Raw genomic sequence first — 230,051 nt, forward strand, 5'->3', positions numbered from 1 at the left:
GAGGAGTGGAAGAAGGGCCTGAGCACCGCCCTCACCATGTACGCCGCCGACCAGAGCGACGCCAACTGGGACGGCGTCAAGTCCGCTTTCGTGGACAACTGGGCTGTCGAGTATCAGCTTACCCACGAGGGTTAATTTCATATTGTGCTGTTTGGTAAAAGGGCGGGCCCCCCGGCAAATCCGGAGCGCGGCATCCCCATCACTTTCACGAAAGGAAGGAACGTTAAAATGAGGCGTTATTTGCGTAAAAGCACAGCCGTCGTCCTCGCGCTCATCCTGTGCCTGTCGAGTATTTTGACCGGCGCGTATGCGGCTGATTCCGCTTCCTCACTCAGCTATGGCGACGTGCCGGAGGGCGTCTGGTACTATGACGCGGTGCAGTTCGTGACCGAGCGGGGCTTTATGGAGGGCTCTGACACCGGAGATTTTCTCCCGGAGACACCCACCACCCGCGGCCAGTTCGCAGCGGTCCTCTATCACATGGAGAACGAACCTGAGGCGGCCGGGCCCGCCGCCTTTACCGACGTCCCCTCCGACGCCTGGTATGCAGCTCCCGTATCGTGGGCCAGCGGCGCGGGTCTCATTCAAGGCGTCGGCGGGGGACAATTCCTGCCGGACGAGCCCATTCACCGGCAGGACCTGATCGTGATGGCCTACCGCTACGCGCAGCATAAGGGCTGCGATGTGACGCGGCAGGCGGATCTGTCTGCATTTCGGGATGCTGGCGAAGTTGCGGATTACGCGCTGACGGCGGTCAGGTGGGCCGTCGCCGAGGGCGTTGTACTTGGCGGCGACGGGCTGCTCAGCCCGGGCAGAGCCATTCAGCGCTGTGAGACGGCGGCTCTCCTGACGAGGCTGGCGGCGCTGCCCGGACTCACCGCTTCCTCAAAGCCAACCCGCCCGTCCAGACCTTCCTACAATCCCACCCCCGTCTATCCCGACAATCCTGAGGTAAATTTGAATGAATACGGCTTGGCGGAAGATATTGAGGACGGCGCGATCCTCCACGCCTGGTGCTGGAACTTCAATACCATCAAGGAGATGATTCCGCAGATCGCCGCGGCCGGCTTCTCCGCCGTGCAGACCTCCCCCATCAATTCAATCATTGAAGGCGATAACGGCGGACTCCAGATTAGCGGGAAAGGCAAGTGGTATTACCACTATCAGCCCACCGAGTACGAAGAGATAGGCAACTACCAGCTTGGTACCGACGAGGAATTCAGGGAGATGTGCGAAGTCGCCCATCAGTACGGTGTGAAGGTCATAGTCGATCAGGTGCTCAATCACATGACCGCCTCCGAGGGCGCCATTTCGGACAAGATTAAAAACGAGATTGACTGGGGGGACCCGGGGGAGTGGGGCAACCCGGAAAAGCCCTGGACGCACAAGAATACCGGTACCAAGTGGTCGGAAAAGGACCGCTTTGAGGAGACGCAGAACCCTCTAAGCGGCTTGATTGAGTGGAATACCCAAAACGAGAACGTCCAGCAGTACCTCCGCCAGTGGCTGGAGACCTGCGTCGCGGCCGGGGCCGACGGCTTCCGCTATGACGCCGCCAAGCTGATCGAGCTGCCGGACGATATCTCCGTCACATATCCCGAGTATCAGTTCAGCAGCGATTTTTGGCCCACGGTGCTGCAGAATGGAGCCAGCTTCCAGTATGGCGAGGTCCTGCAGGAGGGAGAACCAAACCACATCTACAGCCCGGAATTGACGGGCGGCTACAATGATCAGGACAGCAGCCGCCTGTCGGCCTATCAGAGCCAGACCTTTACCACCGCGGACGGCGAGAAGAAGAACATGAACACCACGCTGTCCTTCTACGGCTTCCGCCTGCGTGACGCCATCAGCAGCGGTCATGTTGACGCCGGCTTCGTCGGCGACATGCTGGTTCCCGAGGGCGCCAGCGCGCAGCGCGCTGTTACCTGGGTGGAGTCCCACGACAACTACTGCAACAACGCAAGCTACAGCGAGCTCAGCGAGCAGCAGGTGATTCAGGCCTGGGCCATCCTGTCCGCCCGCAAGGAGGGTACGCCCCTGTTCTTCAGCCGTCCCAAAAACAGCAGCGCCAGCAATCCTTGGGGCGACAACGCGATCGGTCCGGAGGGCAGCCACTTCTTTATGGACGCTCAGGTCGTGGCGGTCAACTTCTTCCGCAATGAGATGGGCGATCGGGAGGAGTACCTGAGCAACCCCACCGGGTCGGACAAGGTCATCATGATCGAGCGCGGCACCGCCGGCGCCGTCATTGTGAACCTGCTTGACGAGGATCTTGTGCTGGACAAGGTCCCGGTTCAGAGCATGGCGGACGGCGCCTATACCGATCAGGCCTACGGCTCGGCTTTCACGGTGCAGGGCGGCAAGCTCTCCGGCGTCGTCAAGGCCGGCAAGGTCGCGGTGGTCTATGATTCCAAGGTGGACAGCCCCCTGGCGTTTGAGCCGGAGATAACCCTGTCCGTCCCCTCCGGCGATTTCCTGACCGATACGCTGGACGTCTCCGTCTCCGTCAGAGGCGTCGACCGCGCAGCCTATCAGATCGGCGGCGGCGAAGCAAAGCCGGTCGCAAACGGCGACGTGATCACCATTGGCGAGGGCGTACAGGCCGACGAGTCCGTCACACTGACTCTGTCGGGCTACAATGCGGCCGGCGAACTGGTGGCTCAGGCTTCGGCCACCTACACCAAGAGGCTCTACAATGCCGATACCGTTGTCTATATCGAGGATGCCCTGTGCGCGGCAAAGGGCTGGAATCAGGCATATGTTTATATCTGGGTGTCTGTAAACAACGCCAATTTAAGCAATCAGGGCTGGCCCGGCGCCAAGGCCGTGCTCCAGACCGAGGGCGATTGGGCCGGGTACTGGAAATACGTGGTGCCTTATGAACTTGAGAGTATCGCAAATCTTCATGTCATTGTCCATGGAAACACGGGCGGCCAGATTGAGAAAGACGAGATGCTGATCAGCCCGGGGCAAGTGAAGGTTCTGACCGCCGACGAATCGTGGGTCGACGGTGACACGGTGACAAACAAGGCCAAGGTCTATACGAGTCCCGGCGGCGGCACAACCTTTACAGACAGCCTGAGCGTCACCCTGTACGCCCTGAACTGCGCCAGCGCGACCTATCAGCTCGATGGCGGCGCCCCGGTCCCATATACCAGCGGAGAGAGCATCACCATTGGCGACGGTATGGAAAATAACGACACCGCCACCGTTGCCCTGGCGGGCTATGACGCAGACGGACAGAAGGTTGCCCAGGCCAGCGCCACCTATACGAAGCGGATTTATGAGGGAAAAGCCGCAATCTATGTGGACCCCGCGGTAAAGCCGGAGTGGGATGAGATAGCCGTCTATCTCTATGGCTCCAGTCTTAACAACGGTTCCTGGCCCGGATATCAGCTGACTGAGGCGGACATGGAGAACGGGCTCTATGTCTATCCTCTTCCGGAGAATCTCCAGGGCAGCACCTTGACGGTCATCTTCAACAACAACAATCATGGAGAGCAGGTCGAGCACGGCTGGAAAATCGGCCCTGATCAGCGTAAAATCTGGAGGGCGGATGAGAGTGTCAGCTACGGCGTGTGGGAAGACCACGTCATTGAGACCGTCATCTATATCTCGAAGGACTTCTGCGACGGGAAAGCATGGCAGAACGTGAATGCCCATGTCTATAACAACAACAACGCCACCACTACCTGGCCCGGCATCCCGGGCGTGCTCCAGGAGAGCGGCGTATGGGCGGGCTACTATAAGGTTGATGTGCCGGCCGACCGCTTTGAGGATCTGAACGACCTGCGTGTAATCCTGAACAACGGCGACCAGCAGATTGACGTCGGCAGCGGCAATGACGTGGACATCGCCTGGGGCCAGACAAAGGTATTGACCGCCGGCGGCCTCTGGGTCAACGGCTATGAGCTGACGGCTTCCAGCGTCTACGCCACCCCCGGCAGCGGCGCGGAGTTCTACGGGAACACGCTGGACGTGACGCTGCATGCCGAAAATGTGGTAAGCGCCTCCTACAAGATGGGCGAAACCGGCGAGACCGTTCCATATGAGGACGGCGCGGTTATCACCATCGGTCAGGATGCCGCGGACAATGAGACCGTCACCGTCTACCTGGAAGGCACCAATGCAGGCGGCGTCACGGTGACGGACACCGCCGCCTATACCAAGCACTTTGCCGCCGGCGAGGAGGAGCTCAGCGTGCTCTTTATCGGCAACAGCTACACCTACTATAACGACGGCGTCTGGTCCCACTTCCAAAAGCTCGCTTACTCGGCAGGCTACAATGTGAAGGTAGACAGCGTTACCATCGGAAGTCACCATCTGTACGAGTTTGCCAACCCCAGCGAGGCCGACCCCAACGGCGGCCCGCTTGTGGAGAAAAAGCTCAGTACCAACCAGTACGACTATGTCTTCCTGCAGGAGCAGAGTACCTACCCGATTACGAACTATAACGATTTCGCAGACGCCGCTCAGAAGCTTTATGATCGGATTATGCTGCACAACGATGCGTGTAAGGTCATTCTCTATCAGACCTGGGGCCGGGAGAGCGGCAGCTCCAACCTCACGCAGGATGGACGCGGCTGGACCAACGAGACTATGACCCACGATTTGGAGTATGCCTACGCAAAGCTGGGGGAAACCCTGAATGTCCCGGTTTCTCCCGCCGGTACGGCGTTCCATGATGTGTATGCAGACTCCGGCGCGAAAATCGACATGTATGACGCCGACCAGACGCATCCCACGCTGGCCGGTACCTATCTGGCCTCGCTGGTCCATATTGGCACAGTGTTCGGAAAAGAGGCCGTGGAGCGTGCCGTCGGATACACCGCCGGGCTGCCTGAGGAAACGGTGCAACGCCTCAAACAGGCCGCGCTTGACGCGCCGGAGAAGGCCGAGCTTCCGTACCTCTACCTTACGCCTGCCGCGGAGGAGACCATTATCCAGGGCGACAGTCTGACCCTTACGCTGCACGCTGTCAATGTCGCCAATGCCGTCTATCAGATTAACGGCAGTGCGGAAACCCCGTTTGTCCATGGCGATAAAATCGTCATTACCCGCGATGATCTCAGAGATGGGAAGGTAACGGTGACGCTCAAGGGCGAAGACGCCAGCCAAGAACCTGTTGCTCCGGTTGATTTTACCTACTCCACCTCTGCCGTGGAGCACTATTTGGTGCTGGGCTGGTACGCCAAGACAAAGACCTCAGGCCTGGACGAGGATGTCATTGAAGCGTTTGTCTCCGAAATGAAGGCCTATCTCAAGGCCCAGGGCGCGACGGAAGCACAGCTTGCCGATATTGTGGTAAGGGCTTATACCGGAAATGTCGCCGACATGGGTGCCAGTATCAAGGCGGACAACGACGTGGATGTCATGATCGGCGTGGGGGAGAATATCGACGCTCCCACCTCGGCAGGCGGAGCAACCGCCGGGGTCCCGATCATCGAAAAGACCAATGGAATCTACATGGGTACCTCCAAAAAGAACCGCTGGATGGCGAGGCTCACAGAGGACGAAACTGCAGTTGCGGTGTACAATTGGATTAAGGACGCCTACGATACGGCCCCAACTGCGGTGTGAATTCGATAGGCCGGCGCTTAATATGTATCCAAAAAGTCTAAAGAACTGCCCGCAAACGACGCCAAGCGGCGTTTAACGGGAGCTTCATTTGCGACGGGGACGGGTACTTACCCGTCCCCGTCCTCCTATTTTACCCGCCTGCTGTCTGCGCCCCACAGCTCTTCACTCTCAGAGTCCTTTTGCCGGTACTCGTTCGAATACGCCCCTTCACTTCGATACCAGAATAACCACCCCAGCCTGCCCAAGAAGCCCACGTTTGGTAGGGAAGTAGCTTTTTTCGGGGATTTGGTGCGGGCCACTACGCGGAAATACCGGCTAGTTCCGTAAGCGCGATAGTACCGGCAAAGTTATAAACAAGCTCGATTTCCTGTTCCCGTATCGCCCGGCGCGCGAACGACTATCCCGTCTGCAAACTCCCGGAGCATGGCGGGCGTGAGTTCCTCAAAGGTCATGTACTTGTGAACCACCTCCATAAAGCGGCCCACGTTCAACGCCTAGTCCTTCTGCCGCTCCAGCTTCGCGGCCACCTCCCTGACGCTCTCCCGCAGGGACTTTTGTTCGGCCTCGCGGTTCGGGCGGCGGCGTTTCTCCGCCGCCCGAACCGCCGCTATGTAGTCCATGCCGCGCCTCCATCCATTAGAATGATAACAGTATATACGCCGAGACGAACAAAAGCAAGTCATGGTACCGCCGGGCATCTATAATACAAAAAAGGCTGTGAAATCAATGATTTCACAGCCTTTTTGGAGCTACTGAGCGGACTTGAACCGCTGGCCTGCTGATTACGAATATTGGGAGAATTGAAAATAGCCTGCTGACCGGTCCGTTTGGGACTGTTTGGTCGGCTTGGTCGTGCTGTTTGGGACCGCTGTCTCCACTGCCTCCGCCGCCGAATTTCCTGTTTTGGGTCAGCGTTTGGGTCAGGATTTGATAAAGATAAAACTAAGGTTGACAATAGAGAAGTCGACAGTTCGATCCCGTTCAGGTCACAGGGAGTCGGCAAACTCTATGAGTTTGCCGGCTCCCTGTTTGCAGAAATGAAATAAGAACGCTACCCTCTCATCCAAAGTATGAACGGAACCAGCAGACATATTGACTGCTGGTTCCGTTCCGTTTTAATTGCTACATCCTCCATGCTCCACTTTGCTGCTGAAGATCCATCATGTGGCGATAGAGACCGTCCTGCTGGGCAAGCTCGGCTGGTGCGCCGCTCTGGGCGATTTGGCCGCCATCCAGCACCACGATCTTATCCGCGCCGGAGACGGTGCGCATCCGGTGCGCGATGATAAGAACCGTCTTATCGGCAATCAGGCGTGAGAGTGCTTCCTGAATGAGCGTCTCATTCTCTGCGTCCAGGGACGCGGTGGCCTCGTCCAGCAGGATGATGGGGGCATCCTTCAAAAAGGCCCGGGCGATAGAGATGCGCTGCCGCTCGCCGCCGGAGAGCTGTGAGCCGTTTTCACCGATAAAGGTCTCATAGCCTTGGGGCAGCTTCTCCACAAACTCGTCGCAGTGCGCCAGCTTTGCCGCTGCAACCACCTCCGCGTCGCTGGCGTCCTTTTTGCCAATGCGGATATTTTCCAGCACGGAATTGTTAAAGAGCGTCACATCCTGAAACACAATGGAGTATAGGCCCATCAGAACTTCCGGGTCAGTCCGGGAGACGTCCATGCCGCCCACGGTAATCGTTCCACAGGTAATGTCCCAAAACCGGGCGGCCAGCCGGGATACGGTGGTCTTTCCTCCGCCTGAGGGGCCGATGAGAGCCGTCACCTCCCCCTGCTTTGCGGTAAAGGACACATCCCGGAGGACCTGCTCATTTCCGTTGTAGGCAAAGCCCACGTGGTCAAACACAATATCACAGCCTTGATTAGTCAGGCGCTCCGCCCCGGTCTGCACCGGATGGGAGAGGATCTCGTCCATGCGCTGGCACTGGATATTGGTGGAGAGAATGGCGGCCAGGTTTTGCAGGGCCAGCTGCATGGGGTCGTACAGCCGGGAGACCAGCAGCAAAAACATAAAAAAGGTCAGCACGCTCAGCGTGCCATTCGCCAGCAGCAATCCGCCAACCAGCGCCACCGTGGCGATGCCCAGCTTGAGGATCATCTGCGCGGAAACCACAAACACCGCCGTGCCCAGCTCAGAGATGATGGCCCGTTTCTCCACGGCCTTGATCTTGACATCCAGACCGGCCAGATAGGCGTCCTCGGCGTTGTTGGCCTTCAGGTCCCGGACAGATTCCAGGCACTCCTGAATGCCGTCGGCGCAGGCCATCATCGCCGCCATCTGCTTTCGGCTCAGGGCAAGCTGCACCCCGGAGGAGCAGGCGGTAATCAGGAATGCCACGGGCAGCACCCACAGCGCCGCCAGCGCCATGCGCCAGTCAAAGAAAAACAGGCTGACGGCAATGAGCGTGGTGGACACGATGGCCCCCGCCAGCTCGGCAATCCAGTGGGAGGTGGCCGTTTCCAGCTTGGCGCAGTCGGCCATAATGGTGCTGGTCAGGTCGGAGAGGTCCTTCTTGCCGAAAAAGGACAGGGGAAGCTTGCGCAGCCGTTCCGCCAGAGTCACCCGCCGCACGCCGCTCTCCACATAGGTGGAGAGGTAGGTGGCGTTGTACTGCCAATAGGTGGTCACGCCGATGACCACTAGGCACGCAAGGCACCCCGCAAGGTACAGCCCGCCCCGTCCCGCCGACACGCCGCCGGAGAGCAGGTCGGAGACAAACAGATACAGCAGCGATACCGGCAGCATGAGCGAAATGTCGTACACGGTGCAGGCTCCAAAGGCCTTGACCAGATCCTTGGCCCCCTTTTCTGACAGAGCAAACCGGTGACGTAAATAATTAAGCATTCCCCGCACCTACCTTCCACGCAGCGCTGCGGCTGTATTCGTCCCACAGGCGGGCGTAAAGGCCGCCCTGCTCCACCAGCTCTTGGTGTTTTCCGCTGGCATCGATCTTACCGTCCTTTACCACAAAAATGCGGTCTGCGTCGGTGACGGTGGACAGGCGGTGGGCGATCATAATGACGGTTTTCCCTTTGGACAGGGCGGTGAAGGCCGCCTGCACACGGGTTTCGTTGTCTGGATCGGCAAAGGCGGTGGCCTCGTCCAAAATCAGGATAGGGGCATTTTTCAGCATGACCCGCGCGATGGCGATGCGCTGCTGCTCCCCTCCGGAGAGGTAGACGCCGTCCGTACCAATCACCGTATCCATGCCCTGGGGCAGTCCTTCCAGAATGTCGCCGCACTGGGCAAAGCGGAGGGCCTGCTCCACCTCGTCCCGGGTGGCGGTGGGCTTTGCCATGCGGACGTTTTCAAAAATGCTGGTTTTGAGCAGCTTGGCATCCTGAAAGACAAAGGAAACGGTCTCCATACGCTCCGCCTTGGCGATTTCCCGCACATCCACGCCGCCGATGGACACTGTCCCCTCCATCGCATCCCAAAAGCGGGCAACGACGGAGGCCAGCGTGGTTTTGCCTCCGCCGGATGGTCCCACAAGGGCGATGTGCTCGCCGGGCCGGATGGAGAGGCTCACGCCGTCCAGCGCATTTTCCGCTCCGCCGGGGTAACGGAAGCTGACGCCGTTCAGCACGATGGAATTGTCTTTGGGATGCCGGGGGGCGGCCGGTTCGGGCAGAGGCTTCAGCGCCAGCACGCCGTCGATGCGCTCCATTGCGTCGGCTACGATCATTTTATTTTCGCTGGAGAACATGATCTTGGTCAGGGTGACGCTGATGATCGGGGTGATAATAATATAAAACAGCAGATTCAGCAGCAGCTCATCCGTCACGCCCCCAGCCGACAAGACCAGCCCCGCCGCGATCAGCACGGCGAACACGGCGTTGATGGCGGCGGTGTAAAACACCATCGGCAGGCGCATGTCCTTGGTATAGGCGATGACCCAGGTCTCATAATTGTCGATGGCGGCCTTGAAGCGCTTAAAGGAAAAGACCGACTGACCGAAGGTCTTGACCACTGGAATGCCCCGCACATACTCCACCGCCTCGTTGGACATTTGCTCCAGGGCGTTCTGGTACTCCTTCATTTTGTCCTGCATCCGTTTTCCGGTGAGGGAGGCCATGATGGCGAAGGCGATGACCACAGGAATGAGCGACAGGAGCCCCAACCGCCAGTCAAAGACCAGCAGCAGCGCCAGCAGACCCAGCGGGGTCACGTAAGCGCCGCACATATCCGGCAGCTGGTGGGCCAGATAGGTTTCCGTTGCGGCGCTGGATTCGTCTACGATCTTGCGCAGCTTGCCGCTGCCGATAGAATCCATAAAGCCCATGGGCAGGGTGACGATATGGTGCATGGCGGTGGAGCGGATATTGGCCTGTACCCGGAAGGCCGCAATGTGGGAACACATCAGCGCGGCGATGTAGACCAGCATGGACCCGACGGCCAGCCCCACGGCCAGCCAGCCGTTGTGGGCCAGGTCCACCGCCTTTTCAAACTGGGGCTGCACCGCAAGCACCTCTTGAATAATGCGCCAGATACACACGAAGGGCGCTAAGGCCAGCAGGGCGCTGACGGCCGACAAGACCCAGGATGCGATGGTCAGGACCTTGAACGATCCCGCATAGTCCAATAGTTTGGACAGATCTGATTGCTTTTTCAATGGGCCGGTTCCTCCTGTAACGAATTTTTGTTTGCCTCCGAATAAAAAAAGGCGCGAAACTTGCCGATGTTTTCTTCCGTCAGCGGATAGAGATCCAGGACCTTCCCATGCTCCAGATGGAGTATGTGGGTGCAGCAGCGGGCAATCAGCTCCGGGTCGTGGGTGATGATCAGCGTGGTTTCCCTCCCCCGGAGGGAGACGAGGCGCTGCGCAACCTGTTCCATGTGGCGGAAATCGAGGCCGCTGGTCGGCTCGTCAAAGAACAAAATCTTTTTTCCCGCCAGCAGGGCCGAGGCGATGGCCGTTCGCTGCTTCTGCCCTCCGGAGAGGGACATGGGATGACGCGCCGCAAGCCCGGAAAGATCCAGCTCTTCCAGTACGGAGGACGCCGCCCCCGGGGCTTCCGCCTCTATGCCAAGCCGCACCTCCTCCTCCACAGTTTCGCAGAAGAGCTGATGGTTCACGTCCTGCATGACCATGTAGCATATTTTCAAAAGCTGCCGTCGTTTGATCTCTGTGCCGTTTATTCTGACCGTGCCCTTAAAACGCCGCTCCAATCCGCACATACAGCGGGAAAATGTGGACTTCCCCGCGCCGTTATGACCGATCACGGCAATCGCCGCCCCCGCCGGCAGAGAGAGGGCCGGGATATCCAGCGCCATCTGACTGCCATAGGATAAGAAAAAATCCCTCAGCTCTATGGTATCGCAAACAGGCTGGCAGGCCGGAAGCGCCACCTGTGTCGGCGTCAGACCGCGCAATCCGAGCCGGGCCAGCCGCTCGGGAGGGAAGTGAAGCAGGGTTTCCATGGAAATGTCCAATTCCACCTGGCCCTCCCGGAAATAAACTGCCCGGTCGCAGATGCCCCGGAGCCAAGAGAGCCTGTGCTCCGCAATCACGATGGTTTTTCCTTTGGCTTTCCACCGGCGCAGCGTCTGCCTCAAATCCTCGATCGCCTCTACGTCCAGATTAGAGGTGGGCTCGTCCAGAACAAATAGTTCAGGCTCCATAGCTGAAATCCCGGCGCAGGCCACCTTTTGTTTTTCTCCGCCGGAGAGATTGAAAATACTGCGGCCCAACAGAGCCTCCATGCGAAATTCCTTTGCCGCCTGAGCGATACGGGTGCGAACGACCGCTTCCGGAAGCCCCAGGTTTTCGCAGCCAAAAGCCAACTCACTGGTGGTATCCACACAAAAAAACTGGCTGCGCGGATTTTGAAAGACACTGCCCACATGGCGGGCCGTTTCAAAAAGCTCCGTCTGGGAGACCTCCACGCCGTCCACCAACACCTGCCCGGTCAAGGTTCCCTCGTAGTAGTGTGGAATCAGGCCGTTGAGCAGTCGGGTAAGGGTAGTCTTTCCGCAGCCGGACTCCCCACACAGCAACAGGCACTGTCCTCGCGGAATGCTAAGGGACAGGTTCGACAGCGTCCCGTTCTCGCCATTTTCGTACCGAAAACTGACCTCTTTCAGTTCAACCATTCCGTCACCTCACCAGAGGCCCGCGGCACTCAGTGCCAGCGCCCCATAGGGGAGCAGGCAGAGCGCCGCAAAAATCGTGTCCTGAACATGGAAGCCGATCTCACATACGTTTGTGCGCCGCACGTTGCCGCCCAGCCCCCGGGTCAGGGCGGCGGCGGACAGCTCCTCGCCGATCTTCACCGAGCAGGTCATCAGCGGAACCATTCGATATTCCACTATTTTCCCCGCGTGTCTGCCCCCAAGGGCGATTCCCCGCATCTTCATGGCGGCGTTGATGGACGAAAACTCATCCGCCACGGTTGGAAAAAAGCGAAACATCACGGACAGAGGGATAATGATGATCTCACTGAGATGCAGCCGCAGCATGGCGGCGGTAAACTCGCTGACCGTCGTGGTGGATACCACGTAGGCCCCCATCATCAAGCTGGGCAGAGAACGGGTCAGAATGCCGCGGGTTCCCAGCAGGATGAAATAGACAGGGCCGCTGAGCAACGGCCCCGCCAGACGAAAGGCCGATTCAGCCAGTATATATACGGCGGCGGCAATGAGCGCCGCTTTGTAGGCGCGGGCCGACAGCAGAAGAATCACGGGCAGCAGGCTGAGCGCATAGGGCAAAAAGCTCATCTGCCGGCTCCCGGCGCCGCCCAAAACGAAGGTCGCCATGGTGATCAGCAGCAGCAGCTTTGTGCGGGGGTCCAGCACCAGACCACGGCGCTCCACGTCGGCTTGTAAAATCCGCCCCTGCATCAGGCAATGCCCGCCTTTACAAAATGCTTTTTCAGCAGCGCCTTGCCAGCCACGCCGCCGATCAACCCGCCTGCAAAGGCGCTTGCCAGCAGGATGGGACACATCCACATGGGCATCAGCGCGGTCATGGCGTCAATATACGCCTGACCAAACTCCTGCCGGGTGGAGAAGTATTTTTCGATGTTTATGAAAAAGGGAATGTAATTGCCCCAGACCCAAATGCTAAAGATTCCGCTGGTCAAAATCGCCTTGGCACCGCTGCGATAGCCGCCGCTTTTATAGCACAGCTCCGCCAGTCCGCCGGTAATCAGCCCCACAAGCAGCGCGTAGTATCCCATACCGGTGAGCAGCATCAAAAGACCCATGAGAATACTCATGATCCAAATCATGCCGAACCTTTTTACCTTGGTTAAAAACAGCATGAACGGTATGCCGCCCAAAATCGGAACCAGTATGCACATCAGCACCATCAGTATGGGGATATACCCCAGCATGGCCACCGCAAACACCACTACAAAGTAGATCGCGGTGAAGATACCGACATTGATCAGGTCTTTGCCTTTTAATTTTTCGTGTTTCATGTGTTACCTCCGTGTTTCTGCCTCGCACGTTCTTTTCGTTAGCTTCCGCTAACTATCAATCAAAAAGAAACGCCGTCCGGCGTGAAATTTCTTTCCTATTCTACGACAAAACGCGGCCCCCCTCCACTCCGTTTGGGCGGCGAAGGCTCCAAACAGGCAGCGATTTCGGAGGTAGAACCCGGTGGGACAACCGGGTGACGCATCATTCAGTCAGGAGAATTCGCACTTCCCATTCGATACTCACGCGGGGAGACGCCCAGTACATCCCGGAAGGCTTTGGCAAACTTACTGCCATTGTCATAGCCGTGATGTCCGGCAATTTCTATCACCCGCAGCTTCGTCTGGCGGAGCATCCGCGCCGCTGAGAGCATCTTTTGCTCGCGGATATAGGTGTAGACGGAAACGCCGTACACACCGCGAAAGCTGGCCTTGAGCTGCGTCTCCGACACGCCGAAATGCTCAGACAGACAGGTGATGGTGATGTGCCGATTCATGTGCCGGAGGAGATACTCGGCCACTCGCTTGGCCAGCTGCACCTGAGAGGCTGAATAGCCCTGTGGTTTTTGGGCGTCCTGCGTAGAAAGCCCGCTCAGAAACAGCAGAAGCTCCATCACCTTTACCTTGAAATATCCCACTCGGATGCGCTCCGGCACGGTATAGAGTTCGGAAAAAATATGCTCCAGGGAGGGAGATTTTCGCAGCACAAACAAATTCCTGGAAGTGCAAAACTTTTCCGCCAGCGCCTCGGGGCGCACATCCACTCCGTCCAAAATGCAGGAGAGGCACCGTGGCGCTTGCTCTACATCCAGCATGACTGTGATACCGTGATAGTGGTTCTGTGGAAATAGCATTTCCAGCCCCACGTCGTCCTTGCCGTGAACGGAGATGTCGCCGGGGGCGAGGTAAAAGAACTGATCGCCCATTTGGCATTCTCCCCGCCCCTCCCGGCAGTGTTCGATCTCAATGACATTGCCCATGGGCCGGGATACATCCGTGGCACAGCGCCGGGCATGGACGTCATTGTAGATGAGCCGGATGCCGGGAAAAACGGCATAGCTGGTCATGACAACTTCGCCCTCCTGATCCGACAGGCGATATATGGTGCAGTTATCCCCACGATTCATAATTTCGACTTGACTGCCATAGAGTACTTTTTCTTCCTTCGTGGCATCCATAGCCCAGCCCTCTTTTCCTCATAAATTTCCCGATACATTCTGTATTTGTTTCTCTGGTCTATCTCATTCACATTAGTTAGTATATGCTAACTTCCGAGGAAAGAAAAACCGCATCGTCTGCGGTTTTCCCTGGCTCCGCTTGGCAGAATGGGCATGATAGCCATATTTTATAATCGGCGGGTTCGTTTTGTCAACTGGGGATTATCGTTTGCTTGTGCTCAAGTGATAGCACCTATGTTAAGGCGGGGGAAACAGTATAAGCTGTTCCCCCGCCCCTTTGCTGCCCAATTGACTAAAATAAGCTGAGCAAATGTACAGAACAGAGAAAAACCGAGAAAGCAGAAGTTTTTTCGCTCAACCCTCTGTTTCAACGGGTAAATAAGTAAGGGGGGGGGTTCAGGCATCCATTTTCGTCAATCTGGCTAAACCAGACCCATCCATTATGTGCAAGAAGCAGAAAGGAGCTGGAATATGAAATTATTTTTTGTGCAACCCCCGGTTCCAACGGGTAAGTAAGTGAGGGGCCTTTTCTCTGTCATTTAAAACAGGAGGTGCACATGAAGGAACCATTTGTCATGCTGTCAAAAAAGACGTTTGATTATCATCTGCCGCCCATCCCATTCGCGGTCTACTGCTACCTGCTGTGCTGCCGCAACAAGCAGAAGGGCTGCTACCCCAGCCGGCGGACCATCTCCAAAGCCTGTGGGATCTCAGACAGCTCCGTGGGACGGGCCATCCGGGAGTTGGAGAACGCGGGGCTGGTCCGGGTAACGCACAACTTCGGGGACGGCCGCCAGCGCAACAACTCCTACGAGCTGCTCTCTCTGGAGGCTGACACCCCACCCCCTGTCACAGAGCGATAGGATAAAACAAAACAAATAAGGAAGGAATACTTAATACAGAGAAAAGACAAACAGCACCGTGGAGGCACAGCGCCCCGCGCAGCCGCCCATGCGGCCCCGTGTGCCCCTTTCTGGGGCTGGGCGGCCCCGTACCCCTCCACCGGCCAAGAGCGCAACACAGGGCCTTTGTGGCGGGACTCCCGCGCATCCCAACCCGCAACCCAGCGCAGCGGTTGCGGTTGGGAGAGGAGGAGCAAGAGAGCGGTGTGAGAAATGGCCGGAGGCCGTTTTGAACGAAGCGGACAATACTGACAAACTAAACCACGAACCAATGCAATGGTCGTGGTTTGGAGAGGAGGAGCGACGGAGTGAGCGAGCTTTCGTGCTTGCACGGAAGCGAGGGATACGCAGTCTGCAGCGAGGTGACACCCCCGGTCGAAAATGGTGCAGGATAAAGCGAGGGGGTCGCAAGCGCCCCCCTCGCGGACCACACCGCCCCGCAACGCGGGGCGGGACAAGGGCTTGCGGGGATTGGGGCGCGGGGATCATAGGTGGTCGGTTTGGCTCACTTCGGGGGTCATGGGTGGCCTGATGTCAAGATAATCGCCCTCAAACCCGCATGAAATCAGGATTCCTGAGATGCACCCCCGGGGTGCACCTCGGGGATCACACGCAAACAGGAGGATGTATGAAAGAAGTCAAGTACAAGAGCTACGACGAGCTGCCCCTGACGCTCTCCGTGCCGGAGGTGGCCGCTGTTCTGGGCATCAGCCGGGCGGGAGCATATGAGCTGGCCCGGAGCAAGGGCTTTCCTTCTCTGTCCATAGGCTCCCGCATCATCGTTCCAAAGGACAAATTCATCGCCTGGATCGAGACGCAGTGCACCGGGGGCAAATGATAACTTTTTGATAACTCTCCGCTGTTGGGGTGGCTATCGCCGCCCCCAAGTGGTATGGTGTGTTGCTGCAAAGGAGGCGATCAAATGCCAAAGAAACGGGCAAATGGCGAGGGCAGCATCCGCAAGCGCTCGGACGGGCGCTGGGAGGGCCGCTACACCGCGGGGCATGAGCCGGAGAGCGGGAGGCCCATTTACAAAAACGTCCTGGGCAAGACCCAGGCGGAGGTCAAGGAAAAGCTGAGGCAGGCCATTGAGGCGTGCCGGGACCTGGACGTGACGCGCTCCGGGGCCTACACGGTGGAGGAGTGGCTGAACACCTGGTACGAGCTGTACTCCAAGCCCTACGTCCGGGAGAGCACGGCGCAGTATTACAAGCGCTTCATCGACCTGCACATCGGACCGGCCATCGGAGACATCCCCCTGGGCAAGCTGACCGCCAGGGACATTCAGAAGCTGTACAACGACCTGCAGGACCACGGCAGGATCAGGGCCGCCCAGAAGTCGAAGCAGCCGGGCCTCAGCAGCGCCTCGGTGCGCGGCGTGCACATGCTGCTCCACAACTGCCTGGACCGGGCGGTGAAGGAGCGGCTGATCCTGCGCAACCCCACCGAGGACTGCCGCATCCCCAAGCTGGAGAAAAAGGAGATGCACATTCTCAGGCCGGAGCACATCGGCGCCTACCTGAAAGCCGCCCAGGCCCGGGACGCCCTGCCCATGTTCTACCTGGCTCTCACCTCCGGGGTGCGCAAGGGGGAGCTGGTAGCGCTGCTCTGGAGCGACGTGGACACGGAGCGCTGTACCGTCTCGGTCTCCAAGCAGGCCACGGTGAGCGGCGGGGAGATCAAGGTCACCCGGCCCAAGACCGCCACCTCCGTGCGCCGGGTCTCCGTCCCGAAGCAGACGGTCGAGCTGCTCATCCAGGAGCACGGCAGGCACCCGGACAACCCCTACCTGTTCCCCTCGCCCAAGACGGGCGGGATGTACTACCCGGACTCGGTGGTGAAGCTCCACAAGAAAATTTTGAAGGACGCCGGGCTGGAGCCCATCCGGCTCCACGACCTCCGGCACACCTTCGCCACCCTGGCCCTCCAGAGCGGCGTGGACGTAAAGACGGTCTCCAGCATGCTGGGGCACTACGACGCGGGCTTCACCCTCTCCACCTACGCCCACGCCACGGAGCGGATGCAGGAGGAGGCCGCGGAGAAGATGGGCAGCCTGATGAGCCAGGTGATGTAGCCCGAAGAAGCAAAGCGCCGGACGGCCCTGATCAAAAGAGCTGCCCGGTGCTTTTCGGTGCTTTCCCCGTATGGGTCAGGGCTTGGGTCCGGGGCGAAGAAGCGATGATACCGCCACGGGGCGGACCGGCTCCGGCAAGGTCCCGGAAAATGGGTCAACTTTAAAATCCATAACAAAAAGGCTGGAAAATCATTGATTTTCCAGCCTTTTTGGAGCTACCGGTCGGATTTGAACCGACGACCTGCTGATTACGAATCAGCTGCTCTACCCCTGAGCCACGGTAGCATATTCACTTTTGCGCCCATTCGGAGAGCTGGGCTGAGAATTACGAATCAGCTGCTCTACCAACTGAGCTACAGTAGCATATATGAGAGAGCGGGGACGCCGCTTTCTGTTTTAGATTGTCACCGGGGACGCTTCGGTTCCATTTTTACTATCGCTGCTTGGCCTACCCTACCTGCAATCTGGGACCTGCGCATTGCGAGTGCGCTGCTCTACCCCTGAGCCACGGCAGCATATACCAACGAGCGAACCGTCTGCCTTCTTCAAATCCGCCTTGACGATAAAATATAATAGCACATTTCGTGGGTTTCGTCAATCTCTCTTTCCCCACAGCCATAAATTCTTCAGCAGCTTATGCGCAGCGCTCGATTACCATTTGTATAATAAAAATATTTTTGCGAGAGAACCTGCATCATATTCGGTCCCGTCACCCGTCTCCAAAAATCTGTTGAAACAAACGTTTCTGCCCCAGGTTTTCAAACCAGCAATGAATATGTATATTTCGACATTTATAATGGGCAAATATAAATCCAGCTTTTACCTTCCAATTAACATAAATATCTTTTGTAACACTGTCTACAAAGAGTTATGCACATTTTCCACCGCTTTTTCCACACCCATTAACCCCTTGGTGTCTCATATGTTTTCCACTTTTCCACACAATTGTCCACAGCCCTCAACCGGAACTAACCCCATCTTGCACTTTTTCATTTTAATTTACATAATATTATTTTGCAGCGGTTCTGCGTCCTTCCATCCTCCCTCCGTCAATCACAACCGCGTCTCGGTTCGCCATCATAAATATCAGGGGATTATTTAAAAAGGTAATTTTTTTATGATATGGTAAAATAAGAGCGGCAGGTGTGAAAGCAGGAGGATATAAGGGACGGCTGCAAATGCTAAATAAAGCGTTAGGTACAGTAGGAACCAGGTGGGCAGCAAGACGTTTGAGGGAACGCACGTTCCGCCGGAAGCGGAAAATGCCGTTGGAGGATCTGCCGGTATGCACGCTGTCCAAGCATTGACAGACGGTGGAAATGGATCTGCGCAGATAGGCGTAGGAGCGGAGAGCGAGAGCTGCGGGGATTGCGAAGCAGGACTATCTTCACAGGACAAACGGCTGAATCCCGAGGTGTTCCTTTATTTAAACCAAGCTTAACTGCAGGGCTTCTATGGAAGCCTGGGTGAGGCGCGCCTCTGGAAGGCCGTCTGGCACCGGCGCTGGGTGGGAGCAAAGCGGAAGTCCCCAATTCGCGGGAAAAACGGAAGGAGTTCCGGCAGTGCGGCAACCAGCATACCAAAGGCGGCCCGGTACGCGCCCAGGTCAGCTGTATTTATGACATGCTGAAGACCCTGCCTCGTGAGAGGCAGGGTCTTCAGCGTCTGTCTGTCAAAGAAGTCCCTCGGGGCTTCTTTGACAGACAACTGTATTTGTATTATGGATATTCATTTGATTCCGTCGTCTGCAAATGACGGAGCTCTCGTAAGGCTTGCTCTGCGGAGGGGTTTTTTCAGTCTGATGCGGAAGGGTGCATGTATCTGCAGGGCGGAGCTTTCTCACCACCGCAGCGTTGAAAGCCGCCGCACAGGTTGACGCCGCGATCCACTCCCCGCCTCAATTCTCCAGCAGCTCCGCCTCCCCGCAGTCCTCCGGCCCGCCCCCGCCGTAGTAGCAGGGCAGCTCCCGCAGGAAGGTTCTCGCGGCGGGCGTGAGCATCCGGTTCTTGTGGTAAACGAGGTAGAACTCCCGCTCCAGCAGGGGACTATCGTAGTCAAAAGCCAGTATGCTGCCGGCGGCGGCGTACTCCTCCGCCGCCAGCCCGGAGACAATGGCGATGCCCAGGCCGTTCTTCACCGCCTGCAGGATGCTCTCGGTGCTCTCCAATTGGGCGGAGAGCTCCAGCCGCCTGGGGTCGAGGCCGATGCCCCGCAGGAACTCGTCCCCCTGCCGCCGGGTGCCCGATCCCGGCTCCCGCACTAAAAACGGCCCGGCCCCGAGCACCTCGTAGGGCATCACGCCCCCCAGGGCCTGATATTCCGGCGTGTTGGCCGTGGCGATGACCAGCCGCTCCGTGAGGAAAGGGACGCATTCGCACCCCGGCTTGTCCACCGGCGCGCCCACGATGCCAAGCTCGGCGCTCCCCTCCATGAGCCGCTGGACCACCAGGGCGCTGTCCCCCTGGTAGATCTGGAAGAACACCCTGGGCCACCGGACCCGAAAACGTGCGAGCACCCGGGGCAGCAGGTACTGGGACGGCACGGTGGAGGCAGCGATGGGCAGCGCGCCCCGGACCTCGCTGGCGGCGCTGCGCACCTCCCGTTCGGCCCGCTCGCACAGCCCCAGAATCTGGGCCGCGTAGTTATAGAGGACCTGCCCCGCGGGGGTCAGCGCCACGCTCCGGGTGGAGCGCATCACCACCTTCACCCCCAGGTCGTCCTCCAGCGCCGCCAAGTGGGCGCTCACGGTGGGCTGGGTAAGATAGAGGGCCTCCGCCGCCCGGGAAAAGCTCTTCAGCTTCGCCACCTGGACGAAAACCTCCAACTGTTTTAACTGCATATGGCTCAACCTCTCCGCAGACAATGCTCCCGCGAGCAAAGAGATGTTTGCAGGGCCGCCCCTCCGCCCCTGTCGGCTCGCTGTCCCGGAAGGGGCGTCAAGCCCTGTGCTGCATCCCTCTTGGCTCCCCGGCCACAGGTGCGTTTTGAGGCCGGCCGCCGTGCTGCGGCGGCTCTCAGGCCGTGATGCACTGCCAGCACGGCCGACCGTGGGGCCCTTCCCCCGGGATTCCCGCTTCCCATCCAGTCCGCTTTTCCTCATTATACACCACTTATTGTTTTTTTCTATATCTTTTATCGTAATCATTGAAAAACAAAATTTCAGTTTTTCCAGCCTATGGGCTACAATCAATACAGCATCCGTGTGTGCTGCACAAAGGTATATTAAGGAGGAGATCATTTGAAAAGCAAAGAGAGGCTCTGGATGATCGGCGCCGGTCTGGCGGTGGGCGTCATCGCAGTCGTCCTGGTGGTCCTGGGCAACCCTGCCAACATGGGCTTCTGCATCGCCTGCTTCCTGCGGGACATCGCCGGCGGCGTGGGCCTGCACCGGGCCGGCGTGGTTCAGTACATCCGTCCCGAGATCATCGGCCTGGTTCTGGGCGCCATGGTGATGGCCCTGGCCGGCAGGGAGTTTCAGGTCCGGGGCGGATCGTCCCCGGTTATCCGCTTCGTGCTGGGCTTCTGCGTCATGGTGGGCGCCCTCATGTTCCTGGGCTGCCCGCTGCGGATGGTCCTGCGTCTGGGCGGCGGCGACCTGAACGCTCTGGTTGGTCTGGTCGGCTTCGCCCTGGGCATCTTCGCGGGCACCCTGTTCCTGAAAAAGGGCTTCTCCCTCAAGAAGTCCCAGCCTCAGAGCAAGGTGGAGGGCTACGCCATGCCCGCTATCACCGTCGCCCTGCTGGTGCTGGTGCTGGCGGCCCCCGCCTTCCTCTTCTTTTCCAGCGAGGGACCCGGCTCCCAGCACGCCCCCATCGTCGCCGCCCTGGCCGCCGGCCTCATTGTGGGCGCCCTGGCCCAGAAGACCCGCCTGTGTATGGTGGGCGGCATCCGGGATGCGCTTTTGTTCAAGGACTTTCATCTGCTCACCGGCTTCATCGCCATCTTTGTGGCTGTCCTCGCCGGCAACCTGATTCTCAAATTCTCCGGCGTGAACCCCGCCGCCTTCACCCTCAGCTTCGCCGGCCAGAGCGTGGCCCATACCGACGGCCTGTGGAATTTCCTGGGCATGACTCTGGTGGGCCTCGCCTCCGTCATGCTGGGCGGCTGCCCCCTGCGGCAGCTCATCCTCTCCGGCAGCGGCAACAGCGACTCCACTGTCGCCGTACTGGGCATGGTAGTGGGCGCGGCCTTCTGCCACAACTTCGGTCTGGCGTCCTCCGGCACCGGACCCACCTTCAACGGCCAGGTGGCCGTCGTCATCGGTCTGGTGGTGGTGGCCGCCATCGGCGTGGGCAACCTCAACAGGAAAGCTGCATAGTACATCGTAACGCCTCCTGACAGGGGCGGCAAATATGATACCGAGGTGATTTAGTATGAACCAGATCGACGCCCGCGGCTTCTCCTGTCCGGAGCCCGTGCTCATGACCAAAAAGGCCCTTCAGGATCTGGGCAAACCTCTCACCGTCCTGGTGGACAGCCCCACTCCCCTCCAGAACATCACCCGCTTCGCCCGGAACGCGGGCCACAAGGTGGACAGCCGCCCCCTCGGGGACGACTTTGAGCTGGTCATCTCCTGATGGACCAGATCGCAACCTTTCACACACATTTCGGCGCCCTCAGCTTTCATCGGCGGCTCGCCGCCTTGGGGGACGCCCCGGTGATGATGCCCGTGCCGCGAAAGCTCTCCGCCTCCTGCGGAACCTGCGTCCGCTTCACCCTCCCCTTCTCGGAGGAAATCATGGCCGACGAGGACCTGGACGGGGTCTACGCAGCGGAGAACGGCGGCTACCGCCTTCTCTTTCAGGCCGACGAGTAACCCGCGTTCCGGTTATGGGAAGCCTGTCCCCATCGACTCCCGCCCCCTGCAGGGTGCGGCTTACCGGGCGGGCCGTGGCCCCCTCCGTGCCGCCCGGCATCAAGAAACCCGCGGCATAATGCCGCGGGTTTCTCTTACCCCAAAATCCTCCCCGCCAGTTCCCCGATGGCCCGGGCGGCGGGTATGTATGCAATGGGCAGGAAAATGGCGGGCAGCATGTTCCCCACCCGGATTTTCTCCTTGGGCAGCCCCAGCATATTCAGCGCGATGCCCACGATAATCGTCCCGCCCACGGCGCTCATCTCGGTCACCACCGCCGGGTCCATCCCCTGTCCCGCCAGGGCGAAAATCAGCGTCAGCCCACCCTCGTAAATCAGCAGCGGCACCGCCGAGAACGCCACGCCCACGCCCATGGCTGCGGCGAAGGTGATGGAGGTCACGCCGTCGATGACCGACTTTGAAACCAGAATATCGTATTTCCCCAGCATCCCCGCCTCCATGGAGCCGTTAATCGCCATCGCCCCCACACAGAAAAGGACGGAGGCAGTGACGAACCCCTCCACAAAGCGGCTGTTCCCGCCGCCCCGCACCAGCTTACGCCGCAGCAGCTCCCCCAGGCCGTCCATCCGCTTCTCGATGTTCAGCAGCTCCCCCAGCAGCGTGCCGGCCACCATGCATAAAATGACGCAGAGGGTGTTTTGGGTGCCGATCATGCTGGATACGCCGATGCCCAGCACACACAGCCCCAGGGCAGAGGTGATAGCCTTTGCAAACCGGGCGCTGATTCTGTTTTTAAAAAGCAGTCCAAGGGCGCTGCCCAGCAGCACCAGGGCCACGTTGATGAAGGTCCCTGTCATTGCATCCACACACTTTCGCACTTTGCATCAGTAAAAGATATAATACTCCCTCCGGCCCTGTTTGTCAAAGTAAAAAGCAGCCTCCGCCTTCGCAAGCCGAGTGGGCCCGCGCCGAAATCCTTCGCAGGGGCGGCAGAAGGCCTCCCCCCGTGAAAGGGACCGGCGGCGGGATCCGGCTGGGGAACCCTCTGCGGAAGCTCCCTTTTACCACAACCCTGTCCCCCTTCCGCACCGCCTGCCCTTTCAGCCCGTCCCCCACTCATGTCCCCCCCGTCCCCTGAATATAGTCTTAGGGGATCTCTTCAAACCGGCGAAACGCCCACGGCCGGACAAAAACCGCGCCCCTTGTCATTCTGCCGGTTTGAAGGGTCTCCCTATCAGGCTTTTACTTTACGAGGGGGCGCGCCATTTGAAACTCAATCGTTCATCCATGCTTTACGGCACTCTGGTTCTGACGGGCACCAGCATTGTCTCCCAGCTGCTGGGGTTTATCTACCGCATCTTTCTCTCCCGCCTCATCGGCGCGGAGGTGATGGGCCTTTATCAGCTCATCATGCCGGTCTACTCGGTCATTATGTCCCTCACCGCCGTGGGGCTTACGGTCGCTATGTCCAACCTCTCCGCCGAGTATCACGCCCTGCATAACCGGAGAGCCATTACGCAGCTTCTCCGCCGCTGCCTGGGGGCCTTTCTGATTTTATTCGCCCTGGTGGCCGGGGTTACCGTCTTGCTGTACGATCCCATCTCGGTCTACTTTCTGGGGGACGCGCGTACCCAGTTGGGCCTCCTGCTGCTTCTGCCCTGCATCCTCCTCACCGGCATTGAGAATCTCCACAAGCACTACTTTTACGGCACGGGCAACATCCGCCCTCCCGCCGCCGTGGAGCTCACCGAGCAGTTCATCCGCACCGGGGCGGTCCTGGGCCTGCTGGTCCTCTTCCTCCCACAGAACGCGGAGCGCACCGTGGCCCTCATCGTGGTGGGCATGTGCGTGTCCGAGCTCTTCTCCTCCGTCACCCTGGTTCTCCTATTTCAGCGGCATATGCGCAGGGCGGACGGTCTCCCCGGCGCCGGGGAGGGCAGCCGCCACCTGAACCACCGCATTCTGGTCATCGCGGCGCCCATCGCCGCCACCTCGCTGCTGGGCAATCTCATGGGCTCAGCCAACGCCGTCCTCATTCCCCAGCGTCTGGTGGCCGCGGGGATGGACGTCTCCCAGGCCATGAGCTCCTTCGGCGTTCTCTGCGGTATGACGGTTCCCATGCTCTACCTGCCCACCGCCTTCATTGGCGCCCTGGGTCTGGTGCTGGTGCCCAAGCTGGCCCGGAGCACCGCCCTGGGACGGAAGGAGGAGGTCTGCCGCCGCATCCACAAGTCCCTTCTCGCCACCTCGGTCATCACCATGCCCGCCATGGCCCTCCTGGTGGTGCTGGGACCCACCATCGGCGTCTACCTCTTCCGGGAGCCCACGGTGGGAGAGTACATCATCCCCCTCTCCATCAGCGTGCTTCTCTCCTGCTACCAGTCCGTCCTGGCGGGCAGCCTCAACGGCGTGGGAAAGCAGTCCTCCGCCGCCGTCATCTCCCTGGTCTGCGGCGCGGTCCAGCTGGCCTGCACCTTTTTCCTGATGGGCCTGCCCGGTGTGGGGCTGAAGGGCTACGTGGCGGGAGTGCTGGTCACGTCCGTGCTGGGCGTCCTTCTCTGCTGGCTGCGGGTGCACAGGGCCACCGGCCTCAAGGCCCAGCTTTTCCAGTGGTGTACCGCCCCCGCCCTCGCGTCCCTCCTCATGGGCCTGGTGGTCAACCTACTCTTCCGCGTCCTGATGGACAGCGGTATGGACGGCGTCCCGGCCTGCCTGTGCTGTATCGTCTTCGGCGGCGTGCTCTACCTGATCGCCCTCTCCGTTCAGGGCGTCCGGCCCACCCGGCTGTTCCGCCTGCCGCAGTAGGGATGTCGGCCCCGGCGGCCCCCTCTATAACGCTTTTCTGACAATTCTCCCCGAACCCTGTCAAAACGCCCCGCCCCGTGGTATGATAGAAGACACAAACTACCCGGGTGGTGAACTGTTTCCATGCCTGCCGCAATCTATGAGCGGCCCCGCCGCACCAGGCGCCGGGGCGTGCCGCCCCTCCTGATCTTCGCCGTTGTTTTCTTCTGCCTGGCCGTCCTGGCCCGGCTGTTTCTCCCCGTATTTCTTCCCTCCCAGCCGCCCGAACCGGTGAACCCCCTGCCCGACGCGGTTCCCGACTGGGTGGAACAGGCCCTCCTGCCAGTCAACGACTACTCCCGCCCCGGCACCTGGCTGGACGCGGTGAACGGCGTGGTCGTCCACTACACCGGCAATCCCGGCACCACCGCCATGCAGAACCGTAACTATTTCGCAGGCCTGGCCGAGACGCAGGAGACCTCCGCCTCCAGCAATTTCATCATCGGGCTGGACGGCGAGGCCCTCCTCTGCGTCCCGGTGAACGAGGTGGCCTACGCCTCCAGCCAGCGCAATTCCGACACGCTCTCCATCGAGGTATGCCATCCGGATGAGACCGGCGCCTTCAACGCCGCCAGCTATGAGACGCTGGTCAGGCTGGTCCAGTGGGCTGTGGATACCTACGGCCTGGAGCGGGACCAGATCATCCGCCACTACGATGTGACGGGCAAGGAGTGCCCCCTCTACTATGTCCGCAATCCCGATGCCTGGGAGGAATTCCTGGATCGGCTTGCCTTCCCCTCCTGAGCCGCCCGCCGCCGCGCCTCACGCGCTCCGCAGACGTCCCTCAGGGGTCCGCCGCCCGTGTTTCCCTCCTTTTACATCAAAGACGCCGCCTGTCTCCCGACAGGCGGCGTCTCCTATTCGTCTCCCTCCGGCTCGGAGGTCCATCCCCTCACCCGGTCCCGCCCGCGAAAGACCAGTCCCTGGTCCCGCAGATAGTAGGCGTCCTCGTCCGGGTAGATGCAGACGTCTCCGGTCTCCACCGTACCCACGTCCAGAATCTCCATAGGTCCCGTCCCGGTATTCACAAAGCAGTGGGCATTTTCCACTCCGCAGGGCTTTGCGAAAAAGTCTCCGGCCTTCACCCTCCGCTCCCCATCCCGGGTGCGCAGAGTTCCCTCCCCCTTCAATACCAGAAAAAACTCCTCCTGCGCCGTGTGGGCATGGAATTTAGACCCCTGAGCCCCCGGGGCAAGCGTGTCGATGGCGGCGTAAAGCTTCCGGCTCCCCGACGCAGCCCCGAGCTGCCGGACGGACCCGCCGGGGTATTCCTCCCGGTGCTCCTCCGGGAACTGCTCCAGACCCAGTATCCTCATGTTATCTCCTCCCTGTTTACCAGCGCGCCCAGCAGTCCCTCAAACTGCACCCCCTCCAGTATGGGGGTACCCAGCTCCAGCGTCCTGCGGACAGCCCCGCGCACAAACTCCACCGCGCACTCTGCCGCGTTTCTCAGCTCCCCGCCCCGCAGCAGGGCGCCCAGCAGCACGCTGGCGAAGAGGTCCCCCGTGCCGGGATACTGTCCCTCCTCCCTCCGGCTCATTGCAATGCAGGTCCTTCCGGTCTCCCGGTCCAGGCAGGCTGCGCCCACCTGTCCCTCCCCGGCGGATACCCCGGTGATGACTACCGAGCGCTTTCCCTCCAGACTCAGCCGCTCCAGGGTGCGCCTCACCTGGTCGGGCCCCGGCGAGGCGCAGTATGGCTCGTCCAGCAGCAGCGCAGCCTCAGTCAGATTGGGCGTGATGAGATCCGCCCTGTCGCAGAGCGACTTCATCTTCTCGCACATCTCACCCGTGTAGGTGCGGTACGCCCTGCCATGATCCCCCATCACCGGGTCCACCAGTACCAGAGTTCCCGCCTGCCGGAACCGACCGATAAATTCCCCCAGCAGGCCGATCTGCTCCGCCGAGCTGAGAAAGCCGCTGTAGATGGCATCCAGCGCCACGCCCAGCTCAACCCAGTGCTCCGCAGTCCGCGGCAGCTGTCCGGTCATGTCCAGAAAGGACGCCCGCTCCGAGGCTGGAAACCCCGTGTGGGCCGAGAGGTAGGCCGTGGGCACCGGGCAGCACTGGCAGCCCATGGCCCCCAACACAGGAAGGGCCACAGTGAGCGAGCACCGGCCGAAGCCGGTCAGGTCGTGTACGGCGGCCACCTTGGGCGCAGCATTCATTTCGGTCACATCCTTAATCCATGTCTGGGCTGGGCCAAATGCAGTTGGCTATTGGATCTTATTATACCGGCTTTCCAGCCGTACTTCAATTGACTTTTTCCGGCCGGGATGCTAAAATACCACCAGCCGCCTGTTCGCGGGTATGGTGGAATTGGCAGACACGCCAGATTTAGGTTCTGGTGGGCAACCGTGCAGGTTCAAGTCCTGTTACCCGCACTAAATGAGAAGACCGTCGACTTTTGTCGGCGGTCTTTTGCTATGTCTATGTTCATGTAGCTTTGCAAGACGTTTAAAGCAGTAAAGGCCGCCGACATAAGTCGGCGGCCTTTTGCTATGCCTGTATTCATGCAGATTTGCAGGACGTTGAAAACAGTAACGTCCTATAATTACACGCGAAAGCAAAGTTGAGTGACAGGATTAAGTTTTGGCGATATAATTATGATAAGAAAAAAGGGGGGATTGGTTTGTTAGATAATCTTATTCTTGCATACCGTAGCAAATATTACGATTGGAACTTAAAAGAAACTGCTGAGTTTTATAAGAAGAATAAAAAAATCCTTTGGGGACTTATTATTTTTATTCTCATTGCAATAGCTTCTATAATATACAGTCTGATTAGCCACACCAGTGTATTAATGCTTGTTCTTATGTTAATAGAACTAATTTTAGGAGTTGCTAGTGACCGACTGATTGTAAAGCGTCATCGGCAGTTTATTTCTACAAAGAAAGAACATATAAACAATGTAACATTATTTTTGAAAACTGCAATTCCTGGTAAAGATTTGTTTTCTAAAAAGCAAGTTGAAGAATTGATAGATCGTTTATCAATTCGTATAGATACTGGTGCTCCATTCAATAAGTTCAAATCGGATCTCCGCAATTTTGGAAAAGTTATTATTTTTCCGATTATTACATACATTGCAGGAATATACACTGCAAATGTCAGTGAGCTTGAATTTATGGTAGTTTTAGCTTGGGCTATTAGCATCATTCTCATAATTGGCTTGGGCTATGCAATGTGGGGCATGCTTTCTCAGGGACTACAAAAAATCACTTGCCGAAATTACGATGCGGCAATAGCGTTGAAAGAAGATTTGCTAGATATTAAGCTGCTGTTTTTTGTGAACGATAAGTAACATTTAAAATACAGCTTGCCGATTGCCTCTAAACCATTGATATGACTGGGTTTTTCCAAGTCCAATAATTGCACTCCGACCAAGTTGGAAGCTACATTTTGGCCTTGCGATGCAGGGCTGAAATGTAGCTTATACTTTTGAATAAATCTTTATGATATACTGATTTATTCCCCTGCGCAAATTTTGATTGACATCCCCTGTTCTCTCATGGTACACTACCAAAACTCTGCCCAATATGGACGCAGCCTCACGTCCCGCTCCTGCGAACCCATCCGTTGCGGAATCAACAGGAGGAATTATTTGATCAAACATTGGAAGCGCAAATTCGTCATTCTCTGGGTGGGCCAGGCGGCCTCCCTCCTCACCAGCAGCGTCTCCCAGTACGCGCTGGTCTGGTACCTCAACGACATGACCGCTTCGGCGGCGGTCCTGTCCATGTCCATGCTGGCGGCCATGCTGCCCCAGGGCGTTCTGTCCCTGTTCACCGGCTCCTTCGCCGACCGCTTTGACCGCCGTGCCATCATGGTAATCGCCGACGGCGCCATCGGCGTGGTCTCCCTGGGCCTGGCCCTCTTCGCCGCAAGCGGCAGTCTCCCTGTTTGGCCCATCATGGCCGCCCTGGCCCTGCGGAGCGTGGGCGGCGCGTTTCACGCCCCCTGTCTCCAGGCGGTCACCCCTTTGCTGGCGCCCCCCGAGCTTCTCGGCAAATGCGCCGGCTGGAGCCAGGGCATCCAGACTGTCTCCTTCCTGGTCTCCCCGGCCCTGGCCGCCGTTCTGTACGCCAATTTCCCCCTCCACTGGGTCATCCTCATCGACACCCTGGGCGCCGCTTTCGCCATTCTGGGCCTGCTGGCGGCCCGTCTCCCTGTGCTGAAGGTGGGCGGCGGGCAGCAGAAGCTGCGCATCTGGCAGGACACCAGGGAGGGCTTCGCCATTCTGCGCTCCAAGCGCTGGCTTTGGGAGCTGTGCCTCCTCTGTGCCCTGTTCTGTGTGGCCTTCATGCCCGTGGGCGCGCTCTTTCCCCTGATGACCACCCAATACTACGGCGGCGGAACCGACGCCGTCGCCCTGGTGGAGACCCTCTTCTCCGCCGGTATGCTGGCCGGATCGGTGATTCTGGGCGTCTGGGGCGGCACCAGGAACAAGATGGTCACCATGACCGCCGCCATCCTGGGTATGGGCGTGTTTCTGGTGGCGTGCGGCCTGCTGCCCTCCACCGCCTTCTGGGTCTTCGCGGTGCTCTCCGCCCTCATGGGGCTGTCCAGCCCCTTCTTCAACTCCCTCTTCATGGCCCTTTTGCAGGAGAAGGTGGAGCCGGAGTACCTGGGCCGGGTACTGGGTCTCTCCAACGCCATTATGACCCTGGCCTCCCCCATCGGCCTGGTGGCCACCGCCCTCTTTGCAGGCAGGACGGGGATTACCGTGTGGTTTCTGGCGGCCGGGCTTGTGACTCTGGCTGTCGGCGCGCTGGCAATTCTTCTGCCGTCGGTGCGCAACTGCGATAAATAGGTGAACAACAGCCAAGCGCTGCCCCAGAAGAACAGGGGCAGCGCTTTTTTAATCCAATATGGCCATTACATCGTAAATTGTAATCAGGGGTGATTGCACTGCATTTTAAAGTATTTCAGAGCTTCGCCAGGGCGATGTAAAACAAGTCGGAACCGCTGACTTGCAATATTCAATTTCGTCATCCCACTATGATGCAGGAAAACGCAACCGCTTCTCCCAGCGCGTCGTACATGGCGATAGAACCGCCCACTGCCGGAAGCGCGACGGCGAAGGGCTGGTCTGGGTCCACCTCAATCACAGTGACCACGCCCTCGCTGCTCATGAGCTCAACGCGCGCCACCCGCTGCGCGTTGAGCGACAGGATGGCGGAACCGTTCCCGCCAAACTCCAGCAGCTCAATGCCGCCCTCCGAAATCCCCTCCCGGGCGCCGCCCATGTGGAAGTGGTAACCCGGGTCCAAAGCGCTCTCCTCCCGCAGGTATACGGCGCAGGTATGGCCCCCGCGGCTCTCATCGTAGAAGAGCAGTGCGGCCACACCGCTGTCCACGGACTCCGATACGCTCCAGGCCGCATCGATTTTTTGCCTCTCCCGCGCATCACGCTCCAGCTCACCGGCGCTCACGCCGCGCCCGGCCAGCAGTCCCAGCCCCAGCGCTACCGCCGCTGCGGCTGCAATCCCATAGAGAAGATACCTGGTTCGCCTGCGCATAAGTCCTCCTTTGTGTGCCGGAGACGTCGGCGCGAGACCGCCGCGCCCGGCCTTCCCTACTCCTCCCCGGCCTGAATCCGCTCCAGGAAGGGGATCTCCCGGATGTGCTCCACCAGCAGCCGTTCCGGCGCGGTGAGTTTCTCCTCTCCGGGGTGAATGATGTAAAAATGGACCGGCAGGGAGAAATTCCGAATGGACATTGGCTTGACCTGCCCCCTGCGCACCCGGTAGTGGTTTACCACCGACACCCACGGAAAAACCGCCACCGCCCTGTCCCTGGCCACCTGCTCCAGCAGAATGTCCTTGTCGTGGGTGTAGCAGGGGTAGTCCTGGGCGAAGAAGTCCCGGTAATAGGCCTTGGTGATGGACCCGTAGGGGTCCGGGTACCGGGCAATCGTCAGCCCCTTCAAGTCGTCAAACTCCAGCAGCTCCTTCTGTGCCAGCGGATTTTTGGTACTGATCATCACCTGAAACGGGTCCTCGAAGAGAAAATCCAGCTTCCAGCCGTTCTTTTCACAGAAGGGCGCGTACTCGGAGTACTTGGCGGGTATCACGCCGATCAGCCCCACGTTGAATTTCCCCTGCTGGATGTCGGCCAGAACGGTATCGTCCCCGCTGGCGAAGCAGCACAGGTGATAGTCCCCGCCCGCGTTCTCCACCGCCGCCTCGATGAGAGGCAGCAGGTTCCGGGTCACCGACGTAAACCCCAGGTTCACGTTGCCCCCCTCCTCCGCCCCCACCTGGGAGAACTTGTCCCAGCCCCGGATGATGGAGAGGACCATCTGGGCCTCCTCGAAAAACTTCTCCCCCGCCGCCGTCAGGGTCATGCCCTGCTTGGACCGGCGGAAGATGGTAAAGTCCAGCTCCCGCTCCAGGCTGTTGAGGGACTCGCTCAGGGCGGGCTGGGTCACAAACAGGTTGGCCGCCGCCCTGGTCATGGAGTGGCACTTAGCAATTTCCGTCACATATTCCAGCTGCTCCAGGCGCATGACGCTCCGCCCCTTCCCGGGGCCCCGGAGGGGCCCGCAGTTCGTGATTCCGGCATCGGAAATCCGGCTGCCCCCGGAGCGTGATTTCCTACGCCAGGTTACTGAACAGTATACCCTTTTTTGTCGAAGATTGCAAAGGCCCCGGCAGAACTTCCGTCCGAAATTGTATTAAAAACCGCCGGCGCGCCCGTAAAGGCACCCCGGCGGTTTTTAATTCCTTTTCCTGTCAATTCTCTTCCTGGAACTTGCGGTAAGGCCCAATCCCCTTTTCCGCCTTGCAGCGGTGGAATTCCTCCCGGCAGCGCTCGGCCAGGCCCGGCTCTATCAGCGCGTCGTACATGGCCTGGGACATCAGCTTGGCGGCGTAGACCGCGGCCTTCTCGCCGATGCTGGTGCCCGACGCCGCCACCACGCTCCAGTGGTGTCCCGGCGTGCCCTTCACCCGGCCCGGCCCCCGCACCTGGAGGGTTGGCACGATATGGCTCACGTCCCCCACGTCGGAGGACCCGGCGATGTAGATGGGCTTCGGCGGATGGGCAGCGGTCGGCAGCAGCGCCTCGTTATCCCCGGGCGCAGCCTTCCCGGTGGTATTCTCATAGACCTCCCGGGCGAAGCGGTACTCCTCCTCCGTATAGGCGATGGGCTCCACCTCCCCCACCGCCCGGTAGCAGAACTCGTTGAGCACGTGGTTGGGGAGGGACCCGTAGCAGTGACTCTTTACGCGGCGCTTCATGGTGGTCCCGGTCATCAGGGCCGCCCCCTCCGCCACGGCGGTGACCCGCTCCAGAATCTCGTCGCTCCCCGCGTCGTTTGACCGCACCAAATACCGCACGGCGGCGTACTCGGGCACCACGTTGGGGGCCGTCCCGGCGGAGAGATAGCTGTGGTGGACCTTGCAGTCCTCGGTGATGTGCTCGCGCAGGTACTGCACGCCCACGCTCATCAGCTCGGCCGCGTCCAGGGCGCTCCGGCCCGCCCAGGGCTGCATGGCTGCGTGGGCGGACTTCCCGAAGAACTCGAAGGTCACATCAGTCGATGCGGCGGACACCATGTCGTCAAAGCTGGGGGCCATATCGCAGGGGTGCCATGCGAAGCAGAGGTCCAGCTCGTCGAAATACCCCTCCGCCGCCATGCGCACCTTGCCCTGGAGGCTCTCCTCGGCAGGTGTGGCCATAAACACCAGCGTTCCGCCCAGCCCCTCGGCCTCCATGGCGCTCTTGAGGGCGGAGGCCGCCGCCACGGCGCAGGAGATAATTTGGCAGTGCCCGCAGCCATGGCCCGGCCCCTCAAGGGGCGCCTTGTGGGAGACGCAGTCCTGCCCCAGGCCGGGCAGGGCATCGTACTCGCCCAGGATGGCAATAACCGGCCTGCCGCTGCCGTACCGCGCCACGATGGCGTTGGGCTCGCCGCCGTCCCCCATCAGGGAGAAGCACTCCGGCGCAAAGCCCTGCTCCCGCAGGAAGGCCGCCGTCTCGGCGCAGGCGTAGTGCTCGTTCAGGGCGGTCTCGGGCCGCGCCCAAATCCGGTGCTCCAGGGCCCTGACCTGCGCCTCATGCCGCTCAAACCAGCCGCTCAAATATTCGTTCATCTTGTCCTCCTCCAAAAATAGACGCGGGGCGGCGGTATTTGCACCGCCGCCCCCGCCTGATTAGTAAGTAATGTTCCTGGTGGACAGCGCCAGGATGGCGTCGAACCCGGTCCGGGTGGCGTGGTAGAGGTTGCTGGGCTTCACGCAGTCGCCCACGGGGATCACGTCGAAGGCCGTGCCCCGGAAGGCGTCCCGCTCGGCGGCCTTGGGCTTCATCCCGGCGGTGAGAACCACCGTGTCGGCGGGAATCAGCTCTTCCTTCCCGTCCGGTCCGGCCACCCGGACGCCCCCGGGGGTAATCTCCACGCAGCGGGTCTCGGTGCGGGTGGTCACCCGCTCGGCGATGTGGGTGGTCTCGTCCAGATACATGGCGGTGTTGATGTCGTAGTCATGCTCCAGGAAGTGGAGGGTAGTAATCCGCTCGGTAAAGGTGCTGTCCGCAGCCAGCATGTCGGTCATCTCAATGAGGTCCACCTGATGGCCGTCCCGGCCCAGCTCCAGGGCGGTCTCGCAGCCGATCATACCCCCGCCCACGATGACCACCTTACGGCCCACCCTGTCCAGATTGGCCCTCACGTCCACGCCGAAGATGACGTTGGGCCCGTCCACGCCGGGGATGGGCGGCTTGGCGGGCTCCGCGCCCACGGCCACGATCACCGCGTCCACCAGATCCTTTTTCACCTGCTCGGGAGTGGCGGCGGTGTTCAGCCGCACGTCGATGGCGGATTTCTTCACCTGGCGGACCAGGTAATCCCTGAAGTTGGCCAGGTCCTGCTTGAAGTCAATGCCGTCGGCCAGCTTGAGCTGTCCGCCCAGGCGGTCGGACTTCTCGTAGAGCACCACCTCATACCCCTGGCGGACGCCCTCCAGGGCGGCCTGCATCCCGGCGGGGCCGCCGCCGACCACGGCAATTTTCTTGTGGACCCCGTTGCGGGGGAAGTGGGGCATCATCCAGGGCCGGCCGTGCATGGGGTTCACGGAGCACTCGATGTGCCGGGTGGATTTCTTGAAGTCCTGGAGGATGACCTTTGCGTTGGAGTTGGTGCGCCCGGCTCCCACGTCGGTGCAGCGCAGGCACTTGATACAGGGGCGTATGTCGTCCGCCCGGCCCGCCCGGGCCTTCTCCGGCCAGTCCGGGTCGGCGATGAAGGCCCGGCAGGCGGCCACGAAGTCGGCCTTCCCCTCGGCGATGATGCGGTCGGCCAGGGCGGGGTCGTTGATGGCGCCCACGGTGGTCACAGGGATTTTAATGCCCGCCTTCTTCATGGCCTCGGCGGCGTAGAGGTTGCAGTTGTGGGGCATGAACCGCCCCGGATGCATGACGCCCCGGGCCACGGCGTTGCGGCGGGAGCCGACGGAGCAGTGGATGATGTCGATTTTGTCCTCGATCATCTTCACAAACTCCACGGCCTCCTCCACCGTCATGCCGCCCTCGATAAGCTCATTGGTGGAAAGGCGGTACTCCAGGATAAAATCGGGCCCCATGGCGGCGCGGATGGCGTCCAGCACCATGATGGGGAAGCGGGCGCGGTTTTCCAGGCTCCCGCCGTACTTGTCCTTACGCTGGTTCTCCACCGGGGAGATGAACTGGCTCAGCAGCCATGAGTGGCCGCCGTGGACCAGGGCCATGTCCGCGCCGCCCCGCTTGGCCATGATGGCAGCGTCGGCGAACTGCTGCGCCACCTCCAGCATATCATCCTCGGTCATCTCGTCGCAGACGTTGCCGTTGGGCATCACCTTGGCGGAGGGGCCGATGGGGTTGCGCCCGCCGTTGTACTGGGGCAGGGACCACTGACCGCAGTGGCTCAGCTCAATGGACACCAGCGCGCCGTAGGTGTGCACGTAGTCGGAGAACTGGTTGAACTGGCGCAGGGTCAGCTCGTCGTACATATTGATCTGGTTGTTGTGGCCGCAGCCGTTGATGGGGGAGATTTTGGCCTCGGCGGTGGTGACCACGGCGGCCCCGCCCCGGGCCTTGTTGCCGTAGTAGACGCAGGCCTCCGGGTTGAGGAAGCTCTCGGTGGTGACCAGGTTGTTCATGCCCTGGGGCGCGGCGAAGATGCGGTTTTTAAAGGTGGTCTTTTTGATGGTCATGGGCTGAAACAGGTGCGGATAGAGCTCCTCAAAGGGCAGCAGTTCACTCATTGTAATTCCTCCTAATCAAGGCGTCAATGGAACATGACGTTGGCAAGCGGCAGTCCGACGATGTACATGATAATCAAATCCAGCCCCACGCATATCAGGCCGTACTTAAGGGCGTTGCGTCCGGGAACCCATTCCTTGTTGCCGTAGATAAGGGCAGCGGGCAGGCTGCCGGCGGGGGTGGCCAGGGCGCAGGAGCAGACGGTGATGAGCACCATCATCAGCGCCTGGGAGTTGACGTTGGGGTTGGTCATGCAGAGGGTGTAGGCGATGGGGGTGAAGATGATGCCGGTGGCCAGGTTGTTGCAGAAGTTGGTCACGATGCAGGCCGTCAGCAGCAGCAGGATGGAGAATACCAGCACGCTCTTCCCCGCCAGCAGGGGGGACATGGTGTCGGAGATAAACTGCTTGATGCCGGTCTCCTCGCTCTCGATGGCCTTGGAGATGACCATGGCGCCCGCCAGCAGGAAGTAGGAGTTCCAGTCGATGTTGCCGTCCACCATCTGCTTGAGGGGCTTGCCCATCTTCAGGTTCAGGAACACCATGAAGAATACGGCCAGCGCCGTGGTGCCCACGGTGCCCAGATTATTGAGCACCTGGGTGACGGCCCACTCCTTGGGCATGATGCTGGGGAAGAGGAGCATGCAGACCACCACCAGGAAGTACACCAGGATGAACTTCTGGTAGGGGGTTACAGTCTCCTTGCTCTCGATGTGCATCTGGGAGTTGGTGATTTTGGATACGTCAGGCCGGAAGACGAAGCGGCACAGGAGCAGATAGCCGCCGATGACCACCCAGTCGGTGATGAGCATCCAGATGAAGTACATGAAGTAATTGATGGTCAGGCCCGAGAGCTCGGTGTAGGAGCCCAGCATAATCATGGACAGGGACTTGAAGGGGAAGAGCTGAAAGGCCATGGAGCCGGAGAGCACGATGCCGACGATCATCAGCATCGGCCACTTCTCACCCTTCTTGAAGCCGTACACATCGCAGATGCCGTACAGCATGGTCCACATGATGAGGATTGCGGGGATGAGGGAGATCATGCAGGAGAGCACAAACATGGCCAGGCACAGCAGGAAGGAGAGCACCCAGGGCTTGCCCTTGGCGATCTTCAGGCTGACCAGCTTGTCCGCCAGGCTCTTCACCGCGCCGGAGGAGTTGAGAATTCCGGCGAAAATCATCATGAAGAGCACCAGCATCACGTTGGTGTGGCCAAAGCCGGAGGCGAACACGCTGGTCACGCTGGCGTAGCCGGAGGTGCCCAGTGCGATTAGGCCCAGAACGCTGGGCCAGTGGAGCGCCACGGTCAGCCAGCCCCAGATCATGCCCAGGAAAATGCCGGCCACCCGCATGCCAAGCGGGGTGATGCTTCCGACGGGAGGAAGGAAGCCGAAGCCGAACATCAGCGCCACGCTGATAAAGCTGTTGATATAGGTCGCCGTGGTATTGTTGGATGCGAAAATGGATTCCTTTTTGGTCAGCAGGGTATTATCCGTTGCCATTTCTTTCCCGCCCTTTCTCTATGTTTCTCTTTCTCTCTGCGCCGTAAAAATAAACGAACCTCCCTTCCAGTATTGCCTTTGTTTTTGACGAATTGCACATTCACTATGTCTTTATTTTAACGAGCCGCATTCAAATTGCATAACTGGGTCTCCCTATGGCGAGATAGAAAAAACTTATCACGTCCCGCCCGCTCCCTGTGTTCCGCCCACGTCCCCCGCCCTGTCCCAAAAATTCTCCACCCTCCGCCTCTTGACAAACACCCGCCCTTCCGATACAATCAATGCAATATCTCCCCCAAAGGCGAGGAAGGGAATAAGACCAGGCTGTCCCGCTCAGAGAACCGGTGGTTGGTGCGAACCGGCGCGAGGGCTTCTGGTGTATACTGGTCCCGGAGCCGCCCGCCCGAACGGAAACCAGTAGGGTGGGACGAATGGCCTCGTTAACGGCCAAGGCCTTGTTGGAGGCTGACGAGCGCATACCGGAGACGGCGTGCGGAATCAGGGTGGTACCGCGTATTTTACGCCCCTGACCTAATCTTAGGTCAGGGGCGTTTGTTTTGTCTCTGGCCGCACAGGAGGTCAAACCCCATGAAAAAGTCCTTTGAAAAGTACATCCCCTTTGTGCCCCTGAAGCTGGAGGACCGCCGGTGGCCGGACCGCCGGGTCAGCAAGGCCCCCATCTGGTGCTCCGTGGACCTGCGGGACGGCAACCAGGCCCTGGTGGACCCCATGAACCTCCAGGAGAAGCTGGAGTATTTCCACACCCTGGTGGATATCGGCGTGAAGGAGATTGAGATCGGCTTCCCCTCCGCCAGCGAGACCGAGTACGAGATCTGCCGGGAGCTCATCGACGGCGGCCACATTCCCGACGACGTGACCATCCAGGTCCTGGTCCAGGCCCGGCCCCACCTGATTCAGAAGACCTTTGAGGCCATCAAGGGCGCCAAGCACGTCATTTTCCATTTCTATAACTCCACCTCCACCCTTCAGCGCAAGGTGGTCTTCCATACCGACGTGGAGGGCGTGAAGAAAATCGCCGTGGACGCCGCCGGGCTCATCTATGAGCTGAGCCGCAGCGCCATCGAAGCGGGGATGGATCTGCGGTACGAGTACTCCCCCGAGTCCTTTATGGGTACCGAGATGGACGCCGCCGTGGACATCTGTCAGGCCGTCATCGAGGCCGTCCACGCCACCCCCGAGAAAAAAATCATCCTCAATCTCCCCACCACGGTGGAAAACTGCATGCCCAACTACTTTGCCGACGAGATTGAGTACTTCATCAGGAAGCTCCCCGGCCGGGAGAGCGCCATCATCTCCCTCCACCCCCATAACGACCGCGGCTGCGGCGTGGCCACCGCCGAGCTGGGTCTCCTGGCCGGCGCGGAGCGCATTGAGGCCACCCTCTTCGGCAACGGCGAGCGGACCGGCAACGTGGACATGGTCACCCTGGCCCTCAATCTCTATACCCAGGGCGTGGACCCGGAGCTGGATTTTTCCGACGTGAACAAGATCCGGGATATGTACGAGCGCTGCACCAAAATGAAGGTGGGCGAGCGCCAGCCCTACGCCGGAGAGCTGGTCTTCACCGCCTTCTCCGGCTCTCATCAGGACGCCATCAACAAGGGCACGGCGTACATGCGCGAGAGCGGCACCGAGTTCTGGGAGATCCCCTATCTGCCCATCGACCCGGCAGATGTGGGGCGGCAGTACGAGCCAATCATCCGCATCAACTCCCAGTCGGGCAAGGGCGGCGCGGCCTACGTCATGCAGCATAACTTCGGCTTCGACCTCCCCAAGGCCATGCACCCCGAGTTCGGCCGCATCGTCCAGGCGGAGACCGACGCCGTGGGCAGGGAGATCACCCCCCAGCGGATTTACGACCTCTTCAAGGCGAACTACATCGACGCTGCGGCGCCCTACCAGCTCCTGCGCCACTCTTTCGCCGAGTTTACCGACGAGGACGGCCGCTCCCACGTCACCTTCGCCGGCACCATCCGCCACCACGATACCGTCTTCCAGGTCCAGGGCTCCGGCAACGGCCCCATTGACTCCTTCTTCAACGCCATCCACGGCCAGAAGATGGACCAGTTTACCTTTGTGGACTATAAGGAGCACGCCGTCTCGGTTGGCTCCGACTCCATGGCGGTGGCATATATTCAGCTCCGGGACAAGGGCGGACAGGACCACTTCGGCGTGGGCATCTCCCACAACATCAACCTTGCCCCCCTCAAGGGCATTCTCTCCGCCATCAACCGCGCCGTCTCCGGCACCTGAGGCGAATCCCGCCTCCAATGGCGTTTTTCAACCCCTTCCGCGCCCCGGCACAAGAAAAGAGCCCCATCCGTCATGCAGCCTTCTGTCAAGGAAGCCCCACGGGGCTTCCTTGACAAGCTAAAGAGCCCTCCGGCATAAGCCGGAGGGCTCTTTATACGTTTTTATTCAATTTCAAACTCCACCGCCAGACGGTACGGCCCTTTCCCGTTCAGCTCGACCTCCTTCACCAGGCGGTAGGTCCCCGGCCTCAAAAAGCCCCAGCCGCGCTCCCAGTCCGCCGTCTCCGCGGCGCTCGTGCCGGCCCCTGCCACCCTCAGCGACAGCGGCCATGCGGTATTTGCCCGCTGGAGGACCCACTCCCAGCCAAAGAGTCCCCGCCTTTGAAGGTCGTACCGCGCGCCGTAGGTCAATTCCCCGTCCGTGTTGTTGACGACGGCAAACTCCACGCCCGCGCGGCTGGCGCTGCCCTCCGTCAAAACCAGGGAAATTCCCTCCAATTCGTCAACTTTAGCGTCCCAATGGAGCAAAACGAATGCGCCTGTACCCACAGCCAGGAAAATACCCCCTAAAATGATAAAAGCGGCCCGTTTTGTCCGCGCCATGGCGCTCCCTCCCCGCAAAAGTCTCCTCTGCAGTACTATCGTCTCAAGTGCTCAATTCGTGACGCTTTTCCGCGGTTTTCTCAGGAAAAGCGCCGCCGCGGTGCAGAGGAGCACCGCGGCCCCGGCGGTCAGGCAGAGGCCGGCAAATCCCAGCGTCCCCACCGCCGCGCCGGCGACGCCGCAGGCCAGCAGGCCCCCCAGCTGGCAGGAGAGGGAGGCCACGCTCAGCAGCCCCGCCCGCTGGGCGTCGGGGACCATGCGGTTCATCAGGGTCTGTTCCAGCACGTCCGCGCCGCCCAAAAGCAGATATAAAAGCCCGTAAAACACAAAAAATCCGGGTACATTCGCCTGGAGGGCAAAGAGAGCCGCCGAAGCGGCGAGAATGATGCGCAAAACCGCATATCTGCGCCATTCCGCTGCTCCGGCGGCGGCTTTTGCCCGCCGGATGAGCACATTGCCCAGCGCCGCCGAGGCGAAGCCCACAGCGGAGACCACTCCCAGCAGCGGCGTCTGCTCCGGGGTGATAATAGCGGTGAACATGGGCTGCCAGTAGGCCTCCACCAGGCTGACCAGCGCCCCGGTGGAGAACAGGCATATCAGAAGGCCCGTCATGGCCCGGGAGCCCTTCACAATGCCCGCCGCCTCGCCCAGGTAGCCGCGCAGGGAGGGCCGGGGCCCGGCGTGCTCCTGTCGGGCCTCGCGCACGAAGGCCATACACAGCAGCCCCACGGCCGCCGCCAGCACAAGACGGATCATCAGGTGGAGGCCGTACCCCCGCCAGTTGGGCAGCGCGCCGCCCCCAATGGCTCCGGCGGCGAGACCCACGCTCTGGCACAGCGAGAGCTGGCCCGTGATGGCGGAGTAGCCCTCCCCGCCGTGGGCGGCGGCGTACTCCTCGATAATCAGGGCGTCCAGGCTGCCGGAGGAGAAGGCCCGGGAGAGGCCGTAGAGCACGAAGCCGGAAAGCAGGGCCCACACGCTCCCGGACAGGAGCAGGGCCAGCATACTCCCCGCCCCCAGCGCGCAGGAGATGAGAAAGGTCTTTTTCCGCCCCAGGAGGTCGGCGCAGACGCCGGAGGGCACCTCGCAGAGGATCACGGTGGCGGAGTAGACTCCCAGTACCAGGGGCAGGGTGCGCAGGTCGCAGCCCCGCTCCAGCAGCAGCAGGCTGAGGATGGGCATCAGCACGCCGCCGGAAAAGCTGTGCAGGAATAAGATGAGGCGCTGGGCCGGCTTCACGGCTGTTCCTCCGGCCGATAGGCCACGATGAGGTACTCCCAGGTCTCCTCCCCCGGCCCGCCGGGGCGCTCGTGGGCCTCCAGATAGCGGCGGACGGTCTCCAGCAGCCCGGCGCGCTCTCCGGGCAGGAGCCGGGCCAGGCCGCTGGTGAGGTACGCATACCCCTGCAGCGTCTCCTCGTCCATCCCCGCCCGGACCTGGCGGGTGCGCTCCACAAAGCCGCCGTAGACCTGCTCCACCATTTGGCCCACCATGGCCTCCCGCTCCTCCCGCAGGTCGTCCCCGCGCTCCATGCCCATGCGCACCTCCACCGGGGAATCCCGGTAGTAGGTGGCGGTGATGCCGTTGATAAGCGCGCGGTGGTCCACCTCCACCACGCCCAGGTCCAGCAGCTTTTTCAGGTGGTGCTGGACCGACGAGGCTGAAATCTTCAGCCGCAGGGACAGCTCCTTGGGGGTCATGGGCTCCCCGGAGAGCCGCAGGGTCCGCAGCAGCTCCTGGCGCACCGGGCTCATGTAGGTGTTCAGCTCTTCACGGGTGGTGAGGCGGATGGTTTTTCGCTCCATGGTACTCCCTCCAATCATTACATATAATATAACGTTATAATATATGTAATGTCAAGTGTTTTCTTGACATAGGTAGATTGCCGATATATAATCGCATATATAGATAATCTACCTATTGTTTTTCACACAGACCGGGTCCGGATATTATGGACCCTCCCCGGTGGGGAGGGCTGAGGAACATCGGAGGGACTGCTATGTCAAAGGAAAAGGGCGCGCCCGGCGGGACGGGGATGCTGCTGCTCTCCCTGCTGGCGCGGCGGGATATGTACGGCTACGAGATGATAGAGGCTCTGCGGCTGCGCTCCAACCACGTCTTCGACCTGAAGGCCGGGACCCTCTACCCCCTGCTCCACGCGCTGGAGGAACAGCGCTGGGTGGCTTCCTACGACGAGACCGCCGGCGGCGGCAGGGTGCGGCGGTACTACCACCTGACGGCTGACGGGCGGAACGCCCTGCGGGAAAAGGAGGCCGAGTGGGCGGCCTACGCGGAGGCGGTGGGACGTGTGCTGGGAGGTGAACCCTGTGGAACGTAACGGCTCAGTTCAGGCCTGGCTGGAGACGGCGGGGGCGCAGATCCGCTGGAGGCGGGCCCGCAGGGCTCTCCTGCGGGAGCTGGAGGACCACATTGCCGACCAGGCGCGGGATTTCGAGGCCCTGGGAGACGGGGCCGGGGCGGCGGCGGAGCGGGCCGTGGCCGAGATGGGCGACCCCACGGAGGTGGGAAAGGAGCTGGACCGGCTCCACCGGCCCCGGACCAACTGGAGCCTTTTGATCGCGGTGCTGGCCGTGCTGGGGCTGGGGATCGCCGCCATGACGCTCTGCTTGGACGGGGAGTACCTGCTCCGCCGCCAGCTTGTTGCCATGGGGGTTGGGCTGGCGGCGATGGCCGCGCTCTGGGGCGCGGACTACTCCTTCTTCCTGCGCAGGCTCTGGCTCTGGGGCGCGCCCCTGCTGGCCTTCTGCGTGCTCACATTGTGCTTTCCCCTGTGGCGGGGGGCAGTCACTCCCGGGAGACTCAGCGCGTTTCTGGGACGGGGGACATTCTATGTCTACCTGTTTCTCCCTCTGCTTTATACCGCCCTGGTGTGCCGCCTGCGGGGCCGGGGCAGGCTCACGGCGGCGCTGGCCTCCCTGCTGATTGTGCCGCTGGCCCTCCTCCCCATGTCCCGGCCCGACTTCTCCACCGCCCTCATCTGCGGCGCGTCCATGCTGGCGGTGCTGACGGCGGCGGCGTGGGCGGGGTGGTTCCAGGGTGGACGGACCGCATGTCTGGCCTGTGCCTGGGGGCCTGTGCTGGGGACCGCGGCGGCGGTTCTTCTGCGGTACGGCCAGTATCTCGTCTCCCGCCTTACTCCGATTTTCCGCCCGGAGGCCGACCCTCTGGGCAAGGGCTGGCAGGCGCTGCTGGTCCGGGGCGCGCTGGAGCGGATGCCGCTCCTGGGCGGGACGGCGCTCACCCAGACGGAGGCGCAGTTTTTCCATCCCCAAGGCTGGAGCAACGGCTTCGATCTGCTCTGGCTGGCCGCCCGGTGGGGGACCTGGGTACTGCTGGCCGCCGGGATGCTGCTGGCGGTCCTGGCCCTGTGGGCGGCGCTCCGGGTGCGGAAGCTCAAAAGCGGGACGGGCAAGCTTCTCTGCTGGGCCTGCACCTCAATTCTCCTGGTGCAGGGGGCGGGCTATCTGTCCACCAATCTGGGCTGGCGGCTCTTCGGCGCCGAAGCCTTCCCCCTTCTTACCTACGGCCCGGGTTATCTGCTGGCGGATCTGGTGCTGGTGGGGATCGTATTGTCCGTCTTCCGCATGGACGCGCTGGTCCGGGACGGGGCGGCGGAGAGGCGGACGAAGGCGGCCATGCCCGGAGAGGTAATCATCCCCCTGCCCTTCGACCGGGGAAAGATCCGGATTGAGCGTTTGAAATGAAACGGGGGACCCGGCCCGCGGCGGCGCGCGGGCCGGGTCCCCGCTCTTTTGGGGCGGGGGCGCGGTTTTTCTGCTTGTAGTTCCTCTCCGGTCATGGTACAATAAAAATACAGTAAAGAGCCCGTTTATTCTATAAATGCGGCTAAACTTGTGAATATCTTGACAAGGAGGGACTGCTATGATCATCGGCGTGCCCATGGAGTGCAAGCCCCAGGAATTTCGCGTCTCACTGACCCCGTCCGGCGTGGACCTGCTGGTCCGCGCCGGACACAGCGTACTGGTGCAGAGCAGCGCCGGACTGAGCAGCGGCCTGACCGACGAGGAGTATGCCGCCGCAGGCGCCGCCATCACCGAGGACCCCGCGGAGGTCTACCGGGCCGCCGACCTGGTGGTCAAGGTCAAGGAGCCCCAGCCCCAGGAGTACTCTCTCCTGCGCAGCGGGCAGACCCTCTTCACCTACCTGCACCTGGCCCCCGACAAGGCCCTGACCCGTGCGGTGCTGGCCAGGAAGGTCATCGCCATTGGGTATGAGACCGTAGAACTCCCGGACGGCGGGCTCCCCCTGCTGGCCCCCATGAGCGAGGTGGCCGGGCGCATGGCCATCCAGGTGGGCGCGCGGCTGCTGGAGCAGACCTACGGCGGCATGGGCGTGCTGCTGGGCGGCGTGCCCGGCGTGGCCCCGGGCCATGTGATGGTGCTGGGCGCGGGCAATGTGGGCGTCAACGCCATCAAGATGGCGGTTGGCCTGGGGGCTCAGGTGACGGTGCTGGACGTGTCCCTGGAGCGGCTGACCGACATCGACGACCACTACCGGGGCAGGGTGACCACCCTGGTGTCCACCCCCTACAATATCGCCGCCGCGGTGCGGCAGGCGGATTTGGTGGTGAGCACCGTCCACCTCACCGGCGCGCTGGCCCCCCGGCTCATCACCGAGGAGATGGTGAAGGAGATGCGCCCTGGGTCGGTCATCATCGACGTGGCGGTGGATCAGGGCGGGTCGGTGGAGACCATCGACCATGTCACCACCCATGAGAACCCCACCTACGTGAAGCATGGGGTGGTCCACTACGCGGTTTCCAATATGCCCGGCGCGGTGCCCAGGACCTCCACCTACGCCCTCACCAATGCCACCCTCCCCTACATCCGGGCCATCGCGGACAAGGGCCCGGAGGAGGCCATGCGGGCGGACCCCAGCCTGCGCAGAGGGCTCAATGCCTATCTGGGAAAGCTGACCAATCAGCCTGTCGCCGAGACCCAGGGACTTAAGTTTACCCCGTCGGAGGAGCTGTTTTAAAAAGAGCGGGCGGCGGGCGCGGACAGGGCCCAAGCTCGGCCCCCCTCCGCAGAGAAAGCCTCGCAGAACTGCGTCGTCCGCAGACGGCAAAATCAAATGAGAACCCGCCGTTTCTTGGGAAATGCGCCTGAGAAATGACACTTCTCATGACGGATCGGGCGACTTTTTCCCAAAAAATCAAGCCCCATCCGTCATGCCCCCTTCTGTCAAAGAAGCCCTGAGGGGCTTCTTTGACAAGCTGAACCCCCCGGAGGCGGCCGCCTCCGGGGGGTTCAGCTTATTCCGGCTGCCGTGCGCCCATGATGCCCTGCAGGCCCATCATGTCCTCCACAGGCAGAGAGAACAATATGCCCCGGCACTCGGTCGTGAGGCCCGCGGCCTTGTTCACCGCACGCATGATCTCCAGCTTCTGGGGCCGGGGGGACAGGATGGCGATGATCTCCTTCTCCGGCTGGAGGGTGAAGCCCAGCAGATTCTCGCCGTCCTCCAGCCCCACCCGGCGGGCATGGAGGACAGTGCCGCCCCGGGCGCCCCCCTCCCGGGCGGCATCCATGACGGTATCCACGTTGCCCCGGTTGACCACCACCAGGATTAAATCGTATTGGTTTGCATTGTCCACGGTAAGCTCCTCCTTCTCTTCTTCCCCATCCCTGCAGAGGATCTGCGGCACCTGGCCGCTCACCCCGGAGAGGGGGACGGTGAACAGAATTCCCCGGCCGGGGTGATTGAGATGAAAACGCTCGTTCATCTCGGCAATCAGCCCCTTCACCCTGGTCTCGGGCACCAGGGTGAACACCACGTCCTTCTCCGTCTCGGCCAGGCCGAAATAGTCCAGAATCTGAGAATTCGCCGTGCCGTATCCCATGCAGAGATAGTCAAAATGCATTTTGTGGGCGCGGTAGATGTCCACCGCCGCCCGGCCCTTGTCCCGGTCCACAATGGTGACCAGCAGCTTAACTCTGCCGTCCTTAGACATCTGTCTCCACCTCCTCTGTGTAATCGATGATATCGTCGGTGAGGAGCAGTTCCTCCTCGGCGGTCACGTCCCTGGTCCGCTTCAGCTTCCGCTGGTAGAAGAGGCCCAGAATCTGAATCGTGATGAGAGGCGTCATCGCCACCATGGCCACCACGCCGAAGGCGTCCATCAGCACATCGCCTCCCAGGGCCTGGCAGGCCCCCATGGCGAAGGGGAGCAGGAAGGTGGCCGTCATGGGACCGGAGGCCACGCCGCCCGAGTCAAAGGCGATGGCGGTGAAAATCTTGGGTACGAAAAACGTGAGCGCCAGGGCGATAAGGTAGCCCGGCACCAGGAAAAAATAGATGGGGATATGCAGCCAGACCCGCAGCATGGAGATGCCGATGGAGACCGCCACGCCGATGGAGAGGGACAGGCCGATGGCCTTCTGGGGGATGGCGCCGCTGGTGACCTCCTCCACCTGCTTGTTCAGGACATGGACGGCCGGCTCCGCCGCCACGATGAAGTACCCCACCACCATGCCGATGGGAATCAGCACCCAGCTCGGCGTCCCGGCGGCCAGGGTCTCGCCCAGGTAGTGTCCGGCGGGCATAAAGCCGATATTCGCCCCTGTGAGAAAGAGGACCAGGCCGATAAAGGTATAGAGGATGCCCACGCCGATTTTGATGAGGGGCCGGCGCTTAAGACGGATGGAGACCATCTGGAACACCAGGAAGAAGAGGACGATGGGAAGCAGGCCCAGGAACACCTCCTTCAGATAAGTGGGCAGGCCCCGGAGGAACTGCTCTCCCACGTCCTGGGAGGAAAATACCGCGGGGATGGTGAAGGGGGTGTAGGCCACCTCGCTGGAACGATAGATCAGGCCCAGTATCATGACCGCCAGGATTGGGCCGACGCTGCAGACCGCGACCATGCCGAAGTTGTCCTCGTCCTTACCCTTGATGCTGGCAAGGCCGGTGCCCAGCGCCATGATAAAGGGCACGGTGATGGGGCCGGTGGTCACGCCGCCCGAATCGAAGGCCACGGCCAGGAACTCGTTCGGTACAAAGATGGAGAGAATGAAGACGATGATGTACATCCCGATCAGGGCATACTGAAGGGGTACGCCGAACCGGGTGCGCAGCATGGATACCAGCAGGAACACCCCCACCCCCGCCGCCACAGTGAGGATGATGACCATATCCGGCACCGCCGGGACCTGACGGGCCAGGACCTGAAGGTCCGGCTCGGCAATGGTCACCGTCACGCCGATGAGAAAGCACACCAGGGCGATGACCGCCACCTTCCCCGATGCGCCCAGCTTACGCCCCATCTGGTCCCCCATGGGCATCATGGCGATATCCGCCCCCAGGGAGAAGAAGCCCATGCCCACAATAAGCAATGCCGCGCCCAGCAGGAAGAGCATCAGCGTGCCGATGGGCATGGGAGCCAGCGTGAAGGAGAGCAGCAGGACGATAATGGTGATTGGGAGCACTGACGAGAGCGCCTCCGATATTTTTTCCTTTAGCTTTTTCCGCAATCAGTTCACCTCACGTTCTATTTTATTTTAATTGCCCTTTTTCGTCCGACTCAGGGCAAGTTATCTAAAGATAGTTTACCATAAACCGCCGTGGTCCGCAATGGGTTTGGAGCATTATTTTAAAACTTTTTAGTTCGCAAGTCGTTTTAATATGCGATTTTTACTTAGATACAGTCTAAAATTGATTTTTCGCTCTTTTCCGCTAAAGAAGTGAACGGTTCTTCCGGGCGAAGGCAGCCGGCATGTTGGCGAGCCGTGTCAATACCTTTCATCGGCGGACCGCTTCCCTGCCCGCCCGACTGACGGGAACCCCGTCTCTTCTTATCCGCCCGGGCCGAGTGAAACGTCCCGTCATCAAGGGCTTTTGCCCCTTTGAGGCAAAAGCCCTTGTGAACAGCTTCCGGCGTATAAAAAGCTCCGGCCCGAGGGCAATGTCATCCAGTTAAGCAAAAACTGTTTCGTTAAGCGCAAAGAATTGACCCTCGCCCAGCTTTTGAAAAAGCGGGCGGGGGTCTTTTTGTGGTTTGGTTAGATTTGCCCTTGGAACCCATCACTCAGGGCAATCATCGAGTCCGCAGAAAGGTTATAACCATGACGATATTCTACGTGTGCTCTGGTCGCTGGAGTACAAGTCTGTGGGACCGCCGCTGCGCGATATTGTCCGAAAGAGAAGGCTTTTTCAAGCGTCTCCTCCAGGCAATGGGAGCACAGCAGAGTAAGCCTCCGCGGGAGGGACGGACGGTATCTCATCAATTGTCCTCAAATAAACGTCGTTTATCCTCGCGGGTCCGGTTTTGCCGGACGGATGATAAACTGTTTTTGCTATGCAGGCGATGCATAGCAAACTGCTGCTGCCCGGTTCCGGGCAGCAGCCACAAAGCTTTATGTATCGGCGGATACTCGCGGCCCCCCGGCGCATGAAGTTTGACAATCATAAGGAGGGGTACTATGACTACGCACCTGATGAAACAGCTGATACCCGGCGGCCGGACCCATTCCCGGCTGCGTACGGCGGCCTTCGCTCCGCGCCGTACTGCGGCCAGGCGCATGGCGGCGGCCTGTCTGTCGCTCTGTCTGCTGCTGGCCCTGCTGCCCACGGACGCCCTTGCATCGGGCGGCGCCACACCCATCAGCGAAGCCGCGGAGCTTGCGGACGGGAGCACTTACACCGTCTCCACTCCCGGGGAGCTGACAAAGCTGGCCGAGCTGACCGCCAAAAGCGACGGCAGCGGGGCCTCCATTTTGCTGACAGACGATATTACCGCCCCCGCCGACACCTATTTGGGCACGGGCACCGGCGGGTTCGCCGCCGCCTTTGACGGCGGCGGCAATACCATCACGCTGAGCAACACCGAAGGCGGCCTGTTCCGCAGCGTCGGCAAGGGCGGCACGGTGCAGAACCTGGTCATTGCCGGCGACGTGAGTAAGCGCGATTCCATCGTCGGCGGTCTGGCCGACCAGTGCAGCGGGGGAACCATTGAAAGCTGTGCCAATACCGCCGACGTCAGCACTTCCGCCCGTATTGCCGGCGGCATCGCGGGAGAGCTCGGGTCGGGTGCGTCAGTTCAGTCCTGCTATAACACCGGCATGATTTCCGGCGCTCTCGGCAATGTGGGCGGCATCGCCGGCAATGCCTTCGGCGGCAGCACCGTCCGCAACTGCTACAACACCGGCGAAATCTCCGCCCAGAGCAAGGTGGGCGGCATCGTGGGCAACAACGACTCCTCCGCCGTTCAATACTGCTATAACGCCGGCGCGGTGGTTGGCGAAAGCTACATTATCGGCGGCATCGTGGGCGAGCATTACGCAACAGCCGCCATGACAAACTGTCTGTCTCTCGGGCCGAAGGTGGAGGCCGCCTCTGAGAATGTCAGCTCCATCGGCCGGGTGGCCGGCGAAATTTTGGACGGCGCCACCATTACCGGCGCCGCCGCCCGCGCGGACATGAAGCTCATTGTCCATGGCGCTCAGCAGGAGATTACCGAAGCCGGCGCGGATACGGGTCACGGCGAGAGTCTGGACCCGGGCGAAATTTCCTGGGACACCTGGCTCGACGACTCCGACGTATGGCACAATCCCTCCGGAGCCACCGGCGTGGGCGGCGCTCTGCCCACCCTTATGAATGCGCCTGGCGAGCAGTCCCCCGCGCTGCCCGACACCCTGGAGAAGAACTGCTCGGTCACGGCGGACGGCGGGACCGTCTACTACGCCACTCTTCAGGACGCGCTGGAGTCGGCGGACGGCGGCACGGTAAGCATCAAGGTGGAGCAGAGCTTCACCAATCATCTCGAATTTCATACCGGTGCGGCCTCCGTCACCCTAGACTTAAACAGGAAGGTTCTCACCTGCCCCCGCGTCGGGTCCGAGGCCGGCGGCAGCCTGACCCTCACCGGCGGCGGCACGCTCAACAGCGGCATTATGCAGACCGGCGGCTCGCTGACCGTTGAAAACAGCACGGTATCCGGCATTGTCTATCTGGCCGGCGGCTCCATCGCCGTGGACGGCGGCACGGTGGGCCTGCTCGTTGTCTACGACTCGGCGGATGCCGTATCCATCAGCGGCGGCACGTTCCGGGGGCAGACTCTGCTGGATGTCAGCATGGGGCTTGCATATCTCGCCATGGGTGAGGACTCCGCACCCGCAGTGGCCGGACTGAATACCATCCTGGCCTCCTGCGGGATATCCCCCTCCGCCGAGATAAGGGCGATAGAGGCATCGGTAAGCGGAGCGCCCTGCCGCATCGCCTATATCCCCGGTCCCATCTCTGCGGCGGAGCCCACCGTCTCCGCCGGCCCCGCCACCTATCGCCCCACTATCATCAAGTCTGAGCACGGCACAGTGAAAGCCTCCCCCGCCGCGCCCTTTAAAGGGCAGAAGGTCACCGTCACCGCCACCGCAGTGGAGGGCTATGTGGTGGATACCGTGACCGTCACCGACCGCAGCGGCAGCGCCGTGGAGGTCATCCCTGCGGGGGACGGCAGATTCACCTTTATCCAGTCCGCGGGAAAAGTCACCATTACCGTGGCCTTTCGACCGGCGCAGCCGACGGCCCTCTTCGCCGATGTGGAGCCGGCCGACTGGTTCTACGCGGGAGTCGCGGGCCTTTGTCAGCACGGCCTTATCGAGGCCGACCCGGCCGCCTCCTTCTCCCCTCTGAATGACGCCACCCGGGCTGCCGCGGTCTCCCTCCTCTGGACTCTGGAGGGCTGCCCCTCCGCCCAGGGCGACGCAGCCTTTACCGATGTCCCCCCCGACGCGCGGGACGCCCTGGCCTGGGCCGGGGAGCAGTCCCTCATCACGGGCTATGCCGACGGCCGTTCCGGCGGGGGCGACTCCGTCACCCGTGAGCAGCTCGCCGTCCTCCTCTACCGCTATGCCGGGCTCAGGGGCGAGGAGACTCCCACCGAGGGCATGGCCATTGGCAATTTCGCCGACAACACACAGGTATCCCCATTGGCCCGGGACGCCGTGTGCTGGTGCCTGGGCCAGGGGATTCTCAACGGCAGGGGCGGCGGCATCCTCGCCCCCCAGGCCGCCGCCGCCCGGGCGGAGCTGGCGGTCATGCTTCAGCGCTACCTGGAGCTTCCCCGAATGTAATCCGGCAATATCCGCGCAGCGGCGGGCCTGGACAGGACCCGCCGCTGCGCGGATTGTCCAAATTTCCCCTTGCTCTTTTCCAGGTCCTGTGCTATAATCACGCCTAGACACTGACAATTGAATCGTGACAGATGCGATGAGTGCCCCGACCCCCAAGGACGCGGCGCTCTTTATCGAAAGTCCGGTGGGAGTCCGGCACGATGACCGCTGTATTTGCTCTTGCAGAGCATAAGTCAGCCGCGAGCGTATTCTCCATGGACCTTTCCTGAGGGGCTGCATTCTGTTCACCGTAGTATCACAATGCCTGCTCCCCCATGGAGCGGGCATTTTCTGTCTTCAGTGTCCCTACAACTGAACTTTTTTGTGGCCGGCCCACTCTTTTGGTCCGGCTGAACAAGGGAATCGGGTGAGAATCCCGAACGGTACCGCCGCTGTATGCGCAGAGTCCGCCGCCCGCAGACATGATTGTCGGCCATTGGGGAGACCCGAGAAGGCCAGGGCACGGACGCAGGAGCTGTTTGCGCTCCGTATGCGCGAGTCAGAAGACCTACAAAAAAGAGCTTGCCGCGTAAGGGAGGTGCCCTGACGCGGTTCCTTTGCACACAGGAATCCGGCTGTGGTAATTTCGATTACCACAGCCGTTTTTTATGGATTTTCCAGGAGATCCGCCGTCCGGCTGTGGCACCGATTGGGGGGAGCGCCGCACAATACGGACATGATATGAGACAGGAGCATGTTCATGAAACAGGTTAGTTTAAGTGAAAGCGAGCTGCGCCGCCGCAGGGCGTGGCTGGCCCGGCTGGCGGAGGAGCACCCCGGCCAGTCGGCCACCGACCCGGACCTTCCCGCGGAGATCCGCGCCGCCTTCTCCCTCTCCGAGGAGGCGGGCGCGGCTTTCTACGGTAGCCTCTCCGACGAGGACCTGCTGGACGTCCTGCGCCGGCGCGCGGAGGAGCTGGGCCGCTCCCCCGCCCAGAAGGAGATCTACTGGGTTTGGCGCGCCTACCTGCGCCAGCGCTTCGGTAAGTGGCCCTACGCCCTCACCGCGGCGGGACTGAGCAAGTCCGCCGGCAGCGGCGGCAAGTCTCTGGCCCGGCAGGAGGAGGAGCGGCGGCAGCGGGCGGCACTGCTCTCCGAGGTGCGCAGGGCCGCCGCCGAGCTGGGCAGGGTGCCCCACCCCAAGGATCTGCCCCAGGTCTGCGAGGGCCTGCGCAGGGAGTACGCCACCTGGGCCGACGTGCTGGCCGCCGCGGGCGTGGAGCGCGTGCGCACCGTCCACCCCGTGACCGATCTGGACGCGCGCTGCCGGGCCATGCTGGAGATGCTCAAGGCCCAGGCCGTGGAGCTGGGCCGTGCGCCCCTGCGCAGCGAGGTGGACGAGACCCTGCGGGGCACGCTGGTGAACCGCTGCGGCTCCTGGCGGAATGTGCTCTATCAAATCGGACTGGAGCCGGTGGTACATATCAGCCCCTTCTCGGGCGCGGCCCTGGACCGCTCCCCCGGCAGGACCCGTCCCCACAGCACGGCCCTATACGACTGCTACTACCGCCTTCTCTCCCCAGGCCCGGACACACGGCGCAACCTGACTCTGGTGGAGGAGCTGGCCCGGAGCCTGGGCCGCCCCCCCAAGCGGGGCGAGGTTCCGGCGCAGGTGCGCCGCCAGCTCCAGGACGCCTGCGGCTCCTGGGCCAACGCCCTCTACCAGCTCGGCCTGCACACCGAGCCCCAGGGCGCCGGCGCCCCAGTTCAAAAATAGGCAATCAAGCATAATTTAAGGAGGAAATGCACCATGGCAAAAAAATGGACCAAAAACGAGCGGCGTTTTGTGGGCGTCATCACCGTCCTCTCCCTCTTCCTGGCCGCCGCACCCGCCGCCTCCGCCATGCACATCATGGAGGGCTACCTCCCCGCCGGCCAGTGCGCCGTTTGGGGCGTCGTCTGCCTGCCTTTCCTGGCGGCGGGCCTCGTCGGCATCCGCCGCACCGTCAAAAATCAGCGCAAGGCCCTCATTCTGCTGGCCATGTCCGGCGCCTTCATCTTCGTCATCTCCTCGCTGAAGATTCCTTCGGTCACCGGCTCCTGCAGCCACATGACGGGCACCGGTCTGGCCGCCATCCTCTTCGGACCCTTCCAGGTGAGCGTGCTGGGCATCATCGTGCTGCTGTTCCAGGCCATCCTGCTGGCCCACGGCGGCATTACCAGCCTGGGGGCCAACACCTTCAGCATGGCCATCGCCGGGCCCATCTTCGCCTGGGCGCTCTATATGCTCTGCAAGAAGCTGAAGGTAAACCGCAAGGTCTCCATCTTCCTGGCCGCCTGCCTGGGCGATTTGTTCACCTACTGCGTCACCAGCCTCCAGCTGGCCGCCGCCTACCCCAGCGAGGCGGGCGGGTTCTTCGCCAGCGCCGTCAAGTTCCTGGGGGTTTTCGCCCCCACCCAGCTCCCCCTGGCCATCATCGAGGGCATTCTCACCGTGGTCATCATCATCGGTATGGAGACCTACGCCAAGCCCGAGCTGCGTGACATCGGTTTTCTTGAGGAGGTGGGCTGAGATGGAGAAGAAAAAGAGCAATAAGGGCCTGATTATCGCCCTGCTGGCCCTGGCTGTTCTCATCGCGGTGGTGCCCCTCTTCGCCCAGAGGGGCGCGGACTTCGGCGGCAGCGACGACGCGGGCAGCCAGATGGTCAGCGAGATCACCGGCACGGAGTATGAGCCCTGGTTCACCCCCGTGCTGGAGACGATGCTGGGCGGCGAACTCCCCGGCGAGGTGGAGAGCCTTCTCTTCTGCGTTCAGACCGGCATCGGCGTGGGCATCATCGCCTTCGGCTTCGGCTACCTGGTGGCCCGCCGCAAATATCAGAAGCCCGGGGAGACGCCCCGGGCCGACCGCGCGGCCGGCAAAGCCGGCGCCGTATAACGCCACACTCCGCGAAAGCGGCCTGTCCAGACGGCAGGCCGCTTTCACCCTGTCGTCAATTGGGGAGAGAACGCCATGATTATCACCGCAATACTCACCGCCCTGGTATCCGCCTGCCTGGGCTGGGGCCGGATGCCGCCCGGCCCTCTGGGCCTGCTGTCCGTGGGGCTGGGACTGCTTCTGGGGCTGCTGGGCCGCCATGAGCACGGCGGGGCCCTGTCCATCGACGCTCTGGCACAGCGCTCCTCCCTGGGGGGCGTAAACGCCGTGCTTAAATTCTGGGGCAGCCTGGCCCTGCTGCTGCTGTGCGTCCTCTCCGCCTCCGCCCTGCCGGGGCTGGCCCTGGCGCTGCTGATGGGCGTCCTCACCGTCCGGGGCGGGCGGGTGCCGCTCCACGACTACCTCTCTCTCCTGGCCCTCCCCGCGGCCTTTCTTCTTATCAGCGCACTGGCCCTGTTGTGGAGTTGGGGGGACAGTCCCGCCGGGGTGCTGAATATCCCCCTGTTCGGCGGCTGGCTCAGCGTCAGCCCCGCCGCCCAGGCCCGCACCGCCCTGGTAATCTGCAAGGCCCTGGGGGCGGTGAGCTGTCTCTACCTCCTGAGCCTCTCCACCCCCATGGCCGAGATAATCGCCGTTCTCCGCCGGGCCCATGTGCCCGCCCTTGCGGTGGAGCTGATGTACCTCATCTACCGCTATATCTTCATCCTGCTGGACATGCACCGCACCATGCACGACGCGGCCCAGAGCCGTCTGGGGTACGACGGCTTCCGTCTCTCGGTCCGCACCACCGGCAGTATCTATGCAAACCTTCTGGCCCGGAGCTTTAAGCGGGCCGGGGCCTGTTTTGACGCAATGGAGAGCCGCTGCTACGACGGCGAGATCCGCTTTCTGGAGCGGGAGAAGCCCGTTCTTCCCGTCCATGCGGCGGCCGCTGCGGGGCTGCTGATTCTCACCTTCGGACTTTCCCTATTGGCCTTTTAAATCTAAACTTGAACATGGTTAAAAGCATTGAGAAACAGGGTTTCACCTGGGAGAACCCCCTCCGCTAAACTCCCATTACCCGTCCATCCCAGCCCTTCCACTTTTTATTTTGTTTTCACCATTGAAATCCGGGGGTACCGCTATGAGAGAACTGCTGCGCCTTGAACATTTAAGCTATTCCTACGACGACGACCGCGCCGCCCTGACCGACGTGTCCGTGTCCCTCTATGCCGGACAGCGGGTGGCCGTCCTGGGCAACAACGGCGCGGGTAAGAGTACTTTCTTCCTCTGCTGCAACGGAGTTCTGCGGCCCTCCGCCGGCGACATCTATCTCGACGGCGAGCGGCTGGGCAGTAAGAATCCCGACCGCTCCAGGCTGCGCCGGGCGGTGGGCCTGGTCTTCCAGGACCCGGACACCCAGATCATCGCCGGGACGGTGGAGGCTGAGGTCAGCTTCGGCCCCATGAATCTCCGCCTCCCCCGGGAGGAGGTCCGCCGCAGGGTGGACGACGCCGTTGAAAACCTCCAGCTGGAGGACTTCCGCACCCGGCCCCCCCACTACCTCTCGGGTGGTGAGAAGAAGCGGGTGAGCATTGCGGACGTGCTGGCCATGGAGCCGGAGCTTCTCCTGTTGGACGAGCCCGCCGCCAGTCTGGACCCGGCCAACGCCCGGCTTCTGGAGCAGAATCTGGAGCTGCTGGGCCGGCGGGGCCTGGGGCTGGTCATCGCCACCCACGACGTGGACTTCGCCTGGCGCTGGGCGGAGCGGGTGCTGGTCTTCAGCGGCGGCACGCTGCGGGCCGACGCGGCCCCGGAGCGGGTCTTTGCGGACGATGCCCTCCTGAAGCAGTGCGGCCTTCAGCAGCCCACGCTTTACCAGGTGGGCCGCCTGCTGCGCATGGACCCGCCCCCCCGCACCGTGGAGGAGCTGGCCGCCCGCCGGACAAACTAGGGTGTATCTGAAAAGTCCAGGCGGCGCGGCAGAACGCCTTTTCCGCTTAAAGTCCTCACCACCCCGAATTTTCAGATACACCCTAGTCATACCCCCGCATGCGGCTCCGTTTCAGCCGCTCCCTGTTTCCGCGTCCCCTGCCCACCCGTTTTTTTGCTACCCCCTCCACGTTTCTTCCCTGTTGACACGCTCTTCCAATTGCATTAAAATAGACCCGACAACCGAAAACAGCTCTCCGAGCGCCCTCCCCTAAGGGCCAAGCCTATGGGGACCGCGCCGCAGGGTGGGACTGGAAACGCTCCCGCCTTCCGTATTTGAAAAGGAGAGGCCCGCCTGGATATGGTAACATATGCGGGGGTCTTGTCCTACACCCGGACAAGACCCCCGTTTTTCATTTTTGTACCGAAAGGAAGCCGCGCTATGAAGCTCATTGAGACCGTCAACGCCGTGGGGCACGTCCTCTGCCACGACCTGACACGCATCGTCCCCGGCGTCACCAAGGACGCCGCCTTCCGCAAGGGCCACATCGTCACCGAGGAGGACATCCCCATGCTCCTCTCCATGGGCAAGGAGCACCTCTATGTCTGGGAGAAGACCGAGGGCGTCCTCCACGAGAACGAGGCCGCCGAGCGGCTGAGGGCCATCTGCCAGAACGCCAATATGTCCTCCACCCCCGTGAAGGAGGGGAAAATTGAGCTGATTGCGGATATCGACGGCCTCTTCCGGGTTGACGTGGCCCGGCTGAACGCCATCAACGCCCTGGACGAAGTCATGATCGCCACCCGCCATACCAATACCACGGTACGTCGGGGCGACAAGCTGGCCGGAACCCGGGTCATCCCCCTGGTGGTGGACGAGGCCCGGGTCGCTGCGGCCGAGGCCGCCGCCGGAGAGACGCCCCTGCTGGAGCTCCTCCCCTACCGCCGGAGGACCGCCGCCATCGTCACCACCGGCAACGAGGTCTTTTTGGGCCGCATTGAGGACGCTTTTACCCCCGTCCTCATCCAAAAGCTGGCCGCCTTCGGAGTGGAGGCGGTCTCCCAGGTCAAGGTCCCCGATGAGCGCGGGAAGATTGTCGCCGCCGTCTCTGCCGCCCGGGCGGCCGGCGCGGAGCTGATTCTCTGCACGGGCGGCATGAGCGTGGACCCTGACGACCAGACTCCCGGGGCCATCAAAGCCACCGGGGCGAGAATTGTCTCTTACGGCGCGCCCGTCCTCCCCGGCGCTATGTTCCTGCTGGGGTACTTCGAGGACGGCACCCCCATCATGGGACTGCCCGGCTGCGTCATGTACGCCAAGGCCACCGTCTTTGACCTGATTCTCCCCCGTGTGCTGGCCGATGTGGGCGTCACCAGGGCCGATCTGTCCGCCCTGGGCCACGGCGGACTGTGCCTGGGCTGCGGGGAGTGCCGCTATCCTGTCTGTCCCTTCGGAAAGGGGGACTGATGATGGACGCGCCGAGATTCAACCACTTCGACGGCGAGGGCAACGCCATTATGGTGGACGTGTCCTCCAAAGCCCCCACCCACCGGGAGGCCGTGGCCGCCGGGAAAATAAAGGTCTCCCGCCCCGTGCTGGACGCCATTACCGGCCACACCGCCGCGAAGGGCGACGTGCTGGGCGTGGCCCGGGTGGCCGGCATTATGGGCACCAAGCGTACCAGCGACCTCATCCCCCTCTGCCACCCTCTCATGCTCTCCAACGCCAGGGTGGACTTCACCATCCTGGCGGAGGAGTGCGCCGTGGAGGCCCGCTGCACCGTCAAGCTGGACGGCAAAACCGGTGTGGAGATGGAGGCCCTCACCGGCGTGACGGTGGCTCTGCTGACCATCTACGACATGTGCAAGGCCATCGACAAGTCCATGGAACTCACCGGCATTCACCTGCTCCACAAGGAGGGCGGCAAGTCGGGGGTATACGACCATGACTAAGCCCGCCGTAGTGGCCGTCAGCGGCGTGAAAAACTCAGGCAAAACCTGGCTTATCGCCGCCATGCTCCCCTATCTGAACGCCGCCGGGGTGCGCACGGCGGTCATCAAGCACGACGGCCACAGCTTCGACGCCGATACCCCCGGCACAGACACCGCCCGCCATCTCTCCGCCGGGGCCTGCGGCACCGCCGTCTTCGACGGGGAAAAGTTTCAGTTGGTCCGGCCCGCAGCGGTCAGCGAGGTGGATTTGATTCCCCTTTTCCCCGATGCGGATTTAATTCTGCTGGAGGGCTTTAAGCACTCGGCCTGGCCCAAGCTGGAGCTGGTGCGCAGGGGCAACTCGGGCCGCTCCGTCTGCGAAGCGCGCACCCTGCTGGCCCTGGTCACGGACCTGGACATTCTTCCCGACGACGTGCCCCGGATTCCCTTCGGAGACGCCGAGGCAGCCGCGCGGGTGATTTTGGATTATCTGCAGAGGAGGGAGCAGTCATGACCGACGGCCAGGGCAGGAGCATCGACTACCTGCGCATCTCCATCACCGACCGCTGCAACCTCCGCTGCGTCTACTGTATGCCCGCCGAGGGGGTGGAGTGGGTCCCCCACGCGTCCATTCTCTCCTATGAGGAGATCGTCCGGCTGACCCGGCTCTTCGCCTCCCTGGGGGTCCGCCGTATTCGTCTCACCGGGGGCGAGCCCCTGGTGAGACGGGGGCTGGACGACCTGATCCGGGAGCTGAAGGCCATACCCGGCATTGAGACGGTTATGGTCACCACCAACGGCACCCTGTTGAGGGAGCAGCTCCCCGGCCTCATGTCCGCCGGCCTGGACGGGGTGAACATCAGCCTGGACACCCTGGACCCCGTCCAGTTCGCCGCCATTGCCCGGCGCAGCGGTCTCTCCTCCGCTCTCGCGGGGCTGAACGCGGCGCTTGACACCCCCGGCCTGACAGTCAAGCTCAACTGCGTCCCCACCCTGGAAAACGCCTCCCAGTGGGTCCCCCTGGCCGAGCTGGCCCGGAACCGCCCCCTGGCGGTGCGCTTCATTGAGCTGATGCCCATCGGCCTGGGCGGCGGTATGCCCGGCATCTCCGAGGCGGATCTGCGCGCCTGGCTGGAGGAGGCCCTCGGGCCCCTGGCCCCCTGCGAGGGGGACAAGGGCGGCGGCCCCTGCCGGTACTTCCGCCCGGCGGGCTTTCGGGGGAAAATCGGCTTCATCAGCGCCATGACCCACCAGTTCTGCTCCACCTGCAACCGGGTGCGCCTCACCGCCACCGGCTTTCTCAAAACCTGTCTCCAGTACGACGCGGGGGTGGAGCTGCGGCCCCTCCTCTCCTCCGGCGCGGACGACGCCGAGCTGCTCCGGGTCATGGAGGGCGCCATTTTGAATAAACCCCTCCGGCACCACTTCGGCGCCTCCTCCCAGAGCCGGGACGAGCGCCGCACGATGAATCAAATTGGGGGTTAGGCGCGGCGTCCCCTTGCTTCCCATGCATTCTGCCAGCCCCTAAAAACTTTAAAAACGAGGTCGATACTCATGGGTAAAGTCATCGCAGTCTGTATCAGCGAGAAAAAGGGCACCCAAAAGCACGCGGTGCCCTCCGCCAAATTCCTGCCCGACTGGGGCATTGAGAACGACGCCCACGCGGGCAAGTGGCACCGCCAGGTCTCCCTCCTCTCCCACGACAAGGTGGAGGCCTTCCGCGCCCGGGGGGCTGAGGTGGCCTCCGGCGCCTTTGGCGAAAATCTGGTGGTGGAGGGCATCGACTTTGCCGCCCTGCCCATCGGCACCCGCTTCCAGTGCAATGACGTGCTGCTGGAGCTGACGCAAATCGGCAAGGAGTGCCACAGCCACTGTGAGATTTTTAAAAAGATGGGCGAGTGCATCATGCCCACCCAGGGCGTGTTTACCCGTGTGCTGCAGGGCGGCGAGATCTCCGAGGGGGACGAGCTGGTCATTCTCCCCCCCGCCCTCCGCGCGGCGGTGGTCACCGCCAGCGACTCCGGCTATGTCGGGGCGCGGGAGGACCTCTCAACCCCCGCCGCCGTGGAGCTCCTGGAGAAGGCGGGCTACCGCGTCGTCCACACCGTCATTCTCCCCGACGACCGCGCCATGCTGGGCGCCGAGCTCAAGCGCCTGTGCGACGGCGACCTGGCCGACCTCATTGTCACCACCGGCGGCACCGGCTTCTCCCGCACCGACTGCACCCCCGAGGCCACCATGGACGTGGTGGAGCGGCCTACTCCCGGCATCTCCGAGGCCATGCGGCTGAACAGCATGAAGATTACCCCCCGGGCCATGCTCAGCCGGGCCGCGGCGGGCATCCGCCGCCAGGCCCTCATCGTCAACCTCCCCGGCAGCCCCAAGGCCGTCCGGGAGTGCCTGGAGTACATCCTTCCCCCCCTCTCCCACGGCATGGACATTTTAAAGGGCACCACGGGCAACTGCGCCCGATGAGCTAATACGCACATAAAGGAGGACGGCACGCATCCCCGCTTCGAGCCTGACCCGCCTAAGGCGGTTGCGCTATGGTGACAGGCCGCGCACATTCTTGTGCAAAGGGCCATTTTGGAAACGAGATGACCTACCGAATTTGTAAAGGAGCAATCAAAACATGAAAAAGGCACTCTCTCTGTCTCTTGCACTGGCCCTGGTGTTCTCTCTGACCGGCTGTGCCGGCCAGCCCTCCGGCGGCGACACGACCACCCCCTCCCCCAGCGCCCCCGTGGTCTCCCCCTCCGCCGCTCCCACACCCGATGCCGAGCCGGTGGAGCTCATCGTCTTCGCCGCCGCCTCCATGACCGAGACCTTGAACGAAATCGCCAAAAAATATCAGGAGGTCGCGCCCAACGTGACCCTGGTCTACAATTTTGACTCCTCCGGCACCCTCAAGACGCAGATTCAGGAGGGGGCCGACTGCGATCTCTTTATCTCCGCCGCCCAGAAGCAGATGAACCAGCTCGACTCCTCCAGGGACGCCGACGGCGGCAATGCCGAGGGCCTGGACTTTGTGCTCCAGGGCACCCGCGTGAATCTGGTGGAGAACAAGGTCGTCCTGGTGGCCCCCGAGGGCAATCCCGCGGGCGTGGCCGCCTTCGACGACGCGGCCACCGACAAGGTGAAGCTCATCGCCCTTGGAAACTCCGACGTGCCCGTGGGCCAGTACTCTGAGGAGATTTTCACCAACCTGGGCGTATGGGATCAGCTCAACGCCGACCGGAAGATCACCTTCGGCACCAACGTGAAGGAGGTCACCTCCCAGGTGGCGGCCGCCGCGGTGGACTGCGGCGTCATCTACGCCACCGACGCCTTCTCCGCCATTGCGAACGGGGACCGGATGGAGATTGTCACCGAGGCCCCCGAGGGCAGCCACAAGCAGGTCGTCTACCCCGCCGCCGTGCTGAACGTCACAAAGCACGAGGCGGAGGCCAAGGCGTTTCTGGAGTATCTGCAAAGCGACGCGTGCTCCGCCGTCTTCCAGTCCGTGGGCTTCAGCATCCCAGGCTGAGGGCGGGCGTCCCCATCTCCCACTGATAACCTATTCCAACAAAGGGGGTCTGTCCTATCGACTGGTTCCCGCTCTATAACTCCCTGCGCATCGCCCTGATCTCCACGGTCTTCACCTTTTTTCTGGGTATCTTCGCGGCCTGGTGCGTGGCGAAGCTCCCCAGCGGCCTCAAGGGTCTGCTGGACTGCGTCCTCACCCTGCCGCTGGTGCTCCCCCCCACGGTGGTGGGCTTCTTCCTTCTGAAGCTCCTGGGCCCCAAGGGGCCGGTGGGCCAGCTCATCACGGCCTGGTGGGATACCAAGCTCACCATGACCTGGCAAGCCTCCATCCTCGCGGTCACCATCGTCACCTTCCCCCTCATGTACCGGACGGTCCGCGGGGCCTTTGAATCCTTTGACAAGAACCTCCTCTACGCCGGCAAGACCCTGGGCCGCTCCAACGCCTGGGTCTTCTGGCGGGTGCTGATGCCCGGCTGCAGGCAGGGCCTGATGGCGGGCACCGTCCTGGCCTTCGCCCGTGGCCTGGGGGAGTACGGCGCGACGAGCATGGTCTCCGGCTACACGCCCGGCCGCACCGCCACCATCTCCACCACCGTCTACCAGCTCTGGCGGGAGGGGAACGACGCCCTGGCCTACCAGTGGGTGGGCGTCAATCTGCTCATCTCCTTCGCCGTGCTCCTGGCCATCAATCTGCTGGAGCGGCGGGAGAAGACCGTGAAGTGGCCCGCCGGGTCGCCGGAGGTGTAGCCGTGCTGGAAGTGGATATTCGCAAGGATTTCGGCAAATTCAAGCTCAACGTCTCCTTCTCCGCCGACCGGGGCATCACCGGGCTTCTGGGGGCCTCGGGCTGCGGCAAGAGCATGACCCTCAAGTGCGTCGCGGGCATCGTCACGCCCGATGCGGGGCGCATCGTCCTGGACGGGCGGGTCCTCTTCGACAGCGGGAAGCGTGTGGACCTCTCCCCCCAGGAGCGGCGGGTGGGCTATCTCTTCCAGAACTACGCCCTCTTCCCCAATATGACGGTGGCCCAGAACATTGCCGCCGGGGTCCGGGGCCGGGACAGGGCGAGGCGCGAGGCGATGGTGGCGGATATGGTCAAGTCCTTCTATCTGGAGGATTTGGAGCGCAAATACCCCCGCCAGCTCTCCGGCGGACAACAGCAGCGGGTGGCCCTGGCCCGCATCCTGGCAAGCGAGCCTCACGCTCTCCTCCTGGACGAGCCCTTCTCCGCGCTGGACAGCTATCTCCGCTGGCAGGTGGAGCTGGAGCTGGGGGAGCTGCTCTCTCCCTTCCCCGGCCCGGTGCTTTTTGTCACCCACAGCCGGGACGAAGTCTACCGCATGTGCGAAAACGTCTGCGTGCTGGACCACGGCCGATCCCAGCCGGAACAGGACGTCCATACTCTCTTTGATTCCCCCGCTACCGTCTCCTCCTGCCTCCTCACCGGCTGCAAGAATCTCTCGCGGGCCGTTCCCGGCCCGGACGGCCGGGTGGCGTGCACGGACTGGGGCGTAAGCCTGGACCCCGGCAGGGACATTCCCGAGGGGACGACCCATGTGGGCGTGCGCTCCCACTACCTGCGCCCAGTGGAGGCTCCCGGGGAGAACACCATCCCCTGCACGGTGGAGCGGGTCATCGACGACGTGTTTTCCACCGTGGTCCTCCTCTCCACCCCCGGCGGCGGCGAAGGATACTCCCGCCTCCGCCTGGAGCTTCCCAAGGAGGCCTGGGCCGCCCTGTCCTCCCGGGACTCCCTCTGCCTCCAAATCCGCCCCGAGGATTTGCTGCTCCTGAAAGATTGAATCAAGGCCCTGCCTCTCACGAGGCAGGGCCTTCCCGCTTGTCAAAGAAGCCCATCGGAGCTTCTTTGACAAGCGGCATGACGGATGGGGCCGGGGTTCTTGGGGGCATGGCGGCGGGCGCGGCAATCACCCCGGCGGCTATACCTTCTCCCCGAAATCTATTTGCCAACCGCCGCTCAAATAGGGTAGAATAGGGAAAGAGCCGCATCTTAAAGGCTTCTTAAGGATTTCCCCCGTTGCGATTTAAACTTCCCCGGTTATGATACTGATATGAGGTGAATGCGTTGTACAACATTCTCATCTGCGACGATGACCGCGACATCGTCTCCGCACTGGACATCTACCTGACCAGCGAGGGCTACCGCACCTTCAAGGCTTTCGACGGCACCGAGGTGCTCACTCTGGTGGAGCGGGAGGATATCCACCTGATTCTGATGGACATCATGATGCCCGGCCTGGACGGCATCCGCACCACGGCAAAGCTGCGGGAGAAGTGCAATATCCCCATCATCCTTCTCACCGCCAAGAGCGAGGACTCGGACAAGGTGCTGGGCCTCAACATCGGGGCCGACGACTATATCACCAAGCCTTTCAATCCCATCGAGGTCATCGCCCGGGTGAAATCCCAGCTCCGGCGGTACACCACCCTGGGCGGGCGCGGGGTTCAGGAGGAGACCAGCCTCCTGCGCAACGGCGGCATCACCATGGACGACGCCGCCAAGTCGGTCACGGTGGACGGCGAGAGCGTGTCCCTCACCCCCATTGAGTACAACATCCTCAAGCTGCTCATTTCCAACCCCGGCCGGGTTTTCTCTACCGGACAGATCTACGAGCAGGTGTGGAACGACCCCTCCCTGGGCTCAGAGAACACTGTGGCGGTCCATATCCGCCACCTGCGGGAGAAGATTGAGATTGACCCCGCCAATCCCCGCTACCTCAAGGTAGTCTGGGGCTTGGGCTATAAGATGGAAAAGCTGTAAGAGACGGATCGCCGCGTCACGGCCTGCGCCGGCCGGGGAATCCGCCCTGAACCCCTTCTAGGAGTGATTCCCATGATGAAGCTGAATACCGCCCGCTCGAATCCGGTCTACCGTGCCGGTGCCTTCCTTCTGTGCCTGGTGCTGGTGTCGGTGGCCTTCTGGTCCACGTTCATGATCACCTGGAAGTGGGATGATTTCTGGACCGGCGGGGATTACTACAGCAGCTATACCGCGGTGGACGATGCGCAGGACTTCGTATACGGCCTGCGGGAGATTCTTCAGCTCCGGCAGCAGCAGGAGTGGGGCGGCACCCTGAACTACTCCGAGCAGGAGCGGCTGGCCTTTTTGGAGAAGCAGCTCGACCCCTCGGCCACCAATTTCCGCTACCAAATCCACGACCAGGACGGCCGCCTGCTGGACGACAACCTGGGCGGCGCCTCCCTGGAGAACGTGGCGGGCTTTGAGCGCTCCTCCACGGAGGTGCTCACCATGGATCAGCAGCTTCACAGGGCCGACGTCACGTTTGAGGACGATGAGGCCGACGTCATTCTTCTCCGGGTCATGATGAAAAACGGCGTCCGCGTGGAGTGCGACCCCAGGGAGAGCAGGGGCCAGTACAACGAGTACGGCTACTTCTCCGACGGCTACCAGTTCTACAATTACGACTCCGAATACGATACCCGCATCAGAACCCGCGAGGTGGTCATTGAGTATGGCGTTGCCCGGCCCATGACGGTGCAGGACGAGTTCGCCGAGAGTATGACAAGCTACCAGAAATTCCAGAAGACGCTGCCCGTCGTGGCGATTGTGGCATTGATCTCCTGCCTTCTGTCCGTGGCGTCTCTGGTCTTCCTCTGCGCTGCCGCCGGGCGGCAGGAGGACGGCACCGTCGCCCCCGGCTGGCAGGAGCGCATCCCCTACGATGTGTATCTGCTGCTCGACTGTACGCTGTGGGCAGTCCTTTTCAATGCCGGGGACCAGATCACGTGGGCGTTCAATCAGGGCAGCGGCCGCCCTGCTGTCTTTGTGGGCCTGGGCGTCTTCACGCTCCTGGGCGCCGCTCTGGCGGTGGGCCTCATTCTCACCACCACCGTCCGGCTGAAGATGCGCCGCCTTCTGCGCGGCACCCTGGTCTGGCGGTTCTTCGCCGCCATCGGCCGTGGGGTTGGCGGCGTGGTCCGCGGCTGGTCCCTCAGCCGCAAGACGGTCATCTTCTTCCTGCTGTATCTGCTGGGCACACTCCTCACCACCCTCACCGTTATCCTCATCCCCGTCTACCAGGGCTTTGTCCTCTGGTGCCTGTGCCGCTGGGCGCGGCAGTGGCGGGCCATCCGGGCGGGCACCGCCAAAATTGTGGGCGGAGACCCGGACTATAAGATTGAGACCAACGGCATGTACCGGGACCTGCGGCAGCACGCCGAGCAGCTTAACGATTTGGGCGGGGCCATCGGCACCGCCGTGGACGAGCGGATGCAGTCCGAGCGCTTCAAGGCGGAGCTCATCACCAACGTCTCCCACGACCTGAAGACGCCCCTCACCTCCATCATCAACTACGTGGATCTTTTGAAAAAGGTGCCCATTGAAAACCCCCAGGCCGCCGAATATATTGAGGTGCTGGACCGCAAAAGCCAGCGGCTCAAGAAGCTCACCGAGGACCTGGTGGAGGCCAGCAAGGCGTCCACCGGCAGCCTGACCGTCAACAAGGAGCGTCTGGGCATGGCTCAGCTGGTGGTCCAGGCCTTGGGCGAGTACGAGGAGAAATTTGAGCAGAAGCGGCTGGAGGTGGTCCCCGTCCTGCCCGACCACGAGTTCTACGTCTGGGCCGACGGCCGCCACCTGTGGCGGGTCATCGACAACCTGCTGTCCAACTGCTATAAATACGCCCTGGAGGGTACCCGGATCTACCTCAATGTGGTCCGCTGGGACGGAAGCATTACCCTCTCCATTAAAAATATTTCCCGCCAGGCACTGAATATCCCGCCCGACCAGCTCATGGAGCGCTTCGTCCGCGGCGAGGAGTCCCGCTCCACCGAGGGCTCCGGCCTGGGACTTTCCATTGCCCGCAGCCTCACCGAGCTCCAGGACGGCACCTTCCGGCTGGATATCGACGGGGACCTCTTTAAGGCCGCCATCTCCTTCCCGGAGGCCATCGCCCTGCCCGAGAATGCGGGCGAGGACGGCCTGGACACCAACGAGCCCACCGAGCACAGCGCATGACTTTTAATCCGCATGGGATACTATCATGGTATCCCATGCGGTTTTTTTATCCGCTCAGCGCCCCGCCGCGGGCGGAAGTTTCCCTCCCAGTCAAATTTTTCTTTTCAAACGGCTTCTCCTGTGCTATACTATTATCAAGAATAATTCTCATTAGTTTCTATAGAGAAAGGATGCGCGCGTATGTACGATATCATCATCATCGGCGGCGGCCCCGCGGGGCTGACGGCCGCAATCTACGCCAAGCGGGCGGGCTATACCGCCCTGATTCTGGAGGGCGGCGCCCCCGGCGGCCAGGCGGCCACCACCCCGGAGATTGAAAACTGGCCCGGCATCAAAAACGTGGCGGGCTCCGACTTCTCCATGAACCTCTATGAGCAGTCCAGAGCGCTGGGCGCGGAGATGAAGTTCGAGGGCGTCACCGGCCTCGCGGACGGGGGCCGGGTGAAGAGCGTCACCACCCCGTCGGGCGTATACGACGGCAGGGCCGTCATCATCGCCAACGGCGTCCGCCGCAGGAAGCTGGAGGTCCCCGGCGAGGAACGGCTGGCGGGCCGGGGCATGAGCTACTGCGCCACCTGCGACGGCAACTTCTTCCGCGGGAAGGACGTGGCCGTAGTGGGCGGAGGCAATACCGCCCTGGAGGACGCCCTCTTCCTGGCCAACATCTGTCCCAGAGTCTATCTCATCCACCGCCGGGATGCCTTCCGGGCCGAAAAGCACCTGACCGACGGTCTGGCCGGGGCGGACGCGGTGGAGCGGGTGATGAACACCAAGGTACTGGAGATTCTGGGCGAACAGAAGGTGGAGGCCATCCGGGTGGAGGGTCCCGGCGGAAAGCGGGAGCTTCCGGTGGCGGGCGTCTTCGCAGCCGTCGGCCTCATTCCCGACAACGCCGCCTTCGCCCCGCCCGTGGCGCTGGATCAGCACGGCTATATCCTGGCCGGCGAGGACACCCATACCAACGTCCCCGGCGTCTTCGCCGCCGGCGATACCCGCGTCAAGGATCTGCGCCAACTGGTCACCGCCGCCGCCGACGGAGCGGCGGCCGCCTTTCAGGCCGGACGGTACCTCCAGAGCCTCGTCTAAAAAGGTTTACCTGCGGCCGCCCAGACTTGGGCGGCCGTTTTTGATGCCTTTGGGGCATGGGACGCAGATTCCACTTGACAATGCCTCCTCTCCGCGTTATATTGACTATATCGTTTATTTTGGTCAAATAGTTTTGAGGTGATTTTATGGCTCCCAAATCCTTCTCCGGCCAGGAGCGCACTCTGATTGACCAGCGGCTCCGTGCCGCCGCCGCCGAATGCCTGGAACGCTACGGCGTCCGCAAGACCACCGTGGACGAGCTGGTCCGCCGGGCCGGCATTCCCAAGGGCACCTTCTACCTGTTTTACCCCTCCAAGGAGGCGCTCTTCTTCTCCCTCTTCATTGAGTACCATAACCGCATCCATCAAGGCTTTCTGGTCAGGCTGTCGCAGGCGGGGGAACAAATCGGCTGGCGGGAATTTGCCGATGCTCTGCTCTCCATGTGCCAGGTGGCGGCGGATACCTTTTTACTCCCCCTGATGACGGAGGGCGGGCTGGAGCTCATTCTCCGCAAGCTGCCGCCCGAGCTGGTGGCGGAGCACCAGCAGACCGACGACGGAAGCGTGGAGCTGCTCTTCGCTCAGCTGCCGCAGCTGGCGGGGAAGGACCCAAAGGCTTACAGCGCGGCCCTTCGGGGCGCGGCCATGTTCTATATGCACAGGCCCGAGATCGGCGAGGAGCATTTTGACGACGCTTTGAAGATTACGGTTTATGGAATTTGTAGAGAGCTTTTTTCGGAGGATTCACCATGATTACGGTACAAAACCTGTGTTTTGGATACACAAAGGCCCCGTTTATTGAAAATATGAGCTTTTCTGTAGAGCAAGGCGAGATTTTTGGTTTTCTCGGCCCCTCCGGCGCGGGCAAATCCACCCTCCAGAAGCTCCTGACCGGCCTTCTGAGCGGCTATACCGGCTCGGCGGTGGCGGCGGGCACGGAGATCGCCAAACGGGGGCGGGACTTCTATGAAAAGATCGGCGTGGACTTTGAATTTCCCTGCCTGTACGAAAAATTGACGGCCCGGGAGAACCTGGATTTTTTCGGCTCCCTCTACCAGGGTCCCCTCCGCAGCCGGGACGCCCTGCTGGATTCGGTGGGCCTTCTGCGGGACGCGGACAAGAAGGTGGCCGGGTTCTCCAAGGGCATGAAGGCCCGGCTGGGCTTTATCCGCGCCCTCCTTCACGACCCCGCCCTCCTCTTTTTGGACGAGCCCACCTCCGGCCTGGACCCGGCCAACGCCCGGGTGATGAAGGATCTCATTCTGGCGGAGCGGGACGCGGGGAAGACGGTGGTCCTCACCACCCACAACATGGCCGATGCCGCGGAGCTGTGCGACCGGGTGGCTTTCATCGTGGACGGGACCATCCGCGCGCTGGACACCCCTCACAATCTGGTCATGCGCAGGGGCGCGGCAAGGCTCGTCTACACCTGGCTGGAAAACGGCGGGGAGCGCTCCGCCGCCTGTCCCCTGGACGGCACGGGGGACGACGCCGTTCTCTCCGCTCTCGTGGCCGAAGGAGGGCTGCGCACCATCCACTCCCAGGAGCCCACCCTCAACGACGTGTTCCTGGAGATCACGGGGAGGGCGCTGCAATGAGACTGACCGCCCTGCTCCGCGCCGACCTGAAGTTTTTGGTCAGGTACGGCTTTCTCGCCCTCTACGCCCTCTTCTGCCTCCTCTACCTTCTGATTCTGGCCGCCTGTCCCGCCGGGCTGCGGGAGACGGTCTGCACGTTTCTGGTCTTTACCGACCCGGCGGCCATGGGGCTCTTTTTTATGGGCGCCCTGCTGCTGCTGGAGAAGAGCCAGCGGGTGCTGCCCGCCCTGGCGGTCTCTCCCGCCCCGGCCTGGGCCTATGTGTGCTCCAAGGCCCTGGCCTTCGCCCTGGCGGGTACGCTGGTGGGGGCGGTGCTGAGTGTGTTCAGCCCGGCGGAGGTCCTGGCCCCCCGGCTCCTGACCCTTCTCACCGGCGGTTTTTTCTTCTCCCTGTTGGGCATGACGGCGGGCCTCCACAGTGGCAGCCTCAACCGCTTTATCCTGCTCTCCACCGCTCTTGAGGTGCTCTTCTGCCTGCCGGGACTGCTGGGCCTTCTGGGTATGCTGCCCGGGTGGCTCTCCTGGCATCCCGGCGCGCTGATCGCGGCGGGACTGCGGGGTAATCCGGCCGCCCCCCTCCTGCTGCTGCCCTGGGTGGCCGCGGCCTTTGCCCTGACCGCCCGGACGGCGGGACGCAGACTGACCGACATGGGAGGAGTGAGGCTATGACCGCCGCAGTCGCCTCCCTGCGGGGGTTCTGGGCCGCGCTGCGCTCGGATTTGATGCTCTTCTGGGTTCTGCCCGTGCCGCTGCTGGCCGCCGCCGCCCTCCGGTTGCTCCTCCCCCTGGCCGAGGGCTGGCTCACCGCATATTTTCAAGCCGGGGCCGTTCTCGCGCCCTATTACCTCATATCCGACCTGCTGGTGGCGGTGGTCGCCCCCGTTCTGCTGGCCTACGTCTCGGTGATGGTGGTGCTGGAGGAGCGGGACGACGGCCTGACCCGGTATCTGGCGGTGACCCCTCTGGGCCGGGGCGGGTATCTTCTCACCCGGGTTTTTGTCCCCGTCCTGCTGGGGGCTGCATATACAGTGCCCCTTCTCGCCTGCCTCTCCCTCACCCGGCCGGCTCCCTGGCTGATACTGCCACTGGCCCTGTCGGGCGGCCTCTCCGGCGCCATCTCCGCCCTGCTGGTGCCCGCCTTCGCGGGGAACAAGGTGGAGGGCATGGCCCTGGTCAAGCTCTCCACGCTGGCGCTGACCGGGCTGTTCCTCCCCTTCTTCCTGGACGGCCCGCTCCAGTATGCAGCCGCCTTTCTCCCCTCCTTTTGGATGGCTCGGCTGGCCCTGGACGGCCAGGTATTCTGGCTCCTGCCCACGGTCCTCACGGGACTGGGGTGGCTTTGGCTCCTCTGCCGCCGTTTCGCCCGGAAGCTTATCTGAGGCGGAGATACCGGGTGCGGGGCAATATTGTGCAAGAAAAACGCGCCTCTTTCTGGTATGGTCCTATCAGAAGGGGGCGCGTTATATTGGATTATCAGAGCGAGAAATGTGTGATGGTGATAGACGGGGCGCTGCCCACGGGGGTCATCGCCAATACGGCGGCCATCCTGGGCGTGACGCTGGGCAAACGGCAGCCCGATGCCGTGGGTCCGGACGTGACGGACAAGGGCGGCAGACTCCACTTGGGCATCGTGGCCCTGCCGGTGCCCATCCTGCGCACCGACGGGCTGCAGCTCAAGCTCCTGCGCGAGCGGCTCTACCAGCCGGAATTCGCCGGGGTGACGGTGGTGGACTTCTCCGATGTGGCCCAGGGCTGCCGTGTGTACGAGGAGTATATCAAGCGGGCCGGGCAGGTGGAGAGCTGCGGGATGAACTACCTGGGGCTGGCCCTCTGCGGCCCGAAAAAGCTGGTCAACAAGCTGACGGGGAGCATGCCGCTGCTGCGGTAGGCCGGGACGGCGAAGGGCTGGAAGGCGGTACCGCCCCTACGCCGGCCCCCACTGATGTAAAAATGACGTACTGCTCACGCAGTACGTCATTTTTAATTTAGTCCAAAACCTGCACGCCGGCGCCCAAAACGCCGCTGCCGATATAGACGCTGAGCGTGGCGTCCAGCTCGCCCTCCCAGAAGTGGTCGAAGCCGGGGAAGGCCGTCTCCATCCGGGCGCGGAGCTGGGCCATCTCCTCCGCCGCACCGCCGTTGGCCACCGCCAGGTTGAACCGCTTATGCTCCCCCAGCGCCTTCCCCACCAACTCGATGAGCTTGTCCTGGACCGCCCTGCGGCCCCGCACCTTGGCGACGCTCTGAAGCTGCCCGTCTCCCGCGAAGGTGATGAGCGGCTTGATGTTCAGCATCGTCCCCGCCATAGCGGTCACCTTGCCGATGCGCCCCCCCTTGGCCAGGTACTCCAGGGTGTCCACCGAGAAGAAGGGGAAGGTGCCGGCGATCAGGCCGGGCACCCGGCGCTCCACCAGCTCCCGCCAGCCCATACCGCCCTGAATATCCTCCCAGAGCTGGAGGATGGTAATGCCGATGCCCAGGGCGCCGCTCACCGAGTCGAAGACCTTGACCTCCAGATCCTCCCGGCTCTCCCCCTGGAGGCGAATCATGTTGTAGGTACCCGAGAGACCGGAGGAGAGATGGACGGCGATAACCTTCTTGTAGCCGTCGGCGGCGATCTGGCTGAGGGTCCGCCCCACGTCGAAAAAGTCGGGCAGGGAGGTCTGGGGCAGCTCCCCCAGGCCCTGGCGGCGGTAAATATCGGACGCAAAAATGTCCACGCCGTCAGAATACTCCCGGTCCCGGCAGCGGATGCGCAGGGGCACCACATAGATGGCCTTGCCCGCGCGGGCGGCGGGGGTGAGATCGGCGCAGGAGTCGGTCAGAAGGGCGATCTTTTCGGGGTTTGACAAGCTTATCATCCTACTCTATAATATCAACTGTCTTTAATAACATAACAACGTTATGTGACTATTATATGCGGGCGTATTCTTCCTGTCAAGGCGGGATTCGCCCGGTCGGCTCCCTGGCCGGGCGAATCCCGGAAACCCGGGGCCTGGCAGGCTGTTTTCACAGGAGGTTTTTATGGACTACCACGAGCGGCGCAAGGAACAGGCGCGGCAGACCGAGCAGGCAATTTTAAACGCCGCCGCCGAGCTCTCCCGGGAGAGCAGCTTCGACAAGGTTTCCATCCGGGACATCTGCCGCAGGGCGGGCATTACCACCGGGGCCTTTTACCATCACTTCCCCTCCAAGGAGGCGCTGCTGGTCAAGGGATTCTCCTCGCTGGACGCCTATATGGAGAGCCGTATGGCGGGACGCGAGGAGGACCCGCCGCTGGAGCGGCTCTACCTTCTCCTGTCCGGGTACGCCGGGTTCTTCCAGGAGCAGGGATACGAGCTGGTCTCCCGGTACTACCAGCACCGGCTCACCACCCCCTCCTTCGCCTCCATGGCCCCCACCCGCTTCACACTGCGGGCCATGCTGGAGTGCATCCGGGAGATTGACGCGCTGGGGATGCTCATCCCCGGCCAGTCCCCCGAGTGGGTGGCGGACTTCCTCTTCCGCCACTTTCGGGGTGTGGTCATCGACTGGGTGCTCCACCAGGGCTCTTATCCATTATTGCCCAAACTGGAGCAGGACTATCGCTTTTTTGAGCATACTTTTCAGGCGGTATAAAGTAGCCCCCTGGGTGCAAAACCCTTGTTTTGCGCCCAGGGGGCTACTTGTTTTACACGGCGGGGAGCGGCGGCGCAGGCAGGCCGCCTCAATAAAAGGCCCCGGCCAAGCCGCAGAGCCCCGCCGGCGTCACCACTTATTCTCCACCTTTTCCGCAAAGCCCATAAAATCTTTGAGTTCAATCACCCCGCCGCCATCCAGGACGGCCCGGCCGGTGAATCTTCCGAAGACTTGGTGCTGGTCGGACTTGATAACCCCCACGCTGGTACAGGCCGCCCGGTCCAGCATGGGGACGAAGTCCATCTCGAACCTGCCGTCGTCACTGGTGAAGGTCCAGGGGGACATAAAATCGTCCCTGCCGCCCCGCCGGGGGATGTGAAACGCCACCCGGGAGAGCTTGTGGGCGGTTCCATCATAAAAAAGCATATTCTCGCTTGCGGCAGAGGTGTCCCCAAAGCCGTAACCGATGTTGAAGCCGAAGGGCACGCCATCCGCCAGACCGGAGCCGGAGCCCCAGTACCAGGTGTTGTGATAGGTCCACACCCCCCGCCCCCAGTCCAGGGTGCCGAAGGAGTGCTCGGGCCGGAAGGAGTAGGTCCTCTCCCCCAGGGTTACCCTGCCCGTGGCCCGCATACAGTTGATTTTTTGGTTATAGTAGAAGTGGCCCGGCTTATGAAAGGGCGTGCAGATCACCATGGACTCCTCCGGCGCGTCGGTGAGGGCAATCTGAACGTCCAACGCCTCGCCGTTCTGAAACTTGTCCATGTGGGCACACAGGAGCCGCTTTTCTCCACTCACGCGGAAGAAGATGCCGTACCCCTTCCCTGAGACTCCCACATCTCCCCGGTCGGAGGCGGCGGGCAGGCCGGTCCTGCCCATGGGGAGGATACGCATGGGGCTGCGGGTCACCTGCCAGCCCTCGTCGAAGTCCAGCAGGGAGATGGAGTCCAGCCCCATATAGGAGTTGTCCGCGATGGTGAGGGCCAGCGCAAAGCGGTCGTTCATCACCAGGTAGTAGTCCCACTCCTTGAGCCGGGTGGCCCCGCCCCTCACCCTGGCGCGGTCGTAGACGGGCAGGAGCCGTTTGGCGTACCCCGCCTCGGTCAGGTTCCCCCGCTCGTCCAGCAGGGGGATGGGCCGGGTGATCTCATGCTGCATCAGAACGCCTCCCCTCAGTGCTCAAAATGGGCCTTCTCATCTCCGCGGACAAAGCGCTCCTCGAACTCGTCCACGGGCATGGGCTTATAGAACACATAGCCCTGAATGTAGTCGCAGCCCAGGGAGCGCAGGTAGTCCACATACCCCTGGGTCTCTACGCCCTCGGCCACGGTCCGCATCCCCAGCTCCCGGGCGGTCTGGATGATGTGACGGATGATAATGCGCTCCCGCTCGTCCTCCTCGTGCCGGAAGAGGGAGCGGTCGATCTTGAGGGTATGTATCTCAGCGCTTGTGAGCACGCTGTAGGAGGAGTAGCCGCTGCCGAAGTCGTCCAGGGCGCTGGTAAAGCCGTAGTCCTTCAGCTCGTTGACCACATGCCGCACCCGCTCCACCTCGTTGAGCACGATGCTCTCCAGCACCTCGAACTCAATGCACTCGGTAGGCGTGCCGTACCGCTTGTGGACCCCCCGGTACACCTTGAAAAAGTCCCGGAAGTTAAAGAGGGCCGCCGACAGGTTCACACTGATTTGAATCTTCTTCCCATAGACCTCCCGCCAGCGGTTGATGGACTTGCAGACCTGCTCGAAGAGGTACCCGTCCACATCCCCGATAAGGCCGGTCTCCTCCAGCATGGGCAGAAAATCCCCCAGGTTCAGCATCCCCCGCTCGGGATCAATCCAGCGCATAAGCGCCTCGGCGGAGTGGACCTCCCCTGTGCGCAGATCCACCTTGGGCTGCAGGTAGAGCTTGAAGTCCCCCCGTTCCAGGGCGGGCTTAATGATGTCGATGAGGTCGTAGTACCGGGCGTCCTTGTCCTCCACGGTGACGCCGTAGACCTCCATATGGGAGTTGCGAAATTCCCGCTCGGGGCACTCCGTCCGGGCCACGTCGGCGTTGTACTGGGCGGTGTAGAAGTCCACCCCTGTCTCCAGGGGATAGATGCCGAAGCCACAGAAGACCCTGCCGTGAAAGCGGGGATCGTCCATGTCGCGGATACAGGCGTTAAGCTCGATAATCTTATCCAGAATGGGATTGAACTCCCTGGGGAAGCGGAGCAGGACGTTAAAATAATCCACACGGATGTGGGCGATGTACTCCCCCTCGCCCAGCCAGCCGGCTACAATCTCATAGACCTTCTCAATCAGCGCGTCCCCCGCCTCCCGGCCATAGATCCGGTTGAAGGTACGGAAGCGCTTTATCTTCAGGCTGATGAGCGCGTACTGCCACCGCTCTGCGTCGGGGAGCGCCTCATACTTCTCCCGTATAAACGCCTCGTCTCTCATCCCGGTCACGCGCTCACCCTGTTTCCCTTTATTTCAACATAAATTATATCTGATATCGCGGGCAATTACAATCCTTTTCCCGCCCGGACATAGGGACAGGCCTGCACCGCATACCGTTTTAAGACGGAGGTGATGGCGGTATGTCCAAGCTGCTCTCAAAAAAATGGGTGCGCGACAGCGTGCTGGGGCTGGCCCTGCTGGCGGCCACCCTGGGGCTGATGTTCTTCCCCCAGGAGTCCATGCAGGCGGCGAGGGACGGGCTGACGCTGTGCTACAATGTCATCATTCCCTCCCTCTTCCCCTTCTTCGTCCTCTCCTCCCTGGTGGTGGAGCTGGGGCTGGCGGGCTATCTGGGGCGCCTCCTGGAGCCCGTCATGCGGCCCCTCTTCAACGTCAGCGGGGCCTGTGCCTCCGCCTTTGCCCTGGGCTTCATCGGCGGCTACCCCGTGGGGGCCAAGACCGCCATCAGCCTCTACGAAAAGGGCATGTGCTCCAAGACCGAGGCGGAGCGGCTGCTGGCCTTCTGCAACAACTCCGGCCCCGCCTTCATCCTGGGCGTGGTGGGAGCCGGGGTCTTCGGCAGCAGCAAGGTGGGGCTGCTGCTCTACCTGGCCCACGGGTTGGCGTCGGTGTGCATCGGCATCGTCTTCCGCTTCTACAAGGCTGGGGGCGCCCGGAAGGGTGATCGCCGGGCCGCGCCCCAGTTCCACGCCGAGCGGTTCACCACCGCTTTCACCGGAAGCATCAAAAACTCCTTTTTCTCCACGCTGAATATCTGCGCCTTTGTGGTCTTCTTCACGGTGGTCATCAAGCTGCTCTTCCTCTCCGGCGTGCTGCCCGGCGTGGCCAAGGCGCTGGGGGTTCTCCTCTCCCCCCTGGGCTTTTCCGAGGAGTGGGCGGAGCGGCTGCTCACGGGTTTTCTGGAGATCTCCTCCGGCGTGTGGACCCTGTCCGGTTCCGGAGCGCTGGCGGGCAGGCTCAGCATGGCGGCCTTCATGCTGGGGTGGGCCGGGGTGTCGGTCCACTGCCAGGTGCTCTCCTTCATCGGCGGCAGCGGACTGAGCGTACGGACCTATATTCTGGGCAAGCTGATGCACGGCGGGCTCTCCGCCCTCTTCGTGGCGGGGCTGTTCCGCTTCTTCTCCTTCGAGGAGCCGGTGAGCTCCTACCTGGCCGAGCAGGTGGCCTCCATCGCCTCGCTGGATTTCCACACCGCCCTCACCATCTCCACCGTGTCCGCCTGGGTGGTGTGGCTCCTGTTTTTCATGGCGGCCTGGGCGGCCATCCGCCGCGCGCCGCACAAAAATTTGTCCAAAATAAGGCCGTAACAGTGGAAAAGCCGGGATTCCTGTTGTATACTTTACTTATGGAGAAAATATGGGAGCTTCGGAGGAATTTGAATGCTGTTTGAGAAGTCAATCGAGCCCCGCTGCGCCTACTGTGAGCGGGGTGCGGCGTTGGACGATAAATCGGTGCTGTGCAGGAAAAAAGGCGTGGTCCCCGCCGGGGAGAGCTGCCGCAGTTTTAAATACGACCCCTTCAAGCGGGTGCCTCCCAAACCCACAACCCCGGATTTCAGCCGGCTGAAGGACGAGGATTTTACATTATAACGCTCAGGTTCGCCCCTGTACGTCTCACTCAAAAAGCGGCCCCCGGATGCGGTGCATCCGGGGGCCGCTTTTTAATCCTCAATTCTGACCTTCGCCACCACCCGGCGGACGGGGGCCGGCGCATCCACGGCCACGCAGGGGGCGTGGGCGTCCTGGGGCCATACCACCAGGAACTGCCCCCGGCCCATGGGAAGGTAGGTGCATCGGCCGGTGAGGAAGCAGATGTCGCCCTCGCCAGGCTCGCACGCCCCCAGGGCCGCCCGGGGGGCCACGCCGATGACCTCCTCTCCGGCTGCGAGATACTGCACGTCCAGATACTTGTCGTGGGCCTCAAGACGCTGACTTCCCGCTGCGGGGCGGGGATTGGTGGTGACGCTCATCACATTGACGAAAAGGGCGTCCCCCTCCAGCTCATAGCGGCCGTCCGCCACCTGGGAGAAGTCGGTGGAGGCCAGATACTCCAGGGCCTTACGCAGCCGTGGGGACAGGGCGGCATAGGTATTGACGTTGGACAGCGTGTCGTAAATCATAGGGGGCTCCTCCTTGCTAAATTCAGGGCTTCTCTTGGGGTGAGGCTTCGGCCTTGGCTGCCCCCATTTTACCCCTCCTGGCCGGACAGCGCAAGGGCTGCGGAAAAAAGCCCGGCGGTTTGTGCAAAAAAAGTGCAGGAATAGGCAATGCCATCTCCCCCGCCGCTATGATAAAATAGGCTCAACAAGAGCACAGGAGGATGCGCTATGGACTTTCTGGGACTGGACCTGACCGTGAAAAACCACCCCGAGCTGGATACGGGCTTTGTGCCTCTGGCAAAATTCTTCGAGGCCTACCGCGCCGGAGCGGCCCACCCCTTCGCCCTGGCGGTTGAGCGGGAGGACGGCCTCGTATCGGTATACGAGACCGCCCTGCGCACCGGGGGGGAGCTCAGCGAGGCTGACCGGCTCTACGTGGACCGGCTGGCGAAGGCCCTGCTGTGGATGCGCGGGGGGTGGAAGCTCATCGCCTGCGGCAGCGACGCCGCGGGCGCCTATCTGGAGTCCGTCTACGCCCCCGGAGGCCAGCGTGACTTCGACCGGGACTTTATGGAGGGGGTCTATGAGCGGCCCTTTGTTGTCGAGCGGCGCCCCTATGAGGACCGTCCGGCGGCGAAGGAGTCCCCCGCCCCGGTGGGCGGGCATCTGGACGGCTGCCGCATCGGCCTGGACGCCGGGGCCAGCAATCTGAAGATCAGCGCGGTGGCGGACGGCAAGTGTATTTTCTCCGAGAGCCGTCCCTGGCGTCCCAAGGGGGAGGCGGACCCGGCCTACCACTTCGCCCACCTGACCGCCGCCCTGCGCTCCGCCGCGGAGCATCTCCCCCGGGTGGACGGCGTGGGCATCTCCTCCGCGGGGGTGTTTGTGGGGGACCGCTGCATGGTGGCGAGCCTCTTCCTGGGCGTGGGCAGGGAGGACTTTGACCGGTATGTCAAGGACATCTTCCCCCGCGCCGTCCGGGACCTGGGGGCGGATATCCCCTGCGTGGTGGCCAACGACGGCGACGTGACCGCCCTCTCCGGCGCCATGGCCCTGGGCGCTGCGGGGGTGCTGGGCATCTCCATGGGCACCAGCGAGGCCGGGGGCTATGTGGACGGCGGCGGCAACGTGACCGGCTGGTTCAACGAACTGGCCTTCGCCCCCCTGGACGTGCAGCACGAAGCCGCCCGGGACGAGTGGAGCGGCGACGTGGGCTGCGGCGTAAAGTACCTCAGCCAGGACGGCGCGGTGAAGCTGGCTGCCATAGCGGGCATTGAACTGCCCGAGGGCGGCCCGGCCGACCAGTTTGCCTGCCTGCGGGGACTCATGGACCGTGGTGATGCCCGGATGGAGGCGGTCTACCGGGACCTGGGCGTCTACCTGGGCCACGCCCTGGGGCTGTACGCCATGTTCTACGATATCCGCCGCGCCCTCATCATGGGCGGCGTGGCCGGCGGGCCGGGGGGCGACATTCTCCTCGGTGAGGCCCGGCGGGTGCTCGCCGGGGAGTACCCCGGCTGCACCTTCCCCGTGGAAGCCCCGGACAGCCGGGTGCGCTCCCTGGGGCAGAGCGTGGCGGCGGCCAGCCTGCCCAAGGCGCGGTAACCGCTCCCATCCCTGTTTTTTTCGGCAGCCTGAGCCGGACGGGTCTTGTATCCGTCCGGCTTTTCTGTTACGCTGGTCAAAAGGGGGCGTCAGGATGGAAGAGATCATCAGCTGCTGCGGCGTGGTATGTTCCGGCTGCGGATACTATCCGGAGACATGCGGGGGCTGTCCCGCCATTGAGGGCAGGGTTTTCTGGACGGAGTACACCGGAGACGCGGTCTGTCCCATCTATCAGTGCTGCGTGACGGAGAAAATGCTCCCCCACTGCGGCCTGTGCGGAGAGCTCCCCTGCGGCCGTTACGACCAGGACGACCCCACCAAGAGTCCCGAGGAGAACCGGGCGGACTACGAGTCCCAGATGGCGATACTAAAGAAGCTGGCGGGGCGGGAATAAAAAGCGCACAAAGCAGCCGGCCGGGACAGGCGTCCCGGCCGGCTGCTGCAGCTATTTCCCTCCACAGTGGAGGTTGCGGTATTCGTTGGCGGAGATGCCCTCGCTCTTCTTAAATACCCGGGAGAAATGGGCGGTGTCGGCGTAGCCCACGATAGCGGCGATCTCGCTGATGCGCAGGGCCGGGTCCTCCAGCAGCTCCTTGGCCTTCTCAACCCGGACGCCGTTCAAAAGGTCGTAGAACGTCATGTCCAAATGCTTATGGAGGAGCTTGGAGAGGTGCCACTGGCTCACATAGCAGTGGTCGGCCACATCCTGTAGAGAGAGCTTCTCCGCGCAGTGCTCCCGGATATAGCCCTGGGCCTTCCGGGCCAGGAAGCTGTTGGCGTTGGCGGCGGCGGACTCCTCCACGGTCTCCTCCGCCGTCTCGGGCGTCTGGGGCCGGAGGGCCCTGCGGCGGTCGAGCTGGCCGGTCATGAAGGCCACTGCCTCCTCCAGCTCGTCCATCCTGGAGGGCTTGAGCAGGAAGCGCGCCACGCCCAGGTCGATGGCCCGCTTGGCGTACTCAAAGTCCCGGTAGCCGGTGAGGACCGTCACCATCATGTCGGGAAACTCGGATTTGAGCCCCGCCAGCATGGTGAGGCCGTCCTCATTGGGCATCTTGATATCGGTAAAGAGGATGTCGGGCCGGTGCTCCCGGATGGCCGCCGCCCCGGAGGCGGCGTCGTGGCCGGTGGCGGCCACACGGCAGCCGTACCTGGTCCAGTCCACCACGCGCTGAAGGCCCTCCACGATGATGTTTTCGTCGTCGACAATGATGACCTTGTACATTGGCGTCCCCTCCCAGCACATTTTAACAGCAAAGGGCGGACATGACAAGCCGCGCTCCCGCATCGGGAGCCGCGGCCTGCCATGTCCGGCGCGGCGTCAGCCTTTGATGGCGCCAGCAGTCAGCCCCTTGATGATATGCTTCTGGAGGCAGACGTAGACGACCAGGACGGGAATGACGATGAGGACCACTGAGGCGGCCATGAGGCCGTAGTTCACGCCTGCCTGGGAGGATATCTCATTCAGAAGCAGGGTGATGGTCTTCTCCTTGGGGTAGCGCAGGAAGAAGCTCTGGGTGAAGAGGTCGTTATAGCTCCACAGGAAGGAGAAGATGGCCACCGTGGCGAAGGAGGATTTGGCCGCGGGAATGATGATGTGGAAATACACCTGGAAGACGTTGCACCCATCCAGATAGGCCGACTCCTCCAGATCGATGGGCACCGACTCAATGAAACCCATGAGCACAATGGTGGCGAAGCACAAATTACCCGCAATCTGCGGCAGGATGACCGCCAGAAGACTGAGCCAGCGGTTGCCGGTGGAGGCGATGCCCCAGGCGGCCTCCATGCGGAAGACGGGGATGATGGTGGAGAAGACGGGGAACATCATGCCGGCCATAATCAGGCTGTACAGAAGGCCACGGCCCCTGAAGCGGTAACGCACCAGGCCGTAAGCGCACAGTCCCGCCAGAATTACCACCACGATGGTCACCACCACGGAGACGAGGATGCTGTTGAGGTAGGCGCTGCCGAAGTCGAAGCGGTCCATAGCCGTGGCGTAGTTGTCCAGCGTGAAACCGTTGCCCGCCGTGGGGATGGAGAAGGAGTCCTTGCGGATAAGCCCCTTCTCCCGGAAGGAGTTGAGGATCACCCAGACGAAGGGGTACAGCGTGGTAATCGCCCAGAAGCACAGGACGATGTAGGTCACAACCTTGGATGGCGTCAGCTTCTTATGTGTGAGATTCATTCCGTTCCCCCCCTTACACATCGTCCCGGGGCCGGAACACCCGGTTTGCCACATTGGAGAGCACCACGCCCAGCACCACAATCAGCATGGCGATGGTGGAGCCGTAGTCCACGTTGCCGCGGTTGAAGGTCTGGTCGTACATATAGGTGCCGGTGAGCCATCCCTGGTCCAGGGGCATCCCGGCGCCGAACATGACCCACGGGAGGTCGAAGACCTTCAGCGCCCCGGTGATGGCCAGGACCAGGCAGGTGCACAGGACGTTGCGCAGCATGGGCAGGGTGATGTACCGCACGGTCTTGAGGCCGGAGGCCCCGTCCAGGCTGGCCGCCTCGTAGAGGTCGGGCGAGATGTTGTTCAGGCCCGTGACCAGAATCACAAAGTAGAAGCCCACGTACTGCCACATAACCGGCATAAGCATGGTGAACATGAAGTGGGCCTCGTCCTTCCAGTTGATGTTCTCCGTGATGGCCCCCAGGCTCAGCAGCAGTTGGTTGACCATGCCGCCCTTGTAGAGGAAGATGAGGTTGAACATCAGGCCCAGGGCGGTGGCGGAGATGACGATGGGGAAAAAGTAGAGGGTGCGGAAAACCTGGGCGCCCACGCGGATGCTGTCCACCAGGAGGGCCAGGATCAGGGCGATGCCCACCTGGAAGACGATGGTGGCAAGAGTGAGGATAAGGGTGTTCTTCAGGGCCGTGTGCAGCTTGGGGTCGGTGAAGAGGGTGACGTAGTTGGCGTACCAGGGGTCGTTGAGTCCCTTCGCCGCCGTCCCCAGGCCGGTGATATCGGAAAAGCTGTTGATAATGTTCTGAACGAAGGGATAGTAGAGAAACAGAATCAGGAAAATAAACGCCGGGACCAGGAAGACAATCAGCGGCGTCTTCTTTTTGTAGAGGGTCGAACCACCCATAAATCTCACTCCTAAACTCGCCGGGCCAAAGTCCACTCCACTTGGAACGCCCCGGGGATTTCTCTTGGCAGCCGCTGCGGAACAGGTATGCCGCTTCGTAAGAAACGGGGCTGCACCGCAGCCCCGTTCCCTAAGTATCAGTTGCGCGCAGTCAGTTCAGGGAGATAGCGGAGACAATGGCCTCCTCGGGGGTCATATTGCCGGTGACCACGTTCTGCACATTGGCGAAGAGGTCGGTCTTGGCCTCGCTGGTGATGGTGTCCTGCACGGCGCCGTTGACCTCGGTGACGTAGGCGTTGGCGTCGGCGGCGGACTGCTGCAGGGAGTTCAGGCCGGAGGGGGTGGCGCCGTTCTTCAGGGCGGTGACCTCGGTGGTCACGAAGGTGGAGAGGACGGCGTCGGAGGTCATGTGCTCGACAAAGGCCACGGCTGCGTCACGCTTGGCGGGGTCGTTCCAGGCCTTCTGGGAGATGAAGTAGCCCATGGAGATGCCGCCGATCATGTCGGTCGCCTTGCGCTCACCCTTGGCGGGGACATAGGACAGGGCATAGTGGTCCAGGGTGTCAGCGTAGTTATCCACAAAGTGGCCCACCTTCCAGGAGCCGTCGATGAGGAACGCGGCCTCGTCGTCGGCGAAGAGCTGGACGGTCTCGGGGTCGGAGGCGGTGAGGGTGTTGTCGGGGAAGAAGCCCATGTCATAGAGGGTCTTCATGTCGTTGAGGCCGGCGATCCACTTCTCGGCCACGGCGTCCATGACCAGGCTGCCGTCGGCGTTCAGTGTGGGAACTTCCAGCTGGTCGGCACAGGTGCCGTTGTTCATGATCATGAACTCAAACCAGTAGTGGGGCACCTCGAAGAGGGAGCAGGCGATGGGGGTGTAGCCCGCGTCCTTGATGGTCTGGCAGTCCTTGAGGAACGCCTCCCAGGTGTAGTCGGGACCGGGAACGGCCACGCCGCAGGCGTCCAGGACGGCGGTGTTGGCGAACATGTTCTCCCAGAAGCCGGAGGAGGGGACGGCATAGTTCTTGCCGTCGGCGGCCACAGCCATCATGGAGTCCTTCATGTTGGAGGCGTAGTCGGGATAGGTCTCGCGGATGGTGGCGATGTCCACCACCTTGCCCGCGCTGACGAAGGGCTCGGCGTCGGCGTTGGTGAAGAAGAACAGCACGTCGGGCTCGGAGCCGGTCTCAAAATCGGTAAGGACCTTGGCCTTCCACTCCTCGTTGGAGGTGGCGGAGGCGTCCATCACGGTGTTCCCGGTGGCCTCCTCGTACTGCTTTACGGCGTTCTCATAGTTTTTGCGGTTGCCGTCGTCGCCGCCGTAAGAGGTCACCACGGTGAGCTCAACGGGCTTGGCGGAGGGCTGGGTGGAGGGAGCGGGCGTCTGGGAGACGCTGGCGGAGGGGGACTGGCTGGGCGCGGGGTCTCCGCCGCCGGTGTTGTTGTTGGCACAGCCGGCCAGGAGCGAGAGCGTCAATGCAGCAGAGAGAGACAGTGCAAGCAATCTTTTGCCTTTCATAGTACAACCTCCATAAGATTTTGTAGGGCAGTCGCGCTTCCTTTGTTCAATATTTATACTACACTTTTTTTGGAAAAAACGAATAGCCCCGTTTGCCATTTGTTGTACCTAATTGCTTACCTGCCCAATTTTGGGCTAAGAGTATCGCTTGACGGGTAAGAAGAAGGGTTACTCCCCCCCTTACCCGGCTCCAGGACAATCGTAATACGGGCTATCACCTGACTGCCCTCCCCCCTGGTGATGGTCAGGCCGCTGGGCGGGCCGTAGAGAATGCGCAGGCGCTGGTTCACGTTGGAGATGCCCAGGTTGCCGGAGGGCTCCCTGGCCGCATCGTACTCCGGGGCCAGAAGGCGGGCGATATGGGCCTCGTCCTCGGCGGAGAGCCCGCCGTCGTTCTCCGTGTCCAGCAGGAGAAGGTTTCCCTCCCGGCGGCCCCGGAGGGTGATGGTGCCGCTGCCGCCGGGGCCGATGCCGTGCTCCACCGCGTTTTCTATGACGGGCTGGAGGATGAGCCGGGGCACCATACAGTCCATCAGGGCGTCGGGGATGTCCACGTTGACGCTCAGGCGGCGGCCGAAGCGCTGGTCGATGATGTAGAGATAGGCGGAGACATAGGTCATCTCCTCCGCCAGGCGGACCTCCGGCCGCTTGTCCCGGTCGATGGCCGCGTCCAGCACGGTGGAGAGGGACTCAATCATCTTGGATACCTTGGCGTCTCCGTTCATCCGGGACTCCCAGTTGATGATCTCCAGGGTGTTGTTGAGGAAGTGGGGATTGATGTGGGACTGGAGGGCCTTGATCCGGGCGTCCCTGAGGGCCAGCTCCTCCTGGTAGATATGGTCGAACTGGCTCTGGAGCTGGCCGGACATATGGTTGAAGGAGTCGGTGAGATACTGAAACTCCCGGCTGTTGGCGGTATAGCTCATCTGGTAGCCCAGGGCGCCCTCCTCAATGGCAATGGCCCCGTCGGTCATGGCCTGGATAGGCCGGGAGATCTTCCGGTTGAAGAACCAGAAGACGAAGAAGAGCAGGGGCAGGAGGAAGAGGGCCATGCCCAGCAGCAGGGCCTTATAGCCCGAGGACTGGCCCAGGAGATAATCCGTATCCACCGTGGCCAGCGCGGAAAGGGCGTAGTCCGGCCCGTTCATGCGCTGGTACACGGCGCTGGGGCCGGGGGTGTCCCCCCACCAGATGCCGGAGTGGTTCGGGTCCAGCCCCAGCTCCCCGGCCGAAGGGGCCTCCCCCTTGACCGCGAGGGCCGCGCCTTCCCCCAGCTCCAGCCGCACGGACTCCGCCCAGGGCAGGACGGTAAGGTTGTCGAAATAGTAGGACCGGTCCAGCTCCAGCACCAGCACGCCCATCGCCTGAAAGCGGTGGTCCATCATGTTGCGCACCAGGTAGAGGTGGCCGCCGCTCTCGTAAAAGGCCACATAGGTGTCCAGCCGGCCGGCCAGCTCCTGCAGGGCCGGGAAGTCCTTCCTCCAAAAGGCGGAGAGGGCCTGGTAGCTGCCGCCGGCATTGGTGTTGCAGATGCCGCAGCGCATCTGCTCCGGGTCCTCAATAAACCAGAAGGCCGCCATGGAGAACTGCTGGTCCCCCTGGTACTGCCGCACCAGATAGTTATAGGTGGAGGCATAGCGCCGGGGCCAAATATCCTCCCCCGGCCGGTAGCCGTCCAGCATGCCGTCGTAAGACGCCCGGCGGGAGGAGCGCACTGCGCCGTCCAGACGCTCCATACTCATGCGGACATTGACCTGGAACTGATCGGCCAGATGGTCCGCCGAGCGCTGGCCCAGGCTGTCCGACACATACCAGCCCATCACGCAGAGCACCAGCACCACCGGCACCAGCCAGCACGTCAGGGCCAGACCCGCCATTTGCCACTTCAGGGACGGCGCGCGCTTCTTCACTGCGGGCACGGTGCCCACCTCCTATGTCATCGGGAGTATTCTGCCAAGTTCCTTTGCGCTATTGTAACATAATTCCGGCTGTGGTTCCTGCATTTTAAGGAAATATAGAAAAAGAGGCCGCCCATGAGAACCGGGCCATATGGAAGCATACGCCCGCTGGGAGGCCCATCGTAGATCTTCCGGGACAAAAAGCGTGTAAAGCGCTCCGGCAATCCGTCAGGATGCCGGAGCGCTTTACACGCTTTTGAGGCTGTGTTAATCATTGGATTTGCGTGCGGCGCGTCCCCCATGCGCCCGCCCTCGCGCTTCTGGCGGAAGCAGGTGAGAATCGAACTCACCCGGGCGACAGAAGCGCCCGCAGCGGTTTTGAAGACCGTGGGGGCCACCGGACCCCAGCTGCTCCCATATGGCGGAGGCCCCGCAGGGGACCTCCAAGAGAGTATTATAGCTGAATAGCCGGCGCGGGTCAACGCGGTCTTATCAAAATCCGCCCCTCCCCCGATTTTGCCGTCACGCCCCGGCTGTCCCAGTACTCCAGCAGCAGGAGGGCATACCTCCGGCTGACCCCGCAGGCGTCCCGGAACCGGGCGAGGGAGACGACGTCCGCCGTCTCATAGAGGCGGTACAAAATCTCCAGCGCCCGCTCATGGTGTTTTTTATGGACGCGGTATTCTCCGCTCAGGGCCACCAAACGTCCCTCGGTCACCATCCGCCCGGCCACCTGGCGGCAAAGCTCCGCGTCGGCGCCAAAGGAGGCGGCCACCGCCTCGTTGGTCTCCGGGACCAGCCCGGCCCGGAGGTAGCGGACCAGCAGGGCGTCCAGCATCCTTGCGCTGCGCTCATCGTACCGGGGGCGAAACCCGCTCAGAGCGGCAACCGGGCCTTTCACGTAAATAACCCGCCGCCGGGCCAGCTCCTCCACCACCGCACCGGCCAGGGCCGTGCCGGCGCCGGGCAGCAGCTTTCCCCGCAGCTCCTCCAGATTCATGCCCTCTCGCAGCGGATACGCCTCGTGGTAGGCGCCAAGCAATGCTCCGGCCCTCGCCTCCGCCCCGGCCAGGGCCTCCGCCTCCAGTAGAAACGCTCCCGCCGAAACGAGTTCACGGGGCTCCCCCGTCTCCAGGGCGGCCAGCTCCTCCTCAAGCAGCGGGTCATTCTGTTTGCGCCGTGGGGCCAATTCCAGCAGCACGCCGCCCCCCACGGTGACCACCGGGGAAAAAAAGCGCACCACGAAGCGGTCCCCGGGCCGGGCGGCCAGGGGCGAGTTCAGGTGGAGCCGGGCATAGCAGGATTCCCCCGGCTCCAGCCTGCCCCGCCCCAGCAGGGTGCAGCGGCAAATCTGGGACGACGTGCCGTGGTGGAGGTGGAGCCGGCAGCCGCTCTTGACCGGGTAGGCGGCGCCGGGCAGCAGGGTGAGTCGCACGTCTGCCCGCTCGGTCACGGTCATGGAGCCGGGGGCGGCCACGGTGTCCCCCCGGCCCAGCTCGGAGCGCTCCACACCCGCCAGATTGAGGGCGGCGCGTTGGCCCGCCTCCAGCCGCTCCGCCGGAACAGCGTGGTGCTGAACGCCCCGAACCCGCGCCCTCTTCCCGGCGGGGTAGAGACAGACCTCGTCCCCCAATGCCACGGCTCCCTCCGCCAGGGTGCCGGTGACCACCACGCCGAAGCCGGGCCGGGTAAAAACCCTGTCCACGGCCAGGCGGAAGGCCCCGCCCTCCGGCCGCTTTTCCGCAGCCTCCGCCAGCCGGGCCAGAGCGGCGGTCAGCTCCTCCAGCCCCGCGCCGGTGCGGGCGGAGACGGGGATTATGGGCGCTTCCGCCAGGAAGGTCCCCGCCGTCTCGGCGCGCACCTCCTCCATGGCGGCTTCCAGCCGCGGTTTGTCCACCCGGTCGCTTTTGGTGAGGGCCACCACGCCCCGCCGGACGCCCAGCAGGCCGCAGATGCCGAGGTGCTCCCGCGTCTGGGGCATAAAGCCCTCGTCGGCGGCCACAGCCAGAAGCACCAGGTCCACTCCCGCCGCGCCGGCGAGCATATTGCGGATAAACTTCTCATGGCCGGGCACGTCCACGATGCTTGCCTCAATCCCGCCCGGCAGGGAGAGGGGCGCGAAGCCCGGCTCAATGGTGAGGCCCCGGCGCTTCTCCTCCGCCAGCGCGTCGGTATCCACTCCTGTGAGCGCCAGGGTCAGCGCGGTCTTGCCGTGGTCCACATGTCCGGCGGTGCCGATGATGCAATGGCGCAAGGGAACAGCCTCCTGTCTCAGCTTGTCAAAGAAGCTCCTCCGGGCATCTTTGACAGCAAGCTGTCTTTCGGGCATCACTCAGCTTTGCCCACAAGTCCTTTTGCCGCGTCCACCACCGCCTCCTCGTCCTCAGCCGACAGAGTACGCAGGGCCAGCAGCAGCGCATCCCTGTGGATGCGCCCGACCACGGGCGTTGGCGCGGCGCGGAATGCGGCCTCCAGTTCCTCCACGCCGCCGCCGAGGGGCGTCAGGGCCGCGGCCCAGCCGGACAGCGCCCGGCTGGGCAGGGCGCCGCCCCCCACCTTGTCCTCCGTGGGAACAGCGGCGACGGTGCAAACGCCGTCCAAAACCAGCCTCAACCGCGCCGCCAGGGCCTCGGCACGGGCCTTCAGCGCTTCCGCCGGGGCGTTCAGCATGGCCAGGGCCGGGATCCGCGCCCCGGCCTGCGCCGGGTCCCGGTACAGCCGCAGGGTGGCCTCCAGAGCGGCCAGGGACAGCTTGTCGATGCGCCCCACACGGGCCATTGGGTCCCGCTTCATGGCCTCGATATACGTCCTTTTCCCCACGGCAATCCCGGCCTGGGGCCCGCCCAGCAGCTTGTCGCCGGAGAAGCACACCACGTCGGCCCCCGCCCTCAGCGCACCCGCCACAGTGGGGCACTCCCTCAGGCCGGGCAGAAATTCCCGGTCCAGGGCGCCGCTGCCCAGGTCGTAGAGCAGGGGCAGCCCGTGCAGCCGCCCGAGGGCGGAGAGCTCCTCCAGCGGGGTGTCCTGGGTGAAGCCGACGATCTCGTAGTTGCTGGTGTGGACCTTAAGCAGCACCTCGGCCCCCCGGGTGAGCACCGCGTGCTCGTAATCGGCTATGCGCGTCTTATTGGTGGTCCCCACCTCCAGGAGCGCCGCGCCGCTCCGGGCCATAATGTCGGGCACCCGGAAGCCTCCGCCGATCTCCACCAGCTCCCCCCGGGAGACCGCCGCCCTCTTTCCTCCCGCCAGGGCGGAGAGCATGACCAGCACAGCCGCGGCGTTGTTGTTGACCGCCATGGCGGCCTCCGCTCCGGTGAGCTCGCAGAGAATGGCCTCCACATGGTCGTGACGGCTCCCCCGCTCCCCCGCCTCCAGGCCGTACTCCAGGTTGGAGTACCCCAGGGCCGCATCGTAGGCGGCCCTGGCCGCCTCCATCCCCAGGGGGGCGCGGCCCAGATTGGTGTGGAGCACCACTCCGGAGGCGTTGACCACCCGCCGGAGATGGGGCGCCGACAGCCGCGCCGCCCGGGCCCGGGCCCGATCCGCCAGCTCGTCCGCCTCCGGCGGGCCGGACAAACCGCCGGACAGCAGCTCACGCCGCGCCTCCTCCAGGGTCTCCCGGGCGGCCCGGACCAGAACGGCGCGTGGAAACCCTTCTCCGGCCAGGGCGGGGCGGGCGAGCAGAAGATCCATCTTGGGCAGCCGGCGCAGCGGGTTTTCGCTCATGGAATTGTCCTCCAATTCATCGGTTTCAGACCGGAAGGCCCGGGACCCGACTCCCCGGCCCTTAAACAGGTTTTACATAGTATATCATATTTCCAGGAATTGCAGTGGGCGGATTTTCACAAAAGTTTGCCGGAACGCCGGGAATCCTGTATAATGCAATTGACAGGAAAATGACAAGACCTTACAATGGTTTCGATTCAAGATATGAGAATTGTGCGCTGAGAAGAGGAGTACATATGCGGGTATTTGAAACCAAGGTTCAAGAGCTGAAAAACGACGTGCTGCGCGAGGTGGCCGCCCTGGCCTGGGAGGACAGGCTGACCACCGGCATTCTGGATATTCCGGAGAAGATCGTCCCCGGCCCTGACGCCACCATGCGCTGCTGCATCTATAAGGAGCGGGCGGTGGTATCCCAGCGGGTAAAGATGGCCCTGGGAGGGGACAAGTCCAACCCCTGCGTGGTGGAGGTCATGGAGGTGGCCTGCGACGAGTGCCCCGTCTCCGCCATCACCGTGGGCCCTGCCTGCCGGGGCTGTATTGCCACCCGCTGCGTCCATGTCTGCCCCAGGGAGGCCATCTCGGTGGTGAACCACCGGGCGGAGATCGACCAGAGCAAGTGCATCGCCTGCGGCAAGTGCACCTCCGCCTGCCCCTACGGCGCCATCACCAAGAACCTCCGCCCCTGTGAGCGGGGCTGCAAGGGTGACGCCATCTCCATGGGCGAGAACAAGAAGGCCGCCATCAACAACGACAAGTGCATCTCCTGCGGCACCTGCGTGTACCAGTGCCCCTTCGGCGCGATTATGGATAAATCCTTCCTTGTGGACGTGGTCCAGATGCTCCGTGGCGCGGAGCGCTGGGGCTATCACGTCTACGCCGCCGTGGCTCCCGCCATCGCCGGGCAGTTCGCCCCCGCGACCCTGGGCCAGGTGGTGGCCGGGCTGAAGGCCCTGGGCTTCCACGGCGTGTACGAGGTCGCCCTGGGCGCGGATATGGTCGCCCGGGAGGAGTCCGGCGAGCTGCTGGAGAAGGGGATGCTGGCCTCCTCCTGCTGCCCCGCGTTCGTGGACTACGTGGAGAAAAACTTTCCCAATCAGGCCGACCTCATCTCCCACACACCCTCCCCCATGGTGATGATAGGCAAGCACATCAAGAAGGTGGACCCCCTGGCCAAGGTGGTCTTTATCGGGCCCTGTGTGGCCAAGAAGAAGGAATTCCGCCTGGGCAAAACCATGGGCGCCATCGACTGCGTCCTCACCTTTGAGGAGCTCTATCCCCTCTTTGAGTCCCGGGGCGTGTACATTGAGGCCATCGAGCCCGCCGTGCTGGACGACGCCACCGGCTTCGGCCGCGCCTTCGCCCACTCGGGCGGCGTCTCCGCCGCCGTGGCCGAGGCCCTCGCGGAGAAGGGCGTCGCCAAGGAGGAGTTCGAGCTCAAGGCCGTGCCCTGCAGCGGTATCGAGGCGTGCAAGCTGGCCTTCCTCAAGGCGGGCAGGAACGTGCTGGACGGCAACTTTATCGAGGGTATGGCCTGCGACGGCGGCTGCGTCCAGGGCGCGGGCATCATCATCCGCAGCCCCAAGAACCAGATGGAGGTCGACAAGCACGCCAAGGAGGCCGCCGGCCGCACCATCCAGACGGTGCTGGAGGAGTCGGAGAAATAAAAACATACGCACCCCGGGTTTACCGCGGCGTGGGGTGAGATAAAAACCGGCTGTCAAAAAATCTCCGCAGAGCAAGCCTCGCAGATCTGCGTCGTCCGCAGGCAACGCAATCAAATGATAATCCGTCATTTCTGGGAACATGCGCCTGAGAAGTGACACTTCTCAGGCGCATGGGGCAACTTTTTCCCAAGAAATTGAGTCCTGTCCGCCATGCAGCCTTCTGTCAAGGAAGCCCTTCGGGGCTTCCTTGACAGAAGGCTGCAAAACCGGCTGTGAGCAACTGCTCACAGCCGGTTTTTTTGCCGTTATCCACGCCGTCTGACCCGGACGGCAGCCTCGCTTTTCGCCCTGGCCGCGCCGATGATGCGCCCCGGCACCCCCCGGTCCTCCAGGCGGCGGACCAGCTCCTCTCCCCGCTCCTCGCCCACTGCGATCAGGAGGCCGCCGGCGGTCTGGGGATCGTAAAGCACATCGGCCAGCTCCAGGGGCACGTCGCCGTCCACCGCCACCTTCCCGGCCAGGAAATCCCGGTTCCGGTAAGCTCCGCCGGGGATAATCCCCTCCCGGGCCAGCTCCAGCGCCCTTCCGGCTACGGGAATGGCCTCTCCCCACAACTCCACGGTCAGTCCGCTCCCCTGAGCCAGCTCGTTCACATGGCCCAGCAGGCCGAAGCCGGTCACGTCGGTGCAGGCGTGGGGCCGCACAGCCATCATTGCCTCCTGGGCGGCCCTGTTGAGGGTGGTCATCAGCGAAATCATCGCCCTGTCCTCCTCCGCCCCCAGCAGCCCCGCCTTGGCGGCGGTGGAGAGAATGCCGGTGCCCAGCGGCTTGGTGAGGACCAGCAAATCGCCCTCAAGGGCGCCGCTGTTGGTCAGAATCTCCTCCGGCCGGGCAAAGCCGGTGACGCAGAGGCCGTACTTCGGCTCCTTATCCTCGATGCTGTGCCCTCCGGCGATAACCGCCCCGGCCTCCAGCACCTTGCTGGAGCCGCCCTCCAGAATGGCCTTCACTGCCTCCAGAGGGAGGCAGCTCGGGAAGCAGAGCAGATTCATGGCCAGCTTGGGCGCGCCGCCCATGGCATACACGTCGGAGAGGGCGTTGGCGGCCGCAATCTGCCCGAAGGTAAAGGGGTCGTCCACAATGGGCGGGAAAAAGTCCACGGTCTGGATTATGGCAATGTCGTCGCTGACCTTGTAGACAGCGGCGTCGTCGCTGGCGTCAAAACCCACCATCAGGCGCTCGTCCGAGCCCTTCGGCAGGTCCGCCAGCAGATTTCCCAGGACACCCGGTCCTATCTTGGCGCCTCAGCCGCCGGCGGTGGTCATGTGGCTGAGCTTGAGCTTTTCCGCGTCCATCGTCTCCCCCCTTTCACTCATGTACCGATATTCTACGATAATTTTCCCAAAATGGCAAGGCGCAAATCAGAACCCCCGCCTGTGGCCCGGCATACCTTGGGATAGAGAAGAAAGGGTTGCGGCCCGCATTTTTTCTGCGACTGGCGCGCCGCCCAGGTCCTTTTCCAGTTCATTTTGTACTGTCGCCTCTGGCGGCAGAATGGAGGTTCGCTATGGCTGCACAACCACAGGTACGGTTTTATCTGGGGGCCAACTCCCCCGCGGGATTCTACTCCCTCTACGACCAGCTCATCGACCCCGCCGTTGCGGAAAATATTATTATTCTGAAGGGCGGCCCGGGCTGCGGGAAGTCCTCGCTCATGCGCAAGGTGGCCCAGGCCGCCGAGGATAAGGGACTCAGCGTGGAATACATACAGTGCTCCGGCGACCCGGACTCCCTGGACGCGGTGCTGATTCCGGCGATAAAGACGGCGCTGGTGGATGGTACCGCGCCCCATGAGTGAGCAACCAAAGGACACTTTTCCGGGACAGGCTGCTGCGTAAACCGCTATGAGGGCCCGGCGCCGGCCCATCCAGCGCCGCCAGCGGAAAGGCAGGCCTGCCGCAGCACCCGCTCCCGCATCAGCTCCACGAAGCGCGCCGGGCCCAGCACCCGGATGACCGGGCCGAAGCCCAGCAGCCGGATGAGGACCTCGGTCTCATCATCCCGCTGATACCACAGCCTGACGGTGCAACTTTTCGTCTTCTCGTCATACTCGCTCTGTTTTTCATAGGAGGAGAACTCCACCATAAAGCGCTCAATGCCGTTGCGCTCGCCGGTGACACAGAGGAGCAGCGGCTCCGCACAGCGGTGTCGGCGGCGCCAGCCATCCAGGTCCAGGCGGCCGCAGTATCGCTCGGCGGACGGCCCTACCTCCCGTATGCGGCTCAGGTTGAGGACATGATAGCCCTGAAAGGCCCTATGCCATGCCTTGGCGGTGTAGACCCGGAACTTGTCGTCCTTGGCGGAGTACTCCAGCCGCAGGGGCCGGTGGTCGCCCAGGCGGAGGCGGCCCTTGGGCGGCGCGTAGGCCAGGCGCAGGAAGGCCCCCTCCCGCAGGGCGGTCAGGATGGCCTGGAACCGCCGGCGGTAGTCCGGGTCGGCGTAGTCGTCGCCGTCCAGATAGCGGTCAAAGTACAGAACATCCTCCTGCCGGTAAAGGGGCTCCACATCCCGAAGGGCTTTCGCTAAATGAGTCAGCTGTTCGTCGGTGAGAAAAAGCCGGATGCGCGGGTCGTCCAGCAGGGCCTTCAGCCAGGAACACTCCAAAGCCGTCACAGGCAAGACCGGAGGATGCTCCAGTCTGGAATAGAACAGCCCCTCCCGCTCCTCCAGCAGCGGCCAGGCGTTCTGGTCCAGCAGTTTGGGAATGAGCTGGAGGGTGCTCTCCCCATAACCCCGCGCCCCCACCAGAGCCTCCATCTGGCGGCGATTCAGCGGTGCGGCGCGGAGGATCTCCGCCACCACCTCGTAGTAACAGCCGTAAACCTCGGAAAAGAGTTCCATTACACCTCACCCCCGTAAATCCCTGCCATACGGCGGACGTCGTCATAGAAGCGGTCGATGGCGCGCTGATCGTCCCCCTCAAGCGCTACGATGCGCCCCATGAAGGTCTTGACCCAGTTCATCATCTCGCCCACGTCGTGGACCTCGTTTGTGTAGCGCCAGAGGCCGGGCTCCAGCCGGGCCACCTCGCCGCCCCGGCCCTCCCGGTGCAGACGCTGGATGATATGGGGTTCGTGCTCCTCGTCCACCGCCACCGTCATGGAGAAACGCTGGGTCCGTTCGTTGCCGGGCAGGGCGGGACCCCAGGCGTGGGCCAGGCGGAGCTCCGCCAGGGCGCGGTAGTTCTCATCCCCATCCTGGCCGGGGAGCGGCGTCAATGCCTTGATATAGTCCAGGCGGAAGGTGGAGAACCGCCGCTGGTCCAGGCGGCGGGCCACCAGATAGCGCCGCCCGCTCTGAACGCTCACCATGAGCTTCACCGGCACCACCCGGCACACGCTCTCCCGCCCGTCCCTCCCGCTGACATTGGTCAGCTCAAGCCGCCGGCCGGCCCGGAGGGCCTCCAAAATGGTGAGGAGAATCTGGTCCTCCAGGGTGTGAACGATGAAGTGGTGTTTAAATCGGATTTGAGCGTCCCCATCCCCGGTGCGGCCGGCGAGAAAGCTGCCCAGCACCGACAGCGGGGCCGTCTCGCCGAAGAAGCCCAAAAACTCTTTAAGGCCGGTTTTATCCGGGAAAAGCGCATCCAAAGAGCAGGGCGAGAGGGCGTAGCACAGCCTCCGGCCCTGCTTTTGCATGTCCAAAAGACCCAGCTCGCCGTACTCCTTCAGCTTCCGCCGGACAGTGGACAGCTCAAACAGCCGCTCGCAGCGATCCGCCAGCTCATCTGTAACCTCCTCGGCGTGGCGGGGACGGCCGTCGGAGAGCAGGTCCAGCAGATAGAAGTGGAGGGTGATGTCGTTATCGGTGAAGCTCTTGGACTGCCAGGCCCGGTAAAGGGGATTGGAGGGCAGCCCGGAGGCGTCCACGGAGAGGAAGACGGCCTTCCCGCCCGGACGGTACTCCCAGCGCAGCCCGTCACCCAGCCAGCTCTCGATCCGCCGGCGCTCGTTGTCGTAGGTGCGGGCACTCTTTTGTCCGAAGTCCTCCCGGGTCTTGAAGCCGAAAATCAGAAAATCCCGCATATAGTCCCGTACCCGGTCAAACCGCTTGACCAGCTCACTGTAAGCCATGCCGCCACCTCCCCTTATCTGTCAGTTTACGACAAAACGGGAGACCTCGCAACTTTTTTGGAATGAAAAGTTTTCCTCTCTCGGTTATGATTGGAGTATGAAAGGCGCGGACAGCAAAACCTTCTCCGACAGTGCGTCGCATGGCGCTGCACTGAATGCCGGACTTGAAAACCCGGTACGCGCCTTGCATCAAACGCACCAACAGCAATCCTACATACAGCTGTTAACTGTAAATCGTAAACGGTGCGTTGTCAAAAGGCGTCAACAGCAGCTTTTCAATTGCTAAGTGGTAAAAGCGCCTGGCTCATAACCAGGGGACGCGGGTCCGAATCCCGCTGAAATGGCGCCTTGTATCTCTGAAAGGCACAGACAGCAACCAAAACTTGGTCATTCCATTCAGGAACGTGGTTCAACTCCACAACACCGGGCAACCGGCGTCGAAACTGTGCCTTGAAACCGTCAAGCAGGTAAGGAGGTCATCATCATGCTTGCGTTTTTGAAAAAAGAAGCCCTGTCCACCCGCACGGAAAACGGTGCGGCCGCCTACGCCACCACCATGAGTGGCTGCCTGGACCTGTTTTCCACCGTCGGCGCGCTCCGCGCCGCCCCCGAGGCGGAGATTGCGGACCGCTTCACCCGGGCCTGGGCCGAAAACCCCGACCTGGCAATGAAAATCGCCTTCTTCGCTCGGGACGTCCGGGGCGGCCTCGGCGAGCGCCGGACCTTCCGGGCCATGTTAAAGACCCTCTCCGCCTTGGCCCCCGCCTCGGTGGTCAAGAACCTGGCGAACATCCCTGAGTACGGCCGCTACGACGACCTGATGACCCTGCTGGATACCCCCTGCAGAGGACAGATGCTTGTCTACATAAAGAGCCAGCTCGCCAAAGATACCGCCGCACTCGGCGCTGAGGGGGAAACTGTCTCGCTGCTCGCTAAGTGGCTCCCCTCGGTGAATGCCAGCAATGCCGGGACCGTCCGGGCCGCCAAGCAGGTGGCCCGCGCTCTGGGGATGAGCGACGCCCGGTACCGCAAGACCCTCTCCGCGCTCCGGGCCAGAATCGCCCTCCTGGAGAACAGCCTCCGGGAGCGGGATTACACCTTTGACTATGCCAAGCAGCCCTCAAAGGCCATGCTTAAGTACCGCAAGGCGTTTCTCCGTAACGACGGCGCACGCTATCAGGCGTTTTTGGAGCAGGTCCGCGCGGGCGAGGCCAAGCTGCACACGGGGACCCTGTACCCCTACGAGCTGGTGGCCCCCATCCTGAACGGCACAGTTTCCGAGGCCGAGCGCCTCACACTGGACACCACCTGGAAGGCCCTGCCCGACTATGCCGGGGACGGCGACGCCCTGGTGGTGGTGGACGGCTCGGGCTCCATGTACTGGAGCGGGGCGCAGCCCATGCCCGCCGCGGTGGCATTGTCCCTGGGGCTCTACTTCGCCCAGCGCAACATTGGAGCGTTCAGGGGTCACTTCATCACCTTCTCCGGCCGCCCCCGGCTGGTGGAGGTAAAGGGCCGGGACCTCTACGAGCAGGTGAAGTACGCCGAGAGCTTCAACGAGTGCGCCAATACCAATGTTCAGGCGGTCTTTGACCTCATCCTGCGCACGGCGGTGAAGAACCGCCTGAAGCAGGCAGACCTGCCCGCCGCGCTGTACTTTATCTCCGACATGGAATTCGATTCCTGCGCGGAGCACGCGGATCTGACCAACTTTGAGTACGCCCGCCGTGCTTTCGAGGCCAAGGGCTACAAGCTTCCCCGCGTGGTGTTCTGGAATGTGGCGAGCCGTGCGCTTCAACAGCCCGTTACCATGAACGAGCAGGGCGTGGCGCTGGTCTCCGGCTGTACGCCCAGGCTCTTTGAGATGGTGCTGGGCGGCAATCCGTCCCCCTACGCCTACATGCTGGAGGTTCTGAGCGCACCCCGCTACCGGGACATCGCCGCATAAGCAGGAATATGAGTGAGAAAGAGGGGGCATGTCCCGCTGGAGGATGCGCCCCCTGAAGATAGGTGAACCATATGATCGAAATTACCGGCGCGTATAACACCGCCAAAGTGTTTATCGACGCGATTGACGAGACCACTCGGGCGCAAATCGCCCTCATGTGTGACCAGGATTATCTGGTCAACTGCCGTATCCGGGTGATGCCCGACACCCACGCGGGCAAGGGCTGCACCATCGGCACCACCATGACCCTCCACGACAAGGTGGTGCCCAACATGGTGGGTGTGGACATCGGCTGCGGCATGGAGACCGCCATTCTGGACGAGAAGTCTCTGGATCTGGAGGGCCTGGACCGCTTTATCCGTGCCAACATCCCCGCGGGGATGGAGATACGGGAGCACCCCCACGCCTACCAGGCCCAGGCCGATTTGCGCGCGCTGCGCTGCTTCGGCCAGATCAACGAGCACCGGGCCCGCCACTCCATCGGCACCCTGGGCGGCGGCAACCACTTCATCGAGGTGGACCGGGACGATGAGGGGACGCTGTATCTGGTCATCCACTCCGGCAGCCGTCACCTGGGCACCGAGGTGGCCCGCTGGTACCAGGATGAGGGCTACCGCGCCCTCTCCGGCAGCAGCAGGCGCCAGCTTCAGGAGCTGATGGAGACCCTAAAGGCCCAGGGCCGCTTCCAGGAGATCGAGACCGCCCTGCGGGAGGCCAGGAAGCGCCGCCCCGCCGGGGCAGTCGCGCCGGACCTGGCCTACGTGGAGGGGGACCTCTTCGACGATTACCTCCACGACATGAAGCTCACCCAGCGCTTCGCCCTCTTGAACCGCAAGGCCATGCTGGGCGAAATCGTGCAAGGCCTGGGCCTGACGGTGCGGGAGACCATCAGCACCATTCACAATTATATCGACACCGACGCCATGATCCTCCGCAAGGGGGCCGTCTCCGCCCAAAAGGGGGAGCGCCTGCTCATCCCCATCAATATGCGGGACGGGAGTCTTCTCTGTGTGGGCCGGGGCAACGAGGACTGGAACTGCTCGGCCCCCCACGGCGCGGGCCGCCTTATGAGCCGTCACGCGGCAGCGTCAGTCTTCACGGTGGAGGAGTTTTGCCGCTCCATGGAGGGCATCTACACCACCTCCGTGGGCCGGGATACCCTGGACGAGTGCCCCATGGCCTACAAGGACATGTCCGCCATCGTGGACAACATCGGCCCCACGGCTGAAATAAAGAAAATCATCCGCCCCATCTACAACTTCAAGGCGGGTGAGAGATGAAATGAGGCGAGGACCTTGAGAGAGGTCATCTTACAAAAACTGCAGGAGATTGAGCAGGCCGAGGGCGTCACCATCCTCCACGCCGTGGAGTCGGGCAGCCGCGCCTGGGGCTTCCCCTCCCCGGACAGCGACTACGATGTGCGTTTCTTCTATGTCCGGAGTACAGAATATTATCTGCGCCTGGACAGGACCCGGGACGTGATCGAGCGTCCTATCGACGAGGTGCTGGATATCAACGGCTGGGATCTGGACAAGACCCTGCGCCTGCTCCACACCTCCAACCCCACCCTTTTCGAGTGGAGCCAGTCGCCCATCGTCTATCGGACCACAGAGCTTTTTCAGTCCTTCCTGCCCACCATCCGGACCTGTTTCTCGGCCAAGCCCGGCCTGTGGCACTACCTGAGCATGGCTGAGGGCAACTACCGGGAGTACCTGAAGGGGGAGCGGGTCAAGGCAAAGAAGTATTTTTACGTCCTCCGCCCCCTCCTGGCCTGCCGCTGGATTTTGGAGCGGGGCACGCCCCCTCCCATGCTGTTTTCCGGGCTGGTGGAGACCCAGCTGGAACCGGAGCTGCGGCCCTTGGTGGAGGATTTGCTCCGTCTTAAGATGGATACGCCGGAAATCGGGCTGATCCCCCGTATCGACAAACTGAACGCCTTTATTAAGACAAATTTGTCGGTGCTGCGCACACAGGTAGAGGCCCTGCCGAAAGAGACGCCGAAGGATTGGCGGCCTCTGAACCGGATGTTCTTATCCGCGCTTTCATAGGCGGCGACAAGCCAGGCGGCACTCATCAATTGGTACTTGATTGGCACAGCCGCGCATAGGTAATACCGGACGGGAATCCCCGTCCGGTATTACTTTTGCCGAGGTGCAGTGATGAAAGAGACCCTTTTTGACGTAACGGAAGCCTTTCAGTCCTCCGATGAGGAAACCCGCAGACAGCTGCTGCAGGCTAAAATAGACCTGTATCTCAAGGGGCGGCTTACGCGTTGTGAATCGGAAGAGAACTAGGGTGGATCTGAAAAGTCGGGGTGGGGTAGATTTCGAGCGGAAAAGGCGTCATGCAAGCCGTTTTTTGCAGGAATTCTGGGTGGATTCCTGCGAAAAACGGCGCGGCAGGCCCCAGTTTCCGCCGAAAGACGCGCCGCCTGGACTTTTCAGCTATACCCTAGTACGCGCTTCCTCTTGGAACTTCTACGGCGGCACGGACTTTACCGGGCGGGTTTTTCCCGTCCGGTCTTTTTTATCGAAGTGCGTACGAAATTACCAGAAAGTCCGTGCGTCCCTTCCTTGACGGTTTTCTACTTCCGGCGTGTAATAGAGATAGCAGCGGACCCTCCGAAGGGGGGTCGCTGAAGCAGGGCGCGGACGGCGCTGTCCGTGCGGGAGAGGAGGCGGCGATATGCCGCTGGACAAGGTGATTTTTAACTGGGCGCAGGCCGCCGGCTTCACCCATGTGGGACGGCTGGAGCGGTCCGCGCTACGCTTTCTGCCCGAGGTGCGTGAAATGTGCGCCTCAGACCGCTGCCGCAGCTACGGCAGGAATTGGACCTGCCCCCCGGCCTGCGGGAGCCTGGAGGAGATTACCGCCCGGGCCGCGCACTTTGGCAGGGGCATTCTGCTCCAGAGCACCGGCACGCTGGAGGACGACTTCGACCTTGACTCCATGCTGGAGGCCGAGCGGCTGCACAAGGAGCGATTTCTCCGTCTGCTGGATCGCCTGGATGCGTCGGGAGAGCCGGTACTCCCCATGGCCGCCGGCGGGTGTACCCTCTGTGAGCGCTGTACCTATCCCGGCGCGCCCTGCCGCTTTCCCCGGCGTGCGGCCCCCTCCATGGAGGCATACGGCCTCTGGGTCAGCAGGGTGTGCGAGGATTCGGGCCTCCCTTACCACTACGGACCGCGCACCATTACCTACACCAGCTGTATCCTCTATGATACGGACGACAAAAGAGGATAAAATGAAACAAAAATACAGGAATCCTTTCTATAAGAACCGACAGCCATGCCGATATAATGATACTGGCATTCAAAATTAAATCGTAAGGGAGAGACTATTATGCTTCCGAAGGAAATCCTGTTTCAGACCCTGCGCCATGAAACGGCCGGTCAGACCGCCTGGGTGCCGTTCGCAGGCATCCACGCGGGCAAGCTGCTGGGCTACGACGCCACCGAGGTTTTGACCGACGCGGACAAGCTCTTTGCCTCCCTGATGGAGGTCAACAAGCTCTATAAGCCCCATGGCCAGCCTGTGGTGTTCGACCTCCAGCTGGAGGCCGAGTGTCTGGGCTGCGAACTGGTCTGGGCCAAAAACAGCCCGCCCTCGGTGGCCTCCCACCCCCTGGCCGAGCACATGGAGGTCCCCGCCGACAGCACCATCCCCTCCAAAGAGGACGGACGGCTGCCCCTGGTGCTGGACGTGATGCGCCGGATGAAGGCCGCCGTCGGCGATACCACCGCCCTCTACGGTCTCATCTGCGGCCCCTTTACCCTGGCCTCCCACCTGCGCGGCAACGATATTTTCATGGATATGTTTGACGACGAGGACTTTGTCTGCAGTCTTCTGGACTACTGTGCCAGGGTGGGCATGAGGATGGCGGAGTACATGGTGGAGGCGGGTATGGACGTCATCGCCGTGGTTGACCCGCTGATCTCCCAGATCTCCTCCGCCCATTTCGAGGCGTTCATGACCGCACCCTTCACCAAGCTGTTTGACCATATCCGCGTTCTGGGCGCCTTCTCCTCCTTCTTTGTCTGCGGCGACGCCACCCGAAACATCGAGGTCATGTGCAGGACGGGGCCCGACTCCATCTCCGTGGATGAGAATGTGGATCTGAAGGGCGCCAAGGCCGTCACGGACCGCTACAACATCTGCATCGGCGGCAACATTCCCCTTACCACCGTCATGCTCCACGGCACCCAGCAGGACAATATGAAATGGGTCGTGGAGCTGCTGGACAGTCTGCCCGACAAACGCAACCTCATTGTGGCCCCTGGGTGCGACATGCCCTACGACGTTCCCGTGGAAAACGGCATCGGCGTGGCCCAGGCGGTTCTCCACACGGACGAGGTGCGGGAGATGGTGAAAAACTATGTGGCCGCGGAGGACGACGTCCAGATCGAGCTGCCCGACTACGCGCACCTGGCAAAGCCCCTTGTCGAGGTGTTCACCCTGGACTCCGCCACCTGCGCCGCCTGCACTTACATGATGGGCGCCGCCAAAGCCGCCAAAGCTGATTACGGCGACAGGATCGACATGGTGGAGTACAAATTCACCGAGAAAGAGAATATCGCCCGCTGCAAAAAAATGGGCGTGCCCAATCTGCCCTCGCTCTACATTAACGGCAGGCTGAAATTCAAATCCATCATCCCCAGCCGGGACGAGCTCGCAGCCGCTATCGAAGAGGCGCTTTGACGCCTGAGACGGCACATCGCCGGACGGATTACCGTCCGGCGATGCTTTTTATCCCATAGGCAGCCGGGCGCTTCCGTGCCTTATGCCCTACTCTTCCCGATTGAGGGAGATGGTGCGGATGCGCTTTTTGCCCCCGCTCTCCTCCGGGGGCAGCACGGCACTGCGCAGCACCTCCAGCTCGGTGCGGGCTTTTCCGGTCTCTATGAGAATCAAATCCCCGTTCACTGCGGTGACAGTACCGTGAATTCCGGCCCGGATGCTCACCTGGTCGCCCGCCTTCACCTCTCTCTGCGCCTGCTCCTTCTCCCGCCTGGCCCTCTTGTCCGGGCGGAGGAAAAAGAAATAGAGCACGGCCAGGAGGGCCGCCAGCAATACGGCGTTGACCCAGATCATCTCTGTCTGCGGCATGGTACTACCCCCTTTCTCTCATGGCAGTGCACACATAGTCTGCGGCGCTGTCCAGGAGCGATCGGCCGCTGAGATAGCGGAGGATGGTATAGCGCTTCTCCGGACCGGCACAGGCGCGGAGCATCTCACGCAGCGCCCCTTCGCCGGCCAGGTAATCGGTGAGCTTCCCGCCGATGCCGGACTGCTCCAGCAGGGCGTATACGGTATCCGAAGGGAGAAGGCTCTCCCGGAGCTCCGCCTGAATGGGCGCCAGCTCCGGCGGTGCGGCGGTATCCAGCAAAAACTCATAGAGCAGTGTGGCGACCAGCGTACCGAAGCCCACCGATGCGCCGTGGGAGGGCGGAAGCCGCCCGGCGGCGATCGCCGACTCCACCAGGTAGTGGGAGAAAATGTGCTCGCTGCCCGAGGCGGGACGGGTATCCTCGCAGAGGGCCATGTTGATGCCCGTAAGCACCAGCGACTCGGTGAGGCGCAGCACCTGCCCGGGGTCCCGGGACAGCAGGGCGGCGACCGCTGCTGTGTCCCCGCACCAGCCGGCGCTCTCCGCCGTGAGTCCCGCGATACGCGCGCAGTAGTAGTCGCCGTTGAAGGTCCTCGCGAGAACCCAGTCCGGAAGGGCTGTGCGCTTGCCCAGCATATCGCCGTATCCCGACCGGATGAGGTCCATGGGCGCGGAGCACATGACCTGCGGATCGGCAAATATGCCCGCGGGGAACCGACAGTCCTTCAGCACCTTTTTCTTCCCGCCGATCATCATTCCGGCCACGTTGGACGCATAGCCGTCCATGGAGGGGCAGGTCATGACCAGTACGAAGGGCTTACCCGTGCGGCTGCCCAGGAAGCGGCCCAGGTCCGTCACCGTGCCGCCGCCCACGGCGATAATGCCGTCTATTTCTGCGGTCATATCCAGCAGCGCCGTCCCCACCGTCCGCTCGTCGTTGACCAGCGGGGCGCTGCCGCCGAACTCCCGTACGGTCAGGCTCCAGCCCCGCTCCGTCAGGCGGCGGCTGAGCGGCGCATTCATGGCCTCGCAGGTATGGGCGTCGCACAGCAGCAGGGCCCGCCTGCCGCCCAGGAGCTGTTCCATCCCGGCGGCGGGGTCGGAGCGCCACATGTCGCAGTCGATACGGCGGATTGGAACCCTGTGGGCGCGCCCACAGGCGCAGGGGATGGGCCTGGAGAGATATTGGTCAAATGAACTCATAGAATTACTCGCCTCCGTCCAGTTTTCCTTGGCAATGGCGGTACTTCCCGGGCGAGACGCCCACCAGCCTGCGGAAGCATTTGGTGTAGTAGCTCTGATCCACAAAGCCCACCATACAGGCCACGTCCGCCAGGGCAATACCGCTGTTTAGGAGCAGCTGTTTGCTTTTTTCAATCCGGGTCTGAATAACGAAATTGGAAAAGGTTGTGCCCGTCTCCTCAGCGAAGAGCTTTGAAAAGTACGAGCGGCTGAGATAGACCATTTTGGCCGTCTGCTCCAGGGTGATCTTCCCTGCGTAATTTTGGCGGATATAGCTGATCGCCTTGGAGATGGCATAGGAGTGCTTGGCGCTGTTGGCGTCCTGCACGTAGGAGGCGCAGCAGCTTGCGGCCGAGGCCACCAGCACGCCCATCTCCTGGGGCACCGCGCATTTCTGGAATTCCTGAAAGTACTTGTCGTTCAGGCTGAAAATGGTCTCGATATCCGCGCCCGCGTCGATGGCCGCCCGGCTGATGACGACCAGCAGCTCCAGGCAGCGGGAGCGGGTGGTCTGCAGCTTCCCGCCCGCGGAAAGGATGATATAGCTGAGAAGCTGGCTGATCTGCTGGCGGGCGCCCTCGCCGTCGCCGTCGGAGATAAAATAGCCCAGCCGGCGCTCCATCTCAATCGAATAGCCGGTGGGCGTGCCGTCGCTGTCCAGAGAGGTTGCAAGCCGGAACATATCGTTGATGGTGTCCCACTGGTTTTCCGTGGGGGAAAAGCCCTTGTCCCGGGAGCCGCAGCAGGTGAGCAGCGCCGCCAGAGCCTCGCCCAGGTGATAGCTCTTGCCGGTGTTCATCACCGCGATATGCTCCAGCGCCTCCTCGCTCAGTCCCAGAATACAGTCCCTGTCCGACTCCTCCAGCAGGATGGGCCCGGCCACGATGCCGATGGCGACGCCCGTGTTGCTGTTGCAGTAGGCGGCGACAAAGAGCAGATTCAGCGGACAGTAGTAAGTATAGCGCCCATCCCAGCGCTCCGCCTCCAGGCAGTTTCGCAGATGCACCCGGAAGCAGTCGCAGCCGGCGGTCATACAGGGGCAGTAATCCCTGCAGAAGGCGGGGGGCTCCTCATAAAAGCGCTGGTCCACCAAATTCAGCACGCAGGCGTCCAGGCCGCTGATCTCCTCAAAATGACTGGCATACTTTTTGACTCTTTTATGTAAGGATTCTACCATCGCGTTTCCCCTTTCTGTGCCGAAGGGCTTGACTGCATATAGGAGGCGGGCGCAGTCTACTACGCCAGCCTCCTATATTTCCTACGGTATCACAGGGTCAATACCCCTCTGTTCCTGTTTTCCCTTCGATTATCTTGATGCCGGCGCTGCACCCCAGCCGGTTTGCCCCCGCCTGGAGCATGGCCACCGCGTCCTCATAGGTACGGATACCGCCGGATGCCTTGACCCCCATCCCGGGTCCCACCGTTTTGCGCATCAGCGCCACGTCGTGGGGGGTGGCGCCGCCGACGGAGTATCCTGTGGAGGTCTTGACAAACGACGCGCCCGACCGCTTCGCAATTTCACAGGCGTGTACCTTCTCCTCGTCCGTGAGCAGGCAGGTCTCCAGGATGACCTTGACCCCGGCGTTCCCCGCCGCCTTGACGACAGCCATGATGTCCCGCTCCACCAGGCCCCAGTCGCCCGACTTGACCGCGCCCACGTTGAGGACCATATCCACCTCCATCACGCCGTCCGCCACAGCCTGCGCGGTCTCTGCCGCCTTGGCCTCCGGCGTGTGGGTTCCAAAGGGAAAGCCGATGACGCAGCAGGGCGTCACGGAGCTGCCCCGCAGACGCTTCGCCACAAGGGCTGCGTAGGACGGGTTGACGCATACGCTGGCAAAATGGTGGGCCGCAGCCTCGTCGCAGACGCGCTCAATATCGGAAACCGCAGCCTCGGGCTTGAGGAGCGTATGGTCGATATACCTCGCCAGCGACTCGGGCGCAAAACGTCCGGCCTCGTCGCCGCAGCATTCACACTGCATGGTAATTCCTCCTTTATCGATTTTTTTCGACACCGGCCCACTGTTTCATTAAAGCAAATTAATGACCGGTCCGCCACAGGGAATATTTTTCCTTAATCCACAAAGCCTGCAGTCAGGGCGAGAAGGGCCTCCACGGCCTCCCGCTCGTCCTCCCCCTCAGCGGAGAGGGTGGCCCGCTCGCCCTGCATCAGGCCCAACGTGAGCAGCATGATGATGGACTTGCCGTTGTAGCGGTCCGCCTCTCCCGCCCTGGAGAGTTCAATTTTGGACTTGAATGTGGCGGCCAGAGCGACGAAGTCGGACGCGGGACGGGCGTGGAGCCCGGTGCGGTTTTGAATGGTAAATTCCTTTGCGTACATAATTTGCTCTCCTATCTGCTGCCGGTCTCAGCCCGGCGCAGCCGATTTGTGCGCACGGGCGAACTCCGTCAGGCAGGCTTTGATTTCGCCCTCGGTCTTGAGGCTCTGGACCCGCTGCGCCAGCGCCTGCGCATCCTCCATGCGGATGGAGCGGATGACCCGCTTTGCTCCGGCAAGGGAGGCGCGGCTCATACTGAGCTTTTGGATGCCCAGTCCCAGCAGAGCCGGGATGGCCAGGGGGTCCCCGCCCAGCTCGCCGCAGACGCTTACGGGTTTTCCCGCCGCCTGGAAGGAGCGGGCGATATAGCCCAGCGCGCGGAACATGGCCGGGTGGTAGTCCTGGTGGTAGGGCTTGACGGACGGGTTCATCCGGTCCGACGCGGTGAGGTACTGGCACAGGTCGTTGGTGCCCACGCTCACGAAGTCCACCTCGTCGGCGGCCAGATCGGCGATGAGCGCGATGGACGGCACCTCCACCATAATGCCAACCGGCATGGAGGGATTCCAGGGGATGCCCGCCGCGCTGAGCGCCTCCCCCTCCTCGCGGAAAATCGCCTTGGCCGCCCGCACCTCGTCCAGCGCGCCCACCATGGGCAGCATGACGCGGAGGCTGCCGTGCACCGAGGCCCGCAGGGCGGCGCGGACCTGGGTGCGCAGCAGCGCCTCGTGGGCGAGGCACAGCCTCAGCCCCCGCACGCCCAGGAAGGGGTTGCTCTCGTGGGGCAGCTCCAGGCAGGCCAGCTGCTTGTCCCCGCCGACGTCCAATGTGCGCAGCACCACCGGCTTCTCCCCGAAGGCGAGAAGCACCCGCTTATAGATCTGGTACTGCTCCTCCTCGCCGGGCAGCCGGTCCCCCTCCAAATAGAGGAACTCGGTGCGGAAGAGCCCGCAGCCGTCGGCATGGGCCGCGCCGGAGAGCTCAAAGTCGTTGGCGGCGGCCACGTTGAGGCGCACCTCGGCCCGTACGCCGTCCAGCGTGACGGGCTCGGCGTCCAGATAGGCCGCTGTCTCCCGCAGATTCTCGCGCACCTGTTCGGCTGCGGCGGCATACGCCGCGCACTCCTCGCCGGTGGGGCAGAGCACAATTTCGCCCTTCACCGCGTCCAGGACGATCTCCGCTCCGTCTTCCAGGGCCGCCAGCGCCCCGGGCACCCCCAGTACGGCGGGTATCTCATAGCTGCGGGCGATGATGGCCGTGTGGGAGGTGGCGCCCCCCACCTGGGTGATAATTCCCAGCACCTTGCTCCGGTCCATGGAGACGGTGTCGGACGGGTAGAGGTCGTCCGCTACCACAATGACCGGCTGCTCCAGCCGGGCCAGATTGCGCTCAGGCTCCCCGGCCCAGCAGCGGAGCAGGCGGTTTTTCACATCCACCAGGTCGGAGGCCCGCTCGCGCATCATCTCATTTTTGGAGCGGCCCAGAAGCTCTATAAAGCTGCCGTACACCCGCTCGATGGCGGCGTCGGGCGGCGTGCGCGCGCCGATGAGCCCGCGGATCTCCTCGTCCATGGCGGGGTCCTGCAGGATTTCGCGGTGGGCGGCCACAATTTTCGCCTTGTCAGGCGAATCGGCCAGCAGCCGCGCCTCCAGGCGGTCCAGCTCCTGCCGGGCCAGTTCCACCGTCTTATCGTAGCGCGCCCACGCCGCCTCCACGTCCTCGGTGCTGATGGGCGCGTCCGACACGCTGGGCACAAAGGGGCGGTACTTGAGCACACGGCCCAGTACAATCCCCCTGGACACAGGTTTACCAGTTAGTTTCATGACCATGACCTCCGGGCGGACGGCGCTTGGCGCCATTAGATATCCAGCGAATAGCCGGGGTTGAAGAGATAGATGGCGCGGGAGCCCTTGATGGGCACACCCTCCGGATTCAGTGTGACGCGGAAGCGGATGAGCACCGGCACGCCGGGTTCCATGCCGAAGAGCGCGGCCTCCCGGGGCTCCAGGGTGGCCACGGCCAGCTCATCCACGCCCTTCGCGGAGATATGGCCGAACTTCTCCATGACCGCGAAGGTGGACTTGCCGCCCTCGAACATCTCCCGCTCCACGCCGGGGTAGAATTTGGAGGGCATATAGGAGAACTCCAGGCCCACCACCTGCCCGTCGGCGAGGAGGAGGCGCTCCATGACGTTGACCTCGTCCCCCAGCTCCAGCTGGAGGCGCTTGGCCACCTGGGGCCACGCGGGACGCTTCTCAAAGGTCAGAATGCGATTGCCCGGCTTCTGACCCCGGCGCTTGGCCTCGCCGGTGAAGCTGTGATTCCCGGTAACCAGGTCCCAGAGGTAGGGGGCCCGGACGCGCACCTGATCGCTCCGGCCGGGTACGCGCTCCAGCGCGCCCTCGTACACCAGATCGCCGATACCTTCGGCAATGTTCTGTTCGTCACCCTCGAAGCGCCCGGCCAGCGAATGAATATCGGGCAGCGGCTCGCTGGTCTTGAACTCCCCGTTTAAGATGGCGTCGTACATTTTTACGGCAAACGTATTCATAGCGACAGAATCCTTCCTGATTGGTATTCAGATAGCCGGGCTTACACCGCGGCGGAGGCGATGCTCAGATACTGGTCGGCGTACTCGGCGGAGGCGCCGAAGAACATGAACCACGCTTTGCGGTGGGTCTTGAAGTGCCACAGTGCCAGGACGTACACGGCCAGGCAGACGGCGATGAAGATGAATTTCAGCGCGCCGGGGGCGGAAAACGCCTTCATGATGACCCACAGGGGCGGCTGGGCGGAGACGCACCAGCTGTTTACGAAGGTCTGCCCGGCGGAGAGGGTGGTGCCGGCGTTTGTGGCCATCTGGGTAAAGAGCGCGGCCGTGTCGCTGGCGATGTAATGCACCAGGGAGTACCAGATGCCGCCGGTGATGGCGGCGTTGAGGATATTGCCCTTGAACACTGCAATGGCGCCGATTGCCATAAAGGGCATGGCCGGGATGTCGGCCATGGGGATAATGCGGTTTCCGGGCAGGATGGCGGCGGTGAAGATGAGGATGGGGATGAGCAGCAGGCCGGTGGTGAGGGTGGAGGTCTCGCCGAAGTAGACGGCGGGATCGATGCCGATGTTGAAGGCCTTGCGCTTCATTTTCCCGCTGCGCATCCGTGCGTTCATGGACTGGCTGACGGGGATCAGGCCCTTGACGAACATGCCGGACACCTGGGGATAGATGACAAGCATGGCCGCCAGGGTCAGCGCGAAGGAGAGGATTTTGGACCAGGTGGCCATACTGCCAAGGTCGTGGATATAGGCGACCACGCCCAGGAGAATGCCCATAATGATGCCGATCATGGCGGGCTCCCCGAAGAAGCCCAGCTTCTCCTGCAGCTTCTCGGGTTCGAGGTGCACCTCTTTGATATGCAGCTTCATCTGCACCCAGCGCAGCAGGGCGGCCAGGATGGAGATGTTGGTCACGCAGATGCAGGTACAGGTGAGGCCCTCATAGCCGTAATATTCCTGCAGGGCCGGAGCCAGGAAGTCGGCCACCAGCAGGACGAAGAGGTTCATGAACATACACGCAGCCAGACCCAGCACAAAGCTGCCGGTGACAAACTGGACCATGATGCCCCACACCACGAAATAGTAATAGTTCCAGATATCCGTGGGCTGGAAGGTATCGGTGACGCGGGTGAAAAACAGTATCAGGTTCCACAGCAGGCCGACGATGAAGTAGGTCATGCCCAGAGAGTTGCTGTACACGATGGCGGCGGCGGCGGGCCAGCCGATGTCCACCACGTCGAACACCTTGCCCACGTTGGCGGAGATCAGTACCATCACCGCATCCAGCTGGCCCCAGAGGATGTTCAGGATCAGGTTGAACGCCGTCAGGCCGATGGCCATAAAAATGGCGGCCCGAAGCGCCTTCTTCAGCTCCACGCGGATTGCGATGCTCAGGACAAATACCACGATGGGGACCAGTACGGTGACGCCAAAGGTATCCAGGAATGCTTTGAAAACGATGCCGGCTTGTGTAAAGAATTCCATGATGCTTCCTCCCTTTTCGTTTGTACGCTCGCCCGGCCACACACCGCGCCCGGGCGGCGGTCAATTGCAGCGGAGGCTCCGGGCGTGCTCAGTCGCCCACAACCTCATGGATGGTGTCCAGCAGCTTCTGGGAAAACTCCTCCTTGCCCACGCCGGTAAACATGGGCAGCCCGATGAGAACGGGCGCGCCGTTCTTGTTGGCCGCCTGGGTCTTGCCGGTGGCCACGATGATGTCGGCCTCGGTCAGGTTGGGGATCTCCGTGATTTTGTGCGGACTTACCTGATAGGGGATTTTCTTGGATTTCAACAGCTTTTCAATTTCTTCCGTAACCACCGTGGTGGTAAAGATGCCTCCGCCGCAGCAGACGCAGATGTGGACGGGCCGTGCCATATTTCGCTCACTCCTTATTGATTTGAACTCAAGTCACCCGATGGAGAGCAGCCCCTCCAGGATCTGATTTAGTTCCCGGAGCAGATCGGCCGGCCGCTCCGCCGCCAGCAGGCGCTCCACCGCCTCTTTGTCGGCAAAGGCAGCGGCAAATCTGCGCAGGACCGCCAGCTGGCTCTTCGGGTCGAGGATGCCGAAGAGGAAAATAATTTTTACCATCACGTCGTCCCCGGAGCGGTCCATGGACTTGAAGGCCACCGGTTTTTCCAGCGTGGCGATGGAGACGAAGGGCTGGTTGCAGCCGTCCGCAATGTGGGGGATTGCCAGGGGGACCGGCATCTCCAGCCCGGTGGGGTACTCCAGCTCCCGCTGCTGGATGCGCTCGATGTAGAGATCCTCCACCAGCCCCTGCCCCTTCGCGAGGTTTGCCAGAGTCCCGATGGCCTGTGCGGAATCCCGGAAGGTCTGCCGCAGCAGTATGAGCTCTTCATTGGTCTTCATCTTCAGCTCACTCATGGCCGCCACCTTAATACCAGCCCACGTCGTTGACGGCCTTGACCATCATGCGGACGTTCTCCTCCGGGGAGCCGGGGCCCACCTCGCAGCCCGCCATGAACTCAAACCGGCCGGGCAGCAGGGCCTTGCCCTTTTCAATAATCTCGCAGCTCGCCTTGTAGACCTCCTCGGCGGTGCCGTTCATGATGATGGCGGGATCCAGATTGCCGCAGATGACGTCTTCGGGGAAGAATTTGGCGGCGTCCTCCAGGGCGGTCTCCTTGCCCACGCTGATCATGCCGCGCATCCCCTCCTGCCGGAAGGGGACCTGCGCCCACTGGGGCAGGTTCAGGTTGTGGTCGCCGCACATGTGGATGTAGACGGCCTTGGCGCCCATAGCCAGCACCTTGGAGTTGAGCTCCTTCACATAGGGCATGGAGAACTCCTCCAGAATTTTGGGCGAAATCAGGGCGTTGGACTCAGTGGGAGAGACCGCCCGGGCCAGCACCCTGCCCCTGCCGAAGGTATCGATAAAGTATTCCGCCACCTGGAGGATGTGGTCGGTCATTTTCCGCAGAGCGGCGTGGGCCATGTCGGGATCGATGAGCACGCACTCCAGAAAATTTGGAACGCCGAAGAGATTGGCAGCGTGGGTGAAGGGTGTGCCGCAGATGAAGGCGATCTCGCTGCCCTCGGCCTCCTGCATTTTGGCGAAGGCCATCTCATGGGGGACGCAGCCTGCGGTCTTCGGGTCGGGGAGCTGGAGGGAGTCAATGTCGAAATCCTCCCAATCGGCGGGAATGGGCCGCTGCGAGACCTCGGGTCCGAAGGAGTTCTCATCCTTCTTATACTCGATTTTGCCGCCGAACTCTCCTGCGCCATAGGCTACGAAGGTATAGAAGGGCCCGCCGTCGAATCCGAAGTCCGCATAGGTCTTTTTCTGGCACTCAAAGCTGGCCTTGGGGTCCCGGTAGACGGAGGCCACGGGAATACCCACATGCTTGGCGCAGAAGGCGTACCCCTTGTGCACCACCGGCACCCGGTCCGTCATCTCCTTGCGGTAGAGCGCTTCAATGCGCTCGTGGCCGGTCATCTCGGATTTTTTCACACTCACGCCTCCTTATTTCACGTCCATCCAGGGCTTGAGCACCACCTTGATGGCCTCGCCCTGTTGGATGGCGCGGACGCCGTCCTCCATCTGCTCCAGGGGCAGCTGATGGGTGATGATGGCGGTGTCGATCCTTCCCGCCCTCAGCAGCTCGTACCCCTTGGCGAAGTCGGCGGCGGAGTAGGAGTACGCGCCGAAAATACGCAGGCGCTTATAGTGGATCAGGTTTCCGTCCATGGTGGTCCAGGGATTCTCCTTGGCCAGGCCGCCGAAGAGGCTGAGCCGGCCCTCCTTGCGCAGCAGCTCCACACCCTGCTGGTGGGGCTTGGAGGAGGGGGCCGCCACAATGCACACGTCCGCGCCCCGGCCTCCGGTAATCTCCATCACCCTGGCCACCAGGTCCTCCTCGGAGGAGACCACAAAGTGGGTCCCGCCGAAGCTGTGGCACTTATTCAGGCGCTCCCGGTTCAAATCGGCCATGATGATGGTGGTGGCGCCGTGGAGCTTGGCGATCTGGGCGTGGAGGCAGCCGATGGGGCCTGAACCGACGATGACCACCGTCTCGCCCATACCCACCTTCAGGTCGTCCTGCGCCTTTACCACGGAGGCCAGCAGCTCCGCCAGGATCATGGGCTCCAGGTCGGCGTCCTGGGGGAGCTTGATGATCTGCCCGCGGGTAAGCATATCGCCGGGAAAAGCCATATACTGGGCGAAGCCGCCGGGAAAGCTGGTGCCTGCCACCTGGATATGGTCGCAGAGCCCGGGCATTTTGTTCACGCAGTAGTAGCACTTTCCGCAGGGAATGGCGGGGTTCGCCACCACCTTATCCCCCACCTTCCAGTCGCCGGGGGCGTTTTTACCCACCTCCTCTACATAGCCGGCATTCTCATGGCCCAATACCACGGGGTAGCTGATTTTCGCGGACCCGACGGAGTAGGTCCGCACGTCGGACCCGCACAGGCCCACGGAGTCGATCTTGATGAGCAGGCCATCATCGGGACACTGGGGCACGGGCACCTCCCGCATCTCTACCTGGGCCTTACCGGTCAAATACAAAGCCTTCATGTTACTAGCTTCCTCCTTCAGTGATGTTGTACGCGGCTTACCAGCCGCGCCGGACTGCCTCATCCACAATTTCAGCGGCGGCGCGGGTGCCCTGCCGGGTCACTCCCGCCTCGTAGTAGGCCATAAAGTCGTCCAGCGTGCGGATGCCCCCGGCGGCCTTGACCTGAATACAGGGGGCGGCGTGCCTGCGCATGAGCTCCACATCCTCCAGCTTGGCGCCTCCGCCCGCGTAGCCGGTGGAGGTCTTGACAAAATCCACGCCCGCGGCGTTGCAGATTTCGCAGCACCTGATGATCTCATCCCTGGTGAGGTAGAAATTCTCGAAGATGACCTTGACGATCACGCCCCGCTTGTGGCAGGCCTCGGCGACGGCGTCCAGCTCGGCCTTGGCGTAGTCGTACATCCCGGAGCGGACCAGCCCGATGGGGAGAACGGTGTCCAGCTCCTCCGCGCCGTCGTCAATGTTGGCGATGGCCTCCTCCACCTTCATCTTCGTGGTGCTGTTGCCATGGGGGAAGGCGGCGCTGCCTCCCACCTTGACGCCCGTGCCCTGAAGCCGTTTGGCACAGTAGGCAACATCGTAGCCTTTGGCGCAGACGGATGCCATCTTGTAGGCAATGGCCTGCTCAATCAGCACGTCAATGTCCGCGCGGGTAAATTGGGGCTGCAGCAGGGATATGTCCATCATTCCGGCAACCTGGGCGGCTGTTATCTGGCTCATTTGAAACTCCTTCCTCCGTTAAAATTTATTGAACTGAAATCTGGGGGCCCTGCCCTCCTGGAGATATCCGTAAACCTCATCCACCGCAATGGCGGCTCCGATGGCGGCGGCCTGTCTGGAGGCGCCGCCCAGATGGGGCGTTGCGGTGACGTTTTCCAGCTCGTAGAGCCTGGAGGCCGCCTTGGGCGGCTCGTCCTCAAAGACATCCAGCCCCGCGCCGCCCAGCGCGCCGGTTTTGAGGGCGGCGTAGAGCGCGTCGTAGTCCACAAGCTGGGGCCGGGCCGTGTTGATAAGGATGGAACCCGGCTTCATCAGGGCGATCTTCTCTGCGCTGATGATGCCGGCGGTCTCCTTGGTGTACTTGGTGTGCAGAGAGATAAAGTCGCTCTGAGAAAGCACGGTGTCCAGCTCGGTAAAGACGTAGTCGGGGTATTTTGCCTTGACCTCGTCCGGTATGTAGGGGTCGTAAATCAGCACGTGGCTGCCGAAGCCGTCGTGCATAATCTTCGCCACCTTGCTGCCGATGGCGCCAAAGCCCACCAGGCCCAGCGTACAGCAGGAGAGCTCGCTGCCTACGTGCTCGTTGGCATACAGGTCGCCACGCCACTGGTTTTCGTAGCGCAGGCAGTGGTGGCTCAGGGGGATGTTGCGGCTCTGCGCCATAATGAGGCCCACAGTGAACTCCGCCACCGCGCCGGAGTTGCGGCCCGGAGCGTAAATAACCGGGATTTTCCGCTCGGTGCAGGCCGCCGTATTGACGTTCACCGGGCCGCCCCGGCCCAGGGCGATGACCTTGAGTTCCGGCGCGTTGTCCAGCACCCGCCTCGTAATGCAGCCGGTGTGGGTCAGGATGACCTCTGCGTCCGCAACCAGGGGGAGAAGTTCCTCGTCCGTACCGGAGTATTCGGAGACCTCTTCGTTGGATTCCATGGGGACCACGGGCCACTGAAGCTGATGCTGTGCATAGGAAAATATCACGCCGCTGCCTGCAAAGCGCTTTTCCAGCGCCTCCTTCCAAATCTCATTGGTAATGAATCGGTCGCCTAAGAGCAGTACCTTCATCGCAGAACCATCCTTTGCCGTCATTTTATTGGGCACTATGTATAAAAAAATATTATGTCCGGAGCGGTTCTTTATATAGAATTATTGTGTGCTTTTTATGATAATTTTAGCGTCTTGTCTTTCCGCGCCGATGGTCGGTGCGTCAGAGCGGAAAGAATTCGGGGCTGCGCTTTCGGAATACCGCATAGTGTTTAAACCCCGCAGCCCGGAGGAGCACCCCGGCCTCGTCCAGATGCGAGCCGACCCATTCCGGCGCGTGGGCGTCGGACCCCACGGTCACGATCTCTCCGCCCAGCTCCCGGTAGCGGCGGAGCATCTCAAGTGTGGGCGTGGTCCGCGTCCCCATCCCGTAGCGGTGGCTGGAGGTATTCACCTCAAGCCCCTTCCCCTGGGCGATGACGGTGCGGTAAATCTCGTCCAGCACCTCACGCGCCGCGCCGCCGCCGGCCGGAGTTTTTGCGTAGCGGTCGACGAGGTTGAGATGTGCAAGCGAGTCGTAATTCTGAAACGCCCGGATACACATCAGGACATGGCTGTAATAATGCAGGCAGAGCTGTTCCGGCGCCATGGTCCTTGCCCGGCCCAGCCCGTCGAAGGTCTCGCTCCTGGTCGAGTGAAAGGCCGCAAGGAGGAAATCATAGGAATAGGCCTCCGCCGCCGCCTCGCAGGCAGGGAGGGTCGGGCCGGTCAGCACCCCCATCTCCAGCCCGCGCAGCACCTCCAGCCGCCCCGAAAACTGCCGGGCTGTGCGCTCTATGGCACTGTGATAGGCGCTGGTGGGCTGGCCTGTCCGGTGCAGAAAGTCGGGATAATCGGGGTGGTAGTGGTCGGTAAACGTGATGCCCAGCAGGCCGCGCTCCACCGCGGCTCGGGCCATCACCTCCATGGGCGCTGCGCTGTCCGTGGAGAATTCCGAGTGGATGTGGCTGTCGTACTTTAAATACATCATTGAGCCTCCATACTCTGGTAAAATCGTACGGTGTTTTGGTCACTTCTATCTGAACTTCCGCCCCTGCGGGCGGGGACAATTGCAATTGGCCCCGCCGTCTGCTATACTTTGCTCAAATAAAAGCAGGAAGGGTGGTCCCTGTGGAACAGCTTCTGCCGCTGCTCGGCATGTTGGTATTCGTGTTGATTTTTTATCTGCTCATTGCCCGTCCCCAGCGCAGACGCGAGGAGCGGCGCGCCCTCATGCTTTCCAGCGTCAAAAAGGGCAGCGTGGTGTACGCCGGCGGCATCCGCTGCACGGTATTGGATTTTGATTCCGGCCGGGTACTGGCCGCGTCCGGCCCCTCCCGCAGCGCTCTGGAGATCGACGCCGACGCCATCGACGATGTGGAGGGCTTTGACTACAGGGCCGAGTATGAACGTCAAAAAAAGCTGCGCCGGGAACGCGCTGCCCGTGGTGGCGGCCTTGGCCGGCGGTAAAAGTACGCGCTGCAAAACTTCTGTTTTGCAGCGCGTTCATTTTCAGGCCAGAAGCTCCAGCGCAGTCTCTGCGGCGGTGGCGGCGTCCGGCGTGTAGCAGTCCGCGCCGATGGCGTCGCAGAAGCTCTGGGTGACGGGGGCCCCGCCCACCATAAATTTAACCTTGTCCCGCGCGCCCTTCTGGTCGAAATAGGACACCACGTTGGCCATCTCCGCCATGGTGGTGGTCAGCAGAGTGGAACAGCACACCAACTGGGCGTGGTGCTCCATAGCCGCCTCATAGAAGCGGTCGGCGGAGACGTCGGTACCCAGATCGATCATCTCGATTCCCTTGCCCTCCATCATCATGCGGACCAGATTCTTTCCGATGTCGTGGAGGTCGCCCTTCACGGTTCCGATTACCGCGGTGCCCTTGGAGCCCATGCCGCCGGCCGCCAGCAGGGGACGGATGAGGTCGATGCCTGCGTTCATCGCCCGGGCCGCCACCAGGACCTCCGGAACGAATATCTCGTTGTTCTTAAAGCGTTCGCCGATGACGCCCATGCCGGTCATCAGCGCGTCGTTCAGGATTTCAAGCGCGGGGATCTGCTCCTCCATCGCCTGCGTCACATACTGTTTTACGAGCTTTGCCCTGCCGCTCTGCATCGCCTCGCTGATCTGCTGTAAAAGTTCCTGCATGACGGGGTCCTCCCTTTTTCATTTACTACCAACAGGTTATATAAATTAGCCAAGTATTTCTATGAACATTGTTTTATTTTTGGTGCAATTGAGTTTTTATCTCATAATCTAATCCGCGGCCCTTCGGACCCATTTTGGCAGACAGGCCGTCAGCCTGGACGAAAAGACCGCCGGCGCTCTGCTTTCAGAGCTCCGGCGGTTTTTTTACCGTATTTTGCGGCGGGAACGCCCCTCATATCCCCATCGGGCGCCCGCATATTCTGGAGCGTAAGGGGGTGTGGAAAATTCTCTGTGCGATTTATGTACGACTGAGCAAGGAGGACGAGGATAAGCGGCAGTCCGAGTCCGAGAGTATCCAGAACCAGAAGGCTCTGCTGGTCAGCTACGCCGCGGAGCATGGCTGGGACGTCTACCGCGTCTACTGCGACGAGGACTACTCCGGGGCCGACAGCCTGCGGCCGGACTTCAACCGGATGATCGCGGCAGCCAGGGAACAGAGGTTTCAGATTGTCCTCTGCAAGAGCCAGTCCCGCTTCACCCGGGACATGGAGCTGGTGGAGAAATATCTCCACGGCCTGTTTCCCATCTGGGGTATCCGCTTTATCGCCGTGGCCGACAATGCCGACACCGGAGTCAAGGGCAATAAAAAGGCCAGGCAGATCAACGGCCTGGTAAACGAGTGGTATCTGGAAGACCTGTCCGAAAACGTCCGCATGGTCTTTGATTTGAAGCGGCGGGAGGGGCAGTACATCGGCGGATTTCCCGTCTACGGCTACCGCAAGCACCCTATGGACAAAAACAAGCTCGTCGTCGACCCGGAGGCAGCCGGGGTGGTCCGGCAGATATTTCAGTGGTCGCTGGAGGGCCGCGGGATGCAGGAGATTGCCCGTATGCTCAACGGTCTGGGCGTGGCAAACCCCACCCGCTACAAAGCGGAGCGGGGCTGGGCCGGCAGCCGTCCCGCCGGGAACGGCCCCGGCCTGTGGAGCAAGACGACTGTCTGGCGCATCCTGCGAAACGAGATGTATACCGGCGTGATGGTGCAGGGCAGGCGGAGGAAGGTGAGCTACAAGTCCAGGGTCCTGATTGACGTGCCGCCGGACCAGTGGTACCGGGTGGAGGGCACTCACGAGGCCGTTATCTGCCGCGAGACCTTTGACGCCGTCCAGCAGGGCCTCAAGCTGCGCTCCCGGTCGGACGGCACGGGCGAGGCCCACCCGCTGTCCGGCCTTGTCAGGTGCATGGACTGCGGCGGCACCATGAGCAAGTGCTCCAACGGCAAGACCGCCTATCTGCGCTGCAAGCTGTATGCGGACAGCGGGAAAGAAAAGCGGTGTACCCGCCACTCCATCCGGCTGGACCGGCTCATCGAGCTGGTCCAGCGGCGCATCCGCTTCTATATCGGGTCCTATTACACACTCGGCGAGCTGGACGTCGGGCCTGAGCGCAATTCCAGGAGAGCGGCCCTGGAGCAGGAGCAGAAACATCTGGCCGCACAGGCGGAAAAGCGGGCCCTGGCCCTGAAAAACCTCTACTTGGATAAGGTATCCGGCATTCTCAGCGCGGAACAGTTTCTGGACCTTGGCGAATCCTTCCTGGAGGAGAAGCGCCGTCTGGAAGAGCGGCTGGCCCGTATCGGCGGCGAACTGGCCGGTACAGAGGATACCGGGCGCCCGTCCGACCTGGCGGAACGCGCCCGCAGGCTTTTACACCCGGAGGCCATTCCGCGGGATTTGGTCGTCCTCCTGGTGGAAAAAATCGAAATCGGTGAGAAATATCCGGACGCCGGGCGGCAAGAAATCAAAATTACCTGGAGATTTTGACAAGAGGCCGTTTAAGGCTTTCTCTGCCAACTTTTTTCAAAAAAAGTAGTGTCCTGTGGTTGCAGCGCCCCACGTGTGGGTAACGCAAACACACAAAACGCTAAATCAACCAGTTGATTTTGATAGGCTGTACGCCCGTTTTTGGGTTGCGCTCGCCTACCTCGATAGAGTCGATGAAATCGTCCGCCAGCTCCCGGGAGAGGATATTTACGTCGAGCCAACGCGCCAGCTTTTCCTGGATGGCTTCCTGGTCGTTCTCCTTGGGTCCCGTCTTCTCCAGCTCTTCCGTCAGCACGGCCAGTCTCTTCTGGAGGCTGGCCTTTTCCGTTAAATAGCCCCGGTTGAACCCGGTAAACTGTTCATCGTCCAGCAGACCCTTGGATTTGTCTAAGTAGAGGTCCCGCATGGCCTTGCTGCGGCGCTCTACCTCTAAGGTTAGGGTGGCGATCTCCCGCTTCATGGCCTCCTGCTTTTGTGCGTTGCGATCATCCGCTACCAGCTTTTCTGCGGCGCTACGGTCATAATATGTCTCAATGTACTGCCGCAGCAGCTTCATCACTTCGTCCTCCAGCGCGTCCAGCCGGACGGAGTGGTTGCTGCACCGCCGCTTGTCGGTGGCGTAGAGCTTACAGCGCAGGTAAGAGCGACGCTCCCCCTTGTAGGTGCTGGAGACCTTGACCATCGTGCTCCCGCAGTCCATGCACCGAACCTTGCCCGCCAGGGCGTGCACCTCACCGGTGCCGGAGCTGCGCGTCCGCCCTTCCAACATACGGGCCACGCGGTCAAAGGTCTCCCGGTCGATGATGGCCTCGTGGGTGTCGCGCACGATGATCCAGTCCGCTTGCGGCACGGGGGCGACATACTTGGACTTGTAGCTCACCTTTTTCCTGCGCCCCTGCACCATGTCGCCGACATACATCGGCTCCTTCAGAATGCGTCCCACCGTGGTCCGGTTCCAGAGACCGTAGTCGTTGACCTGGGCGGCGTTTGTGTACCCCAGCCCCTTCATCTGCTTGTAGCGGGTGGGGTTGAGGATGCCCTCCTCATTCAAGAGATAAGCAATGTGCTGTTTTCCGTTCCCTTCCAGGTACAGCGCAAAGATATGCCGTACCACCTCGGCGGCCTCCGGGTCGATGATCAGCTTGTTTTTGTTCTGCGGGTCTTTCTGATAGCCGTAGGGGGCAAATCCGCCGATATACTGCCCGGCCCGGCGCTTGTAGTCAAAGACCGTGCGGATGTTCTCGGACAGATCCTCTAAGTACCACTCATTGATAAGGCCGTTGATTTGACGGGCTTTTTTGTTGCCCTTGATGTCGGTGTCCACATTGTCCACCACAGCCACAAAACGGATGCCCCAGAGTGGGAACAGTCCATGGATGTACTTCTCCACCAGCTCCATGTCACGGGTGAAGCGGGACTGGGTTTTGACCAGAATGATATTAAATTTGCCCTGCTGGGCGTCTGCGATGAGCTGCTGAAAGGCGGGCCGCTCCCGGTCCACGCCGGAATAGTCCTCGTCGCAGAAGATGTTGTAAATATCCCACCCTTTCTCCACCGCATATTTGACCAATAAGGACTTCTGGTTCTGGATGCTCTCGGACTCGAGATGCTTATCCTCGTCCTCCTTGCTCAGGCGGCAGTAGATTGCGGCAATCAATCGCTACACCTCCTCGCAAGGCATAGCTGCTCGTCTCTATTATAGCCGATTTGATGTTCTAACGCTATAGAGAGATGGGCGGCTACGCGTTTTCCATCCGCCGCTTCAAATACCGGTCGATCTTCTCCTGTACCAGCTCCCGCCGCACCTCTTCGCTGGCCGAGCGGAACGACTGCGTGACCTCGAATACGGTCTGTTTCATAAGGAGCCTCCTTCATCAAAAATGGGCAAAGAAATACCGGGCAGGAATTTCCCGTCCGGTAGAGGATATGTGCGAGAGGTTCTCAAATATAAGCTTGCTTGCTCGATTTTCTTTTGTTTCTTATGTGTCTTTACAGGACAAAACACTGCTGAATCTTAACACTCACTACTACTGCAATAGTGTTTTGTCATGTTCAACAAAGTGCAAAAGCAGTATTTCAAAAATAGTCTATATTTAGTTGCAAATTTTTGCATTTTGTTGTACTATTATACTATAAATTGGGCTATGCCTTGAATCTGGTGAGAAACTATGGATGTACATGATAAGAAAACTCGGAGTTATAATATGTCATGTATCCATAGTAGAGATACAAAACCAGAAACGATTGTTCGAAAGTACATATTCAAATTAGGATTCCGATTTAAGAAGAACGACAAGTCACTTCCCGGAACTCCAGATATTGTATTACCTAAGTATAAAACTTGTATTTTTATAAATGGATGCTTTTGGCATCGACATACAAATTGTAAATACTTTAGCTGGCCAAAAACTAATGTAGAATTTTGGAAAGTAAAAATTTGCGAAAATGTTAAACGAGATAATCGAAATTACAATCTGCTTATGGATTTAGGTTGGAAAATAATTATTATTTGGACATGCCAATTAAGGCCTGAACAGCGAGATAATACTTTACAAAATTTGGTTCGCGAGTTAAGGAATAATATTAGTACTTAAAGGTATAAATTTACTTCCCAATTTTAGGATGTGATTATATGGATAAGTCTTTCGCTCCGATTGCTGTTGACCTTTTTTGTGGTTGTGGTGGGGTTACAGAGGGCTTAAAGCAAGCTGGCTTTACTGTTATTGCGGCAGTAGATAATAATTCCATTTGCTATAAAACTTATATACTAAATCATCCTAATGTTACATTTTTTAATAAAGATATAAGAAAAACGAGTGCTCAAAGTATAAAAAAACTTTTATGCGGTCAGAAGTTAGACCTCCTAGTCGTATGTGCACCTTGCCAGCCTTTCAGTAGACTTAATAAATCTGTAAAGCCTGATGAAAGGGTTTATCTTATATTGCAGTCTATTCGCTTTGCTAGAGTTCTAAGACCCCAATACATTTTTTTTGAAAACGTTCCTGGGTTATCTAAAAACAATATTGTTATGGATACACTTAAGGGGGGATTAGAAAAGCTAGGCTATGTACTAACTTCCCCTGTTGTCGTTGATGCAGCTGATTATGAAGTGCCGCAAAGACGTGCTAGATGTATTATCGTAGCATCACAAAAAAAGGTTGATCCCTTTATTTTGCCGCCTCCTGTTACACCAAATGGGAACAGAAAAACCGTCAGGCAAACAATTGCCGATTTGCCTGAGGCTCCTATAGGAGAAAATTTTGAAGACCCTTTGCATTTTAGTCGAAAGCATAGTTCGAAAGCATTAGAGCGACTCCGGCATATTTCACACGATGGTGGCAGTCGAAATGAATTGCCTGCTTCACTCGTACTTGCATGCCATAAAAAGCTTGAGGATGCAGGTGAACCTAAACATTATTGTGATGTTTATGGAAGAATGCGATGGGATAGTGTATCTCCAACTTTAACAACTGGATGTACAGACATAACGAAAGGGCGGTATGCTCATCCATGTAAAGATCGTGCAATTACACTTCGCGAAGCTGCTTTACTACAAACCTTTCCACTAACTTATAAGTTTAGCGGTACACCTGGTGAGGTCGCAATGCAAATTGGTAATGCGGTGCCAGTTAACCTAGTGAAAAACTTGGCAGGTGCCTTTTTACCTAAAGGAGAAAAATGATGAAGTATACAAAGCATCAACTTGAAGCCCTGAACTATAGGGGTGGGAACTTACTTATCATCGCATGTGCAGGAAGCGGTAAGACTCAGGTATTATCGCGTAGAATTGCCTTATTAGTTTCTGAGGGTACCCCCAGAGACAGCATTGTTGCTTTCACATTTACAGATATGGCAGCTGGTGAGTTGAAATCGCGTATCCGCAAAGAAATGGCTAATCTCCAAGAAGATGGCCTTTTAGAAGATGCCTCATTAGGGGATATGTATGTAGGTACTATACATAGTTTTAGTCTTCAGTTGCTTAAAGAATTAGATGCCTCATATCGCAATTATGAAATTATTGATGAAAAACGTCAGGCCGCAATAATTGTTTCACAATATGAAAATTTTGGATTAGAGCAACTAAATGGAAAATCTAAAATTGATACTATAAAGCGATTTATAGAAACTCTGGAAATCTTATACCGTGAAAATATAAATGCTGATACATTATCTAATCCTGTTTTAGTTGAAGCTATTAAACGTTATAACAACTTTTTGAAATCTAGTCCAAACTGTTTTTTAACATTTAATGAAATAATTGCGGAATTAACTTTGCGTTTACAAATGGATAATACGTTACTCAATCAGGTGCGAGAAAAATTTACTAATATTTTTGTAGATGAATATCAAGATGTCGATGATAGACAAGAATTACTTATATCTCTTTTAAGTGATACCGGTCGCGCTGTAAATATTTGTGCAGTAGGCGATGATGATCAAGCAATATATCGTTTTCGTGGCGCCACGGTTGAAAACATTTTAAATTTTTCTACTAAATATCCCAATGTGAAATCAATAGCAATGACAAGCAACTTTCGATCTACACATGCCGTAGTAGAAATTGCAAATACAGCAGTCTCAGGCTGCAAAATCGGTAGAAAAAATGTGCCTGGATTAGCTCGGCGACTTCCGAAAACAATGGAAGCCAAGCACTATAGTGTGGAGACTGACAGTTTTGAAGAGACCATGTCGGAACATGGAGATATATGGAATTGTACGTTTAGTTCAGAAGATGATGAAGCAGAATATGTAGTTGATAGGATACAAGAACTGGTTGGTTTGCCTTGGAATGAAAACGGTGTGGAGAGAGGCTTATCATATGCAGATATGGCCGTTCTTTGTCGTAGTATAAATTATGCACGTCCTCTCATGGATGAATTGGATAAACGTGACATAAAATATATAGTAAAAGGAGCAAAAGGGTTATTTGAGAATAGAGAAATAAAAATTATTCACACGGCGTTTTGTTTGATAAGTAACAGTCAATATGTCATTCCTGATCCAGATCGTTACAATCACTATCTTTTTTACGATGAAGCACAGACTCGGGATGTACTCCGTACCTGCATTGATTTTATGCGTGACACGGGCCGTATGCCTGGCGCTGATAGTAACACCTTTTTAGCATGGATTGCTCAGAAGAGTTTATTAGTGAGTCGTATGCGCACTCGTGAAGATAGAGAACGGTATAACCTTCCAAGAAGGTTGTACCCCCAAGACATATTTTATGAAATGCTCGAACAGCTTGGCGCTAATTTAGCACAGTGGGATGAAGCTATTTTATATAACCTTGGTAGGTTTAGTGAGCTTATCTTAGCCTTTGAGTCCGTCCATCAATGGGTAACCCCATCCGAATTATATTATTTTACATACTATCTTGGATATTGGGTCGCCAGAGAAGCAAATGATATAAAGCATCAAGATATTGGTGGTCAGAATGCCATACAAATAACAACGGTTCATCAGGCAAAAGGTCTTGAGTGGCCAGTTGTATTTATTCCAGCTATGACCAGCAGAAGATTCCCTTCTCAGATGAGGAATGCTGGCGATGAACACTTGTTAGCCTCAAGTGAGTGCCTCGGAAGGCCACGCGCTACCGATGATGCAACGGAAGTACGTGAGCGGTTTGATGAGGAACTGCGACTTTGGTATGTCGCGTTAACAAGAAGCAAAAAGTTCCTTTATATATCAGGTATAGAACGCCCCAAGACACATCAGTCAGAATTTGCAGCAAACATAAGGCACAATTACGTTTCCACTGATCCGAATATAATTTTTGACCGCCCTAATCGAATTGATTCAGTCGTCCCAATAGACGCTACACTCTTGCCCACATCGTTCAGTGATTTGAGTTATTATTGGAACTGTCCACATGATTATCAACTGCGGCGCCTTATGGGGTTTAGTCCTGGTGTTAGCGAAGGATATGGCTACGGACAACAAATTCACAATTTCTTAGCCCTTCTTCATGATACAATTGTTAAAAATCCAACCTTGGTAAACGACAATTGGGTGGATACACAAATTGATAGACATTTTAACTTGCGGTATACACGCGGGGATCCTTTGGATGCAATGAAAGCTGCTGCAAAGAGGATAATTAAAAGGTATATTTATGATGATCCTAACTTGAGCAGCAAAGTCTTAAAAGCGGAAAAACCATTTGAATTTATCATTGGAGACGCACTTATTAGTGGAACGATCGATCTTCTTAATAGGGTAGACCACGAGGACGCAAATGACCGAGTTATAGAGTTAGTCGATTTTAAAACAGGAAAACTAGGGGAAGATCTCGACGTAAACGCTCGTATTGAAAGTGTGACTAAGCAACTATTACTCTACGCTATTGCCTCGGAAGACGCCTTGGGGTATGACCCGCAATTGGCAACCGCACATTTTTTATGTGCAACTAGTGATCATCGTCGTATAAATATAGATTTAATTGACGATGCTAAGGAGCATATGTGCCCTATAAAATAGGAAAACTACAAATACAAGGCTTTTCGGAGCCTACAACACCCAACAAAATAAAACAGAGCTATCACATTACGCAAAAGGCCGCCCGGTCAAGACCAAGGGCGGCTTTTTTGCGTGGAAAGCTCGGAAGGAGGCAGGATTTTTCAAAAAAATAAGTGCAAAATTTTCAAGTGAAATTTTGTGCAACATTACAAAAAGATAGGAGGTTAGCAAATGGAAGAAAAGAAACAGCCCACGGGCGCGGAGGAGCATAACACCCCCGAGGCTCCCGTAGCTGATGGGCCCGGTACTACCCCGGCCCAGCCCGCTCCCGGCGATGTGGTTGTACCCTTTGAGAAAATCGAGGAGCTGATGGCAGAACAGCGGGCGGCGGCCCGCCATGCTGTGGAACAGGCCGAACCGCTTACCCCGGAGGCTCCCACTCCCAGCCAGCCCGAGAAAGCGACTGAACAGGCCCCGGAGGAAAAGCCGCAGGAGGAGGTTGCGGCTGAACAGAAAAAGCCCCGCCGTGGCCGTCCCCCGAAGGCTGAAAAAACGGAGCAGGCCGCACCCAAGGCAGACAAAGAGCAGACGGCGGCAAAGCCTCGCAGGGACCGCCCACCCAAGGCTGACAAGGCGGCCCCCGACGAGGCCCAGCCGCCCAAACCTCGAGACAAAGTGTCCCAAGGTAAAAAGGCCGCAACGGTCAAGGAGGCTCCCGCCCCGGAACAGGCCGCCGCTGGCGGTGGTGCTGGCCCCGGTGCCGGGATCGCGGCGGAGCCCCAGACACCTACGCCCCCGCCCCGTCCTGTGGAGGAGGGCAAGCTGGTCTATCTGAAACTCTCCGAACTCCACCCGTTCCACACATTCCGTCCCCATCCGTTCAAGGTCACGGACGACGCCAAGATGCAGGAAACCGTCGCATCCATTAAAGCAAACGGCGTTATGGTTCCCGGCCTTGCCCGCCCGGAGAAAGACGGCAACGGTTTTGAGATTATCGCGGGCCACCGCCGTACTCGCGGCAGTGAACTGGCAGGGCTGGAGGAAATGCCCTTTATTGTCCGGGATATGACCGACCAAGAAGCTGTGCAGGCCATGCGGGACAGTAACAAGCAGCGAGATCAGACACTTCCCAGCGAATTGGCCTCCCTGCTGGATTTGGAAGTGGAGGCCATCAAGCACCAGGGCGGGCGGCTGGACGGCGTTGCTCCCGGTGATGTGGGAAAACGCTCTGTTGAGATCGTTGGCGAAGCGCACGATATGAACTACAAAAAGGTCATGCGGTATCTTCGCCTTAATTCCCTTGTCCCGGAGCTGCTGAGTAAGGTGGACGAGAAGGGGCTGGGTTTCATGCCCGCCGTGGAGCTCTCGTACATCAAACCGAAAAACCAGAGGTTGATTGCCGTGTCTATCGACGGTGAGCAGTCCTCGCCCTCCCACGCCCAGGCGAAACGGCTTCGGGAGCTGGATCAGGCGGGCAAGCTCAACGGCGATGTGATTGATGGTATTCTGAGTGAAAAGAAAAAGGAGGATCGCGGCGTGATTATTTCTATGGCCGAACTGGAAAAGTATTTTGGCAAGGAGGTCACTCCTGTCAAAATGAAGGAGCAGATCATGTCCCTGCTGGACGAATGGAAAGAGAAACAGCCGCCCGAGCTGAAAAAGCCCGAGAAAAAGGCGGATTTGGAGAAGTAACCTCGAGACACTTTGTCCCGAGGTTTTTTCATGCCCTTTCGCAGAGGGCTCTTTGGATTTATCCCCCGTCGCCGCTCAAACCAAAGCGCAGTCGGGAGCTGCCTGTCAAGGGGGCATGGCCCCGCCGCTTGCGGCGGCTTGCCCTTGACGGGCGGCCCCGGCTGTGCTACTCCCAGCGGCGCGACGGGGGTATATCCTCCAGAGCCGCCCCCTTTCCCATGATTGGGAAAGGGCGGGGGGATTGGGCTGAACCTACATTATAAAATATCGGAGGTATTCAATATGAAACGACCCCTTGCGTATGTTACCGCCGCATGGTACGGCGGCGACAGCGAAAATGCGGAACGGGCGGCGCAGTATTGCCGCGCTGTGTATGAGGCGGGCTTTTCGCCCATCTGTCCCACCCTGTATCTGCCCCTGTTCCTCAACGACGCTGTTCCTGAGGAGCATAAAAGCGGCATTGATATGAGCCGTGACCTGCTCCGACGCTCTCATGTGCTGGTGGTGTGCGGCCATACCGTCACCGAGGCCATGAAAAACGACATCGCCGTTGCCCAGCGGCTGGGGATCACAGCGACCACCCTTGAGGGCATTTTGACCGTCAAGGGACAGGGCCGCAGACGAAATGACGATTAAGCTGGGGAGCCTGTTTGATGGGATCGGGGTGTTCCCGCTGGCGGCAGCCCGCTGCGGGATCACCCCGGTATGGGCCAGCGAGATCGAAAAGGCCCCTATCTCCATCACAAAACGGCACTTCCCGGATATGGCCCACTTGGGCGACATCACCCGCATGGACGGCGGGGCCATCCCGCCCGTCCATGTGCTGACCTTTGGATCGCCGTGTCAAAACCTGTCCCAAATCGGCAACCGGGACGGCTTGGCTGGCGCAAAGTCCAGCCTGTTTTTTCAAGCGATCCGCATTATCAAAGAAATGAGGGATGCAACTGACAATCTATTTCCAGTTATCGCTGTTTGGGAAAATGTCATGGGAGCGTTTTCATCAAATGACAGGATGGACTTTAGAGCCGTGCTATCCGCGTTCAACGCCGCCGACATTCCAATGCCTGCTTCTGGAAGATGGGCAGGAGCCGGAATGGTGCGAGGGGGAACGCCTGACCTCTCATGGCGGCTCATGGACGCCCAATATTGGGCAAGCCCCCGACTGGCACGACGGCAGCGTATCTTCCTCGTGGCGGATTTTGGAGGTCGACGCTCCCACGAAATACTATTTAAGCCCCGCCCAATGCACCCACTTTCTGAAGCTGGCGGAGATCGCGGGCTGTCCTCCCCCGAAGGAGATCGAGGCACTTTTCTTGAAGCAGGGGGGCGCGTACCCGTCACCCGACCCTTTCAATGCTTCCGTATGCGGGCGTCGGCCAAAGACAGGACGCAGGAAGCGTTCCGAAACAGCTTCGGATTACCAACTGACCCTTTTCCCACTCTTTTAGCGGGCGGCGTGGCTCCCTTTGCCTTTTGGTATGAGGACGATCCCGCCGGGGGCTTTGTTAGGTTTCCCACGGAGCTGGAGTGCGAGCGTCTGATGGGCTTGCCCGAGGGCTGGACAAAATACGGCGCAGGCGGCGAGGAAATACGGGCGGCCAGCCGCTATAAGGCATTGGGGAACGCCATCGCCCTGCCCTGTGCCGAGTACATTATGGCGGGGATCAAGGAGGTGCTGCATGACCCTGTTTGAAGCCTATGTTACCAACGCCGGGAAGTACGCCGACTATGGCGTGGATGCTGGGGAAATCTTAAAGTTCCCCACCACCACCGAGGAGGTGCAGTCACTCTTAAAGCGGATCGGCGTGGACGGTGTGCGGTATCAAGAGATTTTCATTGTTTCTTTTGACGGTGATGTGCTGGGCCTGTATGACTATCTGAGCGAATATGAAAATCTGGACGAGCTCAACCATCTGGCCCATCTGCTCTCTGAACTGGATCAAGGTGAACTGGAAACGCTGGAGGCCGTTCTCAACAAGGGCGACCATACTTCCAGCGTGGCCGACATCATCAACCTCGTTCACAATCTGGATTGCTACGACCTCCACCCCGGCGTATCGGACGATGAAACGCTGGGGCGCATTTATGTGGAGGATATGGGGTTACTGGAGGTGCCCGAAAATCTAATCAACTATTTTGACTTCGAGGCATACGGGCGGGATATGCGGCTGAACGAGGGCGGGCACTTTGCCCCCGGCGGCTATCTGACCCGAGTAAGCAACAACTTTGTAGAACTGTACCACGGGATTGAGGACATTCCCCCTGAACACCGGGTATTCGCTTACCCCCAGCTTTCCATCCGGGAGCAGATGGCGGCCTACAAAGAAATTATTGACGGCTCCGCCCGGGACACGGCCAAGCACCGTATCATTCCGGGACACGAGGAGCGTTAGAACTTCGGGACACTTTGTCCCAAAGCAAGGAGGTGGTATAGCTGGTTGACGAAGATATTTCCCGGCGCACAATCGCAATTTCCATGAAGGCCAGTAAGCTGACGGCCCGAAGCCTTGCCTATGCGCTCCGGGCCGTTGGCCGTAAGGTTGCCAAGGCCCGCCGGGAGGCCCAAACGCCCCACGGCAAACAGAGCGTGAAAAAGCTCATGGCCCACGGCGCGGCCACCAGCAGTATCGAGGTGGACGCGCCCAAGGTATTTGACCGGGTAGCCCGGAAGTGGAATGTGGACTACGCCTTTTACAAGACCGGGCCGGACAAATATCTGCTTTTCTTCAAGTCTGGACAGGCCGACGCTATGACGGCCTGTTTTTCTGAATACTCCCGGAAGGTGCTGGATAAATCCAAGTCTCGGCGCGTCCCCATCCGGGAACAGCTCAAACGGGCGGCGGATCAGCTTGCCAAGGAAAAGCCCCGCCAGAAGGAGCGCGTAAAGGAGGCGGCCCATGCGGACAGATAAAATCAGAAAATATGTACTTCCCAATATCCCGTATCTGTTTATCGGCTGGGCCTGCTTGAAAATGGGGATGACCTACCGTCTGGCCGCTGGTGCGAACTTCGGGGAAAAGCTGCTGGGGCTGATGCAGACCATCGGCGTGGCCTTTGCGGATTTTTCGCCGGGGCTTGATCCCTTTGACTGGCTCATTGGCATTGTGGGCGCTGTGGCTTTTCGGCTACTGATCTACTTCAAAAGCAAAAATGCCAAAAAATATCGCCGGGATGAGGAATACGGCAGTTCCCGTTGGGGCGGCCCTAAAGACATCCAGCCTTTTGTCGATCCAAAGTTTGAAAACAATGTCATTCTCACCGGGACGGAGCTTCTCACCATGAACACCCGCCCGAAGATCCCGGCCAATGCCCGCAACCTCAACGCCTGTATCATCGGATCGTCTGGCTCGGGCAAAACCCGCTTCTGGCTGACCCCTCAGCTTCTTCAAGCCCATTCCTCGTATGTGGTGGTTGATCCCAAGGGCGGTGTCCTCGGGCAAGTGGGCTACTTCCTGCAAAAAAAGCGGGGATATAAAATCAAGGTTTTTAATAGCATTGATTTTTCCAAGTCCATGCACTATAACCCGCTGGCGTACATCAAGAACGAGGCCGACATCCTAAAGTTTGTCAATGCGCTGATCTCCAACACCAAGGGAGAGGGCAAGGAGGGCGATCCGTTTTGGACGAAGGCCGAGACACTTTTGTATTGTGCGCTTATCGCCTATATCATCTTTGAGGGCCCCGCCGAGGATCGAAACATGAACACGCTGGTGGACATGATTTCCGGGATGGAGGTCAAGGAGGATGACGAGGACTTTATGAACGCCGTGGACTATATGTTTGCGGGGCTGGAAAAGCGCAAGCCCGATTGCTTCGCCGTGAAGCAGTACAAAAAGTACAAGTTAAGCAGCGGCAAGACGGCGAAAAGCATTTTGATCTCCTGCGGCGCTCGTTTGGCTCCCTTTGACATTCCCCAGCTCCGGGAAATTATGTCCTATGACGAGCTGGAGCTTGACCGCATGGGCGATAGGAAAACAGCTACTTTCTTTGTCATCTCTGACACGGACAGCACCTACAATTTTTTGGTGGCTCTGGCCTTTTCGCAAATGTTCAATCTGCTCTGTGAGCGGGCAGACAATGTGCATGGGGGCCGCCTGCCCCATCATGTGCGGGTGCTTTGGGACGAGGCGGCTAACACGGGACAGGTGCCGGGGCTGGAAAAGCTGGTGGCCGTCATCCGCTCCCGCGAGGTGTCTTTGGTTCTCCTGTATCAGCAGTTGGCCCAATGCAAGGCCATTTACGACAAACACGCTGAAACGATTTTGGGAAACATGGACAGCGTTGTGTTTTTGGGAGGCAGAGAGGCCAGCACCATCAAGGAAATATCCGAGAACTGGCTGGGCAAGGCCACCATCTCTATGCAGACCGAGGGGCGCTCCCGTGGGCAGTCTGAAAGCTACAACCAGAACACCCAGCGGCTGGGCCGGGAGCTGATGACCCCCAGCGAACTGGCGACCATGCCCGGAGACAAGTGCATTTTGCAGCTCCGGGGCCTGCCGCCGTTTTTCTCCAAAAAGTACGATTTGAAGCAGCACCCCAATTACCGATACACGGCAGAGGCCGATAAAACCAAAAACGCCTTTGACCTCGACAAGCTCATCAACCGCCGCAGGCGGCCCGGGCTGAACGAGGTTTGCGAGGTGTACGAGGCGGCGGTGCCCGAAGATGCGCTCACAGCCGAGGACGAGGACATCCTGAGCTATGACGACATCGACGATCCCGACGCTTTTGTATAAATCACTTCGAGACAAAGTGTCCCGAAGCAGTCACTTGCCGCCCACACCGGGCGGCTTTTTTCATGGCCGGGGCTATGACCCCGGAGAAATGGAGGAATATATGCAGTTTTTCGCTTCCGCTATCACTACTTTGCAGACCCTTGTTGTTGCTCTCGGCGCTGGCCTCGGCGTGTGGGGCGTTGTCAATCTGCTGGAGGGCTACGGCTCGGACAATCCCGGTAGCAAGAGCCAGGGCATGAAGCAGCTCATGGCTGGCGGCGGTATCATCGTGATTGGCACCACTCTGATCCCCCTGCTGTCTGGCCTGTTTTAAGGTAACGGCTTATGGGTATTCTCACCGAATGGATCACGGAATGGCTGAAAGGGCTTTTGATCGAGGGGATCATGGGAAACCTCACAGGGCTTTTTGACACGGTGAATACCCGAGTCGGAGAGATCGCGGTACAGGTGGGAACGACCCCGGCGGCGTGGAACGCTGGGGTTTTCTCCCTCATACGGCAAATATCCGAAACGGTGATTTTACCGATTGCCGGACTGATCCTAACCTTTGTTGCAACCTATGAACTGATCCAGATGCTCATAGACAGGAACAACCTGCACGACATCGACACATGGCTCTTTTTTAAGTGGATATTCAAAACGGCGGCGGCCATCCTCATTCTCTCCAACACATTCAACATTGTAAACGCGGTGTTCGATGTGTCGCAGAGCGTGATTGCCCGATCCTCTGGCATTATTCAAGGCTCTACGGACATCACGCCGGGGATGCTGGACACGCTGGAGGCCACCTTAGAAACGATGGGCCTTGGGGAGCTGCTGGGGTTGTTTATGCAGTCCATGCTGATTGGCTTTACCATGACTGCGCTGAACATTATTATTTTCGTTCTTGTCTATGGCCGTATGCTGGAAATCTATATGCTGACCAGTTTGGCCCCCATCCCCGTGGCGACCCTATCTAACCGGGAAGTCGGGCAGATGGGCCAGAATTACCTAAAATCCCTGTTCGCCGTTGGTTTCCAAGGCTTGCTCATTCTGCTGTGCGTGGGCATCTACGGCGTGCTGGTGCAGGGTATCTCCACCAGCGGCGACCCCATCGGGGCCATTTGGGGCTGTGTGGGGTACACGGTTTTGCTCTGCTTCATGCTGTTCAAAACCGGGTCTATCAGCAAAAGTATCTTTGGCGCACATTAGAAAGGGGCGTGATTATGGCCGATACTTCCGCTTTGGGACAGAGTGTCCCGAAGTCCCAGGAGGGACTTTTCCTTATGGACGGGATCGAGGGGCTGCTGTCCTTACCCCGTCATTCGGTGGATATGCTTTTGACCGATCCGCCCTACGGCACGACCAAAAACTATTGGGATGTGCCTTTGCCGCTGGATGCGCTGTGGGAGGCGGTGCGCTGGGCGGTCAAGCCCAACGGCGCGGCCCTGTTCTTCGCTCAATGCCCCTATGACAAGGTGCTGGGGGCGTCCAACCTTGCCATGCTTCGGTATGAGTGGATATGGTACAAGGAGCGCGGGACAGGCTTTCTCAATGCCAACCGCGCCCCGCTGAAAAAGTCGGAGAACATTCTGGTGTTCTATCAGAAGTCCCCGGCCTACTTCCCGCAGTTTACTTATGGGGAACCGTACAGCAAGGTACACGCCCGCAAGGGCTCCAGTCCCAACTACGGCAAGTTTGAACGCCAGGGCTCGGCATCCAATGACGGGCGGCGCTATCCGGGGAATGTGCTGTTTGTGCAGACGGTGGCGCATCCTGCTCACCCCACACAAAAGCCCGTGGAGCTGTGCGAGTATCTCATTAAAACCTACACCCGCCCCGGCGAGGTGGTGGCAGATCTCTGTGCTGGCTCCGGGACAACCGCCGTGGCCGCTCTCAATACGGGCCGCCGCTTCGTCTGCTTTGAAAGCGCCCCGGCCATCTATGGCCCCGCCGTCCAGCGCATTGAACAGGCGCGGCTGGCCGTGGCCCGTGGCGAGAAAGGAGAATGACCATCGGTAAATATCCCATCATATACGCCGATCCCCCTTGGCGGTACGCCCAAAAGGGGTTGCAGGGGGCGGCGGAGCACCATTACCCCACCATGAGTATCAATGAATTGTGCGCGTTGCCTGTGGCCGAGCTTGCGGCCCCGGACAGCGCACTTTTTATGTGGGCGACTTTTCCCCAGCTCCCGGAGGCCCTGCGGCTCATAGAGGCGTGGGGCTTTACCTATAAAAGCGTGGCCTTTGTCTGGCTGAAAAAGAACAAAAAAGTGGATAGCTGGTTTTACGGGCTGGGCTTCTGGACGCGGGGCAACGCTGAAATCTGTCTGCTGGCAACACGGGGCCACCCCAAGCGGCAGGCGGCCAATGTCCACCAGTTTATCATTTCTCCCATTGAAGCCCACAGCAAAAAGCCCGACGAGGCCCGTGACAAGATCGTGGCCCTCATGGGTGATCTGCCCCGTGTGGAGCTGTTCGCAAGGCAGACCCCGCCCGGCTGGGATGTGTGGGGAAACGAGGTGGAGCCCACGATCCCGGACTTTGGGACAAAGTGTCCCGAAGTGAAAAACGGCAGAAAGGAGGCCAATCATGCCGTATGTGAATGTACCTAACGACCTATCCAAAATCAAAACCAAAATCGCCTTTAACCTCACCAAGCGCCAACTCGTCTGCTTTGGCGGCGCGGCGTTGGTGGGCATCCCGGCCTATCTGTTTTCCCGGAGCTCCTTTGGCAGCACCGGGGCCATGTTCGTCATGCTGGTGGTGATGCTCCCGGCGTTCATGCTGGCGATGTATGAGCGGGATGGCCTGCCCTTTGAAAAGGTGGTGCGGAACATCATTCGGGCCAAGTTCACCCGGCCCGGCATCAGACCGTACAAAACGCAGAATATCTATGCTCCGTTTGCGGGAAAGGAGGAGCCTATTGCAGACAAAAAGCAAACCCAAAAAGCGCGGCACCGCAAGGGCCGCTAAAGGCCGGGCCGGACTTTCGGCCCAGCAGACCATTCCCTATATCGCCATGCACCCGGACGGCGTGTGCCAGCTCCCCGGCGGCGTTTACACGAAAACCGTGGAATACGAGGATATCAACTATTCCGTAGCGTCCACCGAGGATCAGACGGCCATCTTTGGCGGCTGGAGCTCATTCCTCAATTACTTCGACAGCTCCCTGCCGTTCCAGCTTTCCTTTATCAACCGCCGCTCCCGTGACCGCAGCCGCTACAAGGTGAATATCCCGCCCGCTGAGGACGAGTTCAACAGCGTCCGGGAGGAGTACACCTCCATGCTGAAAAACCAGATTGCCAAAAGCAACAACGGCATTGAGCGCACAAAATATATCACCTTTGGACTGCCCGCCGAGGGCGTGGCCGAGGCCCGGCCCCGTCTGGAGCGTGTGGAGGCCGATGTGATGGGCAACTTCCATCGGCTGGGCGTTCAGTCGGAGCCGCTGGACGGGCGGGATCGTCTGGCCCTGCTCCATAGCCAGATGCACCCCGGCAACCGGGAGCCGTTCCGCTTTTCGTGGAGTGACATTCCCAAACACGGCCTTGGCACCAAGGACTACATCGCCCCGGATAGCTTTGACTTCCGGGACAGCCACACTTTCCGGGTGGGCCGGTATTGGGGCGCGGCGTCCTATTTGCAGATTTTGGCGTCGGAGCTCTCTGACAAGCTCCTTGCCGAGATTTTGGAATTGGACGCGGAGCTGACCGTTACCATGCACATTCAGACGGTGGATCAGCTCAAGGCCATTAAGACCATCAAGGGAAAAATCTCCGACATTGGCCGCATGAAGGCCGAGGAACAGAAAAAGGCTGTCCGGGCAGGGTACGATATGGAGATTTTGCCGCCCGACCTCATCACTTTCAGCAAGGACGCGGCGGAGCTTCTGGCCGATCTCCAGTCCCGCAACGAGCGAATGTTCCTGTTGACCTTTACGGTGGTGAACATGGCCCCCAACCGCCAGCGGCTTGAAAACGATGTGTTTACCGTGGGCGGCATCGCGCAGAAGTACAACTGCGCCTTAAAGCGTCTGGACTGGCAACAGGAGCAGGCGTTTGTTTCCGCGCTGACCCTCGGCTATAACGAGCTGGAGATCCAGCGGGGCATGACCACCAGCTCCACGGCGATTTTTATTCCCTTTATGACCCGTGAGCTCCGCATGGGCGGGCAGGCCCTCTACTACGGCATGAACGCCCTTTCCCACAATGTCATCATGGCTGACCGCAAAAAGCTGAAGTCGGCCAACGGAATGTACCTCGGCTCAACAGGTAGTGGTAAGAGCTTCGCGGCCAAGCGTGAACTGCTCAATGTATTTCTCGCCACCAATGACCGCATTGTGATTGTTGACCCAATGGGTGAATATGTCCCGCTGGCCCGAAGGCTGGGAGCCCAGGTGATTGAGATTGCCCCGGACAGCCCCAACCACCTAAACCCGATGGACATCCAACTGAATATGAATGGCGGCGAAAGCCCTCTATCCATGAAGGCGGATTTCCTCTTGTCCCTGTGTGAGCTAATTTTGGGCGGCAAGGAGGGCTTACAGCCCATCGAGCGAACGGTCATTGACCGTTGTGTGCGGCAGGTCTACCGGGAGATGGCGCTGGGACTGGAAAATGCAAAAACGCCCCTGCTTCAAGATTTGTATGAGGAGCTTCTGAAACAGCCCGAGCCCGAGGCAAAGCGGGTGGCAACGGCGCTGGAACTCTACTGCACAGGCTCCCTTAACCTGTTCAACCACCACACCAATGTGCAGACCTCAAACCGGGTGGTGTGCATCGTGCTGAAGGGCATGGGTGAAAACCTCCGCAAGATCGCCATGCACATTACCAATGAGTTTGTCACCCAGGCAGTAGATGAAAACTACCGGGCGGGGGTGGCGACTTGGTGCTACTTCGACGAGTTCCATGTTCTGCTCCGTGACCAGTTGACCGCCAGCTACTTTGTGGCCGTCTGGAAAATGCTCCGTAAAAAGGGCTGTGTGCCGTCGGCCTTGACGCAAAATGTGAAGGACTTGCTGGCCAGCGCGGAGATCTCAAACATTCTGGACAACACCGATTTCATGGTGCTGCTATCACAGGCCCAGAGTGACCGGGCGATTTTGGCAAAACAGCTCGGCATTTCGGAGCACCAGCTTTCCTACATCACCCACTCCAATTCGGGCGAGGGCCTGTTGTTTTATGGAAATGTGACCATCCCGTTTATTGACCGTTTCCCGCGTGGTGAGATTTACGATCTGCTGACGACCCGCCCGGAGGATATGGCCCATGAGCGAAAAGGCGAGTAACGGCACTTCGGGACAAAGTGTCCCGAAGTCCCCTAAATCCAAATTCCGACACAAGAGCCGGCAGGAACAGGCGGCGGAGTCCAAGCTCCGTATGGAAAAGCGGGGCGAAAAGCTGGACAAGGCCAAGGAGAAGCTGGCAAAGCAAAAGCCGCCCAAGCGCCCCGGCCCGGTGAAACGGGCGGGCCGGGCGGCTGGCGGCAGCGTTCACGCATTTGTCCACGGCAAAATCTACGAGGTGGAGCATGAAAATGTGGGCACCGAGGGCGCTCACCGCTCCGAGCTGGTGGGCGAGTCTGTTCTGCGGCATGGTACGCGCCATGTAAAAAAGGCCATCCGGGAACACCCGGCAAAAGCAGTCCGCAAGGCCGAGGCCAGGCATATCAAGGCTACGGCGGATTATCAGTTTCGGGCGGCGGCTCTGGAGCATCCCGAGCTGGACAAGGGGGCCTTTTCCCGGTATCTGCAAAAGCGGCGCATCCAAAAGCAGTATGCGAAACAGGCGCGGGAGGCCGCAAAGCAAGGGGCAAAGGCCGCTGAGAAAACGGCTGTCACCACGGAAAAGCTGGCAGCCCGGACGCTGGCCTTTGTCAAGCGGCATCCCGTGGGCGTAATTATTGCGCTGGCCTGCTGTCTGCTGATCTTCTCTCTCCAGTCCTGCGTTTCTTCTATGGCGTCGGTTGGCAACGGTCTTGTGGGGGCGGTGGCGGCCAGCACCTATGTATCCGAGGATGCCGATATTTTGGGAGCCGAAGCTGCCTACTGTGCCTTGGAGGACGAGCTGCGGGAGTATCTTGCCAGCTACGAAAGAACCCACGGCTATGACGAATACCACTTTGACCTCGACGAGATCGAGCATGATCCCTATGTGCTGATTTCCATGCTTTCCGCTCTCCACGAAGGGGCGTGGACGGTGGATGAGGTACAAGGTACGCTCCAATCCCTTTTTGAAAAGCAATACATTCTGACCGAGGAAGTGGTGGTGGAGGAACGCTATTACTACGAAACGGACACATGGACGGATGACGAGGGCAATACCCATACGGACAGATACCGGGTGTACTACGATTACTACATCAGCTATGTCACGCTGGAAAATTTCAACCTGTCCCATGTTCCGATCTATACCATGTCCGAGGAACAGCTTTCCCGGTATGCCCTCTATATGGCTACGCTGGGCAACCGCCCCGATCTGTTCCCGGAGTCCGGCTATGTGCCCAAGTACACCAACCCGCCCCCGGAGCATGACATCCCGGAGGAATATCTGGCCGATGAAACCTTTGCGGCTATTCTGGCGGAGGCGGAAAAATATGTGGGCTTCCCCTATGTGTGGGGCGGCTCCAATCCCAGCACTTCCTTTGATTGCAGCGGCTTCGTGTCCTATGTCTATAATCAATGCGGCTGGGACTTCGGGCGGCTGGGAGCCCAAGGGCTCTACAACATTTCCACCCGGACAAATAACCCCAAGCCCGGCGATCTGGTTTTCTTCACGGGAACCTATGACACCCCGGGCGTTTCCCATTGCGGCATTTATGTGGGGGATGGCTGGATGCTCCATTGCGGCGACCCCATCAGTTACGCCAATCTGAACAGCAGCTATTGGCAGTCCCACCTATATGCCTACGGCAAACTTTATTGACAAGGAGGATTTTTGAATATGGCAATCAGCAAAAGCGCAAAAATCGAGGCTGAGATCGAAAAGGTCAAGGCCAAGATTGCGGAACAGCAGGCCCGTCTGAAGGAGCTGGAACAGAAAAAGCACGAGGCGGAAAACAGCGAGATCGTGGACATCGTGCGGGGCATGAGTATTTCTCTCACCGATCTGCCCCTGCTGCTCCAGTCCATCCAGAACGGCGGCAAGGCTGCTTTGGGACAGAGTGTCCCGAAGTCTGAGGACAAGGAGGAGACTGTATGAAAAGAGGATTTAGGATGCTGATGGCGGCGCTCTGCTCCGTCGTTTTTTTATGCGGTTTTTCTGTTACGGCCTATGCCGGGGGCGGCGACGAGTACATGGACTATGAGACTGAGCCCGTGGTGGAAACCGAGCCCGCAACGGAGCCCGAACCCGCGCCCACCATTGAACCCGGCGCGGGCTTTGCAGAGGAGGGCAACCTAGTGACCCGCGATCTGCTTTATGACAAGAACACCAACAAGCAGTTTATTTCTGTCCAGACCAGCGGCGGCAACACTTTCTATATCGTCATCGACTACGACAAGCCCACCGACGAGGACGGCGATCAGTACGAAACCTACTTTTTCAGCATTGTGGACGAGGCTGATCTGCTGGCTGCTATGGAGTCCGCTGGCGTTGAACTGCCCGCCTGCGCCTGTAAGGAGAAATGCGTGGTGGGTGCGATCAACACCGATTGCCCGGTCTGCTCCGTCAATATGGGCGAGTGTGCGGGCGTGACCCCGGAGCCCGATCCTGAACCTACCACGGAACCCGAACCCGAGGAGGCCGCGAAAAAGAACGGGGCCGGGCCGCTGATCCTTGTGCTTGCCATCTTCGCCGTTGGCGGCGGGGCCGGGTGGTATTTCAAGATTTACCGCCCCAAGCACCAGCAGGCCGCTGCGCCCGAGGATGACTACGAGGAAGAAATGGACGCTTACAACGATTTTGAGGATGACGGCCCTCCGTGGGACGAGGACGATCCCGAACCCGGAGAGGAGGACGAAGCATGAACTTTACGAAAAGCCCCTATGAGGCCATGATGAAAAAGCCGTCCCACATTCAGACCCCGCCCCCGTCCAAGGCACCCAAGGGCTCCCGCTGTCACGGCTGTCCCTACTGGCGGGGCATCGCCTGTATGTCCTGCTACCGGGATTTGCTCAAACCCTCGGCTGGCGGGAGGTGATGCTGTGGCCCGTGAGCTGACCCGAGAGGAAAAGGGAAAAATCCGTGCGCTGGTGACAAAGTGGTGCGCCAACTACGACCGGGAATACGGTTGCTTACCGCTGGATTGCGAGTGTTATATGCTGGGGAAATGCTGGACGGGTGCCTATTGTCGTTACTTCCGGGATGCCGTCCTGCCCCTTGATCCTGTGCTGGAGGCGGGGCTGACCGCCGAGGGCCCCGCCCCGGAAACCCGGCTCTGCCCGGTCTGCGGCAGCGTCTTTCTCCCGGACGGCAGGACGCGCTACTGCTCCCCGGCCTGTGCCAAGAAAGCCCACCGTCGCCAGCAGCGGGATCACATGAAGAAAAAACGGGGCTGGTCTGTTGACAATTAGGCCCGAAAAAAGCCCGGTATCTCAAGGCTTTTGGGGGCCGCTTTAGGGGTGGGCCGTATGTTTTTACTGCCCGCCCCTGTTTGGCCCCGATGCTGTCAACATTTTTACGCTGTACTTTGGGACACTTTGTCCCGAAGTAGGGCTATTTTTGAAAGGAGGAACCATGCCGAAATATTATGAAATCAGCGAGGTGGCGGCAAAGCGGGCAAAGGATATGAACAGCTTTTCCGACTACAAGCCCGGCTCGGCTACCAGCGCCTACCGCCAGATGGTGGATGAGGCGTATGCCATAGCGGAACGCCAGAAGGCCCGTGTCGATCCCATGTACCATGACAAGATCGACGCGCTGGTTGACCGCTACGCCAAAAAACTGGCCGCAAACCTTAACGAGTCCCATGTCATTGATGGCCGTGTACCGTCTATTCTGATCGCCGGGGGCGGCAATTTCCCGGTACGCAAAAAGGAAAAGCAGAACGCCGCCCGTGACCGCAATATGGGCGAGTACATGGAAATTGAAAAGTTGCTGGATAAGATCAGGTCTGTGGGTACAGGCGGGATCAGCGCCGATGATGACCTTGCCGTGGAAAAGCTGGAAAAGAAGCTGACGGGGCTGGAGAAACTACAAGCCACCATGAAAAGCGTCAATGCCTATTACCGCAAGCACAAGACCTTGGAGGGCTGTCCCGGCCTGTCCGACGAGGATATTGGCAGGCTGCAATCCTCTATGGCGAATGACTGGCGCAAAGACCCGGTGCCTTACCCCTCTTTTCTGCTGACAAACAACAACGCCAATATTCGCCGGGTACGCCAGCGCATTGACGATCTGAAAAACCGCAGCGAGTTTGTGGGCTGGACTTTCCCCGGCGGCGAGGCCAAGATCAACGAGGCCGAGAACCGTCTGCAACTGCTTTTCGATGAAAAGCCCCCGGAGGATCAGCGACGGGTGCTAAAGTCCGAGGGCTTCAAGTGGGCTCCCAGCCAGGGCGCGTGGCAGCGGCAGCTCAACCAGAACGCGATCCGGGCGGCGGCCCGTCTGGACTTCCTGCGTCCCGAGGACGGCCAAAGCCCTTACCAGCTCCAGTCCTTTGCCCGGAAAACGGAAAAGGATATGTCACGATAAGGAGGTACAATGGACAAAAATCAAGGCTATGCCATTCTGAAGGCTGTCATGTTGGAAAACGGCAGGGGCTTTGCGCTGGGTGAAAATCCCACCGCTCCGTCCCCCTATGTCACATGGGCCTGTTACGATGACAAAAACGGCCAGCGTCAATATGAGTGGGGGCACTACGGGAACGATCTGACCGCTATGGAAAAGGACTTTGCAGACCGGGTGCAGGACTACCAGCGGCTTTTCAAGGTCAAGATCGTGCAGATCGAGGCCCCCGGCCTTTACAAGTATTATTCCACCCAGCGGCCTGTGGACATCGGCACATTCCCGAAGCCGCCCCATAACGCCCCGGATGAGATCGTCAACTACGATCAGCGCATCCCTGTGGAGGGCGGCGCGTTTGTGGCGTGGGGCCATCTGACCTACACCAAACCGCTGACGGAAAAGCAGGTGTCCGACTATGAGCTCCGTTCCGCCCCCGATATTTCCGAGCTGCGGCGGGAAAGCTGCGGCAGGCCCCGGCCGATTGCCCAGCAGATGAAGGAGGTCGTTGCTCTGACCGAGGCCAACCGGGGCGATCCTGGCCCCAAGAAAAAAGCCCCCGACCGGGGCGACCGATAGGAGGATCAAAATGGAAGAAAGATATAATCCCATGAAAAGTGCGGAGATCGCCGCCGAGCATAACTACAACATGATCGACGGTGTTCTGAACAACCAGCTCCCGGATCTGCTCCCGGAACAGGAAAAGGAACTGGATAAGGTGAAAGAGCCGCCCAACAAGCGCCGCAGCCGGGAGCGCGAGGAGCGATGACAAAAAAGCGCGTCCGCAGTATGCCGATTTATGTATGGGTGCGCCCCGACGAGATGAAGGCTATTCAAGGGCGCATGGCCGAGGCCGGGATCAGCAATCTAAGCGCCTATGTCCGCAAGATGGCCCTCAATGGGTATGTGCTCCATGTTGACCTCTCAGACATCCGGGAACTGGTGTCCTTACAGCGCCGGTGTGCGAATAACCTCAATCAAGTGGCGATCCAAGTCAACACCTACGGGGGCATCTATCCCGAGGAGATTGCCCAGCTTCAGAAGGACTATGCGGCCCTGTGGGAGCCGCTCTCCGATCTGCTCAAAAAACTCTCTGCTGTGACGGCGCTCTGAATGTCCGGGGGATGGCCTCGTGCCGTCCCCCGGTTTTCTCGACTTCGGGACAAAGTGTTCCGAGGTGGGGAAAGCCAAAGGCATCCTTGTTGTCCCACCCGGACGGAGGTATAATTATCATGTAGGAAAAAACTTTCAATTTTCAAGGAGGTATCAAGTTATGCGGATCATTCTGAAAATCGTCGCCGCCCCTTTCATGCTGGCGCTCACACTCATCGTAGCGGTATTGAGTTTTAGTGTTTCTGTTGCGTCTTGGGTAGCTGGCATCCTGTCCCTTGTTTTCGCAGTAGGCGGGTTGTTTGAGCTGTTCATTCAGAGTCATACCCCGTGGGGGATCACCTGGCTGGTGATGGCTTTTCTCCTTTCTCCCTTTGGCCTGCCAGCCGTAGCCGAGTGGCTGATCTGCAAGCTGGACGGGCTCAACTACTCTTTGAAATGCTTTATCACGGACTGATTACTTTGGGACACTTTGTCCCGAAGCAGCGAGGCGGCGGCTATGCGTAGCCGCCGCTTTTCTCTTGGAAAGGGGGAATATCCACGGCCACGACCTACCTAAAGGCTCACCACATCAGCAAGGGGGAAAGCATAGCCCAATCGCTGAAAGACCGTTTTGAATACGGACAGAACCCGGACAAGACCGAGGGCGGAGAGCTGATCTCTTGCTATGAGTGCGACCACATGACCGCCGATGCGGAGTTCCTGCTCTCCAAGGCAAAATACAAAGCCATCACGGGCCGGGAACAGCGGCGGGATGCGGATGTGCTTTGCTATCAGATTCGCCAGTCGTTCAAGCCCGGAGAGATCACCCCCGAGGAGGCAAACCGTGTGGGCTATGAGACAGCCATGCGATGGACGAAGGGCAAACACGCTTTTTTCGTTGCTACCCATACAGACCGCCGCCATATCCACAACCACATTTATTATAATTCAACCGCGCTGGACTGCGCCCACAAATACCGGGATTTTTTCAGATCGGCCAGCGCCCTGCGGCGGCTCTCCGACCGGGTATGCCTTGAAAATGACCTGTCCGTGATTACCAACCCCAAGCTCCACAGTAAGGGGCGGTTCCTCCACTACGGCCAATGGATCGGTGAGCGGCCCCCGTCTGCACAGCAGAGGCTGCGCCTTGCCATAGGGGACGCGCTGGCAAAAAAGCCCGCCGACTTCGAGGCGTTTCTGCGGCTTATGGAGGGGGCCGGGTATGCCGTGAAGCGTGGGCGGGGCGGCGTGATTTCGTTCCTTGTGCCGGGGCAAAAGAAACCCACCCGGCTCCGGGCCTCTACCTTGGGGGACGGCTACGATCCCGAGGACATCCGGGCGGTGATTGCCGGAGAACAGCCCGCCCCGGAGATCCCCGACGAGGCCCCGCCGCCCCAGCGGATCAATCTCATAATCGACATTCAAGAGCGGTTGAGCCAGGGCAAGGGCCCGGCCTATGAACGGTGGGCCAAGGTCTACAACCTCAAACAGATGGCCGCTGCCCTGCAATATCTCCGGGAGCATGAGCTGGGCGACTATGACGCGCTGACCGCCCAAACCTCCGGGGCCGTGGATCGCTTTCATGCGCTGGCCGGGGAGCTGCGGGACACCGAGGCGGCCCTTGCCAAAGCCTCCGAGCTCATGGCGGCTACGGTGGAGTATGCCAAGACCCGCCCCGTGTTCGACGGCTACAAGGCGGCACGGTACAGCAAGAATTATCTTGCCGAGCATGAGGCCGAGCTTGCCAGCTACCGGGCAGCTAAGGCTGCTATGAATGATATTTTGGCCGGGGCTAAGCTCCCCAAGATGGATGCGCTCAAAAAGTCCCGCCGTGAACTGGCTGAAAAGAAAAAAGCCCTTTATGCGGAATACCGCAAGGCCCAGCAGGATATGCGGGAGGCCGTGGCGATCAAGGCAAACATCGATCATCTGCTCGGCGTAACCGGCGGGCGGGAAAATAAGGCACAGGAGCGATAGCGACAGGCCGCAGACAAAAGGCGCCATGCGCCGCCACTTCGGGACACTTTGTCCCGAAGTCTGCCGGGTTTGGGGAGGCTCCCCAACAAGCATTTTTGCAGGCCCCTCGGGGCGCAAAAATAGCGAGTGTCTATACACTCGCCCTGCTTGCCGTTTCGTGCAGCCCCGAAAATGGCGCAAAAAACGGAGGTCACGCTTTTTTACGCTTCCTCCGTTTCTTGGCTGTCTTTGACTGCCCGGATTAGTTTTTCCACAAGCTCCAATTCTTTTTTGTTCATGGAACTGAGCATGATATTGATGCGCTTTTTACAGGCATCGTCTGCGCCCATGTCTGGATAAAAGAACTGATCCACCGATATATCAAACATCGTTACCAACTGATAGAAGATGTTCAGGCTGGGATGTTGGCCGTCGTTTTCGTGGTACATGACGGTACGGGGATCGCGGTCAATGATAAAGGCCAGTTGTTCCTGTGTCATCCCGCTGGCTTCTCTTTTGCGCTTAATCTCGCGCCCTATATCGTGGAAATCAAATTTGCGCTCATCGCGTTCAAATCGCATAGACATCACCCAATGTAATTTTACATTTCAGGTGTTAGTATTTGAACGATTTATGTTTTCATACTACTACATATTTAATTTCATCATATTTCGATGAATTTCAAAATAGCAGTTGACATGAGACTTGATTTGAGTATAATGGAATTTAGATAAACATCAAAATAGAGGCAGGTGAATTAGCGTTGGGACTACATGATACATTGAAAGCTCTTTCCGATCCTGTTCGTCGAGATATTTTGGAACTACTAAAGAGCGGGCGCCTTTCGGCTGGTGATATTGGGAAGCACTTTGATTTGTCAGCGGCTACCATTTCTCATCACTTGAGCCAATTAAAAAAGGCTGGTCTTGTGCTTGAGACAAAATATAAGAACTTCATATTTTATGAACTCAATGTAACCGTCTTTGAAGATGTTTTAATTTGGGTTTCCCAATTTACAGGAGGTAAGGACAATGAAAATTAGTAAACGCATGGTATTGTCATCAATCGTGTGTGTGTTGCCGTTGGTAGTATCCGCGCTATTGTATAGACAATTACCCAATCAAATGCCTATTCATTGGAACAGCGTTGGGGAGGCGAATGGATTTATTGGAAAAAATATCGGAGCATGGGGCATCCCCCTTTTTATGCTTGCCATTCACTTGGTTGTTGCCATTAAAACCGAAAATGACAAATCCAAACAACACCTTTCGGTTATTACAAAGGGGCTTTGTTTTTGGGCCGTTCCGTTGGCTTCGGTCATCTTTGTTCCTCTTTCTCTTTTTAAGGCGGCGGGATATGGACTGAATATTACCAAAATTGTCTTGGCTATTGTCGGGGTACTCTTTATTGTTGCAGGTAATTATCTTCCCAAAAACCAGCCAAACAGTATTGCTGGATATAAATTACCGTGGACAAAAAGCAACCCCGATAACTGGAATAAAACTCATAGATTTGCAGGTGCAATTTGGGTTATTTGTGGGTTTGTATATATAATTATTTCTTTTATACCACTTGATAACGGACTTGCAGGTTTAACCATTCTGGCTACAATAATTGCTTTGCTGGCACCTATCATTTATTCGTATATTGGGGAAAAAGTTGATAGCCAGAATAAAAGCGCATAAAGAGGGGCTTTTAGATGATTGGCATAATATGCGCGTGGTTCAATATCGTAATTTGTGTTGGAGTGCCAACTGCTGTTTTTGCATTTCTTCTAAAAAAATCGAAGCAAAGTCTTAAAATTTTTTTAGTCGGCGGGTGTACTTACTTGATCTCGCAGGTATGCATTAGGCAACCAGTTCTCTCGATTTTGGAAAGTATAGATGCCTACAAGATTTTTGAGATTTCAAACCCGGTTGGATATATGCTTTTCATTTCTATTACCGCAGCACTTATAGAAGAATTTGGTAGGTACATAGCATTTCATTTTGTTACCAGAGATTGCACCGTTAATAATATTCCATTATATTACGGCTTTGGTCATGGTGGAATAGAGGCTTTATCAGTTGGAATAAACAATATCTTTCTTATCCTTTTTTCCTCTGATTATCTTGCCAGCACAGGAGCGAGCGTTGCATTAGCGGGGGTAGAGCGTATCTCTACTCAAATTGCTCAAATTGCATTCTCGTTTATTGTTTTTTACGCTTTTCATAAAAAGAAATATCGGTATTTGATGTTGGCGATTGTTCTTCATACCGTATACGATTTCTCTGTGATACTGCTTAACTATGGGCTCTCTCCATCTGTACTTGAAATGTTACTTTTTGTTGCCTCGATTGTGCTATTACTGTTCACTATGAAATATAAAAAAGGAGTGTTTCAAAATGAAGAAAATTGTTAAAGTCCTATTCTGCCTTGTAGCCATTGTTGCACTTGCGTCTTGCGGGAGCAATAAATTGCCAGAGTGGGCCGACACAGAAGTACTAACAGAAAATGCCCGCGTGCTAATTGATGCCTTGAATGATTTTGATTATGAGGGCGTTGCGAAAATTTACAATAACCCCGCCGTGGATGCGTCGACTTTTGAGGCAAGCGGAAAGACCGTAGAAAGCCTTGGCGCATTTGAGGATTATGGTGATGTTTCATTTGCTTCGGGGAAAACGGATGATGGGAAAGAATTTGTCCGTGTTATCCAGATTGCAAACTATGAAAGCGGTAAATTAACTTATACGGTGAGTTTCTTTGAAGATGGAGCTGTGGCAGGTTTCTTCGTCAAGCAATAAATTCCGCATCAATATTTACGGGAGTCTAATAGCATGAATGAAAATGAATGGGTACGATGCCCGATTTGTGGGAATAAAACCCGAGATCGAATTAGGGTAGATACCATCTTAGTAAATTACCCTTTATATTGCCCGAAGTGTAAGCAAGAAACATTGATAAGCGTAAGACAACTTAAAACAACAGTTATCAAAGAGCCAGACGCACAGACGCAGAGCCGATAACCCGTAGCTGTAAGCACGGATTATCGGCTCTTTCTTTTGTTACAGCATAAACACCCAATCACAAAACCGTTGCTACACAACGATCTTGCGTTTGCGATGTTGCGGCGGTTTGAAACATTATATTTCAAGCCGCCGTTTTCCGCTTTGAAAATTGGAATACGGGGGGCGTGTTAAAGTCGCCCTTTTTTGAGGACACGGCGGTATCCGGGAGGTATCGCCGTGTCCATTTTACTATTCCATAGCCTGCATGATCTCCACCAGCTAAAAAAAGCTCAGTCCCACCTCCGGGCAAGTCTGACCATAAACATGAAATATTTAAGTCTATAAATAGAAATACAATTTCGTGCGTCTGCATGGCTTTGCGCTGTGCAGGCGCTTTTCTTTTCCAATTTGCCAGCTTCGAGACACTTTGTCCCGAGGTTGGTAGGGGCGACCCCGGCTGTCGATCCCCGCCGCCCCTCCGTCCAGATCGCCACTCACCAAAATCTGAACGGAGGAAAATATAATGACTACCATCAATTTGAAAGACTATTACCCTTGGTACTTAACCAACGAATATATCGAGGTTCCCGATGAAGTGGCCGCCGAGCTCCGGGCTGGCAAGCTGGCCGAGGCCGCTCACGCCGAGCGCGTCCGCTACAACAAGGCGTACTATTCCCTCGACTGCGATGACGGGATCGAATACTCCGCCTGTGTGCATGAGCCGTCCCCGCAGGAGCTGCTGGAGCGCATGGATCGCTTCTGCCACCTCTGGAACGCCATCAACTCCCTGCCGGAGATTCAGGGCCGCCGGGTGGATGCCCACCTCATTCTCGGCAAGAGCTATCGGGAGATTGCTCGGGACGAGGGCGTGGACAAAAGCGCTGTCCGCAGTTCCGTCCTGTGCGGGATCGAGGCCATGAAAAAATATTTGAGAAAAAATCTCTAATCAGCATCTCCATTTACCCCCTTTTTTCTGGTGGTATATGAGAGGAGGTTTCTTCTCCACAATGGAATAACGGGCGGCCCCGAGCATAGCGCGGGGAGCCGAGCGGCGGGTGCGCTGTGACTTCCTCCACGGGAACGAGCGAACAACACCAGCGCCGCAAATGGGCCGGGCCAGTCCACGGCCATGATCCGCAGTTGGACAGGCTGGCCGCCTGTTCCTCCGGGCCGCAGTTATCCGTTGTGCGGGAGCGTCGCGCCGAATATCGCTGTCTTATGGCAGGGCAAGAAAATGAGCGCGGCGCTCCCAATTCTATAAAACAGCTTCGAGACAGAGTGTCCCGAGGTGGAGAAAGACGAAGGGCCAGCACTTCCGGGTGCTGGCCCTTCCTGTTTTCCCATGCAACAGGAAACCGCAATTTTCAAAATCACATTTTAAGGAGGGTGCTATATGAAAGTAACTGCCGCGCAACTCGAATCGATGCGCCGCATTGATATTGCCGCCGTAGACAAAGACACACTTGTGGATGTTAGTGGAATGACTTTTGATAACACTCTCCCGAAGGAGCAGCGGGCGGCGAATATGCTGGCCATAATGAAAAATCCCTATTGTTTCCGTTACGGAGACATGGTGATTAAGCTGGAATTTGCCGATGATGGGCCGCCGCTTCAAGAGCTTTTGACCTCTTATTTTCTCCGCATGAAAGCTGGACTGTGATTTTACACAGTCCGGTTTTTGCTTCGAGACAAAGTGTCCCGAGGCTGGGGCTGTCAAAAGCATCCTTGTTGTCCCGCCCGGACAGAGGTATAATATAGGTGTAATGTGATAGGGAAGGAGGACAAATGGCACGAACCAAAAACCGGGGGAACAACACCGCCAATTCCCCTACTTCTTATAAATCGATGCGCTGGCGGCTGGGTAAATATATCCGCCTTTCCAAAGAGGACTTGCTCCGTGGACGGGACGAAAGCAACAGCGTAGTCAACCAGCGGCTTCTGCTGGAACAGTATCACCAAACCCACATGGACGAGTTCTATGAGGGGGACGAAAACGATGTGTATGTTGACGACGGCAAGACCGGGACGGACACAGACCGCGAGGATTTTCAAAGATTGCTGGCCGATATTTACAGCGGGAAAATCAACTGCGTAATTGTCAAAGACCTTTCCCGGCTTTCCCGTAACTATACCGACGCAGGAAATCTGATAGAAAACCTGTTTGTGCGGCTCAACATTCGCTTTATCAGTCTGGCCGAGGGCGTGGACAGCTACCGCAACCCGGATAGTGTTTCCAATATCATTGTGCCGATCACCAATGTTATGAACGATCAATACTGCTATCAGACCTCAAAGAAGATCCGACAGGTATTTGATATGAAACGGCGCAACGGTGAGTTTATCGGCTCCTATGCTCCCTATGGCTACATCAAAGACCCGCAGGACAAACACGCTTTACTGGTAGACCCGGAGGCCGCTGAAATTGTAAAACGCATCTTTTCCATGTTCCTGTCGGGAAAGAACAAGCGAGGCATCACCCTCTACCTCAACGACCACGGCGTTCCTTGTCCCACCGTTTATAAGCAAAGCCAAGGCTTGAAATACAATGCCCCCAATGCCCAGGGAAATCCTATGTGGAGCACAATCACCATTGACACGATTTTGAAAAACCGTGTTTATGTGGGGGATATGGTGCAAGGCCGCCAGCGGGTGAAAAGCTACAAAATCCATATTCAAGAGCGTGTGCCAGAGGAAGAATGGTTTATCGTGGAAAACACCCACGAGGCCATTATAGACCGGGAAACCTTTGACAAAGTGCAGGGGCTGCTGAAGCGGGACACCCGTACAGCACCCAAGCAGAAACAACTCTATCTGTTCAGCGGCTTTCTGAAATGTGCTGACTGCGGCAGGGCTATGTCCCGGATCGCTTCAAAAGGCACTTATGTCTATTATCAATGTGGGACTTACAAGAGCCTTTCAAAAACCGCTTGCACGATGCACTCCATAAAAAATACCCGTCTGGAGGTTGGCGTGTTGTTCGCCATCCAACAGCAGGTACATTTGGCAGTCACCTATTCGGAGCTTGTTTCCCGTATCAATGCCGCTCCCTTGAAAAAGAGCAAGTCTTGCCGTCTGGAAGATATGATAGCAATTAAGGAAAAAGAGCTGTCCAAAATCATGCGCTACAAACAGGCTCTCTATCAAGACTGGAAAGACGGCGAGATTACTCATACCGATTACCGGCACATGAGCGAGGACTACGAACAGCAGGCCGAGTCCATCAATGCCGTTCTCCGCACCCTGCGGGCAGAACGGGATCAGCTTGAAAATGGTATGGACGCGGAAAGTCCGTTTCTGACGGCGTTCCTTAAATATCAGAACATCGAAAAGCTGACACGCGACATACTCATTGAACTTGTAGACCATATCAAGGTTTACGAAGGCGGAAACATCAGCGTAAAATTCAAATATGCCGATGAGTTTCGCCGTATGGCTGAGTATATCGAGCTCAATTCCCAACTGGCTGTGGGCTGATGCCCACAGCAGAACAACGGTTTGTGAGTTTTCCTAATAAATATGGCCCATATGAAGCATGAGATTGAAAGGACTGTAGAAAGCATAAAATCGGGCCGTTTTCCACATTGTAGTAATATAGAGAAATGCAAATGCTGTGATTTTAAGGCTATCTGCACTGGTGTGGCACATTAGCAGTTAACATATCCATAATATACTCCCTGACATTCGAAGATTTTAGTTAAAATGAGCGAGCAAACGCCTAACATGGACATTTGCTCGCTCATTTCAATTTTCTTCTAGATTGGCCATCCCCGTCGGTTACCTATCTTATGTCCTGCTCCATTGCCAAGAACCGGTCAAAATCGCTCTCATACAGCCCGTCCTGTATCACCCGGTACTTTTCAAATTCACATTCGGCGTGGGCTTTTGCAATTTCCGCCGTGATATGCCCGGCATCCGTGAGAATCGCTCGGTCATCAGCTGTAAGGAAAATATCCAGACGCTTGGCCCAATCCTCCATTGTCATGGGAACGTGGCGCCGGGCCCGGTCCTCAGCCAGGTCGAGATAGGCCGAGACGATGCGTTCCAGGGAGTACAGCTCATCTTCTGATAGATAGTTCTTTGCAACGGAGACGTCAGTCTTCATAATTTTCCCATCAGGCGCCTCTTTCCAGGTGGTCAGACCCATATGCGGCTTTTCGGCGTTTGCCCGCGTATAGATGACCTCGGCGGCAGTGTGCCCATGGACGGCAAAGTGCATCTTATTCTGTACTTTAGCAAAAAACTCCTTCGTTGTCTTTGCAGTCCGGTCATAATCAAGTGCCGTGGCGTAGATATCTGTAATTTTCTGATAGAATTTCCGCTCAGATAGGCGGATCTCACGGATCTTTTCAAGCTGCTCTTCAAAATACTGCTCTGTGAGAACTGTGCCGCCATTCTTCAGACGCTCTGCGTCCATGACCCAGCCTTTGATGGTGTAATCTTTGACGATGGCGTTTGCCCATTTGCGGAACTGGACGGCCCGCTCATTATTTACCTTGAAGCCCACAGCGATAATCATTTGAAGGTTATAGTGCTTGACTTCACGGCTCACCTGACGGCTGCCTTCCGTTTGAACTATCCTAAAATTTCGGACAGTTGCCTCCTCCACAAGTTCGTCATCTTCATAAACCTTTAAAATATGAAAATTGACGGTCCGGACATCTACATCATAGAGCTGTGCCATCATTTTTTGGGTAAGCCAAATATTTTCATCCTCATAGCGCATCTCAATACTTTCCTTACTGTCTCCGGTCGAGGCAACAAAGGTCAGATATTCAGCCGCGCTGGAGCGGATCGTGATTTCCTCTTTCTTTTTCATCCGGCATTTCCCCCTTAAGTCCTGGCTGACAGCCAGTATGATTGTACCACAATGACCTCAGCATTTCCAGTGGGCGCCAGTCTGTATTAACCTTATGGGCCTTGCAGTATCGGCTGATGCCTCGTCTTGCGTTTTCTATGCTTGAATCTTTTACAGAGAATCACGCTTTCCTTGTCACAGCGTTTATACAGGGTCTGAATATCCGGCCCCATTTTTAGCGTATGTACTTTCCCACGCCAAGTCCCTTTTCCGCTGAGCGATAGAGTGGCCCAGAAATATTGTCGGCCATGTTCGGGACAAGTCACCCCCGCCAGGTAGCTGTACTCTCCCAAGGGATACCAGCGGGCGATATTCAATAGTTTTCCACACACCGGACAAAACTGGCGGCGGACGTTGCGGTTATTTAAGACGGCTTTCTCTCCTGTAAAACCGCCGTGCCTTGGTCCCGTATGTACGACATAGGGGTATAGGTCGTATGGTCTAAAGGTAGCGTAGGTGTACCGGTCAAAAATACTGGAGTGGCAGCAAGCGAGAATCATATCCTCACCGCCCATTGCCACAACTGTTCTTCCAATCATGGCGGCGTAAAAGGCGTCGTTCAGCGCGTCGTGAAAATCCAGGCTGTCCAGCAGCCCTAAATACTCCGCCATCACGCTCAGCGCTATTTCACCTTTTGCACCAAACACCTTTCCGGCAGCCGCCTGCAAATCACAGGCAGCTTCAGGCAGAGGTATATTGACCTTCCAAAATGCCGCGTTGTCCCGGAGTTCTTTCAGGTCATGAGGGCCCCAGGAAGCAAACAGGCAGTCCTCCCCGCACCAGCTCAGAAAACGCTCCAGCGCCAAAGGGAAAGGCTCTCCACCGACCAATTCTTCCATCGAAAACGGCAGGGCCCTTGCGGCCTTATTTAGCGTCTTGTGGACAATTGGTTTTACGAAGGCCCTAAACGTGTCCACCACCGGGCCGTCAAACCGCTCCAGCCTAAGGGCGCCAATTTGGAGAATTTCGTTGAGCTGAGCCTCGCCACAACCGCCATTCCATTCCAGGTCAAAGACAATGATGCTATCTATCCCCATTCCAATCTCACTCATCCATCGTAAAATTTATCTTACAATTCTATCATCTTTCCGACCTGTTGTGAAATGATTTCTCAATCCACGGGACTCCCGTGATTGCTGCCGCAGCGCAAGAATAATTGCAATAACAGACAAAATGGATTTATGGGCTGGTCTGTGGATTCATATCCTCAAAATTTTTTATTCCTTCCCCGCATTCCGCTATCAAGCTGGAATCCAGGTGGGAATAGAGGTCGGCGGTCGTGATCATCGTGCTGTGCCCCAGCCAGTGCTGCACCTGGATCAGCGGCGTGTGCTTTGCAATCAAAAGGCTGGCACAGCTATGCCGAAGGTCATGGAAACGGATATGACGCATTCCGTTTTCGGCCAGAAACTTCTGAAAGTCATGGGTGACCACATCCGGCTTCATAACATCGCCATAGCGGTCACTGCATACATAAACTGGTTTCAATGCTTTTTTGTGCTCCCATTCCTCCTGCAAAAGTGTTATAATCGGCTCAAACAGCGGCAAGGTTCGGTAGGATGCCGCCTGCTTCAAGGTGTCCTTCTGGCACACCACCCGCTTACCATCGTCAATACCTTCAATTACGCTGTGGCATACCAATAGCGTCTGGTTCTCAAAGTCAATATCCTGCCACCGAAGGCCGAGTACCTCGCTGCGGCGCAGGCCGTAAGCCAAGGCCAAGGTAACCGGCAACTCCAGCTTTGTCCCCTTAATTGCACCCAGAAGCTGCCGAGCCTCCTGCTCGGAGTAGTAATTTGCCTTTGGCCTCTGCCGCTTGGGCTTGCTGACAAACTCAATGGGATTGCGCAGGATGATCTCCCGCTTACAGGCCTCCCGAAATACACTCTGCAGGAGCATATGATGGTGCTGGATCGTGGTGGAGGACAGGCCCTGTTTTTGCAAATATTGATAATAGTCCTCGATTGTTTGATAGCTCACTTCCCGAAGCTGAATCTCTCCAAAATAATTTCTCATATGGTGTTCGGCCATATGCTGATAGTTGCGGTAGGTCGACGGTGAGATCTCGGACTTGCGGCCCTCGATCCACCTCTCTATAAAATCCAGCAGAATGACGTTAGGGTGGTTTTGCTCTGCCTGCTGCCTGCGGGTATAATCTGCGCATAGTTCCTGGAGTTTTTCCTGTGCCCGGCGCTTATTATTGAGAACAGGCAGTTCCAAGTCAAACCGTTTTTGCAGCCGCCTACCATCCGGGTGCTTGAGATTCAAAATTGCATAGTATTGATTGTTTACTTCTACAAGTCTTCCTGTTATCATAATGATGACCTTTCCTTTCGCAAGCAGTATGCAATCTTTCCTTGGTGGTTCCTATATAAATCAGCCGAGATTTGGGTATATAAAAACCGTGAAATCCCGCATATCAGCAGGCCTTCACGGTTAAATACTCGAGGCACATCCACTTTTTACTAAAAAACAGGCTCGTCGGGCTCATAACCCGACGAGCTTTCAAGCAAAAACGATGAATTTACATTCATTATGTAATTTTAACGATTTTACCCTGTTCCAATGCTGGAGCAGGTATTTTTATTCCGCAAGCAAGTTGCAAATTTTCAGGGTGCTATGAGCACCATTCAAAACATTGTGAGCAGCTATGCCTTGTCCAATTTTTATTTATGATATAAAAACGGCCTGGGAAACTTCCCTGGCCGTTTCGTCGTTTCTGTGTTTACGTCCTCCACTCCCACGTGGTGGAGCCTAAATTTCCCGGTGTGGTAGAGCGCTACGTCAATCTGGGCGAGTGCTACGACCGGGAGGGGCTGCGGACCGTCCGCAGGGAGATTATGTCCTGCATGACGGGGTACAAGGGCTGCTACACCCGGGCCTACCGCTGTCTGACGGCGGCGGCCCAGATTGGCGAGGACATGCGCGCCATGGTGGCCACCCCGGCGGTGGACGCCAAAATCGCCAAGCGAGCCAAGGGAATTCTATCCCGGGAGGTAAAGAAAACCGGCCGGGAGCCGGGCAAGTCAATCCAGCGCTTCCTGGGCGGCATCACCTGGCAGGGCGTGCTGTGCAATTTCGATACCGCCGACGCCCTGTGCAGGCGGGTCTATGAGCTCTCCGACACCTACGGCCTGGGCCACGTGCTCCTCACCCACCTGGCCTCCGGAGCCATGGCGGCGGGGTACGACGTGATCGTCTGCCCCTCCCCCCTGTATCCGGACCGGATGGAGCACCTGCTCATCCCCGCCCTCTCCCTGGCCTTCGTCACCAGCACCCCCGCCCTGCCCTACGGCAAGCGGCCCTACCGCCGTATCCGCATGGACGCCATGGGGGACCCCGATCTGCTGCGGCGCAACCGCGCCCGGCTGCGCTTCTCCCGCAAGGTGTCCGGCGCGCTGATGGAGGAGGCGGTGGAGTCCCTGGAGCAGGCCAAATCCATGCACGACGACCTGGAGGCCCTCTACAACCCCCACGTGGACTTCGACAGGGTCTACGCCGTGGCAAATGCACTGAGCGAGGAGCTGCTGGCGGGACTTTAAGCCCCGTATCAGAAAGCGCGCTGCAAACCGGCCGGTTTGCAGCGCGCTTCTTGTTGCGTCAGGTCTTACTTCAGGCCGAACTTCTCAGCGGCGTCGTCCAGGGCCTTGCGGCACTTCTGCACGCCGGCCACAATGCCGTCGGGCTCCTTAAAGATGGCGGAGGAGAGGATTACCACGTCGGGGTCGCACTCCACCACCGGCTCCATGTTGTTCCAGCGCAGGCCGCCGTCCACGGCCAGCTCGCACTCGGGGTTCTTGTCGTTGATCTCCTTGCGGGCCCTGCGGATGAGGTCGATGGAGCTGCGGCGCCAGTCCCAGTTGTCCTTGCCGTCGGTCTTGCTGACGCCGTGAATGACGATCTGGAGGCGGTCAATGTCGTAGATGGACTCGTCCACGAAGCACAGGGGCGTGTAGCAGCCCAGGGTCAGGCCGATCTTCATGCCGAACTCGTGGCAGTAGTTCATGATGTATGCCAGGGGCGCGCCTATGAACTTCTCGGCGGGCAGGATAAGCATATTGCACCCGGCGGCGGCGATCTTCTCAATGAAGAGGCGGTCGCAGTCGTTGGTATAGAAGTGGCACTCGATGGGCTTGTCGGTGACGGGGCGGATGGCCTCGATAATCTGGTGGCCGCCCATGAGCTGCATGTTCTTCAGGTCGTGCATGTCGGCGGCGTCGGAGTGGACATAGTCCGCACCGGCGTCCATGGCGGTCTTGACGGTGGCGGCGATGTTGCCGTAGTTCACGTGGGCCAGGCCCGCGGCAATTTTGATGTGCTTCATAGAATATTCCTCCTTAAATTTATATGGATGCCCCCCAGGGCGCTCCGTGCCTGCCCCCCCCCGGTGGGGGCGCTTGTTCATCACAAAATATTGTGCCGGACCTCGCCGTCCATAACGGTTGCCGTGCAGCGGCACCAGAGATCCCGGATGGGGTTGCCGCTGAAGATCGCCACGTCGGCGTCCTTCCCCGGCTCCAGGGAGCCCAGGCGGTCCTGGAGGCCCAGAATCTCGGCCGCGTTGATGGTGATGGTCTTAAAGCCCTCCTCCTCGGGAAGGCCCGCACCCACGCACATACCCACCGCCATGGGGAGATACCACAGGTGGTTGGCGGGCAGATCGGTCATAATCGCCACCTTCACCCCCGCCCGGTACAGAATTCCGGCGGCCTCCAAGCTCTGGAGCTGCACCTCCGGCTTTTGGGGGAAGCCTCCCAGGGGACCGAGGATGGCGCTTCGTCCGCTTCTGGCAATCTCATCGGCGATCAGATATCCCTCGGTGCAGTGGTCCAGGGTGATGTCCACCTCCAGCTCGTCGGCGATGCGCAGGGCGGTCATGATGTCATCCGCCCGGTGGCAGTGGGCCTTCAGGGGGATTTGGCGGCGGATCACCGGCTCCAGTGCCTCCAGCTTGAGATCGAAGGCGGGACGCTTGGAGGGGTCCTCCCCCGCCCGGTCCTTCTTGTCGGCGTATTCCCTGGCCTTGTAGAGGGTCTCCCGGATGAGGGAGGCGGTGGCCATGCGGGTGACGGGCTGGCGGCCCCCTTTGCCGAAGCAGTTCTTGGGGTTCTCACCGAAGGCCACCTTCATGGCCAGCGGGGCCCGGAGGACCATTTCGTTCATCGTCCTGCCCCAGGTCTTCATAGCGACGAACTGGCCGCCGATGGGGTTGGAGCTGCCCGGCCCGGTGGCGACGGTGGTGACGCCGCCCCGGACCGCCACGCCGTACTCGCTGTCCAGGGGGTAGATGCCGTCCAGGGCGCGGATCTGGGGGGTCACTGGGTCGGAGGTCTCGTTGCCGTCGTCCCCGGGGAAGCCGATGGCGGTCTCGTAGAGGCCGATGTGGCAGTGGGCGTCGATGAGGCCGGGGAGAATATAGCCTCCCTTTGCGTCCAGAATTTCCGCGCCGGGTGCGTCCAAACTCTCCCCCACCGCGGCGATCCTGCCGCCCCGGAGGAGCACCTGGCCGTTTTCAAGGGTCCCCTGGGGGCCCATGGTGATGACTTTACCGTTTTTTATTAGAATATCTCTCATGTTCTCACCCGTTTTTCTCTAGGAATTCCATGGCGCGCTGTCCCACCCTGCCCACAACGCCGGGGGTGAATGGGGACTCCAATCCGGCCAGGGCCAGGGTCTTGTCGAAGGAGTGCTTTCCGCTCTCCCGCAGGAGGGTGAGGTAGCTGTCCCACGCCTTGGCGTGGTTCTCCTCGTCCAGGAAGTGGTACTGGAGGGCGCAGGTCTGGGCCAGGACGTAGTCGATGTAGTAGAAGGGCCATTTGTAGATGTGGGTCTGCCGCTGCCAGGCCCGGCCCTGGGAGAGGAAGTTCTCGTGCTTGTACTTCCGCCAGGGCATGTACCGCCGCTCCAGCCCCTGCCACAGCTCCAGCCGCTGGGCGGGGGTCAGGTTGGGGTGGTCGTACACCTCGGTCTGGAACTCGTCCACCGCCGCGCCGTAGGGCAGGAAGGAGATGGCGCTCTTCATGTGGAAGTACTGGTACTTGTCCACATCTGCCTCGGGGTACACCCGGTCCAGCCAGGGCCAGACGAAGAACTCCATCGCCATGGAGTGAATCTCGCACAGGTCGGAGGAGGCCTCGCAGCTGTCGACGAATGGCTCGCCCCGCTTCAGGAAGGAGTGGAGGCCGTGGCCGCACTCGTGGGCGAAGGTCTTCACCGCCCCGGGGGAGCTGTCGTAGGTCTCGAAGATGAAGGGCATGTGGTAGAGAGGCAGATAGTTGGAGTAGGCCCCCCGGATCTTGCCCTTGCGGTCCCCCAGGTCATAGAACCCGCAGCGGCGCAGCTCCTGGTAGTAGAAGCGGCTCTCGGGGGAGAGCTCGCCGAAGACGCCGTCGAACAGCTCCTCCACGGCCCCATCCCTGGTCTTGGGGCCGTCCCCGGCGAAGCTCACGTCCTCGTCGAAGTCCCAGAGGGTCTCATAGCCCAGCCGCTCCCGCTGCTTATCATAGAGCGCGGCCACCACCGGGGTGATGCCGGTCTCGATCTCCCTGCGGAACGCCGCCACCTCCTCCCGGCCGTAGCCGGTGCGGCCCTGACGGCAGTAGCCCATGTCGGTATAGGAGGAGAAGCCCAGCTTCTTTGCCATGCGGTGGCGGACGTGGACCAGCTCGTCATAGATCCGGTCCAGCTCCTCAGCCGCCTCGGAAAAGGCGTTCTGGCGGATCTCGCCGAACTTCTCCCGGGAGGCCCGGTCGGAGCTGTCCTGGAATTTTCCCAGTTCTCCAAGGGTGTACCGCTTGCCGTCCAGCTCCGCGGTAATGTTGCCGGAGAGCTTAGAGTACTGCGCGGAGAGGCGGCTCTCCTCCTCCAGCTCGGCGGCAATGGCGGGGGAGAAGGCCCGGGCCGTCACCTCGGCATGGCGGAAGGTCTCGGCCCCCAGATGGACCTCCAGCTCCGAGCGGTAAGGTGTGGCGTTGAGCGCCTCCCCCAGGCGGGTGATGAGGGCGTCCCACCGGGGCCGGGTCTGGTCGAACCAGGCCCACTCGTCCGCCCAGAAGGCGTCGTTGGTGTCCATGGTGTTGTAGGCCTCGCAGATGGTGGCCATGGTCATGTAGTACCGGCGGGGTGCCTCGGCGCTCTGGAGGGAGAAATAGGCTTTCTCAAAGCTGTCCGCCGCCGCCAGGGCGGAAATGCCCGCCCCCAGCTCCCGCTCCAGCGCGTCCATGTCGGGACGCAGATAGGGCACGTCTTTAAATTGAATCATGGCGCGCCCCTAAAACCGGAAACTGTCGTGGAGGATGCCCACCATCACGTCCTTGGGGGCGAAGGGCAGGAAGTTGAAGACGGGGCAGGCCTCGGCCTCCTTCAGCTCGTCCTCGGTGAGTCCCAGCTCCTCGAAGGACTTGTAGAGTCCCACCCGTTGGAGAAAGTCCACCATCAGCTCGCTCAGGCGGGCGGCCGCCGCCGCGTCGTCCGCCGCGGCCAGAGATGGGTCGAAGAGGCGGGCCACGTCGGCGCACTTCTCCACGCTCTGGGTACACTGCCAGCGCAGGAACTGGGGATAGAGGGTGGCCAGGCACTGGCCGTGGGCCAGCCGTGGGGCCACGCCGCCCACAATCTCGCTGATGGGATGGGGGAGGCAGGCGGCGGCGTTGCCGAGGGAGATGCCGGAGAACATGGCCGCCTGGGCCATCCGCTCCCGCAGCTCCATGTTGCCGGTGTCGTTCACCAGCCTGGGCAGGGTGTCGATGATAAGTCCCATGGCCCTGAGGCCGATCATCTTGGTATAGGGGGAGGCGCAGTCGCGCAGATAGCTCTCAAAGGCGTGGGTGAAGGCGTCAAAGCCCGTGATGGCGGTCATCCGGGGCGGCAGAGTGCGCATCAGCTCCGGGTCGATGATGGCCTCCTTGGCGAAGGCCTTGTCGTGGAAGATGCACTCCTTGTCGTTGTGCTCCTGGTCTGAGATGACCATTGCCTGGGTGAGCTCGCTGCCCGTGCCCGCGGTGGTGGGCACGGCGATGAGGGGCAGATTCACCGGGGAGGGGGACTCGTACTCGGCAAAGGGGTCGGTGTAGGAGGAGAAGACCTCGCCCCAGTCCACCTTGCCCGCGCCGTGGAAGAGGCAGATGGACTTGGCGGTGTCGATGGAGCTGCCGCCCCCCACCGCCAGCACCACCTGGATGTCCTCGGCGTGGACGATGCCGATGGCCTCCTCGATGCCCACGATGGTGGGATTGGGCACCACCTTGTCGAAGTGGACCACCTCGATGCCCGCCCCGGCCAGCAGGCCCTTCACCCGGTCGTAGAGGGGCCGGAGAACCGCCTCCTCGTTGGTGGTGGTGACCAGCATGCACTTTTTGCCGTACTTCCCCACCACGGCCCCCACCTCATTGAGGCGGCCCGCGCCGAAGTGGACCCGGGTGGGCTGATAGAAGTTAAAGTTTTCCATACCGCGCCGCTCCTTTCCTAAATCCCTGTATTCCTATTATATCACTGTACTTTTCTACCGTCCAGATAAATTTCCCGCGCCCCCGTCACGCTGCGGATGTCCTCGAAGGGGTCCCCTCCCTGCCAGCAGACGAAGGTTGCGTTTTTCCCCGCCTCCAGGGTCCCCAGGCGGTCGGAGAGGTCCATCAAATCCGCCGCGCCCACGGTGGCGGAGGTGAAGGCCGCCAGGGGGGTGAGCCCCGCCTCCACCATGAGGACCAGCTCGAAGTTGGCCTTGTCGTAGGGGTCGAAGGTGTTGCCCGCGTCGGTGCCGAAGGCGATGGGCACGCCCTTCTCCGCGCATTGTTTCAGCACGTCCCGGTGGCGCTGAATCACCGATTTGCTGCGCAGGTGGTCGGGGTTGTCCGGGTCCTGCCGCAGCCCCTCCTCCACCGCGTAGTAGGGCGCGGACAGGGTGGGCACCAGGTAGGTGCCCCGGCGGGCCATCTCGTCCATGATGTCCTCGGTCATGAAGACCCCGTGCTCCACCGAGTCCACCCCGGCCCAGACACCCCGGCGTATGGCGGTATTCCCGTGGGCGTGGATGGCCACCTTGCGGCCCATGGCGTGTGCGGCCTCCACCCCGGCGGAGAACTCCGCCTCGGTGAGCTCGCAGGGCCCCGGCTCGGGTCCGGGGGAGTTGACGCCGCCGGAGGCCATGATTTTCACCACGTCGGCCCCGTTCTTGATGATGGTGCGCACGCCCTTGACGATCTCGTCCGCCCCGTCGCACTCCAGGCCGATGCGGCCCCCATGGCCGCCGGTGACGCAGACGGCGAGGCCTGTGGTCTGGACCTTGGGCCCCCGGACCGTCCCCTGGTCGATGGCGTCCCGGACGCCCAGGGAGTAGCCCTCGATGCTGCCCAGATCCCGGCAGGCCACCACCCCCGCCGAGAGCAGGAGGTTCGCGTTGCGCAGGCCCTCGCAGATAAGCCGGGCCGTGGCTCTGGGGCTCACGTCCATGCCGTCCATGTCGGAGCCGATGAGGTGGACGTGGCAGTCGATGAGGCCGGGGGTCACCACCCCCTCAAGCGGCGTCCGCACCGCGTCCGCGGGACAGGCCACCTCGCTTTCCCTCCCCACGGCCAGAAGCTTGCCGTCCTCGGCCAGCAGGGCGAAATTCTCAATGATCTCCCGGCCGTTAAAGAGCTTGCGGCCGGTGTAGTATACCTTGCTCATCTCTGTACTCCCCTTTCCAGCGGCTCGTTCAGGCACTCGGTACCCGGCAGGACGAAGCGGCCGTCCCTCAGGATGGGGACACGCTCCCCGCCGGGCCGCACGCCGTCCAGACGGGCCAGCTCGTCAAATGCCAGGGTGATATCGGTGTGGACGTTGGTGTACACCTCTTCCCCGGTCCTCCGGCGCCCGGTGCGCTCGTTTTCCCGGGCCGTCATCTCCTTCTTGTCGTAGAGGTTGTAGACCGGCGCGTCCTCCCCCCGGGCGAAGCAGGGGTCCCCCACGGCGACATGGGGTCCCATCTTCTCCGCCAGCAGAATGGGCATCCGGGGCAGGAGGTCCATGTCCCGGGCGATGGCGTAGGCCAGGGTATTGCTGCCGATGGCGAACTCCCCCATGGGAAGGGTGTCGTGGCCCTGGAGCAGGTGCTCCTTCACATAGGCCCGCCCGGCCGGCTCGTCGGCGCAGCCGCCGCAGCCGTAAGAGGCGATCATGCCGTCCCGGAACTCCAGCTTCAAATCCCGGAAGTACACGCCTTTCAAATAGATCTCCTTCACATGGAGCGTGCCCGTGGTCCCCGCCAGCACCGGCGTGGTGAAGAGTTCCCCGTGGGGGATGTTCAAATCGCCGCCGCAGTTGAGAAAGTTGGTCTCCTTACTGCCGTCGCCCAGGGGCCGGAGCATTACGGTGAGTCTGGTGTCGTTTCCCGCCGCCCCCTCCAGCTCCACACGCTCACAGGTATCCAGCGCGTCGATCAGGGTCTGCTGTATCAGCTCGTACTTCTCCGACTCCATGGTATTCAGATCACAGAACGCGTCGAAGACCGCCGGGAAGTTCTCCCCCACCAGCAGATTGGGGAATGCCACCTTGCAGAAGGAGAGGTCGGAGGGGGCGAGATACCGGGCCTCCATCTCCCGCTTGGCGTTCTCCAGCTCCAGGAGCCGACTACGACGCTGGCCGCCGGGCGCATAGGCCCCCTCCAGGACCCCGGGCACCCCCGCCGCCTCGCCGAACTGGCCGATGCCGATCATGCCGCAGGTATCCAGCAGCTCAGGGGAATTGCGGCGGTAGGCCAGGTCGTAGGCCCTCAGCAGGGCCTCCAGCGCGGCGGCGCTGAGGCAGGCCGCCCGGTCCGCCCCATGGGCCATCGCATAGGCGCCGGACCAGGCAAGACACTGAGGCTGCTGCACCACGGCCTGAAGCCCCCGCTCCTCCAGCGCCCGCAAAACCTCCTGGGCCAGGGCCTCCTGGCCCACGCAGTAGTTCAGGCGCACCCGACGCCGGCTGCGCCGGGTGCGGCTCTGACTGAGAAACCCGTGGAGGAAGGCCTCCACGATATGCACGCCGATCTCCCTGCGCCGCGCCCCGGGGTACTCATAGAGGAAGGCGGCAAGTTCCCGTTCCTCCTCCCGGACGGGCAGCCCGTAGTCCTCCAGCCAGGAGAGGCAGCCCCCCTCCGCCGAGCGGAGCACGGTCTCCCACGGGTTGTCCGCCCCGATGGTCACAAGGGCGCGGACCTCCCGGCCCGCGATGTCCACCGCGTGGGTCCCCACCCAGCGGGAGAGCGCCCCCTCCAGCCGGGCCTGGTCGCCCTTCGCGGACTCGGCCAGCGTTTCAAGTTCCGCCTCGCCGCCCAGCCAGGTCCGGCTGAGATGGGCGGCGAGCGCCAGGTGTGAATCAGTCATATTCCTAGCCCTCCCTCGGCCCCCATGCGCTCAGGGAGCTCTGAAATCGTTTGGAATGGTAGTAGACCAGGGTCGCCCCGAAGGCGAAGACCCAGCCGATGAGAATGGACAGCCATACTCCCAGATAGCCCAGCGGCCCCTGGAGAAGCATGGCGGCGGGCAGGCGGACCAGCCAGTAACCCGCGATGGTGATGACCATGGGGGCGAAGGTGTTGCCCGTGCCCCGGATAAGGCCGTGGACCACGGTGAAGTAGCCCGCGGCGAAGTAGCCCAGGCTCAGGATACGCACGTAGTCCTCGGTCATTTTCACCGTCTCTCCGGTGGCGCCGAAGAACCGGGCCATCCCCCCGCCGAAGCCCCAGAGCACCACCAGCAGCAGAGCGCCGATACAGTAGGCCCACAGGAGGGAGAGCCGCTTGGCCTCCCGCACCCGTTCGGGCCTCCCCGCGCCCAGGTTCTGGCTGGTGAAGATGGCCAGTCCCTGGCCGATGTTGACGATGGGCAGGGCGGCAAAGGAGTCGATGCGGCTGCCGATGGTGTAGGCGGTGACGGCGCTGGAGCCCAGGCCGTTGACCACCACCTGCAGAAGGAGCATCCCCACGCTCATGGCCCCCTGCTGGATGGAGGCGGGCACCGCGCAGCGCACGCCCGCCTTCAAGGTATTGACAGAGAAGTCCAGATGCCGCGGATCGTAGCGCATATTCCGGGAGTAGCGGTTTACATACCGCAGGCAGAGGAGAAAAGACACCGTCTGGGCCACGGCGGTGGCCATGGCCGCCCCCTCCACCCCCATGCCCAGGCTGCGGATGGACCAGAGGTCCAGCACGCCGTTGAGCGCGGAGCAGTAGATCAGGAACTTCAGCGGCGTCCTGGAGTTGCCCGTGGCACGGATCATGCCCGCCAGGGTGTTGTACCCCGCGATACCGGGAATGCCCAGAAAGATGTACTTGAGGTAAAGCACCGCGCCCTCCATCTGCTCCGCCGGCGTCCGAATCGCCCGCAGCAGGAGAGTCGCCGTGAAAAAGCCCACCGCAGCCAGTACCACCGAGAGGAGCATGATGGCGGTAAAGAGGGTGTCCACCGTGCGTTTGATCTGCGGAGCGTCCTCCCGTCCGATGGCCTGGCCGATGAGGATTTCGGTGCCCACGCCCAGGCCGATGAGGAGGGCCACCATAATGCCCACGATGGGCTGGCTCACCCCCACGGACCCCAGGGCGTGCTCCCCCACGCAGCGGCCCACAATCACCGCGTCGATGGAATTATAGAGCTGCTGGAGGACATTCCCCGCCAGAATGGGCAGGAGGAAGGAGATGAGCCGACGGCTTACCTTCCCCTCCGTCAGCGACGCCGGCATCATATTCCCTCCTCTCTTTCAATCTTGTCCCGCAGGGGCGGCGCGTTGCCTGCCTTTTCCACAGGAAGAATGCGGCAGGACGAATTCCCGGCGGATAAGGGGAACCCTCGCGGGGGTACGGCCTTTTCCGGCTTTCCCCGTCGCTCTGGTCCAACCGCACCTATGCGCCTACGCTCGCGCTTCTCTGTCACGTTCGCGTTGGGCGCATGGCCGGGTCGCCTTCCCGCCGACTCCGGGAAAAACCGGAACCGCCTTGCGGTGGACGGCGTTTCCTGGGCTTTCCCCGTCGCTCTGGTCCAGGCTCCCCTATGCGCCTACGCTCGCGCTTCTTCGGCAGGAAACGGACGGGAGCAGACCCGCGATCTGCTCCCGCCCTTCACCCTGCGCAACGCGCATGAGCGTCATGCGCCGCAGCGTCGTTTCTTCCGATTTACTTTACGATGTAGACGTCCTTAAAGTCGAACTCGTAGCCATAGGTGTAGATATTCAGGCCGCGGACATTGTCAGCGACGGCCCAGTTGTTCTCAGCGTACACCTGGGGGATGTAGATGAAGTTGTCCAGAACCAGCTTCTCGATGTCCATCCAGGTCTGGATGCGCTCGTCGCCGGTCTGGGTGTGGGCCTTCTCGACCAGGGACTTGAACTCCTCGTTGTCCCACTTGCCCTCGTCATAGATGAACTGCATGAAGCCCTGGGGATCGCGGTAGTTGGAGTCCTGGCCGCCGCCGATGACGCAGTCGAAGGTGCCTTCCATCAGCATGGGGAGGAGAACGCCGATGTCCATCACGCTGACAGGCATCTCAACCCCCAGATTGGTCTTCCACATGTTCTGGATGGACTGGGCCTGCTGCTTGCCGCTTTCCAGACACTGGATGGCAAAGCCGTTCTGCAGGTCCTCCACGGTCTTGCCCAGCTCGTCAAGGCCGGTCTGCAGCAACTCCTTGGCGCGCTCGATCTCGGCGGGGTCGGTGGCGTCGGACACCACGTTGCCGGCCTGCTCACGGAAATCGCCGCCGTCGAGGCCCACAACGCCGTAGGGCACCAGGCCGTAGGCGGCCAGCTTGCCGTTTTTCAAAATCTGCTCCGCGAAGACCTGGCGGTTGAAGGCGATGGAGAAGGCCTCGCGGATATTCTTGTTGGCCAGGAACTCATTGGAGGGGTTGAATTCGATGAAGGTGACCTTCAGGCGGGTATCGACCTCCAACTCCTCAGCGGGGAAGATATCCAGCAAATCGTTGGCAACGCGCAGAACGCTCAGTTCGCCATTCTGATACATACCCAGAGAGGTGTTGGTATCGGAGGTAATGGTCATCTCAAGGCGCTCCAACTTCACGTTAGCGGCGTCCCAGTAGTTCTCATTCTTCTCCAGAACCATGGAGTTCTGATGGGTCCAGTCGGTCAGCTTGAACGGGCCGGAGGCGACGACCTTGTCGGCGTCGGTGCCATACAGCTCGCCCAGGTTCTCCGCGGCGGCCTTCTGGATGGGTGCCATGCTGTCGGCGGTGACCATGTCGATGAAGAAGTCGCAGGGCTCGGTGGTGGTGAACACGATGGTGTGGTCGTCGGGGGCCTTCACACCCACCTGGTCAAAGTCCACCTCGCCGGTGAAGAACGCCTCGGCGTTGAGGATGGGGAAGTAGCGGTAGGCGATCTCGGAGGCCGTCTCGGGACTGATGGCCCGCTCGATGGAGTACATCACGTCGTCCATGGTGATGCTGCTGCCGTCCTGCCACTTGGCGTCGGTGCGCAGGGTGAGGGTGTGGGTCTTGCTGTCGTCGCTCTTCACATAGTCAGTGCACAGGCCGGGAGCCCAGGAGCCGTCGGTGTTCTTACGCAGCAGGGGCTCGTGGATGGCGGCGATCACAATGCTGCCCTCGCCGGAGTTATTGGTCCAGGGGTCCAGGGTGGTGGGTTCGGTGCGGAGAATGAAAGAGAAGACCTGCTCGTCGGCCAGCTCCTCGCCGGTGGGGGCGGGCTCGTTGGAGGGCTCCGTGGCGCCGCCCTGGCTGGTGGTGGGGGCGGGGGACTTGGAGGGCTCCGTGGTGGTCGGCCCGCAGGCCGCCAGTGCCAGGACCATGGACAGTGCCAGCAAGAGGGACAGCGCTTTACTCATGCTTTTTTTCATCATTTTACCTCCTGTATCCTATTTATTGTGCTCTTTTCCTCTGATCAGCGGGTCTTCCCGCAAAATCACTGATTTTGGCCGAAGCCCTGCATTGAATGTCGATTGTCTGCCGCGGATATCCGCGGCAGACAATTCCCCCGGGGGAATTGTGCTCTCAGGCGCTGCAGGGCCCGCTCAGCCGTTGACGACGTGGCAGGCCACCCGGTGGCCGGGGGCGCACTCCTTCAGTTCGGGGGGCTGCTCGAAACAGATGGGCTTGGCGTAGGAGCAGCGGGTGCAGAACTTGCAGCCCTTGGGGGCGTTGATGGGGCTGGGGATCTCCCCCTCCAGCTTGATGCGCCGGCGCTGCTTTTCCACCTCGGGGTTGGCCACGGGGATGGCGGAGAAGAGCGCCTTGGTGTAAGGGTGCTGGGGGTGCTCGTAGAGCTCCCTGTTGGAGGCGTACTCCATGATGCTTCCTAAGTACATGACCGCCACGGTGTCCGAGATGTAGCGCACCATGGAGAGGTCGTGGGCGATAAAGATATAGGAGAGGTTGGTCTTCTGCTGGAGGTTCAGCAGAAGGTTCATCACCTGGGCCTGGATGGACACGTCCAGGGCGGAGATGGGCTCGTCACAGATGATGAGCTCCGGGTCCATGGAGAGGGCGCGGGCGATGCCGATGCGCTGGCGCTGGCCGCCGGAGAACTCGTGGGGGAAACGGTTGGCGTGCTCCTCGTTGAGGCCGACGATCTCCAGCAGATTGACAATCTTCTCCTTCCGCTCAGCGGCGGAGAGGTGAATGGACTTGTTGAGGTCCCAGCCCTCTGCGATGAGCTGGCTGACCGTCATGCGGGGGTTCAGGCAGGCGTAGGGGTCCTGGAAAATCATCTGCATGCTGCGGGCCAGCTCCTGGCGGAAGTGCTTGGAGCTCTTTCCGCTCACGTCCTTGCCGTTGAGGATGACCTTACCCTCGGTGGGGTCGTAGATGCGGATGATGGTGCGGCCCAGGGTGGACTTGCCGCAGCCAGACTCGCCCACCAGGCCCAGGGTCTTACCCCGCTCCACCTGGATGGATACGCCGTCCACCGCTTTGACCACCCGTCCGCCCTTGATATTGAAGTGCTTCTTCAGGTCCCTGGTCTCCAGAATGATATCACTCATGTCTGACCACCCCCTGTCCTGTGATGGGGTTCACGGCGCTGAGCGCCTTTGGATGGTAGAGCCAGCAGGAGCACCAGTGGCCCTCGCCCGTCTGCTCGTAGGCCCTGGGGTAGAGCTGGGTGCAGGCCTTCATGGCATAGGGGCACCGGGCGGCGAAGGGGCAGCCCGCCGGCGGCTTGAAGAGGTCCGGGGGCGAGCCCAGAATGGGGTGGAGAGGCTCCCGGTTGCTGGTGTCCTCCGGCGGAATGGACTGAAGCACGCCCCAGGTGTAGGGGTGCGAGGGGTGGGCGAAAATATCCTCCGCCGCGCCGTACTCCATGATCTTACCCGCGTACATCACGGCGATATTGTCCGCAATGTTTGCAACCACGCCCAGGTCGTGGGTAATCATGATAATAGAGGTGTCGTACTGCTTCTGAATGTCCTTGATGAGGTCCAGAATCTGGGCCTGAATGGTCACGTCCAGGGCGGTGGTCGGCTCGTCGGCAATGAGGAGCTTGGGATTCACCGCCATGGCCAGGGCGATCATGGCACGCTGGCGCATACCGCCGGAGAACTCATGGGGGTACTGCTTGAAGCGGTCCTCCGGGCTGGGGATGCCCGCCAGGGCCAGGGTGTCCAGGGCGATCTTTTTGGCCTCTTCCTTGGTCTTGTCGCCGTACTTGACGATGCCCTCCACAATCTGCTTGCCGATGGTCATGGTGGGGTTCAGGCTGGTCATGGGGTCCTGGAAGATCATGCGGATTTCCTGCGCGCGGACCTTCTGCATCTCCCTGTCGGAGATTTTCAGCAGGTCCCGCCCGTTGAAGAGGACCTCGCCCTTCTTATAGAGACCCTTGGGCTTCTCCGGATTCAGGCGGATGATGGACTTGGCGGTGACGCTCTTGCCGCAGCCCGACTCGCCCACCAGCCCCAGGCTCCTGCCCTTTTCCAGGGTGAAGCTGACGCCCCGGACCGCCTGGACCTCGCCCGCATAGGTGCGGAAGGAGAAGGTCAGGTCGCGTACGTCCAGCAGCGCGTTGGTGTTGTTCCCTTCCATAGTCCTTCCCTCCTCACTGTCTCATTCTCGGGTCCAGGGCGTCCCGCAGGCCGTCGCCCATCAGGTTGAAGCAGAGCATGGTAACGCAGATCAGCAGCGCCGGGAACAGCAGCTGATACGGATAGGTCAGCAGCTTGTTGGCGCCGTCGCTGGCCAGCATGCCCCAGCTTGCCATGGGCAGGGGCACGCCCAGGCCGATGTAGCTGAGGAAGGCCTCGGAGAAGATGGCGCCGGGGATGACGTTGGCCATGGAGATGATAATGGGGCTCATGGCGTTGGGCAGCAGGTGCTTGAGGATGATCCAGATGCTGCCCGCGCCCATGGTCCGGCTGGCCATGACGAACTCGGATTCCTTTAAGGAGAAAACCTGCCCGCGGAAGAGGCGGGCCATGCCGATCCACCCGGTCACCGCGATGGCGATGATGATGGGGAAGACGCCCGGCTTCATGACCAGAATCAGAAGCACCACCCACAGCATCTGGGGGATGGAGGCGATGAGCTCGCAGAAGCGCATCATCAGGTTGTCCGCCAGGCCGCCGAAGTACCCGGCGATGCCGCCGTAGAGAATGCCGATGGTGCCGTTGAGGACGGCCACCACGAAGGCGATGGTCAGGCTGACCCGGGCGCCCATCCAGCAGCGGGTGAAGATGTCCCGGCCCAGGTCGTCGGTGCCGAAGAGGTGGGCCATGCTGGGGCCCTGGTTCAGGGCGAAGTAGTCGATCTGGTCGTACTGGTAGGGGCTGAAGATGGGCTGAAAAATGGTCATCAGGATAATCAGCAGCAGAATCACGGCTGAGACCATCGCCACGGGATTGGCCTTGAAGCGCCGCCAGGCGTCGCTCCAATAGCTCAGGGAGGGCCGGGTCATCTTGTCCGCGTCGGAATAGGCGGAGTCGTCCTTTTCAAAGAGGTCGTCGGTCAGCAGCGCCTCCTGGTCCTCCAGGGCGGCCGCGTCAAGAACCATGTCACTCATACGTTCCGCCTCCTTAACCCGCGATGCGGATCCGCGGATCCACAAGCCCGTATACAATATCCACAATGAAGTAGCACACCACGGAGATAAACGCGAAGATGATGGTCAGGCCCATAATCATGGTGTAGTCCGAGTTCTGGATGGCGAGGATCATGGACTGGCCGATGCCGGGCACATTGAAGATCTTCTCAATGACGAAGTTGCCGGTGAGCACGCCCGCACACATGGGACCCAGGGAGGTCACCAGGGGCAGGAAGGAGTTGCGCAGCATATGCTTGCGGACGATCTCGCCCTGGTTCAGGCCCTTGCTTTTGGCCGTGTAGATGTAGTCCTGGCCCATGGTGTCCAGCATGCTGGTGCGCAGCATCCGGGCGTAGTAGGCGATGTTGGTGAACGCGGCGGCCATGATGGGCAGCACCGCGTAGATCCAGCCCTTCCACCCCTGAATGGGGAAGAGCTGCCACTCCACGGCGAAGTAGCGCTGTATCAGGGAGCCGAAGACGAAGTTGGGTACCGAGACGCCCAGTATCGCCAGGATGATGACGATGTAGTCAACCGGCCCCTTGTTTTTCAGGGCGGCCACCGCCCCCAGCACCGACCCGATAAGGCAGCCGATGAGCACGCCGCCGAAGCCGATGATGGCGGAGATGGGCATACCGCTGGCGACCTCGCCCACGACGGTCTGGCCCTTGTACTTCATGGACACGCCGAAATCGCCGTGGAGCAGATTATTCATATAAATAAGGTACTGTTCAAACAGGGGCTTATCCAGCCCGTACTTGGCCTCCAGGGCGACCTTGACGCTCTCCGGCGTCTCGCGGGTGACCTCGAAGGGCTGGCCGGGGATGGCGTGCATCAGGAAAAATGTCACCGTCGCCACCAGGAACAGGGTCACCACCATGGATAGAAATCGTTTGGCCGTATAGCGCAGCATAGCTTTGATCTCCCTCCGTCTCTCCCGCCGTTTTCGTCCGGCGAAGCGTCTTTGCCAGTTTTCACCAAGTTTTATAGGCCGTCCGCCGCTTTTCTTGTTCAAAGATATCATCTTGCCGGGCCGAAGTCAATAAAAAAATATCTCATTTTTATTTTTTTATTTTATTGACAAATTTTTATCTCAGTGATAATATCAATCTCAAACAGGGGCGTTCGCCCGTGGAAGACAGTTTACTCAACAAACGATATTTTAAATGGAGGGAAAGACGATGGAGTACATCCCCGAGCCGTTCCGAATCAAAATGGTAGAGCCCATCCATAAGACCACAAAGGAGTACCGCCAGCAGTGCCTGAAGGAAGCCCAGTACAACGCGTTCCGTCTCAAGGCCCGGGACGTATACATCGACTGCATCACCGACAGCGGCACCAGCGCCATGAGCCAGAACCAGTGGGCCGCCATGTTCATGGGCGACGAGTCCTACGCCGGCGCCGAGAGCTTCTACCGCCTGGAGGCCTCCGTGCAGGACGTGTTCGGCATGCCCTACGTCCAGCCCACCCACCAGGGCCGCGCCGCCGACTACATCATGGCCCAGATCTACGCCAAGAAGGGCAAGTACGCCATCGGCAACATGCACTTCGACACCTTCCGCGGCAACGCCGAGGTTATGGGCGCGTACCCCGTGGATCTGTGCATCGACGAGGGCTTTGACGCCGCCTCCGATCCCCTCCCCTTTAAGGGCAACATCGACCTGAACAAGATGCAGGCGCTCATCGACGAGAAGGGCGCGGACAATGTCTGCGTGGTCATCATCACCGTCACCTGCAACAACAACGGGGGCCAGCCCGTCTCCATGCAGAATATCCGCGAGGTCTCCGCCCTGGCGAAGAAGTACAATATCCCCGTGGTCATCGACTCCGCCCGCCTGGCCGAGAACGCCTGGTTCATCAAGCAGCGGGAGCCGGGCTATGAGAACAAGGAGATCAAGGAGATCACCCGCGAGATGTTCTCCTACTGCGAGACCGCCACCATGTCCTCCAAGAAGGACGGCCTGGTGAACATCGGCGGCCTCTTTGTCACCCGCAGCGAGGACGTGTACCATCAGGCCAACCAGATGGCCATTGTCCACGAGGGCTTCATCACCTACGGCGGAATGTCCGGCCGGGACATGGAGGCCCTGGCCGTCGGCCTCCAGGAGGCCTGCGAGGACTCCTATCTGGAGTACCGCACCGGCCAGGTCAAGTTCCTGGGCGACCTGCTGATGGAGCGGGGCATTCCCATCATCCAGCCCACCGGCGGCCACGGCGTCTATGTGGACGGCCGCCGCTTCTTCCCCCACATCCCCCAGCATGAGTTCCCCAGCCAGCGCCTCGTGTGCGCGCTCTACGAGGAGTCCGGCGTCCGGGCCGTGGAGATCGGCGCCTGCGCCTTCGGCTCCAAGGACCCCGTCACCGGCGAGGACATTTTCCCCGAGCTGGAGACCATGCGCATCTGCGTCAACCGCCGCGTGTACACCAGCGACCATCTCCGCGTCATCGCCGACGCCCTGGCCCGCATCTATGAGAGGCGGGACCAGTACAAGGGCATGAAGATTGTCTATGAGGGTCCCATCGTGTCCCTGCGCCACTTCACCGCCGGGTTCGAGCTGCTGTAAACTGTGCAGTCAGCCGCCGCCGTACATATGAGGCTGCTGTGTGGCGGACCCCAATGTGCGGCGGCGGCTCTTTCGTTCCCGGAGCAAATCTTTTTCTATTTACTGTCAATCGTTTGTATGATATACTGACAGATATCACTTGACCGCCTCTATATTTGTCTATTATTTCTTGCAGAGCATTTTGAAGCGGCCTCAAACCGCTCAACCGATAAAGGGGATGTCCACAATGTACGATTTCGAGCAGATCTCGTTCCTGCTGCCCTTCCTCAGTCAGGCTCTGGGCCCGGAGGCCGAAATCCTGTTGTGCGACACCGAGCGCATCCTCTATGCCGAGCACCCCATCACCGACCGGGTGAAGCCGGGCAACCGCCTGGGGGACATGGAGCGCTCCTTCCTTGAGGAGGGGACCTACAAGACCCGGGACAGCGTGGTGAATTACCGCGCCCTGCTCCCCTCCCGGGAGCGGCTGCGGGCCTCCACCCTCTTTCTCAAGAATCAGGACGGCAGCCTGGCCGGCTTTCTCACGGTCAATATCCGGGTGGAGAGCATGCTTCAGGCCCGGGACATGATTGATACCCTCATCAACGGCGAACACCCCCACGCTGGGGGCTTCGCGCCCAAACACACCAAGTACGCCGCAGAAGCTTCACAGCCCGAGCTGCTCAGCCGGTACGAGGGGGTCAACGTGGCAATTGAGGACATCATTCAATCGGTCACCGAGGACTATCTCGCCCATTTCGGCGTGCCCGCCGGCCGGCTCACTACCTCCGAGCGGCAGCAGATCGTCCAGGAGCTGGACCGCCGGGGGGTATTCCTGGTGAAGGGGTCCATCGGCGAGGTGGCCCAGCGCCTGGGCTGCTCCGAGGTCACCATCTACCGCTATCTGCAGCAGAACACATAAAATGATTTGAAGGAGGGGTCCGCCCCTATGGAACTGGAATCCGTCCGCTCCGCCCTGCGCAGCGCGGGCTACCCCGCCGTCTCCCTCACCGCCATCCAGGAGGGCTCCAACCACGATGTCTTCGACGTGGTGCTGGAGGACGGCTCCGCCGCCATCTGTAAATTTGCCAGGGTCCGGGAGACCGAGGTCGGCATCGCCGCCGAAAACCGGGACACCCTATTCGGCGGCCGCCTGTCACTGGACCGGGAGTCCTACCTTCTCTCTCTGGCCCGGAAGGAGGGCGGCCTGCCCGCCCCCGAGATCTACGGCGCCCACGACTCCCCTCTGGGCCGCTTCATCATGATGGAGAAGTCCCCAGGCATCTCCTTTACCGAGTGGCAGGGCGTCCAGGGCTACCGCCTGGAGCCCTTCCTTGAGAGTCTGCGGGCCCTGGGCCGGGACTTCGGCAAGCTCCACCGCAACCTCCGCTTTCCCTCCTTCGGGGACATCATCGGTCCCGGCGTCATCGATCCGGGCTGCCGCAACTTCGCCGACCGCTTCGAGGCCGTCACCGAGATGCGCATCGACCGGGGCGTGAAAAAGGGGACCTTCACCCCGGAGGAGGCCCTCCGGGTCCGCGCCTTCTTCCACGGGAGGTTTGAGGACCTGCGCCACTGCCTTGACGCCGGACTCTGCCGGTCGGTGATGGTCTTTACCGACATGCACGGGCGCAACTACTTTGTAGACGGGCAGGGCGTGCCCAGCGGGTACTTCGATCTGGAGTCCGCCCAGGCTGCCCCGGCGGCCCTGGAGTTCTACGGCTTCCGCTTCTTCCTCTTCAACTTTTACGACGGCGGGACCTTCCCCAGGGCCGAGGCCGCCTTCTTCGAGGGCTACCGGGAGGCGAACGGCCCCTGCGTCCCGGAGACGGCAGAGGACGAAGCCCTCATCCAGCTCCTGTCCGGCTGCCGCCTGCTGGAGCTCTCAGAGTCCTACTGGGGCGTGGTGGACGCCATCCGGGACACCTGGGGCGTACGGATGAAGGACCTTCTCTTCCGGTACATGGACACCGGCTCTATCGACTACGTCGCCCTCGGCGCCCTATGGCGAGAGCGGGACGGCCAGCCCCTCCACCCCAAGACGTAAAGACGCAATGCCTCCCGAGCCAGCCCTCGGGGGGCATTGCGTCGCTCCCGTCCGAATGCTTTCACATTTCACCCACTACTACGCCCCACTGAAAGGAGCGCTCCAATGTCCCTCATCAACGGCTATGTCGGGACCTACGCCTCTCCCGACGCCCCGGGCACCTACCGCTTCACCCTGGACGCCGATACCGGCGTCCTCAGCGCCCCGGCCCTCGTCTACCCCCAGGCCAACACCAAATACGCCGCCTGGCACGGCGGCCTGCTCGCCACCGTCACCGAATCCGGCGGCAGGTCGGGTCTCGCCCTGCTGGACGCCTCCGACCCCGGCTGCCCTGTGCTGGACAGCGTGCTCACCGAGGACGCCACCGCCTGCTTTCTGACCTGGCACGAGGGGCGCATTTACTCCGCCAACTACCACGACGGCCATGTGCTGATCTATGAGCCCGCCTGCGGCGGGCTGCGTCTGGTCCGCCGGCTGGAGATCGGCGCCGAGGCGGGCTGCCACCAGGCCCTCTTCCACGGCCGCTGGCTGCTGGTGCCCTGCCTCTGTCTGGACCAGGTGCGGATATTTGACCTGGAAAACGGCCTTGCCCCCGCCGGGACCCTGAACTTCCCCGCCGGGACCGGCCCCCGCCACGGCGTCTTCAACGCCGACCATACACGGCTCTATCTTGTCAGCGAAAAGAGCAATCAGCTCTTCACCTATGCGGTGGACGGCCTCAGCTTCACCCCGGTGCAGGCGGACACGCTCCTCCCACCGGACTGCGCGGGCAGGGCGGACGCCGCCGCCGTCCGTCTCTCCCCGGATGGGAAAACGCTCTACGTCTCCGTCCGGGGGGCGGACCTCATCACCGTGTTCCGCCTGGAGGACGGTCTCCCGGCCCTCCTCCAGCACGCCTCCTCCCTGGGCCGGGACCCCTGGGATCTGATGCTCCCTCCGGACGGCCGGTTCCTTCTGGCCTCCGACCGGAAGTCGGACGCGCTGGTCTCCTTCAACCTGGAGCCAGACGGGTCCGTCGGCCCCGAACGCAGCCGGCTGACCATCCCCCAGTGCGTGGGTCTCACGCTGGAGACAATGCAATAAAAATGAATTTGGGCGGCTGCGCGTATGCACAGCCGCCCAAATTTTCTGCCTCTCCCGGCCTTGTTCCCATCCAATCGTTAGATATTTAATTAACATCTTTTCTGTTAAAAAATAAATATATACCAATATTTCGCAACAAAATCATGTCATATGTCAATTTACTTTTCCCTGCTTCCCATTTACACTGTTTTTAACGTTTGTGCAATACAATGGTTCAGACGCATCATGTGAATGGGAGGTACAACCAATGAAACAGCGGAAACATCACCCTGCGTGGCTCATCCTCATCGCCTGCTGCTTCCTTCAGGCGGGGGGTGTGGGCGCCCTCTCCAACTCGGCGGGCATTCTGGTCCCGGCGGTGCTGGGGGATCTGGGCTTCACCCAGGGGAAGTTCATTCTCTACATGACCATCCAGGGGCTGTGCATGGTGGCGGCCCTGCCTCTGGCGGGCAGGCTGCTCCCCAAGGTAAATATCCGTATTCTGGTGAGCGTGGGCATCGTCGTATCGGCGGCGGCCTTCGCCTCCATGGGCAGCTTCCGCGCAGTCTGGCAGTGGTACATCGCCGGCGGCGTGCTGGGCTTCTCCTCCGGGTTCGTGTTCCTGCTGCCCGCCCCGGTGATGATTGGCAACTGGTTTAAGAAAAAATCCGGCCTGGCCATGGGCCTCGCCATGGCCTGCTCCGGTATCGGCGGGGCCGTGATGAACCCTCTGGGCGGCCTCTTCATCAGCCGGTTCGGCTGGCGGGCCACCTACGTCATCATGGCGGCCATCGCCCTGGCGCTGGTGCTCCCCTTCTCTCTCTTCGTCATCCGCTTTAAGCCTGCGGATGTGGGCGCGGCGCCCTACGGAGCGGAGGAGGGGGACGCTCTCCCCGGCGCGGGCGCCCAGGCCCTCTCCGGCGTAAGCGCAAAGACCGCCGTGCGCTCCTTCTCCTTCCTGTGCGTCTTTCTGGTGGCCGGGCTCATCTCCTTCGGCGCCACCTTCCTTCAACTCCTGCCCACCTTCGCCGGAACCGTGGGACTGGCTCCTATCGCCGCCTTTCTCTCCTCCGCGGTGATGATCGGCAATATTGTCGGCAAGCTGGCCCTGGGCTGGCTCAACGACGCCCTGGGCGCGCGCAACTCCACCCTGGTGGGCCTGGGCATCGTGGCAGCCGCCTTCGTTCTTTTCCTGCTGGCGGGCCTGGGCGCGGCGGTGGCCCTGGCGGGCGCATTCCTCTACGGGGTGGTCATGTCCATGGTCTCGGTCTCCATCCCCCTGGTGGTGCGCAGAGCCTTCGGCGCCAGGGACTACAGCCAGATCTTCTCCTATGTCAGCATGGGCACCTCTCTCATCGGCTCCCTGGGCGTATCGGTCATCGCCTTTATGTACGACGCATTCGGCTCCTACTCCCCCAGCTTTGTGATGGGCATCGGTATCTGCGTCCTCTCCGGGGTGCTTCTGGTCGCGGGCCTTGCCAGCGCCGGGAAGCTCCCGGCGGCGGGCGGCGCCTCCGCCAGCCCCGACCCCGCCTAAGAAATATCCGGCCTGCCGCATGACTGCGGCAGGCCGGGGCAGCGCGCTCACATCTCACGCAAAAATTCCAGTACCCGGCTGTTGAAATCCTTTGCCTCCTCGTAAGCCCCGTGTCCCAGGCCGGCGTACATCCACAGGCGGCTGCCGGCGATGCTCCGGGCCAGCTCCCGGGAGGCGTCCGGGCCCACCACCTTGTCGCAGTCCGCCCCGACGACGAACGTGGGGCAGGTTATCCTGTCGAGCTCGCCGTAGGCGTCGTGGCCCAGGCAGGCGTGGGCCTGGATGATAAACCTCTCAAACGACTTCGGCTTTCCCACGCGGGTCAGGATGGGGTAGAGCGCGCGGTATTTCTTCAGATACGCCTGCGAATAGGACCGCTCCGCGGTGTCGATAAAGAGACTTTTGTAGTCGTCCGCCTCCGCCATGCGCAGCCAGCTGCCGACGGCCTCCTCTATCAGAGGATTCTGCCTCGCCAGCGTCACCGCCAGCACCAGCTTTCCCACCGTCTGTGGAGAATCGACGGCGAGGTACTGGGCAATCATCCCGCCCTGGGAGATGCCGATAACGTCCGCCCGTTCAATCCCCAGCAGGTCCATGGCCTCCCTCGTGTCCCTCGCCATATCCCGGGTGGAGCACCCCTCCGCCAGCGCATTTTTCCGGCTGAGCGCATAAACCCGGTAGTCTCCGGCATACTGGCGGAACATCAGGGCAAACGGAACAGCCAGCCCCCTGGCGGTCTTCAGGCCGTCTCCCAGTCCCGGCAGCATGACGAGCGTCTTCTCCCCCGTTCCGAAGGAGACGTACTCCATCTCGGTCTTTCCCAGCACAACCGACCCGTTTTTTGCGTGATACAGCATAAAAGCCCTCCAGGTTTTCCACCGTCACATGCCAATTGGAGCTGTTTTTTCGCTTTTAACCCGACGCGCCGCGGACAATCGGCGTCTCGCGGCATACGGCATTGCTGGCGGTTCCCGCCCAGCGGAGAAGCAAAACGTGCCAAAAAGCGGATACCGATTAATGCTTTGCGGTCATTATACCACAAACGCCGTGCACAGTCCGTGGGATGTCACATTAAAATTTCATTTAAAAAGGCCACGGGACCGCTGTATTACGGTCCCGTGGCTCTTTTTGCAGCCTCTCAGTCTATCCGCAGCTCGGTCTCCCTGTCGAAAAAGAGGAACTTCTCCTGATCCATACGGATGCCGACGGCCTCCCCCGGCCCGCAGCGGAATGCGGCGTCGGCTGCCATTACCAGTCCGGGCAGCCCCTCGGCCTCCAGGTAGACCATGCTCTCCCGCCCGGTGTTCTCCACGCCGGAGACCCTGGCCCGGAGGGCGCCGGGGTCGCTTGCGTCAGCGGGCGTGATGTACTCGGGCCTGATGCCCACGATGCACCGCCGTCCCCGGTGCTCTCCCTCCCAGGTGTTCATGGGGGGCGAGCCGATGAACTTCGCCACAAAGAGGTTGGCCGGCTTCTCGTAGACCGTCCGGGGGGCGTCCACCTGCTGTAAAACCCCGTCCTTCATGACGGCGATGCGGGTGCCCATGGTCATGGCCTCGGTCTGGTCGTGGGTGACGTAGATGGTGGTGGTGCCCAGCCGCCGCTGGAGGTCCACGATCTCCCGGCGCATATCTACCCGCAGCTTGGCGTCCAGGTTGGAGAGGGGTTCGTCCATAAGGAAGAGCCGGGGCTGGCGGACCATGGCCCGGCCCAGGGCCACCCGCTGCCGCTGGCCGCCGGAGAGGGCTCCGGGCCGGCGCTTCAGATACTCGGTGAGGCCCAGGTTGGCCGCCACCTCGGTGACCCGCCGGTGGATGTCCTCCTTCTTCCACCGGCGCATTTTCAGCGGAAAGGCCATGTTGTTGTAGACATTCATTGTGGGGTAGAGCGCGTAGTTCTGGAACACCATGGCGATATCCCGCTCCTTGGGGGGTACCTTATTGATGACCCGCTCACCCATGCGGATGGTACCGCCGTTCACCGTCTCCAGTCCTGCGATCATCCGCAGGAGGGTGGATTTGCCGCAGCCGGAGGGACCGACGAAGATCATGAACTCGCCGTTTTCCACCGTCAGGTCCATGTCCCTCACCGCGTGGGAGTCGGCGGAGTACCACTTGTTCACCTTTTCAATTGTGAGGCCCACGCTGGTCTCGGATACTGCCATGAGAATCGCTCCAATCTCTATCGCGCAGTTATGTCAAAGTATGGGGTCCGGACCGCCTTTGCCGCGCAAAGGCAGGTGGGGGTATCGGAGGTGGGTGCGCGAAGTCAGTCAGTCCTTCATCCCCGAGGCCGAGATCCCCGCCTCCAGATACCGCTGGCCGAAGAGGAAAATCAGCAGTGCGGGCACCAGCATAATCACCGACGCCACCAGACTGACCCCGGCATTGTCCGCCGTGACGGTGGGCAGATACAGGGACAGGGGCCAGAGGGTCTTATCCTGCAAAAAGGTGAGGGGCTGCTCCAGTGCGTTCCAGTACTCCAGAAAGCCCAGCACCACGGCGGAGAGAATGCCGGGGGCCCCCAGGGGGAGTCCGATGTGGAAGAAAATCTGGAGGGGACCCGCCCCGTCCAGGGCCGCCGCCTCGGTGAGGGCGGAGGGGATGGAGGTAAAAAACCGCACCATGAGAAACACGGGGAAGGTACTTACCGCGCCGGGCAGGATGATGGCCCAGACGCTGTTCATCAGGCCCAGATTGTCCAGCACCAGGTAGCTGGACACCATGGTCACCTGGAAGGGCATGAGCATGAGGACGATGTACAGGGAGTAGAGAATCTTTTTCCCCCTGAAGTGGAACCGGGCGAAGGCCCAGGCCGCCGGCGCGCCGATGAGAACCTGCCCGATGACCACCGGGAAGACCTGCCTGCACGAATTCCAGAACATGGCGAAGAACTGGGGCGTGTCCAGCAGCAGCTCAATATAGGGCTTCAGCGTGGGGTACATGGGCAGCAGGGGCCATACCGCCGTACCCTCGGTGTTACCCAGCACGGGGGCCAGGTTCTGGGTCATCTCCTCCGCCCCCATAAGGGAGCCGGAGATCAGCAGCCACAGGGGCACCCACACAAAGAAGGCGATGAAGGCCAGGAGCATACCGATGAGCCATTTGCGCATTTTCACTCGTTCTGCGCCTCCCTTCCCCAGAACCGCTGCAGAAGCATGATGAGCAAAAAGACCACCAGGGCCATCAGCACTGCCCCGGCGCACATCTTATCCACATCCAGGTCTGCAAACCAGTTGTTAAAGAGGTGCTGGAGCATATAGATGCTCGTGTTGGGGTAATTTCCGCCGATGAGGTACGCCTCCCGAAAGACCTTGAAGGAGTTGAGGAGGGAGAGCACCGTGATGGTAAAGAGGGTGGGCATCAGCCCCGGCAGGGTGATGCGGAAAAACCGCTGTAACGCCCCTGCGCCGTCAATCTGGGCGGACTCGTAGAGGGCGGGTGAGATGGCGGTGATGCCCGAGAGCCAGAGAATCATATCGTAGCCCGTGTTTTTCCACAGGTAGCTGAACACCAGCACCGCGAAGGTCAGCTCACTGTCCAGCCAGTCCACCGGGGCGGCGCCCAGCCACCCCAGGAAAATATTGAACAGGCCGTTCTCGTGGAAGACCACCTTCCAAAGCAGAACGATGGAGGCCACGGGGATGGCCATGGGGATGAGGAAGGAGGTCTTGAAGACGCCCCGCTTCTCCCGGAAGGCATTGACCAACAGGGCCAGCAGCAGGGAGAACACCAGCAGCAGCGGAATGCAGACCGCCACGAATTTGGCCGTGTTGCCCGCCGCCAGGCGGAATGCGTCGTTCTGAAAGACCGTCAGGTAGTTCTTGAAGCCCACGAACTGCCCGCTCATGGCGGAGAAGAAGGACCGCCGCACCACGTCGATAAAAGGGAGGAGCACCAGCACCGTCACGGCCAGCAGGCTGGGCAGGACGAAGAGCCAGGGGACGGCCCCCTCGCTCTCATTCTCCTCCCAGGGACGTCTCTCGGACCGCTTCCGGTAAAGCTTCACGGCACTCACTCCTCTCCTCGGTTCTCGGTCTCAGCCGCCGCTCATGCACGCGCAGCGCCCCGTCGGCCGCCAGCCAGATGAGGGGCAGCACCCAGACGCTCCGGGTCAGCTCCACGCCCCCAGCCGCCGAAAAGGCCACGGCCAGCAAAAATGTGGCCACCATCGCCCCCAGGCCCGCCGCCAGGAGGGTCCCGCCCGAATCCACCCGCACCCGCTCGGCAGCCAGAATCACCAGCGCGCAGGCCGCGGCGGTTGTCAGCACACAAGCCAGGAAGGCAGGCCATATTGCAAGGTCCCGGGCCGAGAGCGCGCTGGTGAAGACCGCCCGCAGGCTGGCGGACACCTGTCCGGCCAGCCTGGACCAGAAGTCAAAGTCGGACCAGCGGGTGGGGATGACCTTGTCCGGGAGGTCCCAGGGAAACCCCATGCCCCACAGGGCCAGGGCCCCGAAAGCAATTCCAATTGGTATATACTGCACTAATAATGCCGGACTGTATTTCAATTTCCACCCCCGGCGCAGGACGCGCAGGAGCAGGCCCAGCCCCAGAAGCAGCGCGGGCAGGCAGGAGAGCGCACCCAGGCACCAGCTCAGGAAGGGCAGATCCAGCACCTCGCCGCCGGAGAAGCCGTTCTGGCTCAGCCACGCCCGTGCCTCCGTCTCGCCGCCGCCGTCCGGGAGGCGGAGAAGAAGGTTTCCATAGGTCTGGGCGCTGTCGCCCTCCCCCTGGGTGAGGATGAGGCCGCTGTCACCCTTAAAAACCCCGCGTACGGAATAGGTCCTGCCGTCCAGCTTCAGTCTCTGTCCCACAACGCTGGCGCTCCCCCAGATGCCGGAGGCCACCGCCTCGTCGATGATGCAGCCCGCCGCGTCCTCCCGGCTGGGGTAGCTCCCGAACAGGAGCGTCTCGGGGTAAAACTCCGCCGCATCGCCGTAGCACTCCAAATGGGTGGCGGCGGCGGCGCGTTCACCCGTCTCGTCGGTGACGCTCCTGTCCGCTTTTTCCTGCCATAAGGTGGCGGCGGGCGGGTTTTCCCGCCCGTCCTCCTGGGCCCAGCGCTCCGCCTGGAGGAGCTGGGCGGGGCTCACGCCCGCCCCCTCCCCGGTCCACTGGATGGATACCCCGGCCGAGAAGTCCGCCGCCCGCTGCGCAAAGAAGAGGGCGGCCACCCAGGCCAGCAGCGCCAGGGCGGCCAGCAGCGCCGCCAGCCCCCGGCTTCGTGTCTCTTTCATCAGTTCACCACCAGTTGGAGTTTTTCCAGGACCGCCGCGCAGCGCAGGCCCTTCCGGCGCGCCGCGCCCTGTCTCACTTTCCGGCTGTCACCAGCCGCACCCGGTCGCCCTCGCTGATGGGCTTATTGGCGCTAGTGACCACCTGGTCGTCCCAGCCCAGGGCGCTGGCCTCCACGGCCATGTTCTCGCTGTCCTGGGCCAGCACCTCCACGGGTACCTTCACCACGGTCTGCTCCGTGCCCATGACGGTCTGCTTCTCTCTGAGGACCAGCACGAATTTGCCGTCCGCGTCGGAGCGGAGGGCTCCCAGGGGCAGGCAGGTGTTATAGGTCTCGCTCCGCTTGGAGATCTCCAGCTTGGCGGAGCCGCCGGTGGGCCAGGCGCCGTCGCCCAGAACCGCCGTGACCTTCACCATCCCCTTGTCGTCGGCCATGCCGATGGAGGTGATGCGCACTCCCCGGACATTCTGGCTCTTGCCGTCCTTGGTGAAGGAGAGGGTGCCCTCGTCCCCCACGGCCAGGGTCTCCGCCTCCTTCTGGGGAATGCTGCCCTCGAACTGAAAGCCCTGGTCGCTGCGGGAGAGGACGGCGGCCTTGGCCCCGTCCTGGGTGGTGCCGGTCTCCTCCAGGATGCTCAGCACCGTGCCGTCGATGGGGGCGGCCAGCCGTCCGCCCGCCTCTGCCACAGCCTTCAGCTCGTCCAGCTTCTTCTGGCTCTCCCGCCGCTGGCTGACGTAGCCCAGGCGTTCAATCTCCGCCTGCGCCCTGGTGTTCTGGTTGGTGAGGCGCTCGTTCTCCGCCTGGCGCCGGGCGTTCTCCAGTCCCCGCTGGGCGGACTCCACGCCCCGCTGGGCGCTCTCGATAGTCCGCTGGGCGGCGAGGAGCTGGTCCTCCGTAGAGGTCCCCGCGTCCTCAGCACTCCGCTGGGCGCTCTGGAGGGCCCGCTGAGCGGACTCCAATGCGTTTTGAGCGGACACCACGGCGGGCTCCTCGCTCATGTCCGTCTTCTCCTTGGCCTCGGCCAGCTTGGTTTCGGCCTCGGCCGCCTCTCTCTCCGCCTTTTGAATCTTCTCCGCCCACTTCTCCTGGACGGATTTCAAGTTCTCCTTGGCCCGCTTGAGGGACTTATAAATGGTGCTGCCGGCGTCCGCCAGGGAGTTCATGCCGGCCTCGGCCTGGTCCTGTCCGGACTGGGCCTGAAGCAGGGCGCTCCGGGCGGCGGCGATGGCCGCGGTGTCGTCCGGGGAGTTGGCCAGAAGCTCGTCCAGCTCGGCCTGGGCCTGCTTCACCGCCTCCACGGCGCGGTTGTAGGTGTTCACCGCCGCGAAGTAGGAGCTGTCGTTGCTGGACTGCTGGTCCTGGGCGGAGTCCACCGCCTGCTGGGCGGAGTCCTCGGCGTCCTGGGCGGACTCCTTTGTGGTCTCCAGGGCCTCCTTGGCAGCGTCCGCCTTCTCCTGGGCGGCCTTTACCAGCTCCTCCTTGGCCTTGACCTTGGACTTCTCCAGGGCGGCGGCAGCCTCGTCGCAGTCGGCCTGGGCCTGCCGGAGGTCCTCCTGAATCCGCTCCTCGGCGGTGCCCCGGCCCTCCTTCAGGCGCTCATAGTCCTCCTGGGCGTTTTTCAGGTTGACCTGGGCGGTGTCCAGCGCATCCTGGGCGCTGAGGATAGCGTCGGTGCTGGCGCCGGAATTGCCCCCGGCCGCATTGGCAATTTTCAGGTCCAGCAGGCCGATGTCGTTCTCCAGCTTCTCAATGGCGCTCTGGAGCGCCTCCAAATCCAGCTCCAGCAGGGTGTCCCCCGCCTTTACCTGCTGGCCCTTGGCGGCGGCAATCCGGGTGACGCGGATGCCTGCGGGCAGGGTAATCTCCAGATCGCCCTGGGCCTCGATGACGCCGCCGGCAGTGATGCGCTGGGTCAGGACGCCGCTCTTGGCAGCCTGGGTCTCCACCCGGGCAACGGTCACACCGTCCGCCGCCCGGGAGAGGAGGGTGAGGACCAGCATGAGGACGAAAAAGGCAGCCAGCGCCTTGGCCGCCGTCCGCTGTACGGCGTGCTTCATGCGGGGCGCGGGGCGCTCGCCCGAGGCGAGCTGCAGCCGCTCCTGCTCCGCGCGGGTCCTCGCGCGCTCCATGAGGTCGAATGCCATGCTTCATCACTCCGAATCGTTTCGTTAGGCATATCATACAGGCTCAATCTCTAAACCATCTGGAAAGCGGCTTTGAGGTTGTGAACGTTTTGTAAAGCAGGGAATGCGAGGGCGGATTGCCGCGCCGTTTTTCGGAATGGCGCGCAACGACAACAGGGTATGTTAGCCGCCGGTGCCGCCCGCAACCGCTGTCCTTGCAAGCCAGCGCGTACGCGCTGGCTTGGCAATCCGCTTTCCCCGTCCTCTTTCCATGCAGAGGGGCGTCCCGGCTGAGCCGGGACGCCCCTCTGCATCTATATTTACTCCGCCAGATAGAGCCGGGTCTTCTCCACCACCTTGGCCGCGGCCTGGTTGGGGGTGGTCTTGCCCGCGGCCAGCTCCATGGCCTGGGCGTTCACCGCCTCCTCCACCACCCGGTCCGTCAGGATGGGGGTCTTGAGGCTCTTGCACAGCTCCAGGAAGCCCATTTCGGACTTGGCGCCGCTCTGGCTGAACTCCGGCTTATCCAGGGTGATGTCCACCATCGTCTCGCCGCTGTCCATCACCTCTTTCACCATCTGTTCCAGGGACTGCTGGTTGACAGGGAAGCCGTCGTAGAGGTATTTGTCCTGGACCGTCCGCGAGAGGAGCAGCTCCAGGAAGGAGGCGGCCAGCTCCTGCTGCTTGCCGGAAGCCACGATCCCAACGCCGCCCACTGGGGTGTAGCGGTCGCCGCCGAAGAGGGCCTTCAGCTCATAGCCCGGTCTGCCGCTCAGATTGGAGATGATGCTGCTCAGACTGAATTTGCCGCCAAGCTCCTGTATGTGCATCCGGGCCTTGCCCTGGCCCAGCATCATGGCGCCGGAGTCCAGCGCTTCGAAGCCTCCGCTGCCGCCTGTGGAGATCGCAATGGTGATCATCGCAGAGCTGTCTATCTGGGGCGTGTAGGCCTTCACGGCCTTGTCGATGCGCTCCGCCAGCTCAAAGTACCGGGCCAGAGCCGCCTCGTCCAGCGCGCCATCCCGGAAGAACTCGTCCGTGCAGGATTCGTAGTAGCGCATGAGCATGCCGGGCATATCCTCCGCCCACAGGTCGCTGGGCCCCCAGAGGAGAGGTGTCCCGCCGCCAGCGTCGTCTTCCAGCGCTTTTGCCAGGGCCTCCAGGCCGTCCAGACCCGCCAAATCCGCGCCGTTGCCCATCATGACGGGCACGCTGAAGCGGGAGGGCACGCCGTAAATCTTGCCGCCGCGCTCATAGGCGCTCATCAGGTTGCTCATCAGCCCGTCTCCGCTGAGCTTCTCCACGAGGGCGCTCAAATCAGCCAGCACGCCCTTCTCAATGTAGGAGTCCACCGGAAGGCCGTCCAGCAGGAGGATATCGGGGCCCTTGCCGCCCAGAATCTCGGTGTTGAGGGCGCGGATTACATCCTCCACCGTGGCTGCGGAGTCGTCGCCCAGGGCCACGCGGAAGTTCACCCGCACGTTGGGGTTGCGGCGCTGGAACTCACCGATGGTCTGGCGGACGGTGGGATTGTCGTTCAGCGCGAAGATAGTCAGCTCGGTGTCCGGGGTGGTGGGGGTGTTTTCATCGTAATAGTAGCGGACCAGCTGGTAGCCCTGGTCCCCGGTGGACAGGACGGCGTGGAAGCCGTCGCCCCCGTCGGAGGCCAGCCCGGCGATGGTGGTGTTGGGCATCACGAGGCTTGTGATGCTGCCGTCCACCAGCCGCTCCCAGATGGTGCCCCCCTCGGCCTGGCGGTAGATGCCGGTGGAATCGGCCAGGTAGATGCCCTTGTCGTCCATGCCAAGGGTGAGGCGGAAGTCCTTGCTCTCATAAGTATAGGCGCCGCTCTGCTTGGCGGTCTCCATATCATAGGTCACCATACCCTTGCCCTCGGTGTCGCCCATCAGCAGGGTGCTGCCCAGGAGCGCCACGCCGCTTTCGTAGGCGGTGCCAAAGAATTCCGTTTTCTTGACGCCGTCGGCGTCGTAGCGGTATACGCCGTCGCTGCCGAACAGGAGCAGGAATCCGTCGTCCAGGGCGACGACGCCGTTGACATAGAGCTGGCTCTCCCCCTCCCCGCTGAAGACAACGCCGCCGGAACTGCCGTTGGGCGCGGTCAGGACGTCGTCCGGCTCTCCGCTGGGCGCAGGGGTGGCCTCGGGCGGCGTATCGGCGGTCCCTCCCCCGGCCGTGTCGCCCCCCGTGATGTCAGCGGCGCCGGCATCGCTTCTGCCAAGGCTCACGCTGCCGCTGCTGCCGTCAACGCCGCCAATCGTCATGCCGCCGAACCCGCCGGCCGTCAGTTCGGGCACCTCCAGCTCCTCCGGCGCACCGCCGTCCACGCTGCGGGCCAGTCTGGATTTATAGCCGGCGTCGTAGTAGAGAAAGTAGACCGTTCCGTTCCCGCTCTCGGAAATGGTATCCAGCATGCCGTTCCCGGCCGTCAGGTATTCGCTCAGCCAGGTCAGCTCGCTCTTCTGGATCTCCCCGCCGCCGGCGGGGAGGACGTAGCGGTAGTAGGGCGCCCGGTCGCCGTCCTTTTCCTGGCCGTAGAAGATGATATCGCCGCCGCTTCTGTGGAAATTGAAAACCCTCGTCAGGTTTGGCAGGGTCTCCCCCTGCTCCTCTACATAGCGGCCCATTGGGGTATTCCCCTTGCCCCCGCCGCTGTTATCGCTGCTGCATCCGGCCAGCAGTCCGGCCAGAAGACACACGGATAATGCCGCGCTCAGAATTCTTTTCATGCCAATGCTCCTTCCGATTTGGTACGTTCAGCATAACAGCCTTATCTGTAAATAACCTTTAAGTTTTCTTAGATAAAAAAACAATGATTCTGTTGAGGCACAGCAGGGCAATCAGAAATTTTCGATTCGGTCATTGCCTTGCAGGGCTCCGCGCAGAGGAGGGTGAGAAGCAGCGCAAGGGCCTGCGGATACGTTCTCGGGAGTGATGTATCCGCGGCGTACACCCAGACAAATTCAGGACCCTGTCCTTCAACAGCCTTTAAGAATTTTTAGAGATTGGGGCAAGGATATAGATTTTTTAGAGGAATGGCTGGTATACTGAACTCACCAAACTGCATTGGAGGCACACCGCCATGCGTATTTTAATGGTAGAAGACGACGTGGACCTCTGCTCCGCCGTCGATATTCATTTGAAGAAGGAGGGCCATATCGTGGACTTTGCCCACGCCGGGGACGACGGGCTCCACTTCGCCCTCCAGAACGCCTATGACCTCATTCTGCTGGACCGGATGCTGCCCGGGCTGGATGGGGTCGGCGTGGTGGCCCGGCTGCGGAAAGAGGGGCTCACCACCCCCGTCCTGATGATCACCGCCCTGGACGGCATATCCGACCGCGTGGACGGCCTGGACGCCGGGGCCGACGACTACCTGGCCAAGCCCTTCGCCACCGAGGAGCTGCTGGCCCGCATCCGCGCCCTCTCCCGCCGCCCCGTCCAGTGGGAGAGCACCCGGCGCCTTACGGTGGGGGACCTGGAGCTGGACACCGAGCTCTGCGCCCTCCGGGGCCCCGGCTCCGCCTGCTCCCTCTCCAAGCGGGAGGGCCAGCTTCTGGAGCTCTTCCTCCGCAACTCCAGCCAGACCATGACCCGTGAGCTGCTGCTGGCCCGGGTCTGGGGGCCGGACGCCCCCGTGGAGGACGGCAATCTGGATAACTACATCCACTTTCTCCGCCGCCGACTGGCCGCCGCAGGCAGCGCGGTCAAAATTGTCACCGCCCGGGGCGTGGGGTACCGGTTGGAGGTTCCCCCTTGCTGAAGCGGGGCGGAAAGCCCGATCCCCTCCGGGGCCTGCGCGTCCGGCTGACCCTGCTCTCCGCCGCCCTCACGGGGGCGGTGCTGGTGGCTATGGCACTGGTGGCCCTCTCCATCTCCGAGGGGCAGCTGCGCCGCAGCGGAGAGTCCGCCTTCCAGAGCAATATTAACACCGTCGTCACCAAGCTCCAGACAGACCGCATCCTCTCCGTCACCTGGCTGGCCCAGACCGAGGCGGCGGACCGCCTGATTATCTCCATCTCCGACGCAGGGCGGCCCCTCCAGTATACCGGCTCCTGGACGCCCGCCACCAGCCGGGCCGCCCTCATACAGCGGGTCCAGACCGAGGCCCTCGCCCTGGGCGTGGACGCCGGCCGTCCGCCTCTCTCGGTCATTGAGACCACCGGCACCGCCCCCTTCTCCGTGGCGGGGGACAGCGGGGAGCGCTACTTGGCCGCCGTGGTCCTGGTTCCCGCCCATGACAGCTGGCTCAGCCTCACCCTCCTGCGGGATATGTCGGCGGCGGACCGGCAGATTATTCTGCTGCGTCTCTCTTTTATCGCCCTGGTGGCCCTGGGCGTGGCCGTCCTGGTGGCCCTCTGCTGGGTCTTTGCCGGCCGGGCCATCCGGCCCATCGCCGAAAACCAGCGGCGGCAGGCCGAGTTCATCGCCGCCGCCTCCCATGAGCTTCGCTCTCCCCTGGCCGTCATCCGCACCAGCGCCTCCGCCCTGGGTGTGGACCCCGCCCAGACCGACCGGCTCCGGGGCAGTATCGACCGGGAGTGCGCCCGTATGGCCCGGCTGGTGGACGATCTCCTCTCCCTGGCCGGTCTCGACTCGGGCACCTGGTCGGTCCGGCACGAGACCGTGGACACGGACACCCTGCTCCTGGAGACCGCCGACGGCTTCTACGGCGTGGCCCGTCAGAAGGGCCAATCCCTGTCCCTGGAGGTCCCCGATGACCCTCTCCCGCCCATCGTGGGGGACCCCCAGCGCCTGCGGCAGGTCCTCACCGTCCTCCTGGACAACGCCTTCTCCTACACCCCTGCCGGCGGCTCGGTCACCCTCTCCGGCGCGGCCGATGGGCCCTGGGTCTGTCTCCGGGTGTCCGATACCGGCCCCGGCATTCCGGCGCAGCACCTGCCCCATGTCTTTGAGCGGTTTTACCGGGCGGACGCCGCCCGGGGCGACAAGAACCACTTTGGCCTGGGCCTGTCCATCGCCCATGAGCTGGCCGCCCTCCACGGCGGAGAGCTGACGGTGGAGCGCACCTCCCCCGCGGGGACCACCTTTCTTCTCCGTCTGCCGAAATAGGTAAAAAAGAACGGATTTCCACGCCGCCGCATACGTCGGCGTGGAAATCCGTTCTTTTTTCATTACTTCCCAAAAAGGCCCATCAGCGCCCCGCCGAATTTGTTCCAGTAACCCATGAGGAAGATAAACACCACAAGTATGGGCAGTGCAATGCGGAAATAGGGGTAGAGCTTTCGGGGGAACGACAGGCCCTTGCCCTGGTCGGCCTCGTTCAGGAAATTCTCCCAGCCCCAGCCCTTCCTGGACACGCAGAAGAGCAGGTACACCAGGCTGCCCAGGGGCAGGAGGTTGTCGGAGAGGATGAAGTCCTCCAGATCCAGCACCACCGTCCCGGCCCCCAGGGGCTGGAAGCCGCTGAGGACGTTGAAGCCCAGCAGGCAAGGCAGGCTGAGCAGGAAAATCGCCACCAGATTCACCAGAACGGACTTTTTGTGGCTCCAGCCCCACTTGTCCTTGGGGAAGGTGATGATGTTCTGGAAAACGGCGATGACGGTGCTGAGCGCCGCAAAGGACATGAACACGAAGAAGAGCGCGCCCCAAAGCCGCCCGCCGGGCATGGCGTTAAAGACGTTTGGCAGGGTGAGGAAGATGAGGGATGTGCCGGAGTCGGGGGTCACGCCGAAAGCGAAAGCGGAGGGGAAGATGACCAGGCCCACCACAAAAGCCACGAAGGTGTCCAGAATACCCACGTTGACGGCCTCGCCCATCAGGCGGTGCTCCTTGCCGATGTAGCTGCCGAAGATAGCCATGGCGCCGATGCCCAGGGAGAGGGTAAAGAAGGCCTGTCCCATGGCGGCGAAGATGGCCTCGCCCAGGATGAAATTGCCTGCGGCGTCGTACATAAGGTTGTGGAAGTTGGGCATGAGATAGAACTTGAGGCCCTCGCCCGCGCCGGGCAGGGTGACGGAGCGGACCACCAGCACCAGCAGGATGGCCAGCAGCAGCACCATCATCACCTTGGTGATCTTCTCAACGCCCTTCTGGAGGCCCAGGGAGCAGACGCCCATGCCGATGAGCACCACCAAAATCATGAATACCAGCATCAGTCCGGGGTTGGAGAGCATGCCGTTGAACTGCTCGCCCACCCCGGCGGCGTCCAGGCCCACAAAGTCGCCCTTGGCCATCTTGATGCAGTAGAGGATCATCCAGCCGGCCACGGTGGTGTAGAACATCATGAGCATATAGTTGCCCGCCATGCCGAACCAGCTGTACCAGTGCCATTTGGCGCCCTTGGGCTCCAGCTCGTGGAAGCTGGTTGCCACGCTGCGGCGGCTGGCGCGGCCCACCGAGAACTCCATCGCCATAATGGGCAGGCCCAGAATCACCAGGAATACCAGATAAATGAGCACGAAGGCCGCGCCGCCGTATTTTCCGACGATGTACGGGAACCGCCAGACGTTCCCCAGCCCGATGGCGCACCCCGCCGATATGAGCACAAAGCCCAGGCGGGACGCAAATGTCTCTCTCTCCTTCACGGAAGATTCCTCCTTGGATATTTATGCAGATTCACACAGTTTATTAATGATAAACTTTTTGCTGTGGGTTGTCAACTCCGAAGCGCGAGGATAGGCGCATAGGGGAGATAAGACGGCACGAAGACAAGAAACAGGTGCGGCGTCCCACGCAAGCCGCGCGGCATTCTTGGCGGAGTGCCGGCTTATCGACCCGGCCATGCGCCCAATCCGAGCGTGACAGAAAAGCGCGAGGATAGGCGCATAGGGGAGATAAGACCGGAGTGAGAGGCGGAGCCCAAGACGGCAGGCCGCCTGCCGACGTTCTCCCCCGCCCTGCCGGCACATCCCAATTGACTTTATCCCCTCCATCCACTAAAATGGTACAGAATTTGTTTTGAACGGCGGTGACAGTATTTGACCTTTCTCTCCCCCCAGTTCTTCTGCTTCTTCCCCGTGACGGCCCTGGTCTATTTCCTGCTGCCCCGCCGGGTCAGGAATATTTGGCTTCTGCTGGCGAGCTGGTTTTTCTACCTCTGCGCCAAGCCGGCCTACCTCGCCCTTCTCCTCCTGGCGGTGGTCTCCACCTGGGTCTGCGGGCTTCTGCTGGAAAAACAGAAGCCCAGCGCCCGCAGGGGGGCGCTGATTTCCTGTCTGCTGCTCCTTTTCGCGCTGCTCTTTGTCTTTAAATACCTAAACTTCACCCTGGCTCTGGCCGGCCGGGCCCTGAACGCCATCGGCTTTGATTTCGCCTCCCCCGCCCTGGACCTCATTCTCCCCGTGGGCATCTCCTTTTACCTGTTCCAGGCTGCGGGCTACGTTGTGGACGTCCACCGGGGCAAAATTGCGGCCGAGCGGAGCTTTGTGACCTATGCCCTCTTCGTCTCCTTCTTCCCGCAGTTGGTCTCCGGTCCCATCAACCGGGCCGGGGACCTCCTCCCCCAGTTTCGGGAGGAGCACCCATTCGACTACGACAACCTCAGGGTGGGCCTGGTCCGCTTCCTCTGGGGCGCTTTCAAGAAGACGGTCCTGGCCGACCGGCTGGCCGTGCTGGTGGGCGCGGTATTCGCCGCCCCCGGCGACTATGGCGCGCTTCAACTCATAGGCGCCGCAGCGGCCTTCTCCATCCAGCTCTACTGTGACTTCTCCGGCTACTCCGACATGGCGGTGGGCGCGGCCCGGGTGATGGGCTTCCGGCTGATGGAGAATTTCCGCACGCCCTTCTTCTCCCGCTCTATCGCGGAGTTCTGGCGCAGGTGGCACATCTCTCTGTCCTCCTGGTTCCGGGATTACCTCTATATCCCGCTGGGCGGCTCCCGGAGGGGGACGGCCCGAAAGTGGCTTAATATACTCATCGTCTTCGCCGTCAGCGGCCTGTGGCACGGCGCGGCCCTCACCTTCATCGTCTGGGGCCTTTTGAACGGCCTCTATCAAGTCGTCGGCGGCGTCACCGCGCCCCTGCGCGGCAGGGTCCGCCATGCCCTGGGCCTGCGGGACGACGGCAGGGTGACGAGCCTGCTCCAAATTGCCGTCACCTTCGCGCTCTTCTCCCTCTCCATGGTCTTCTTCAAGGCCGGCTCTCTCGCCAACGCGCTGGAGGTCCTCTCCGGCATGGTCCACGGTCCCCTCTGGGCCTTCCGGAGTATGGGGCTGGACCGCCTGGAGCTACTGGCCGCTCTGTTCGGGCTGCTGGTCCTCCTCCTGGTGGACCTCCGGTCCCTGAAGCGCAGTATGGAGGCCGACTATCTGGCGGTCGGGCGCCCCGTCCGCTGGCTTATCCTCCTGCTGCTCCTGTTCTCCATCGTCATTTTCGGCAGCTACGGCGCGGGCTATGACGCCCAGGCCTTTATCTACGGCTTCAGCTTCTAGCTTCCGCGGCACATACCGCTCCCCATCCCCTGAAAGGAGGGCGCACATGAAAAAACGAAAAGAGCTGCTCTTTGCCGCCGCCCTCCTGCTGACGACGGCTCTGCTTCTGAACTTCGCCTCCGACGTGCTCCGCCCTGTCCGTCTGGACTACGGCAGCACCTGGAGCGCTTTCCGCGCCGAGCCGCGGGACAGCCTGGACGTCCTCTACTTAGGCAGCTCCTACGCCTATTGCGACATCAACCCCTCCCTGATCTACGCCCAGACCGGGCTCACCGGCTTCGTTCTGGCGGGCTCGGAGCAGCCCCTCTCCATTACCTACTGGTATTTAAGGGAGGCTCTGCGCACCCAGTCCCCCCGGGCGGTTCTGATTGAGGGCACCTCCCTATTCTTTGATACCTACCAGAATTACACGCAGATCAACGTGGGCTATATGCCCTTCTCCCTGAACAAGCTGGGCGCAATCTTCACCGCCTCCGAGCCGGAGCTGCGCCCCGGCCTCCTCTTTGACCTCTATTTCTACCACACCCGCTGGAAGGAGGTCGGGCTCAGCGACATACAGCGGGCCCTTACCCCCGCCCAGCCCGACCATTACAAGGGCTATACCGCCATTGACCAGGTGCAGGAGGGCGTGGGCATTGCCCCCTATGTGGGGGACCGGAAGGTGGACCCGCAGGTCTACGCCGAAAACCTGGAGTGGCTGGATAAAATCCTCGCCCTCTGTGAGGAGAACGGCATCCAGCCCATCGTGGCCTTCCACCCCACCTATACCCGCTGTACTAGGGAGACTTACGCGCGCATTGAGGCGGAGGTGCGGGCCCTGGACCCGGACGCGCTGTTTTATAACTGGAGCGAAGAGTTTGAGTCCATTGGCCTCACCCCCACCACCGACCTCTACGACGGCGGCCACCTGAACCAGGACGGCGCGGCCGTGTTCTCCCCCTGGCTGGGGGACCTTCTGGTGGAGGAGGCCGGCCTCACGCCCCGGCCCCAGTCCGAAAACAACGCCGCCGCCTGGACCGAGTCCGCCGCCCGGTGGCGGGAGTTCCTCGCCGGTTAAGTATGCAGAATTAGCGTGAGGCGCCCTTTTTTACGTGTATGCGTCTGCTCCTGCGGCCACGCGTGTAAATTCTATGACCGCGGTGTGAAGCACCTCATCGCCGTTTTTTATAAGTTCTTTGGCAGTCGCCAATAATCGATACCCTCCGCAGAGAAAGCCTCGCAGAGTTCCACCGTCCGCAGGCGGCGGGATCATGTTGAAATCCGTCATTTCTGGGGACATGCGCCTGAGAAATGACACTTCTCATGGCGGATGGGTCGACTTGTTCCCAAGAAATCGAACCCCAGCCGTCATGCAGTCTTCTGTCAAAGAAGCCCCGAGGGGCTTCTTTAACAAGCTAGTAAAAATAGTAAATATTCGGCGGCAATAAAATCTTTTTTCCAGTCGGAAAAGCCTATAAAATCAGCATTTCTGCTATGCGAGAAGCCGCCCTGCAAAGGGTAAAATGGTGCCCAAGCGAACAAACGGAGTTATAAGCAGTAGCATGAAGGAATGATGAGCTGTTTGACATTCCCATGTACTCACACTAAATGAAAAAGCTAGTTATGGGTTTGTACGCATTAGGCGGATAAGGCGAACTAAATACTTTAGAGCTTTGTCAACTATTTTCAATAATATAAATGGCATTGTAAGGAGGCAGGACATGTCCAAATTAGAATTTAGTGTAACACCTTGGTCAGACGGCAGCATGGAAAGATACCAATGGCTGGATATATGTCTGCAAGACCAATCATCTACCACGAAAGAATTTCATCCTGCATGGCAAGCATACAGATATTTGTTGTGCGGCAAAATGTACGCTTACATAGGCATTGATGACCGCAATGGACGACCTATCATCACCTTGAAGTTAGAGCCCATGTTTAGTGATTTGTTGCGTCGGGAGTACGAAGATGTCATACCCGGCTATTATATGAGCAAGCTACATTGGAGCACTGTATATTTGGATGGTAATGTGCCACGAGGCGTAATTACAGATATGGTATCTTCTTCTTATAAGTTGGTGCGCTCCTCGTTAAGTCAAAAGCAACAGCGAGAGTTGGCAGAATAAAAACGCTAGTTTTAGTACGCCTTATTGGTATAATACGTACTTCCCTTTTAACCGTTCTTAATAGTGGCAAGCAGGGCAAAGTGGTACACACTTTGCGATTTTCCCGATTTTCGCTTTGGCGAAACTCGGGAAAATCCGCTTGTTGGGGGCCTCCCCCAATCCCCCGGCAAGGGCCGCTTGCGCTGCTTTGCTAACGCTCCACAAGTGGATCGGCTACGAACCCTTGCGGGCACTGAATACGGGAGAGCCTTGACCGGCTGGAAAGAAGTATGCTCACAGCGTCCGGCAAAACGCGCAGACGCCCCGCTAGGGGAAATGAAAAAGGCCGCCGCTGGCGGCTCTTTTCCGGGGTTTGGGTTCCAGTACCCAACAAGCGTTTTGTGTGAGTGCATATACTCCTGCCCTGCTTGCCACGATTGTTTTCGGTGGGACCCCGATTCCCCCCGCACATGAAAATGGCCCCTGCATGAGACGGGGCTAAGTCTCACGCCGGGGCGGGTGTGCGGAACGATAGAAGGCCGTTTTCAGGGGGTTAGGATAAAAAATACAGGCCCCTCGGCTTGGCGTCCGCAGAGGCCCGTTCTATCAGGGATTTGGAGGCCCTATTATTCCGCTTTCGCAAACCGCTCTTTACCCCGCGCCGTCCTTCCGCAGATAGACAACAGCTATCATATGCAAGACTGTGACGGAGGTATTTTCCCATTTTGCAGCAGATACAATCCCGCCCAACCGTACAAAAATTGGTTGCAAGAACTTTTAACAAGAAACAGGGCTGATATGCGCAAACCCGCATGAAATCAGGGTTTCCGCATGATGGTATAAAGTCCTATGTGGCCTTTTGAGCCGCTTTTTTGCTATTCAGGCAATAAAAAATACCCGTGCCGCATCGCGGCACGGGCATTTTTTATGTAACCCACCTGGGACACACTCACAGCCAGTCGTTGATGACGTCGCGCAGGGTCGTGGGCGTTACAAAGTTCCGGGTCAGCAGTTCCATCAGCTCGTCGATTCTGGACGCGCTGGTGGTAATATTCGGCACGCATATGCTCTCCCCTCCGTCAGGCCCGGCGATGCGCACACCATAGCTCTCGCAGGCAAAGCCGCCGCTCACCTCCATCTGGTCCACCACGACAAAATAGTCAAACCGATGTCCTGCGCCCTCTTCGTCTTCCTCCTGACAGGATTCAACAAGCAATTCCCTCATCTTGCGATCTCCTCCTTCATTTTTTCAGGCATGTCACATTATATTGTACTTTCCAGGAAATGTATAGTGTTTTCGTAACCCTCTATTCGACCCCTTTTTCAGCGTTATGTAACCAAGCAGGCATATATGTAAACCTCCGGCGCATTGGTAATATATTTTTTGTCATACTCTGTAAATTCAAGTCGAACGATTACCGAATAAATTGGAAGAACTTTCGTCTTGTCCTCACCTTTTTTCCCTGATATTATGTAGGAAATGAGTAGAAACGAGGATATTTATGACTTTTCTGCGTTGGCTCTCCCAAATGCGGGATCTGCCCTGGTACATACTCACCCGCTGTGCCATCCTCGCCTGCGTCATGCTGGGCTCCACCCTGCTGGCCCTTGTATGGGCCATTGCCTCGGGAGCGGCCGCCCCGCTGCTCTGGAGGTACGCACACGATACCATCGCCCTTGCCCCGGTGGTCCTCCTGTCCGGACTCTTCGCATCCGCCTTCCTGGAGCAGATTCTCGACCGCCGATGAGCGAGCCAATAAGGCCCCCTCTCAGCGAGAGGGGGCCTTATTGGCTACAGCAGCTCAAAGCGGTTTTTCTCAAAGCTTAAAATCCCCTCCCTGCGCAGCTTTCCCAGCTCGGCGGACATGGCGCTGCGTTCCACGGCCAGGTAGTCGGCCAGCTCCTGGCGGCTGAAGGGGATGGAAAAGCGGCTGCTCCCAGTCCGCTCCGCCTGCTCCGAGAGGTAGGAGAGGAGCTTCGCCCTTGTGGTCCGGCCCGAGATATGCTCCAGCTTCCGGCTCAGGCTGTAGGCCCGGCGGGCCACCACCCCCAGCAGATTCCGGATGAGCCGGGCGTGGAAGGGGCAGGCGTTGGTGCAGGTCGTGAGCACCCGCTCCACGTCCAGCAGGAGCACCTTCCCCGCCTCCCCCGCCGCCACATCGATGTGGAGGGGCCTGCCCGGCTCGCAGGCGTAGACCTCTCCGAAAATCTCCCCCGGCCCCGCCTGGGCCAGCAGGCTGCGGTTGCCCCAGAAGTCCACCTTCTCCAGGCAGACTAACCCCTCCAGCACCAGACCCATGACCCGCAGCGGTTCCCCTGTCCGGAAGAGGGTCTCCCCCTTCCCAAAGGGCCGCTCCACCGCTGAGAGACAGCGGAGAACGTCCTCAATCTCCCTGTCGGTGAGCCCCTGCATCAGGGTTGTGGCGCGCAGCAGCGATAAATACGCTCTCATAAATGGTCCCCTTTGTTGGAAATACAACATACATCTCTTCCCTATTATAGTACCATAGCCTTAGAACATACAAGCCAGCTTACTGAGGAGGAACTTTTATGGTACGTAAAATCATTCACATCGACGAGGAAAAATGCAACGGCTGCGGCGCCTGCGCCGCAGCCTGTCACGAAGGGGCCATCGGCATGGTCGGCGGCAAGGCCAGGCTCCTGCGGGACGACTACTGCGACGGCCTGGGTGACTGCCTGCCCGCCTGCCCCACCGGGGCTATCACCTTTATGGAGCGGGAGGCCGCCGCGTATGACGAGGCCGCCGTCAAGGCCAACATGGCCGCGGCCATGAACCGCCAGGGTGACACCCTCCCCTGCGGCTGCCCCGGCTCCCAGAGCAAGTCCATCCACCGCCGTCCACAGCCCGTCTTACGCCCCATGGACGCTCCGGTGAGCCGGCTCTCCCAGTGGCCGGTCCAAATCAAGCTGGCCCCTGTGAACGCCCCCTACTTTGACGGCGCGAAGCTGCTGGTGGCCGCCGACTGCACCGCCTTCGCCTACGGCAATTTCCACAACGACTTCATTGCCGGGCACGTCACCCTGGTTGGCTGTCCAAAGTTGGACGCGGTAGACTACAGCGAGAAGCTCACCGAAATTCTCCGCCGTAACGAAATTCAGAGCGTCACCGTGGTCCGCATGGAGGTCCCCTGCTGCGGTGGTATCGAGCAGGCGGTAAAGACCGCTCTCCAGAGGAGCGGCAAATTCATTCCCTGGCAGGTGGTCGTCATCAGCACCGACGGCGGCCGCATCTCCTGATCCCCGGAGTACCTCGTCTCATCCCCCCGAGGGTCCCGTATGCGGATGCGCCACCGAAATGCAACAGGGCTTCTCCCGGCGCGCGGATGAGGCGAAAGCGAAGCGGTCGGAGTGACATCCGCCGCCCCAATGGGCGAATGTCAAACGGCGAAGCTTAATATGCCTGTGTTCCCCGCAGCGCTCAACGGCCGACGCCGGCGCGATGCTTTCCTATCCTGCGGTACAGAATGGACTTAAGGACAAAAGGCGGCCCCCAGGAATTTGATTTCCCGGGGGCCGCCTTTTGCCTCAGCCTTCATGGGACGTGCGAACAGATTGATCCGGCCTTTTCATGTTTCATTGCCCGCCGCTCTCTCCGCCACGCTGAACCCGTTGCGCCCCTGTTCCTTGGCGGTATAAAGCGCCCGGTCTGCCAGGGCGTAGATCTCCTCGTACCCGTCGCCCTGTCCCGCCAGCACCGCGCCGATGCTGATGGTCAGGTGCATTCCGTCCTCCGGGCTGAGGCCCCGCAGCCGCCTGCACAGGTCCCCGCACTTGTCCGCCAGGGACCTCTCGTCCTTGACCGCCCGCATATAGACGGCAAACTCGTCCCCGCCGGGGCGTCCCACGATGTCCTCCGCCCGGAAGCTGCCGCGCAGCAGCCCGGCCACCTGCCCCAGGGCCTCGTCGCCCCGCATATGTCCGTAGGTGTCGTTGATGGCCTTGAAGTGGTCCACATCAATGAGGAGCAGCCCGCCGTGCTCCCCCGCCGCCAGCCCGGCCAGGTCCTCACAGACCAGGCGCCGGAAGGTCCCGGCGTTGTAGAGGTTGGTGAGGCTGTCCATCTGCGCCCGCTCCAGAAGCGCCTCCTTCTCCCGCATCTCCTCGTCGATGATATTGATCTTGCCAAGGGTATAGGCGGGGGCGTCGCCGTCGAAAACGGTCTCCAGTGCAAAGCGCAGCCAGTGGTCCCGCCCGTCGACACAGTTGAAAAAGGCCTCGCGGGTCCCGCTCTCTCCCGAGGCGACGATGGCGCGGAACCTGGCCCGCCGCTCCTCCCCCTCCGGGGTTTCCGTTTCCGCGTTCAGGTCCGACTCAATGAGCTCAGGCCCGTCTCCGCCGTCCTTGGGCGGGCTGGATACCACCATAATACCCGTCCGGTAATCATACTCGAAGAAGTACTCGTTGACCAGTGCGTAGACCCTGAAATGCTTCTCCAGCTCCAGGGCGTTTTTCCGGTTCATCTTGGCCCGCTGCCAGAGGAAGAAGACCAGTACCGCGATGATAATCCCAGCCACCGACCCCACCGTCAGCACCACGCCCAGCGGGTTTTGCCGGATGAGATCCGCCAGGGTGGCGGGCTGCCTGCGCAGCAGGTTCTGGTTGACGATGCCCTGCATATCCGCCTCGGGAATGGTGAGCACCGCCTTGTTGAGGATGGAGAGCAGCTCCCGGCTGCCCGGCTTTACCACGCCGAAGCTGACGCTCCGGTCCTGCTCGCCCAGGGGGATCATTTTCAGACTCCAGTACTCCGGGGAGTTGATATAGTATTGGGCCGTATAGGTGTCCACATAGGTGAAGTCCGCCTCCCCGTCCAGCACGGCGCGGATACATTCGCTGGTGGTGGCATAGCGCAGGATCTCCTCCGCCTCCCAGCCCTTCCCATCCCACTCGGCGAAGGTGGTCTGGGCCAGACGGCGGCCCTGGCCGGCCGCTCCGCCGTCCTTCTCCCCGGTGATGACTACATACTGGGCGGAGAGATAGGGCCTGGTCATGGAGAGGCCCCGCTGCCGGGCCAAGTCGTAGTCGTAGGGCATGGAGGCCACCAGGTCAATCCCTCCCGAACCGGCCAGATTCGACAGTTCCTCCGGTGTGCCGCAGGCCACCAGCTCGAAGCGCAGGCCGGTCTGCTCCGCCACATAATCCAGTAGGTCCACCGACACGCCCCGCAGCGCTCCGTCCTCCCTGTATTGGTAGGGGGGCTGCTCGGTCAGAATGCCCACACGCAGCGCTCCAACCGACTCCACATAGGCCCGCTCCGCCTGGGAGAGGGTCAGCTTCTCCTCGGCGGGGCCGAAGTACTTTTCCAGAAGACGGGTGGTAAAATAGGGGTCGGTCTGTTCAATGCTCATAATGGCGGCGTTGAGTTCCTCCATGAGGCCGCCGTCCGTCCCCTTTGTAGTGATGAAGTAAAAGGGCTTGGAGTTGAAGCGGGCTACGGTCCGCACCCCCTCCAGATAGTTCATGCTGCTGTTGAGCAGCATATCCGCCCGTCCCTCCTCCAGTGCCCGGAGCTGCTCCACGTCGCTGTCGCAGTAGACGTACTCTGGAGTGGACATGTTGATGGCGAAGTAGTCCTCCAGCGCCTGGATGCTGCGGCTGGCGCCGCTGACGACCGCCACGCGGAAGGTCTGGGGGATCTGGGCATTGATCACCACGTCTTCGGAGTTGTCCAGCGAGGTCTGGAGGACCGTCTCCCCCACGCCATAGCTGTGGCTTGCATAGTCGTAGATCTCACCCATCTGTTCGGTGTAAAGCATACTGCCCAGCAGGTCGATCTCGCCCCTGGAGAGCATCTCCATCAGGGTGGTCAGGCTCTCGTCCAGGTCGCCGGGCACCTGGACGAACTCGTAGTCCCAGCCCGTGTACTGGGCCACCTCCTCCAGATATTCATAGGTGTAGCCCGTGTATTCACCGTCCTCGTCCACATAGGTGATGCCCTTCTGAACGGGATAGCCCACCCGAACCGTCCGCCCGCTCTTGGGCAGCCCCTGGCTGCCGGCCCCCAGGGCCGCACCGCCGGTACAGGCCACCAGCAGCAGCACCGCCAGCAGCAGCACCGCGACCCGTCTGATTCTCTCCACGCGCTCACCCGCTTCCCACCCGGGCTGTCAAGCAGTCCGTTTATTAGTACAAATTTTGGCCGCATTTTGCCATCAAGCGCTTAATTATCACTATTATACCGTCTCTCTCTCCCACGGGCAAGGAAAAAAGACGTTTTCTCCTCTCTTTTAGCGCCGTTTACTCTTCATAGATCTCCCGGCTGCCCTGAATCGCCTCATTTACATAGGCCGCCGCCCACTCCAGCGCCCCCTCCAGGTCCCGCTCCACGATGCGGCGGAAGAGCTGATAGCTGTGCTGGTAGATGGTCTGCACGCCGTAGCGGCGCATATACCGCTGCCAGAGGGGGATGATCACAGGCTTGGAGGAGTAGTAGATGAGGGGTGCAAAGGTGTTGCCGCTGAGGACGCACAGCTCATGGTAGTACCCGAAGGCGGCCTCAGCCGCGCTGTCGGCGGCAGCGCAGCCGTGGAGCCGCTCCAGCAGCCCCCAAAGCCGGTCGGTGTCCTGGTCGGTCACCCTGGGGATGAGGCTCTTGAGGGAAAAGGTGTCGATGAGGAGTTTGAACTCCAGGATGGAGCGTATCTCGTCCCTGCGCAGCGTTCCGCCGTTGTAGTTCATGATGGCGGCCATGGTCTCCATAGTGCCCTTCCTGCGGTAGTCGGCCACGAAAATGCCCACCCTGGGCCGGATCTCCAGGAACCCCTTCCCCGCCAGCACGGCAACCCCGCCGTTGACCACCGCCCGGCTCACCCCCATCTGTTCGGCCAGTTCCCGCTCGGTGGGGAGCTGGGAACCAATCTCCAGCGCCCCGGAGAGGATGCGGTTTTCAATCTCCCGGATAAAAAGCTCCTTCAGGCTGGGCGCCTGCAGCTTCTGAAACTCCATATGGCACGCTCCTTCTCTCTGGTATCTGGTATGACCAACATAATGCTATCATGAAATCCCTCAATTTACAAGCTAGTTCCTTGTGCCGAACGGAGAAAATCGTTAAATGAATCACAATAACGTTGCCGCCCCTCCCTTCACCTGATAAACTGAGCATGGAATCTTTCGTTTCAGGAACTGTTTCGACTTAAAGAGAGGTGGATACCATGGCTGAATTTCGCGTCCTGGAGATCAAACAGAGCGTCTTTGAGAGCAACGACCGGGAGGCCGACCTGCTCCGGGTGCGCCTGCGCGCCGAGAAGACCTTCCTGCTCAACCTGATGTCCTCCCCCGGCTCGGGGAAGACCACCACGCTGAAGCGGACCATTGCCGCGCTGAAGGACGAATTCCGCATCGGCGTGATGGAGGCGGACATCGACTCCAGCGTGGACGCCGAGGCCATCTCGGGCACGGGGGCCAGGGTCATCCAGCTCCATACCGGCGGCATGTGCCACCTGGACGCTGGCATGACCAGGCAGGGTCTGGACGGCCTGGGGACCGACAATCTGGATCTGGCTATCCTGGAGAACGTGGGCAATCTGGTCTGTCCGGCGGAATTTGACACCGGCGCCGCCCGCAACGCCATGATTCTCTCCGTCCCGGAGGGGGACGACAAGCCCCTCAAGTACCCGCTGATGTTCTCCATCTGTCATGCGGTGATCATCAACAAGATGGACACCCTGAGCGTCTTCGACTTCGACCTGGAGGCCGCCAAGGAGCGTATCCGGCGGCTCAACCCCGATGTGGAGATCTTCCCCATCTCGGCCAGGACCGGCGAGGGCATGGAGCCCTGGTTTGCCTGGCTGGCCGGGCAGGTCCGGGAGTGGAACGCCTAAGCCCGGCAGGCTGAGTCCGCTCCGTCCGGAGCGACTGGGTGGCATCATGCGGAAGCATCGCTCCCCCGCCCCCGTCTCCCCCGAGAAATGATAAAAAAGGAGAGGATGAAATGTCCCACCGCCTGAACAAGCGCGATGAGAAAATTCTGGCCCTGGCCAACCACATCGGCCGGAAGAAGCCGGGCAGCAAGGACGCCTACGACTTCGAGGCCCCCGAGTACCTGATATTGGAGCCGGTGGTCACCCACGAGATGGCCGACGTCTGCATGACCATGAAGATCCGCGAGCACCTGACCGCCGAGGAGGTTGCGCCCCGCTGCGGCAGGAGTGTGGAGGAGACCCACCGCATCCTGCTGGAGCTGGCCGACGCGGGCGTGTGCTTCGTCAACGTGGTGAACGGCAAGGACACCTTTTTCTACGATACCTGGGTGCCCGGCATCATGGAGATGATGGTCAACCACCCCACCAACCCCCGCAAATACCCCCAGATCGCCGAGGCCTTCGAGGCCTACGGCCGCGTCCGGGGCGCGGGCACGGCGGGCATGAGCCCGGTGGGCGTGGGCCTGATGCGTGTCATCCCCATCGAGCAGGCCATCTCCGCCGAGACCCGGAGGGCCTCCTACGAGGAGCTCTCCAAATATATCGAGGAGAATACCATCTTCTCAGTCTCCAACTGCTCCTGCCGCACCGCCCGGGAGATCATGGGCGAGGGCTGCGGGCACCTGAAGGAGGACATGTGCATCCAGATGGGCCACGCGGCGGAGTACTACATCCGCACGGGCCGGGGCCGCCAGGTGGAGAAGGCGGAGGTCTACGAGATCCTCCGCCGGGCCGAGGAGAACGGCCTCATGCACGAGATCCCCAACCTGGACGGCTCGGGCAAGACCCACGCCATCTGCAACTGCTGCGGCTGCGGCTGCTTCTCCATGCGCACCGCCGAGATGTTCATCAACGCCGACATGGTCCGCTCCAACTACGTCTCCAGGGTGGATAAGGACAAGTGCGTGGCCTGCGGCCAGTGCGTGGAGAACTGCCCGGTGAACGCCCTCCAATTGGGGCAGAAGGTCTGCTCGTCGAAGCCCGTGGTGGAGAAGATTGTCCGCAAAGAGACCCCCCGGGACACCAAGTGGACCAGCGACCACTGGAACGTGGACTACCGCATCAACCGCAAAAACGTGGTGGACACGGGCACGGCCCCCTGCAAGACCGAGTGCCCCGCCCACATCGGCATCCAGGGCTATATCAAGCTGGCCGCCCAGGGCAAGTATACCGACGCGCTGGAGCTCATCAAGAAGGAGAACCCCTTCCCCGCCGTCTGCGGGCGCATCTGCAACCGCCGCTGCGAGCAGGCCTGCACCAGGGGCGACGTGGATGAGCCCCTCGCCATCGACGAGATTAAAAAGTTCATCGCCGACCAGGACATGGACCCCTCCCGCCGCTTCATCCCGAAAAAGCGGCACAATTACTCCGACAAGAAGATCGCCGTGGTGGGCGCCGGCCCCGCCGGCCTCTCCTGCGCCTACTATCTGGCGCTTGACGGCTATACCGTCACCGTCTTCGAGAAGCAGCAGGCCCTGGGCGGCATGCTCACTCTGGGCATCCCCGCCTTCCGGCTGGAGAAGGACGTGGTCAATGCCGAAATTGACGTACTCAGGGAGCTGGGCGTAGAGTTTAAAACCGGCGTGGAGGTTGGGAGGGACGTGACCCTGGCCCAGCTCCGGGAGCAGGGCTACCGGGCCTTCTACCTGGCCGTGGGCGCTCAGGCGGGCCGCGCGCTTAATATCGAGGGGGAGAACGCCCAGGGAGTCCTCTCTGGCGTGGAGTTTGTCCGGGATATCAACCTGGGGCGCGACGTGAAGCTCTCCGGCAGGGTCATCGTCATCGGCGGGGGCAACGTGGCCGTGGACGTGGCCCGCTCCGCCGTCCGGGTGGGGTCGGAGACCGTCTCCATGTACTGCCTGGAGAGCCGGGCCGAGATGCCCGCGTCCGCCGACGAGGTGGAGGAGGCCGGCGAGGAGGGGATCTCCGTACAAAACGGCTGGGGGCCCAAGCGCATCCTCACCGAGAACGGTAAGGTCACCGCCGTGGAGTTCAAGCGCTGCGTCTCGGTCTTTGACGAGAACCGCCGCTTCTCCCCCAAGTACGATGAAAACGATGTGATTGTGTTTCCCGCCGACTATGTGCTCCTCTCCATCGGCCAGGCCGTCGACTGGGGCCGCCTGCTGGAGGGCTCCGGGGTGGAGTTGAACCCCAACCGCACCATTAAGGCCGATCCCTTTACTTACCAGACCGCCGAGAGCGATATCTTCGCCGGCGGCGACGCCTTTACCGGGCCCAAGTTTGCCATCGACGCCATCGCCGCGGGCAAGCAGGGGGCCATCTCCATCCACCGCTTCGTCCAGCCGGGCCAGAGCCTGATATATGGCCGGGACCGCCGGGAGTACAAGGCGCTGGACAAGGAGCACCTGGAGCTGGACAGCTACGACCGCATGCCCCGGGAGCAGGTCCGCCGCAGCTCCGACGCCCGGAAGAGCTTCCGGGACGACCGCCTCACCTTTACCGAGGAGCAGGTGCGCCGGGAGACCGAGCGCTGTCTGGGCTGCGGCGCCACCGTGGTGGATGAATTCCTCTGTGTGGGCTGCGGCCAGTGCACCACCAAATGCAAGTTTGACGCCATTACTCTGGAGCGCAAGTACGACGGCGAGGGCGTCTCCCTGGAGGACATGAAGAAGGCCCTGGTGCCCCACGTCATCAAGCGCACCGGCAAAATGACACTCAAGAAGATCAAGACCGCCTTCTCCAGGGACTGACGCCCCTCCCCGTTCTCCGCAGGGCGTGGTAATCCGCATCCGCCGTATCCGTGTCAATCCCTCCGCGTCCTCCGTCCCACCCCAACCGACAGGCAGGTGATCATTTGCACGAACTTGGCATCATCATTGAGGTCGTCCAGACCGTGGAGCGCATCGCACGGGAGCAGAATCTGACCCAAATTCAGCGTCTGACCCTCCAGATTGGAGAGCTCTCCTCGGTCATCCCCTATTTTGTGGAGCAGTGCTACCCTGCCGCGGTGGACGGCACCATGCTGGAGCAGACCGAGCTTGAGATTGAGGTCCTCCCCGGCAACGGGCTGTGTAAATCCTGCGGTAAGGTCTTCAATCTCCGGGAGCATGAGCGCACCTGCCCCAGGTGCGGGGCGAGATCCTGGGAGCTCCTGGGCGGAAAGGAGTTCAACATCAAGGAGATTCTGGCCTGCTGACCCGCGCCCCGTCCCAATCTGTGTGACAATCTGTGTGTGACGATACTGTAAAGGAGCGTTTCAAATGCTGTTTCAAGTGTATGGAGAAAACGCGCTGTTCCAGTGGCTGGGCCTGATCCTGGTCTTCGGCTGCCTGATACTGGTGAACGAGCTGACGCGGAGGAGCAAGGCGGGCGGCATTGTCTTCCTGTTCGCCATCCCCGCCGTCCTCACGGTCTACTTCATCGCCATCTATGTGGGGGCCGCCTCCGGCGCGGAATGGGCCCTCAATAACCCAACCTATATCTATATGAACAGCTGGTTCCACTACGCCAAGCTCTATGCCGCCCTGGCCGGGTGCATCGGCTTCATGCTCATCCGCTACCAGTGGGGCGTCGGCAAAAAGAAGTGGTTCCTCTACTTCCCCTGGTTCATCCTGGCGGGCAACATCCTCATCGCCGTGGTCAGCGACCTGGAGTCCGCGCTCAACGGCTTCAACAGCTGGTGGCTCTCCTCCGAGGGCGTGATGCTCTACGGCGGCTGGCACAACATCTTCAACGCCCTGGCGGGCATCCTCAACATCGTGGGCATCACCGGCTGGCTGGGCATCAAGGTCTCCAAGGACAGGCGGGATATGCTCTGGCCCGACATGGTCCTCATCTACATCATCGCCTACGACATCTGGAACTTCGCCTACACCTATAACTGCCTGCCCACCCACGCCTGGTACTGCGGCGTGGCCCTGCTGCTGGCCCCCACCGTGGCGGCCCTCTTCTGGAATAAGGGCGCTTGGCTGGCCAACCGGGCCCACACCCTGGCCATCTGGTGCATGTTCGCCCAGGTCTTCCCCATGTTCCAGGACTACAGCGTCTTCTCCGTGAAGAGCGTCCAGTACGCCGACAACTTCCTGCCCATAACGGTTATCAGCGCCCTGGCCCTCATCGCCAACGTGGTCCTCGTCGTGGTGGTCTTCCGCCGCGCCAGACAGCAGAAGAAGAACCCCTATATGAACGATGTGTTTACCAATACCGCCGACTACAAAAAGGCCATGTCCCGCGCGGACCAGACCATCCTCGTCCGCAAATAATCAAGCTATTATGAGGGGCCGCCCGGTGGGCGGCCCCTCCTGTCCGTCTTCTCCCTGCGCGGCGCACCGCCTTCCCTCTCCGGGCAGCGTGCTCACGCACGAACCGCAGCAGCTCAAGAGCAAAAAACTTTTCCGCCATTGACAAGCCCACCCATGCTATTATAATGGGATGAGACATTGCGCGGCGCATCGGCCGCTTCAGGAGGCGCAGTATGGCAACCATTAAGCAAATCGCCGAGCTGGCGGGGGTGTCCCGCGGGACGGTGGACCGTGTGCTCAATAACCGCCCCGGCGTAAAGCCGGACACCGCGGAGCTAATCCGTAAAATCGCCGCAGAGGTCAACTACCGCCCCGACCTGGCGGGCAAAATCCTGGCCGCCAGGAAGAAAAATCTGCGTCTGGGCTTTCTGACCCTGGAGGGAGACGAGTTCACCTTCTTCCACGACGTGACCCAGGCCGCCCGGAAAAAGGCCGTGGAGCTGCAAAACCTGGGGGTGGAGATCCGCTTCTACCTGGTACGGGAGTTCACCCGCTCCGGCCTGGAGGCCCTGGCCGCCCAAGTGGAGGGCGACCAGTTGGACGGCATGGCCATGGTCCCCATGATGACCCCGGCCATCATCTCCCTCATGCACACGCTGGAGGCGCGGGGCACTCCCATCATCTTCTTCAATATCGACGAGCCCTCGGTCAAGCGCCTGTGCTATGTGGGCTGCGACTACGTCCGGGCGGGCCGGGTGGCCGCCGGGCTGGCCGCCCTCACCACCGGGGGCCGGGGCACGGTGGGCCTGCTCACCCTCCACGACTCGGATAACTACAGCTACCAGGAGCGCGCCCTGGGCTTCACCCGGGAGCTCTCTGAGCGCTACCCGGCCATGACGCTTTTAAACGGCGGCGCGCCCACCATCTTTCAGCACGGGGACTATTCCGCCGTCCACACCCTCTTCCGGGAACACCCTGAGCTGGACGCCATCTACATCGTCAACCTGGGCGATTTCTCCGTCTGCCGGGAGGCCCGGATCGCCGCGGGCGAGCGTCCCCTCTCCATCATCACCAACGACCTGGTCGCCGCTCAGCGGGAGATGCTCCAAAGCGGTGTGATCTCCGCCACCCTGGGCCAACAGCCGGAGGTCCAGGGCGCCCTGCCCCTCCAGCTTCTCTACCAGGCCCTGGCCTTCGGGGAGGCCCCCGGCGCGGACAAGCTCTATACCGATCTGAATATCTATATCAGCCAGAACATCTGACCCCCGGCAGGCCGTCGCACCGGGGCGGGGGGCCCCCAGCCCCCGCCCCGGTTTTTTCGCCCAAAGTGCGCCCCCCATCCTTATGCACAAAGGCTAAAATATTACCCGCGCCTCTTTCCCCGTTGACATTCCTTTCCGCTGCTCTTATGATAGTAGTCAAGGTTGTGCACGAGCACTTTTTTATTCCGGATTATTGTGCACGAGCACGCTTCCAATTTAATCCCAGACAGGCCGCAACGATGAGAAAAGGAGATGCGCCCATGAAATACGCAGACCTGATTGCCGGCATGACGCTGGAGGAGAAATGCTCCCTGCTGAGCGGCGAGGGCAACTTTACGTCCAAACCCCTCCCCCGCCTCGGGATCCCCGGGATGTTCCTGGCCGACGGACCTCACGGCCTGCGCAAGCAGGCGGGCGCGGCGGACCACCTGGGGCTGAACGCCAGCCTCCCCGCCACCTGCTTCCCTACGGCGGCCGCCATGGCCAACTCATGGGACACAGCACTGGGGGAGGAGCTGGGAAGGCTACTGGGGGAGGAGGCGGCGGCCCAGGGCGTCAATATCCTGCTGGGCCCAGGCTTGAATATGAAGCGCTCCCCTCTCTGCGGGCGGAACTTTGAGTACTTCTCGGAGGACCCCTATCTGGCGGGCAAGCTGGCGGCGGCGTATATCCGGGGCATTCAGTCCAGAGGCATCTCCGCCTGCCCCAAGCACTTCGCGGCCAACAACCAGGAGACCCTGCGCATGTCCACCGACAGTGTGGTGGATGAGCGCACCCTGCGGGAAATCTACCTCACCGGGTTTGAAATCGCCGTGCGGGAGGGCAGGCCCCGCTCCATCATGTCCTCCTACAATCTGATTAACGGCGTCTATGCAAATGAGGACCAGAAGCTCCTGCGGGACATCCTGGTGGACGAGTGGGGCTTCGACGGTTTTGTGGTCACCGACTGGGGCGGCAGCAACGACCACGTGGCGGGCGTAAAGGCGGGCTCCGCCCTGGAGATGCCGGCCCCCGGCCCCACCAGCGACCTGGACCTGGTGAACGCCGTCCGCTCCGGCGCACTGGACGAGGCGGCCGTGGACGCCCGGGTCGACGAGCTGCTGGGCGTCATCTTCGCCACCCGGATTCCCGGGGACGCGCCCGGGAGCTTCGATACCGAGGCCCACCACGCCTTCGGGTCCAAGGTGGCGGAGAGCACCATCGTTCTGCTGAAGAACGAGGACAATCTTCTGCCCCTCAAGGCGGGCGCCCGGGTGGCCGTCATCGGCGACTTTGCCCGGACGCCCCGCTATCAGGGCGCGGGCTCCAGCGTGGTGAACCCCACCAGGCTGGACAACGCCCTGGACTGTCTGAAGGCCAGTACCCTGGACGTGACCGGCTTCGCCCAGGGCTTCCGGCGGGACGGCGGAGAGGACGCGCCTCTGCTGGAAGAGGCCGCGGCGCTGGCCGGGAAGGCCGATGCGGTCCTCCTCTACCTGGGCCTGGCCGAGGTGACCGAGGTGGAGGGCATGGACCGGCCCCGGATGATTCTGGCCCCCAACCAGGTGGCGGTGCTGGAGGCGGTGCGCGGGGCGAACCCCAACGTGGTGGTCATTCTCTCCGGCGGCGCGCCCATTGAAATGCCCTGGCTGGACTGCTGCAAGGCCCTGGTCCACGGATATCTGGGCGGCCAGGCGGGCGCGGGAGCTATGGTAAAGGTACTCACGGGAGAGGTGAACCCCTCCGGCCGACTGGCCGAGAGCTACCCCATGGCCGACGCCGACACCCCGGCATACAGGCACTTCCCGGGCGCGGAGCGCACCGTGGAGTACCGCGAAGGGCCCTTCATCGGCTACCGCTACTACTGCACCGCCAACGTCCCCGTCCGCTTCCCCTTCGGCTTCGGCCTGAGCTATACAACCTTTGAATACTCCGCCTTATCCGTCAATGAAAGGGAGACCACCCTCACCGTGACCAACACCGGCAGCCGCGCCGGGGCCGAAGTGATACAGGTCTACATTGGGATGGAAAACAGCGCCGTCTTCCGCCCCGCTCTGGAGCTGAAGGGTTTTACCAAGGTGTTTCTGGAGCCAAGCGAGTCCAAAACCGTGAGCATCCCGCTGGATGACAAGGCATTCCGTTATTTTAACGTCAAAACCGGAAAATTTGAGGTGGAAGGCGGCATTTACGAGGTAAAGGCGGGCTCCTCCTGCGAGAATATCCGCCTGAGCGCGAAAATTGAAATCAGCGGCGCCTGCGCAGAGGGTATCTACGACATAACGGCCCTCTCCAGCTATTATTCCGGCAAGGTGAACGATGTGGGCGACCGGGAATTTCAGACGCTGCTGGGCCGCCCCATCCCTCCGGCCAAGTGGGACCGCAGCGCCCCCCTGGGCCGCAACGACACCGTCTCCCAGCTCTGCTACGCCAGGAGCGCCCCGGCCCGGCTGGTCTACCGCATCATCGACGGTAAACGGCGCAGGGCAGAGGCCGCGGGCAAGCCTGATTTGAATATTTTGTCCATCTACAACATGCCCTTCCGGGGCATCGCCAAGCTCATGGGGCCCATGGTGGATATGGAGATGGTGGACGCCATTCTCTTTCTGGCCAACGGTCATTTATTCGGCGGACTGGGCCGCCTCTTCGGCGCCTGGCGGCGAAAGGGGAAGCTGGAGAAGGAGATGCGCGGAACGCTCCAAGGCACAGGCAGATGACGGAAACCTCCGCAGAGCAAGCCTTGCAGTGTTCCGTCGTCCGCAGACGACGGAATAAAATGAAACACCGCCATTTCTGGGGGCATGAGCCTCAGAAATGACACTTTTTATGACGTATGGGGCGAATTTTTTCCAAGAGATCAAACCCTATCCGTCGTGCAGCCTTCTGTCAAAGGGGCGGACGGTCGTCGCCCTTTTTTTGACACCCTGGCGCTTTTGTCAGTTGTGCGGGGCAGCTTTTCCCAGTACAATGGAGAGGGAAAGGGGGCTTCGTCATGTATCTGCTGATGCTGGTATTGTTTCTATTGTGCGCACTGGTTCACCTCTGGGCAAGCGCGGCCCGGCGCGTCACGCTGCGCAGAATAACCAAACCCCTGCTGATGCCTCTGCTGCTGGCATTTTATATTCTCTCCGCCGCCCGGCCTGAACCTCTGGCGGCGGCGGCCCTTCTCTGCGGCTTCGTAGGGGACGTGGCCCTGGTCATGCCCGGTGCGGAGGAGAAGCGGGAGAAGCCCCATCCTCTCCTGATGGCGGGGCTGGGGGCCTTTGCGCTGGGGCACCTGTGCTATATCGCGGTCTTCATCCGCGGAGTGACCCGCTGGCCCTCGGTCTGGACCATGGTGCTGGCGGCGGCGGCGCTCTGCCTGCTGTTTATCAAAATCTTTTTAGAGCTGCGCCCCCATATGGGCGCGCTGATGCCCACGGGCACCGCTTACCTTGTGGTGCTGCTGACCATGGCCTTCTTCGCGGGGATGTCGGGTGTGGCCGGGGGTGCGCCCCTGCGTGGTATGGGCGGGCTCTTCTTCATCCTGTCGGACTACATTCTGGCCCGGTCCATCCTGCTGGGCGAGCGGCGCTGCACCCACCTGGCGGTGATGTCCACCTACCTGACCGCCCAGACTCTGCTGGTGCTAAGCCTCCTCTGACCCTTGCAGTTCGGTGGGTTTTGTCGTATAATGCGGGTAGCTTTTTCATCCATTACGAGAGACAGAGGAGGATTCTATGAGCGGCTACAAAATTGTTACCGACGCCACCGTCGACCTCACCCCGGCGTGGGCTGAGCGTATCGGCGTGGATATCATCCCCATGGAGTGCCAGTTGGACGGCGCGCCCTATTCCTTCGGTCCCGGCGGGAATATCAGCGGCGAGGAGTTCTTCGCCGGGATGCGCCAGGGCAAGACCGGCTCCACCTCCCAGATAAATCCCACCGTCTATGAGAGCCACTTCGAGCGGTTCCTGTCCCAGGGGCTGGACGTGGTGTACCTCTGCTTCTCCTCCGGGCTCTCGGGCACCATCCAGGCCGCCCGCATCTGCATGGAGGAGCTGCGCGAGAAGTACCCCGACCGGAAAATCGCCTGCATCGACACCCTGTCCGCCTCCAACGGAGAGGGCTTTCTGGTAAACGAGGCCGCCGCCCAGCAGGCTGCCGGGCTGGACTTCGACGCACTGGTGGCGTGGGTGGAGGAGAACAAGCTGAAGGTGGCCCACTGGTTTACCGTGGAGGATCTGCACCACCTCCACCGGGGCGGTCGGGTAAGCGCCGCCACCGCCATCATGGGCTCCGCTCTGCAGATTAAGCCCGTCATGCACTGCGACAACGAGGGCCATCTCACCAACACCGCCAAGGCACGGGGTCGGAAGAAGTCCCTGCTGGCCCTCGTTGACCGCATGGATGCCTCCTGGACCCCTGAGAAGGGCAAGCGTGCCTTTATCTGCCACGGCGACTGCATGGAGGACGCCAAGTTCATGGAAGCCGCTATTCTGGAGCGCCACAGCGACGCGGAAATTACCATCTTCCACATGGGACCCATCATCGGCGCCCACTGCGGACCCGGCGTTATCGCGCTGTTTTTCTGGGGCAGCGAGCGGTAATCTCACAGGCGGCGCGGAGACTGCCCCCGGCAGAAGCAAGACGCGGCACACCGGGCAGCTGCCCTGGCGTGTGTCCCCGTCAGCCGTCCCGGAAGTATCGGTTATCTCATTTAATGAGAAAAAGAGCGCGCCAAAGCGCGCTCTTTTTCTGCCGTTTTGCCTCACAAGACAGGCCGCAGCCGGGCCTACTCCCCGGCGACGCAGTTCTTCCCCCGCGCCTTGGCACGGTAGAGGGCGGCGTCCGCCCGCTCCACCAGGGCGGCGAAGGTCCCCTCTCCGGTCGGAATCTCGGCGGCCACGCCCACACTCAGGGTAATCGGCACACCGTCGGGGGCGCGCAAATTCTCCTGGCGAATGCGCTCCAGCAGCTCCTCCCCGGCGCGCACCCCCTCCGCCCCCGTGCTGCCGGGCAGGGAAAAGATGAACTCCTCTCCGCCGTAACGGGCCACGAAGACGCCCTGCTCCTCGGCAAACCGGTTGAGCACCCTGCCCAGCTCCATGAGGCAGCGGTCCCCCGCGGGATGGCCGAAGCGGTCGTTAAACTGCTTGAAATCGTCGATATCCAGCATTACCACCGCCACGCTCATGCCGCCCTTCTGGCAGCGCCGGTAGCCGCGGACCATATTGTCCTCCATTGCCCGCCGGTTTAAGAGTCCGGTGAGGGGGTCGGTCCGGCTGATATGCTCCAGCTCCAGGCGGATTTCCCCGTCCCGCAGGCGCAGGTCATTCACCCAGTAGAGAAAGAAGAAACCCAGCAGCCAGGTGGTCACCGCTCCGGACACGTCGTAGGCCAGGGCATCCGGCGTTTTGATGCGGAGCGCCAGCGCCAAGTATAGGCCGGTCTCCGCCGTCAGGGTGAGGGCAATCTGCCACAGGGGCATGGTGAAGAGCACGCTCACCAGCATATAGGCCAGCGGAAAAAAGATGGAGGGCCGGTCCGGGTACGGGAAGAGGCAGATGCAGATGGCAAAGCCCAGGACGGCGACCACCATCAGGATGCTCAAGCCCTGAACCACTGGATAGGACGGCTCGCTCCGCCTGCCGTACCAGAAAAAAAAGAAGACCATCGGCAGATTGATACCGGCAAAGAGCAGATAGTACCAGTTGAGGTCCGCGCTGTGAAAAATGGCCCCGGCTGCCGCGCCGTAGAGCACCAGGAAGAGCTCAAAGGCAAATGAAACCCGGCGGAGCATCGTCAGGTTGGAGCGGGCTACCTCTCTCCTGAGCTGGGAGAAGTACCGCCTGCCCCGCTGGTGGAATGCTTTGATTTTTTCCAAGAGCTCTCCCTCCTCACGTCTGCCGCAAATCTGTGCACCGTATACCGCATCCCCGCGCAGGCTCCCCCTCCGGGCCGGAGACGGGCGCGCCAGTCATCAATATCACCGCTGCTCTGCGGTCATTATACCATAAAGGTCCATGGAAACAAAGGACATAAGAGGCCCCCGGCGCTCCTGTTGAATGCCGGGGGCCTCCTTTTTGATTGTAATTACCGCAGGGCCGCGTCACAGAAGGCGCAGCAGTCCACATCGCCGTTCTTCTTGACCAGCGGGGGAAGATAGTGGTCGGTCTGGGTGATGCAGTTGGGATTGGAGCACACGGGCCGGGTGCCAATCTCCACCGCGTCGGGCTTCATGCGGGACTGGTTGGCGAGGTCGGTGAGGAGGGCCATCCGGGCGAACATGCCGTAACGGGCCTGCTCAAAGTAGACGGCGCGGGGGTCGTCATCCACGTCGATGGAGATCTCGTCCACACGGGGCAGGGGGTGCATCACCAGCAGCTCCTTCCTGGCCCGCTCCAGCTTGCTCTTGGTGAGCACGTAAATTCCCTTATTTCGCTCGTACTCCAGGGGGTCCACGAAGCGCTCCTTCTGGATGCGGGTCATGTAGAGCACGTCCAGCTGGGGCATGACGGTCTCCAGGCCGGTGACCTCCACAAACCACATCCCGTTCTGCTTCATAAAGGCCCGCATATACTCCGGAACCGCCAGCTCACGGGGGGAGACGAGATAGAACTTGATGCCCTTGAATTTCGCCATGGCCTTGATGAGGGAGTGGACGGTGCGGCCGTTCTTCAAGTCGCCGCACAGGCCCACCGAGAGGCCGTCCACCCCGCCCCGCAGGCGGGTGATGGTGGTCAGGTCCGCAGTGGTCTGGGTGGGATGCATATGGCCGCCGTCCCCGGCGTTGATGACGGGCACGTCGGAATAGAGGCTGGCCGCCTTGGCCGCACCCTCACGGGGGTTGCGCATGACCACCACGTCGGCGTATCCGGAGACCATCTTGATGGTGTCCTTCAGCGTCTCGCCCTTGGCGGTGGAGGTGGATTTGGGGTCGGCGAAGCCGAAGACCGTGCCGCCCACCCGAAGCATGGCGGATTGAAAGGAGAAATTGGTGCGGGTGGAGGGCTCATAGAAAAGGCTCGCCATCACCCGGCCCCGGCAGGCGTCCATAAAATCGGCGGGGTGGTCAATTATCTCGCTGCACCTGGTGTACAGCGCGTCCCACTCCGCCCGAGGCAAATCACCGAAATCTATCAAATGCCGCATATGCCCATCTTCCCCCATTTTATTTTTCGGATTATCATACCATATTCCCCGCGGTTCGGCAAGATGCGCTTATGCAAATTTCCCCCGTCATATTGTCAAAAACTTCAGCACATGATTTTTCCGCTCCCGTCCATGCTAATGCCATATATCAAATTGCATGGAAAGGAACGGCGGCATGGCGGAATGGTTCTGGTATTTTGTATGTTACAGCCTGATTGGCTTCGTGCTGGAGGTCCTGTTTGCCCGGGTGATCCGCAATCCAAAAAAAGACCGGAAATGTCTCTATTTTCTCCCCCTCTGTCCGGTCTACGGCTTCGGGGCCGTCCTCATCCTGCTGCTGCCGCCCGCCGTCCGACAAAATCCATGGCTCCTCTTCCCCTGCGCGGCCCTGACCGCCACTGCAGCGGAGTACCTGCTGGGGCTCTTCTATGAGCGGGTGGCCAAGGTGCAATTCTGGGACTACTCCCATCTGCCCCTGAACGTGGGCGGAAAGGTATGCCTGCTCTTTACCGCCATGTGGGGCGCCCTGGCCATGGGCCTTGTCTACTGGGTTCACCCCTGGGTGGCGCTGCTGGTATCCAGGATTCCCGGGTGGCTGACCCTGCCAGCCGTTCTTTTCTTGGGGCTGGACATCTTTTTCACCCTCTACGTGCTCCGGCGGGAACGCAGCACCGACGCGCTGCTCTGGTATAAGCGCTTGGGGAACAGACGCAGGCAGGAGACTTAGGAGACAGCAGGGAGAATATGCATGATTTTGCAGCAAAAAAGCCCCGCGGCGCTGCCGCGGGGCTCTCTTTTTGCTGTTAACCCATGGAGTCGATGATCTGCTTGGCCTCCTCAGTGGTGATGGGGCCGCTGATCATACCCTCCATCACTCCGCTCTTCCAGGCCACGGAACGCCGGTCGTTGTTGGTCATGATATAGAACGTCACGCCGTTGTGCTGGTACTCCTCCACAGGCTCGTCGTCCTTGATGATGATCGTGGTGCCGCTCCCCGCGGTCTCCTCGTCGGCGAAGACCTTGACGCTGATGCGAAACAGCTCCTCGCCCTCGAAGTAGGCGGCGGTGATGTCGGTCCAGGCGGACATCTCGGTGGCGGTGACCTCCTCCAGCACAAACCGGCCCGGAATAAAGTCGGGCGCCAGGCTGGCGGGGAGGTCGTAAGCGGCCAGGGCATCGCTCATGCTGTCGTAGTGGTTCTCCACAATATCGGAGGGACGGTACCCGGGCTTCTCACTCTGCGGCCGGTCGGGCGACCACTGAGGGATGGAGTCGATGATATGCCGGGCCTCCTCCTCGGTGAGGTCCCCGCTGATGTAGCCGGAGACGCGGCCCGCAGTCCAGGTAACGATAAGGCCGTCGCCGTCGTCCAGAATGCGGAAGGTCACGCCGTTGTGCTCATACTCCTCCGCACCGCCGCCCTCCCGGGCGAAGACGGGCGCCACGGGCTCGGCGGGGTCCTCCCACCACTCCAGATGGACGGAAAAGCGCTTCTCGTGCGCGGCATCATCGTAGACGGCGTGGATCATCTCCACGTTCTGCCAGCCGTTGCCGCTGTTCAGCTCACTCTTGGTGAAGCCCTCGGGCAGCCAGGTGGGGGCCAGATTGGGGTCCAGGTCCATTACCTCCAGCAGGGACCGAAGGTCGTTGCCCATCGGAGGCGTACGGTCCGGGTCGGGGGCGTGATAGCCCCCGCCGCTCCCCTCCGTGATGGAGCGGACCAGCGCCTGGGCGGTCTCCACATCCAAATCGCCGATGATGGAGCCCTCCATGGAGCCGTGAATCCAGCGGACGCTCAGCTCATCCTTTAACTGGAGAATAAAATAACTCCTGCCGTCCACCACGTACTGTATGGCCTCCGGATCGCCCAGGCCGTCCACGCGGGTGGCGGGGATGGAATCATACCGGCGGACCTCTACCGTGTAGCCCCGGCCTTCCTCGTCCCGGCAGTCAGCGGTAAAGAGATCGCTCTGTGCTTCGCGGGAGACGGTCACCTCGGTCTTCAGCGCGCCGAAGTATCCGCCGGGCTCAGGAACCCAGGTGGGGTCCATGGGAACGGTGGTGCCGTTGGCGGAGAGGGCCTCCGCCAGGGTGTCGAAGGGGCCGTACCTCAGGTTGTCCGGCCGGGGCTGGTCGGAGGTTTCAAACGTGAACTCCCCTCTCCCCCAGTGGGCCAGAAAGCCGAGCATATCAATGCCCATGCCCTGACAGACCAGCGCAAGGCACAGGCAGGCCGCCGCGGCCACTGCGGCAATCCGCCCCGCCAGCCGCCAGCCCCTGGGGCGGCGCTTGGCGGGGAGCACCTGCAGCGCGGGCCCCGCCGCCCTGTCTCCCTCAAACAGCTCCTTATACTTCTCCCGAAACGCCTTCTCGCCGGACACCGCGTCGAACTCGGATGCCAGAGGCGCCTCATCGTCCAGAGCGGAGAAGTATTCGTCCAGGGCGGAGAGGTCGAAATCCTCCTCGCCCATGCCGTCCAACCGGTCGGACAGGGCCTCGATGAGCTCGTCCCGCTCCAGTTTCTCCCGCTCGCTATCAGGCATCCTTATCACCTCCCACACCTCGTCTGCCGGCTGGCCGGCAGACGACAAAGCGCCCCAGGGCGCTTTTCACGCCAACCTTTGCTTTCTTCTCACTAGGTATATCGGTTCAACAGACCGTTTCATTACACACTGGACGGACTTTTTTGCAATTTCTCCAACAATTCTTTGCAACGGCTCCTCGCCCGGAAGAGCCTTGTCCGGGAATTGAGGACCGAAATGCCCAGGCGGGCGGAAATCTCCTCGTGGGTGAGCTCCTCCTCATAGAAGAGGAGCAGGATTTCCCGGTCCCGGGGCCCCAGCCCCTCGGGCAGGGCGTCGGCCAAGACCGAGCGGTCCTCCTCCGGGGCGGCCAGGTCGAAGTCCTGCTCCAACGGGACCTCCATCCGGTACCGGGCGGACTTCACCTCGGTCAGTATCAGGTGCTGCAGCGTCTTCCACAGCCAGCCCGGCAGATTGGGGTGGCCGGTGAGCTGGTCGTACTTGCGCAGCAGAAGCACAAAAGCGTCCTCCACCAGCTCCTCCGCCAGTTCCCGGCTGCGGAGCTGCCCGGCGGCATAGCGCACCATTCTGGCGGCGTTGTGCTGGTAGAGCGCGCTGAATACTTCGTCTCGGTTTTCCAGTGAAAAACGCCCCCTTTCGACGCATTCCGTCAGACGGATATCGTGGTTGCTTCCATCATATCAGGTTTTAGCCGCAGGTGCAAGACAGATGTTTTTGTACAAAACCTCTGCAAAAAGACGCAGGGAGCATGATTTAAATGCTCCCTGCGCCAGCCTGTCAAAAAAACCTCCGCAGAGCAAGCCTCGCAGAGTTCCGTCGTCCGCAGACGGCGGAATTAAGTTATAATCCGTCATTTCCGGGGACATGCGCCTCAGAAATGACACTTCTCATGGCGGATGGGGCGACTTTTTCCCAAGAAATCGAGTCCCATCCGTCATGCAGCCTTCTGTCAAAGAAGCCCGAGGGGCTTCTTTGACAAGCTGACGCAGGGGACATGATTTAAATACCCCCTGCGCCGGATGTACTATACCTTTTTCAGTTCGCTTACGGTATCGTTTACAATGGTCTTGGGCACATAGGCCCCGGCGAACGCGATGAGCTGGTCCAGCGTCACCGTCCGGGCTGCGCCCAGCAGGGGATGCTTCATAACCATGGGAAAACGGCGCTGGAACACCGCCCGGGACTTGGGGTTATCCAGCAGCTCCCCCACCGTGATTTGATTGTTCTTCAGATCCAAATTGCTTCACCTCCACCCCTATCCTATGCGCCCCGGCGCGGATTACCACTTGCACAACGCCCCCCGTACAGATATAATGGTTCTCACCGTAAACGTCGGACACAGCCCCGCCGCAGGGGCGGAGGAAGGGAGCTTTCCTTTGAAAAAGAGAGAAAAGAAAAAAGCCGAGCCGGGAAAATACCACAAGACCCTCAAGGAACAGGTGCACGAGAACAAGGCCCTGGCCGTGGTGTACGTGGTGCTGCGGGTGCTGGTGGTCCTGGTCATGGTGGCCCAGTTCTTCAACGGCAACTTTGAAAACGTCTTCCTGTGCGTTCTGACGCTCGTGCTCTTTATGATACCCAGCGTCATCGAGCGGACCATCCACATCGAAGTGCCCGATACGCTGGAGGTCATCATTCTCCTGTTTATTTTCGCGGCCGAAATTCTGGGCGAAATTCAGGCCTACTACGTACAGTTCCCCTACTGGGACACCATGCTCCACACCCTCAACGGCTTTCTCTGCGCCGCCATCGGCTTCTCCCTGGTGGATATTCTCAACCGGAACGACCGCTTCTCGGTGTCATTGTCCCCCATTTACCTGGCCATCGTGGCCTTCTGCTTCTCCATGACCGTGGGCGTCATGTGGGAGTTTTTCGAGTGGGCCATGGACAGCTTCTTCCTGCTGGATATGCAGAAGGACACCGTCGTCCACGCCGTCAGCTCCGTTATGCTGGACCCGGCGGGGGGCAATGTGCCCACGGCCATCAAGGACATCACCGACGTAATTGTGGTTACGTCGGACGGCGCGCAGCACGCGCTGGGCTTGGGCGGCTATCTGGACATCGGCATCAACGACACCATGAAGGACCTCTTCGTCAATTTCGTCGGCGCGGTGGTCTTCTCGGTCATCGGCTTTTTCTACGTCAAGAACCGGGGCAAGGGCCGCTTCGCCCGGCGCTTCATCCCCCAGGTGCTGCCCGTGACCCCCGCCGAGCCCGTCGGCGCTGAAAAAAATGACATTGATGGAGCGCAATAGCCGGCATAATCCCCGCTGAAGTACAGATACTAGGATAGGCAAAACCCAATCCACTGTATCCGTACTTTATAAGGAGGACTATGACTATGACTGCCAATCCCAGTATCAAATGTTCCGTATCCAGCTGTGCCTACCACAACGGCCAGCAGAACGCCTGCACCCTGAATGAGATCAAGGTGGGCTGCTGCGAGTCCAACGTCTGTGACTGCGGCGAGACCGAGTGCGCGTCCTTCAAGCTGGGCGACCACGGCACCTGCTGCAAGCACTAAGCAGCAAAAAGAGCCTGCTGCAAAATGCGATTCTGAGGCCGAAGGCCCAAAATGACACATGAAAAAAGCTGCGTAGAATTGCCGGTTTTGGCAATTCTACGCAGCTTTTTATATACGCAGCTTTTTATATGGGTGCATCTGAAAATTCTATTTTGCAGCAGGCCCTTTTTATGACTTGCGGATCAGATGTCTGGGGCAGGCGTCCACACATCTGCCGCAGGCGTCGCACTTGTCGTAGTCAATCACGGCACAGTTGCCGGCCAGGGAGACCGCGCCGTTGGGGCAGGCCTTTTTGCACAGCCCGCAGGCAATGCAGCCGTCGGCGCAGACGGTCCTGACCTCGGCGCCCTTGTCGGCGTTGGCGCAGAGGACGGACACATCGGTGCCGTAGGGCACAACGGTTATCAGGTTTCTGGGGCAGGCGGGAATGCACTGGAGACAGCCCCTGCATCTGTCCTCGTCCACACGGGCGGCCCCGTCCTCCACCGCGATGGCGCCGAAGGGGCAGGCCTTCACACAGGAGCCCAGGCCCAGGCAGCCGTAGGCACAGGCCAGCTCCCCGCCGCCGGGCACCTGGGCGGCGGCCCGACAGTCGGAGTACCCGTCGTACTCATACCGCTTCTTGTCCCTACCGCCGCCGGTACAGCGCACCAGCGCCACCTGCCGCACCCTGGCTTTGGGCTTCTCCACGCCCATGATCCGGGCCATTTTGGCGGCGGAGGCCTCGCCCCCCACAGGGCAGGCACCCACCACGGTGCTGCCCTCCAGCACGGCGGCGGCGTAAGCGGCGCAGCCGGGGAAGCCGCAGCCGCCGCAGTTGGCCCCGGGCAGGGCGTCGACGAGCCGCCGGAGCCGTGGGTCCTCCTCCACGGCGAAAACCCGGTCCGCCGCAGCCAGCAGCAGGCCCAGTCCCGCCCCCAAACCGCCCAGAACGGCGACGGCCGTTATAATTCCTGTGAGCATAGCGCACTCCTTCCAGTGAAAAATGGCAAGCGAGGCGTGAAAAAGCGCCGCCGGCCTCTCCTGTTTTCAGCGCCCATTTACCACACCTTTAGTCCTGAGAAGCCCATAAAGGCCATCGCCAGCAGACCGGCGGTGACCAGGGCGATGGGGAAGCCCTCGAAAGCCTTTGGAGGCTTGGAGAACTCCAGCCGCTCCCGGATGGTGGAGAACAGGACGATGGCCAGGGTGAAGCCCAGGCCTGCCAGCACGCCGTAGGCCGCGGACAATACGAAGTTGAAATGCTTCTGTGTATTCAGCAGGGCCACGCCCAAAACGGCGCAGTTGGTGGTGATAAGGGGCAGATAGATGCCCAGTGCCGAGTAGAGCGCCGGGAGGGCACGGCGCAGAAACATCTCCACCACCTGGACCAGTGCTGCGATGACCAGGATGTAGGACACCGTCTGCATATACTGCAGGCCCAGAGGCACCAGGAGGAAGGTGTTGACCACCCAGGTGAACATGGACCCCAGGCCCATGACAAAGGTAACGGCCAGGCCCATGCCCACGGCGGTGTCGGTCTTCTTGGACACCCCCAGGAATGGGCAGATGCCCAGGAATTTCACCAGTACGAAATTCTCCGCCAGAATGGCGGAGAGGGCCAGCGCGAAGAGCTGGGTGACACTCATGTCTTACCCCTCCTCTCCGCAAGGCTCCGGGCCCACTGCGCCGCCGCAATGACGCAGCCCAGGACAATGAAGCCCCCGCAGGGCGCCACAACGAGCAGCATGGGCTGGAAGCCCTCACCCAGGACGCTCACGCCCCAGAGGGTGCCGCTGCCCAGCAGTTCCCGCACAACGCCCAGGATGGAAAGAGACGCGGTGAAGCCCAGACCCATGGCCAGGCCGTCCATGGCGGCATAGCCGGGAGTGTGCTTGGAGGCAAAGGCCTCCGCCCGGGCCAGGATGATGCAGTTGACCACGATGAGGGGAATAAAGATGCCCAGGGATTCCGACAGGGCGGGCAGATAGGCCTGGAGCAGCAGATCCACGATGGTGACGAAGCTGGCCACCACCACCACATAGCAGGCGATGCGGATCTGCTTTGGAATCCAGTGGCGCAGCAGGGAGATCACCAGGTTGGAGCAAAGTAGCACCGCCGTGGTGGAGAGCCCCATACAGACCGCGTTTTTTAGGGACGTGGTGACCGCCAGCGTGGAGCACATGCCCAGCAGGAGCACCAGAGTGGGGTTTTGGAGGACCAGGCCGTTTTTGAAGATCTGCGCCACCTTGCCCGGCTCCATGCCAAAACTGCGGCCAAGCCAGCCGCCCGCCCGCCTGACGCCGGACTTCATCATGGCCGGGGCGTTTTGCCGGAATTCCAGCCAGCCCTTAGACTTCTCCTTCTTCAACGCTCATTCCCCCCTCCCTCTCAAATCGGGCCACGGCCTCCAGGGCGGCGTCCACTCCGCGCTCCACCGCCCTGCTGGTAACCGTGGCGCCGGACACCGCGTCCGCCCCGCTCCCGGCGCTTCTGCCCCGGTAGGCGCTCAGATAGGCGCTGTTGTCCACGCGGGTGCCCACGCCGGCGGTCTCATTGTGGTCCAGAATCTTCACGCCGGTGACCTTGCTGCCCCCGTCCACCCCCACCATGAGGGTGATGGGGCCGCCGAAGCCGTCCGCCGTGAGCTGGACGCAGTACCCCCGGAGGATCCCGCCCTCGTAGGCCACCTGCATATCCAGCACGGTCCCGGGGTCAAAGGGCACCTGGGAGAAGATTACGTTTTCCCCCGGCATCACCGCGGACATGGCCGCCTGGCGGCGGTCCTCCGCCAGCGAGGCAATCCGGTCCTGGGTGAGGCCGTTCACAAGGGCCATCAGAAGCGCCGAGACGGCGGTGATGCCGAAGAGTATCAGCACCAGCTTGCCGTAAAAGCGCAGGGAGTCCCTCAAGGGCGGCTTTTTCCCGCTCATTCTGCCGCCTCCCTTCTGCTGCGGACACGCCCGTAGGGCCGGGGCTTCCCCCACTTGTCAAAGGCCCAGGCGCAGGCATTCATAATCAGGATGGCGAAGGCCACCCCCTCGGGGTAGGACCCGTAGGTCCGCAGGAAGACGGTGAGAAGGCCGCAGCCCACGCCGTAATACACCTGCCCCATCCGTGTGACCGGGCTGGTCACATAGTCGGTGGCCATGAAGACGGCGCCCAGCAGCAGCCCGCCGCTCATAAGCTGGTAGAGCATCCACTCCAGAGGATCCGCTACCCCGGCTGGGGGAAAGAAATAACTCAGCAGCGCCACCGTGCCCAGGTAGCAGACCGGGATGCGCAGCCGGATGACCCTGCGAATGACCAGATACGCGCCTCCCAGCAGGAGCAGGGCGGCGGAGACCTCCCCCAGGCTGCCGCCCCGGATGCCGGTAAACATCTCCTGGAGGGTAAAGGCGGGGACGGCCCCGTCGTGCAGGGCGGCCATTGGGGTGGCGGCGGATACCGCGTCCACTGTGCTCCCCAGATCCAGCCACTGCCGCACGGCGGGAAAGCTGCTCATGACGGCCGGAAAGGAGAAGAGGAAGACCCGCCCCGCCAGGGCCGGATTCATGAAATTTTTCCCCAGGCCGCCGAAGAGCTGCTTGACGATGACGATTGCAAAGAAGTCCCCCACCAGCACCACCCAGTAGGGCACGTCGGCGGGCAGGGTGAAGGCCAGCAGCACGCCGGTGACCACGGCGGACAGGTCCCCGATGGTCTGCGCACGCCGGGTGGCCAGATTGAAGAGCAGTTCAAACGCCAAGCAGCCCGCCGCCGACACCGCTGTGACGACGAACGCCCGGGGGCCGAAAAAATAGCACCCGGAGAAGATCAGCGCGGGCATGAGGGCGATGAGCACGTCCAGCATGAGCATGCGGGTGCTGTCCCGCCCCGCCATATGGGGGGATGAGGCCACCGTCAGCTTCGCGGGCCTGCGGGCGGCTCCGTCCTCCTGCCTGCGCTCGGGCCTCTGCTCCGACTTTTTCGTGGGCCTGCCGCTCATCCGGCTCCCCCCTCTCCCCGGTTTTTCTCCTGCAGCGAGCGGAGCTGCTGCTTGCCCGAGCGGATGCTGTGGACCAGACGGATGCGGGCCGGGCAGCCGTAGGCGCAGGCCCCGCACTCGGTGCAGTCCATAATGTGCAGGCCCGCCAGCTCCCTGACCCGGCCGTGGTCGGCATACAGGTGCAGATAGACCGGCTCCAGCCCCATGGGACAGGCCTCGATACAGCGGCCGCAGCGCAGGCAGGGGCCCTCGGGCCGGTTGGCGGGCTTTATCTCGGCGGCCACCAGGCCCAGAACGGCGCTGGTGCCCTTGGTCACGGGGGTGGACAGGTCAAACTGGGCCGCGCCCATCATCGGCCCGCCCGCCAGAACCCGGTCGGGCGGGGCGCACCAGCCCCCCGCCTCCCGGATCAGGTCCTCCAGGGGCGTGCCCAGAGGGACCAGCAGATTCTTCGGCTCCGCCACGGCGGATCCGGCGACGGTGACCACACGGCGGGTTAAGGGGACTGCGTCGTACACCGCGTCATAGACGGCGGCGGCGGTGGCCACGTTGAAGACCACGCAGCCCGCGTCCGCCGGGAGCTTGCCAGTAGGAACCCGGCGGCCCGTCAGCTTCTGGATGAGCTGCTTCTCCGACCCCTGGGGGTAGCGGGCCCTGAGGGTGCGCACCTCCACATCGCCGCCCCGGAGGGGGAGCTGCTTCCGGAGGGCGGCGACGGCGGCATACTTGTTGCCCTCCACGCCGATCACCGCTCTGTCCAGAGCCAGGCAGCGCATCAGCAGGCGCGTGCCGCCGATGACGGCCTCAGGCCGCTCCTCCATAAGGCGCTCGTCGGCGGTGAGATAGGGCTCGCACTCCGCGCCGTTGAGGAGGAGGGCGTCCACCCGCCCAATGGCGCTGTGCAGCTTGAGGTAGGCGGGGAAAGCCCCGCCGCCCATGCCCGCGATCCCCGCCTGGCGGACGATGTCCACAATCTCCCCGGGGGTCAGATCCTGGGGGGCGTCCCGCCGGGAGGCGGGGGTCCAGGCGGGACGGGCGGGGGCGTCCTTCCCGTCATTCTCCAGCACGATGGAAAGCGCCTTGCCGCCCCAGCTCTGGAGACAGGGCTCAATGGCGGCCACCGTGCCGGACACGCTGGCGTGGACGGCGGCGAAGCGGGGCGTCGCCGGGCATAGAAGCTGCCCCAGGGAAACCTTATCCCCCGCCTTGACCAGCGGCTCCCCGCTCTCCCCGTCCTGCCCGCACAGAGGCAGCACCACCCGGGCCGGCGGGCGCTCCATCGCCGCTATCTTCACTTTCGACGTGGTCTTCTTCCGGTCGGCGGGGTGTACCCCGCCGTAAAATCCGTGAAGCATCTCTTCACCTCTACCAATTTTCGGGGTGTTTTTCGCACCTCGTCACTGTGCGCCGGCCGCTTCCGACGGCAGCCGACAAAAAATCATTATATTATACCTCTTTCAGGGGCGAAATGTCCAGTGCAAGGGATGGACGTCCCTGTTGTATATAAGTATTGATGGAAAAAGCTCCGTCGGCTTGACCTGCCGGCCTTGAGAAGAAAAAATCAATATGATAGTATATAAAAAGGCTGCAGGTCGTCTTTGGCGAAAAAGGCGAATTAAAGGAGGGGCGATTAATGTTTAATGAAATCTGCATTTATGAAGCGAAAATCGAGATGCAAGACGAAATTGAAACGCTGATGAAAGAGGTTGCTGAGTTTTATTTGTCTCAACCCGGTGTTGTCGATGTGAAATATATAAAGCGAACTCATCGGCAAGAGGATTTTAAATCTGTCAAGGAAGGAAGGCCGCCGATTCGTTTGACAAGATGGGTTGGCAAGGTCACATATATTCTACACTGGACACTTGAGAATGAAGAAGCTCATGCCCGTGTTTCAAAGCTGGGACTGGAGCAATTCTATAAACGCTGGAATCGTTGCCTCACTACAATGCCCAAAATTCTGTTGGGTGAAAATATTGTGTAGGTCGCCTCATTGGTATCATGTGATTCAACTCGAAGAATTCCTACACCGAAAAAGTGCAGGGATTCTTTTGTGCTATTTGACGAAGACCAGTTTACCAGACCCAATATCAACACTTTCCTGCAACAGGGATGGATGGACGCGCGCGCTGAGGCTCTGCTTTTCCCCACTGGGGTCGTCGCGTCTCCGGCCTATCCGCGCCGCGGCGGGCGCAGGGGCGTCTTCCGATTTTCCCGCCCCGGTTTTGTGGAAGCCTCCAAAAATTATCAGCGCTTTAAATAGAAAAAGTCTTTTTTGTGGAAATCCGGATCTCACGATTGACAAATGTCCATTCCCGCGTTATGATACAGGTTAATTACACGCCACACATACATATGTAACAGTTTTAAAAGCAATGACTGGGTAAGTACGGCCGTCGCGCAAGCGCAGAGAGGGAACGGTGGTGTAAGTTCCCGTGAGGACGGTGCGGAACGTCGCCCAGGAGCAGTCCGGCTGAACAGAGTAGGCCGGAACGGGTCCCCTCCGTTATCGGGGCAACGAGTGCATGGCGGCGACGCCATGAATTTAGGTGGTACCACGGAGCATGACTTCGTCCTAAACGGACGAGATGTCATGCTTTTTTTGTACTCCGGGGCCCGTCCCCCGGAATTCAAGCCAAAGGAGGCCCACAATATGAGAATGAAAAGCCCGCAGATTTTGATGGAGTGTCTGCTGGAGCAGGGGGTAGACACCGTTTTCGGCTACCCCGGAGGCACCATTCTGAACGTCTACGACGAGTTGGAGCTGCACGGGTACAAGGAGAAAATCCGCCATATCCTTACCGCCCACGAGCAGGGGGCCTCCCACGCCGCCGACGGCTACGCCCGCGCCACCGGCAAGGTGGGCGTGTGCTTTGCCACCAGCGGTCCGGGCGCCACCAACCTGACCACCGGCATCGCCACCGCCTACTACGACTCCTCCCCCGTGGTGTTCATCACCGTCAACGTGGCCGAGCCCCTGGTGGGCAAGGACACCTTCCAGGAGGTGGACATCACCGGCATCTCCATGCCCATCACGAAGTGCAACTACCTGGTGCGCCGGGCGGAGGACCTGGCCGACGTTATCCGGGAGGCCTTCGCCATCGCCCGGTCCGGCAGGCCCGGCCCGGTTCTCATCGATATTCTCAAGAACGTGACTTACGACGAGGCGGACTATGAGTTCCTGCCCCGCTCGGAGCACGGCAAGCACGGCCGCCTGGCCGCCATGCTCCGCCGGGCCAGCCACGATTTGAAGACCCCGGAGCCGGACCACAGCGATATCGACAAGCTCCTGGGCATGATTGAGGAGGCGGAGAAGCCCCTGGTCCTGGTGGGGGGCGGCGTGATCCGCTCCAAGGGCGCGGTGCCGGAGTTTCGCAGGTTCTTTGAGCGGCTGAACGCCCCGGTCGCCTCCACCATCATGGGCGGCGGCGCCTGTCCGGGCAGCCACCCCCTCTTCACCGGCATGATCGGCATGCACGGCTCTCACGCCTCCAACCATGCGGTCAGCGAGTGCGATCTGCTCATCGTCATCGGGTGCCGCTTCTCCGACCGGGTGGCCACCGATCCCAAGAGCTTTGCCAGTCAGGCCAGGATTGTCCAGATCGATATCGACCGGGCGGAGATCGACAAGAACGTCAAGACCACCCATCACATCATCGGCGACGCGCGGCGGGTGCTGGAGCTTCTCAACGAGAAGCTCCCCGCCCACGACTACCCCCAGTGGAAGGAGTGGGTCTTCTCCCACAAGGAGGTCCCCCTGAAGAAGGAGGACGGCGTGCTCCACCCCCATGAGGTGCTGGAGACCATTCAGGCGGTCTCCCCCGGCGCCATCGTCGCCACCGACGTGGGGCAGCACCAGATGTGGTCCGCCCAGTACTACCACTTCGACCGGCCCGGCCAGCTCATCACCTCCGGCGGCTTCGGCACCATGGGCTTCGGCCTGGGGGCCGCCATGGGCGCCAAGGTGGGCAACCCCGACGTGCCCGTCTTTCTCTGCACAGGCGACGGCTGCTTCCGCATGAACTGCCACGAGCTGTGCACTCTGGAGCACTACCACGTGCCGGTGATCATTCTCATCTTTGACAACCGCACCCTGGGCATGGTCCGCCAGTGGCAGCATCTCATTTACGGCGAGCGGTACTCCCAGACCGATTTGGACCGGGGTCCCGACTTCGTGAAGCTGGCCGGGGCCTACGGCATCCGGGGCGCGCGCTGCGCCAGCCAGCCCGAGCTGGAGGCCGTCCTAAAAGAGGCCGCGGCGTCGGGCGAGCCCTGGGTCATCGACTGCGCCATCGATAAGGACGCCATGGTCCACCCCATGGTCCCCGGCGGCGCTCCCGCCACCAACTTCTTACTGGATTAAAGGAGGACGACAGGATGAAAGAGAATAACGCCACCCGCCGCACCCTGTCCGTGCTGGTGGAGAACGCCCCCGGCGTCCTCTCCCAGGTCTCCCGCCTCTTCTCACGGAAGGGGTACAACATCGAATCCCTGGCCGTGGGCACCACCGACGATCCCGAGGTCTCCCGTATCACCATCGAGGTCATGAGCGACGCGGCCATGACCAACCAGATTATGAACCAGCTGCGCAAGCTCTTCCCCGTCTACTCCGTTCAGGAGCTGCTGCCCGAGCGGAGCATCCGCCGGGAGCTGGTCATGTTCAAGGTCCGGGCCGAGTCCGCCGACGTGCGCAACGAGGTCATACAGATCGCCAACATCTTCCGCGCCTCCATTATCGACGTGTCCCTGGGCTCCCTGACCCTGGCCCTCATCGGCGACGAGTCCAAGGCCGACGCCATCCAGAAGCTGCTGGAGTCCTTCGGCATCCTGGAGCTGGTCCGCACCGGCATGGTGGCCCTGGAGCGCGGCGCGTTTACCATCAGCGACGAGAACAAGGAAAAGACCGAGTTTATTCTAGGTAAGAATGTAATCTAGGTCGCCGCGCTCCGCCGCAGGGGCAATTGACTTGCCCCGAGGATGTTAAAGGCATGGGGTCCCCAAAAGTGCCCGCACTTTTGGGGCGCGCGGCGCGTCTGCCATCAGCGACGAGAACAAGGAAAAGACCGAGTTTATTCTAGGTAAGAATGTAATCTAGGTCGCCGCGCTCCGCCGCAGGGGCAATTGACTTGCCCCGAGGATGTTAAAGGCATGGGGTCCCCAAAGGCGTCTGTGCCTTTACCATCAGTGATAAGAACAAGGAAAAGACGGAGTTTATCCTGGGCAAGAATGTAATCTGATCCGCCGCGCTCCCCGCCGCAGATGCGGCGTCCCGGGCGTTTCGCGCAGCGAAATCCTGCCGCAGGGGCCGCCCGGCTGAGAACTTTTTCGAGATTGTATCATACTTATCATTCTATTTTGCTCCACCGTGATAAAATCGTGTTCAACAGAGACAGCTTACTATAAAAGGAGTGTTTATCATGGCAAAGATGTACTACGAGAAGGACTGCGAGCTCAGCTATCTGGACGGCAAGAAGATCGCCATCATCGGCTACGGCTCCCAGGGCCATGCCCATGCCCTCAACCTGAAGGACTCCGGCTGCGACGTCTGCGTCGGCCTCCGCGAGGGCAGTAAAAACCGTGCCAACGCCGAGGCTGCCGGGCTGAAGGTCATGACCGTCAGCGAGGCCGCCAAGTGGGGCGACATCATCATGATCCTCATCAACGACGAGGCCCAGGCCGACATGTACAAAAAGGACATCGCCCCCTATCTGACCGACGGCAAGGCCCTGGCCTTCGCCCACGGCTTTAACATCCGTTACCAGCAGATCGTCCCCCCTGCGGGCGTGGACGTGTTTATGGCGGCCCCCAAGGGCCCCGGCCACACCGTCCGCTCCACCTATGTGGCCGGCAAGGGCGTGCCCTGCCTGGTCGCCGTGGAGCAGAACGCCACCGGCAACGCCTATAAGATCGCCCTGGCCTATATCGCCGGCATCGGCGGCGCCCGCGCCGGCGTGATGGAGACCACCTTCCACGACGAGACCGAGACCGACCTCTTCGGTGAGCAGACCGTCCTGTGCGGCGGCGTGGTGGACCTGATGCGCTGCGGCTTCGAGGTGCTGGTGGAGGCCGGGTATGAGCCCGAGAACGCCTACTTCGAGTGCATGCATGAGCTCAAGCTCATCGTCGACCTCATCAACAAGGGCGGCGTGGGCGCCATGAACTACTCCATCTCCGACACCGCCGAGTACGGCGAGTACGTCTCCGGCCCCCGGGTCATTCCCCCCGAGGAGACCAAGGCCCGCATGCGCGCCGTGCTCTCCGACATCCAGGACGGCACTTTCGCCGGCAAGTGGATCGCCGAGAACAAGAACG

Annotated in this window: 205 protein-coding genes, 5 tRNA genes, 3 riboswitches and 2 other annotated features (1 of these 215 running past the window's edge); of the genes, 115 read left to right on the forward strand and 95 right to left on the reverse strand. The window is 60.8% G+C overall.

The features are described 5' to 3' along the window. Positions 1 to 240 precede the first annotated feature (240 nt). Positions 241 to 5,580, forward strand: coding sequence for an S-layer homology domain-containing protein (locus H8S62_RS00005; RefSeq protein WP_186918105.1), 5,340 nt, complete (start codon positions 241 to 243; stop codon positions 5,578 to 5,580). A gap of 347 nt (positions 5,581 to 5,927) precedes the next feature. On the opposite strand, the gene H8S62_RS18610 is transcribed toward H8S62_RS00005, so the two are convergent. The 8 genes from H8S62_RS18610 to H8S62_RS00040 form a co-directional block, all read right to left on the reverse strand. Next, on the reverse strand, positions 5,928 to 6,065 hold the full coding sequence (locus tag H8S62_RS18610; RefSeq protein ID WP_423788652.1) for a DUF4368 domain-containing protein: 138 nt from the start codon (positions 6,063 to 6,065) through the stop codon (positions 5,928 to 5,930). A 9-nt stretch (positions 6,066 to 6,074) separates the two neighbouring features. After that, entirely contained in the window at positions 6,075 to 6,200 is a 126-nt protein-coding gene (locus H8S62_RS18255; protein ID WP_279287728.1) for a hypothetical protein, read from the reverse strand. 502 nt (positions 6,201 to 6,702) lie between these two features. After that, positions 6,703 to 8,433, reverse strand: a complete 1,731-nt coding sequence (locus H8S62_RS00015; protein WP_186918107.1) for an ABC transporter ATP-binding protein — start codon at positions 8,431 to 8,433, stop codon at positions 6,703 to 6,705. Then, a complete protein-coding gene (locus tag H8S62_RS00020; RefSeq protein WP_155145517.1) occupies positions 8,426 to 10,201 on the reverse strand; it encodes an ABC transporter ATP-binding protein in 1,776 nt (591 codons plus the stop codon). Before H8S62_RS00020 ends, H8S62_RS00015 begins: the two co-directional genes overlap by 8 nt. Next, positions 10,198 to 11,682: an ABC transporter ATP-binding protein gene (locus H8S62_RS00025; protein ID WP_186918108.1), complete on the reverse strand. Its 1,485-nt coding sequence runs from the start codon at positions 11,680 to 11,682 to the stop codon at positions 10,198 to 10,200. Before H8S62_RS00025 ends, H8S62_RS00020 begins: the two co-directional genes overlap by 4 nt. A gap of 9 nt (positions 11,683 to 11,691) precedes the next feature. Further along, positions 11,692 to 12,429, reverse strand: coding sequence for an energy-coupling factor transporter transmembrane component T (locus H8S62_RS00030; protein WP_155145513.1), 738 nt, complete (start codon positions 12,427 to 12,429; stop codon positions 11,692 to 11,694). Further along, positions 12,429 to 13,010 carry an MptD family putative ECF transporter S component gene (locus H8S62_RS00035; RefSeq protein ID WP_186918109.1) on the reverse strand — a complete coding sequence of 194 codons (582 nt, stop codon included), beginning with the start codon at positions 13,008 to 13,010 and terminating at the stop codon, positions 12,429 to 12,431. The genes H8S62_RS00030 and H8S62_RS00035 overlap by 1 nt, the downstream gene beginning before the upstream one ends. 206 nt (positions 13,011 to 13,216) lie before the next feature. Further along, a complete protein-coding gene (locus tag H8S62_RS00040) occupies positions 13,217 to 14,185 on the reverse strand; it encodes a helix-turn-helix transcriptional regulator (RefSeq protein WP_155145509.1) in 969 nt (322 codons plus the stop codon). A gap of 557 nt (positions 14,186 to 14,742) precedes the next feature. On the opposite strand from H8S62_RS00040, the gene H8S62_RS00045 reads away from it, so the two are divergent. The 3 genes from H8S62_RS00045 (at position 14,743) to H8S62_RS00055 (ending at position 17,161) form a co-directional block, all read left to right on the forward strand. Further along, a complete protein-coding gene (locus tag H8S62_RS00045; RefSeq protein WP_155145507.1) occupies positions 14,743 to 15,048 on the forward strand; it encodes a helix-turn-helix domain-containing protein in 306 nt (101 codons plus the stop codon). A 667-nt stretch (positions 15,049 to 15,715) separates the two neighbouring features. After that, positions 15,716 to 15,925 carry a helix-turn-helix domain-containing protein gene (locus H8S62_RS00050; RefSeq protein ID WP_186918110.1) on the forward strand — a complete coding sequence of 70 codons (210 nt, stop codon included), beginning with the start codon at positions 15,716 to 15,718 and terminating at the stop codon, positions 15,923 to 15,925. An 84-nt stretch (positions 15,926 to 16,009) separates the two neighbouring features. Next, positions 16,010 to 17,161: a tyrosine-type recombinase/integrase gene (locus H8S62_RS00055; RefSeq protein WP_186918111.1), complete on the forward strand. Its 1,152-nt coding sequence runs from the start codon at positions 16,010 to 16,012 to the stop codon at positions 17,159 to 17,161. Positions 17,162 to 17,371: 210 nt separating this feature from the next. Here the strand turns inward: H8S62_RS00055 and H8S62_RS00060 are convergent. The 3 genes from H8S62_RS00060 to H8S62_RS00070 form a co-directional block, all read right to left on the reverse strand. Next, positions 17,372 to 17,446: transfer RNA gene (locus tag H8S62_RS00060), tRNA-Thr, on the reverse strand. Between the two features lie 159 nt (positions 17,447 to 17,605). Next, positions 17,606 to 17,675: transfer RNA gene (locus H8S62_RS00065), tRNA-Ala, on the reverse strand. A 1,383-nt stretch (positions 17,676 to 19,058) separates the two neighbouring features. Beyond that, positions 19,059 to 20,000, reverse strand: a complete 942-nt coding sequence (locus tag H8S62_RS00070; RefSeq protein WP_186918112.1) for a selenium metabolism-associated LysR family transcriptional regulator — start codon at positions 19,998 to 20,000, stop codon at positions 19,059 to 19,061. 423 nt (positions 20,001 to 20,423) lie between these two features. On the opposite strand from H8S62_RS00070, the gene yedE reads away from it, so the two are divergent. From yedE to H8S62_RS00085, 3 genes are read left to right on the forward strand one after another with little or no spacing between them, the layout of a single operon-like run. Beyond that, the gene (gene yedE, locus H8S62_RS00075) at positions 20,424 to 21,479 is read left to right on the forward strand and encodes a YedE family putative selenium transporter (RefSeq protein ID WP_155145572.1); all 1,056 of its coding nucleotides are present in this window, start codon (positions 20,424 to 20,426) and stop codon (positions 21,477 to 21,479) included. 55 nt (positions 21,480 to 21,534) lie between these two features. Beyond that, the gene (locus H8S62_RS00080) at positions 21,535 to 21,738 is read left to right on the forward strand and encodes a sulfurtransferase TusA family protein (RefSeq protein WP_186918113.1); all 204 of its coding nucleotides are present in this window, start codon (positions 21,535 to 21,537) and stop codon (positions 21,736 to 21,738) included. Further along, on the forward strand, positions 21,738 to 21,977 hold the full coding sequence (locus tag H8S62_RS00085; protein ID WP_155145498.1) for a putative Se/S carrier protein: 240 nt from the start codon (positions 21,738 to 21,740) through the stop codon (positions 21,975 to 21,977). The genes H8S62_RS00080 and H8S62_RS00085 overlap by 1 nt, the downstream gene beginning before the upstream one ends. Before the next feature lie 134 nt (positions 21,978 to 22,111). Here H8S62_RS00085 and H8S62_RS00090 read toward each other — a convergent pair whose 3' ends face one another. Next, positions 22,112 to 22,834: a DUF554 domain-containing protein gene (locus H8S62_RS00090; protein WP_186918325.1), complete on the reverse strand. Its 723-nt coding sequence runs from the start codon at positions 22,832 to 22,834 to the stop codon at positions 22,112 to 22,114. A gap of 409 nt (positions 22,835 to 23,243) precedes the next feature. Between H8S62_RS00090 and H8S62_RS00095 the strand changes: the two genes are divergently transcribed. Together H8S62_RS00095 and H8S62_RS00100 are read left to right on the forward strand one after the other, a co-directional pair. Continuing rightward, the gene (locus tag H8S62_RS00095; protein WP_243255230.1) at positions 23,244 to 24,782 is read left to right on the forward strand and encodes a putative polysaccharide biosynthesis protein; all 1,539 of its coding nucleotides are present in this window, start codon (positions 23,244 to 23,246) and stop codon (positions 24,780 to 24,782) included. A 123-nt stretch (positions 24,783 to 24,905) separates the two neighbouring features. Continuing rightward, positions 24,906 to 25,565 (forward strand): peptidoglycan recognition protein family protein, encoded by a 660-nt coding sequence (locus tag H8S62_RS00100; RefSeq protein WP_155145496.1) that lies wholly within the window; start codon positions 24,906 to 24,908, stop codon positions 25,563 to 25,565. Between the two features lie 113 nt (positions 25,566 to 25,678). Here H8S62_RS00100 and H8S62_RS00105 read toward each other — a convergent pair whose 3' ends face one another. Together H8S62_RS00105 and H8S62_RS00110 are read right to left on the reverse strand one after the other, a co-directional pair. Next, complete coding sequence (locus tag H8S62_RS00105; protein ID WP_155145494.1) at positions 25,679 to 26,137, reverse strand: cupin domain-containing protein; 459 nt, start codon at positions 26,135 to 26,137, stop codon at positions 25,679 to 25,681. After that, entirely contained in the window at positions 26,134 to 26,988 is an 855-nt protein-coding gene (locus tag H8S62_RS00110) for a pyridoxamine kinase (RefSeq protein WP_186918114.1), read from the reverse strand. The genes H8S62_RS00105 and H8S62_RS00110 overlap by 4 nt, the downstream gene beginning before the upstream one ends. A gap of 136 nt (positions 26,989 to 27,124) precedes the next feature. On the opposite strand from H8S62_RS00110, the gene H8S62_RS00115 reads away from it, so the two are divergent. The 3 genes from H8S62_RS00115 (at position 27,125) to H8S62_RS00125 (ending at position 29,633) form a co-directional block, all read left to right on the forward strand. Continuing rightward, positions 27,125 to 27,204, forward strand: a tRNA-Leu gene (locus H8S62_RS00115). A gap of 248 nt (positions 27,205 to 27,452) precedes the next feature. Continuing rightward, entirely contained in the window at positions 27,453 to 28,124 is a 672-nt protein-coding gene (locus H8S62_RS00120) for a hypothetical protein (protein ID WP_186918115.1), read from the forward strand. A gap of 300 nt (positions 28,125 to 28,424) precedes the next feature. Continuing rightward, the gene (locus tag H8S62_RS00125; RefSeq protein ID WP_186918116.1) at positions 28,425 to 29,633 is read left to right on the forward strand and encodes an MFS transporter; all 1,209 of its coding nucleotides are present in this window, start codon (positions 28,425 to 28,427) and stop codon (positions 29,631 to 29,633) included. A 178-nt stretch (positions 29,634 to 29,811) separates the two neighbouring features. On the opposite strand, the gene H8S62_RS00130 is transcribed toward H8S62_RS00125, so the two are convergent. The 5 genes from H8S62_RS00130 to H8S62_RS00150 all read right to left on the reverse strand — a co-directional run bounded on the left by H8S62_RS00130 (position 29,812) and on the right by H8S62_RS00150 (position 36,566). Beyond that, positions 29,812 to 30,342: a hypothetical protein gene (locus tag H8S62_RS00130; RefSeq protein ID WP_186918117.1), complete on the reverse strand. Its 531-nt coding sequence runs from the start codon at positions 30,340 to 30,342 to the stop codon at positions 29,812 to 29,814. A gap of 56 nt (positions 30,343 to 30,398) precedes the next feature. After that, positions 30,399 to 31,331 (reverse strand): LysR family transcriptional regulator, encoded by a 933-nt coding sequence (locus H8S62_RS00135; RefSeq protein WP_155145485.1) that lies wholly within the window; start codon positions 31,329 to 31,331, stop codon positions 30,399 to 30,401. 226 nt (positions 31,332 to 31,557) lie between these two features. Then, a complete protein-coding gene (locus tag H8S62_RS00140) occupies positions 31,558 to 32,919 on the reverse strand; it encodes an amidohydrolase (RefSeq protein ID WP_155145483.1) in 1,362 nt (453 codons plus the stop codon). 60 nt (positions 32,920 to 32,979) lie between these two features. Further along, complete coding sequence (locus H8S62_RS00145) at positions 32,980 to 35,064, reverse strand: NAD(P)/FAD-dependent oxidoreductase (protein WP_155145481.1); 2,085 nt, start codon at positions 35,062 to 35,064, stop codon at positions 32,980 to 32,982. A gap of 23 nt (positions 35,065 to 35,087) precedes the next feature. Beyond that, positions 35,088 to 36,566 carry an SLC13 family permease gene (locus H8S62_RS00150; protein ID WP_155145479.1) on the reverse strand — a complete coding sequence of 493 codons (1,479 nt, stop codon included), beginning with the start codon at positions 36,564 to 36,566 and terminating at the stop codon, positions 35,088 to 35,090. Positions 36,567 to 36,861: 295 nt separating this feature from the next. Continuing rightward, positions 36,862 to 37,097, forward strand: a binding site (T-box leader). 57 nt (positions 37,098 to 37,154) lie between these two features. On the opposite strand from H8S62_RS00150, the gene leuA reads away from it, so the two are divergent. Continuing rightward, positions 37,155 to 38,840 carry a 2-isopropylmalate synthase gene (leuA, locus tag H8S62_RS00155; RefSeq protein WP_155145477.1) on the forward strand — a complete coding sequence of 562 codons (1,686 nt, stop codon included), beginning with the start codon at positions 37,155 to 37,157 and terminating at the stop codon, positions 38,838 to 38,840. 161 nt (positions 38,841 to 39,001) lie between these two features. Here leuA and H8S62_RS00160 read toward each other — a convergent pair whose 3' ends face one another. The 3 genes from H8S62_RS00160 to H8S62_RS00170 are packed head-to-tail and all read right to left on the reverse strand — an operon-like array spanning position 39,002 to position 41,247. After that, complete coding sequence (locus H8S62_RS00160) at positions 39,002 to 39,442, reverse strand: immunoglobulin-like domain-containing protein (RefSeq protein WP_186918118.1); 441 nt, start codon at positions 39,440 to 39,442, stop codon at positions 39,002 to 39,004. Positions 39,443 to 39,493: 51 nt separating this feature from the next. Next, positions 39,494 to 40,681: an MFS transporter gene (locus H8S62_RS00165; protein ID WP_186918119.1), complete on the reverse strand. Its 1,188-nt coding sequence runs from the start codon at positions 40,679 to 40,681 to the stop codon at positions 39,494 to 39,496. Then, positions 40,678 to 41,247 (reverse strand): winged helix-turn-helix domain-containing protein, encoded by a 570-nt coding sequence (locus tag H8S62_RS00170; RefSeq protein WP_186918120.1) that lies wholly within the window; start codon positions 41,245 to 41,247, stop codon positions 40,678 to 40,680. Before H8S62_RS00170 ends, H8S62_RS00165 begins: the two co-directional genes overlap by 4 nt. A 194-nt stretch (positions 41,248 to 41,441) precedes the next feature. On the opposite strand from H8S62_RS00170, the gene H8S62_RS00175 reads away from it, so the two are divergent. The 3 genes from H8S62_RS00175 to ald all read left to right on the forward strand — a co-directional run bounded on the left by H8S62_RS00175 (position 41,442) and on the right by ald (position 44,461). Then, positions 41,442 to 41,780, forward strand: a complete 339-nt coding sequence (locus H8S62_RS00175) for a PadR family transcriptional regulator (protein ID WP_186918121.1) — start codon at positions 41,442 to 41,444, stop codon at positions 41,778 to 41,780. Next, a complete protein-coding gene (locus H8S62_RS00180; protein ID WP_186918122.1) occupies positions 41,770 to 43,167 on the forward strand; it encodes an FtsW/RodA/SpoVE family cell cycle protein in 1,398 nt (465 codons plus the stop codon). The genes H8S62_RS00175 and H8S62_RS00180 overlap by 11 nt, the downstream gene beginning before the upstream one ends. 178 nt (positions 43,168 to 43,345) lie before the next feature. Beyond that, positions 43,346 to 44,461, forward strand: a complete 1,116-nt coding sequence (gene ald, locus H8S62_RS00185; RefSeq protein ID WP_155145465.1) for an alanine dehydrogenase — start codon at positions 43,346 to 43,348, stop codon at positions 44,459 to 44,461. 277 nt (positions 44,462 to 44,738) lie between these two features. Here ald and H8S62_RS00190 read toward each other — a convergent pair whose 3' ends face one another. Together H8S62_RS00190 and H8S62_RS00195 are read right to left on the reverse strand one after the other, a co-directional pair. Beyond that, entirely contained in the window at positions 44,739 to 45,437 is a 699-nt protein-coding gene (locus H8S62_RS00190) for a hypothetical protein (RefSeq protein WP_155145463.1), read from the reverse strand. Next, entirely contained in the window at positions 45,430 to 46,911 is a 1,482-nt protein-coding gene (locus H8S62_RS00195; RefSeq protein WP_341480988.1) for a DUF1538 domain-containing protein, read from the reverse strand. The genes H8S62_RS00190 and H8S62_RS00195 overlap by 8 nt, the downstream gene beginning before the upstream one ends. Positions 46,912 to 47,904: 993 nt before the next feature. Here H8S62_RS00195 and H8S62_RS00200 point away from each other — a divergent pair. The 22 genes from H8S62_RS00200 (at position 47,905) to H8S62_RS00305 (ending at position 70,408) form a co-directional block, all read left to right on the forward strand. Beyond that, on the forward strand, positions 47,905 to 50,553 hold the full coding sequence (locus H8S62_RS00200) for an S-layer homology domain-containing protein (protein ID WP_186918123.1): 2,649 nt from the start codon (positions 47,905 to 47,907) through the stop codon (positions 50,551 to 50,553). A 346-nt stretch (positions 50,554 to 50,899) separates the two neighbouring features. Then, positions 50,900 to 51,122: riboswitch (cobalamin riboswitch) on the forward strand. Between the two features lie 170 nt (positions 51,123 to 51,292). After that, positions 51,293 to 52,309 carry a homing endonuclease associated repeat-containing protein gene (locus H8S62_RS00205; RefSeq protein ID WP_186918124.1) on the forward strand — a complete coding sequence of 339 codons (1,017 nt, stop codon included), beginning with the start codon at positions 51,293 to 51,295 and terminating at the stop codon, positions 52,307 to 52,309. A gap of 33 nt (positions 52,310 to 52,342) precedes the next feature. Further along, a complete protein-coding gene (locus tag H8S62_RS00210) occupies positions 52,343 to 53,104 on the forward strand; it encodes an energy-coupling factor ABC transporter permease (RefSeq protein ID WP_186918125.1) in 762 nt (253 codons plus the stop codon). 1 nt (position 53,105) lies between these two features. Continuing rightward, complete coding sequence (locus H8S62_RS00215; RefSeq protein WP_186918126.1) at positions 53,106 to 53,471, forward strand: energy-coupling factor ABC transporter substrate-binding protein; 366 nt, start codon at positions 53,106 to 53,108, stop codon at positions 53,469 to 53,471. Between the two features lie 75 nt (positions 53,472 to 53,546). After that, positions 53,547 to 54,452 carry a cobalt ECF transporter T component CbiQ gene (gene cbiQ / locus H8S62_RS00220; protein WP_155145451.1) on the forward strand — a complete coding sequence of 302 codons (906 nt, stop codon included), beginning with the start codon at positions 53,547 to 53,549 and terminating at the stop codon, positions 54,450 to 54,452. Between the two features lie 142 nt (positions 54,453 to 54,594). After that, entirely contained in the window at positions 54,595 to 55,404 is an 810-nt protein-coding gene (locus H8S62_RS00225) for an energy-coupling factor ABC transporter ATP-binding protein (protein ID WP_155145449.1), read from the forward strand. Between the two features lie 221 nt (positions 55,405 to 55,625). Continuing rightward, positions 55,626 to 55,745: riboswitch (molybdenum cofactor riboswitch) on the forward strand. Positions 55,746 to 55,824: 79 nt separating this feature from the next. After that, entirely contained in the window at positions 55,825 to 56,850 is a 1,026-nt protein-coding gene (locus H8S62_RS00230; RefSeq protein ID WP_155145447.1) for a molybdopterin-binding protein, read from the forward strand. Positions 56,851 to 56,852: 2 nt separating this feature from the next. After that, positions 56,853 to 57,335: a cyclic pyranopterin monophosphate synthase MoaC gene (moaC, locus tag H8S62_RS00235; protein WP_186918127.1), complete on the forward strand. Its 483-nt coding sequence runs from the start codon at positions 56,853 to 56,855 to the stop codon at positions 57,333 to 57,335. Continuing rightward, a complete protein-coding gene (gene mobB, locus H8S62_RS00240) occupies positions 57,328 to 57,828 on the forward strand; it encodes a molybdopterin-guanine dinucleotide biosynthesis protein B (RefSeq protein WP_155145443.1) in 501 nt (166 codons plus the stop codon). The genes moaC and mobB overlap by 8 nt, the downstream gene beginning before the upstream one ends. Beyond that, positions 57,825 to 58,799 carry a GTP 3',8-cyclase MoaA gene (gene moaA / locus H8S62_RS00245; protein ID WP_155145441.1) on the forward strand — a complete coding sequence of 325 codons (975 nt, stop codon included), beginning with the start codon at positions 57,825 to 57,827 and terminating at the stop codon, positions 58,797 to 58,799. The genes mobB and moaA overlap by 4 nt, the downstream gene beginning before the upstream one ends. Positions 58,800 to 58,868: 69 nt before the next feature. Beyond that, a complete protein-coding gene (locus H8S62_RS00250; protein WP_186918128.1) occupies positions 58,869 to 59,789 on the forward strand; it encodes an MOSC domain-containing protein in 921 nt (306 codons plus the stop codon). Positions 59,790 to 59,816: 27 nt separating this feature from the next. Next, positions 59,817 to 59,952: riboswitch (molybdenum cofactor riboswitch) on the forward strand. Next, a complete protein-coding gene (modA, locus tag H8S62_RS00255) occupies positions 59,947 to 60,840 on the forward strand; it encodes a molybdate ABC transporter substrate-binding protein (protein ID WP_155152881.1) in 894 nt (297 codons plus the stop codon). (Overlaps the previous riboswitch by 6 nt.) A gap of 56 nt (positions 60,841 to 60,896) precedes the next feature. After that, positions 60,897 to 61,586: a molybdate ABC transporter permease subunit gene (modB, locus tag H8S62_RS00260; RefSeq protein ID WP_186918327.1), complete on the forward strand. Its 690-nt coding sequence runs from the start codon at positions 60,897 to 60,899 to the stop codon at positions 61,584 to 61,586. A gap of 2 nt (positions 61,587 to 61,588) precedes the next feature. Further along, positions 61,589 to 62,641, forward strand: a complete 1,053-nt coding sequence (locus tag H8S62_RS00265) for an ATP-binding cassette domain-containing protein (RefSeq protein ID WP_186918129.1) — start codon at positions 61,589 to 61,591, stop codon at positions 62,639 to 62,641. 284 nt (positions 62,642 to 62,925) lie between these two features. Next, on the forward strand, positions 62,926 to 63,621 hold the full coding sequence (locus H8S62_RS00270; protein WP_155145432.1) for a response regulator transcription factor: 696 nt from the start codon (positions 62,926 to 62,928) through the stop codon (positions 63,619 to 63,621). A gap of 72 nt (positions 63,622 to 63,693) precedes the next feature. Beyond that, on the forward strand, positions 63,694 to 65,838 hold the full coding sequence (locus H8S62_RS00275) for a sensor histidine kinase (RefSeq protein ID WP_186918130.1): 2,145 nt from the start codon (positions 63,694 to 63,696) through the stop codon (positions 65,836 to 65,838). A 180-nt stretch (positions 65,839 to 66,018) separates the two neighbouring features. After that, positions 66,019 to 66,924, forward strand: coding sequence for an NAD(P)/FAD-dependent oxidoreductase (locus H8S62_RS00280; RefSeq protein WP_186918131.1), 906 nt, complete (start codon positions 66,019 to 66,021; stop codon positions 66,922 to 66,924). A gap of 146 nt (positions 66,925 to 67,070) precedes the next feature. Then, complete coding sequence (locus tag H8S62_RS00285) at positions 67,071 to 67,676, forward strand: TetR/AcrR family transcriptional regulator (protein ID WP_186918132.1); 606 nt, start codon at positions 67,071 to 67,073, stop codon at positions 67,674 to 67,676. Then, positions 67,673 to 68,521 (forward strand): ABC transporter ATP-binding protein, encoded by an 849-nt coding sequence (locus H8S62_RS00290; RefSeq protein ID WP_155145423.1) that lies wholly within the window; start codon positions 67,673 to 67,675, stop codon positions 68,519 to 68,521. The genes H8S62_RS00285 and H8S62_RS00290 overlap by 4 nt, the downstream gene beginning before the upstream one ends. After that, positions 68,518 to 69,189, forward strand: a complete 672-nt coding sequence (locus H8S62_RS00295; protein ID WP_155145421.1) for an ABC transporter permease — start codon at positions 68,518 to 68,520, stop codon at positions 69,187 to 69,189. Before H8S62_RS00290 ends, H8S62_RS00295 begins: the two co-directional genes overlap by 4 nt. After that, positions 69,186 to 69,899: an ABC transporter permease gene (locus H8S62_RS00300; protein ID WP_186918133.1), complete on the forward strand. Its 714-nt coding sequence runs from the start codon at positions 69,186 to 69,188 to the stop codon at positions 69,897 to 69,899. The genes H8S62_RS00295 and H8S62_RS00300 overlap by 4 nt, the downstream gene beginning before the upstream one ends. Positions 69,900 to 69,985: 86 nt before the next feature. Beyond that, on the forward strand, positions 69,986 to 70,408 hold the full coding sequence (locus H8S62_RS00305) for a DUF2000 domain-containing protein (protein WP_155145418.1): 423 nt from the start codon (positions 69,986 to 69,988) through the stop codon (positions 70,406 to 70,408). A gap of 97 nt (positions 70,409 to 70,505) precedes the next feature. Here the strand turns inward: H8S62_RS00305 and H8S62_RS00310 are convergent, their stop codons facing one another. Next, positions 70,506 to 71,381, reverse strand: coding sequence for a DegV family protein (locus H8S62_RS00310; RefSeq protein WP_155145416.1), 876 nt, complete (start codon positions 71,379 to 71,381; stop codon positions 70,506 to 70,508). A gap of 163 nt (positions 71,382 to 71,544) precedes the next feature. Between H8S62_RS00310 and H8S62_RS00315 the strand changes: the two genes are divergently transcribed. Further along, positions 71,545 to 72,138 carry a TetR/AcrR family transcriptional regulator gene (locus H8S62_RS00315; protein WP_155145414.1) on the forward strand — a complete coding sequence of 198 codons (594 nt, stop codon included), beginning with the start codon at positions 71,545 to 71,547 and terminating at the stop codon, positions 72,136 to 72,138. Between the two features lie 129 nt (positions 72,139 to 72,267). Here H8S62_RS00315 and H8S62_RS00320 read toward each other — a convergent pair whose 3' ends face one another. Further along, positions 72,268 to 73,296, reverse strand: coding sequence for a DUF2804 domain-containing protein (locus H8S62_RS00320; RefSeq protein ID WP_186918134.1), 1,029 nt, complete (start codon positions 73,294 to 73,296; stop codon positions 72,268 to 72,270). 14 nt (positions 73,297 to 73,310) lie between these two features. Beyond that, positions 73,311 to 74,579, reverse strand: a complete 1,269-nt coding sequence (locus H8S62_RS00325) for a bifunctional diguanylate cyclase/phosphodiesterase (protein WP_155145565.1) — start codon at positions 74,577 to 74,579, stop codon at positions 73,311 to 73,313. 140 nt (positions 74,580 to 74,719) lie between these two features. Here H8S62_RS00325 and H8S62_RS00330 point away from each other — a divergent pair, with 140 nt between their 5' ends. Together H8S62_RS00330 and H8S62_RS00335 are read left to right on the forward strand one after the other, a co-directional pair. Beyond that, a complete protein-coding gene (locus tag H8S62_RS00330; RefSeq protein WP_155145410.1) occupies positions 74,720 to 75,907 on the forward strand; it encodes a nucleoside recognition domain-containing protein in 1,188 nt (395 codons plus the stop codon). Positions 75,908 to 75,979: 72 nt separating this feature from the next. Next, positions 75,980 to 76,189, forward strand: a complete 210-nt coding sequence (locus H8S62_RS00335) for a hypothetical protein (protein WP_186918135.1) — start codon at positions 75,980 to 75,982, stop codon at positions 76,187 to 76,189. Positions 76,190 to 76,260: 71 nt separating this feature from the next. Here H8S62_RS00335 and H8S62_RS00340 read toward each other — a convergent pair whose 3' ends face one another. After that, entirely contained in the window at positions 76,261 to 76,719 is a 459-nt protein-coding gene (locus H8S62_RS00340; RefSeq protein WP_186918136.1) for a NanQ anomerase/TabA/YiaL family protein, read from the reverse strand. A gap of 207 nt (positions 76,720 to 76,926) precedes the next feature. Here H8S62_RS00340 and H8S62_RS00345 point away from each other — a divergent pair, with 207 nt between their 5' ends. Next, positions 76,927 to 78,303 (forward strand): ROK family protein, encoded by a 1,377-nt coding sequence (locus H8S62_RS00345; RefSeq protein ID WP_186918137.1) that lies wholly within the window; start codon positions 76,927 to 76,929, stop codon positions 78,301 to 78,303. Between the two features lie 94 nt (positions 78,304 to 78,397). Further along, positions 78,398 to 78,697 carry a DUF3795 domain-containing protein gene (locus H8S62_RS00350; RefSeq protein ID WP_186918138.1) on the forward strand — a complete coding sequence of 100 codons (300 nt, stop codon included), beginning with the start codon at positions 78,398 to 78,400 and terminating at the stop codon, positions 78,695 to 78,697. 51 nt (positions 78,698 to 78,748) lie between these two features. Here the strand turns inward: H8S62_RS00350 and H8S62_RS00355 are convergent, their stop codons facing one another. The 8 genes from H8S62_RS00355 to selA form a co-directional block, all read right to left on the reverse strand. Beyond that, positions 78,749 to 79,525 (reverse strand): response regulator transcription factor, encoded by a 777-nt coding sequence (locus H8S62_RS00355; RefSeq protein ID WP_155145399.1) that lies wholly within the window; start codon positions 79,523 to 79,525, stop codon positions 78,749 to 78,751. 96 nt (positions 79,526 to 79,621) lie between these two features. Next, a complete protein-coding gene (locus H8S62_RS00360; RefSeq protein WP_155145397.1) occupies positions 79,622 to 80,488 on the reverse strand; it encodes a carbohydrate ABC transporter permease in 867 nt (288 codons plus the stop codon). Between the two features lie 13 nt (positions 80,489 to 80,501). Continuing rightward, the gene (locus H8S62_RS00365; protein ID WP_155145395.1) at positions 80,502 to 81,398 is read right to left on the reverse strand and encodes a carbohydrate ABC transporter permease; all 897 of its coding nucleotides are present in this window, start codon (positions 81,396 to 81,398) and stop codon (positions 80,502 to 80,504) included. A gap of 151 nt (positions 81,399 to 81,549) precedes the next feature. After that, positions 81,550 to 82,917, reverse strand: a complete 1,368-nt coding sequence (locus H8S62_RS00370) for an ABC transporter substrate-binding protein (protein WP_186918139.1) — start codon at positions 82,915 to 82,917, stop codon at positions 81,550 to 81,552. Positions 82,918 to 83,033: 116 nt separating this feature from the next. Next, positions 83,034 to 84,836, reverse strand: coding sequence for a histidine kinase (locus H8S62_RS18450; RefSeq protein ID WP_186918140.1), 1,803 nt, complete (start codon positions 84,834 to 84,836; stop codon positions 83,034 to 83,036). Positions 84,837 to 85,136: 300 nt separating this feature from the next. Further along, positions 85,137 to 85,231 (reverse strand) — tRNA-Sec (locus tag H8S62_RS00380). 62 nt (positions 85,232 to 85,293) lie between these two features. Then, positions 85,294 to 87,069 carry a selenocysteine-specific translation elongation factor gene (gene selB / locus H8S62_RS17845; protein WP_243255232.1) on the reverse strand — a complete coding sequence of 592 codons (1,776 nt, stop codon included), beginning with the start codon at positions 87,067 to 87,069 and terminating at the stop codon, positions 85,294 to 85,296. 74 nt (positions 87,070 to 87,143) lie between these two features. Beyond that, a complete protein-coding gene (gene selA / locus H8S62_RS00395; RefSeq protein WP_186918141.1) occupies positions 87,144 to 88,541 on the reverse strand; it encodes an L-seryl-tRNA(Sec) selenium transferase in 1,398 nt (465 codons plus the stop codon). Between the two features lie 236 nt (positions 88,542 to 88,777). Between selA and H8S62_RS00400 the strand changes: the two genes are divergently transcribed. After that, entirely contained in the window at positions 88,778 to 90,205 is a 1,428-nt protein-coding gene (locus H8S62_RS00400; RefSeq protein ID WP_155145385.1) for a 4Fe-4S dicluster domain-containing protein, read from the forward strand. Positions 90,206 to 90,510: 305 nt separating this feature from the next. Here H8S62_RS00400 and selD read toward each other — a convergent pair whose 3' ends face one another. Continuing rightward, complete coding sequence (gene selD / locus H8S62_RS00405; RefSeq protein WP_186918142.1) at positions 90,511 to 91,560, reverse strand: selenide, water dikinase SelD; 1,050 nt, start codon at positions 91,558 to 91,560, stop codon at positions 90,511 to 90,513. Between the two features lie 212 nt (positions 91,561 to 91,772). Between selD and H8S62_RS00410 the strand changes: the two genes are divergently transcribed. Continuing rightward, a complete protein-coding gene (locus H8S62_RS00410; RefSeq protein WP_155145381.1) occupies positions 91,773 to 92,063 on the forward strand; it encodes an AAA family ATPase in 291 nt (96 codons plus the stop codon). Between the two features lie 44 nt (positions 92,064 to 92,107). Here the strand turns inward: H8S62_RS00410 and H8S62_RS00415 are convergent, their stop codons facing one another. Then, positions 92,108 to 93,106 (reverse strand): WYL domain-containing protein, encoded by a 999-nt coding sequence (locus H8S62_RS00415; RefSeq protein ID WP_186918143.1) that lies wholly within the window; start codon positions 93,104 to 93,106, stop codon positions 92,108 to 92,110. Further along, positions 93,106 to 94,338, reverse strand: a complete 1,233-nt coding sequence (locus H8S62_RS00420; protein WP_186918144.1) for a helix-turn-helix transcriptional regulator — start codon at positions 94,336 to 94,338, stop codon at positions 93,106 to 93,108. Before H8S62_RS00420 ends, H8S62_RS00415 begins: the two co-directional genes overlap by 1 nt. A 271-nt stretch (positions 94,339 to 94,609) precedes the next feature. On the opposite strand from H8S62_RS00420, the gene H8S62_RS00425 reads away from it, so the two are divergent. The 6 genes from H8S62_RS00425 (at position 94,610) to H8S62_RS00450 (ending at position 100,984) form a co-directional block, all read left to right on the forward strand. Then, a tRNA-Met gene (locus tag H8S62_RS00425) sits at positions 94,610 to 94,682 on the forward strand. A gap of 140 nt (positions 94,683 to 94,822) precedes the next feature. Then, positions 94,823 to 96,286 (forward strand): DUF2828 family protein, encoded by a 1,464-nt coding sequence (locus H8S62_RS00430; RefSeq protein ID WP_186918145.1) that lies wholly within the window; start codon positions 94,823 to 94,825, stop codon positions 96,284 to 96,286. A 71-nt stretch (positions 96,287 to 96,357) separates the two neighbouring features. After that, positions 96,358 to 97,566, forward strand: a complete 1,209-nt coding sequence (locus tag H8S62_RS00435; protein ID WP_186918146.1) for an RtcB family protein — start codon at positions 96,358 to 96,360, stop codon at positions 97,564 to 97,566. A gap of 15 nt (positions 97,567 to 97,581) precedes the next feature. Then, positions 97,582 to 98,334, forward strand: coding sequence for a nucleotidyltransferase domain-containing protein (locus tag H8S62_RS00440; RefSeq protein WP_186918147.1), 753 nt, complete (start codon positions 97,582 to 97,584; stop codon positions 98,332 to 98,334). Between the two features lie 637 nt (positions 98,335 to 98,971). Then, positions 98,972 to 99,529: a DUF2284 domain-containing protein gene (locus H8S62_RS00445; protein WP_186918148.1), complete on the forward strand. Its 558-nt coding sequence runs from the start codon at positions 98,972 to 98,974 to the stop codon at positions 99,527 to 99,529. A gap of 99 nt (positions 99,530 to 99,628) precedes the next feature. Next, complete coding sequence (locus H8S62_RS00450) at positions 99,629 to 100,984, forward strand: uroporphyrinogen decarboxylase family protein (RefSeq protein ID WP_186918149.1); 1,356 nt, start codon at positions 99,629 to 99,631, stop codon at positions 100,982 to 100,984. Between the two features lie 87 nt (positions 100,985 to 101,071). On the opposite strand, the gene yajC (H8S62_RS00455) is transcribed toward H8S62_RS00450, so the two are convergent. From yajC (H8S62_RS00455) to H8S62_RS00525, 15 genes are all read right to left on the reverse strand, one after another. Beyond that, on the reverse strand, positions 101,072 to 101,392 hold the full coding sequence (gene yajC / locus H8S62_RS00455) for a preprotein translocase subunit YajC (RefSeq protein WP_155145365.1): 321 nt from the start codon (positions 101,390 to 101,392) through the stop codon (positions 101,072 to 101,074). A gap of 4 nt (positions 101,393 to 101,396) precedes the next feature. After that, entirely contained in the window at positions 101,397 to 102,596 is a 1,200-nt protein-coding gene (locus H8S62_RS00460; RefSeq protein ID WP_186918150.1) for an iron-containing alcohol dehydrogenase, read from the reverse strand. 4 nt (positions 102,597 to 102,600) lie between these two features. Next, positions 102,601 to 103,812, reverse strand: coding sequence for a helix-turn-helix domain-containing protein (locus H8S62_RS00465; RefSeq protein ID WP_155145361.1), 1,212 nt, complete (start codon positions 103,810 to 103,812; stop codon positions 102,601 to 102,603). A gap of 97 nt (positions 103,813 to 103,909) precedes the next feature. Continuing rightward, on the reverse strand, positions 103,910 to 104,617 hold the full coding sequence (gene deoC / locus H8S62_RS00470; RefSeq protein ID WP_186918151.1) for a deoxyribose-phosphate aldolase: 708 nt from the start codon (positions 104,615 to 104,617) through the stop codon (positions 103,910 to 103,912). Positions 104,618 to 104,709: 92 nt separating this feature from the next. Then, positions 104,710 to 104,976 carry an HPr family phosphocarrier protein gene (locus H8S62_RS00475; protein ID WP_155145356.1) on the reverse strand — a complete coding sequence of 89 codons (267 nt, stop codon included), beginning with the start codon at positions 104,974 to 104,976 and terminating at the stop codon, positions 104,710 to 104,712. Between the two features lie 27 nt (positions 104,977 to 105,003). Next, positions 105,004 to 106,737 (reverse strand): phosphoenolpyruvate--protein phosphotransferase, encoded by a 1,734-nt coding sequence (ptsP, locus tag H8S62_RS00480; RefSeq protein ID WP_173023407.1) that lies wholly within the window; start codon positions 106,735 to 106,737, stop codon positions 105,004 to 105,006. A gap of 35 nt (positions 106,738 to 106,772) precedes the next feature. After that, complete coding sequence (locus tag H8S62_RS00485; protein WP_186918152.1) at positions 106,773 to 107,465, reverse strand: GntR family transcriptional regulator; 693 nt, start codon at positions 107,463 to 107,465, stop codon at positions 106,773 to 106,775. 41 nt (positions 107,466 to 107,506) lie between these two features. After that, on the reverse strand, positions 107,507 to 108,955 hold the full coding sequence (locus H8S62_RS00490; RefSeq protein ID WP_155145350.1) for a PTS transporter subunit IIC: 1,449 nt from the start codon (positions 108,953 to 108,955) through the stop codon (positions 107,507 to 107,509). A gap of 88 nt (positions 108,956 to 109,043) precedes the next feature. Then, complete coding sequence (locus tag H8S62_RS00495) at positions 109,044 to 109,346, reverse strand: PTS sugar transporter subunit IIB (RefSeq protein ID WP_155145348.1); 303 nt, start codon at positions 109,344 to 109,346, stop codon at positions 109,044 to 109,046. A gap of 33 nt (positions 109,347 to 109,379) precedes the next feature. After that, the gene (locus tag H8S62_RS00500; protein WP_155145346.1) at positions 109,380 to 109,859 is read right to left on the reverse strand and encodes a PTS sugar transporter subunit IIA; all 480 of its coding nucleotides are present in this window, start codon (positions 109,857 to 109,859) and stop codon (positions 109,380 to 109,382) included. A gap of 10 nt (positions 109,860 to 109,869) precedes the next feature. Beyond that, positions 109,870 to 110,946 (reverse strand): uroporphyrinogen decarboxylase family protein, encoded by a 1,077-nt coding sequence (locus H8S62_RS00505; RefSeq protein WP_155145344.1) that lies wholly within the window; start codon positions 110,944 to 110,946, stop codon positions 109,870 to 109,872. A gap of 12 nt (positions 110,947 to 110,958) precedes the next feature. Further along, complete coding sequence (locus H8S62_RS00510; RefSeq protein WP_186918153.1) at positions 110,959 to 112,011, reverse strand: alcohol dehydrogenase catalytic domain-containing protein; 1,053 nt, start codon at positions 112,009 to 112,011, stop codon at positions 110,959 to 110,961. Positions 112,012 to 112,048: 37 nt separating this feature from the next. After that, on the reverse strand, positions 112,049 to 112,732 hold the full coding sequence (gene deoC, locus H8S62_RS00515; protein WP_186918154.1) for a deoxyribose-phosphate aldolase: 684 nt from the start codon (positions 112,730 to 112,732) through the stop codon (positions 112,049 to 112,051). 18 nt (positions 112,733 to 112,750) lie between these two features. Next, on the reverse strand, positions 112,751 to 113,794 hold the full coding sequence (locus tag H8S62_RS00520; protein ID WP_173023408.1) for a 2-hydroxyacid dehydrogenase: 1,044 nt from the start codon (positions 113,792 to 113,794) through the stop codon (positions 112,751 to 112,753). Positions 113,795 to 113,936: 142 nt separating this feature from the next. Further along, a complete protein-coding gene (locus H8S62_RS00525) occupies positions 113,937 to 114,743 on the reverse strand; it encodes a histidinol-phosphatase HisJ family protein (protein WP_186918155.1) in 807 nt (268 codons plus the stop codon). Positions 114,744 to 114,883: 140 nt separating this feature from the next. Between H8S62_RS00525 and yajC (H8S62_RS00530) the strand changes: the two genes are divergently transcribed. After that, the gene (gene yajC / locus H8S62_RS00530; RefSeq protein ID WP_155145335.1) at positions 114,884 to 115,222 is read left to right on the forward strand and encodes a preprotein translocase subunit YajC; all 339 of its coding nucleotides are present in this window, start codon (positions 114,884 to 114,886) and stop codon (positions 115,220 to 115,222) included. A 42-nt stretch (positions 115,223 to 115,264) separates the two neighbouring features. Here the strand turns inward: yajC (H8S62_RS00530) and H8S62_RS00535 are convergent, their stop codons facing one another. Further along, positions 115,265 to 115,900 carry a corrinoid protein gene (locus H8S62_RS00535; protein ID WP_155145333.1) on the reverse strand — a complete coding sequence of 212 codons (636 nt, stop codon included), beginning with the start codon at positions 115,898 to 115,900 and terminating at the stop codon, positions 115,265 to 115,267. Positions 115,901 to 116,175: 275 nt separating this feature from the next. On the opposite strand from H8S62_RS00535, the gene H8S62_RS00540 reads away from it, so the two are divergent. Next, entirely contained in the window at positions 116,176 to 117,723 is a 1,548-nt protein-coding gene (locus H8S62_RS00540; RefSeq protein ID WP_341480991.1) for a recombinase family protein, read from the forward strand. A 100-nt stretch (positions 117,724 to 117,823) separates the two neighbouring features. On the opposite strand, the gene H8S62_RS00545 is transcribed toward H8S62_RS00540, so the two are convergent. Continuing rightward, on the reverse strand, positions 117,824 to 119,380 hold the full coding sequence (locus tag H8S62_RS00545) for a recombinase family protein (protein WP_186918156.1): 1,557 nt from the start codon (positions 119,378 to 119,380) through the stop codon (positions 117,824 to 117,826). Positions 119,381 to 119,891: 511 nt separating this feature from the next. Between H8S62_RS00545 and H8S62_RS00550 the strand changes: the two genes are divergently transcribed. From H8S62_RS00550 to H8S62_RS00675, 26 genes are all read left to right on the forward strand, one after another. Beyond that, positions 119,892 to 120,317 carry a very short patch repair endonuclease gene (locus H8S62_RS00550; RefSeq protein WP_186918157.1) on the forward strand — a complete coding sequence of 142 codons (426 nt, stop codon included), beginning with the start codon at positions 119,892 to 119,894 and terminating at the stop codon, positions 120,315 to 120,317. A gap of 38 nt (positions 120,318 to 120,355) precedes the next feature. After that, the gene (locus H8S62_RS00555; protein WP_186918158.1) at positions 120,356 to 121,405 is read left to right on the forward strand and encodes a DNA cytosine methyltransferase; all 1,050 of its coding nucleotides are present in this window, start codon (positions 120,356 to 120,358) and stop codon (positions 121,403 to 121,405) included. Beyond that, entirely contained in the window at positions 121,405 to 124,203 is a 2,799-nt protein-coding gene (locus tag H8S62_RS00560; protein ID WP_186918159.1) for an ATP-dependent helicase, read from the forward strand. The genes H8S62_RS00555 and H8S62_RS00560 overlap by 1 nt, the downstream gene beginning before the upstream one ends. 210 nt (positions 124,204 to 124,413) lie before the next feature. After that, positions 124,414 to 125,874, forward strand: coding sequence for a ParB/RepB/Spo0J family partition protein (locus tag H8S62_RS00565; RefSeq protein WP_186918160.1), 1,461 nt, complete (start codon positions 124,414 to 124,416; stop codon positions 125,872 to 125,874). Between the two features lie 282 nt (positions 125,875 to 126,156). Next, complete coding sequence (locus H8S62_RS00570; protein WP_186918161.1) at positions 126,157 to 126,510, forward strand: DUF7768 domain-containing protein; 354 nt, start codon at positions 126,157 to 126,159, stop codon at positions 126,508 to 126,510. Next, positions 126,500 to 127,567 carry a DNA cytosine methyltransferase gene (locus H8S62_RS00575; RefSeq protein ID WP_186918162.1) on the forward strand — a complete coding sequence of 356 codons (1,068 nt, stop codon included), beginning with the start codon at positions 126,500 to 126,502 and terminating at the stop codon, positions 127,565 to 127,567. The genes H8S62_RS00570 and H8S62_RS00575 overlap by 11 nt, the downstream gene beginning before the upstream one ends. Then, positions 127,554 to 128,267 (forward strand): antirestriction protein ArdA, encoded by a 714-nt coding sequence (locus tag H8S62_RS00580; RefSeq protein WP_186918163.1) that lies wholly within the window; start codon positions 127,554 to 127,556, stop codon positions 128,265 to 128,267. Before H8S62_RS00575 ends, H8S62_RS00580 begins: the two co-directional genes overlap by 14 nt. An 83-nt stretch (positions 128,268 to 128,350) precedes the next feature. Further along, entirely contained in the window at positions 128,351 to 128,785 is a 435-nt protein-coding gene (locus tag H8S62_RS00585; protein ID WP_186918164.1) for a PcfB family protein, read from the forward strand. Continuing rightward, positions 128,772 to 130,610: a VirD4-like conjugal transfer protein, CD1115 family gene (locus H8S62_RS00590; RefSeq protein ID WP_186918165.1), complete on the forward strand. Its 1,839-nt coding sequence runs from the start codon at positions 128,772 to 128,774 to the stop codon at positions 130,608 to 130,610. The genes H8S62_RS00585 and H8S62_RS00590 overlap by 14 nt, the downstream gene beginning before the upstream one ends. 100 nt (positions 130,611 to 130,710) lie before the next feature. Continuing rightward, positions 130,711 to 130,923, forward strand: a complete 213-nt coding sequence (locus tag H8S62_RS00595; protein ID WP_186918330.1) for a Maff2 family mobile element protein — start codon at positions 130,711 to 130,713, stop codon at positions 130,921 to 130,923. A gap of 11 nt (positions 130,924 to 130,934) precedes the next feature. Then, on the forward strand, positions 130,935 to 131,801 hold the full coding sequence (locus H8S62_RS00600) for a VirB6/TrbL-like conjugal transfer protein, CD1112 family (RefSeq protein WP_186918166.1): 867 nt from the start codon (positions 130,935 to 130,937) through the stop codon (positions 131,799 to 131,801). A gap of 14 nt (positions 131,802 to 131,815) precedes the next feature. Then, positions 131,816 to 132,601 (forward strand): DNA-methyltransferase, encoded by a 786-nt coding sequence (locus tag H8S62_RS00605; protein ID WP_186918167.1) that lies wholly within the window; start codon positions 131,816 to 131,818, stop codon positions 132,599 to 132,601. After that, the gene (locus H8S62_RS00610) at positions 132,598 to 133,206 is read left to right on the forward strand and encodes an MT-A70 family methyltransferase (protein WP_186918168.1); all 609 of its coding nucleotides are present in this window, start codon (positions 132,598 to 132,600) and stop codon (positions 133,204 to 133,206) included. Before H8S62_RS00605 ends, H8S62_RS00610 begins: the two co-directional genes overlap by 4 nt. Continuing rightward, positions 133,184 to 133,567, forward strand: coding sequence for a PrgI family protein (locus H8S62_RS00615; RefSeq protein WP_186918169.1), 384 nt, complete (start codon positions 133,184 to 133,186; stop codon positions 133,565 to 133,567). The genes H8S62_RS00610 and H8S62_RS00615 overlap by 23 nt, the downstream gene beginning before the upstream one ends. Continuing rightward, positions 133,488 to 135,881, forward strand: coding sequence for a VirB4-like conjugal transfer ATPase, CD1110 family (locus tag H8S62_RS00620; RefSeq protein ID WP_408059044.1), 2,394 nt, complete (start codon positions 133,488 to 133,490; stop codon positions 135,879 to 135,881). Before H8S62_RS00615 ends, H8S62_RS00620 begins: the two co-directional genes overlap by 80 nt. Next, positions 135,862 to 137,517 (forward strand): CD1108 family mobile element protein, encoded by a 1,656-nt coding sequence (locus H8S62_RS00625; RefSeq protein ID WP_186918170.1) that lies wholly within the window; start codon positions 135,862 to 135,864, stop codon positions 137,515 to 137,517. The genes H8S62_RS00620 and H8S62_RS00625 overlap by 20 nt, the downstream gene beginning before the upstream one ends. Positions 137,518 to 137,535: 18 nt before the next feature. After that, the gene (locus H8S62_RS00630; protein WP_186918171.1) at positions 137,536 to 137,793 is read left to right on the forward strand and encodes a DUF4315 family protein; all 258 of its coding nucleotides are present in this window, start codon (positions 137,536 to 137,538) and stop codon (positions 137,791 to 137,793) included. Further along, positions 137,790 to 138,560 carry a DUF4366 domain-containing protein gene (locus tag H8S62_RS00635; RefSeq protein ID WP_186918172.1) on the forward strand — a complete coding sequence of 257 codons (771 nt, stop codon included), beginning with the start codon at positions 137,790 to 137,792 and terminating at the stop codon, positions 138,558 to 138,560. Before H8S62_RS00630 ends, H8S62_RS00635 begins: the two co-directional genes overlap by 4 nt. Continuing rightward, positions 138,557 to 138,733 (forward strand): hypothetical protein, encoded by a 177-nt coding sequence (locus tag H8S62_RS00640; protein ID WP_186918173.1) that lies wholly within the window; start codon positions 138,557 to 138,559, stop codon positions 138,731 to 138,733. The genes H8S62_RS00635 and H8S62_RS00640 overlap by 4 nt, the downstream gene beginning before the upstream one ends. Positions 138,734 to 138,737: 4 nt before the next feature. Continuing rightward, positions 138,738 to 139,106 (forward strand): cysteine-rich VLP domain-containing protein, encoded by a 369-nt coding sequence (locus H8S62_RS00645; protein WP_186918174.1) that lies wholly within the window; start codon positions 138,738 to 138,740, stop codon positions 139,104 to 139,106. A 163-nt stretch (positions 139,107 to 139,269) separates the two neighbouring features. Next, positions 139,270 to 140,226, forward strand: coding sequence for a hypothetical protein (locus tag H8S62_RS00650; protein WP_186918175.1), 957 nt, complete (start codon positions 139,270 to 139,272; stop codon positions 140,224 to 140,226). Between the two features lie 9 nt (positions 140,227 to 140,235). After that, on the forward strand, positions 140,236 to 140,835 hold the full coding sequence (locus H8S62_RS00655) for a defense against restriction DarA-related protein (protein WP_186918176.1): 600 nt from the start codon (positions 140,236 to 140,238) through the stop codon (positions 140,833 to 140,835). Between the two features lie 10 nt (positions 140,836 to 140,845). Continuing rightward, entirely contained in the window at positions 140,846 to 141,025 is a 180-nt protein-coding gene (locus H8S62_RS00660; protein WP_186918177.1) for a DUF4316 domain-containing protein, read from the forward strand. Beyond that, positions 141,022 to 141,369 (forward strand): plasmid mobilization protein, encoded by a 348-nt coding sequence (locus tag H8S62_RS00665; RefSeq protein ID WP_186918178.1) that lies wholly within the window; start codon positions 141,022 to 141,024, stop codon positions 141,367 to 141,369. Before H8S62_RS00660 ends, H8S62_RS00665 begins: the two co-directional genes overlap by 4 nt. A 160-nt stretch (positions 141,370 to 141,529) precedes the next feature. Continuing rightward, complete coding sequence (locus H8S62_RS00670; RefSeq protein ID WP_186918179.1) at positions 141,530 to 141,823, forward strand: CD1845 family protein; 294 nt, start codon at positions 141,530 to 141,532, stop codon at positions 141,821 to 141,823. A 143-nt stretch (positions 141,824 to 141,966) separates the two neighbouring features. Then, positions 141,967 to 143,325 carry a relaxase/mobilization nuclease domain-containing protein gene (locus H8S62_RS00675; protein WP_186918332.1) on the forward strand — a complete coding sequence of 453 codons (1,359 nt, stop codon included), beginning with the start codon at positions 141,967 to 141,969 and terminating at the stop codon, positions 143,323 to 143,325. A gap of 200 nt (positions 143,326 to 143,525) precedes the next feature. On the opposite strand, the gene H8S62_RS00680 is transcribed toward H8S62_RS00675, so the two are convergent. Continuing rightward, positions 143,526 to 143,885, reverse strand: coding sequence for a helix-turn-helix transcriptional regulator (locus H8S62_RS00680; protein ID WP_186918180.1), 360 nt, complete (start codon positions 143,883 to 143,885; stop codon positions 143,526 to 143,528). 182 nt (positions 143,886 to 144,067) lie between these two features. Between H8S62_RS00680 and H8S62_RS00685 the strand changes: the two genes are divergently transcribed. The 8 genes from H8S62_RS00685 to H8S62_RS00720 all read left to right on the forward strand — a co-directional run bounded on the left by H8S62_RS00685 (position 144,068) and on the right by H8S62_RS00720 (position 149,765). Next, positions 144,068 to 144,346, forward strand: a complete 279-nt coding sequence (locus H8S62_RS00685) for an autorepressor SdpR family transcription factor (protein WP_178870381.1) — start codon at positions 144,068 to 144,070, stop codon at positions 144,344 to 144,346. Then, positions 144,336 to 144,989 carry an SdpI family protein gene (locus H8S62_RS00690; RefSeq protein ID WP_186918181.1) on the forward strand — a complete coding sequence of 218 codons (654 nt, stop codon included), beginning with the start codon at positions 144,336 to 144,338 and terminating at the stop codon, positions 144,987 to 144,989. Before H8S62_RS00685 ends, H8S62_RS00690 begins: the two co-directional genes overlap by 11 nt. Before the next feature lie 14 nt (positions 144,990 to 145,003). Then, complete coding sequence (locus H8S62_RS00695) at positions 145,004 to 145,705, forward strand: YhfC family glutamic-type intramembrane protease (protein ID WP_186918182.1); 702 nt, start codon at positions 145,004 to 145,006, stop codon at positions 145,703 to 145,705. Then, positions 145,689 to 146,087, forward strand: coding sequence for a DUF3887 domain-containing protein (locus tag H8S62_RS00700; protein WP_186918183.1), 399 nt, complete (start codon positions 145,689 to 145,691; stop codon positions 146,085 to 146,087). Before H8S62_RS00695 ends, H8S62_RS00700 begins: the two co-directional genes overlap by 17 nt. A gap of 33 nt (positions 146,088 to 146,120) precedes the next feature. Continuing rightward, complete coding sequence (locus H8S62_RS00705; RefSeq protein WP_178870371.1) at positions 146,121 to 146,309, forward strand: cysteine-rich KTR domain-containing protein; 189 nt, start codon at positions 146,121 to 146,123, stop codon at positions 146,307 to 146,309. Positions 146,310 to 146,814: 505 nt separating this feature from the next. Then, entirely contained in the window at positions 146,815 to 147,237 is a 423-nt protein-coding gene (locus tag H8S62_RS00710; protein WP_186918184.1) for an RNA polymerase sigma factor, read from the forward strand. Between the two features lie 447 nt (positions 147,238 to 147,684). After that, complete coding sequence (locus H8S62_RS00715) at positions 147,685 to 147,951, forward strand: DUF6870 family protein (protein WP_186918185.1); 267 nt, start codon at positions 147,685 to 147,687, stop codon at positions 147,949 to 147,951. A 125-nt stretch (positions 147,952 to 148,076) separates the two neighbouring features. Beyond that, complete coding sequence (locus H8S62_RS00720; protein WP_186918186.1) at positions 148,077 to 149,765, forward strand: recombinase family protein; 1,689 nt, start codon at positions 148,077 to 148,079, stop codon at positions 149,763 to 149,765. Positions 149,766 to 150,069: 304 nt separating this feature from the next. Here the strand turns inward: H8S62_RS00720 and H8S62_RS00725 are convergent, their stop codons facing one another. From H8S62_RS00725 to H8S62_RS00735, 3 genes are all read right to left on the reverse strand, one after another. Beyond that, a complete protein-coding gene (locus tag H8S62_RS00725) occupies positions 150,070 to 151,107 on the reverse strand; it encodes a virulence RhuM family protein (RefSeq protein WP_186918187.1) in 1,038 nt (345 codons plus the stop codon). A gap of 92 nt (positions 151,108 to 151,199) precedes the next feature. Beyond that, positions 151,200 to 152,198 carry a 3'-5' exonuclease gene (locus H8S62_RS00730; RefSeq protein WP_186918188.1) on the reverse strand — a complete coding sequence of 333 codons (999 nt, stop codon included), beginning with the start codon at positions 152,196 to 152,198 and terminating at the stop codon, positions 151,200 to 151,202. A gap of 127 nt (positions 152,199 to 152,325) precedes the next feature. Further along, a complete protein-coding gene (locus H8S62_RS00735) occupies positions 152,326 to 153,462 on the reverse strand; it encodes a tyrosine-type recombinase/integrase (protein ID WP_186918189.1) in 1,137 nt (378 codons plus the stop codon). A 452-nt stretch (positions 153,463 to 153,914) separates the two neighbouring features. Here H8S62_RS00735 and H8S62_RS00740 point away from each other — a divergent pair, with 452 nt between their 5' ends. After that, positions 153,915 to 154,688, forward strand: a complete 774-nt coding sequence (locus H8S62_RS00740) for a hypothetical protein (protein ID WP_341480994.1) — start codon at positions 153,915 to 153,917, stop codon at positions 154,686 to 154,688. A gap of 65 nt (positions 154,689 to 154,753) precedes the next feature. Here the strand turns inward: H8S62_RS00740 and H8S62_RS00745 are convergent, their stop codons facing one another. The 12 genes from H8S62_RS00745 to H8S62_RS00800 form a co-directional block, all read right to left on the reverse strand. Continuing rightward, a complete protein-coding gene (locus H8S62_RS00745; RefSeq protein WP_155145331.1) occupies positions 154,754 to 155,470 on the reverse strand; it encodes a ribulose-phosphate 3-epimerase in 717 nt (238 codons plus the stop codon). A gap of 80 nt (positions 155,471 to 155,550) precedes the next feature. Next, a complete protein-coding gene (locus tag H8S62_RS00750) occupies positions 155,551 to 156,720 on the reverse strand; it encodes an amidohydrolase (RefSeq protein ID WP_186918190.1) in 1,170 nt (389 codons plus the stop codon). 4 nt (positions 156,721 to 156,724) lie between these two features. Then, positions 156,725 to 158,407, reverse strand: a complete 1,683-nt coding sequence (locus tag H8S62_RS00755; protein ID WP_186918191.1) for a M3 family oligoendopeptidase — start codon at positions 158,405 to 158,407, stop codon at positions 156,725 to 156,727. A 9-nt stretch (positions 158,408 to 158,416) separates the two neighbouring features. Then, the gene (locus H8S62_RS00760) at positions 158,417 to 159,592 is read right to left on the reverse strand and encodes an iron-containing alcohol dehydrogenase (protein ID WP_155145325.1); all 1,176 of its coding nucleotides are present in this window, start codon (positions 159,590 to 159,592) and stop codon (positions 158,417 to 158,419) included. A gap of 41 nt (positions 159,593 to 159,633) precedes the next feature. Next, entirely contained in the window at positions 159,634 to 160,809 is a 1,176-nt protein-coding gene (locus tag H8S62_RS00765; RefSeq protein WP_186918192.1) for an amidohydrolase family protein, read from the reverse strand. Further along, positions 160,806 to 162,491, reverse strand: coding sequence for an aminopeptidase (locus H8S62_RS00770; RefSeq protein ID WP_186918193.1), 1,686 nt, complete (start codon positions 162,489 to 162,491; stop codon positions 160,806 to 160,808). The genes H8S62_RS00765 and H8S62_RS00770 overlap by 4 nt, the downstream gene beginning before the upstream one ends. Before the next feature lie 4 nt (positions 162,492 to 162,495). Next, positions 162,496 to 163,845 carry an MATE family efflux transporter gene (locus H8S62_RS00775; RefSeq protein WP_186918194.1) on the reverse strand — a complete coding sequence of 450 codons (1,350 nt, stop codon included), beginning with the start codon at positions 163,843 to 163,845 and terminating at the stop codon, positions 162,496 to 162,498. Between the two features lie 430 nt (positions 163,846 to 164,275). Then, positions 164,276 to 165,970: a peptide ABC transporter substrate-binding protein gene (locus H8S62_RS00780; protein WP_186918195.1), complete on the reverse strand. Its 1,695-nt coding sequence runs from the start codon at positions 165,968 to 165,970 to the stop codon at positions 164,276 to 164,278. A 174-nt stretch (positions 165,971 to 166,144) separates the two neighbouring features. Continuing rightward, entirely contained in the window at positions 166,145 to 167,113 is a 969-nt protein-coding gene (locus H8S62_RS00785; RefSeq protein WP_155145316.1) for an ABC transporter ATP-binding protein, read from the reverse strand. Beyond that, on the reverse strand, positions 167,106 to 168,152 hold the full coding sequence (locus H8S62_RS00790) for an ABC transporter ATP-binding protein (protein WP_155145314.1): 1,047 nt from the start codon (positions 168,150 to 168,152) through the stop codon (positions 167,106 to 167,108). Before H8S62_RS00790 ends, H8S62_RS00785 begins: the two co-directional genes overlap by 8 nt. A 13-nt stretch (positions 168,153 to 168,165) precedes the next feature. Continuing rightward, on the reverse strand, positions 168,166 to 169,125 hold the full coding sequence (locus H8S62_RS00795) for an ABC transporter permease (protein ID WP_279233711.1): 960 nt from the start codon (positions 169,123 to 169,125) through the stop codon (positions 168,166 to 168,168). Between the two features lie 13 nt (positions 169,126 to 169,138). Next, entirely contained in the window at positions 169,139 to 170,059 is a 921-nt protein-coding gene (locus H8S62_RS00800) for an ABC transporter permease (RefSeq protein ID WP_155145312.1), read from the reverse strand. A 268-nt stretch (positions 170,060 to 170,327) separates the two neighbouring features. On the opposite strand from H8S62_RS00800, the gene H8S62_RS00805 reads away from it, so the two are divergent. From H8S62_RS00805 to H8S62_RS00825, 5 genes are all read left to right on the forward strand, one after another. Continuing rightward, positions 170,328 to 171,710, forward strand: coding sequence for a tryptophanase (locus H8S62_RS00805; RefSeq protein ID WP_155145310.1), 1,383 nt, complete (start codon positions 170,328 to 170,330; stop codon positions 171,708 to 171,710). A 226-nt stretch (positions 171,711 to 171,936) separates the two neighbouring features. Further along, positions 171,937 to 172,611: a helix-turn-helix domain-containing protein gene (locus tag H8S62_RS00810; RefSeq protein WP_173023411.1), complete on the forward strand. Its 675-nt coding sequence runs from the start codon at positions 171,937 to 171,939 to the stop codon at positions 172,609 to 172,611. A 27-nt stretch (positions 172,612 to 172,638) separates the two neighbouring features. Beyond that, a complete protein-coding gene (locus H8S62_RS00815; protein WP_155145307.1) occupies positions 172,639 to 173,736 on the forward strand; it encodes a phosphotransferase in 1,098 nt (365 codons plus the stop codon). 105 nt (positions 173,737 to 173,841) lie between these two features. After that, entirely contained in the window at positions 173,842 to 174,819 is a 978-nt protein-coding gene (locus H8S62_RS00820; RefSeq protein ID WP_186918196.1) for a beta-propeller fold lactonase family protein, read from the forward strand. A 247-nt stretch (positions 174,820 to 175,066) separates the two neighbouring features. Continuing rightward, positions 175,067 to 176,335 carry an MFS transporter gene (locus H8S62_RS00825; protein WP_186918197.1) on the forward strand — a complete coding sequence of 423 codons (1,269 nt, stop codon included), beginning with the start codon at positions 175,067 to 175,069 and terminating at the stop codon, positions 176,333 to 176,335. A gap of 47 nt (positions 176,336 to 176,382) precedes the next feature. On the opposite strand, the gene H8S62_RS00830 is transcribed toward H8S62_RS00825, so the two are convergent. From H8S62_RS00830 to H8S62_RS00860, 7 genes are all read right to left on the reverse strand, one after another. Next, entirely contained in the window at positions 176,383 to 177,192 is an 810-nt protein-coding gene (locus H8S62_RS00830) for an alpha/beta fold hydrolase (RefSeq protein ID WP_186918198.1), read from the reverse strand. Between the two features lie 281 nt (positions 177,193 to 177,473). Further along, positions 177,474 to 178,499, reverse strand: a complete 1,026-nt coding sequence (locus H8S62_RS00835; RefSeq protein ID WP_155145299.1) for an ABC transporter ATP-binding protein — start codon at positions 178,497 to 178,499, stop codon at positions 177,474 to 177,476. 108 nt (positions 178,500 to 178,607) lie between these two features. After that, the gene (locus tag H8S62_RS00840; RefSeq protein WP_155145557.1) at positions 178,608 to 179,447 is read right to left on the reverse strand and encodes a carbohydrate ABC transporter permease; all 840 of its coding nucleotides are present in this window, start codon (positions 179,445 to 179,447) and stop codon (positions 178,608 to 178,610) included. A 2-nt stretch (positions 179,448 to 179,449) separates the two neighbouring features. After that, the gene (locus H8S62_RS00845; RefSeq protein ID WP_186918199.1) at positions 179,450 to 180,343 is read right to left on the reverse strand and encodes a carbohydrate ABC transporter permease; all 894 of its coding nucleotides are present in this window, start codon (positions 180,341 to 180,343) and stop codon (positions 179,450 to 179,452) included. Beyond that, positions 180,294 to 181,574, reverse strand: a complete 1,281-nt coding sequence (locus tag H8S62_RS00850; RefSeq protein ID WP_186918200.1) for an ABC transporter permease — start codon at positions 181,572 to 181,574, stop codon at positions 180,294 to 180,296. Before H8S62_RS00850 ends, H8S62_RS00845 begins: the two co-directional genes overlap by 50 nt. A 73-nt stretch (positions 181,575 to 181,647) precedes the next feature. Further along, a complete protein-coding gene (locus tag H8S62_RS00855) occupies positions 181,648 to 183,717 on the reverse strand; it encodes a biotin/lipoyl-binding protein (RefSeq protein WP_186918201.1) in 2,070 nt (689 codons plus the stop codon). Between the two features lie 299 nt (positions 183,718 to 184,016). Next, positions 184,017 to 186,443: an ABC transporter substrate-binding protein gene (locus H8S62_RS00860; protein ID WP_186918202.1), complete on the reverse strand. Its 2,427-nt coding sequence runs from the start codon at positions 186,441 to 186,443 to the stop codon at positions 184,017 to 184,019. Between the two features lie 353 nt (positions 186,444 to 186,796). On the opposite strand from H8S62_RS00860, the gene H8S62_RS00865 reads away from it, so the two are divergent. After that, entirely contained in the window at positions 186,797 to 187,477 is a 681-nt protein-coding gene (locus tag H8S62_RS00865) for a response regulator transcription factor (protein ID WP_155145291.1), read from the forward strand. Beyond that, positions 187,471 to 188,787, forward strand: coding sequence for a sensor histidine kinase (locus tag H8S62_RS00870; protein WP_155145289.1), 1,317 nt, complete (start codon positions 187,471 to 187,473; stop codon positions 188,785 to 188,787). The genes H8S62_RS00865 and H8S62_RS00870 overlap by 7 nt, the downstream gene beginning before the upstream one ends. 62 nt (positions 188,788 to 188,849) lie before the next feature. Here H8S62_RS00870 and H8S62_RS00875 read toward each other — a convergent pair whose 3' ends face one another. Then, complete coding sequence (locus H8S62_RS00875) at positions 188,850 to 190,262, reverse strand: sodium-dependent transporter (protein WP_173023782.1); 1,413 nt, start codon at positions 190,260 to 190,262, stop codon at positions 188,850 to 188,852. Positions 190,263 to 190,655: 393 nt separating this feature from the next. Here H8S62_RS00875 and H8S62_RS00880 point away from each other — a divergent pair, with 393 nt between their 5' ends. The 3 genes from H8S62_RS00880 to H8S62_RS00890 all read left to right on the forward strand — a co-directional run bounded on the left by H8S62_RS00880 (position 190,656) and on the right by H8S62_RS00890 (position 194,215). Further along, entirely contained in the window at positions 190,656 to 192,107 is a 1,452-nt protein-coding gene (locus H8S62_RS00880; RefSeq protein ID WP_186918203.1) for an MBOAT family O-acyltransferase, read from the forward strand. Positions 192,108 to 192,153: 46 nt separating this feature from the next. Next, entirely contained in the window at positions 192,154 to 193,164 is a 1,011-nt protein-coding gene (locus H8S62_RS00885) for a hypothetical protein (RefSeq protein WP_186918204.1), read from the forward strand. Positions 193,165 to 193,807: 643 nt separating this feature from the next. Next, on the forward strand, positions 193,808 to 194,215 hold the full coding sequence (locus H8S62_RS00890; RefSeq protein WP_155145283.1) for an MmcQ/YjbR family DNA-binding protein: 408 nt from the start codon (positions 193,808 to 193,810) through the stop codon (positions 194,213 to 194,215). Positions 194,216 to 195,143: 928 nt separating this feature from the next. On the opposite strand, the gene H8S62_RS00895 is transcribed toward H8S62_RS00890, so the two are convergent. Beyond that, a complete protein-coding gene (locus H8S62_RS00895; RefSeq protein ID WP_155145280.1) occupies positions 195,144 to 195,419 on the reverse strand; it encodes a DUF6514 family protein in 276 nt (91 codons plus the stop codon). A 277-nt stretch (positions 195,420 to 195,696) separates the two neighbouring features. On the opposite strand from H8S62_RS00895, the gene H8S62_RS00900 reads away from it, so the two are divergent. Beyond that, positions 195,697 to 195,942 (forward strand): hypothetical protein, encoded by a 246-nt coding sequence (locus H8S62_RS00900; RefSeq protein ID WP_155145278.1) that lies wholly within the window; start codon positions 195,697 to 195,699, stop codon positions 195,940 to 195,942. A gap of 44 nt (positions 195,943 to 195,986) precedes the next feature. Here the strand turns inward: H8S62_RS00900 and H8S62_RS00905 are convergent, their stop codons facing one another. Further along, complete coding sequence (locus H8S62_RS00905) at positions 195,987 to 196,646, reverse strand: Crp/Fnr family transcriptional regulator (protein WP_186918205.1); 660 nt, start codon at positions 196,644 to 196,646, stop codon at positions 195,987 to 195,989. A gap of 98 nt (positions 196,647 to 196,744) precedes the next feature. On the opposite strand from H8S62_RS00905, the gene H8S62_RS00910 reads away from it, so the two are divergent. Then, positions 196,745 to 197,452: an ATP-binding protein gene (locus H8S62_RS00910; RefSeq protein ID WP_186918206.1), complete on the forward strand. Its 708-nt coding sequence runs from the start codon at positions 196,745 to 196,747 to the stop codon at positions 197,450 to 197,452. A 329-nt stretch (positions 197,453 to 197,781) separates the two neighbouring features. On the opposite strand, the gene H8S62_RS00915 is transcribed toward H8S62_RS00910, so the two are convergent. Continuing rightward, on the reverse strand, positions 197,782 to 200,295 hold the full coding sequence (locus H8S62_RS00915) for a diguanylate cyclase (RefSeq protein ID WP_186918207.1): 2,514 nt from the start codon (positions 200,293 to 200,295) through the stop codon (positions 197,782 to 197,784). A gap of 157 nt (positions 200,296 to 200,452) precedes the next feature. Continuing rightward, complete coding sequence (locus tag H8S62_RS00920) at positions 200,453 to 201,160, reverse strand: FadR/GntR family transcriptional regulator (protein ID WP_155145270.1); 708 nt, start codon at positions 201,158 to 201,160, stop codon at positions 200,453 to 200,455. Positions 201,161 to 201,366: 206 nt separating this feature from the next. Here H8S62_RS00920 and hypB point away from each other — a divergent pair, with 206 nt between their 5' ends. The 8 genes from hypB (at position 201,367) to H8S62_RS00960 (ending at position 212,163) form a co-directional block, all read left to right on the forward strand. Continuing rightward, positions 201,367 to 202,035, forward strand: coding sequence for a hydrogenase nickel incorporation protein HypB (hypB, locus tag H8S62_RS00925; RefSeq protein WP_155145268.1), 669 nt, complete (start codon positions 201,367 to 201,369; stop codon positions 202,033 to 202,035). A gap of 110 nt (positions 202,036 to 202,145) precedes the next feature. Next, complete coding sequence (locus tag H8S62_RS00930; protein WP_186918208.1) at positions 202,146 to 204,845, forward strand: FAD-dependent oxidoreductase; 2,700 nt, start codon at positions 202,146 to 202,148, stop codon at positions 204,843 to 204,845. Between the two features lie 104 nt (positions 204,846 to 204,949). Further along, on the forward strand, positions 204,950 to 205,291 hold the full coding sequence (locus H8S62_RS00935; protein ID WP_155145264.1) for a hydrogenase maturation nickel metallochaperone HypA/HybF: 342 nt from the start codon (positions 204,950 to 204,952) through the stop codon (positions 205,289 to 205,291). Between the two features lie 64 nt (positions 205,292 to 205,355). Then, positions 205,356 to 206,357: a DUF5692 family protein gene (locus tag H8S62_RS00940; protein ID WP_186918209.1), complete on the forward strand. Its 1,002-nt coding sequence runs from the start codon at positions 205,356 to 205,358 to the stop codon at positions 206,355 to 206,357. 212 nt (positions 206,358 to 206,569) lie between these two features. Further along, entirely contained in the window at positions 206,570 to 207,598 is a 1,029-nt protein-coding gene (locus H8S62_RS00945) for a LacI family DNA-binding transcriptional regulator (RefSeq protein ID WP_186918210.1), read from the forward strand. A gap of 260 nt (positions 207,599 to 207,858) precedes the next feature. Then, a complete protein-coding gene (locus H8S62_RS00950; RefSeq protein WP_186918211.1) occupies positions 207,859 to 210,291 on the forward strand; it encodes a glycoside hydrolase family 3 C-terminal domain-containing protein in 2,433 nt (810 codons plus the stop codon). Between the two features lie 275 nt (positions 210,292 to 210,566). Continuing rightward, a complete protein-coding gene (locus H8S62_RS00955) occupies positions 210,567 to 211,217 on the forward strand; it encodes a lysoplasmalogenase (protein WP_186918212.1) in 651 nt (216 codons plus the stop codon). Between the two features lie 76 nt (positions 211,218 to 211,293). Continuing rightward, a complete protein-coding gene (locus H8S62_RS00960; RefSeq protein ID WP_186918213.1) occupies positions 211,294 to 212,163 on the forward strand; it encodes a DegV family protein in 870 nt (289 codons plus the stop codon). A 185-nt stretch (positions 212,164 to 212,348) separates the two neighbouring features. On the opposite strand, the gene H8S62_RS00965 is transcribed toward H8S62_RS00960, so the two are convergent. Then, positions 212,349 to 213,440 carry a GGDEF domain-containing protein gene (locus H8S62_RS00965; RefSeq protein ID WP_155145254.1) on the reverse strand — a complete coding sequence of 364 codons (1,092 nt, stop codon included), beginning with the start codon at positions 213,438 to 213,440 and terminating at the stop codon, positions 212,349 to 212,351. A gap of 209 nt (positions 213,441 to 213,649) precedes the next feature. Then, entirely contained in the window at positions 213,650 to 214,708 is a 1,059-nt protein-coding gene (gene pyrB / locus H8S62_RS00970) for an aspartate carbamoyltransferase (RefSeq protein WP_155145252.1), read from the reverse strand. A gap of 175 nt (positions 214,709 to 214,883) precedes the next feature. Between pyrB and H8S62_RS00975 the strand changes: the two genes are divergently transcribed. Beyond that, positions 214,884 to 215,435 carry a putative ABC transporter permease gene (locus H8S62_RS00975; protein ID WP_155145250.1) on the forward strand — a complete coding sequence of 184 codons (552 nt, stop codon included), beginning with the start codon at positions 214,884 to 214,886 and terminating at the stop codon, positions 215,433 to 215,435. A gap of 76 nt (positions 215,436 to 215,511) precedes the next feature. Here H8S62_RS00975 and H8S62_RS00980 read toward each other — a convergent pair whose 3' ends face one another. From H8S62_RS00980 to H8S62_RS00990, 3 genes are all read right to left on the reverse strand, one after another. Further along, positions 215,512 to 217,251, reverse strand: coding sequence for a DUF4367 domain-containing protein (locus tag H8S62_RS00980; protein ID WP_186918214.1), 1,740 nt, complete (start codon positions 217,249 to 217,251; stop codon positions 215,512 to 215,514). A gap of 122 nt (positions 217,252 to 217,373) precedes the next feature. Then, positions 217,374 to 217,910, reverse strand: a complete 537-nt coding sequence (locus H8S62_RS00985) for an RNA polymerase sigma factor (RefSeq protein ID WP_341480999.1) — start codon at positions 217,908 to 217,910, stop codon at positions 217,374 to 217,376. Positions 217,911 to 218,275: 365 nt separating this feature from the next. Beyond that, on the reverse strand, positions 218,276 to 218,488 hold the full coding sequence (locus H8S62_RS00990; protein WP_155145246.1) for a hypothetical protein: 213 nt from the start codon (positions 218,486 to 218,488) through the stop codon (positions 218,276 to 218,278). A gap of 139 nt (positions 218,489 to 218,627) precedes the next feature. Between H8S62_RS00990 and H8S62_RS00995 the strand changes: the two genes are divergently transcribed. Together H8S62_RS00995 and H8S62_RS01000 are read left to right on the forward strand one after the other, a co-directional pair. Then, a complete protein-coding gene (locus H8S62_RS00995) occupies positions 218,628 to 219,506 on the forward strand; it encodes a DUF2238 domain-containing protein (RefSeq protein WP_186918216.1) in 879 nt (292 codons plus the stop codon). Positions 219,507 to 219,592: 86 nt separating this feature from the next. Next, positions 219,593 to 219,775 (forward strand): DUF1540 domain-containing protein, encoded by a 183-nt coding sequence (locus H8S62_RS01000; RefSeq protein ID WP_155145243.1) that lies wholly within the window; start codon positions 219,593 to 219,595, stop codon positions 219,773 to 219,775. 168 nt (positions 219,776 to 219,943) lie between these two features. Here the strand turns inward: H8S62_RS01000 and H8S62_RS01005 are convergent, their stop codons facing one another. The 6 genes from H8S62_RS01005 to rsxC form a co-directional block, all read right to left on the reverse strand. Next, positions 219,944 to 220,738, reverse strand: coding sequence for an RnfABCDGE type electron transport complex subunit B (locus H8S62_RS01005; RefSeq protein WP_186918217.1), 795 nt, complete (start codon positions 220,736 to 220,738; stop codon positions 219,944 to 219,946). A gap of 77 nt (positions 220,739 to 220,815) precedes the next feature. Further along, on the reverse strand, positions 220,816 to 221,403 hold the full coding sequence (rsxA, locus tag H8S62_RS01010; RefSeq protein WP_186918218.1) for an electron transport complex subunit RsxA: 588 nt from the start codon (positions 221,401 to 221,403) through the stop codon (positions 220,816 to 220,818). Then, on the reverse strand, positions 221,400 to 222,125 hold the full coding sequence (locus tag H8S62_RS01015; RefSeq protein ID WP_341480995.1) for an electron transport complex subunit RsxE: 726 nt from the start codon (positions 222,123 to 222,125) through the stop codon (positions 221,400 to 221,402). Before H8S62_RS01015 ends, rsxA begins: the two co-directional genes overlap by 4 nt. Then, positions 222,106 to 222,687, reverse strand: coding sequence for an RnfABCDGE type electron transport complex subunit G (locus tag H8S62_RS01020; protein WP_186918219.1), 582 nt, complete (start codon positions 222,685 to 222,687; stop codon positions 222,106 to 222,108). The genes H8S62_RS01015 and H8S62_RS01020 overlap by 20 nt, the downstream gene beginning before the upstream one ends. Continuing rightward, positions 222,684 to 223,742: an RnfABCDGE type electron transport complex subunit D gene (locus H8S62_RS01025; RefSeq protein ID WP_186918220.1), complete on the reverse strand. Its 1,059-nt coding sequence runs from the start codon at positions 223,740 to 223,742 to the stop codon at positions 222,684 to 222,686. Before H8S62_RS01025 ends, H8S62_RS01020 begins: the two co-directional genes overlap by 4 nt. Then, positions 223,739 to 225,097: an electron transport complex subunit RsxC gene (rsxC, locus tag H8S62_RS01030; protein WP_186918221.1), complete on the reverse strand. Its 1,359-nt coding sequence runs from the start codon at positions 225,095 to 225,097 to the stop codon at positions 223,739 to 223,741. Before rsxC ends, H8S62_RS01025 begins: the two co-directional genes overlap by 4 nt. Before the next feature lie 278 nt (positions 225,098 to 225,375). On the opposite strand from rsxC, the gene H8S62_RS01035 reads away from it, so the two are divergent. From H8S62_RS01035 to ilvC, 4 genes are all read left to right on the forward strand, one after another. Beyond that, positions 225,376 to 225,723, forward strand: a complete 348-nt coding sequence (locus H8S62_RS01035; RefSeq protein WP_155145229.1) for a hypothetical protein — start codon at positions 225,376 to 225,378, stop codon at positions 225,721 to 225,723. A gap of 382 nt (positions 225,724 to 226,105) precedes the next feature. Next, positions 226,106 to 226,320, forward strand: a binding site (T-box leader). 72 nt (positions 226,321 to 226,392) lie between these two features. Continuing rightward, a complete protein-coding gene (ilvB, locus tag H8S62_RS01040; protein ID WP_155145227.1) occupies positions 226,393 to 228,102 on the forward strand; it encodes a biosynthetic-type acetolactate synthase large subunit in 1,710 nt (569 codons plus the stop codon). A gap of 14 nt (positions 228,103 to 228,116) precedes the next feature. Further along, positions 228,117 to 228,674 carry an acetolactate synthase small subunit gene (gene ilvN, locus H8S62_RS01045; protein ID WP_155145225.1) on the forward strand — a complete coding sequence of 186 codons (558 nt, stop codon included), beginning with the start codon at positions 228,117 to 228,119 and terminating at the stop codon, positions 228,672 to 228,674. Between the two features lie 482 nt (positions 228,675 to 229,156). After that, positions 229,157 to 230,051, forward strand: the 5' portion of a protein-coding gene (ilvC, locus tag H8S62_RS01050) for a ketol-acid reductoisomerase (protein WP_155145222.1). It continues 125 nt past the right edge of the window; the window shows 895 of its 1,020 coding nt (coding positions 1–895); its start codon is at positions 229,157 to 229,159; the stop codon falls past the right edge of the window.

Source organism: Lawsonibacter faecis (assembly GCF_014287675.1).
GTDB classification, from domain to species: Bacteria; Bacillota; Clostridia; order Oscillospirales; family Oscillospiraceae; genus Pseudoflavonifractor; species Pseudoflavonifractor faecis.

Coding starts and splice junctions, on each gene's coding strand:
- H8S62_RS01035 (WP_155145229.1), top strand. CDS start 225,376: ATGTTTAATGAAATCTGCATTTATGAAGCGAAAATCGAGATGCAAGAC.
- H8S62_RS00840 (WP_155145557.1), bottom strand. CDS start 179,447: ATGCGCAAATGGCTCATCGGTATGCTCCTGGCCTTCATCGCCTTCTTT.
- H8S62_RS00770 (WP_186918193.1), bottom strand. CDS start 162,491: ATGACTGATTCACACCTGGCGCTCGCCGCCCATCTCAGCCGGACCTGG.
- H8S62_RS00085 (WP_155145498.1), top strand. CDS start 21,738: ATGGACCAGATCGCAACCTTTCACACACATTTCGGCGCCCTCAGCTTT.
- H8S62_RS00720 (WP_186918186.1), top strand. CDS start 148,077: ATGGCACGAACCAAAAACCGGGGGAACAACACCGCCAATTCCCCTACT.
- H8S62_RS00615 (WP_186918169.1), top strand. CDS start 133,184: ATGCCGTATGTGAATGTACCTAACGACCTATCCAAAATCAAAACCAAA.
- H8S62_RS00355 (WP_155145399.1), bottom strand. CDS start 79,525: ATGTACAAGGTCATCATTGTCGACGACGAAAACATCATCGTGGAGGGC.
- H8S62_RS00595 (WP_186918330.1), top strand. CDS start 130,711: ATGCAGTTTTTCGCTTCCGCTATCACTACTTTGCAGACCCTTGTTGTT.
- H8S62_RS00620 (WP_408059044.1), top strand. CDS start 133,488: ATGCTCCGTTTGCGGGAAAGGAGGAGCCTATTGCAGACAAAAAGCAAA.
- H8S62_RS00580 (WP_186918163.1), top strand. CDS start 127,554: ATGACCCTGTTTGAAGCCTATGTTACCAACGCCGGGAAGTACGCCGAC.
- H8S62_RS00830 (WP_186918198.1), bottom strand. CDS start 177,192: ATGCTGTATCACGCAAAAAACGGGTCGGTTGTGCTGGGAAAGACCGAG.
- H8S62_RS00150 (WP_155145479.1), bottom strand. CDS start 36,566: ATGGCAACGGATAATACCCTGCTGACCAAAAAGGAATCCATTTTCGCA.
- H8S62_RS01005 (WP_186918217.1), bottom strand. CDS start 220,738: ATGCTCACAGGAATTATAACGGCCGTCGCCGTTCTGGGCGGTTTGGGG.
- H8S62_RS00625 (WP_186918170.1), top strand. CDS start 135,862: ATGAGCGAAAAGGCGAGTAACGGCACTTCGGGACAAAGTGTCCCGAAG.
- cbiQ (WP_155145451.1), top strand. CDS start 53,547: ATGATTATCACCGCAATACTCACCGCCCTGGTATCCGCCTGCCTGGGC.
- H8S62_RS00320 (WP_186918134.1), bottom strand. CDS start 73,296: ATGCAGCATGAGATCACCCGGCCCATCCCCCTGCTGGACGAGCGGGGG.
- H8S62_RS00680 (WP_186918180.1), bottom strand. CDS start 143,885: ATGCGATTTGAACGCGATGAGCGCAAATTTGATTTCCACGATATAGGG.
- H8S62_RS00465 (WP_155145361.1), bottom strand. CDS start 103,812: ATGGTAGAATCCTTACATAAAAGAGTCAAAAAGTATGCCAGTCATTTT.
- H8S62_RS00230 (WP_155145447.1), top strand. CDS start 55,825: ATGAAGCTCATTGAGACCGTCAACGCCGTGGGGCACGTCCTCTGCCAC.
- H8S62_RS00550 (WP_186918157.1), top strand. CDS start 119,892: ATGGATGTACATGATAAGAAAACTCGGAGTTATAATATGTCATGTATC.
- H8S62_RS00190 (WP_155145463.1), bottom strand. CDS start 45,437: ATGTCTAAGGACGGCAGAGTTAAGCTGCTGGTCACCATTGTGGACCGG.
- H8S62_RS00370 (WP_186918139.1), bottom strand. CDS start 82,917: ATGAAAGGCAAAAGATTGCTTGCACTGTCTCTCTCTGCTGCATTGACG.
- H8S62_RS00300 (WP_186918133.1), top strand. CDS start 69,186: ATGACCGCCGCAGTCGCCTCCCTGCGGGGGTTCTGGGCCGCGCTGCGC.
- H8S62_RS00665 (WP_186918178.1), top strand. CDS start 141,022: ATGACAAAAAAGCGCGTCCGCAGTATGCCGATTTATGTATGGGTGCGC.
- H8S62_RS00030 (WP_155145513.1), bottom strand. CDS start 12,429: ATGCAGGGGCGGATTTTACAAGCCGACGTGGAGCGCCGTGGTCTGGTG.
- H8S62_RS00105 (WP_155145494.1), bottom strand. CDS start 26,137: ATGAGGATACTGGGTCTGGAGCAGTTCCCGGAGGAGCACCGGGAGGAA.
- H8S62_RS00485 (WP_186918152.1), bottom strand. CDS start 107,465: ATGAATACGTTTGCCGTAAAAATGTACGACGCCATCTTAAACGGGGAG.
- mobB (WP_155145443.1), top strand. CDS start 57,328: ATGACTAAGCCCGCCGTAGTGGCCGTCAGCGGCGTGAAAAACTCAGGC.
- H8S62_RS00905 (WP_186918205.1), bottom strand. CDS start 196,646: ATGAGAGCGTATTTATCGCTGCTGCGCGCCACAACCCTGATGCAGGGG.
- H8S62_RS00200 (WP_186918123.1), top strand. CDS start 47,905: ATGACTACGCACCTGATGAAACAGCTGATACCCGGCGGCCGGACCCAT.
- H8S62_RS00850 (WP_186918200.1), bottom strand. CDS start 181,574: ATGAAAGAGACACGAAGCCGGGGGCTGGCGGCGCTGCTGGCCGCCCTG.
- rsxA (WP_186918218.1), bottom strand. CDS start 221,403: ATGAGTGTCACCCAGCTCTTCGCGCTGGCCCTCTCCGCCATTCTGGCG.
- ilvN (WP_155145225.1), top strand. CDS start 228,117: ATGAAAGAGAATAACGCCACCCGCCGCACCCTGTCCGTGCTGGTGGAG.
- H8S62_RS00630 (WP_186918171.1), top strand. CDS start 137,536: ATGGCAATCAGCAAAAGCGCAAAAATCGAGGCTGAGATCGAAAAGGTC.
- H8S62_RS00565 (WP_186918160.1), top strand. CDS start 124,414: ATGGAAGAAAAGAAACAGCCCACGGGCGCGGAGGAGCATAACACCCCC.
- H8S62_RS00500 (WP_155145346.1), bottom strand. CDS start 109,859: ATGAGTGAGCTGAAGATGAAGACCAATGAAGAGCTCATACTGCTGCGG.
- H8S62_RS00980 (WP_186918214.1), bottom strand. CDS start 217,251: ATGCCTGATAGCGAGCGGGAGAAACTGGAGCGGGACGAGCTCATCGAG.
- H8S62_RS00725 (WP_186918187.1), bottom strand. CDS start 151,107: ATGAAAAAGAAAGAGGAAATCACGATCCGCTCCAGCGCGGCTGAATAT.
- H8S62_RS00525 (WP_186918155.1), bottom strand. CDS start 114,743: ATGATGTATTTAAAGTACGACAGCCACATCCACTCGGAATTCTCCACG.
- selA (WP_186918141.1), bottom strand. CDS start 88,541: ATGAGCGAAAACCCGCTGCGCCGGCTGCCCAAGATGGATCTTCTGCTC.
- H8S62_RS00705 (WP_178870371.1), top strand. CDS start 146,121: ATGAATGAAAATGAATGGGTACGATGCCCGATTTGTGGGAATAAAACC.
- H8S62_RS18255 (WP_279287728.1), bottom strand. CDS start 6,200: ATGGACTACATAGCGGCGGTTCGGGCGGCGGAGAAACGCCGCCGCCCG.
- H8S62_RS01025 (WP_186918220.1), bottom strand. CDS start 223,742: ATGAGCGGCAGGCCCACGAAAAAGTCGGAGCAGAGGCCCGAGCGCAGG.
- H8S62_RS00410 (WP_155145381.1), top strand. CDS start 91,773: ATGGCTGCACAACCACAGGTACGGTTTTATCTGGGGGCCAACTCCCCC.
- H8S62_RS00835 (WP_155145299.1), bottom strand. CDS start 178,499: ATGGCAGTATCCGAGACCAGCGTGGGCCTCACAATTGAAAAGGTGAAC.
- H8S62_RS00920 (WP_155145270.1), bottom strand. CDS start 201,160: ATGGAGTTTCAGAAGCTGCAGGCGCCCAGCCTGAAGGAGCTTTTTATC.
- H8S62_RS00360 (WP_155145397.1), bottom strand. CDS start 80,488: ATGAATCTCACACATAAGAAGCTGACGCCATCCAAGGTTGTGACCTAC.
- H8S62_RS00585 (WP_186918164.1), top strand. CDS start 128,351: ATGAAGGCCAGTAAGCTGACGGCCCGAAGCCTTGCCTATGCGCTCCGG.
- H8S62_RS00930 (WP_186918208.1), top strand. CDS start 202,146: ATGTCCCACCGCCTGAACAAGCGCGATGAGAAAATTCTGGCCCTGGCC.
- H8S62_RS00295 (WP_155145421.1), top strand. CDS start 68,518: ATGAGACTGACCGCCCTGCTCCGCGCCGACCTGAAGTTTTTGGTCAGG.
- deoC (WP_186918151.1), bottom strand. CDS start 104,617: ATGCAGTGTGAATGCTGCGGCGACGAGGCCGGACGTTTTGCGCCCGAG.
- H8S62_RS00025 (WP_186918108.1), bottom strand. CDS start 11,682: ATGGTTGAACTGAAAGAGGTCAGTTTTCGGTACGAAAATGGCGAGAAC.
- H8S62_RS00340 (WP_186918136.1), bottom strand. CDS start 76,719: ATGATTTACGACACGCTGTCCAACGTCAATACCTATGCCGCCCTGTCC.
- H8S62_RS00775 (WP_186918194.1), bottom strand. CDS start 163,845: ATGCCGGCGTCGCTGACGGAGGGGAAGGTAAGCCGTCGGCTCATCTCC.
- deoC (WP_186918154.1), bottom strand. CDS start 112,732: ATGAGCCAGATAACAGCCGCCCAGGTTGCCGGAATGATGGACATATCC.
- H8S62_RS00605 (WP_186918167.1), top strand. CDS start 131,816: ATGGCCGATACTTCCGCTTTGGGACAGAGTGTCCCGAAGTCCCAGGAG.
- H8S62_RS00555 (WP_186918158.1), top strand. CDS start 120,356: ATGGATAAGTCTTTCGCTCCGATTGCTGTTGACCTTTTTTGTGGTTGT.
- H8S62_RS00350 (WP_186918138.1), top strand. CDS start 78,398: ATGGAAGAGATCATCAGCTGCTGCGGCGTGGTATGTTCCGGCTGCGGA.
- H8S62_RS00815 (WP_155145307.1), top strand. CDS start 172,639: ATGGAACTGGAATCCGTCCGCTCCGCCCTGCGCAGCGCGGGCTACCCC.
- H8S62_RS00135 (WP_155145485.1), bottom strand. CDS start 31,331: ATGCGCCTGGAGCAGCTGGAATATGTGACGGAAATTGCTAAGTGCCAC.
- H8S62_RS00790 (WP_155145314.1), bottom strand. CDS start 168,152: ATGGAAGGGAACAACACCAACGCGCTGCTGGACGTACGCGACCTGACC.
- H8S62_RS00735 (WP_186918189.1), bottom strand. CDS start 153,462: ATGATAACAGGAAGACTTGTAGAAGTAAACAATCAATACTATGCAATT.
- H8S62_RS00710 (WP_186918184.1), top strand. CDS start 146,815: ATGACTACCATCAATTTGAAAGACTATTACCCTTGGTACTTAACCAAC.
- moaC (WP_186918127.1), top strand. CDS start 56,853: ATGGACGCGCCGAGATTCAACCACTTCGACGGCGAGGGCAACGCCATT.
- H8S62_RS00660 (WP_186918177.1), top strand. CDS start 140,846: ATGGAAGAAAGATATAATCCCATGAAAAGTGCGGAGATCGCCGCCGAG.
- hypB (WP_155145268.1), top strand. CDS start 201,367: ATGGCTGAATTTCGCGTCCTGGAGATCAAACAGAGCGTCTTTGAGAGC.
- H8S62_RS00090 (WP_186918325.1), bottom strand. CDS start 22,834: ATGACAGGGACCTTCATCAACGTGGCCCTGGTGCTGCTGGGCAGCGCC.
- H8S62_RS00445 (WP_186918148.1), top strand. CDS start 98,972: ATGCCGCTGGACAAGGTGATTTTTAACTGGGCGCAGGCCGCCGGCTTC.
- H8S62_RS00225 (WP_155145449.1), top strand. CDS start 54,595: ATGAGAGAACTGCTGCGCCTTGAACATTTAAGCTATTCCTACGACGAC.
- H8S62_RS00250 (WP_186918128.1), top strand. CDS start 58,869: ATGGGTAAAGTCATCGCAGTCTGTATCAGCGAGAAAAAGGGCACCCAA.
- H8S62_RS00450 (WP_186918149.1), top strand. CDS start 99,629: ATGCTTCCGAAGGAAATCCTGTTTCAGACCCTGCGCCATGAAACGGCC.
- H8S62_RS00435 (WP_186918146.1), top strand. CDS start 96,358: ATGATCGAAATTACCGGCGCGTATAACACCGCCAAAGTGTTTATCGAC.
- H8S62_RS00765 (WP_186918192.1), bottom strand. CDS start 160,809: ATGAGCAAGGTATACTACACCGGCCGCAAGCTCTTTAACGGCCGGGAG.
- H8S62_RS00730 (WP_186918188.1), bottom strand. CDS start 152,198: ATGAGTGAGATTGGAATGGGGATAGATAGCATCATTGTCTTTGACCTG.
- H8S62_RS00795 (WP_279233711.1), bottom strand. CDS start 169,125: ATGAGTGACATGGTTCTTGACGCGGCCGCCCTGGAGGACCAGGAGGCG.
- H8S62_RS00045 (WP_155145507.1), top strand. CDS start 14,743: ATGAAGGAACCATTTGTCATGCTGTCAAAAAAGACGTTTGATTATCAT.
- moaA (WP_155145441.1), top strand. CDS start 57,825: ATGACCGACGGCCAGGGCAGGAGCATCGACTACCTGCGCATCTCCATC.
- rsxC (WP_186918221.1), bottom strand. CDS start 225,097: ATGCTTCACGGATTTTACGGCGGGGTACACCCCGCCGACCGGAAGAAG.
- H8S62_RS00420 (WP_186918144.1), bottom strand. CDS start 94,338: ATGGCTTACAGTGAGCTGGTCAAGCGGTTTGACCGGGTACGGGACTAT.
- H8S62_RS00635 (WP_186918172.1), top strand. CDS start 137,790: ATGAAAAGAGGATTTAGGATGCTGATGGCGGCGCTCTGCTCCGTCGTT.
- H8S62_RS00205 (WP_186918124.1), top strand. CDS start 51,293: ATGAAACAGGTTAGTTTAAGTGAAAGCGAGCTGCGCCGCCGCAGGGCG.
- H8S62_RS01020 (WP_186918219.1), bottom strand. CDS start 222,687: ATGAGCGGGAAAAAGCCGCCCTTGAGGGACTCCCTGCGCTTTTACGGC.
- H8S62_RS00490 (WP_155145350.1), bottom strand. CDS start 108,955: ATGGAATTCTTTACACAAGCCGGCATCGTTTTCAAAGCATTCCTGGAT.
- H8S62_RS00335 (WP_186918135.1), top strand. CDS start 75,980: ATGCTGTTTGAGAAGTCAATCGAGCCCCGCTGCGCCTACTGTGAGCGG.
- H8S62_RS00575 (WP_186918162.1), top strand. CDS start 126,500: ATGACGATTAAGCTGGGGAGCCTGTTTGATGGGATCGGGGTGTTCCCG.
- H8S62_RS00345 (WP_186918137.1), top strand. CDS start 76,927: ATGGACTTTCTGGGACTGGACCTGACCGTGAAAAACCACCCCGAGCTG.
- H8S62_RS00690 (WP_186918181.1), top strand. CDS start 144,336: ATGAAAATTAGTAAACGCATGGTATTGTCATCAATCGTGTGTGTGTTG.
- H8S62_RS00910 (WP_186918206.1), top strand. CDS start 196,745: ATGGTACGTAAAATCATTCACATCGACGAGGAAAAATGCAACGGCTGC.
- H8S62_RS00365 (WP_155145395.1), bottom strand. CDS start 81,398: ATGGGTGGTTCGACCCTCTACAAAAAGAAGACGCCGCTGATTGTCTTC.
- H8S62_RS00955 (WP_186918212.1), top strand. CDS start 210,567: ATGTATCTGCTGATGCTGGTATTGTTTCTATTGTGCGCACTGGTTCAC.
- H8S62_RS00495 (WP_155145348.1), bottom strand. CDS start 109,346: ATGGCACGGCCCGTCCACATCTGCGTCTGCTGCGGCGGAGGCATCTTT.
- H8S62_RS00430 (WP_186918145.1), top strand. CDS start 94,823: ATGCTTGCGTTTTTGAAAAAAGAAGCCCTGTCCACCCGCACGGAAAAC.
- H8S62_RS00070 (WP_186918112.1), bottom strand. CDS start 20,000: ATGCAGTTAAAACAGTTGGAGGTTTTCGTCCAGGTGGCGAAGCTGAAG.
- H8S62_RS00015 (WP_186918107.1), bottom strand. CDS start 8,433: ATGCTTAATTATTTACGTCACCGGTTTGCTCTGTCAGAAAAGGGGGCC.
- H8S62_RS00210 (WP_186918125.1), top strand. CDS start 52,343: ATGGCAAAAAAATGGACCAAAAACGAGCGGCGTTTTGTGGGCGTCATC.
- ald (WP_155145465.1), top strand. CDS start 43,346: ATGATCATCGGCGTGCCCATGGAGTGCAAGCCCCAGGAATTTCGCGTC.
- ilvB (WP_155145227.1), top strand. CDS start 226,393: ATGAGAATGAAAAGCCCGCAGATTTTGATGGAGTGTCTGCTGGAGCAG.
- H8S62_RS00670 (WP_186918179.1), top strand. CDS start 141,530: ATGCGGATCATTCTGAAAATCGTCGCCGCCCCTTTCATGCTGGCGCTC.
- H8S62_RS00280 (WP_186918131.1), top strand. CDS start 66,019: ATGTACGATATCATCATCATCGGCGGCGGCCCCGCGGGGCTGACGGCC.
- H8S62_RS00610 (WP_186918168.1), top strand. CDS start 132,598: ATGACCATCGGTAAATATCCCATCATATACGCCGATCCCCCTTGGCGG.
- H8S62_RS00860 (WP_186918202.1), bottom strand. CDS start 186,443: ATGAAAAGAATTCTGAGCGCGGCATTATCCGTGTGTCTTCTGGCCGGA.
- pyrB (WP_155145252.1), bottom strand. CDS start 214,708: ATGCGGCATTTGATAGATTTCGGTGATTTGCCTCGGGCGGAGTGGGAC.
- H8S62_RS00800 (WP_155145312.1), bottom strand. CDS start 170,059: ATGCTGCGCTATACGGCCAAACGATTTCTATCCATGGTGGTGACCCTG.
- H8S62_RS00145 (WP_155145481.1), bottom strand. CDS start 35,064: ATGAGTGAACTGCTGCCCTTTGAGGAGCTCTATCCGCACCTGTTTCAG.
- H8S62_RS00110 (WP_186918114.1), bottom strand. CDS start 26,988: ATGAATGCTGCGCCCAAGGTGGCCGCCGTACACGACCTGACCGGCTTC.
- H8S62_RS00535 (WP_155145333.1), bottom strand. CDS start 115,900: ATGCAGGAACTTTTACAGCAGATCAGCGAGGCGATGCAGAGCGGCAGG.
- H8S62_RS00130 (WP_186918117.1), bottom strand. CDS start 30,342: ATGCGCAGGCGAACCAGGTATCTTCTCTATGGGATTGCAGCCGCAGCG.
- H8S62_RS00755 (WP_186918191.1), bottom strand. CDS start 158,407: ATGATTCAATTTAAAGACGTGCCCTATCTGCGTCCCGACATGGACGCG.
- H8S62_RS00950 (WP_186918211.1), top strand. CDS start 207,859: ATGAAATACGCAGACCTGATTGCCGGCATGACGCTGGAGGAGAAATGC.
- H8S62_RS00975 (WP_155145250.1), top strand. CDS start 214,884: ATGGCGGAATGGTTCTGGTATTTTGTATGTTACAGCCTGATTGGCTTC.
- H8S62_RS00400 (WP_155145385.1), top strand. CDS start 88,778: ATGCGGGTATTTGAAACCAAGGTTCAAGAGCTGAAAAACGACGTGCTG.
- H8S62_RS00140 (WP_155145483.1), bottom strand. CDS start 32,919: ATGAACGAATATTTGAGCGGCTGGTTTGAGCGGCATGAGGCGCAGGTC.
- H8S62_RS00460 (WP_186918150.1), bottom strand. CDS start 102,596: ATGAGTTCATTTGACCAATATCTCTCCAGGCCCATCCCCTGCGCCTGT.
- H8S62_RS00510 (WP_186918153.1), bottom strand. CDS start 112,011: ATGAAGGCTTTGTATTTGACCGGTAAGGCCCAGGTAGAGATGCGGGAG.
- H8S62_RS00945 (WP_186918210.1), top strand. CDS start 206,570: ATGGCAACCATTAAGCAAATCGCCGAGCTGGCGGGGGTGTCCCGCGGG.
- H8S62_RS00890 (WP_155145283.1), top strand. CDS start 193,808: ATGTCCAAATTAGAATTTAGTGTAACACCTTGGTCAGACGGCAGCATG.
- H8S62_RS00310 (WP_155145416.1), bottom strand. CDS start 71,381: ATGATAAGCTTGTCAAACCCCGAAAAGATCGCCCTTCTGACCGACTCC.
- H8S62_RS00650 (WP_186918175.1), top strand. CDS start 139,270: ATGCCGAAATATTATGAAATCAGCGAGGTGGCGGCAAAGCGGGCAAAG.
- H8S62_RS00315 (WP_155145414.1), top strand. CDS start 71,545: ATGGACTACCACGAGCGGCGCAAGGAACAGGCGCGGCAGACCGAGCAG.
- H8S62_RS00745 (WP_155145331.1), bottom strand. CDS start 155,470: ATGAAGCACATCAAAATTGCCGCGGGCCTGGCCCACGTGAACTACGGC.
- H8S62_RS00415 (WP_186918143.1), bottom strand. CDS start 93,106: ATGGAACTCTTTTCCGAGGTTTACGGCTGTTACTACGAGGTGGTGGCG.
- H8S62_RS00040 (WP_155145509.1), bottom strand. CDS start 14,185: ATGGATGCCACGAAGGAAGAAAAAGTACTCTATGGCAGTCAAGTCGAA.
- H8S62_RS00715 (WP_186918185.1), top strand. CDS start 147,685: ATGAAAGTAACTGCCGCGCAACTCGAATCGATGCGCCGCATTGATATT.
- H8S62_RS00590 (WP_186918165.1), top strand. CDS start 128,772: ATGCGGACAGATAAAATCAGAAAATATGTACTTCCCAATATCCCGTAT.
- H8S62_RS00785 (WP_155145316.1), bottom strand. CDS start 167,113: ATGAGTGATATCATTCTGGAGACCAGGGACCTGAAGAAGCACTTCAAT.
- H8S62_RS00285 (WP_186918132.1), top strand. CDS start 67,071: ATGGCTCCCAAATCCTTCTCCGGCCAGGAGCGCACTCTGATTGACCAG.
- yajC (WP_155145365.1), bottom strand. CDS start 101,392: ATGCCGCAGACAGAGATGATCTGGGTCAACGCCGTATTGCTGGCGGCC.
- H8S62_RS00050 (WP_186918110.1), top strand. CDS start 15,716: ATGAAAGAAGTCAAGTACAAGAGCTACGACGAGCTGCCCCTGACGCTC.
- H8S62_RS00695 (WP_186918182.1), top strand. CDS start 145,004: ATGATTGGCATAATATGCGCGTGGTTCAATATCGTAATTTGTGTTGGA.
- H8S62_RS00865 (WP_155145291.1), top strand. CDS start 186,797: ATGCGTATTTTAATGGTAGAAGACGACGTGGACCTCTGCTCCGCCGTC.
- H8S62_RS00940 (WP_186918209.1), top strand. CDS start 205,356: ATGCTGTTTCAAGTGTATGGAGAAAACGCGCTGTTCCAGTGGCTGGGC.
- H8S62_RS00780 (WP_186918195.1), bottom strand. CDS start 165,970: ATGAAAAAAAGCATGAGTAAAGCGCTGTCCCTCTTGCTGGCACTGTCC.
- H8S62_RS00290 (WP_155145423.1), top strand. CDS start 67,673: ATGATTACGGTACAAAACCTGTGTTTTGGATACACAAAGGCCCCGTTT.
- H8S62_RS00055 (WP_186918111.1), top strand. CDS start 16,010: ATGCCAAAGAAACGGGCAAATGGCGAGGGCAGCATCCGCAAGCGCTCG.
- H8S62_RS00760 (WP_155145325.1), bottom strand. CDS start 159,592: ATGGAAAACTTTAACTTCTATCAGCCCACCCGGGTCCACTTCGGCGCG.
- H8S62_RS00640 (WP_186918173.1), top strand. CDS start 138,557: ATGAACTTTACGAAAAGCCCCTATGAGGCCATGATGAAAAAGCCGTCC.
- H8S62_RS00900 (WP_155145278.1), top strand. CDS start 195,697: ATGACTTTTCTGCGTTGGCTCTCCCAAATGCGGGATCTGCCCTGGTAC.
- yedE (WP_155145572.1), top strand. CDS start 20,424: ATGATCGGCGCCGGTCTGGCGGTGGGCGTCATCGCAGTCGTCCTGGTG.
- H8S62_RS00885 (WP_186918204.1), top strand. CDS start 192,154: ATGAAAAAACGAAAAGAGCTGCTCTTTGCCGCCGCCCTCCTGCTGACG.
- H8S62_RS00810 (WP_173023411.1), top strand. CDS start 171,937: ATGTACGATTTCGAGCAGATCTCGTTCCTGCTGCCCTTCCTCAGTCAG.
- H8S62_RS00330 (WP_155145410.1), top strand. CDS start 74,720: ATGTCCAAGCTGCTCTCAAAAAAATGGGTGCGCGACAGCGTGCTGGGG.
- H8S62_RS00080 (WP_186918113.1), top strand. CDS start 21,535: ATGAACCAGATCGACGCCCGCGGCTTCTCCTGTCCGGAGCCCGTGCTC.
- leuA (WP_155145477.1), top strand. CDS start 37,155: ATGAAAAAGTCCTTTGAAAAGTACATCCCCTTTGTGCCCCTGAAGCTG.
- H8S62_RS00520 (WP_173023408.1), bottom strand. CDS start 113,794: ATGAAGGTACTGCTCTTAGGCGACCGATTCATTACCAATGAGATTTGG.
- ptsP (WP_173023407.1), bottom strand. CDS start 106,737: ATGAAACTAACTGGTAAACCTGTGTCCAGGGGGATTGTACTGGGCCGT.
- H8S62_RS00655 (WP_186918176.1), top strand. CDS start 140,236: ATGGACAAAAATCAAGGCTATGCCATTCTGAAGGCTGTCATGTTGGAA.
- H8S62_RS00805 (WP_155145310.1), top strand. CDS start 170,328: ATGGAGTACATCCCCGAGCCGTTCCGAATCAAAATGGTAGAGCCCATC.
- H8S62_RS00170 (WP_186918120.1), bottom strand. CDS start 41,247: ATGGAGCGAAAAACCATCCGCCTCACCACCCGTGAAGAGCTGAACACC.
- H8S62_RS00035 (WP_186918109.1), bottom strand. CDS start 13,010: ATGAAACACGAAAAATTAAAAGGCAAAGACCTGATCAATGTCGGTATC.
- H8S62_RS00960 (WP_186918213.1), top strand. CDS start 211,294: ATGAGCGGCTACAAAATTGTTACCGACGCCACCGTCGACCTCACCCCG.
- H8S62_RS00600 (WP_186918166.1), top strand. CDS start 130,935: ATGGGTATTCTCACCGAATGGATCACGGAATGGCTGAAAGGGCTTTTG.
- H8S62_RS00700 (WP_186918183.1), top strand. CDS start 145,689: ATGAAGAAAATTGTTAAAGTCCTATTCTGCCTTGTAGCCATTGTTGCA.
- H8S62_RS00750 (WP_186918190.1), bottom strand. CDS start 156,720: ATGAGAGATATTCTAATAAAAAACGGTAAAGTCATCACCATGGGCCCC.
- H8S62_RS00100 (WP_155145496.1), top strand. CDS start 24,906: ATGCCTGCCGCAATCTATGAGCGGCCCCGCCGCACCAGGCGCCGGGGC.
- H8S62_RS00160 (WP_186918118.1), bottom strand. CDS start 39,442: ATGGCGCGGACAAAACGGGCCGCTTTTATCATTTTAGGGGGTATTTTC.
- H8S62_RS00215 (WP_186918126.1), top strand. CDS start 53,106: ATGGAGAAGAAAAAGAGCAATAAGGGCCTGATTATCGCCCTGCTGGCC.
- H8S62_RS00570 (WP_186918161.1), top strand. CDS start 126,157: ATGAAACGACCCCTTGCGTATGTTACCGCCGCATGGTACGGCGGCGAC.
- H8S62_RS00325 (WP_155145565.1), bottom strand. CDS start 74,579: ATGAGAGACGAGGCGTTTATACGGGAGAAGTATGAGGCGCTCCCCGAC.
- H8S62_RS00855 (WP_186918201.1), bottom strand. CDS start 183,717: ATGGCATTCGACCTCATGGAGCGCGCGAGGACCCGCGCGGAGCAGGAG.
- H8S62_RS00895 (WP_155145280.1), bottom strand. CDS start 195,419: ATGAGGGAATTGCTTGTTGAATCCTGTCAGGAGGAAGACGAAGAGGGC.
- H8S62_RS00560 (WP_186918159.1), top strand. CDS start 121,405: ATGAAGTATACAAAGCATCAACTTGAAGCCCTGAACTATAGGGGTGGG.
- H8S62_RS00820 (WP_186918196.1), top strand. CDS start 173,842: ATGTCCCTCATCAACGGCTATGTCGGGACCTACGCCTCTCCCGACGCC.
- H8S62_RS00825 (WP_186918197.1), top strand. CDS start 175,067: ATGAAACAGCGGAAACATCACCCTGCGTGGCTCATCCTCATCGCCTGC.
- H8S62_RS00475 (WP_155145356.1), bottom strand. CDS start 104,976: ATGTACGCAAAGGAATTTACCATTCAAAACCGCACCGGGCTCCACGCC.
- modA (WP_155152881.1), top strand. CDS start 59,947: ATGAAAAAGGCACTCTCTCTGTCTCTTGCACTGGCCCTGGTGTTCTCT.
- H8S62_RS00275 (WP_186918130.1), top strand. CDS start 63,694: ATGATGAAGCTGAATACCGCCCGCTCGAATCCGGTCTACCGTGCCGGT.
- H8S62_RS00175 (WP_186918121.1), top strand. CDS start 41,442: ATGTCAAAGGAAAAGGGCGCGCCCGGCGGGACGGGGATGCTGCTGCTC.
- H8S62_RS01000 (WP_155145243.1), top strand. CDS start 219,593: ATGACTGCCAATCCCAGTATCAAATGTTCCGTATCCAGCTGTGCCTAC.